The 230686-nt window shown below is 64.2% G+C and carries 201 protein-coding genes, 1 tRNA gene, 4 pseudogenes and 1 riboswitch (2 of these 207 running past the window's edge); of the genes and pseudogenes, 85 read left to right on the top strand and 121 right to left on the bottom strand.

Annotated features, from left to right (window positions below):
• Both EJ069_RS20240 and pdeM read left to right on the top strand, forming a co-directional pair.
• Positions 1-2122, top strand: a pseudogene (locus tag EJ069_RS20240) (ligase-associated DNA damage response DEXH box helicase); it begins 409 nt to the left of the window's first position.
• A 20-nt stretch (positions 2123-2142) separates the two neighbouring features.
• Positions 2143-2859, top strand: coding sequence for a ligase-associated DNA damage response endonuclease PdeM (gene pdeM, locus EJ069_RS20235; RefSeq protein ID WP_126062812.1), 717 nt, complete (start codon positions 2143-2145; stop codon positions 2857-2859).
• 7 nt (positions 2860-2866) lie between these two features.
• Here the strand turns inward: pdeM and EJ069_RS20230 are convergent, their stop codons facing one another.
• The 4 genes from EJ069_RS20230 to EJ069_RS32845 are packed head-to-tail and all read right to left on the bottom strand — an operon-like array spanning position 2867 to position 7621.
• On the bottom strand, positions 2867-3802 hold the full coding sequence (locus EJ069_RS20230) for a DmsC/YnfH family molybdoenzyme membrane anchor subunit (RefSeq protein WP_126062811.1): 936 nt from the start codon (positions 3800-3802) through the stop codon (positions 2867-2869).
• Between the two features lie 2 nt (positions 3803-3804).
• On the bottom strand, positions 3805-4539 hold the full coding sequence (locus tag EJ069_RS20225; protein ID WP_126062810.1) for a 4Fe-4S dicluster domain-containing protein: 735 nt from the start codon (positions 4537-4539) through the stop codon (positions 3805-3807).
• Positions 4536-7466, bottom strand: coding sequence for a molybdopterin oxidoreductase family protein (locus EJ069_RS20220; RefSeq protein WP_126062809.1), 2931 nt, complete (start codon positions 7464-7466; stop codon positions 4536-4538). Before EJ069_RS20220 ends, EJ069_RS20225 begins: the two co-directional genes overlap by 4 nt.
• Positions 7463-7621 carry a hypothetical protein gene (locus EJ069_RS32845; RefSeq protein ID WP_189475902.1) on the bottom strand — a complete coding sequence of 53 codons (159 nt, stop codon included), beginning with the start codon at positions 7619-7621 and terminating at the stop codon, positions 7463-7465. Before EJ069_RS32845 ends, EJ069_RS20220 begins: the two co-directional genes overlap by 4 nt.
• 124 nt (positions 7622-7745) lie before the next feature.
• Between EJ069_RS32845 and EJ069_RS20215 the strand changes: the two genes are divergently transcribed.
• Complete coding sequence (locus EJ069_RS20215; protein WP_126062808.1) at positions 7746-8633, top strand: LysR family transcriptional regulator; 888 nt, start codon at positions 7746-7748, stop codon at positions 8631-8633.
• A gap of 333 nt (positions 8634-8966) precedes the next feature.
• On the opposite strand, the gene EJ069_RS20210 is transcribed toward EJ069_RS20215, so the two are convergent.
• From EJ069_RS20210 to EJ069_RS20195, 4 genes are all read right to left on the bottom strand, one after another.
• On the bottom strand, positions 8967-10223 hold the full coding sequence (locus tag EJ069_RS20210; protein ID WP_126062807.1) for an Hsp70 family protein: 1257 nt from the start codon (positions 10221-10223) through the stop codon (positions 8967-8969).
• Positions 10224-10377: 154 nt separating this feature from the next.
• Positions 10378-11169: a TIGR02186 family protein gene (locus EJ069_RS20205; RefSeq protein ID WP_126062806.1), complete on the bottom strand. Its 792-nt coding sequence runs from the start codon at positions 11167-11169 to the stop codon at positions 10378-10380.
• A complete protein-coding gene (locus EJ069_RS20200; RefSeq protein WP_126062805.1) occupies positions 11169-12092 on the bottom strand; it encodes a sulfite exporter TauE/SafE family protein in 924 nt (307 codons plus the stop codon). The genes EJ069_RS20205 and EJ069_RS20200 overlap by 1 nt, the downstream gene beginning before the upstream one ends.
• Before the next feature lie 193 nt (positions 12093-12285).
• On the bottom strand, positions 12286-16326 hold the full coding sequence (locus EJ069_RS20195) for an SEL1-like repeat protein (RefSeq protein WP_126062804.1): 4041 nt from the start codon (positions 16324-16326) through the stop codon (positions 12286-12288).
• A 465-nt stretch (positions 16327-16791) separates the two neighbouring features.
• Between EJ069_RS20195 and EJ069_RS20190 the strand changes: the two genes are divergently transcribed.
• The 8 genes from EJ069_RS20190 to EJ069_RS20155 all read left to right on the top strand — a co-directional run bounded on the left by EJ069_RS20190 (position 16792) and on the right by EJ069_RS20155 (position 26175).
• Positions 16792-17256 carry a MerR family DNA-binding transcriptional regulator gene (locus EJ069_RS20190; RefSeq protein WP_126062803.1) on the top strand — a complete coding sequence of 155 codons (465 nt, stop codon included), beginning with the start codon at positions 16792-16794 and terminating at the stop codon, positions 17254-17256.
• A 227-nt stretch (positions 17257-17483) separates the two neighbouring features.
• Positions 17484-19280, top strand: a complete 1797-nt coding sequence (locus tag EJ069_RS20185; protein ID WP_126062802.1) for an acyl-CoA dehydrogenase — start codon at positions 17484-17486, stop codon at positions 19278-19280.
• A 52-nt stretch (positions 19281-19332) separates the two neighbouring features.
• Entirely contained in the window at positions 19333-20505 is a 1173-nt protein-coding gene (locus EJ069_RS20180) for an acyl-CoA dehydrogenase family protein (protein ID WP_126062801.1), read from the top strand.
• A gap of 33 nt (positions 20506-20538) precedes the next feature.
• Complete coding sequence (locus EJ069_RS20175) at positions 20539-21747, top strand: acetyl-CoA C-acetyltransferase (protein ID WP_126062800.1); 1209 nt, start codon at positions 20539-20541, stop codon at positions 21745-21747.
• 12 nt (positions 21748-21759) lie between these two features.
• A complete protein-coding gene (locus EJ069_RS20170) occupies positions 21760-23979 on the top strand; it encodes a 3-hydroxyacyl-CoA dehydrogenase NAD-binding domain-containing protein (RefSeq protein ID WP_126062799.1) in 2220 nt (739 codons plus the stop codon).
• Between the two features lie 12 nt (positions 23980-23991).
• Complete coding sequence (locus tag EJ069_RS20165; protein ID WP_126062798.1) at positions 23992-24534, top strand: thioesterase family protein; 543 nt, start codon at positions 23992-23994, stop codon at positions 24532-24534.
• Between the two features lie 95 nt (positions 24535-24629).
• Complete coding sequence (locus EJ069_RS20160; protein ID WP_126062797.1) at positions 24630-25268, top strand: helix-turn-helix transcriptional regulator; 639 nt, start codon at positions 24630-24632, stop codon at positions 25266-25268.
• Positions 25269-25278: 10 nt separating this feature from the next.
• Positions 25279-26175: a thermonuclease family protein gene (locus tag EJ069_RS20155; RefSeq protein WP_245456216.1), complete on the top strand. Its 897-nt coding sequence runs from the start codon at positions 25279-25281 to the stop codon at positions 26173-26175.
• On the opposite strand, the gene EJ069_RS20150 is transcribed toward EJ069_RS20155, so the two are convergent.
• Positions 26138-27787, bottom strand: coding sequence for a lysine--tRNA ligase (locus EJ069_RS20150; RefSeq protein WP_126062796.1), 1650 nt, complete (start codon positions 27785-27787; stop codon positions 26138-26140). The genes EJ069_RS20155 and EJ069_RS20150 overlap by 38 nt on opposite strands.
• Before the next feature lie 209 nt (positions 27788-27996).
• Here EJ069_RS20150 and EJ069_RS20145 point away from each other — a divergent pair, with 209 nt between their 5' ends.
• Complete coding sequence (locus EJ069_RS20145; protein WP_126062795.1) at positions 27997-28410, top strand: tellurite resistance TerB family protein; 414 nt, start codon at positions 27997-27999, stop codon at positions 28408-28410.
• 15 nt (positions 28411-28425) lie between these two features.
• Here EJ069_RS20145 and EJ069_RS20140 read toward each other — a convergent pair whose 3' ends face one another.
• The gene (locus EJ069_RS20140) at positions 28426-29247 is read right to left on the bottom strand and encodes a transporter substrate-binding domain-containing protein (RefSeq protein ID WP_126064820.1); all 822 of its coding nucleotides are present in this window, start codon (positions 29245-29247) and stop codon (positions 28426-28428) included.
• A 278-nt stretch (positions 29248-29525) separates the two neighbouring features.
• Here EJ069_RS20140 and EJ069_RS20135 point away from each other — a divergent pair, with 278 nt between their 5' ends.
• From EJ069_RS20135 to EJ069_RS20125, 4 genes are all read left to right on the top strand, one after another.
• Positions 29526-30257 carry a LuxR family transcriptional regulator gene (locus EJ069_RS20135; RefSeq protein WP_126064819.1) on the top strand — a complete coding sequence of 244 codons (732 nt, stop codon included), beginning with the start codon at positions 29526-29528 and terminating at the stop codon, positions 30255-30257.
• 275 nt (positions 30258-30532) lie between these two features.
• On the top strand, positions 30533-30832 hold the full coding sequence (locus tag EJ069_RS33350) for an acyl-homoserine-lactone synthase (RefSeq protein WP_245456214.1): 300 nt from the start codon (positions 30533-30535) through the stop codon (positions 30830-30832).
• Positions 30820-31170, top strand: coding sequence for a hypothetical protein (locus EJ069_RS33345; protein WP_245456212.1), 351 nt, complete (start codon positions 30820-30822; stop codon positions 31168-31170). The genes EJ069_RS33350 and EJ069_RS33345 overlap by 13 nt, the downstream gene beginning before the upstream one ends.
• Positions 31171-31184: 14 nt before the next feature.
• Complete coding sequence (locus EJ069_RS20125; protein ID WP_126062794.1) at positions 31185-31934, top strand: enoyl-CoA hydratase-related protein; 750 nt, start codon at positions 31185-31187, stop codon at positions 31932-31934.
• Between the two features lie 67 nt (positions 31935-32001).
• Here EJ069_RS20125 and ppk2 read toward each other — a convergent pair whose 3' ends face one another.
• A complete protein-coding gene (ppk2, locus tag EJ069_RS20120; protein WP_126062793.1) occupies positions 32002-32907 on the bottom strand; it encodes a polyphosphate kinase 2 in 906 nt (301 codons plus the stop codon).
• 201 nt (positions 32908-33108) lie between these two features.
• On the opposite strand from ppk2, the gene EJ069_RS20115 reads away from it, so the two are divergent.
• The 3 genes from EJ069_RS20115 to EJ069_RS20105 all read left to right on the top strand — a co-directional run bounded on the left by EJ069_RS20115 (position 33109) and on the right by EJ069_RS20105 (position 36296).
• Positions 33109-34374: an ATP-binding protein gene (locus EJ069_RS20115; protein WP_126062792.1), complete on the top strand. Its 1266-nt coding sequence runs from the start codon at positions 33109-33111 to the stop codon at positions 34372-34374.
• 108 nt (positions 34375-34482) lie between these two features.
• A complete protein-coding gene (gene phoU, locus EJ069_RS20110) occupies positions 34483-35205 on the top strand; it encodes a phosphate signaling complex protein PhoU (RefSeq protein WP_126062791.1) in 723 nt (240 codons plus the stop codon).
• An 86-nt stretch (positions 35206-35291) separates the two neighbouring features.
• Positions 35292-36296: a magnesium and cobalt transport protein CorA gene (locus EJ069_RS20105; RefSeq protein WP_126062790.1), complete on the top strand. Its 1005-nt coding sequence runs from the start codon at positions 35292-35294 to the stop codon at positions 36294-36296.
• Positions 36297-36438: 142 nt separating this feature from the next.
• Here EJ069_RS20105 and EJ069_RS20100 read toward each other — a convergent pair whose 3' ends face one another.
• A complete protein-coding gene (locus tag EJ069_RS20100; protein ID WP_042641251.1) occupies positions 36439-36957 on the bottom strand; it encodes a GcrA family cell cycle regulator in 519 nt (172 codons plus the stop codon).
• 357 nt (positions 36958-37314) lie between these two features.
• Between EJ069_RS20100 and EJ069_RS20095 the strand changes: the two genes are divergently transcribed.
• The 3 genes from EJ069_RS20095 to EJ069_RS20085 all read left to right on the top strand — a co-directional run bounded on the left by EJ069_RS20095 (position 37315) and on the right by EJ069_RS20085 (position 40597).
• Positions 37315-38514 (top strand): aspartate aminotransferase family protein, encoded by a 1200-nt coding sequence (locus tag EJ069_RS20095; protein ID WP_126062789.1) that lies wholly within the window; start codon positions 37315-37317, stop codon positions 38512-38514.
• Between the two features lie 16 nt (positions 38515-38530).
• Complete coding sequence (gene argF / locus EJ069_RS20090) at positions 38531-39442, top strand: ornithine carbamoyltransferase (RefSeq protein WP_126062788.1); 912 nt, start codon at positions 38531-38533, stop codon at positions 39440-39442.
• Between the two features lie 123 nt (positions 39443-39565).
• Complete coding sequence (locus EJ069_RS20085) at positions 39566-40597, top strand: Hsp33 family molecular chaperone (RefSeq protein ID WP_126062787.1); 1032 nt, start codon at positions 39566-39568, stop codon at positions 40595-40597.
• Positions 40598-40838: 241 nt separating this feature from the next.
• Here the strand turns inward: EJ069_RS20085 and apaG are convergent, their stop codons facing one another.
• Complete coding sequence (gene apaG, locus EJ069_RS20080; protein WP_042641259.1) at positions 40839-41231, bottom strand: Co2+/Mg2+ efflux protein ApaG; 393 nt, start codon at positions 41229-41231, stop codon at positions 40839-40841.
• 276 nt (positions 41232-41507) lie between these two features.
• Between apaG and EJ069_RS20075 the strand changes: the two genes are divergently transcribed.
• Positions 41508-42650 (top strand): ceramide glucosyltransferase, encoded by a 1143-nt coding sequence (locus EJ069_RS20075; protein WP_126062786.1) that lies wholly within the window; start codon positions 41508-41510, stop codon positions 42648-42650.
• Between the two features lie 35 nt (positions 42651-42685).
• Here the strand turns inward: EJ069_RS20075 and EJ069_RS20070 are convergent, their stop codons facing one another.
• On the bottom strand, positions 42686-43876 hold the full coding sequence (locus EJ069_RS20070) for an O-succinylhomoserine sulfhydrylase (RefSeq protein WP_126062785.1): 1191 nt from the start codon (positions 43874-43876) through the stop codon (positions 42686-42688).
• A 56-nt stretch (positions 43877-43932) separates the two neighbouring features.
• Positions 43933-44010: riboswitch (SAM riboswitch) on the bottom strand.
• Between the two features lie 116 nt (positions 44011-44126).
• On the opposite strand from EJ069_RS20070, the gene EJ069_RS20065 reads away from it, so the two are divergent.
• Positions 44127-45221, top strand: a complete 1095-nt coding sequence (locus EJ069_RS20065) for a 2'-deoxycytidine 5'-triphosphate deaminase (RefSeq protein ID WP_126062784.1) — start codon at positions 44127-44129, stop codon at positions 45219-45221.
• Between the two features lie 314 nt (positions 45222-45535).
• Here EJ069_RS20065 and EJ069_RS20060 read toward each other — a convergent pair.
• Positions 45536-46565 (bottom strand): annotated as a pseudogene (locus EJ069_RS20060) (IS110 family transposase).
• Between the two features lie 201 nt (positions 46566-46766).
• Between EJ069_RS20060 and EJ069_RS20055 the strand changes: the two are divergent.
• A pseudogene (locus EJ069_RS20055) lies at positions 46767-47051 on the top strand (GIY-YIG nuclease family protein); the annotation flags it as partial.
• Between the two features lie 170 nt (positions 47052-47221).
• On the top strand, positions 47222-48244 hold the full coding sequence (locus tag EJ069_RS20050) for an IS110 family transposase (protein ID WP_126062782.1): 1023 nt from the start codon (positions 47222-47224) through the stop codon (positions 48242-48244).
• A 282-nt stretch (positions 48245-48526) separates the two neighbouring features.
• Here EJ069_RS20050 and araD1 read toward each other — a convergent pair whose 3' ends face one another.
• From araD1 to chvE, 4 genes are all read right to left on the bottom strand, one after another.
• Positions 48527-49522, bottom strand: a complete 996-nt coding sequence (gene araD1, locus EJ069_RS20045) for an AraD1 family protein (protein ID WP_126062781.1) — start codon at positions 49520-49522, stop codon at positions 48527-48529.
• 201 nt (positions 49523-49723) lie between these two features.
• Entirely contained in the window at positions 49724-51016 is a 1293-nt protein-coding gene (mmsB, locus tag EJ069_RS20040; RefSeq protein WP_040985858.1) for a multiple monosaccharide ABC transporter permease, read from the bottom strand.
• Complete coding sequence (gene mmsA, locus EJ069_RS20035) at positions 51013-52548, bottom strand: multiple monosaccharide ABC transporter ATP-binding protein (protein ID WP_126062780.1); 1536 nt, start codon at positions 52546-52548, stop codon at positions 51013-51015. The genes mmsB and mmsA overlap by 4 nt, the downstream gene beginning before the upstream one ends.
• A 187-nt stretch (positions 52549-52735) precedes the next feature.
• Positions 52736-53806, bottom strand: coding sequence for a multiple monosaccharide ABC transporter substrate-binding protein (chvE, locus tag EJ069_RS20030; RefSeq protein WP_042641271.1), 1071 nt, complete (start codon positions 53804-53806; stop codon positions 52736-52738).
• A 294-nt stretch (positions 53807-54100) separates the two neighbouring features.
• Between chvE and EJ069_RS20025 the strand changes: the two genes are divergently transcribed.
• The 3 genes from EJ069_RS20025 to EJ069_RS20015 all read left to right on the top strand — a co-directional run bounded on the left by EJ069_RS20025 (position 54101) and on the right by EJ069_RS20015 (position 57158).
• Positions 54101-55090, top strand: a complete 990-nt coding sequence (locus tag EJ069_RS20025; RefSeq protein WP_126062779.1) for a LysR family transcriptional regulator — start codon at positions 54101-54103, stop codon at positions 55088-55090.
• 105 nt (positions 55091-55195) lie between these two features.
• Positions 55196-55534: a protamine-2 (modular protein) gene (locus EJ069_RS20020; protein ID WP_126062778.1), complete on the top strand. Its 339-nt coding sequence runs from the start codon at positions 55196-55198 to the stop codon at positions 55532-55534.
• Between the two features lie 517 nt (positions 55535-56051).
• Positions 56052-57158 (top strand): acyltransferase, encoded by a 1107-nt coding sequence (locus EJ069_RS20015; protein ID WP_189475900.1) that lies wholly within the window; start codon positions 56052-56054, stop codon positions 57156-57158.
• A gap of 633 nt (positions 57159-57791) precedes the next feature.
• On the opposite strand, the gene EJ069_RS20010 is transcribed toward EJ069_RS20015, so the two are convergent.
• A tRNA-Gly gene (locus EJ069_RS20010) sits at positions 57792-57865 on the bottom strand.
• Between the two features lie 136 nt (positions 57866-58001).
• On the opposite strand from EJ069_RS20010, the gene EJ069_RS20005 reads away from it, so the two are divergent.
• A complete protein-coding gene (locus tag EJ069_RS20005) occupies positions 58002-58271 on the top strand; it encodes a DUF6460 domain-containing protein (RefSeq protein WP_245456210.1) in 270 nt (89 codons plus the stop codon).
• 11 nt (positions 58272-58282) lie between these two features.
• Here the strand turns inward: EJ069_RS20005 and EJ069_RS20000 are convergent, their stop codons facing one another.
• On the bottom strand, positions 58283-59185 hold the full coding sequence (locus tag EJ069_RS20000; protein ID WP_126062775.1) for a histone deacetylase: 903 nt from the start codon (positions 59183-59185) through the stop codon (positions 58283-58285).
• Positions 59186-59372: 187 nt separating this feature from the next.
• Between EJ069_RS20000 and EJ069_RS19995 the strand changes: the two genes are divergently transcribed.
• Positions 59373-60704 (top strand): MATE family efflux transporter, encoded by a 1332-nt coding sequence (locus EJ069_RS19995; RefSeq protein WP_245456208.1) that lies wholly within the window; start codon positions 59373-59375, stop codon positions 60702-60704.
• A 37-nt stretch (positions 60705-60741) separates the two neighbouring features.
• On the opposite strand, the gene EJ069_RS19990 is transcribed toward EJ069_RS19995, so the two are convergent.
• Genes EJ069_RS19990 through EJ069_RS19980 form a run of 3 tightly spaced genes read right to left on the bottom strand, consistent with a single transcriptional unit; the run spans position 60742 to position 63151 of the window.
• Positions 60742-61704 carry a cysteine synthase family protein gene (locus EJ069_RS19990; RefSeq protein WP_126064817.1) on the bottom strand — a complete coding sequence of 321 codons (963 nt, stop codon included), beginning with the start codon at positions 61702-61704 and terminating at the stop codon, positions 60742-60744.
• Positions 61705-61733: 29 nt separating this feature from the next.
• Entirely contained in the window at positions 61734-62807 is a 1074-nt protein-coding gene (locus EJ069_RS19985) for a quinone-dependent dihydroorotate dehydrogenase (protein ID WP_126062774.1), read from the bottom strand.
• A complete protein-coding gene (locus EJ069_RS19980; protein ID WP_189475895.1) occupies positions 62804-63151 on the bottom strand; it encodes a DUF952 domain-containing protein in 348 nt (115 codons plus the stop codon). The genes EJ069_RS19985 and EJ069_RS19980 overlap by 4 nt, the downstream gene beginning before the upstream one ends.
• Positions 63152-63262: 111 nt before the next feature.
• On the opposite strand from EJ069_RS19980, the gene EJ069_RS19975 reads away from it, so the two are divergent.
• Together EJ069_RS19975 and EJ069_RS19970 are read left to right on the top strand one after the other, a co-directional pair.
• Complete coding sequence (locus EJ069_RS19975; protein ID WP_126062773.1) at positions 63263-63694, top strand: hypothetical protein; 432 nt, start codon at positions 63263-63265, stop codon at positions 63692-63694.
• Positions 63695-63880: 186 nt separating this feature from the next.
• Positions 63881-64540, top strand: a complete 660-nt coding sequence (locus EJ069_RS19970; protein ID WP_126064815.1) for a response regulator transcription factor — start codon at positions 63881-63883, stop codon at positions 64538-64540.
• Between the two features lie 92 nt (positions 64541-64632).
• On the opposite strand, the gene EJ069_RS19965 is transcribed toward EJ069_RS19970, so the two are convergent.
• Complete coding sequence (locus EJ069_RS19965; RefSeq protein WP_126062772.1) at positions 64633-65889, bottom strand: MFS transporter; 1257 nt, start codon at positions 65887-65889, stop codon at positions 64633-64635.
• Between the two features lie 105 nt (positions 65890-65994).
• Positions 65995-66646, bottom strand: a pseudogene (locus EJ069_RS19960) (O-methyltransferase).
• A gap of 84 nt (positions 66647-66730) precedes the next feature.
• Here EJ069_RS19960 and EJ069_RS19955 point away from each other — a divergent pair.
• A complete protein-coding gene (locus tag EJ069_RS19955) occupies positions 66731-67366 on the top strand; it encodes a TetR family transcriptional regulator (RefSeq protein ID WP_126062771.1) in 636 nt (211 codons plus the stop codon).
• 15 nt (positions 67367-67381) lie between these two features.
• On the opposite strand, the gene EJ069_RS19950 is transcribed toward EJ069_RS19955, so the two are convergent.
• Positions 67382-70867 (bottom strand): PAS domain-containing hybrid sensor histidine kinase/response regulator, encoded by a 3486-nt coding sequence (locus EJ069_RS19950; protein ID WP_189475892.1) that lies wholly within the window; start codon positions 70865-70867, stop codon positions 67382-67384.
• A gap of 342 nt (positions 70868-71209) precedes the next feature.
• Here EJ069_RS19950 and mscL point away from each other — a divergent pair, with 342 nt between their 5' ends.
• The gene (mscL, locus tag EJ069_RS19945) at positions 71210-71632 is read left to right on the top strand and encodes a large conductance mechanosensitive channel protein MscL (protein WP_126062769.1); all 423 of its coding nucleotides are present in this window, start codon (positions 71210-71212) and stop codon (positions 71630-71632) included.
• A 102-nt stretch (positions 71633-71734) separates the two neighbouring features.
• On the top strand, positions 71735-72901 hold the full coding sequence (locus tag EJ069_RS19940) for a pyridoxal phosphate-dependent aminotransferase (RefSeq protein ID WP_126062768.1): 1167 nt from the start codon (positions 71735-71737) through the stop codon (positions 72899-72901).
• A gap of 215 nt (positions 72902-73116) precedes the next feature.
• On the opposite strand, the gene hemA (EJ069_RS19935) is transcribed toward EJ069_RS19940, so the two are convergent.
• Positions 73117-74394, bottom strand: a complete 1278-nt coding sequence (hemA, locus tag EJ069_RS19935) for a 5-aminolevulinate synthase (RefSeq protein ID WP_126062767.1) — start codon at positions 74392-74394, stop codon at positions 73117-73119.
• A 332-nt stretch (positions 74395-74726) separates the two neighbouring features.
• On the opposite strand from hemA (EJ069_RS19935), the gene galE reads away from it, so the two are divergent.
• Together galE and EJ069_RS19925 are read left to right on the top strand one after the other, a co-directional pair.
• Positions 74727-75722 carry a UDP-glucose 4-epimerase GalE gene (gene galE, locus EJ069_RS19930; protein ID WP_095819620.1) on the top strand — a complete coding sequence of 332 codons (996 nt, stop codon included), beginning with the start codon at positions 74727-74729 and terminating at the stop codon, positions 75720-75722.
• A 95-nt stretch (positions 75723-75817) separates the two neighbouring features.
• A complete protein-coding gene (locus EJ069_RS19925; protein ID WP_126062766.1) occupies positions 75818-77074 on the top strand; it encodes a D-amino acid dehydrogenase in 1257 nt (418 codons plus the stop codon).
• A 218-nt stretch (positions 77075-77292) separates the two neighbouring features.
• Here the strand turns inward: EJ069_RS19925 and EJ069_RS19920 are convergent, their stop codons facing one another.
• The 7 genes from EJ069_RS19920 to EJ069_RS19890 form a co-directional block, all read right to left on the bottom strand.
• Positions 77293-78651: an FGGY-family carbohydrate kinase gene (locus EJ069_RS19920; RefSeq protein ID WP_126062765.1), complete on the bottom strand. Its 1359-nt coding sequence runs from the start codon at positions 78649-78651 to the stop codon at positions 77293-77295.
• On the bottom strand, positions 78648-78962 hold the full coding sequence (gene rhaM / locus EJ069_RS19915; RefSeq protein WP_210211302.1) for an L-rhamnose mutarotase: 315 nt from the start codon (positions 78960-78962) through the stop codon (positions 78648-78650). Before rhaM ends, EJ069_RS19920 begins: the two co-directional genes overlap by 4 nt.
• Positions 78962-79963 (bottom strand): ABC transporter permease, encoded by a 1002-nt coding sequence (locus EJ069_RS19910; RefSeq protein ID WP_126062763.1) that lies wholly within the window; start codon positions 79961-79963, stop codon positions 78962-78964. The genes rhaM and EJ069_RS19910 overlap by 1 nt, the downstream gene beginning before the upstream one ends.
• Positions 79960-80937 (bottom strand): ABC transporter permease, encoded by a 978-nt coding sequence (locus tag EJ069_RS19905; protein ID WP_126062762.1) that lies wholly within the window; start codon positions 80935-80937, stop codon positions 79960-79962. Before EJ069_RS19905 ends, EJ069_RS19910 begins: the two co-directional genes overlap by 4 nt.
• On the bottom strand, positions 80934-82475 hold the full coding sequence (locus EJ069_RS19900) for a sugar ABC transporter ATP-binding protein (protein ID WP_126062761.1): 1542 nt from the start codon (positions 82473-82475) through the stop codon (positions 80934-80936). The genes EJ069_RS19905 and EJ069_RS19900 overlap by 4 nt, the downstream gene beginning before the upstream one ends.
• Before the next feature lie 183 nt (positions 82476-82658).
• The gene (rhaS, locus tag EJ069_RS19895; protein WP_042637283.1) at positions 82659-83654 is read right to left on the bottom strand and encodes a rhamnose ABC transporter substrate-binding protein; all 996 of its coding nucleotides are present in this window, start codon (positions 83652-83654) and stop codon (positions 82659-82661) included.
• Between the two features lie 55 nt (positions 83655-83709).
• Positions 83710-84519, bottom strand: a complete 810-nt coding sequence (locus tag EJ069_RS19890; RefSeq protein ID WP_126062760.1) for a DeoR/GlpR family DNA-binding transcription regulator — start codon at positions 84517-84519, stop codon at positions 83710-83712.
• Between the two features lie 186 nt (positions 84520-84705).
• Here EJ069_RS19890 and EJ069_RS19885 point away from each other — a divergent pair, with 186 nt between their 5' ends.
• The 3 genes from EJ069_RS19885 (at position 84706) to ggt (ending at position 90166) form a co-directional block, all read left to right on the top strand.
• A complete protein-coding gene (locus tag EJ069_RS19885; RefSeq protein ID WP_126062759.1) occupies positions 84706-86808 on the top strand; it encodes a bifunctional rhamnulose-1-phosphate aldolase/short-chain dehydrogenase in 2103 nt (700 codons plus the stop codon).
• A gap of 97 nt (positions 86809-86905) precedes the next feature.
• Positions 86906-88189 carry an L-rhamnose catabolism isomerase gene (rhaI, locus tag EJ069_RS19880; protein ID WP_126064814.1) on the top strand — a complete coding sequence of 428 codons (1284 nt, stop codon included), beginning with the start codon at positions 86906-86908 and terminating at the stop codon, positions 88187-88189.
• Positions 88190-88426: 237 nt separating this feature from the next.
• A complete protein-coding gene (gene ggt / locus EJ069_RS19875; protein WP_126062758.1) occupies positions 88427-90166 on the top strand; it encodes a gamma-glutamyltransferase in 1740 nt (579 codons plus the stop codon).
• Positions 90167-90170: 4 nt separating this feature from the next.
• Here ggt and EJ069_RS19870 read toward each other — a convergent pair whose 3' ends face one another.
• From EJ069_RS19870 to EJ069_RS19860, 3 genes are all read right to left on the bottom strand, one after another.
• Positions 90171-90518 carry a hypothetical protein gene (locus EJ069_RS19870; protein WP_042637278.1) on the bottom strand — a complete coding sequence of 116 codons (348 nt, stop codon included), beginning with the start codon at positions 90516-90518 and terminating at the stop codon, positions 90171-90173.
• A 159-nt stretch (positions 90519-90677) separates the two neighbouring features.
• A complete protein-coding gene (locus EJ069_RS19865) occupies positions 90678-92033 on the bottom strand; it encodes a sigma-54 dependent transcriptional regulator (RefSeq protein WP_126062757.1) in 1356 nt (451 codons plus the stop codon).
• The gene (locus EJ069_RS19860) at positions 92030-93895 is read right to left on the bottom strand and encodes an ATP-binding protein (RefSeq protein ID WP_126062756.1); all 1866 of its coding nucleotides are present in this window, start codon (positions 93893-93895) and stop codon (positions 92030-92032) included. Before EJ069_RS19860 ends, EJ069_RS19865 begins: the two co-directional genes overlap by 4 nt.
• A 238-nt stretch (positions 93896-94133) precedes the next feature.
• Here EJ069_RS19860 and EJ069_RS19855 point away from each other — a divergent pair, with 238 nt between their 5' ends.
• On the top strand, positions 94134-95471 hold the full coding sequence (locus tag EJ069_RS19855) for a dicarboxylate/amino acid:cation symporter (RefSeq protein WP_126062755.1): 1338 nt from the start codon (positions 94134-94136) through the stop codon (positions 95469-95471).
• Positions 95472-95701: 230 nt separating this feature from the next.
• Positions 95702-96283, top strand: coding sequence for a histidine phosphatase family protein (locus tag EJ069_RS19850; protein WP_126062754.1), 582 nt, complete (start codon positions 95702-95704; stop codon positions 96281-96283).
• Positions 96284-96547: 264 nt separating this feature from the next.
• Here the strand turns inward: EJ069_RS19850 and EJ069_RS19845 are convergent, their stop codons facing one another.
• The 3 genes from EJ069_RS19845 to EJ069_RS19835 form a co-directional block, all read right to left on the bottom strand.
• Positions 96548-97291 carry a pseudouridine synthase gene (locus EJ069_RS19845; RefSeq protein ID WP_126062753.1) on the bottom strand — a complete coding sequence of 248 codons (744 nt, stop codon included), beginning with the start codon at positions 97289-97291 and terminating at the stop codon, positions 96548-96550.
• Between the two features lie 97 nt (positions 97292-97388).
• Positions 97389-97889 carry a hypothetical protein gene (locus tag EJ069_RS19840; RefSeq protein WP_245456206.1) on the bottom strand — a complete coding sequence of 167 codons (501 nt, stop codon included), beginning with the start codon at positions 97887-97889 and terminating at the stop codon, positions 97389-97391.
• Positions 97890-97989: 100 nt separating this feature from the next.
• Complete coding sequence (locus EJ069_RS19835; RefSeq protein WP_126062752.1) at positions 97990-98430, bottom strand: hypothetical protein; 441 nt, start codon at positions 98428-98430, stop codon at positions 97990-97992.
• A gap of 524 nt (positions 98431-98954) precedes the next feature.
• On the opposite strand from EJ069_RS19835, the gene EJ069_RS19830 reads away from it, so the two are divergent.
• Entirely contained in the window at positions 98955-99974 is a 1020-nt protein-coding gene (locus EJ069_RS19830; protein WP_126062751.1) for an NAD-dependent epimerase, read from the top strand.
• A gap of 135 nt (positions 99975-100109) precedes the next feature.
• On the opposite strand, the gene EJ069_RS19825 is transcribed toward EJ069_RS19830, so the two are convergent.
• Positions 100110-101423 carry an MFS transporter gene (locus EJ069_RS19825; protein ID WP_126062750.1) on the bottom strand — a complete coding sequence of 438 codons (1314 nt, stop codon included), beginning with the start codon at positions 101421-101423 and terminating at the stop codon, positions 100110-100112.
• A gap of 200 nt (positions 101424-101623) precedes the next feature.
• Between EJ069_RS19825 and cyoA the strand changes: the two genes are divergently transcribed.
• From cyoA to EJ069_RS19790, 7 genes are read left to right on the top strand one after another with little or no spacing between them, the layout of a single operon-like run.
• A complete protein-coding gene (cyoA, locus tag EJ069_RS19820; protein WP_126062749.1) occupies positions 101624-102805 on the top strand; it encodes a ubiquinol oxidase subunit II in 1182 nt (393 codons plus the stop codon).
• Positions 102806-102815: 10 nt separating this feature from the next.
• Positions 102816-104822, top strand: coding sequence for a cytochrome o ubiquinol oxidase subunit I (gene cyoB / locus EJ069_RS19815; protein ID WP_126062748.1), 2007 nt, complete (start codon positions 102816-102818; stop codon positions 104820-104822).
• Between the two features lie 2 nt (positions 104823-104824).
• Positions 104825-105451 (top strand): cytochrome o ubiquinol oxidase subunit III, encoded by a 627-nt coding sequence (gene cyoC, locus EJ069_RS19810; RefSeq protein ID WP_126062747.1) that lies wholly within the window; start codon positions 104825-104827, stop codon positions 105449-105451.
• Positions 105448-105822, top strand: a complete 375-nt coding sequence (gene cyoD / locus EJ069_RS19805) for a cytochrome o ubiquinol oxidase subunit IV (protein ID WP_042638457.1) — start codon at positions 105448-105450, stop codon at positions 105820-105822. The genes cyoC and cyoD overlap by 4 nt, the downstream gene beginning before the upstream one ends.
• Complete coding sequence (locus EJ069_RS19800; protein ID WP_126062746.1) at positions 105819-106631, top strand: SURF1 family protein; 813 nt, start codon at positions 105819-105821, stop codon at positions 106629-106631. The genes cyoD and EJ069_RS19800 overlap by 4 nt, the downstream gene beginning before the upstream one ends.
• Positions 106628-107980, top strand: coding sequence for an ATP-binding protein (locus tag EJ069_RS19795; protein ID WP_126062745.1), 1353 nt, complete (start codon positions 106628-106630; stop codon positions 107978-107980). Before EJ069_RS19800 ends, EJ069_RS19795 begins: the two co-directional genes overlap by 4 nt.
• The gene (locus EJ069_RS19790; protein WP_189475889.1) at positions 107970-108503 is read left to right on the top strand and encodes a response regulator transcription factor; all 534 of its coding nucleotides are present in this window, start codon (positions 107970-107972) and stop codon (positions 108501-108503) included. The genes EJ069_RS19795 and EJ069_RS19790 overlap by 11 nt, the downstream gene beginning before the upstream one ends.
• Here EJ069_RS19790 and doeB read toward each other — a convergent pair whose 3' ends face one another.
• The 10 genes from doeB to EJ069_RS19740 all read right to left on the bottom strand — a co-directional run bounded on the left by doeB (position 108504) and on the right by EJ069_RS19740 (position 118238).
• Entirely contained in the window at positions 108504-109505 is a 1002-nt protein-coding gene (gene doeB / locus EJ069_RS19785) for a N(2)-acetyl-L-2,4-diaminobutanoate deacetylase DoeB (RefSeq protein ID WP_126062743.1), read from the bottom strand.
• A gap of 5 nt (positions 109506-109510) precedes the next feature.
• On the bottom strand, positions 109511-110689 hold the full coding sequence (gene doeA / locus EJ069_RS19780; protein WP_126062742.1) for an ectoine hydrolase DoeA: 1179 nt from the start codon (positions 110687-110689) through the stop codon (positions 109511-109513).
• A 38-nt stretch (positions 110690-110727) separates the two neighbouring features.
• Positions 110728-111720 (bottom strand): cyclodeaminase, encoded by a 993-nt coding sequence (locus tag EJ069_RS19775; RefSeq protein ID WP_126062741.1) that lies wholly within the window; start codon positions 111718-111720, stop codon positions 110728-110730.
• Entirely contained in the window at positions 111717-112718 is a 1002-nt protein-coding gene (gene eutB, locus EJ069_RS19770) for a hydroxyectoine utilization dehydratase EutB (RefSeq protein WP_189476520.1), read from the bottom strand. The genes EJ069_RS19775 and eutB overlap by 4 nt, the downstream gene beginning before the upstream one ends.
• Before the next feature lie 5 nt (positions 112719-112723).
• On the bottom strand, positions 112724-113500 hold the full coding sequence (gene eutA / locus EJ069_RS19765) for an ectoine utilization protein EutA (protein ID WP_126064811.1): 777 nt from the start codon (positions 113498-113500) through the stop codon (positions 112724-112726).
• Between the two features lie 5 nt (positions 113501-113505).
• A complete protein-coding gene (gene ehuD, locus EJ069_RS19760; RefSeq protein ID WP_126062740.1) occupies positions 113506-114165 on the bottom strand; it encodes an ectoine/hydroxyectoine ABC transporter permease subunit EhuD in 660 nt (219 codons plus the stop codon).
• Positions 114165-114824, bottom strand: coding sequence for an ectoine/hydroxyectoine ABC transporter permease subunit EhuC (gene ehuC / locus EJ069_RS19755; protein WP_126062739.1), 660 nt, complete (start codon positions 114822-114824; stop codon positions 114165-114167). Before ehuC ends, ehuD begins: the two co-directional genes overlap by 1 nt.
• Before the next feature lie 160 nt (positions 114825-114984).
• Complete coding sequence (gene ehuB / locus EJ069_RS19750) at positions 114985-115785, bottom strand: ectoine/hydroxyectoine ABC transporter substrate-binding protein EhuB (RefSeq protein ID WP_245456688.1); 801 nt, start codon at positions 115783-115785, stop codon at positions 114985-114987.
• Between the two features lie 145 nt (positions 115786-115930).
• On the bottom strand, positions 115931-116716 hold the full coding sequence (ehuA, locus tag EJ069_RS19745) for an ectoine/hydroxyectoine ABC transporter ATP-binding protein EhuA (protein WP_126062738.1): 786 nt from the start codon (positions 116714-116716) through the stop codon (positions 115931-115933).
• Between the two features lie 136 nt (positions 116717-116852).
• Positions 116853-118238 carry a PLP-dependent aminotransferase family protein gene (locus tag EJ069_RS19740; protein ID WP_126062737.1) on the bottom strand — a complete coding sequence of 462 codons (1386 nt, stop codon included), beginning with the start codon at positions 118236-118238 and terminating at the stop codon, positions 116853-116855.
• 83 nt (positions 118239-118321) lie between these two features.
• Here EJ069_RS19740 and EJ069_RS19735 point away from each other — a divergent pair, with 83 nt between their 5' ends.
• The 5 genes from EJ069_RS19735 to EJ069_RS19715 all read left to right on the top strand — a co-directional run bounded on the left by EJ069_RS19735 (position 118322) and on the right by EJ069_RS19715 (position 126155).
• Positions 118322-118813: an Lrp/AsnC family transcriptional regulator gene (locus EJ069_RS19735; RefSeq protein ID WP_126062736.1), complete on the top strand. Its 492-nt coding sequence runs from the start codon at positions 118322-118324 to the stop codon at positions 118811-118813.
• 413 nt (positions 118814-119226) lie between these two features.
• Positions 119227-120720: an NAD-dependent succinate-semialdehyde dehydrogenase gene (locus tag EJ069_RS19730; protein WP_126062735.1), complete on the top strand. Its 1494-nt coding sequence runs from the start codon at positions 119227-119229 to the stop codon at positions 120718-120720.
• 36 nt (positions 120721-120756) lie between these two features.
• Positions 120757-122136 (top strand): aspartate aminotransferase family protein, encoded by a 1380-nt coding sequence (locus tag EJ069_RS19725; protein WP_126062734.1) that lies wholly within the window; start codon positions 120757-120759, stop codon positions 122134-122136.
• 22 nt (positions 122137-122158) lie between these two features.
• Positions 122159-123259, top strand: a complete 1101-nt coding sequence (locus EJ069_RS19720) for an alcohol dehydrogenase family protein (protein ID WP_126062733.1) — start codon at positions 122159-122161, stop codon at positions 123257-123259.
• Positions 123260-123605: 346 nt separating this feature from the next.
• A complete protein-coding gene (locus tag EJ069_RS19715) occupies positions 123606-126155 on the top strand; it encodes a caspase family protein (RefSeq protein WP_126062732.1) in 2550 nt (849 codons plus the stop codon).
• A gap of 462 nt (positions 126156-126617) precedes the next feature.
• On the opposite strand, the gene EJ069_RS19705 is transcribed toward EJ069_RS19715, so the two are convergent.
• Positions 126618-127178 (bottom strand): hypothetical protein, encoded by a 561-nt coding sequence (locus EJ069_RS19705; RefSeq protein ID WP_245456204.1) that lies wholly within the window; start codon positions 127176-127178, stop codon positions 126618-126620.
• Between the two features lie 188 nt (positions 127179-127366).
• On the opposite strand from EJ069_RS19705, the gene EJ069_RS19700 reads away from it, so the two are divergent.
• A complete protein-coding gene (locus EJ069_RS19700) occupies positions 127367-127903 on the top strand; it encodes an OmpA family protein (RefSeq protein ID WP_189341799.1) in 537 nt (178 codons plus the stop codon).
• A gap of 145 nt (positions 127904-128048) precedes the next feature.
• On the opposite strand, the gene EJ069_RS19695 is transcribed toward EJ069_RS19700, so the two are convergent.
• The 8 genes from EJ069_RS19695 to tagH (EJ069_RS19660) all read right to left on the bottom strand — a co-directional run bounded on the left by EJ069_RS19695 (position 128049) and on the right by tagH (EJ069_RS19660) (position 143053).
• On the bottom strand, positions 128049-129668 hold the full coding sequence (locus tag EJ069_RS19695; protein ID WP_126062730.1) for a caspase family protein: 1620 nt from the start codon (positions 129666-129668) through the stop codon (positions 128049-128051).
• Between the two features lie 606 nt (positions 129669-130274).
• On the bottom strand, positions 130275-132716 hold the full coding sequence (locus EJ069_RS19690) for a M23 family metallopeptidase (protein WP_126062729.1): 2442 nt from the start codon (positions 132714-132716) through the stop codon (positions 130275-130277).
• Positions 132713-133084: a DUF1036 domain-containing protein gene (locus EJ069_RS19685; RefSeq protein WP_189341625.1), complete on the bottom strand. Its 372-nt coding sequence runs from the start codon at positions 133082-133084 to the stop codon at positions 132713-132715. Before EJ069_RS19685 ends, EJ069_RS19690 begins: the two co-directional genes overlap by 4 nt.
• A 134-nt stretch (positions 133085-133218) precedes the next feature.
• Positions 133219-135717: a serine/threonine-protein kinase gene (locus EJ069_RS19680; RefSeq protein WP_126062728.1), complete on the bottom strand. Its 2499-nt coding sequence runs from the start codon at positions 135715-135717 to the stop codon at positions 133219-133221.
• On the bottom strand, positions 135714-136493 hold the full coding sequence (locus tag EJ069_RS19675; protein ID WP_126062727.1) for a PP2C family serine/threonine-protein phosphatase: 780 nt from the start codon (positions 136491-136493) through the stop codon (positions 135714-135716). Before EJ069_RS19675 ends, EJ069_RS19680 begins: the two co-directional genes overlap by 4 nt.
• Before the next feature lie 117 nt (positions 136494-136610).
• Complete coding sequence (gene tssM / locus EJ069_RS19670) at positions 136611-140141, bottom strand: type VI secretion system membrane subunit TssM (RefSeq protein ID WP_189475887.1); 3531 nt, start codon at positions 140139-140141, stop codon at positions 136611-136613.
• The gene (gene tssL, locus EJ069_RS19665; RefSeq protein WP_126062725.1) at positions 140141-141673 is read right to left on the bottom strand and encodes a type VI secretion system protein TssL, long form; all 1533 of its coding nucleotides are present in this window, start codon (positions 141671-141673) and stop codon (positions 140141-140143) included. The genes tssM (EJ069_RS19670) and tssL overlap by 1 nt, the downstream gene beginning before the upstream one ends.
• Before the next feature lie 297 nt (positions 141674-141970).
• Positions 141971-143053, bottom strand: a complete 1083-nt coding sequence (gene tagH, locus EJ069_RS19660; RefSeq protein ID WP_126062724.1) for a type VI secretion system-associated FHA domain protein TagH — start codon at positions 143051-143053, stop codon at positions 141971-141973.
• 308 nt (positions 143054-143361) lie between these two features.
• On the opposite strand from tagH (EJ069_RS19660), the gene tssI reads away from it, so the two are divergent.
• The 3 genes from tssI to EJ069_RS19645 are packed head-to-tail and all read left to right on the top strand — an operon-like array spanning position 143362 to position 147292.
• Entirely contained in the window at positions 143362-145686 is a 2325-nt protein-coding gene (tssI, locus tag EJ069_RS19655) for a type VI secretion system tip protein VgrG (RefSeq protein WP_126062723.1), read from the top strand.
• Between the two features lie 7 nt (positions 145687-145693).
• Positions 145694-146119, top strand: a complete 426-nt coding sequence (locus EJ069_RS19650; RefSeq protein ID WP_126062722.1) for a DUF6484 domain-containing protein — start codon at positions 145694-145696, stop codon at positions 146117-146119.
• 9 nt (positions 146120-146128) lie between these two features.
• A complete protein-coding gene (locus EJ069_RS19645) occupies positions 146129-147292 on the top strand; it encodes a hypothetical protein (protein WP_126062721.1) in 1164 nt (387 codons plus the stop codon).
• A 2-nt stretch (positions 147293-147294) separates the two neighbouring features.
• Here the strand turns inward: EJ069_RS19645 and EJ069_RS19640 are convergent, their stop codons facing one another.
• The 18 genes from EJ069_RS19640 to tssA are packed head-to-tail and all read right to left on the bottom strand — an operon-like array spanning position 147295 to position 167266.
• A complete protein-coding gene (locus EJ069_RS19640; RefSeq protein WP_126062720.1) occupies positions 147295-148338 on the bottom strand; it encodes a hypothetical protein in 1044 nt (347 codons plus the stop codon).
• On the bottom strand, positions 148335-149420 hold the full coding sequence (locus tag EJ069_RS19635) for a DUF2169 domain-containing protein (RefSeq protein ID WP_126062719.1): 1086 nt from the start codon (positions 149418-149420) through the stop codon (positions 148335-148337). Before EJ069_RS19635 ends, EJ069_RS19640 begins: the two co-directional genes overlap by 4 nt.
• A 3-nt stretch (positions 149421-149423) precedes the next feature.
• Positions 149424-149912, bottom strand: a complete 489-nt coding sequence (locus EJ069_RS19630; protein WP_126062718.1) for a hypothetical protein — start codon at positions 149910-149912, stop codon at positions 149424-149426.
• On the bottom strand, positions 149912-150349 hold the full coding sequence (locus tag EJ069_RS19625; RefSeq protein ID WP_126062717.1) for a hypothetical protein: 438 nt from the start codon (positions 150347-150349) through the stop codon (positions 149912-149914). The genes EJ069_RS19630 and EJ069_RS19625 overlap by 1 nt, the downstream gene beginning before the upstream one ends.
• A 5-nt stretch (positions 150350-150354) precedes the next feature.
• A complete protein-coding gene (locus EJ069_RS19620; protein ID WP_126062716.1) occupies positions 150355-151191 on the bottom strand; it encodes a DUF4150 domain-containing protein in 837 nt (278 codons plus the stop codon).
• Positions 151192-151193: 2 nt separating this feature from the next.
• Positions 151194-151733, bottom strand: a complete 540-nt coding sequence (gene tagF / locus EJ069_RS19615; protein ID WP_126062715.1) for a type VI secretion system-associated protein TagF — start codon at positions 151731-151733, stop codon at positions 151194-151196.
• The gene (gene tssM, locus EJ069_RS19610) at positions 151715-155257 is read right to left on the bottom strand and encodes a type VI secretion system membrane subunit TssM (RefSeq protein WP_126062714.1); all 3543 of its coding nucleotides are present in this window, start codon (positions 155255-155257) and stop codon (positions 151715-151717) included. Before tssM (EJ069_RS19610) ends, tagF begins: the two co-directional genes overlap by 19 nt.
• A 1-nt stretch (position 155258) precedes the next feature.
• Entirely contained in the window at positions 155259-156587 is a 1329-nt protein-coding gene (gene icmH / locus EJ069_RS19605; protein WP_126062713.1) for a type IVB secretion system protein IcmH/DotU, read from the bottom strand.
• A 4-nt stretch (positions 156588-156591) separates the two neighbouring features.
• A complete protein-coding gene (gene tssK / locus EJ069_RS19600; RefSeq protein WP_126062712.1) occupies positions 156592-157926 on the bottom strand; it encodes a type VI secretion system baseplate subunit TssK in 1335 nt (444 codons plus the stop codon).
• A 36-nt stretch (positions 157927-157962) separates the two neighbouring features.
• Entirely contained in the window at positions 157963-158415 is a 453-nt protein-coding gene (gene tssJ / locus EJ069_RS19595; RefSeq protein ID WP_040985738.1) for a type VI secretion system lipoprotein TssJ, read from the bottom strand.
• 4 nt (positions 158416-158419) lie between these two features.
• Positions 158420-159874: a type VI secretion system-associated FHA domain protein TagH gene (gene tagH / locus EJ069_RS19590; protein WP_126062711.1), complete on the bottom strand. Its 1455-nt coding sequence runs from the start codon at positions 159872-159874 to the stop codon at positions 158420-158422.
• Positions 159871-160938 (bottom strand): type VI secretion system baseplate subunit TssG, encoded by a 1068-nt coding sequence (tssG, locus tag EJ069_RS19585; RefSeq protein ID WP_126062710.1) that lies wholly within the window; start codon positions 160936-160938, stop codon positions 159871-159873. The genes tagH (EJ069_RS19590) and tssG overlap by 4 nt, the downstream gene beginning before the upstream one ends.
• Positions 160902-162776, bottom strand: a complete 1875-nt coding sequence (tssF, locus tag EJ069_RS19580; protein WP_126062709.1) for a type VI secretion system baseplate subunit TssF — start codon at positions 162774-162776, stop codon at positions 160902-160904. The genes tssG and tssF overlap by 37 nt, the downstream gene beginning before the upstream one ends.
• 1 nt (position 162777) lies before the next feature.
• Complete coding sequence (gene tssE / locus EJ069_RS19575; protein WP_126062708.1) at positions 162778-163530, bottom strand: type VI secretion system baseplate subunit TssE; 753 nt, start codon at positions 163528-163530, stop codon at positions 162778-162780.
• Positions 163517-163993: an Hcp family type VI secretion system effector gene (locus EJ069_RS19570; protein ID WP_126062707.1), complete on the bottom strand. Its 477-nt coding sequence runs from the start codon at positions 163991-163993 to the stop codon at positions 163517-163519. The genes tssE and EJ069_RS19570 overlap by 14 nt, the downstream gene beginning before the upstream one ends.
• A gap of 46 nt (positions 163994-164039) precedes the next feature.
• Positions 164040-165545: a type VI secretion system contractile sheath large subunit gene (gene tssC, locus EJ069_RS19565; RefSeq protein WP_042638543.1), complete on the bottom strand. Its 1506-nt coding sequence runs from the start codon at positions 165543-165545 to the stop codon at positions 164040-164042.
• 3 nt (positions 165546-165548) lie between these two features.
• A complete protein-coding gene (tssB, locus tag EJ069_RS19560; protein ID WP_040985731.1) occupies positions 165549-166085 on the bottom strand; it encodes a type VI secretion system contractile sheath small subunit in 537 nt (178 codons plus the stop codon).
• Positions 166086-166090: 5 nt separating this feature from the next.
• The gene (gene tssA, locus EJ069_RS19555) at positions 166091-167266 is read right to left on the bottom strand and encodes a type VI secretion system protein TssA (RefSeq protein ID WP_126064808.1); all 1176 of its coding nucleotides are present in this window, start codon (positions 167264-167266) and stop codon (positions 166091-166093) included.
• Between the two features lie 331 nt (positions 167267-167597).
• Here tssA and tssH point away from each other — a divergent pair, with 331 nt between their 5' ends.
• On the top strand, positions 167598-170426 hold the full coding sequence (tssH, locus tag EJ069_RS19550; RefSeq protein WP_126062706.1) for a type VI secretion system ATPase TssH: 2829 nt from the start codon (positions 167598-167600) through the stop codon (positions 170424-170426).
• Positions 170427-170746: 320 nt separating this feature from the next.
• A complete protein-coding gene (locus tag EJ069_RS19545; RefSeq protein WP_126062705.1) occupies positions 170747-171151 on the top strand; it encodes a host attachment protein in 405 nt (134 codons plus the stop codon).
• A gap of 90 nt (positions 171152-171241) precedes the next feature.
• On the opposite strand, the gene EJ069_RS19540 is transcribed toward EJ069_RS19545, so the two are convergent.
• From EJ069_RS19540 to EJ069_RS19530, 3 genes are all read right to left on the bottom strand, one after another.
• Positions 171242-171718, bottom strand: a complete 477-nt coding sequence (locus tag EJ069_RS19540) for a plastocyanin/azurin family copper-binding protein (protein WP_245456200.1) — start codon at positions 171716-171718, stop codon at positions 171242-171244.
• A gap of 157 nt (positions 171719-171875) precedes the next feature.
• Positions 171876-172496, bottom strand: coding sequence for a hypothetical protein (locus tag EJ069_RS19535; protein WP_126062704.1), 621 nt, complete (start codon positions 172494-172496; stop codon positions 171876-171878).
• A gap of 427 nt (positions 172497-172923) precedes the next feature.
• Positions 172924-173133, bottom strand: coding sequence for a ChaB family protein (locus EJ069_RS19530; protein ID WP_126062703.1), 210 nt, complete (start codon positions 173131-173133; stop codon positions 172924-172926).
• 406 nt (positions 173134-173539) lie between these two features.
• Here EJ069_RS19530 and ftsH point away from each other — a divergent pair, with 406 nt between their 5' ends.
• Entirely contained in the window at positions 173540-175366 is a 1827-nt protein-coding gene (gene ftsH, locus EJ069_RS19525) for an ATP-dependent zinc metalloprotease FtsH (protein WP_126062702.1), read from the top strand.
• 143 nt (positions 175367-175509) lie between these two features.
• Positions 175510-176160 carry a BON domain-containing protein gene (locus EJ069_RS19520; RefSeq protein WP_126062701.1) on the top strand — a complete coding sequence of 217 codons (651 nt, stop codon included), beginning with the start codon at positions 175510-175512 and terminating at the stop codon, positions 176158-176160.
• 267 nt (positions 176161-176427) lie between these two features.
• Here EJ069_RS19520 and EJ069_RS19515 read toward each other — a convergent pair whose 3' ends face one another.
• Positions 176428-177255 (bottom strand): universal stress protein, encoded by an 828-nt coding sequence (locus EJ069_RS19515; RefSeq protein ID WP_126062700.1) that lies wholly within the window; start codon positions 177253-177255, stop codon positions 176428-176430.
• 106 nt (positions 177256-177361) lie between these two features.
• Positions 177362-177895, bottom strand: a complete 534-nt coding sequence (locus EJ069_RS19510; RefSeq protein WP_126062699.1) for a flavin reductase family protein — start codon at positions 177893-177895, stop codon at positions 177362-177364.
• A gap of 152 nt (positions 177896-178047) precedes the next feature.
• Here EJ069_RS19510 and EJ069_RS32840 point away from each other — a divergent pair, with 152 nt between their 5' ends.
• From EJ069_RS32840 to EJ069_RS19480, 7 genes are all read left to right on the top strand, one after another.
• Positions 178048-178248 (top strand): hypothetical protein, encoded by a 201-nt coding sequence (locus EJ069_RS32840; protein WP_189475883.1) that lies wholly within the window; start codon positions 178048-178050, stop codon positions 178246-178248.
• On the top strand, positions 178205-178657 hold the full coding sequence (locus tag EJ069_RS19505) for a phasin family protein (protein WP_245456198.1): 453 nt from the start codon (positions 178205-178207) through the stop codon (positions 178655-178657). Before EJ069_RS32840 ends, EJ069_RS19505 begins: the two co-directional genes overlap by 44 nt.
• Positions 178658-178724: 67 nt before the next feature.
• Entirely contained in the window at positions 178725-180533 is a 1809-nt protein-coding gene (locus tag EJ069_RS19500) for an alpha/beta fold hydrolase (RefSeq protein WP_126062698.1), read from the top strand.
• 15 nt (positions 180534-180548) lie between these two features.
• The gene (locus tag EJ069_RS19495; protein WP_245456196.1) at positions 180549-180923 is read left to right on the top strand and encodes a cytochrome c; all 375 of its coding nucleotides are present in this window, start codon (positions 180549-180551) and stop codon (positions 180921-180923) included.
• Positions 180924-180960: 37 nt separating this feature from the next.
• Positions 180961-181386, top strand: a complete 426-nt coding sequence (locus EJ069_RS19490; RefSeq protein WP_126062697.1) for a DUF3775 domain-containing protein — start codon at positions 180961-180963, stop codon at positions 181384-181386.
• 73 nt (positions 181387-181459) lie between these two features.
• Positions 181460-182287 carry a universal stress protein gene (locus EJ069_RS19485; RefSeq protein ID WP_126062696.1) on the top strand — a complete coding sequence of 276 codons (828 nt, stop codon included), beginning with the start codon at positions 181460-181462 and terminating at the stop codon, positions 182285-182287.
• Positions 182288-182342: 55 nt separating this feature from the next.
• On the top strand, positions 182343-183179 hold the full coding sequence (locus EJ069_RS19480) for a universal stress protein (protein ID WP_126062695.1): 837 nt from the start codon (positions 182343-182345) through the stop codon (positions 183177-183179).
• 84 nt (positions 183180-183263) lie between these two features.
• Here the strand turns inward: EJ069_RS19480 and EJ069_RS19475 are convergent, their stop codons facing one another.
• A complete protein-coding gene (locus EJ069_RS19475) occupies positions 183264-183467 on the bottom strand; it encodes a hypothetical protein (protein WP_126062694.1) in 204 nt (67 codons plus the stop codon).
• 67 nt (positions 183468-183534) lie between these two features.
• A complete protein-coding gene (groL, locus tag EJ069_RS19470; protein WP_126062693.1) occupies positions 183535-185157 on the bottom strand; it encodes a chaperonin GroEL in 1623 nt (540 codons plus the stop codon).
• 156 nt (positions 185158-185313) lie between these two features.
• On the opposite strand from groL, the gene EJ069_RS19465 reads away from it, so the two are divergent.
• On the top strand, positions 185314-185823 hold the full coding sequence (locus EJ069_RS19465; protein WP_126062692.1) for a hydrolase: 510 nt from the start codon (positions 185314-185316) through the stop codon (positions 185821-185823).
• Positions 185824-185907: 84 nt separating this feature from the next.
• Complete coding sequence (locus tag EJ069_RS19460) at positions 185908-186879, top strand: alpha/beta hydrolase (RefSeq protein WP_126062691.1); 972 nt, start codon at positions 185908-185910, stop codon at positions 186877-186879.
• On the opposite strand, the gene EJ069_RS19455 is transcribed toward EJ069_RS19460, so the two are convergent.
• From EJ069_RS19455 to hemA (EJ069_RS19410), 10 genes are all read right to left on the bottom strand, one after another.
• Positions 186876-188150 carry an MFS transporter gene (locus EJ069_RS19455; RefSeq protein WP_126062690.1) on the bottom strand — a complete coding sequence of 425 codons (1275 nt, stop codon included), beginning with the start codon at positions 188148-188150 and terminating at the stop codon, positions 186876-186878. The genes EJ069_RS19460 and EJ069_RS19455 overlap by 4 nt on opposite strands.
• 70 nt (positions 188151-188220) lie before the next feature.
• Positions 188221-189147: a carbamate kinase gene (arcC, locus tag EJ069_RS19450; RefSeq protein ID WP_126062689.1), complete on the bottom strand. Its 927-nt coding sequence runs from the start codon at positions 189145-189147 to the stop codon at positions 188221-188223.
• A gap of 1 nt (position 189148) precedes the next feature.
• Complete coding sequence (gene argF, locus EJ069_RS19445; RefSeq protein WP_126062688.1) at positions 189149-190150, bottom strand: ornithine carbamoyltransferase; 1002 nt, start codon at positions 190148-190150, stop codon at positions 189149-189151.
• 11 nt (positions 190151-190161) lie between these two features.
• Positions 190162-191376 (bottom strand): arginine deiminase, encoded by a 1215-nt coding sequence (locus tag EJ069_RS19440; RefSeq protein ID WP_126062687.1) that lies wholly within the window; start codon positions 191374-191376, stop codon positions 190162-190164.
• Positions 191377-191387: 11 nt separating this feature from the next.
• Positions 191388-192857 (bottom strand): arginine-ornithine antiporter, encoded by a 1470-nt coding sequence (gene arcD, locus EJ069_RS19435; protein WP_126062686.1) that lies wholly within the window; start codon positions 192855-192857, stop codon positions 191388-191390.
• Between the two features lie 114 nt (positions 192858-192971).
• Positions 192972-194216, bottom strand: a complete 1245-nt coding sequence (locus tag EJ069_RS19430; RefSeq protein WP_126062685.1) for an MgtC/SapB family protein — start codon at positions 194214-194216, stop codon at positions 192972-192974.
• A gap of 91 nt (positions 194217-194307) precedes the next feature.
• Positions 194308-194757, bottom strand: coding sequence for a pyridoxamine 5'-phosphate oxidase family protein (locus tag EJ069_RS19425; protein ID WP_126062684.1), 450 nt, complete (start codon positions 194755-194757; stop codon positions 194308-194310).
• 11 nt (positions 194758-194768) lie between these two features.
• Complete coding sequence (locus EJ069_RS19420) at positions 194769-195470, bottom strand: phosphoribosyltransferase (protein ID WP_126062683.1); 702 nt, start codon at positions 195468-195470, stop codon at positions 194769-194771.
• A gap of 2 nt (positions 195471-195472) precedes the next feature.
• Complete coding sequence (locus EJ069_RS19415) at positions 195473-195901, bottom strand: DUF2267 domain-containing protein (RefSeq protein ID WP_126062682.1); 429 nt, start codon at positions 195899-195901, stop codon at positions 195473-195475.
• 77 nt (positions 195902-195978) lie between these two features.
• Positions 195979-197256 (bottom strand): 5-aminolevulinate synthase, encoded by a 1278-nt coding sequence (gene hemA, locus EJ069_RS19410; RefSeq protein ID WP_126062681.1) that lies wholly within the window; start codon positions 197254-197256, stop codon positions 195979-195981.
• A 235-nt stretch (positions 197257-197491) separates the two neighbouring features.
• Between hemA (EJ069_RS19410) and EJ069_RS32835 the strand changes: the two genes are divergently transcribed.
• Positions 197492-197668 carry a hypothetical protein gene (locus tag EJ069_RS32835; protein ID WP_189475880.1) on the top strand — a complete coding sequence of 59 codons (177 nt, stop codon included), beginning with the start codon at positions 197492-197494 and terminating at the stop codon, positions 197666-197668.
• 69 nt (positions 197669-197737) lie between these two features.
• Here EJ069_RS32835 and EJ069_RS19405 read toward each other — a convergent pair whose 3' ends face one another.
• On the bottom strand, positions 197738-198274 hold the full coding sequence (locus EJ069_RS19405) for an Hsp20/alpha crystallin family protein (protein WP_126064804.1): 537 nt from the start codon (positions 198272-198274) through the stop codon (positions 197738-197740).
• A gap of 390 nt (positions 198275-198664) precedes the next feature.
• Here EJ069_RS19405 and EJ069_RS19400 point away from each other — a divergent pair, with 390 nt between their 5' ends.
• Entirely contained in the window at positions 198665-198880 is a 216-nt protein-coding gene (locus tag EJ069_RS19400) for a hypothetical protein (protein WP_126062680.1), read from the top strand.
• A 79-nt stretch (positions 198881-198959) separates the two neighbouring features.
• Here the strand turns inward: EJ069_RS19400 and fixJ are convergent, their stop codons facing one another.
• Both fixJ and EJ069_RS19390 read right to left on the bottom strand, forming a co-directional pair.
• A complete protein-coding gene (gene fixJ / locus EJ069_RS19395; RefSeq protein ID WP_126062679.1) occupies positions 198960-199571 on the bottom strand; it encodes a response regulator FixJ in 612 nt (203 codons plus the stop codon).
• Positions 199561-201048, bottom strand: coding sequence for a PAS domain-containing sensor histidine kinase (locus EJ069_RS19390; protein WP_126064803.1), 1488 nt, complete (start codon positions 201046-201048; stop codon positions 199561-199563). The genes fixJ and EJ069_RS19390 overlap by 11 nt, the downstream gene beginning before the upstream one ends.
• 253 nt (positions 201049-201301) lie before the next feature.
• On the opposite strand from EJ069_RS19390, the gene EJ069_RS19385 reads away from it, so the two are divergent.
• On the top strand, positions 201302-202111 hold the full coding sequence (locus tag EJ069_RS19385; RefSeq protein ID WP_126062678.1) for a universal stress protein: 810 nt from the start codon (positions 201302-201304) through the stop codon (positions 202109-202111).
• Positions 202112-202121: 10 nt separating this feature from the next.
• Positions 202122-204800 (top strand): magnesium-translocating P-type ATPase, encoded by a 2679-nt coding sequence (gene mgtA / locus EJ069_RS19380; protein ID WP_126062677.1) that lies wholly within the window; start codon positions 202122-202124, stop codon positions 204798-204800.
• A gap of 108 nt (positions 204801-204908) precedes the next feature.
• On the opposite strand, the gene EJ069_RS19375 is transcribed toward mgtA, so the two are convergent.
• The gene (locus EJ069_RS19375) at positions 204909-205376 is read right to left on the bottom strand and encodes a DUF2231 domain-containing protein (protein WP_126062676.1); all 468 of its coding nucleotides are present in this window, start codon (positions 205374-205376) and stop codon (positions 204909-204911) included.
• A gap of 50 nt (positions 205377-205426) precedes the next feature.
• Positions 205427-205693, bottom strand: a complete 267-nt coding sequence (locus EJ069_RS19370; RefSeq protein WP_126062675.1) for a hypothetical protein — start codon at positions 205691-205693, stop codon at positions 205427-205429.
• 127 nt (positions 205694-205820) lie between these two features.
• Here EJ069_RS19370 and EJ069_RS19365 point away from each other — a divergent pair, with 127 nt between their 5' ends.
• From EJ069_RS19365 to EJ069_RS19355, 3 genes are read left to right on the top strand one after another with little or no spacing between them, the layout of a single operon-like run.
• Complete coding sequence (locus tag EJ069_RS19365; protein ID WP_126062674.1) at positions 205821-206147, top strand: PepSY domain-containing protein; 327 nt, start codon at positions 205821-205823, stop codon at positions 206145-206147.
• The gene (locus tag EJ069_RS19360; protein ID WP_126062673.1) at positions 206144-206809 is read left to right on the top strand and encodes a response regulator transcription factor; all 666 of its coding nucleotides are present in this window, start codon (positions 206144-206146) and stop codon (positions 206807-206809) included. Before EJ069_RS19365 ends, EJ069_RS19360 begins: the two co-directional genes overlap by 4 nt.
• Entirely contained in the window at positions 206809-208149 is a 1341-nt protein-coding gene (locus EJ069_RS19355) for a HAMP domain-containing sensor histidine kinase (RefSeq protein WP_126062672.1), read from the top strand. Before EJ069_RS19360 ends, EJ069_RS19355 begins: the two co-directional genes overlap by 1 nt.
• A gap of 4 nt (positions 208150-208153) precedes the next feature.
• Here the strand turns inward: EJ069_RS19355 and EJ069_RS19350 are convergent, their stop codons facing one another.
• The 3 genes from EJ069_RS19350 to EJ069_RS19340 are packed head-to-tail and all read right to left on the bottom strand — an operon-like array spanning position 208154 to position 211192.
• Positions 208154-209665: an RnfABCDGE type electron transport complex subunit D gene (locus EJ069_RS19350; protein WP_126062671.1), complete on the bottom strand. Its 1512-nt coding sequence runs from the start codon at positions 209663-209665 to the stop codon at positions 208154-208156.
• The gene (locus EJ069_RS19345; RefSeq protein ID WP_245456193.1) at positions 209662-210384 is read right to left on the bottom strand and encodes an FAD:protein FMN transferase; all 723 of its coding nucleotides are present in this window, start codon (positions 210382-210384) and stop codon (positions 209662-209664) included. The genes EJ069_RS19350 and EJ069_RS19345 overlap by 4 nt, the downstream gene beginning before the upstream one ends.
• Before the next feature lie 22 nt (positions 210385-210406).
• Entirely contained in the window at positions 210407-211192 is a 786-nt protein-coding gene (locus tag EJ069_RS19340) for an FMN-binding protein (protein WP_126062669.1), read from the bottom strand.
• A gap of 256 nt (positions 211193-211448) precedes the next feature.
• Here EJ069_RS19340 and EJ069_RS19335 point away from each other — a divergent pair, with 256 nt between their 5' ends.
• From EJ069_RS19335 to EJ069_RS19325, 3 genes are all read left to right on the top strand, one after another.
• A complete protein-coding gene (locus EJ069_RS19335; protein ID WP_126064802.1) occupies positions 211449-212144 on the top strand; it encodes a VIT family protein in 696 nt (231 codons plus the stop codon).
• An 88-nt stretch (positions 212145-212232) separates the two neighbouring features.
• Positions 212233-212493: a DUF6455 family protein gene (locus EJ069_RS19330; RefSeq protein ID WP_126062668.1), complete on the top strand. Its 261-nt coding sequence runs from the start codon at positions 212233-212235 to the stop codon at positions 212491-212493.
• Between the two features lie 99 nt (positions 212494-212592).
• Positions 212593-213204 carry a hypothetical protein gene (locus EJ069_RS19325; RefSeq protein WP_245456189.1) on the top strand — a complete coding sequence of 204 codons (612 nt, stop codon included), beginning with the start codon at positions 212593-212595 and terminating at the stop codon, positions 213202-213204.
• 27 nt (positions 213205-213231) lie between these two features.
• Here EJ069_RS19325 and EJ069_RS19320 read toward each other — a convergent pair whose 3' ends face one another.
• The 10 genes from EJ069_RS19320 to EJ069_RS19275 all read right to left on the bottom strand — a co-directional run bounded on the left by EJ069_RS19320 (position 213232) and on the right by EJ069_RS19275 (position 223018).
• The gene (locus EJ069_RS19320; protein WP_126062667.1) at positions 213232-213933 is read right to left on the bottom strand and encodes a CBS domain-containing protein; all 702 of its coding nucleotides are present in this window, start codon (positions 213931-213933) and stop codon (positions 213232-213234) included.
• 64 nt (positions 213934-213997) lie between these two features.
• Positions 213998-214168 carry a cbb3-type cytochrome oxidase assembly protein CcoS gene (gene ccoS, locus EJ069_RS19315; RefSeq protein WP_126062666.1) on the bottom strand — a complete coding sequence of 57 codons (171 nt, stop codon included), beginning with the start codon at positions 214166-214168 and terminating at the stop codon, positions 213998-214000.
• Positions 214165-216450 (bottom strand): cation-translocating P-type ATPase, encoded by a 2286-nt coding sequence (locus tag EJ069_RS19310; RefSeq protein WP_126062665.1) that lies wholly within the window; start codon positions 216448-216450, stop codon positions 214165-214167. Before EJ069_RS19310 ends, ccoS begins: the two co-directional genes overlap by 4 nt.
• Positions 216447-216959 (bottom strand): FixH family protein, encoded by a 513-nt coding sequence (locus EJ069_RS19305; RefSeq protein WP_042647187.1) that lies wholly within the window; start codon positions 216957-216959, stop codon positions 216447-216449. Before EJ069_RS19305 ends, EJ069_RS19310 begins: the two co-directional genes overlap by 4 nt.
• Entirely contained in the window at positions 216956-218515 is a 1560-nt protein-coding gene (ccoG, locus tag EJ069_RS19300) for a cytochrome c oxidase accessory protein CcoG (RefSeq protein ID WP_126062664.1), read from the bottom strand. The genes EJ069_RS19305 and ccoG overlap by 4 nt, the downstream gene beginning before the upstream one ends.
• 171 nt (positions 218516-218686) lie before the next feature.
• Positions 218687-219550 carry a cytochrome-c oxidase, cbb3-type subunit III gene (gene ccoP, locus EJ069_RS19295; RefSeq protein WP_126062663.1) on the bottom strand — a complete coding sequence of 288 codons (864 nt, stop codon included), beginning with the start codon at positions 219548-219550 and terminating at the stop codon, positions 218687-218689.
• Positions 219551-219552: 2 nt separating this feature from the next.
• Positions 219553-219702, bottom strand: a complete 150-nt coding sequence (locus EJ069_RS19290) for a cbb3-type cytochrome c oxidase subunit 3 (protein WP_126062662.1) — start codon at positions 219700-219702, stop codon at positions 219553-219555.
• 12 nt (positions 219703-219714) lie between these two features.
• Positions 219715-220446: a cytochrome-c oxidase, cbb3-type subunit II gene (ccoO, locus tag EJ069_RS19285; RefSeq protein WP_126062661.1), complete on the bottom strand. Its 732-nt coding sequence runs from the start codon at positions 220444-220446 to the stop codon at positions 219715-219717.
• 10 nt (positions 220447-220456) lie between these two features.
• Entirely contained in the window at positions 220457-222067 is a 1611-nt protein-coding gene (gene ccoN / locus EJ069_RS19280; RefSeq protein WP_126062660.1) for a cytochrome-c oxidase, cbb3-type subunit I, read from the bottom strand.
• Between the two features lie 237 nt (positions 222068-222304).
• Entirely contained in the window at positions 222305-223018 is a 714-nt protein-coding gene (locus EJ069_RS19275) for a Crp/Fnr family transcriptional regulator (RefSeq protein WP_126064800.1), read from the bottom strand.
• 107 nt (positions 223019-223125) lie between these two features.
• Between EJ069_RS19275 and hemN the strand changes: the two genes are divergently transcribed.
• On the top strand, positions 223126-224505 hold the full coding sequence (gene hemN / locus EJ069_RS19270; protein WP_126062659.1) for an oxygen-independent coproporphyrinogen III oxidase: 1380 nt from the start codon (positions 223126-223128) through the stop codon (positions 224503-224505).
• A gap of 19 nt (positions 224506-224524) precedes the next feature.
• On the opposite strand, the gene EJ069_RS19265 is transcribed toward hemN, so the two are convergent.
• From EJ069_RS19265 to EJ069_RS19240, 6 genes are all read right to left on the bottom strand, one after another.
• Positions 224525-224956 (bottom strand): ion channel, encoded by a 432-nt coding sequence (locus EJ069_RS19265; RefSeq protein WP_126062658.1) that lies wholly within the window; start codon positions 224954-224956, stop codon positions 224525-224527.
• Between the two features lie 187 nt (positions 224957-225143).
• The gene (locus tag EJ069_RS19260) at positions 225144-225599 is read right to left on the bottom strand and encodes a group III truncated hemoglobin (RefSeq protein WP_126062657.1); all 456 of its coding nucleotides are present in this window, start codon (positions 225597-225599) and stop codon (positions 225144-225146) included.
• 24 nt (positions 225600-225623) lie between these two features.
• The gene (locus EJ069_RS19255; RefSeq protein WP_126062656.1) at positions 225624-226487 is read right to left on the bottom strand and encodes an SUMF1/EgtB/PvdO family nonheme iron enzyme; all 864 of its coding nucleotides are present in this window, start codon (positions 226485-226487) and stop codon (positions 225624-225626) included.
• Positions 226488-226552: 65 nt separating this feature from the next.
• Positions 226553-227656 carry a copper-containing nitrite reductase gene (gene nirK, locus EJ069_RS19250; RefSeq protein WP_126062655.1) on the bottom strand — a complete coding sequence of 368 codons (1104 nt, stop codon included), beginning with the start codon at positions 227654-227656 and terminating at the stop codon, positions 226553-226555.
• Positions 227657-227908: 252 nt separating this feature from the next.
• Positions 227909-228355: a pseudoazurin gene (locus EJ069_RS19245; RefSeq protein WP_126062654.1), complete on the bottom strand. Its 447-nt coding sequence runs from the start codon at positions 228353-228355 to the stop codon at positions 227909-227911.
• A gap of 146 nt (positions 228356-228501) precedes the next feature.
• Positions 228502-229698, bottom strand: a complete 1197-nt coding sequence (locus EJ069_RS19240; RefSeq protein WP_126064799.1) for an NnrS family protein — start codon at positions 229696-229698, stop codon at positions 228502-228504.
• Positions 229699-229903: 205 nt separating this feature from the next.
• On the opposite strand from EJ069_RS19240, the gene EJ069_RS19235 reads away from it, so the two are divergent.
• A complete protein-coding gene (locus EJ069_RS19235) occupies positions 229904-230608 on the top strand; it encodes a Crp/Fnr family transcriptional regulator (protein ID WP_126062653.1) in 705 nt (234 codons plus the stop codon).
• Here EJ069_RS19235 and EJ069_RS19230 read toward each other — a convergent pair.
• Positions 230605-230686 carry the final stretch of a DUF1858 domain-containing protein gene (locus tag EJ069_RS19230; RefSeq protein ID WP_126062652.1) on the bottom strand. It continues 134 nt past the right edge of the window, so the window shows 82 of its 216 coding nt (coding positions 135-216); its start codon lies off the right edge, out of view; its stop codon occupies positions 230605-230607. The genes EJ069_RS19235 and EJ069_RS19230 overlap by 4 nt on opposite strands.

The following is a 230686-nucleotide window of genomic DNA, read 5'->3' as shown; positions in this document are numbered from 1 at the left end:
CCGACATTCTGCTCACCACCCCAGAGCAGCTCGCGCTGCTGATCGCCTCGAACGACGCGAGGCGCTTCTTCGAGGATTTGCGCTATGTCGTGTTCGACGAGCTGCATTCGCTCGTTACCTCGAAGCGCGGGCATCTGCTGGCGCTTGGCCTTGCGCGTTTGCGCAGCTTCGTCCCCGGATTGCAGACCATCGGCCTGTCGGCAACGGTCGCCGAGCCCGACGAATTGCGGCGCTGGCTGGTCAGCCAGGCTTCCCCCGGCGCGATGTCCGAGGTCATCGTCGTCACGGGCGGCGCCAAGCCCGAGATCTCGATCCTCGACTCCGAAGAGCGCGTTCCCTGGGCCGGCCATTCGGCCCGCTACGCCACGCCGGAAATCTATCGCGAGATCAAGCGGCACAAGACCACGCTGCTCTTCGTCAACACGCGCAGCCAGGCCGAGCTGTTGTTCCAGGAGCTATGGCGAGTCAATGAGGACACACTGCCGATCGCGCTTCATCACGGCTCGCTGGACGTCGCCCAGCGCCGCCGCGTCGAGAAGGCGATGGGCGACAATGCGCTGCGCGCCATCGTCGCTACCTCGACGCTCGATCTCGGCATCGACTGGGGCGACGTGGATCTGGTGGTGCATGTCGGCGCACCGAAGGGCGCCAGTCGTCTAGCGCAGCGCATCGGCCGCGCCAATCACCGCATGGACGAGCCGTCGAAGGCGATCCTGATCCCGGCAAACCGCTTCGAGGTTCTGGAGTGTCGGGCGGCGCTCGACGCCAACTATCTTGGCGCCCAGGACACCCCACCGCTGGTCAATGGCGGGCTGGACGTCTTGGCGCAACACGTGCTGGGTTGCGCCTGCGGCGCGCCGTTCCATGCCGATGCTTTGTTCGATGAAGTAAGGACGGCCGCGCCTTACGCTAGCCTTGATCGCCCGACATTCGACCGGGTCATCGACTTCGTCGCCACCGGCGGCTACGCGCTCAGGAATTACGAGCGCTATGCCCGCATCCGGCAGACCAAGGAGGGCTTGTGGCGGGTTTCAAATCCGGCGGTCGCCCAGCAATACAGGCTCAATGTCGGCACCATCATCGAAGTGCCGGCGCTCAATGTGCGCTACGTCCAGGCTGGCAGCAGGGGGCAGCCTCGCGCGGCGGCAGGGTGCTGGGAAAGATCGAGGAAGCATTCCTGGAGACTTTGACCCATGGCGACACCTTCATGTTCGCCGGCAAGATCCTGCGCTTCGAAGGCATTCGCGAGAACGAGTGCTTCGTCTCGAACGCGCCGGGCAGCGACGCGAAGGTGCCCTACTATGGCGGCGGCAAATTCCCGCTTTCGACCTACCTGGCCGAGCAGGTCCGAGCCATGCTCGACGACCCGCAACGCTGGAAGAAGCTGCCCGAGCAGGTTGCGGATTGGCTGCGGTTCCAGGCGGACAAGTCCATCCTGCCGAAACGCGACGACCTGTTGATCGAGACTTTTCCGCGCGGCAATCGCTACTATCTGGTGGCCTATCCGTTCGAGGGGAGGCTTGCTCACCAGACGCTCGGCATGCTGCTGACCCGCCGATTGGACCGGGCCGGAGCCAAGCCGGTCGGCTTCGTGGCCACAGACTATGCGCTTGCCATCTGGTCGCTGGCCGACATGGGCTGGATGTTCAAGAACAGAAAACCGTCACTGGCCGCGCTGTTCGATCAAGACATGCTTGGCGATGATCTCGAGGCCTGGTTTGCCGACAGCTGGCTCTTGAAGCGCACTTTCCGCAACTGCGCGCTGATTTCCGGACTGATCGAAAAGCGCCACCCCGGCAAGGAGAAAAGCGGCCGCCAGGTGACCGTTTCCACCGACCTGATCTATGACGTGCTGCGCAGCCATGAACCCGACCATATTCTGCTGCAGGCCACCCGCACGGATGCCGCGACCGGGTTGCTCGATGTCAGCAGACTTGCCGAGATGCTCTCGCGCATCCGCGGTCGAATCATGCATAAGAATCTCGAGCAGATATCGCCGCTCGCCGTGCCGATCATGCTGGAAATCGGCAAGATGCCGGTGAATGGCGAGGCGGACGAGACGCTGTTGATGGATGCCGCCACCCTCGTCGAAGAGGCCATGGGGCCTGAGATGATCGACTGAAAGAGAGGGACGAAGAGGGGATGAATTTTTCGCTGTCGCGCGCAACGCTGATCGCCGAGGCCGACCTTGTCGGCATCGCTGGCGAGCGCGCTGTGTGCGACCGGCGTGGTGTGCTTTACTTCCCCGATCTGCGCCTGCTCGCGGTCTCCGACCTGCATCTGGAAAAAGGCTCGTCCTTCGCCAGGCGCGGCGCGCTGATCCCGCCTTACGACACCGGCGCCACCTTGCTCAGGCTTCAGTCGGTCATCGCCGACTACCAGCCGCGCATCGTCGTCAGCCTGGGCGATTCCTTCCATGATGGTGGCGGCGCCGAGCGCATGCACCAGACCTTCCGTGAGCGGCTCGAGGCGATGATGGCAGGCCGCGATTGGTTCTGGGTCGCCGGCAACCACGATCCTGAGGCGCCCGCTGATTTGCCCGGCGAGACGGTCAAGGAGCTTGCCATCGGCTCGCTGCTTTTCCGGCATGAGCCCTCGAACACGCGGATCGAGGGCGAGATATCAGGCCATCTCCATCCATGCGCGCGCATCGTCCAGCGCGGCCGCTCGGTCAGGCGACGCTGCTTTGCCGGCGACGGCGGCCGCATGATCATGCCGGCCTTCGGCGCCTATACCGGCTCGCTCAACGTGCTCGACCGCGCCTATGCCGGCCTGTTCCGCCTGGAAACGCTGATGGCGTATATGTTGGGAGCCGAGCGCATCTTTGCGATCTCGGGCTCGATGCTGCGGCCGGGCTGATACAGCTTCATCTGCCATAGTACAGCGTGACCGTGTGCTTCGCCTCGGCGAAGAACAGCCAGCGCTCGACCAGCATGCCGGCCAACTGACAAACAGCTGCAAGCACCGAGGCAATCGCCGCGAACGGCCAAGCCAGGGCGAAGGCGATGACAAGCAGGACGGCGGGCGCAATGAATGCCAGCGCCTGCGTGATCCGTCGTAGCTTCGCGCTATGTTTGCGCGCGATGCGGAAGCCCATCTCCTTCAGCAGATAGTTCTCTTCCGTATGCGGCCATTCGATCGACCGCACCGTGCCGCCGGCGAGCCCGGTCGCGGTGTTGGCATTTGTCGGAATCTCCAGCTGGTCATTGTAGCGCCATGTCGCGAGCTTCCAGACCCAGCCGGCGAGGGTGGCAAGCAGCGCGAGAGCCAGCATAGCACTGGAGCCGATGTTGAAACCTTGGAGCAGGGCGTTCGCCAGAACGCTGCCTGTCATCGCTGCAAAAATCAGATAGGCCGGCAACGTATATCGGCTGTGCCATTGCGCGATAGGCTTAAGCGAGGCGTAGATCATTCCGGTGGTACAGACAGTTATGACGGCGCCCGCCGCCGCCAGCAACCCGGCGGCCGCCACCCAGCCGCCGCTCTTGCCGAGAAACACCCAGCCGATGCCGAACAGCACGGCCGGGATGAAGGTCGCGACCGAGGCCACGCCTTCGCGCGACAGCCACGAGCTGCGCCATTGCGAGAAGGCGCGCCAGGCGCGCTCGGGCCGGCCGAGATGGCCCATGGACGACAACAGGCCAGCGACGATCAGGCCGAGCGCCAACGCCATGCCGACGAAGCCAAGCCAGAAATCGGCGGGAATGAACCCCAACCCCCCAAGCCCACCGAGCAATGCCAGCAGGCCGTAGCCGGCCCCGGTGGCGGTGGTGAAGAAGACGACCGAGAAAGCGGGATGCATGATCAGTTCGAAAGCACGCGGTCGATCCAGCCGAGGAACCCGCCCTCGGCCTTGATCGGCTGCAGCGCCGGCGCGTCGACCTTCGCCGCGCGCTCGCTGCGGGCTCGCGGCGGCAAATAGCGGTTGGTCGGCTTATAACCGAGCTCGGGCATCAGCGCGACGCCGCCACGCTCCTCGACGAGTTGCGAGATCGCCGAGGTGGGATCGCCGAGATCGCCGAAATGCCGGGCGCTGGTCGGGCAGGCGGCGACGCAGGCGGGCACGCGATCTTCCTCGGCGAGATTGTCGTTGTAGATACGGTCGACGCAGAGCGTGCATTTCTTCATCACGCCGACATCCGTGTCGAATTCGCGCGCGCCATAGGGGCAGGCCCAGCTGCACAATTTGCAGCCGATGCATTTATCCTCGTCGACCAGCACGATGCCGTCGGAGGCACGCTTGTAGGAGGCGCCGGTCGGGCAGACGGTGACGCAGGCCGGCTGCTCGCAATGCAGACAGGAGCGCGGGAAGTTCACTGTCCGGCCGCCCCGCTCCGTCGTGTGCTCGTAGGCATGCACCCGGTTGAACCAGACGCCGTCGGCATGGCCGCCATAAGGGTCGATGTCGGTCAGCGGCGCCATATGGCCGCCCGTGTTCCACTCCTTGCAGGCGGTGACGCAGGCCTGGCAGCCGACACAGATATCGAGGTCGATGACCAGCCCGAGCTTCTTATCGGTTTGGGCGGGAAGGCAGGTCATTCGGCGGCTTCCCTCTTCATGCGGAATTCCGCGCCGAAGCGAAGTATGTCGGGCAAAGATTCGAAATGCGCCGGCCGGGCAAAACGCTCGAATTGCGGCTCGGTGAAGCCGGCTTCGTCCGCCGCGCATTTGACGATGCGCACGCGCACGTCAAACCATGCCGCCTGTCCGGTGACCGGATCGGAATTCGAATAGCGCTTGCCGTTGGCGTCGGCCGATGTCTGGTCGCCGATGATGTGGTTGAGCAGGAAGCCGCGATTGCTCTCGGCCGCATCGTCCTTCAGCCCCCAGCTGCCGCGCCGCTTGCCGATCGCGTTCCAGGTCCAGACCGTATCGGGGTTGACGCCGTCGATCAGCTTGATCTGGCCCTTCACCCTTCCGTTGACGCTTTCGATCCATGCCCAGTCATCGTCGGCAAGGCCGAGCTTGCTGGCCGTCTGGCGATGGACGAACAGCCGGTTCTGGCTGGTGATCTGCCGCAGCCAGGCATTCTGCGAACCCCAGGAATGGTACATATGCATCGGCCGCTGCGTCAGCGCATGCAGCGGATATTTTTCGAGATCGACGGTGTCATCCTCGAAGGGCGCGTACCAGAAGGGCAGCGGGTCCATATAGGCTTCGATGCGGCCGCGTTCGGCGTCGGGCGGCTGCACCTTGCCGTGGCCACGCGCTGCCAGCCTGAACCGCTGGATCGGCTCCGAATAGAGCTGGAAGACGATCGGCTCGGCCTTGGCGATGAAACCCATCTCGACCGCGAAATCGAGATAGGCGCGGTTGCCCATCTTGTGATAGCGCTGGTCGTCGGAAAAATCGTGGTGCCAGAAGCCGCCATTGTCGATGTAGCGCTGCAACTGGCCGGGGTTGACGTCGCCCTTGCCGATTGCGTCGCCATCCTTGCCGCGCCAGCCGGCTAAAGGGCCGATGCCGGGGGTGCGCTCGTGGTTGACGATATAGTCGGCATAGTCGCGGTATTTCGCCGAGCCATCCTCCTCGACGAAGCCTGGCAGGCCCAGCCGCGCGCCGAGTTCTATCAGCACCGACTGGAACGGCCGCACGTCGCGATCTGGCTGCACCACGGGGTGGCGAATGGCGTCGGCGGCTCCGTCGGCATGGCTGATCGGCCGGTCGAGCAGGCTGATGCAGTCGTGCCGCTCGAGATAGGTGGTGTCGGGCAGCACCAGGTCGGCGAATGGCACGGTCTCGGAGTAATAGGCGTCGGAATAGATGATGAACGGGATCTTGTACGCGCCGGCCTCGTCCTTGTCGGTCAGCATGGAAATCGTCTCGACCGTGTTCATCGACGAGTTCCACGCCATGTTCGACATGTACATGAACAGCGTGTCGATCGGATAAGGATCGCTGGCCCAGGCGTTGCGGATGACAGAATGCATCAGCCCATGCGCGGCCAAAGGCGCTTCCCAGGAATAGGCCTTGTCGATGCGGACTGGCCGGCCGGCTTCGTCGACGAGAAGATCGTCCGGCCCGCAGACGAAGCCGAGCGGCATGCCGTCCAGCGGCGTCATTGGCTGGGCGTTCTTGCCGGCTGGCTTCGGTCCCGGCGGCGCGCAGCGCGGATAGGGCGGCTTGAAGCGGAAGCCACCCGGAACGTCGACGGTGCCGAGCAGAACCTGCAGCAAATGGATGGCACGGCAGGTGTGAAAGCCGTTGGAATGGGCCGAGATGCCGCGCATGGCATGCATGGACACAGGTCGTCCCTTGATCGTCTCGTGCCGGCGGCCGGCCCAGTCGGTCCAGGTGACCGGCAGCTCGATCGTCTGCTCGAAGGCGACATGCGCCAGCTCCGCCGCGATGCGCCGGATGGTGTCGGCGCTGACGCCGCAACGCTCTGCCACGGTATCCGGCGAGTAGCTCTCGTCCAGATAGCGATCGGCGATGAGCTGGAACACCGGCACACAACGCTGCCCGCCGACCTCGTAGCTGCCGGTCAGCGCCGGCTTTGCCTCGGGTCCGGCTGCGTTGACCGGACGCTTGGCCACCCTGTCCCAAGCCAGCGGGTTGCCGTCGGCGCCGCGCACAAAGAGTCCGTCGTCGGCCGCGCCCGGCTCCTGCACGACGAGCACCGACGCATTGGTGTAACGCAGCAGATAGTCGAGATCGACGCGCCCGGCCTTGAGCAATTCGTGGACCAGCGCCAGCACGAACAGGCCGTCGGTGCCCGGCCGGATGCCGATCCAGTCGTCGGCGATGGCATTGTAGCCGGTGCGGCAGGGATTGATCGAAACCACCTTGGCGCCGCGCGCCTTGAGCTTGCCGAGGCCGATCTTGATCGGGTTGGAATCATGGTCCTCGGCAACGCCGAACAGCATGAAATATCGGGTGTTGTCCCAGTCGGGCTCGCCGAACTCCCAGAACGAGCCGCCGATCGTGTAGAGCCCGCCGGCCGCCATGTTGACCGAGCAGAAGCCGCCATGCGCTGCGAAGTTCGGCGTGCCGAATTTCGACGCCCACCAGCCGGTCAGCGATTGCGACTGGTCGCGTCCGGTGAAGAAGGCGAGTTTTTTCGGATCGGTGCGGCGGATCGCCGACAGCCTCTCGGTGGCGATGTCCAGCGCCTCGTCCCACTCGATCTCGCGGAACTCACCGGAGCCGCGCGGGCCTGTCCTCAGCAGCGGTTTCCTCAGACGCGCCGGGCTGTAATGCTGCATGATGCCGGCGCTGCCCTTGCCGCAGATCACGCCTCGGTTCACCGGATGGTCCTTGTTGCCGTTGATGTAACGCACCTTGCCGTCCTTGATGTGGACGTCGATGCCGCAGCGGCAGGCGCACATATAGCAGGTGGTCTTGGCGATGCGGTCGGAGACGCTGGGCGAAGTCTCGACGCCGTCGCCCTCATTTGGCGCGTGAGTATCGGAAAGAGGCCGTTGCGAGGGTGCGGAATTGGCGCCCCGCGGCGCGGCTTTGCTCATGATCCGCGAAAACTCTTGCCGTTCGCCATCTTGGCCTTCGCCTTCGGTCCCGGGCCGCGCATGTAGTGAAGTTCAGGATGATAGCGCTCGCCGGCAAGCTGCCGCTTCAGCCGGCGGCTCCAATGCGCGAATAGGGATTTGAAGCGCCCTGCCATTTCCCACTCTCGCCCCTTGGCGATCAATTTTTTCCAACCTCGGGCAAAAACTTAGAACAAAGCAATTGATCCGTCTAACAAGCAGCTCTTGTAATTCTGATCGATTCTGCTTCTTAGTTGATCCATGACCCTCGATCAATTGCGCATCTTTGTCGCTGTCGCCGAACACGGCCATATGACCAGGGCCGCCGAGCGGCTCGGCATCTCGCAATCGGCGGCGTCGGCCGCCATCCGCGCGCTCGAAAGCCAGCATGGCGTGCGCCTGTTCAACCGGGTCGGCCGCAACATCGAATTGGCCCAGACCGGCCACCGCTTCCTGCCGGAGGCGAAGGCGGTCCTGGATCGCGCCGCGGCTGCTCGTGGCGTGCTGGAGGATGTCTCGCAGACCGTCGCCGGCAGCCTGTCGATCGCGGCCAGCCAGACCATCGCCAGCTACTGGCTGCCGCGCCGCCTGGCTGCCTTCCACGAAGCCTATCCCGCCGTGAAGCTGAGCGTCACCATCGGCAACACCAGGCAGGTCGAGACCAATGTGCTGGATGGACGCGCCGATTTCGGCCTGGTCGAGGGCCGAACCGAGTCCGACATCCTGCGCCGCGCCACGGTCGCCGAGGACCGCATGATGCTGGTGGTGGCGCGCTCGCATCCCGAGATCCCGATGACGCGTGCCGGAAACCTCGACATCAGGGCGCTGCGCTGGATCATAAGGGAAGGCGGGTCGGGCACGCGCGAGGCGCTGGAGGATTTCGCCCACCGCCAGGGCGTTCCGCCGGCGGAGCTGCAGATATTCCTGGTTCTGCCCAGCAACGAGGCCGTGCGCCAGGCGGTTGAGGCCGGAGCGGGAGCGACGATCATCTCGGAGCTCGTCGTCGCGCGCTCCCTGGCGGAGGGAAGCCTCAGGGCCGTTCCGGTCGAACTGCCCAGGCGCGACTTCGCCATGATCACGCACCGCGACCGCCAGGCCAGCCTCGCCCAGATGGCGCTGAAGGCGCATCTTGGTGGAAAGATCGGCTGAACAGCGCGGGTTATGGACCGCTGACCCAGAACAATGACCATCGTGTCGAGATTGGCCTAAGCCTCCGAAACTTCGTCATCCACGGGCGGAGCGACGCGAAGCGGAGCGCAGACCCGAGGATCCATTCCGTTACCTTAACCGGAGAATGCAGCTGAGCAGAATCTGAACCGCAGCGGCGCTCCGATGTCACGGAATGGATCCTCGGGTCTGCGCGCGTCGCTTCGCTCCTTGCTCCGCCCGTGGATGACGACGTCACGGGCGTTTCGGCCAACCTTCCGGGCATGCCATCGCTTCACGATGGACAACCCCGGCAGCTGCCTTGCGGCAAAACGCTCAAGCGTATTTGCGCTGCGCGTCGAGCGCCAGGCCAAGGCCGACCGAGCCGAACATGTCGCCTTCGATGACAGCGGCCTGCGGCACCAGCGACAGGATTTCCCGCTTGGCCAGCGGGATCGCGGTCGAGCCGCCGGTGAGGAACACCGCAGTGATGGCGGAGGCATCGACGCCGGCGTCGATGATCGTCTGCCGTACAGTCGCGGTCACGCGTTCGATGTCGCCGGCGATGGTCTCCTCGAGGCCCGCGCGCGTGATCTCGGCCGCGAAGCGCGCGCCGGGCAGCGACACCTTCACCTCGGCCGAAGGGTGGTCGGTGAGCGTGATCTTCGCCCTTTCGACCAGGCCCGCCATTGCATGGCCATAGCGATGCTCGACGACATGGATGAAGCGGTCGACGAGATCGGCGCGCTCGGCCTCGTAGCGAATCTGTCGCAGGTCGGTCATCGCCTTGGCGGTGTAGACGAGGTTGATGCGCTGCCAGGTGGCTAGGTCGATGAAATAGGCTGCCGGCAGGTTGCGCTTGTGGTCCTTGGTGCGCGTCAGATAGCCGAGCTCGGGCATGACATGGGCTATGCTGAGCAGGCGGTCGAAATCCGTGCCGCCGATATGGATACCCCGGTTGGCGAGGATGTCGGCCTTGCGATCATTGGAACGGGCACGTTCCGGAGAAACCCGCACGATGGAGAAGTCGGAAGTGCCGCCGCCCATGTCGACGATCAGCGCCAGCTCCTCGCGGGTGACCTTCTGTTCGTAGTCGAGCGCCGCCGCGATCGGCTCGAACTGGAAGGCGATATGCTTGAAGCCTTGCGCGCGCGCCGCCTTCTCCAACTCGCCCTGCGCCTTCGCGTCGGAGGCCGTGTCGTTATCGACGAATTGCACGGGCCGGCCGAGCACCACGTTCTCGACCGGACCGCCGGCGTCTTCTTCGAGCCGCTTCTTCAGATGGCCGACGAACATGCCGATAATGTCGATGAAGCCGATCTGGCGCGTCTTGATGCGGGTCTTCTCATTGGCGAGCGAGCTGCCGAGCACGCTCTTCAGCGAGCGCATCAGCCGGCCTTCGATGCTATCGGTATAGTCGCTGATCGCGCGGCGGCCGAAATAGGTGTAGCCGTCCTCGAAGTTGAAGAACACGGCGCTCGGCAGAGTGGGTTGTTCGCCCTCCAACGCCACCAGTCGCGCCCGGCCGTCGCGGATCACCCCCACGGTGGAATTGGACGTGCCGAAATCGATGCCGCCGAATGCCGATCGCATCGCAGCCTCCTGTCGTTGCCTTGTGGCAGGGACGCCAAGCGCGCCGTCGTCCGGATGGCCGGACCGCTCTGCCGAACAGATTGTGCTTGTTTACCCTTGGGTTGGGAGGCGGCGGTTTATCGCATGATCGCCCGCAGGGAAACCCTTTGCGGCTTTAATCTTTGCGGAAGATGATCCGGCCCAGCCAGCCGGTCAGCATGGCGAGGGATATGGCGAACACGCCGTAGAGAAAAGAATAGTCATGCGCGACCCGGAAGACCGACTGCTCGAAGCCCGATTTTCGGATCTCGAGCTGGGCCGAGCTTTCCTTGACGAACATGCCGCTCTTGAACAGGAAGGCGCGGGCTTTGTGGGTGCCGACCGGCACGTTGGGCGCGAGCCGTACGGTGGCGCGAAACAGGTTCTGCGACAGGAACTGCACACCGCCGACATTTTCGCTGTAGAGGCCCGTCGCCGCCTTGCGCTCGCGAAGTGCCGCGGTGAACTCCTCGATGGTCGCCGGGCTGTCGGTGTCGTCGGCGGGCTTCAAGTACAGGTTCTGCGCCCCGAGCGAGAGCTGCTTGTATTTGGCAGGCTCGGCGATGTCCTGCAGCGGCCGCGTCGTCGCGACGGAGTAGGAGACAGGCACATTCTCGAACGTCTCCGAATCCAGATTGATCCAGACGCCGAGCACGCGGTCCTTGCGCCGCACCACGACCGGGCGCGGCGGTCCTTCGAGCACGACGACCACGTCGTAGCGGCCCTGTCTGGCGATCAGCGGGTCGGGATTTTCCAGCGATCCGAAGATGGTGAGGTCGGCGCCGGAGAAGCCCGCCGTGATGGAGATCGCGTCGGTCGAAAGGCCGATCTGGATGCTTTCGGTGGGCGGCGCCTGCGCCGTCGCCGGGGAAAGGGCAAAGAGCATCGACAACGAGGCGGCGGCTGCAAACGCTCTCAATCCCGCCATCAGTTGAGGCCCGCGGCGGACAGCGAATAGAGATTGGGCGGCGTCACGAAGAGATCGACGGCAAGGCGGATGGCGACCGCCAGCACCAGCATCGCCAAAAGCGCGCGCAGCTGTTCGCCGCGCAGCCTCTGCCCGGCCTTGGCGCCATATTGCGCGCCGGCGACGCCGCCGGCCATCAGCAGGAAGGCCAGGATCACGTCGACCGTCTGGTTGGTCGTGGCATGCACCAGCGTGGTGTAGGCCGAGGTGAAGATGATCTGGAACAGCGAGGTGCCGACAACGACATTGGTCGGCACCTTGAGCAGGTAGATCAGCGCCGGCACCATGATGAAGCCGCCGCCGACGCCCATGATTGAGGATAGGAAGCCGATCCCGGCGCCGAGCCCGAGCACTGGGATGACGCTGACGAACAGCTTCGAGGCGCGGAAGCGCATCTTGAACGGCAGCCGGTGGATCCAGTTGTGCTGGCCGGATTTCTTGAGCACGGGCGCTGCGCCGCTGCGGCTGGCGCGCAGCGCGTTGAGGCTTTCCACCAGCATCAGTCCGCCCACGGTGCCGAGCAACACGACGTAAAGCAGCGAGATGAACAGATCCAACTGGCCGAGCCGGCGTAAGAGCGCGAAGACGAAGATGCCGGCCGTCGAGCCGACGATGCCGCCGGCCAGCAGCACGCCGCCCAGCTTGAAGTCGAGCGTGCCGCGCTTGAAATGCGACAGCGCGCCGGAGAAGGAAGAGGCGATGACCTGGTTGGCGCCGGTGGCGACCGCGATCGCCGGCGGGATGTTGTAGAAGATCAGCAGCGGCGTGATCAGGAAGCCGCCGCCGACCCCGAACATGCCCGACAGGAAACCCACCGCCGCGCCCATCGCCAGCAGCACGAAGACGTTGACGGAAATTTCCGCGATCGGGAGATAGATGCCCACCCGGCTGTCTCGATCAGTTTGTCTGTCGGCGCATAGTGCCGTCCCCGGACACTAAAGCACCGAAAAGCCAATTTTTTCTTGCGCCGGCGCGGCGGCAGGGTCGAACCCCTGCCGCCGCGCCGAAACAAAAACCATCTCAATCAGTTAACAGGCAAATGTGTGGCAAGGCGTCGCGTATGCGACGCGCCTGCCTTTATTTCTTCGCAAGCAGCGCCTTGACGAGCGGCGCGTCGATCTCGCCGGTCGGCGTCATCTTGTTGTCGGTCTGGAAGGCCATGATCGCGGTCTTGGTCTTGCCGCCCATCACGCCGTCGGCGCCGCCGGCATCGTAGCCGTTCTTGTTGAGGATCAGCTGGATGTTCTTCACCGCCTTCTTTATGTCGATGCCGGCGGTGGTCTGCGGCGTGCTGTCCTGCCAGGATTCCGGAATGTCGGCCGAGTTGGCGGCGGCATTGAGTGGCTTGGCCTTCCACAATTCCGTGGCCGCGCGCGCCCGCTCGAGCTGCTCGGGCCTGAGCGCATTGGCGATCTCGTCGCGCTTGGCTGCGGCGTCCTTGTCGCCGGTCTTGGCGACCAGGGCGAACCACTTGTAGGACTCTTCCAGGTTCTGCTTCATGCCGACGCCCTTGGCCGCCAGGATGCCGAGGTTGAACTGGCTGTCCTTCACGCCGAGGTCGGCGGCTTCCTGGAACCAGTGTGTCGCCGATTCATTGTCGGTCACCCCGTCCGCCGCCATGGCGAACAGCACCGCGAGATTGTGCATGGCGCTGGCGTTTCCCTGCTCGGCGGCGAGCTGGTAGTAGGTCTTGGCCTTCTTGATGTCGCGCGCGACGCCGATGCCCTTTTCGTAGAAATTGCCGATGCGGTATTCGGCCGGGGCGAAGCCGAGCTCGGCCGACTGCTCGTACCATTTGGCGGCGGCCTTCATGTCCTCCTTCACGCCACGCGATTCGGCATAGCGCGAGCCGACCTCGAACAGCGCCTTGGCGTCGCCGCCGGCAGCAGCCTCGCGCAGCGCCACCGGACCGATTTCGGAAGGAATGTCGAATTTGGCGGCTGCCGTCTGGCTTGCCGCGGGCGGCACGGCGCCTGTCGTGTCTGCGGAAGTTGCCGCCGGCGCGCCGCTTGCCGCGCTGTTCGCTGCCGGACCGGCCGCCACGGGCTCCTTGGTCGCCGGCTGCGTGTCCGTATCCGTCGCGGTGGCAGCCGCGGCAGTGGGTTCGGATGGTGTCGCCGAAGCCATCGGCGCGGGTGTGGCAGGCGCTGCAAGCGCCACTGGCGCGGATGCCTGCTCGGCCGGCGTGGCAGCGGCACTTTCGGGGCTTGCGGGGAGCGATGCGTCCGGTGCCGGCTCCTGGACCGGCTCCGCCTGTCTGACGGGACGCGCAGGCGCGCTCTCGGCCTGTGCCGCCGCGGCGTCAATCTTCAGTGTGTCGGTCTTTTGCGTGTCGGTTTGCGGCGCGGCGTTGAGCGAAGCCGTCTCGACCGTTTGCGTGGAGAGAGCGGGTTGGTTGTTGGCCGTCTCGACCGGATCGGACAGGAAGGCTTTGCCCAGCTGCAGGCCGGCCAGAGCCATCATGATGGCCGCCGCCGCCATCAGGATCGGCTTGCGCCGCGCCTTGAGCAGGTCGCCGATCCGCAGTGCCTTCACCGGGCCGGTCATGGTCGATTGCCGCTTCAGCGTGTCGGCTTCCGCCGCTGCCGCCTGGGCGGCACGCCGGGCCGCGGCGATGAAATCCGACTTCGCGGCATCACTGTCGGTGCGCCGGGCCGGCTGGCCGCCGCGCTCGTCGCGCACCCGCTTCATGATGGCGTTGAGGTCCGGCGCGCCGGAACCGGGCTCCAGCGGCCGGTTGGCGGCCTTGGGGTCGAGCGGTTCGTCGATGTCGACGCTCGGCACGTCGCCGACCGGCGCCGAGCCGGCAAGCGGCTGCGTGTCCGCGTCCTTCTTGCCCTTGAAAGCGCGCGCCAGGCCGCTGAACATGGATTTCCTGCGGCCGGCCGTCTCGCTCCTGTCGCCGACCGCATCCGGTCCCAGCGCCGCCATGGCGGCTGCTGCAGCAGCCTCGGCGGGCGTGCGCGGTACGCTCGGCTCATCGCGCATGATCGCCGCGGCGCGGCCTTCAAGGCTGGCCATGTCCCCGGTGAGAGGCAGCGGCTGGTCGATATCCATTGAAGGCGCATCCTGCACCGCGATCTTGCCGCCTCGACCCCCGCGCTTGCTGGCCGGCTGCGGATCGATCAGCTCGCTGACCGCCTCGCTGGTCTCGGTCGCTTCCAGCGAGCCCAGTCGGTCGACGATCTTGAGCAGCGTGTCGTGGATTGCTTCGAAAGTCCGCGAGTTGCGCTCGTCGGAGCGGCGGGTGAGCGCTTCGAGCGTCTTCAGGTCCTGGGCCAGGCCGGCAACGGCGGTCGCGTTGGTCTGCGCCGTGCTGGAGGTCGACTCGGCGAGCGATTTGACGGCGCTCTCGGCCGCCTCGCGCGCCACGCTCAGGATGGAATCGCGCGTGCCGGCCAGCGACTTCTCGATCTCGTTGAGGCGCGGGCTGATGTCCTCGAATTCCGGCAGCGGCGTGCCGGGCCTGGAAAGATGCGCCGACAGCCCGGCGACCTGTGCTTCCAGGCTGCGAATCAGGGCCGGATCGATGCCCGCGACCTGCTGCGCCGACGATTCCAGCCGGCTGGAAATGTCCTCGAGCCGGTTCTCCAGCCCGCGGATCGCCATGTCGCTGGCGGGATCGGGCGCGCGCGTCTCGATGCGCTTGGCCAGAGCGGTGAAGCGGGCGTCGATCGCTTCCATGATGCCGGCGCTGTCGTCCTGGCGCATGCGCTGGTCGAGCCTGTTCGCCACCTCGTCCAGCCGACGCTCGAGATCGTGGAACAATGCGTTGCTCTGTTCGATTGCGTCTCCCTGGCGGCGCTCGAGCAGCATCGACAGCGCGTCGAAGCGCTGCTCCAGGCCCTGGAAGATCTGGTCCGCGTCGGGCATGGCCGGCGCGCGGTCCAGCTTGTCGGTGATGGACGCGATCTGCTTGCCCAGCCGCTCCATGGCCTGTTCGGGCAGGTCGACGCGACCGGCCAACTGGTCCACGCGGCTGGTGAGAAGGTTGAGGTGGTCGAGGACCTCGGCGCCGGGCCGCGACTGCGCGACCTCTTCGATCTGCACTGCCAGCGAGGCCATGCGCTTCTCGATCCGGCCGAAGCTTTCGGGGTCGAAGGCATTGGCCTGCGCGGCCACCGTCGAGGCGACGATGGCGCGGGAAATCTCGTCCAGCCGCTCGTCGATCATGGCGAGGGTTTCGCCGCCGCGCGCGGTCTGCTGGCTGGCGAAACGGTCGACCGCGCCGGCAAGCGTGCGCACCTTTTCCTCCAGCGAGCGCAGCGAAAGCGATTCCGGCAGGCTGTTGACGGCGCTGCTGATCTGCTCGAGCCGGTCGGTCAGCACTGAAAGGCTTGGGCCTTCGGCGCGCTTGCGCTGGTCGGCGTCGACACGGTCCTCGAAAGCGCTCCAGCGGCGGTCGAAATCGTCCCAGCGGCGGTCGACCTTCTGCACGCTTTCCTCGCGGGCCAGCGTGTCCAGCGCGCCCTTCACCTGTTCCAGTTCCAACCGCAGAAGATTGACGCTGCGGTCGTCGCTTTTTTCGGCGAGCGACTGGATCGCTCCCGAAAGCCGCTCGAATTCGAGGCCGAGCTCAGCGCTGCTCTTGTCGGGCATCGCGCCACGCTGGCTGTTGGCCTGCAGGGCGCGGTCGATATCCTGGCGGAACGCCTCGAATTCCCGCTGCAGGCCGGCGGTCATCTGGTGGCGCAGTTCCTCGCGCAGACCGCGCAGCTCGACGGCGATCTTGCCGACCATGGCGACGCTGTCTTCCTGGCCGCGCACCCGATCGATGTCGCGCGCGATCGCCTGATAGGCGGGCGCGGGGTTTTGCGGGGCGCGCTCCTGCGGTCGCGGGCTCTGTGGCGCCGGATTTTGGGGCGCACGGTCCAGGGGCCTTTGCGCGGAATAGGGATCCTCATACCAGCGCGGCGCCTGCCCATAAGGCTGCGCGCTTGGGTAACGCGGCTCGGCGGTCGGCCGCCGCGGGTCGGGGCGGTCGGGCATGTCGGCGCGCGTCCGGTCCAGCCGCTGCTCCAGCGTTTCGAGCGAGCGGTTCAGTTCTTCGAGCGAGGCGTGCGGCCGGCGCTGCCTGCCGGCGTTGAGTGTATCGAGATAGGACCGCTTGCTGTTCATCGATGCGCCCGTGTTCAGAGTGGCCGGCCAAAGACCGGTTTCCCAGTAGCCTGCCGGGTACGAAGCGAGCCGAGCGGTTTTGCTGCGGAGGAAGGCGAGCTTCCCGGGTTTTACCCGCGCTTCGAAAACCGTGAAAAATTCGCTACAGGATAACCACGGGTGACCGACATGCGCACATTTCGCCCAACGTGGTAAACAAGGCGTTAACCAAGCTTAAGAAGTCGCGCATAAATCGTGAGCCGTCTGACAAGCCGGCATCTGGGTGCGGCATAAAGGTTCGCTTTGACAACGCCCTTGCGTCACCCTGCGGCTGTCGATATAGGATTGACGTAAACGTAAAAGGTGCGAAGCCGTGCCTCTTGCGATTGATTTGTTGTTGCAACCACGATTGGAAGCACGCCCCCGCTTCCATTCTGGCGACGCTTGGTCCGCGACCGCGACGCCACCAGGGGAAAGCCAGTGACCATGAAACTTGTTTCGCCCGGCGAAGCCGCGGCCAATACCAATGACATACCAGCCGAAGCAGGTGAGGAATTCGTCCGCATCGGTGAGATGGCCAAGAAATACGGCGTGACGCTGCGCACGCTGCGTTTCTATGAAGACAAGGGCCTTCTCAATCCTCATCGCGACGGCTCGACCCGTCTCTACACGCGCCGCGACAAGGCTCGGCTGAAGCTGATCCTGCTCGGCCGCAAGGTCGGGTTCTCGCTGCGCGACGTCAAGCAGATGATGGATCTCTACGATCCGACCGGCACCAACACCAAGCAGCTGCGGCTGGCGCTCGACAAGTCGGAGAAGCAGCTCGCCCGCCTGCAGAAGCAGCGGGCGCTGATCGATGATGCTATCGGCGAGCTGAGCAACTCGATGTCGGTCGTGCGGCAGATGCTCGTCGAGCGCACCGCGCCGGCGCAGGCGAGCGCCGCCGGCTGATCGCCCGCTCTTCCGGAATACCGGGACGTAGAAAGCCGCGTGGCTATGGCCGCGCGGCTTTTTTGTCGTCACAATGCCTGACCGCTCACAAAAATTTCAGGCTGCGACGAAGTTGACGTTTACGCAAACGTCAATATTTGCTATCGCAGCATCGACATTGGCCCGGTCTCCCTGTCCAGGACAGGCGACTTGCCGGCCGGGCCGGGACTGTAAGGGTGGAGGAAGGCATGACGATCTACAGGGCGCCGATCCAGGACACGCTCTTCGTGCTCAACGACGTGCTGGGCTATCAGCGCTATTCCAATCTTCCCGGCTTCTCGGACGCGACGCCCGATGTGGTCGAGGCGATCCTTGCTGAAGGCGCCAAGCTCGCCGAGAACGTCATGCATCCGCTGAACCGGCTTGGCGACATGCAGGGCTGCGTGCGCCATGACGACGGCTCGGTGACGACGCCCAAGGGCTTCAAGGACGCCTACGACCAGTATCGCGAGGGCGGCTGGATGGGGCTTGCCGCACCCGCCGAGTTCGGTGGCCAGGGCCTGCCCTATGCGGTCCACACCGCCGTCTCCGAATACATGATCTCGGCCAACATGGCGCTGATGATGTATCCCGGCCTGACGCAAGGCGCGATCGCGGCCATCGTCACCCATGGCACGGATGAACAGAAGGCCACCTGGCTGCCGAGGCTGATCGAGGGCGGCTGGACCGGCACCATGAACCTCACCGAGCCGCATTGCGGCACCGATCTCGGCCTGCTGCGCACCAAGGCCGTTCCCAACGGCGACGGCACTTACAGGATTTCCGGCCAGAAGATCTTCATCTCCGCCGGCGAGCACGACATGTCGGACAACATCGTCCATCTGGTGCTGGCTCGCGTCGAGGGCGCGCCGGAAGGCGTCAAGGGCATCTCGCTGTTCATCGTGCCGAAGTTCAAGCTCGATGCCGCGGGCAATCCCGGTGAGCGCAACACGCTCTCCTGCGGCTCGCTCGAGGAGAAGATGGGCATCCACGGCAACTCGACCTGCGTCATGAACTATGACGAGGCCGAGGGCACGCTGCTCGGCGAATTGAACGGCGGCTTGAAGGCCATGTTCACGATGATGAACGAGGCCCGCCTCGGCGTCGGCCTGCAGGGGCTTTCGGTCTCCGAGATCGCCTATCAGAACGCCGTCTCCTACGCCAAGGACCGGCTGCAGGGCCGTTCGCTGTCGGGTGCCAAGGCGCCGGACAAGAAGGCCGATCCGATCATCGTCCATCCCGACATCCGCCGTTCGCTGATGACCATGAAGGCCTATAACGAGGCCGGCCGCGCGCTGGCGCTCTGGACCGCCATCAAGTCCGACGTCGCGCATCGTTCCGGCGACGACAAGGACCGCCAGGCGGCCGACGACTACACCGGGCTGATGACGCCGGTGGTCAAGGGCGTGCTCACCGACAAGGGTTTCGACCACGCGGTGATGGCCCAGCAGGTGTTCGGCGGCCACGGCTATATTGAAGAGCACGGCATGAGCCAGTTCGTGCGCGATGCCCGCATCGCCATGATCTATGAAGGCGCCAACGGCATCCAGGCGCTCGACCTCGTCGGCCGCAAGCTGGCGCAGAATGGCGGTCGCGCCGTGCAGGCCTTCTTCAAGGAGGTCGGCGAGTTCTGCGAGGAGAACCGCACTGATGAGAAGATGGCGCCCTTCACCAAGGCGCTGAAGAAGGGCCTCAACGACCTGCAGGCCGCCACCATGTGGCTGGTGCAGAACGCCATGGCCAAGCCCGACAACGCAGGCGCGGCTTCGAGCGACTACATGCATCTCTTCGGCCTTGTGGCGCTTGGCTATATGTGGGCGCAGATGGCAAAATCCGCGCAGGCCAAGCTCACGGAAGGCGCCAATGGCGCTGCGCCGTTCTACGATACCAAGCTGGTCACGGCGCGCTTCTTCATGGAGCGCATCATGCCGGAGACGGCGACGCGGCTTGCCCGCATTTCCAGTGGCGCGGACACGCTGATGGCGCTGCCGGCGGAAGCGTTCTAGGTTCGGCGGGCCGGCGCAGCCGGCCCACAATCGTCGGAACGCGGAGGAAATCGTGACGACAAATCCAGCCGAAATTCTTGGTCTTCCGAAGCCCGCCTGGGCGGCGGATGAGGTCGGCATGCTCTACGACATGGCGTCCCGCTTCATGGCCGAAGAGATTGCGCCGCGCTACGACGAGTTCGAGAAGAACGAGATGTTCGACCGCGAGAGCTGGCTGAAGGCAGGAGCAGCCGGCCTGCTCTGCGCTTCCATGCCGGAGAAATATGGCGGCTCGGGCGGGACTTTCGCGCATGAGAGCGCGATCATCGAGGCGATCGGCCATGTAGGCGTCGACGGTTTCGGCATCGGCCTGCACAATTCGATCGTCGCACCCTACATTCTTCATTACGGCTCCGAGGAGCAGAAGCAGAAATGGCTGCCGAAGCTTGCGACCGGCGAGCTTATTGGCGCCATCGCCATGACCGAGCCTGGCGCCGGCTCCGATCTGCAGGGCGTCAAGACCCGTGCCGAGAAGGACGGCAACCATTACAAGATCAGCGGCTCGAAGACCTTCATCACCAATGGCCAGCTCGCCAACCTGATCATCGTCGTCACCAAGACCGATCCGGACAAGGGCGCCAAGGGCACCTCGCTGATCGTCGTCGAGACCGACGAGGTTGAGGGTTTTCAGCGTGGCCGCAACCTCGACAAGATCGGGTTGAAGTCGAACGACACGTCCGAGCTGTTCTTCAACGACGTGCGCGTGCCGACCTCCAACCTGCTCGGCCACGAGGAGGGCAAGGGCTTCGTCCAGCTGATGCAGCAATTGCCGCAGGAGCGCCTGCAGATCGGCACCGGCGCGATCGCCATGATCGAGCGGGCGCTGGCGCTCACCATCGATTACGTCAAGGAGCGCAAGGCCTTCGGCAAAGCGGTCATCGATTTCCAGAACACCCAGTTCAAGCTGGCCGAGCTGAAAACCGAGGCCACCATCGGCCGTGTCTTCTACAATGACTGCGTCGCCCGCCACATCGACGGCGGCCTCGACCCGGTGACCGCCTCGATGGCCAAATACTGGCTCAGCGACCTGCAGGGCAAAGTCGTCGACGAATGCCTTCAACTGCATGGCGGCTATGGCTACATGAATGAATATCCGATCGCCCGCATGTACCGCGACGCCCGCGTCCAGCGCATCTATGGCGGCACCAACGAGATCATGAAATTGCTGATCGGGCGCTCTCTCTGAGCGTCGCGGCCGGCAAACCTACAGGAGCACGAAATGGCCGAAGCTTACGTCTATGACGCCGTGCGCACGCCGCGCGGCAGGGGCAAGAAGGATGGCGCGCTGCATGAAGTGCCGGCGGTGCGGCTCGCGGCGAAGACGCTCGAAGCGTTGCGCGACCGTAACGGGCTCGACACCGGCAATGTCGATGACATCATCTTCGGTTGCGTCGATCCGGTCGGCGAGGCGGGCTCGGTCATTCCGCGCGCCGCCGCCTTCGAAGCCGGCTACGATACCAAGGCGCCGGGCATGCAGATCTCGCGCTTCTGCGCCTCGGGTCTCGACGCCATCAATTTCGGCGCCGCCAAGATCGCGCAAGGAGCGGACGAGATCGTCATTGCCGGCGGCGTTGAATCCATGTCGCGCGTCGGCATGGGCATGTCCGGCGGTTCCTGGTTCATGGATCCGTCCGTCGGCCTGCCCGGCTGGTTCGTGCCGCAGGGCATCTCCGCCGACCTGATCGCCACCAAATACGGTTTTTCCCGCGATGACGTCGACGCCTATGCCGTCGAGAGCCAGAAGCGCGCCGCCAAGGCCTGGGGTGAGGGGCGGTTCAAGAAGTCGGTGATCCCGATCAAGGACCAGAACGGCCTCTTGATCCTCGACCGCGATGAGCACATGCGGCCCACGACCGACATGCAGTCGCTGGCCTCGCTCAACCCGTCCTTTGTCATGCCGGGCGAAATGGGCGGCTTCGACGCGGTCGCCGTGCAGAAGCATCCGGAGGTCGAGGAAGTGAACCACGTCCACCATGCCGGCAATTCGTCGGGCATCGTCGACGGCGCCGCCGCCGTGCTGCTCGGCTCGAAGAAGGCCGGCAAGTCCATGGGCCTGAAGCCGCGCGCGCGCATCCGCGCCTTCGCCAATATCGGCTCGGAGCCGGTGCTGATGCTGACCGGCCCGGTCGACGTCACGGAGAAGCTTCTGAAGCGCGCCAAGATGAAGCAGTCGGACATCGACCTGTTCGAGCTCAACGAGGCCTTCGCCTCCGTCGTGCTGCGCTACATGCAGGCCTTCGACATTCCGCATGACCAGATCAACGTCAATGGCGGCGCGATCGCCATGGGCCATCCGCTCGGCGCCACCGGCGCCATGATCCTGGGCACGGTGCTGGACGAGCTGGAGCGCCGCGACCTCAACACCGCGCTGGTCACGCTCTGTATCGGCGCCGGCATGGGCACCGCCACCATCATCGAACGCGTCTGAGGGAGAGAAGAGATGAGCTACACCAATTTCACCCTCGACGTGGATGCCGACGGCATTGCCTTGATCACCTGGGACATGCCGGATCGTTCGATGAACGTCTTCACCGAAGAGGTGATGCGCGAGCTGAACGCCATCGTCGATAAGGTGGCCGGCGATGCCGCCATCAAGGGCGCGGTCATCACCTCCGGCAAGGACAGCTTCTCCGGCGGCGCCGACATCACCATGCTGCAGAAGATGCTCGCCATCTTCGCCGCCGACAAGGAGAAGGATCTCGACAAGGCGACCAGGACGCTGTTCGACAATGCCGGCTATATGACGGGCCTGTTCCGCAAGATCGAGACCTGCGGCAAGCCGTTTGTGTCGGCGATCAACGGCACCTGCATGGGCGGCGCCTTCGAGATGTCGCTTGCTTGCCACGGCCGCGTCGCCGCCGATTCCGACAAGGTGAAGATGGCGCTTCCCGAAGTGAAGATCGGCATTTTCCCGGGCGCCGGCGGCACCCAGCGCGTGCCGCGGCTGACCGACCAGCAGCAGGCGCTGCAGATGCTGACCACCGGCCAGAACCTGTCGCCGCAGAAGGCGAAGCAGATGGGCCTGATCCATGAGATCGCGGAGCCCGCGAAGCTTATCGAGGCCGCCAAGGCGATGATCAAGAACGGCCTGAAGCCGGTGGCGCCCTGGGACGAGAAGGGCTTCAAGCTGCCGGGCGGTCCGATCTATTCGGCGGCCGGCGCCAATCTCTGGCCGCCGGCTATCGCCATTTTGCGCCGCGAGACCTACGGCAACTATCCGGCGGCGGCCGCGATCCTGAAATGCGTCTATGAAGGCCTGCTGGTGCCGTTCGACACGGCGCTCAGGATTGAGCAGCGCTATTTCACCGAGATCATGCAGTCGAAGGAAGCGGCGGCGATGATCCGCTCGCTGTTCCTGTCGCTACAGGAACTGAACAAGGGCGCGCGACGCCCGGCCGGCGTGCCGGACACCAAATTCAAGAAGATCGGTATCCTCGGCGCCGGCTTCATGGGCGCCGGCATCGCCTATGTCACGGCAAAAGCCGGCATTCCGGTCGTGCTGCTCGACCGCGACCTGCCTTCGGCCGAGAAGGGAAAGGCGCATTCCGACAGCCTGATGGCCGATCAGGTCAAGAAGGGCCGCGCCAAGCCGGAAGACAAGGACAAGCTCCTGTCGCTGATCACGCCGACGGCGGACTATGCCGACCTTGCTGGCTGCGACCTCGTCGTCGAGGCGGTCTTCGAGGATTCGGGCGTGAAGAAGGATGCCACCGAGAAGGCCGAGGCGGTGCTGAAGTCGTCGGCAATCTTCGCGTCGAACACGTCGACGATCCCGATCACAGCGCTGGCGAAGAATTCGGCGCGGCCGAAGAACTTCATCGGCATCCACTTCTTCTCGCCGGTCGACAAGATGATGCTGGTCGAGATTATTCTCGGCAAGAAGACGGGCGACAAGGCCTTGGCCGTCGCCTTCGACTTCGTGCGCGCCATCAAGAAGACGCCGATCGTCGTCAACGATACGCGCGGCTTCTATGTCAACCGCTGCGTGCTGCGCTACATGTCGGAAGCCTACAAGATGCTGATCGAGGGCGTTCCGGCGCCGATGATCGAGAACGCCGCCAAGGCCGCCGGCATGCCGGTCGGCCCGCTGGCGCTGACCGACGAGACGGCCGTCGACCTTGCCCAGAAGATCATGAAGCAGACCATCAGGGATCTCGGCGAGAAGGCCGTCGATCCGAAGCAGATGGCGCTGATCAACACCATGGTCGACACGCATGGCCGCTTCGGCCGCAAGAACGGCAAGGGCTTCTACGACTATCCGGCGAAACCCGCGAAGAAGAAGCTGTGGCCGGGCCTGAAGGATCTCTACCCGCAGCTCAACCCTGACAAGATCGACTATGAGGAGTTGAAGCAGCGCCTGCTGGTCACCATCGCGCTGGAAGCGGCGCGCGTGATGGAGGAAGGCATCGTCACCGATCCGCGCGAGGCCGATGTCGGCTCGATCCTCGCCTTCGGCTTCGCGCCCTTCACCGGCGGCGCCCTGTCCTACATCGACGACATCGGCGCCAAGCGTTTCGTCAAGATCGCCAAGGGCCTGCAGAAGAAATATGGCGCCGAGTTCAAGGCGCCGAAGCTTCTGCTCGACATGGCCGAGAAGGGCGAGACCTTCTACCAGCGCTTCGACCCCTACCAGAAGGGCGAGGTCAGAGAGGCGGCCTGACGAACCCCGACCATGTATGTCTGGGGGCGAATGGCACGCACCATGGCCACGGCGCCGAGCCGTGGTCCCTATCGGGCCGGCGAGGAAAGCCGGCTCGCCTTTCGCTGCCTGCCGATCGACATCGACTTCAACCTGCATCTCAACAACGCCCGCTACATGATGCTGGCCGATCTCGGCCGCATCGACATCTTCCTGCGCATCGGCCTCATCGCGCTGGCGCGCAAGAATGGCTGGGCGCCGATGATCGGGGGGCTGCAGGTCGCCTATGTGCGGGAGATCAGGCTGTGGCGGCGCTTCGAGGTGGTCTCGTCGATCGAGACCTGGGAAGGCACGTCCGTCATCGGCAGGCATCGTTTCGTCCTCGATGGCGGCGAGACGGCAGCGCTGATCCTGACCACCGGCGGCGTCTATGACCGCGGCGGGCGCCGCTTCCTCGACATCGACGAGGTCGTCGCGGCACTCGGCCGAGCCGCCCGGCCGCGTCCGCCGACCGAAACCGAACGGGCATTCATGATTTCGCACAAGAATTTGCGCGAGCAGGCCAAGGCGGCCTGATCGTCGGCGATCCGACCCTTCGCCAGTGGACAATCAGACGGTCGCGCGCTAGACAGGCTTGAGGCATTTTTTCCTGTTTTCGAAGGAGAGCGGACTTGCTCTCACACGATCGCGTCTGGGCCGCAATCGACGCTCTCGCCGAGCGCTATTCGCTGTCGGCTTCCGGCCTTGCCCGACGCGCGGGCCTCGATTCGACGGCCTTCAACAAGTCGAAGCGCCTGTCTTCCGACGGCAGGCCACGCTGGCCCTCGACCGAATCGCTGGCCAAGATCATCGAGGCCACCGGCGCGTCGCTCGAGGAATTCACCGGACTTGTCGAAGGGCGCGCTGCCTCAGTCGCCCAACACCGCAGCGCCGTTCCACTGCTCGGTTTCGCGCAGGCTGGCGCCGGCGGCTTCTTCGACGATGCCGGCTACCCGGCGGGGCAAGGCTGGGATCTGGTCGAGCTTCCCGCGCGGGCGACCGAGACGTCCTACGCGCTGCAGGTGCAAGGCGATTCCATGCTGCCGCTCTACCGCAATGGCGATGTGCTGATCGTCGAACCCGGGGCGCCGACGCGCAAGGGCGACCGCGTCGTCGTCAAGACCACCGCCGGGGAGGTGATGGCCAAGGTGCTCGACCGGCAAACGGTGAAGTCGATCGTGCTGGTTTCGCTCAACCCCGCCCACCCGGACCGCGACATCCCGACGCGCGACATCGAATGGGTGGCTCGCATCGTCTGGGCGAGCCAGTAGGTCCGGGCCGGTGCGGCTTCTTAAGATCATCCTGACGGTTCTGGCGGTTCCGGTGATGGCCGCGCTCGTCGTGGCAGGCGGCCGCGTGGTCAAGGGGCATGAGAGCGTCATCACGGTCGATCAGATCGATCCCATCGCCGATGCGCTCCCCACCGCCGGGGACGATACCCCTTCCGCTTCCGGCGCGGATACGCTCCCGGAAGAGCCGACGACCTCGGCCATTCCCGCGCCAGCCGTTCCGCAGCCACCGAACCCCGTTGTTCACTCGAGGGCCATCGATCCCGATGTCGTGGCGCCGCCGGAACTGTCGGACCAGGAACTCGAACGGGTCGAACCGCGCGCGCCGCTCAGCGATCTCGCGCTGGCCGGGCCGCCCAAGCCGCCCAAAACGAAGATGCCGGGCGACTGGAACGGCACCAAATTGTTCCAGCCGGTCGCCACCGCCGCCGGGCTGATCGAGGCGAAGGGCTATGCGGTCGCCGTGTCAGGCGTGGACGCCGTCAAGGCGGACGAAACCTGCAGCGACCAGGGCCAGAACTGGGCCTGCGGCGCGCGCGCCAGGACAGCCTTCCGCGCCTTCCTGCGCGGCCGCGCGGTCGCCTGCGCGGTGCCGCCGGAAGGCGGCCGCGACACGATTTCCGCCGAATGCCATATCGGCAACCAGGACATCGGTCAGTGGCTGGTCGAGAACGGCTGGGCGCGCGCCGTGCAAGGCGGCCCCTATGTCGAGGCCGAGAACAAGGCCCGCTCCGAGAAGAAGGGTATTTTCGGCCCGGCGCCGAAGCTTGACGGCCTGCCGGCGGTGCCGGCCATGTCGGGTCCGGCGCCGGTGGCGCCGGATTCGATCCTGCCGGACGATGGCGGCGTCGTTACGCCGCCAGCTGACCAGCCAGCGCCCGCTCAATAAGCGCGCGCGTCTCGGCGACGCCGTAGAGCGCGGCGAAGGAACCGAAGCGCGGTCCGCGTTCCTGCCCGATCAGCACCTGGTAGATCATCTGGAAGAAGGCGACGGACACGCCGGGTCCGCCTTCCGGGCTCTGCTTGGAATGGTCTTGGTAGCGCTCGATCTTGCGCGCAACGTTGAGCGCGGCATTCTGGATCGCTTCGCTGTCGGCGCCTTGCGGCAGCGCGCCGAGCGCTTCGGAAAGCCTCGCCAACGCCTCGCGCTCCACCTCGTCGGCGGCGCGGTAAACCTTGGTCGGCTTCACGAAGTCGTCGAAGTAGCGGATCGCGTAGCCGGTCAGCCGGTCGAGCTCCGGATGCGTCTTCGGCGTCACGCCAGGCGCATGCCGCGAGATGAAACCCCACAGCACCGCCTTGTCATGCGCGTTGGAGGCGCTGACAAGGTTGAGCAGCAGCGCGAACGGCACCGGCAGGTCGATGGCCGGCGGATTGCCGTCATGCATGTGCCAGACCGGATTGCCGAGCCGCTCCTTCCAGTCCTGGCGCGGATAGGCGCCAAGGAAAGCGTAATACTCGTCCACCGCCTTAGGGATGACGTCGAAATAGAGCTTCTTCGCCTGCCGCGGCCGCTGATACATATAGAGGCCGAGGCTCTCCGTCGGCGCGTAGGTCAGCCACTCGTCGATGGTCAGGCCATTGCCCTTCGACTTCGAGATCTTCTGGCCTTCCTCGTCGAGGAACAGCTCGTAGACGAAATGCTCCGGCGCTCGCCCGCCGAGGATGTTGCAGATGCGGTCGTAGATCGCCGCATTGGTCTGGTGGTCCTTGCCGAACATCTCGAAATCGACGCCGAGCGCCGCCCAGCGCATGCCGAAATCCGGCTTCCACTGCAGCTTCACATGGCCGCCGGTGACAGGCAGCGTCGTTTCGGTGCCTTCGTCGTCGAAAGTGATGGTGCCGGCCTTGGCGTCGACATTTATCATCGGCACATAGAGCACGCGGCCGGTCCGGGGCGAGATCGGCAGGAACGGGCTGTAGGTTGCCTGGCGCTCCGGCCCGAGCGTCGGCAGCATCACACCCATGATGTCGTCATAGCGTTCGGCGGCGCGCAGCAGCACCTCGTCAAAGCGGCCGGCCTTGTAGTACTTGGTCGCGCTGGCGAACTCGTAATCGAAGCCGAAAGTGTCGAGGAAGCGGCACAGCATCGCGTTGTTGTGGTCGGCGAAGCTCGCATAGTCGCCGCCGAACGGATTGGGCACCGAGGTCAGCGGCATATGCAGATATGGCTCGAGCGCGGCGCGGTCCGGCACGTTGTCGGGGATCTTGCGCATGCCGTCCATATCGTCGGAGAAGCACAGAAGCTTGGTCTTGACCTTGTCCTGCGTCAGCACGCGGAAGGCATGCCGCACCATGGTTGTGCGCGCCACCTCGCCGAAGGTGCCGATATGCGGCAGGCCGGACGGGCCGTAGCCGGTCTCGAACAGCACGGTTTCGGGGAAATCCTTGCCCTTGTACCGGGCGATGATTTTCTTCGCTTCCTCGAACGGCCAGGCCTTGCTCTCGGCCGCCGCGGCAAGCATCTCGGGATTGAGATCGATGATGTTTGATCCCGTCATATCGAAGTTCCAGTCATGGCCGTCTTGCGGCGGATAAGATTTGTCGACCGGTCTCTAGGCGCGACGGGCCGGAGCGTCAACGATTTGCGGCGGTTTTCCTTGCGGCGCCACACTCGCGTCCCTACGTTCGAGCCTCACTTCCAAATGCATGTCACCCAGAAGTGTGTCGCGGTTTGTGGGAATGACATGCACGCTGCCAGGAGTTTTGAATGCCTTTGTTGACGCCGCACGAAGCCCTGATCCACCTGATGGTCATCACCTCGGCTTCCGATCGGGACATGACCGATGTCGAGCTGGCGCGGATCGGCGACGTCGTCCGTTCCTGGCCGGTTTTCGTCGACTTCAACCAGGACAGGCTGATTCCAGTGGCGCAAGCCTGCCAGAAGGCGCTGCATGAGAAGGGTGGGCTGGAAGGCGTGCTGGCCCGCATTGCCGAAGCGCTGCCGGAGCGGCTGCGCGATACAGCCTACGCCGCCGCTTTCGAGGTCGCCGCCGTCGATCTCGAAATGCGCATGGAGGAGGTCAGGGTGCTGCAGCTCATCCGCCTTCAGCTCGATCTCGACACGCTGACCGTGGCCGCGATTGCGCGAGCGGCCAAGGCGCGCCTACGCACGCTGACTTAGCGTTGGCAGCAACCTTCAGAAGAAGCTGACGGGAAAATAGCGCAGATAGAACTCGGCGAAGGTGCCCTTGATCGAGATTTCCTGCAGCGCATAGTCGAAGGCGGCGGCCAGCGCCGGATCGCCCGCCCTGGTGGCGATCGCCATGCCCGAGCCCAGATATTCCGGCGCCAGATACGGACCGCCAGCAAAGCGGCAGCAGCCGGCCGCGTCGGAGCCGCCCAGCCAGAAGGCGAAACGCATGCCGTCGCCGAAGGCGGCGTCGACCTTGCCGGCCTTGAGATCGGCATAGAGGGCTTCCGGTGTTTCGAACGTCACCACCTGCACGGTGCTGAAGTAATCGCGCAGCATTTTCTCATGCGCCGAGCCGGCGACGACGCCGACCCGCTTGCTGCGCAGCTTGTCGAGGATCGGCTCGGCGAAGGCCTTCGCCTTCGGCATGATGAAGCGTGCCGGGAACTGCATATAGGAGCGCGAGAAGGCGTATTTCTCGCGGCTCGCTGGCGTCGCCGCGATGCCGGCAATGATCGCCTCGCCCTCGCCCTTCTGCAGGGCATCCTCCAACTCGTTCCACGGCAGGGCCTGGATCTGGCATTTCTCGGCGACGCCCAATTCCGCGCAGATTGCCCGCGCCAGGTCGATGTGGAAACCGGACAGGCGACCCGCGCCGTCGAGGAAGTTGAAGGGCGGAAAATCGGTGGTTGTGAGGAATCTGAGTCGCGGCAGAGCGGAGAGATCGGGTTTCGGCAACCGCTCCTTGGCATCCCACAGCACCGGCACCTGCGGCTCCGCGCCTTGAGTCGCGCCGGCAAAGGGCAATACGCCGGCAAGTGCGGGCATCAGGGCCAGAGTTATCCACCGCAAGATCACGATATGGCTCCGCCCTCGTCCCCGTTCGCAGGCTTTTCGTATGAAAATGATGCAGGCACAACGGTTTTTGATTTCAAGCGGTTAAATTAAGCGTATGGTTCAACCCGTTGCAAACGACCCTGCGCGCCGGAAGGGGGAAGCTACCGGCTTTGCGGAGATCATTGCGACCCGTGGTTGATGGCGAAGGGGTGTTCGAGCGTCTACTATCGGCAATGAAAAAGCAGAAGCAACATGGGGTAGATGTTGCGATGGGCCTGTTTGACAGAACTCTGGAATATATTGACCAGTTGCAGAATGCTGGCACCGCGGCGGCGGTTTGCGAGAGGCTGCTGGGCGTCACTTCGAATTTCGGCCTGACCGCCCTGATGGCGGGAACCGTGCCGCAACCTGGCACGCCACGCGGCCGGCAGAAACAGCATGTGATGCTTTGCGATTGGCCCGGCGAATGGCTGGAGCGCTACGTGGCGCGCAACTATGTCGACCACGATCCGGTCGTCAGTCACATGAAGCAGCTTCAGGCGCCGTTCCAATGGCGGGACGCGTCCAAGAACGCCGTAATCGACAAGAGCAGCGACGAGGTCATGGGCGACGCGCGCCAGTTCAAGCTGCGCGATGGTCTTGCGTTTCCGTTGGTGACGCTCGACGGCCAGATCGTCATGGTCTCGCTGGGCGGTGAATCCGTTGAACTGTCGGACCAGGAATTCGGAATGGTCTCGCTGGCGTCGACCTATGCGATCGGCCGCGCCATGCAACTGCACACCAAGGCCGACAGCGTCGTCGATCATATAGAATTGACGGCACGTGAGCGGGAATGCCTGCAATGGGCGGCCGTTGGCAAGTCCGAATGGGAGATATCTCAAATTTTAGGCATCTCGGAACATACTTCCGAGAAACATCTTCTCAACGCCAAGAGCAAACTCGGCGCAGCCAATCGGGTGCAGGCAGTCGCGGAAGCGATTAGGCGTGGCTATATTAGCTAGGTCGGCCGTGCCGAGCTGGAAAATTTCAGCCTACGCGATCACGTGATATTTCCAGAAAAGCGCAGCCGAATCTCCCTCTTGGGAGAGGGCTAATGATTTCTTAACGCCAAATCAAACTGGGCACCGCCAACCGTGTGCGGGCTGTCGCGGAGGCGATTAGGCGTGGCTATATTAGCCGGATCGGCCGTGCTGGCCTAGAATTCTTGCCTACGCGTTCGCGTAATATTTTGGGGAAAGCCCGGCCGTATCATCCTCTTAAGCCCAGGAGACGGCTAATGCTTTTTGCCCTTACCACTCAGGAATTGATGGAACGCCCCGACCTTTGGGAGGCCGTGCATCGCCTGCGCTACAAGATCTTCGTCGAGGAGATGGGATGGACCGATCTCGACCGTCCCGACCAGCTCGAGATAGATCAGTTCGACCATGACGAGGCCGAACACCACCTTGTGATCCGCAACGGCGAACTGGCCGGTTACCAGCGCATGCTGCCGACGACGCGGCCGCATCTTCTGACGGACGTGCTGTCCGATCTCTGCGAGGGGCAGTCCCCTCGGGACCGAATGTGTGGGAACTGACCCGCTACGCGGTGGCTCCGGGTTTTCGTGACGGCAAGCGCGGCGTCTCGACGGTCGGCACCGAACTGATCGCCGGCTTCGTCGAATGGGGTCTGAAGCGCAACGTCAACCAGGTCATCATCGAGTTCGAGCCGATGTGGGTGCTGAGAGCCCTGCAACTGCACTTCCTGGCAAAGCCGCTGGGCTACCAGCGCACCTATGGCAACCAGCAGGTCGTCGCGACCCTGCTCACCTTCACCGAGCACACGCTCGAGGTCGTGCGAGCCCGCCGCAATCACTTCCTGCCGGTGCTGAACCGGGGTTATCCGGGCCTGCTCGGCCTGAAGCAGGCGTCGTGAGCGGGGAGGTGGTCATGAGCTTCCATCCCGAACCGGAACTGCGCGGCCATACGCTGGTCGTCACAGTATCCTCGCATGACGGTCGGCCGGTGCTAGATCGGCATGCCTATGCGAGCCTTGCCAGGACCTTCCACGAGGCGGCCGTCAATGACGAGGTCCGCGTCGTCATGCTGCGCGGCCTTGCCGGATGCTTCTGCCTTGGCGGCGATTTTTCTGAGTTCCTCGACGCCACCAAGCACCGGGAACTGATCGCCGCCGTCACCGACATGTTCCGCATGCTGGCGACCTTCCCCAAGCCGGTGCTTGCCTGTGTCGACGGCGATGCCGTCGGCGTCGGCTGCACCATCCTGTTCCATTGCGACATGGTGATCGCGTCCAGGAGCAGCACCTTCAGGGTGCCGTTCGTCGATTTCGGCCTGGTGCCGGACGCGGCGACCAGCATCCTGGCGCCCCAGAAGCTCGGCTATGCAGGCGCCTTCCGCTTCTTCTGCCTGGGTGACACGCTCGGCGTCGAGGACGCCAAGGCCCTCGGCCTTGTCGGCGAGATCGTGACGCAAGGCAGCGCCGAGGAAGCGACGCTGGCTAGGGCGAAACAGCTCGCCAAGAAGCCGGTGGCGGCATTGCTGCAGACGCGGAGCCTTCTCAAGGGCGATACGGCGGTATTGTGCGATCGTATCGACCACGAGATCACGCTGTTCCAGCAGGCGCTTCAGGATGACACCACGCTGAAGCGGCTGCAGCGGATCGCCCGCCTGGCCGCCTGAGCGGCCGGCATGAAAGTCTCAGCGCCGCGAGTCGAAGCCGCGCGGCGCTGTAACTTACGGAATTGATTTAGTCTTTCAGAAAGGCGGGCCCTTCGCCGATGATCTTCTTGTCGGGCTTGCCGATGACACCGAGGTCGCGGCCGTCATAGGGCAGCGACAGAAGGATACGCTGGATCACCGCAAGCCGGGCGCGGCGCTTGTCGTTGGCGCGCACGATGATCCAGGGCGAGAACTCCTTGTGCGTGCGCTTGATCATCTTGTCGCGCGCCTTGGTATAGTCGTCCCATTTGCTGATGCCGGCGATGTCCATCGGCGAGAACTTCCAGTTCTTCAGCGGCGACCAGCGGCGGTCATGGAACCGTTCCAGCTGCGTTTCGCGGCCGATGTTCAGCCAGAATTTGAAGAAGTGGATGCCTTCGTTGCAGATCATCCGCTCGAAATGCGGCGTCTCGTCGAGGAATTTCTCCTGCTGCTCCGGCGTGCAGAACCCCATGACCGGCTCGACACCGGCGCGATTGTACCAGGAGCGGTCGAAGGTGACGAATTCCCCTGACGTCGGGAAATGGTCGACATAGCGCTGGTAATACCATTGCCCGGCCTCCGTCGACGTCGGCTTGGGCAGCGCGACATTGCGGGCAGTGCGCGGGTTCATGTACTGCCGCAGCACGAAGATCGTGCCGCCCTTGCCGGCCGCGTCTCTGCCCTCGAACAGGGCCATCACCCGCTTGCCGGTCGCCTGCAGCCACGCTTGCGCCTTGACCAGTTCGATCTGCAGCCCTTCGAGCTCCTTTTCGTAGTCCTCGTCCTTCATCTTCTTGTCGTACGGATAGCCGCCGGCGGTGAGCTTGTTGTCCACGATCCAGTCAGGGAGCATCGGATTGTCGACGTCGAACTCGCGCTCCTTGCCGCCGATCTTGATCTTGATCGGCGCCGTGGCTGGCACCGCTTCAGCCGTTTCCTTGGCCTTTTTCATCCGGACGAACCTTTCCAGTTTGCGGACTCATGCTATGGAGCCTGTGCAGCGTGGCGCCCCTCCGGACGCATGCACGCCGTAGCACTTTGATTTTGCGCATGAACCTTCGCGAAAATCGATCCCGATTTTCAAGAAGCCCATGCGCCGGGCCGGTCCAGCGAGCCGCTGACCGGTCGGCGGGATGCGGGGTAGCACGGGCCTATGGCAGAGACCGGCGCGGGGCAGGACAGCAGGGGGCAAGCCTTGGCGGCGCGGCTTCGGCGCAACCGCTGGCTGCTTGCCGCGGGCGTGCTCGCGGTCATCGCCGTCTATTCTTTCGCCGGCGCTTCAATCTACGTGCTGGTGCCGGCTTTGGCCCTGTTGGCCGCCGCGGCGATGCTGCCCGCTGACGCCGAGCGCCGGTCGACCGATACAGGCGCGGCGATCGAGGCCAGCGGACTGCAGCGGCTCTCCGGCGAGTATCTGGCGGCTGCGGTCGCCGATCCGCTGATCATTTTCGACCATTCCGCCGCGATGGTTCACGCCAACGCCGCCGCCTTCGCCGCCTTCGGCGGCCTGGCGCCGGGCATGTCTCTGGCGTTGAAGTTTCGCGCGCCGGAAATGCAGGCGCTGCTGGACGGCGTCCTGTCGGGCGAGGTCGCCGCCGATGCGGTCGATTACACCGAAAAGCTGCCGGTGGAGCGGACATACAGGGTCAGCGCGTCAACGGTCGGCCATGCCACAGGCCTTTATGTGCTGGTGTTCAAGGATCAGAGCGAGACGCGCCGCATCGACCGCATGCGGGCCGACTTCATCGCCAATGCCAGTCATGAATTGCGCACGCCGCTCGCCTCGATCGCCGGCTTCATCGAGACGCTGCGCGGTCCGGCCCGCAACGATCCGGCGGCGCGCGACCAGTTCCTGCAGATCATGCAGAACCAAACGGGACGCATGGCCCGCCTGATCGACGATCTGCTCTCGCTCTCGCGACTGGAGATGAAACCTTATCTGAGGCCGGGCACGGCGGTCGATCTTCGCCAGACGATCGACAGCGTCATCGATTCGCTAGGGCCGCTGGCCAGCGAGAACGGCATCGTCATCGAGCGGAACTTCATCGATGGTCCGGTTTCCGTCCCCGGCGACCGCGACGAACTCTTCCAGGTTTTCGAGAATCTCCTGGAGAATGCCTGCAAATATGGCCAGTCAGGCGGACGCGTGACCGTATCCATGGCACGCGTCGAGGACGGTCAGGACCCAGGCATCGACGTCACCATAAGAGACTACGGTCCGGGCATCGCAGAAGAACATATCCCGCGCATAACCGAACGCTTCTACCGCATCGATGTCGAAAACAGCCGCACCCAGAAAGGCACCGGGCTTGGCCTTTCGATCGTCAAGCATATATTGAGCCGTCATAACGCAAGATTGTCGATCAAGTCGGAAGTCGGCAAGGGTGCGGCGTTCACGGTTCATTTGCCGGCTCGCTGATCGTGTACCGGTTGCCAACCGAGATTTTCTTCTTTCTGTCATGCGGTTCGCGTATCAGCGACAGATTGAGGGAACGCACCAGCCGGCACAAACCGGGAAGGCATATCGATGCAGTCCGTGCATACAGTCAGTGCCTATGACGAAGAGCTGAAATTCCTGTCCAAGCGCATCGCGGCGATGGGCGGCCATGCCGAGCGCATGGTCGAACAGGCTGTCGCGGCCCTCGTCAATGTCGACCATGGCCTTGCCCAGAAGGTCATCCAGGACGACATCGTCCTCGACGAGGGACAGCGCGAGATCGACGACAAGGCCATCATCATCATCGCCAGGCGCCAGCCGATGGCGACGGATTTGCGTGAGATCGTTGGCGCGATCCGCATCTCGGCCGATATCGAGCGGGTCGGCGATCTTGGCAAGAACGTCGCCAAGCGCGTCGCCTCGGTCGACGGGCGCCAGCCGAACAGCCTTTTCCGCGGTCTGGAAGCGCTTGCCAACCTGGCGCTGACGCAGCTCAAGGAAGTGCTTGACGTCTACGCCTCGCGCTCGGTCGAGAGGATCGGCTTCGTGCGCGATCGGGACGACCAGATCGACGCCATGTATACCTCGCTGTTCCGCGAGCTTTTGACCTACATGATGGAAGATCCGCGCAACATCACGCCCTGCACGCATCTTCTGTTCTGCGCCAAGAATATCGAGCGCATCGGCGACCATGCGACCAACATCGCCGAGACCATTTACTATATCGTCACCGGCGACCAGATGCCCGCCGACCGGCCGAAGGGCGACAAGACCGACAAGGTCGTGTTGCCCGGCGCGGTGCCGGCTAAGTGAACGGGCGCCTCTCGAACGGCTTCCTAAATTAGGCTAAGCTCTTCCAGGCACGACGAATTGTCAGTCGCAGTCTCGGGAGGTTTGCGATGGAACAAGTTCGAAACCTGGCCCCGGCCCCAACGTCGGGCATCATAGCGTCAAGCGTCTATTTGGGCGGCAAGCGCGTCGCCGACATCGCGATCGAACAGGCCGGCGAATGGGCGGCCAAACCCGGCCATGTCGTCTGGATCGGCCTGCTCGAGCCCGACCGCAACCTTCTGCTCAGGGTGCAGGCGCAATTCCACCTGCACGATTTGGCGATCGAGGATGCCGAGCATCCGCATCAGCGCCCGAAGATCGAGCAATATGGCGATGCCCTCTTCATCGTCGCCCGCACCGCGCAATTGATCGACGGCCGCGTCACCTTCGGCGAGACGCATCTGTTCGTCGGCACCGGCTACATCGTCAGCGTCCGGCATGGCCCGTCGACCTCCTACGCCGCCGTGCGCCAGCACTGGGAAACCTGCCCGCATTCACTGGCCAAGGGTGAGGATTTCGTCCTCTACGCCATCCTAGATTTCATCGTCGACAATTACATGCCGGTGCTGGAGCAGATCGAGGACGAGGTCGAGGCGATCGAGGACAAGGTGCTTCTGAAGCCGATGACTGGTTCCGATATCGAGCGCCTCTACATGCTGCGCCGCGATCTCCTGCGGCTGCGCAATGCGGCCTTGCCGCTGGTCGAGGTCTGCCGCCGGCTGACCAGCGCCGACCTGCCGCAGATCCATGCCGCCATGCATCCGCTGTTTCGCGATGTGACCGACCACATCCGGACCGTGCAGGAAAAGATCGACTCCCTGCGCGAGGTTCTGGCCTTCGCTTTCGAAGCCAGCCTTCTCGTCGGACAGAGTCAGGAAACCGCGATCTCGAAGAAGCTCGCCTCATGGGCCGCCATCCTGGCGGTGCCCACCGCCTTCGCCGGCATCTACGGCATGAACTTCACCGACATGCCGGAGCTGAAGATGGAATATGGCTATCCCGTCATCCTGCTGGTGATGGCCGCGATCTGTGCGTTCCTGTATTGGCGGTTCAAGAAGAATGGGTGGCTGTGAGCGGAAGCGAATAGCCAATAGGGAGTAGCGAATAGGGAATAACAAAAAACGGCTTGCTCCCTGTCACAGAAGCCAAGCCGTTCTATTCGCTATTCGCTATTCGCTATTCGCTATTCGCTATTCGCTATTCGCTATTCGCTATTCAGCGAGCGCGGCGCCGCTCCGCCGCCGGCTGGAACGCAACCCGGGAATGATACTTGCAATACGGCCCCGTCTCGGCGGCGTCGTTGCCGCAGAAGCTGAAGTCTTCCGAGAGCGGGTCGCCATTCGGCCACTTGCAGGTGCGTTCGGTCAGCTCGACGAGCTGCAGATTGCGCGAGATCGGCACCACCACGTTCTCGACCGGGCGGATGTAGTGGCGCGCGACCGGCTCGGCGTCGAACTGCACCTGCAGCGCGGTGGCGCCGATGGTGGCGGTCACATGGCGCGCCGGGCTCGCGGCGCGGGCCACCGACTTCTGCATCGAGGCGCCTTGCGTCGCCTTCTTCTGGCGCGCCGGGGCAGCCGTCGCGCGGCCGCGGCCCGACAGCTTCAGGCGATGCACCTTGCCGATGACGGCATTGCGGCTCACTCCGCCAAGTTGTGCGGCAATCTGGCTTGCGCTCAGGCCCTCCGACCACAATTTCCTGAGAAGTTCTACCCGCTCGTCAGTCCAGTTCATGAGACCGCGCTCCTGCTAATGCGTGCGGCAGCCAGAATCCTCTCCCGAGCCGGCTCTCGCCGGGCAAACGACACCACATGTACCGGGTGATTTAGGTCCGCCGCACGAAATATAGTTATTTCTCGACTACAATTACCTTATGCGCTGACTCGGTGACAAGAGTCCCAAAGGCAACACTGATTCGGTTTTTACGGTTTTCCCCAACTTGCCTGACCACTGATGGGCCGGCGTGGCATCGGGGCTTGCCACGCGCTTCTGCGTGACGTTTTCGTTGACTTCATGGCCGAAAAACATGATAAGCCGCAAAGGCCGCCGCATTGGCGGCTTTTTTGATTTCCGGTTCCGGAGACGCATATAATGAGCGGTTCGGCGCTTTACGAGACCTTTGCCCGCGCACCCCTGGCTTTCGACCGTGGGGAGGGGACCTGGCTGGTCACCGACAAGGGCGAGCGATATCTCGACTTCGCGGGCGGCATCGCGGTGAATTCGCTGGGCCACAGCCATCCGCATTTGGTCGCGGCGCTCACCGAACAGGCCGCCAAGCTCTGGCACGTCTCCAATCTCTACGAGATCCCGGAACAGCGCCGGCTGGGCGAGCGGCTGGTCGATGCCACCTTTGCCGACAAGGTGTTCTTCACCAATTCGGGCGCCGAGGCGCTGGAATGCGCCATCAAGACGGCCAGGCGCTATCAGTTCGTCAAGGGCCATCCCGAGCGTTTTCGCATCATCACCTTCGAAGGCGCCTTCCACGGCCGCACGCTGGCGACGATCGCCGCCGGCGGCCAGTACAAATATCTCGAGGGCTTCGGGCCCAAGGTCGAAGGCTTCGACCAGGTTGCATTCGACGACATCGATGCCGCGGAAAAGGCGATCACGGCGGAGACCGCGGCCATCCTGATCGAGCCCGTGCAGGGCGAGGGCGGCATACGCCCGGTGCCGACGCAGTCCTTGAAACGGCTGCGGCAGCTCTGCGACCAGCACGGCCTGCTTCTGATCTTCGACGAGGTCCAGTGCGGCATCGGCCGCACCGGCAAGCTGTTCGCGCATGAATGGGCCGGCGTCACGCCCGACCTGATGGCGATCGCCAAGGGCATCGGCGGCGGCTTCCCGTTGGGCGCCTGCCTCGCCACGGACGAGGCGGCGACCGGCATGACCGCCGGCGTGCACGGCACCACCTTCGGCGGCAATCCGCTAGCGATGGCGGTCGGCAACGCCGTGCTCGACGTGGTGCTGGCCGACGGCTTCCTCGAGGACGTGCAGCGCAAGGCGCTGCTCCTGAAGCAGGGCCTTGCGGCGGTCGCGGACGAATTTCCCGAGGTCATCGAAGGCATCAGGGGAACCGGCCTGATGCTCGGCCTGAAATGCGCCATGCCCAACACCAAGGTGAACATGGCGCTGCGCGACCAGCACCTGCTTGCCGTGCCGGCGGGCGACAACGTGATTCGCCTCCTGCCGCCGCTCACCGTCACCGACGAGGAGATCGGCGAGGCGCTGAAGCGCATCCGCGGCGGCGCCAAGGGCCTGACCGACGCGATAGCGGCCGAAGCCGCGAAATAAGTTCTGGAACCTGCCGATGAGCGTCCGCCACTTCACCGATCTATCCGCCGTTTCGGCGGGCGACCTGCGCATCATGCTGGACGACGCGATCGCGCGAAAGACCAGGCTCAAGGCGGGTGAGCGCTCAAAACCGCTCGACGGCAAGGTGCTGGCCATGATCTTCGACAAGCCGTCGACGCGCACGCGCGTGTCCTTCGATGTCGGCATGCGCCAGCTCGGCGGCGAGACGATCATGCTGACCGGCACCGAGATGCAGCTCGGACGCTCGGAGACAATCGCCGACACGGCGAAAGTGCTGTCGCGCTATGTCGACGCCATCATGATCCGCACCACCTCGCACGACCGGCTGATCGAGCTCACCGAGAACGCCACGGTTCCGGTCATCAACGGGCTGACCAACGATACGCATCCCTGCCAGCTCATGGCCGACATCATGACCTTCGAGGAGCATCGCGGCCCGGTGGCCGGCAAGACCTTTGCCTGGACCGGCGACGGCAACAATGTGCTGCACTCGCTGCTCGAAGCCTCGGCCCGGTTCCGTTTCAACTTGAATGTCGCGGTGCCGGAAGGCAGCGAGCCTTTCGAGAAATATGTCGATTGGTCGAAAGCCAATGGCGGCAAGGTCCGGTTTGCCAAATCCGCCGAGGAAGCCGTCGACCAGGCCGATTGCGTCGTCACCGACAGCTGGGTCTCGATGGGCCAGGAGCACCGCGCTCGCGGCCACAACGTCTTCCTGCCCTATCAGGTCAACGCGGCGCTTATGGCCAAGGCCAAGCCCGATGCGTTGTTCATGCACTGCCTGCCGGCGCATCGCGGCGAAGAGGTCACCGACGAGGTGATCGACGGGCCGCATTCGGTGGTCTTCGATGAGGCCGAGAACCGGCTGCACGCCCAGAAGGCGGTGCTGGCCTGGTGCCTGGGCGCTTGAGAAGGGCGGACCTGACCGCTTCCGGCCAGATTGGGGTCAACTTGATCTGGGGACAGGTGATGCCTATTTGCGGGCCATCACGTAAATTGAACGCGCTTCGACGCATGCGGCTCATCGGGTTGCATGGCTGCGCCCCGGAGTTTTGTCATGTTGGAAACCCAGACCTTGGCTGAGCATAAACCCCAACTCGGTGAATTCGGCTTCGCCGGCGACGACCACGTCGTGCCTTACGAGGTCGCGCCGCTCGATGTGCGCGGCCGCACCGTGCAGCTCGGGCCGATGCTCGACGCTATTTTGAGCCGCCACAATTATCCCGAGCCCGTCGCCCGCCTGCTGGCGGAAGCCTGCGTGCTCACCGTGCTGCTCGGCACATCGCTTAAATTCGAAGGCAAGTTCATCCTGCAGACCCGCACCGATGGGCCGGTCGACATGCTGGTGGCCGATTTCACCACGCCGCAGGCCTTGCGTGCCTATGCTCGCTTCGACGCCGACCGGCTGCAGGCGCTGACCGACGCCGGCGAGACCTCGCAGCAGGCTCTGCTCGGCAACGGCGTGTTGGCTTTGACCATCGACCAGGGCGCGCACACGCAGCGCTACCAGGGCATCGTCCAGCTCGACGGCACCTCGCTGGAGGACGCCGCGCGCACCTATTTCCGCCAGTCGGAGCAGATCCCGACCGATATTAAGATGTCGGTCGCCAAGCTGGTCACGCCCGGCCCGGCCGGCGCGCGCGAGCAGTGGCGGGCCGGCGGCATCCTGGCGCAGTTCCTGCCTCAGGCGCCGGAGCGCATGCGCATTCCCGATATTTCGGGCGGCGACGGCGACGACCGCGAGCTGACGGACCACCCGGCCGACAATTCCTGGCAGGAATTGCTGGCGCTGCTCGGCACCATCGAGCCGACCGAGCTGATCGACCCCACGGTCGGCGCCGAGCGGCTGCTCTACCGGCTGTTCCACGAGCACGGCGTGCGCGTCTTCCGCAGCGTGCCCGTCGACGACCAGTGCTCCTGCTCGCGCGAGAAGATCCACGGCATCCTCCAAGGCTTCTCGGCTGAGGAGATCAAGGACTCGACCGAGGAGGGCGGCATCCACGTCGCCTGCGAGTTCTGCTCGACGCAATACGACTTCGACCCGGCAGAGTTCGCGGTGGAGTAAGAAAGCTCCGGTTCCTCGCCCCACGAAGTGGGGAGAGGTGGCCCGGCGAAGCCGGGACGGAGAGGGGTCTTTGGCATAGCTGGTAACCCGCTGTCCAAAGACGCCTGAGCGCATATCTCGTGTTCGCTCCCGCGCCAATCCCTCCGCGGAGATTTGGCCTCGCGTAGGTCGTCCCCCTCTCCGTCCCGGCTTCGCCGGGACACCTCTCCCCAGCTTTGCGGGGGTGAGGAACCCAAGTTCTCTAATTCACCGTCCGCCTTGTCCCCGGCATGTCGAGCGAAAACGCCGGAATGGCGATGTCGAACGTCTCGCCGCGGCCGTTGCGCATCGTGTAGTGGCCGACCATGATGCCCGACGGTGTCGAGAGCGGGCAGCCTGACGTGTATTGATAGCTGTCGCCGGGATTGAGCTCCGGCTGGTCGCCGACGACGCCGGCGCCGCGCACCTCCTCGACACGGCCCTGGCCGTCGGTGATGTGCCAGTAGCGCGACAGAAGCTGCACGAAATCGTCGGAGCGGTTGTCGATTGTCACCTGATAGCCCCAGACATAGCGGTTCTCCGACGGATCGGATCTGTCCTCCAGATAGAAGGGTCTGACCAGCACTTCGATGTTGCGCGTCACTGCGCGATACATGGGCCACTCCGGTTGCCACGGCGGAACATTTCGTCGCGCTTCCCTGTTGGACGCGCAGCGCCGACCATTCTGCCAGCCTTGTAGCGCACGTGGCGAAAAACAATGTCATTTAAGTGACACATGACAATGTTGGTGTGCACAAACCGTGCCGGGCGACTCGGGCGCTCTGTGACTGATGAAACAGCCGCATGCGGCCAAGAGCAATTCCAGGAAAAGTGTGAGCGGTTTTCCGTCCGGAATTGCGTGAAAACAAAGAGATAGGGTGACCAGATCTCGATGGAACTGACTACCGCAGCCGGCCTGGCTTCGTCAGCCCTTCTTCTCTCGAACCTCGCCAGCATCCTGCTAGCCGCGTCGCGGCTGAAACGAAGACATGTCATTGCGCCGCCCGTCGGCGCGCAGCCGGTCTCGATCATCGTTCCTTCGCGCGGCGTCGAGCCGTTCACGCAGGAGACCCTTCAGCGCGCCTTCTCGCTCGACTGGCCGCGCTATGAGCTGATCTTCTGCGTCGCGCATGCCGAGGACCCGGTGGTGAGGCTCATCGATGCGGCGATCGCGCGCCACCCGAAGCTTCCGGCGCGGTTGTTGATCGGCGACGACCATATCAGCGCCAATCCCAAGCTCAACAACTGCGTCAAGGGCTGGCAGGCGGCGCGGCACGATTGGGTCGTCCTCGCCGATTCCAACGTGATGATGCCGAGGGACTATGTCCAGCAACTGATGGCGGCATGGCGCCCGGATACCGGCCTCGTCTGCTCGACGCCGATCGGTTCGCGGCCGGACGGCTTTTGGGCCGAAGTCGAATGCGCCTTCCTCAACACGCTGCAGGCGCGCTGGCAATATGCCGGCGAGGCGCTCGGCCTCGGCTTCGCCCAGGGCAAGAGCATGCTGTGGAACAAGCCGATGCTGGACGCCAATGGCGGCATCCAGGCCTTGGCCGCCGAGATCGCCGAGGACGCGGCCGCCACCAAGCTGGTCAACAGCCTGGGCCTGCGCGTCAACCTCGTCGCCTCGCCCTTCGAGCAGCCGCTCGGCCAGCGCAGCTTCGCCGAGATATGGTCGCGACAGACGCGCTGGGCGCGGCTGCGGCGGGTGACGTTCCCGCTGTTCTTCGCGCCCGAGATTCTGACCGGCGCGGCGGTGCCGCTGCTGCTGGCGCTGATTGCCGCGGCAAGCGCCGGCGTCAGCCTGCCCACCACGGCTTTGTGCGTGCTGGCGATCGCCTACCTGCCGGAATGCCTGCTGGCCTTGGCCAAGGGCTGGTACCTGTCGCCGCGCAGCGTCACGGCGATGATCATGCGTGATGCCATGCTGCCCGCCATCTGGGCGCGCGCCTGGTTCGGCGGCGCCGTCGAATGGCGCGGCAATGCGATGACCATCCGCACCCGCGAGCTGACAGAACTCGAGGAGATCGCCTGAACCGTCTGAGGCGATCTCCCACGGTATTTTCCGGCTTATTTTGCCGCCTTCAGCGCCTGCTCGACGTCCTCCAGCAGATCGTCGGTGTCCTCCAGGCCGACCGAGAGCCTGAGCGTGCCGGGACCGATGCCGAGCTCGGCACGTGCCTCGTCGCTCAGGTTCTTGTGCGTCGTCGTCGCCGGATGGGTGATCAGGCTCTTGGCGTCGCCGAGGTTGTTCGAGATCAGCACGATGTCGAGCGCGTTCTGGAAGGCGAAGGCCGCCTGCTTGCCGCCCTTGACGTCAAGGCAGATCAATGTCGAGCCGCCCGACATCTGCTTCCTGACGATATCGGCCTGCGGATGGTCGGCGCGGCCTGGATAGATGACGCGCGCGATCTCCGGCCGTCCGGCCAGGAAATCGGCGATCCTGCCGGCGCTTTCGGTCTGCTGGCGCACGCGAAGCGGCAGCGTCTCCAGCCCCTTGAGCAGCGTCCAGGCGTTGAAGGGCGAGAGGCTGGGGCCGGTGTGGCGGAAATAGTCGTGCAGGTTCTCGTCGATCCATTTCTTGTCCGACAGGATGACGCCGCCGAGACAGCGGCCCTGGCCGTCTATGTGCTTGGTCGCCGAATAGACGACGATGTGAGCGCCGAGCTGCAGCGGCTTCTGCTGCAGCGGCGTGGCGAAGACATTGTCGACGATCACGCGCGCGCCGATCGAATTGGCGAGCTTGGCGACAGCGGCGATGTCGACCACCTCCAGCGTCGGATTGGTCGGGCTTTCCAGGAAGAACAGCTTGGTGTTCGGCCTGACCGCCTTTTCCCAATTGGCGATGTCGGTGCCGTCGATAAGCGTCGCCTGGATGCCGTAACGCGGCGCCAGCGTCTCCACCACCCACCGACAGGAACCGAACAGCGCGCGCGCCGCAACGATGTGGTCGCCGGCTTTCACGCTGCAGAGCAGGGCAGCGGAAACTGCGGCCATGCCGGAGGCGGTGGCGCGGGCATCCTCGGCGCCTTCCAGCGCGCACATGCGCTTTTCGAACATGTCGACGGTCGGGTTGGCGTAGCGCGAATAGATGAAGCCCGGCTCCTCGCCCTTGAAGCGGGCCTCCGCCGCCTGCGCCGTCTCGTAGACATAGCCTTGGGTGAGATACATCGCCTCTGCGGTCTCGCCGTACTGGGAACGCAGCGTTCCGCCATGCACGAGTGCCGTTTGAGGTTTCCAGTTGCGCTTCTTGGTGCTCATAGCCCTGCTTCCAGACACAAAAAAACCGGCCGCGAAGTCGCAACCGGTCCATATAGCCTTGCGGCTCGACGGTCCTTTAGCGACTTGTTTAACGTGGCTGCAAGCCGACCGGCCAAATCACCACGGGATAACGACCCTTTAAATGAGCGCCGCGCTTGCGTCAATTGCCGGCTTCATTAAGAGGTTTGTACCAGCCGGACGGCAAGAGCCTGCTTAGGTCCTCGCCCGGCCTTGTGAACGGAGCCAGCCTTTGCGGCAGACAGGCATTCTTCCGGATCAGGACATCGCGGCGCTGTTCAAGGCGAACGCGCTTAAGTCGCCGCGCGCGCTGGACACCAACCAGATCCAGCCGGCCAGCCTCGATCTCAGGCTCGGCGACAAGGCCTATCGCGTGCGCGCCTCCTTCCTGCCGGGGCCCGATCATCTGGTCTCCGACAAGCTCGAACGGCTGAAGCTGCACGAGATAGACCTCACCGGCGGCGCGGTGCTGGAAACCGGCTGCGTCTATATCGTGCCTTTGCTGGAAAGCCTGGCATTGCCGACCGAGGTTTCGGCCTCGGCCAATCCGAAGAGTTCGACCGGCCGCCTCGACATCTTCACGCGGGTCATGACCGATCGCGGCCATGAGTTCGACAAGATCGCCGCCGGCTATCACGGGCCGCTCTATCTCGAAGTCAGCCCGCGCACCTTCCCGATCGTCGTGCGCGCCGGCTCGCGCCTGTCGCAGATCCGTTTCCGCATCGGCAATGCCGTGCTTTCGGAGAGCGAGCTGCGCGACCTTCACCGCGCCGAGATGCTGGTCGCCACTGAGCCACCCAACATTTCCGGCGGCGGCATCGCGCTCTCCATCGACCTCGACGGCGACAAGGACGGGCTTGTCGGCTACCGCGGCAAGCACCACACCGGCCTGGTCGACGTCGACAAGCGCGCCGCGCAGGATGTCGTCGATTTCTGGGAGCCGATCTATAAGAGCGGCGCCGGCGAGATCGTGCTCGACCCTGACGAATTCTATATCCTGGTCAGCCGCGAGGCGGTGCACGTGCCGCCGCTCTACGCCGCCGAGATGACGCCCTTCGACCCGCTGGTCGGCGAGTTCCGCGTCCACTATGCCGGCTTCTTCGATCCGGGCTTCGGCCACTCCGCCGCCGGCGGCAGCGGCAGCCGCGCCGTGCTCGAAGTGCGCAGCCACGAAGTGCCTTTCATCCTCGATCACGGCCAGATCGTTGGCCGCCTCGTCTACGAGCACATGCTGAAGCGTCCGCAGGCGCTCTACGGCACCGATCTCGGCTCGAACTATCAGGCGCAGGGCCTGAAGCTTTCCAAGCATTTCAGGGCCGCGCGCTGAGGTCCAAGGGAGAGATGTCCGGCAGGACAGAGGGCGCAAACGGACGCCATCCATCCCTTCGTCATGTATGGACGGCCCTCTTGGGCAAGAGGCAAAATGACGACGACGGCGTAAGTCTGGAGCGGTCATGTATTCGGCCTTTAGTGCGGTCGATTTCGATGACCGCTGACCAACAAGGGTTACGCGGATCGGTTCCAATCATTCTAGCGCGCTTGGTGTCGCGATGACGATGGCGGATTTTCCCGACCCAGGTCCTGACCATTTTGCCGTGCTGCCTTTTTGCTCCTTACGCTGTTAAGGGACCTCGATTGCGGCTAGGCCACAGCCGGTGCCCTGTATTGTTGTCCCGATTGCAGCATTGCCCAGATGATGCGGGCGGTCTTGGCCGCCTGCGCCACGACGGCGACCTTGACCGGCCGCCTGGCCAGCAGGCCGCGTATCCAGGGCGAGCCTCTGTCGGGCTTGGCCCTGACCTGACGCAGCCAGGAACTGGCGCCGAGAATGAGCAACCTGCGCAGGTCCTTGTCGCCGGCACGGCTTATATGGCCTGTCGGCCTGTGCTTGCCGCCGGTGTCATGGGTCTTGCGGGTCAGACCCAGCCAGGCTGCGAAGTCCCTGGCCGAGGCGAACTGGCGACCGTCGCCGATGGCTGCGACGGTCGCATGCGCGATGATCGGGCCGACGCTCGGGATCGTCGTCAGCCGCAAAGCTGCCCGCTGCTGCCTGACCTGAGCCAGGATCTGCTTGTCCAGCTTGCCGATCTCGCCATCGAGCGCCCGCCATTGCCCGGCCAGCGGCACCAGGCAGATCAACAGCGCCGCTGGGATGGCTTCATCGGCCGCCTCGACGCGCCGCAGCAGGGTCTCGATGCCCGCCGCCCCTTTGGCACTTGTCTGTCCCATCTCATAGAGCAGGCCACGCATGGCGTTGGCCAGTTGCGTGCGCTGGCGCACCAGAAGGTCGCGTGTGCGGTGCAGCGCCCGGGCCCATTGCTGCTCGACCGACTTGATCGGCACGAAGCGCATGTCGGGCCGGCTCACCGCCTCGCAACAGCCGTGCGCGTCGCGGGCAGCGGGCATCGTTCTTGTTGCGCGGAACATAGGGCTTCACATAGGCCGGTGGCATCAGCTTGACGTCATGGCCGAGCGCGCTGAGCGTGCGGGCCCAATGATGAGCCGAGCCGCAGGCCTCCATGCCGATCAGCGCCGGCGGCTGCGCGGCGAAGAACTTCTCCACCTGCGCGCGGCGCAGCTGCCGCTGCACCACCACGCGCCCGGCAGCATCCACGCCGTGCACCTGAAACACATTCTTGGCCAAATCGATTCCAAATCTGATAGCTTGCATGACGGACGGTCTCCTCCTCTGGGGTTGATCACAGCCCAGTTTGGCACATTCGATGCCGCAAGGGGCCGTCCACCCATCATTCTAGGGCGGAGCAAGGAGCGAAGCGACGCGCGCAGACCCTAGAATCCATGCCGTGACATTGGCCGTAGAATGCAGCCGTCCAGAATAGCTGCCGACAACTGCACCAGCTAAGATCACCACATGACCGGCTACGTCTACATGACCGCAAGCCAGAAAGGCGGCACGATTTATATCGGTGTCACCAGCGATCTTGCTCGCCGGATGCCAGAGCACAAGACCGGCCAAGGCTCCAGCTTCACCAGCCGTTACGGCGTGCAGCGTCTCGTCTGGTACGAGGAGTATTTCGACATCGCCGACGCCATCCAGCGTGAGACGTCATTGAAGCGTTGGCCACGCCAATGGAAAATCGAACTCATCGAAAAAACCAATCCAGAGTGGTTCGAGCTGTTTCGCGGAATTGGGTGGTGGGCGTTCTGCACCGCGGCAGCGCTCGTGCGTAACGGCATGGATTCTAGGGTCTGCGCGCGTCGCTTCGCTCCTTGCTCCGCCCTAGAATGATGGGTGGACGGCCCCTTGCGGCATCGAATGTGCCAAACTGGGCTGTGATTAACTCCAGCGGAAGGAGACCGTCCGTCATGCAAGCTATCAGATTTGGAATCGATTTGGCCAAGAATGTGTTTCAGGTGCACGGCGTGGATGCTGCCGGGCGCGTGGTGGTGCAGCGGCAGCTGCGCCGCGCGCAGGTGGAGAAGTTCTTCGCCGCGCAGCCGCCGGCGCTGATCGGCATGGAGGCCTGCGGCTCGGCTCATCATTGGGCCCGCACGCTCAGCGCGCTCGGCCATGACGTCAAGCTGATGCCACCGGCCTATGTGAAGCCCTATGTTCAGCGCAACAAGAACGATGCCCGCGACGCGCACGGCTGTTGCGAGGCGGTGAGCCGGCCCGACATGCGCTTCGTGCCGATCAAGTCGGTCGAGCAGCAATGGGCCCGGGCGCTGCACCGCACACGCGACCTTCTGGTGCGCCAGCGCACGCAACTGGCCAACGCCATGCGTGGCCTGCTCTATGAGATGGGACAGACAAGTGCCAAAGGGGCGGCGGGCATCGAGACCCTGCTGCGGCGCGTCGAGGCGGCCGATGAAGCCATCCCAGCGGCGCTGTTGATCTGCCTGGTGCCGCTGGCCGGGCAATGGCGGGCGCTGGATGGCGAGATCGGCAAGCTGGACAAGCAGATCCTGGCTCAGGTCAGGCAGCAGCGGGCAGCTTTGCGGCTGACGACGATCCCGAGCGTCGGCCCGATCATCGCGCATGCGACCGTCGCAGCCATCGGCGACGGTCGCCAGTTCGCCTCGGCCAGGGACTTCGCAGCCTGGCTGGGCCTGACCCGCAAGACCCATGACACCGGCGGCAAGCACAGGCCGACAGGCCATATAAGCCGTGCCGGCGACAAGGACCTGCGCAGGTTGCTCATTCTCGGCGCCAGTTCCTGGCTGCGTCAGGTCAGGGCCAAGCCCGACAGAGGCTCGCCCTGGATACGCGGCCTGCTGGCCAGGCGGCCGGTCAAGGTCGCCGTCGTGGCGCAGGCGGCCAAGACCGCCCGCATCATCTGGGCAATGCTGCAATCGGGACAACAATACAGGGCACCGGCTGTGGCCTAGCCGCAATCGAGGCCCTTAACAGCGTAAGGAGCAAAAAGGCAGCACGGCAAAATGGTCAGGACCTGGGTCGGGAAAATCCGCCATCGTCATCGCGACACCAAGCGCGCTAGAATGATTGGAACCGATCCGCGTAACCCTTGTTGGTCAGCGGTCATCGAAATCGACCGCACTAAAGGCCGAATACATGACCGCTCCAGACTTACGCCGTCGTCGTCATTTTGCCTCTTGCCCAAGAGGGGCCGTCCATACATGACGAAGGCATGCTGCGAAACACGCCCTGTCCTACAGCGCCTTCACCGCCACCTTCACCGGCTTTTCGATCTCCAGCGGATTGCGCAGCGGCAGGCCGAAATCCGGCGCCTCGATCTCGAACGTGTCGCCGGCCTCGGTCTTGATGCCGTCGGCGAAGGAGAGCGTCGCGGTGCCGAACATATGCACATGCACGTCGCCGGGCTGGCGGAAGGCCGAATATTTGAAGTGGTGGTGCTCGAGATTGGCGATGGTGTGCGACATGTTCGCTTCGCCCGACAGGAACGGCTTTTCCCACAAAAGCTTGCCGTCGCGCCAGATGCGCGATGCGCCGCGGATGTCGGCCGGCAGGTCGCCGATCAGGATCTCGGGGCCGAACGAGGCATTGCGCAGCTTGGAATGAGCGAGGAACAGATAGTTCACCCGCTCGGTGACATGATCGGAGAACTCGTTCGACAGCGTGAAGCCGACCCGGAACGGCGCGCCATCATCGCCGATGACATAGATGCCGGCGATCTCGGGCTCCTCGCCGCCGTCCTGCGCGAAGGCTGGCGACATCAGCGGCGCGCCGGGCGCCACCGCCATCGTGCCGTTGCCCTTGTAGAACCATTCCGGCTGCACGCCGACCTGGCCCTTGGCCGGCTTGCCGCCTGCGAGCCCCATGCGGAACATCTTCATGGAATCGGTGAGCTCCTCCTCGCCGCTCTCGTTGAGCTTCTTGTGCATGGAATCGCGAGTCGCCGCGGAGCCGAGATGCGTCAGCCCGGTGCCGGTGAGATGCAGATGCGCGGGATCGGGATGGTTGATCGGCGAGACCAGCCTGCCCCTCTTGTAGGCGGCATCGAGATCGACCGTCTCGCCATAGCCCTTGCGCTCGATCAGCACTTCGAGGCCGATGCCGGTGCGCGCGGCCTCCATCGCCAGCGAATAGACACTGCGCGCGCCATTGATGACCCTGGTCTTGCCGCCGCCGTTGCGGGCGACGACGCGGATCGTCTCGGCGTCGTCGAGGATCTGGGAGATCAGCATGTTCGAATCCTCTCTCATTTAGCGGCCGCCCGCGGGCAAGCCTTACCCGGCGCGGCGTGGAGCGATCCCCGCCGCGGTTGAAACTCTTCGTCCGGATTGCGTTCGCGAGCTCGGTCCTTGTGTGGACTTCTTGGTGCCGACGGGTTTGCCGGCAGCGTCGCGATCTGAAACCCGTATGCCTCCTGAACTTCGTTCCGGCCCTTAAGCCTTGTTCTTGTTGTAGACGTCGAAGATGACGGCGCCGAGCAGCACCAGGCCCTTGACCACCTGCTGCCAGTCGACATTGACGCCCATGATCGACATGCCGTTGTTCATCACGCCCATGATGAAGCCGCCGACCACGGCGCCGATCACCTGGCCGACGCCGCCCATTGCCGAGGCGCCGCCGATGAAGACGGCCGCGATGACGTCGAGCTCGCTGCCGAGGCCCGCGGCCGGCACGGCCTGGCCGAGGCGCGCTGCGATGATCAGGCCGCCGAGCGCCGACAGCACGCCCATGTTGATGAAGACCAGCAGCGTCAGCCTTTCGGTGTTGATGCCCGAGAGCTGCGCAGCCTTGGCGTTGCCGCCCATGGCGTAGATGCGGCGGCCGATGGTCATGCGCTTGGTGACGAAGACGAACAACGAGATGAGCACACCCATCACCAGGAGCACGACCGGCAGGCCCCTGTAGCTGGCGAACTGGAACACCAGGAACAGCGCCAGAGCGCTGCCGACCAGAGTCTTGATGACGAATAGCGGGAACGGCTCCGCCTCATAGCCGTGACGCTCGCGCTTGCGCCTCGTCCTGAAGCCGAAATAGGCGTAGGCGAGCACCGCGATCAGGCCGAGCACGATCGTCGTCATATGCAGCGTCAAGCCGCTGCCGACGATGGTCTTGCCGGCGGCATTGACCGTCGGCGGGATCAGCGTCAGCGGGCCGATCACGTCCGGGATGAAGCCCGAGCTCAGCGCCTTGAAGCTGTCCGGCAGCGGGCCGACCGACGAGCCGCCGCCGAGCAGCGCCTGGCAGATGCCGCGGAAGATCAGCATGCCGGCCAGCGTCACGATGAAGCTCGGTATCTTGTGATAGGCGATCCAGTAGCCTTGCGCCGCGCCGATCAGCGCGCCGACGATCAGGCAGACGATCGAGACCACCAGCGGATTCGAGAATATGCCGAGCGGCCAGATCACCATCATCATCGCGGCAAGCGCGCCGATGAAGCCTGCGACCGATCCCACGCTGAGGTCGATATAGCCGGCGACGATCACCAGGAGCATGCCCAGCGCCATCACGATGATGAACGAGTTCTGCTGCACCAGGTTCGAAAGGTTGACCGGTTTGAACAGCGTGCCCGACGTCGTGTACTGGAAGAACAGCATGATGACGATCAGCGCGATGATCAGGCCGTATTCGCGCAGGTTCGTCGTCAGCGCCGAGACGGCGATGCGCGGACCCTGCTTGACGTCTTCGGCTGTGCCGCTCTGCGGTGCGGGAGCGCTCTCTGTGCTCATGATGCTTTTTTTCCTTCTCCGCGAACGATGGCGCGCATGATTTTTTCCTGGCTGGCTTCGCTTGCCGCCATTTCGCCGACGATACGCCCTTCGTTCATCACATAGATGCGGTCGGTGATGCCGAGCAATTCGGGCATTTCCGACGAGATGACGATGATCGCTTTGCCCTCGGCGGCGAGGCGGGCGATGATCGTATAGATTTCGTACTTGGCGCCGACGTCAATGCCGCGGGTCGGCTCGTCGAGGATCAAGACTTCCGGATCGGCGAACAGCCATTTCGACAGCACCACCTTCTGCTGGTTGCCGCCCGAGAGGTTGCCGGTCAGCTGATAGACGCTGGAGGCGCGGATGTTGGTCTTCTTGCGGTAGTCGTTGGCGACGCTCATCTCGCGCATGTCGTCGATGACGCCGCGGCTGGAAACGCCGCCAAGATTGGCCAGCGTCACATTGTGCTTGATGTGGTCGATGAGGTTGAGGCCGTAGGTCTTGCGGTCCTCGGTGACATAGGCGATGCGGTTCTCCACCGCCTTGCTCACCGACGAGAGGTCGAGCGGTTTGCCGTGCAGCGACACCTCGCCGGTGATGTGCCGGCCGTAGGAGCGGCCGAACAGGCTCATCGCGAATTCCGTGCGGCCGGCGCCCATCAGCCCGGCAATGCCCACCACCTCGCCCTTGCGCACATTGAGGCTGACGTTCTTGATCACCTGCCGCTCGGGATGGATCGGGTGGTAGACCGACCAGTCCCTCACCTCGAAGATGACGTCGCCGATCTGCGGCTCGCGCGGCGGGTAGCGGTCGTCGAGCGAGCGGCCGACCATCGAGGTGATGATGCGGTCTTCCGAGATGTCCTTCCTCGGCAAGGTCTCGATGGTGCGCCCGTCTCGGATCACCGTGACCTTGTCGGCGACGCGGTTCACCTCGTTCAGCTTGTGCGAGATCAGGATCGAGGTCATGCCCTGGCGCTTGAACTCGAGCAGGAGGTCGAGCAGCGCCTGGCTGTCCTTCTCTGAGAGCGATGCGGTCGGCTCGTCCAGGATCAGGAGCTTCACTTCCTTGCTGAGCGCCTTGGCGATCTCGACCAGCTGCTGCTTGCCGACGCCGATATTGGTGATCAGCGTCTTGGGATCTTCCTTGAGCCCGACTTTCTTGAGCAGGGCGGCCGTGCGCGTCTCGTTGGCGTCCCAGTCGATGACGCCATAGCTGGCGTGCTCGTTGCCGAGAAAGATGTTTTCCGCGATCGACAGCATCGGCACCAGGGCGAGCTCCTGGTGGATGATGACGATGCCGATATGCTCGCTGTCGTGAATGCCCTTGAAATTGCATTCCTGGCCGCGAAAGATGATCTGGCCATCATAGGTCCCGGATGGGTAGACGCCCGACAGCACCTTCATCAGCGTCGACTTGCCGGCGCCGTTCTCGCCGACGATGGCGTGGATCTCACCTTCCTCGACGCTGAGATTGACGTTCGACAACGCCTTCACGCCGGGGAACGTCTTGGTGATGTCGCGCATCTCCAAAATCGTCGAGGCCATCGGGTCTGCTCCTTGGCGCACGCTTTCCATCATCGGAGAATGCCATGCGCGAAATCAAAATGCTGCGGCTGCCTTCGCACCGTGACGGCGCGCTGCGCTGCAGAAGCCGGCAAAAACAATACCGGGGTCGCTTCTGAACGAAAAGGGGGCCCTGCGGCCGCGCAGGACCCCTCGTTTTCAAGCCGGATTACTTCAGCTCTTCGGCCTTGATGTAGCCGGAGTCGACGACCAGCTTCTCGTAGTTCGACTTGTCGACCTCGACCGGCGTCAGGAGGATCGAGGGAACGACCTTGACATCGTTGTTGTAGGTCTTGGTGTCGAGGCCCTCGGGCTTGCCGCCCGAGAGCACCTTGTCGACCAGCTCCACGGTCGACTTGGCCAGCTCGCGGGTGTCCTTGAACACCGTCGAATACTGCTCGCCCGAGATGATCAGCTTGACCGAGGCGGTCTCGGCGTCCTGGCCGGTCACGATCGGCCAGGGCTGAGCGTCCGTGCCGTAGCCGACGGCGCGCAACGAGGCGGTGATGCCGCGCGAAAGGCCGTCATAAGGCGACAGAACGCCATCGACGCGGCTGCCGTCCGAGTAGTTGGCCGAAAGCAAATTGTCCATGCGCGCCTGGGCAGTGGCGGCGAGCCAGCGCAGCGTGCCGACCTTGTCCATGCCCATCTGGCCGGACTTGATCTTGATCGAGCCGTCATCGATCAGCGGCTGCAGGACCGACATCGCGCCGTTGTAGAAGAAGAAGGCGTTGTTGTCGTCCGGCGAGCCGCCGAAGAGTTCGACGTTCCAGGGCTTGGTGTTTGGGAAGCGCTCCTTGAGGCCCTTGACCAGGGAATTCGCCTGGATCACGCCGACGCCGAAATTGTCGAAGGTGGTGTAGTAGTCGACATTCGGGGTCTTCTTGATCAGGCGGTCATAGGCGACGGTGACCACGCCGGCATCATTGGCCTTCTGCAGCGCGTCCGCCATGGTGGTGCCGTCGATCGAGGCGATGATCAGCGCCTTCGGGCCCTTGGTGATTTCATTTTCCAGCTGGCTGAGCTGGTTCGGGATGTCGTCCTGCGCGTATTGCAGGTCGACGGTGTAGCCGAGCTTCTCGAGCTGGGACTTGACGGCATCGCCGTCGTTGATCCAGCGCTGCGAGGTCTTGGTAGGCATCAGCACGCCGATGAGGCCCTTGTCGGCCGCGTGTGCCGAATAGGTCATGGCGGCGACGCCAAGGGCCGCGACGGCGGCCAGTGTCTTGATGATCTTCACGATTACTCTCCCTGGTTGATGGACGCGACACCTCGGGGCTTCGCGGGCCGCGCAGTCGAGCAGATGCGCTGGCGCGCCTCTGTCGGCTTTATCGATCTCCGGTATCCTCCCAATCGGCCCCGCGACGCAGTTTCAATCGATACGAATTCGCTCGTTACCGACCCCTGCGCCTCGGAACGCGCGAAGGGTGTGGCCCTTTGACATAACTGTCAAATGCGATCTTCGGTGGTTGCTATACCGAAACTGATATAGCTTAAGAGGATTGAAGGAAACCCGCTGGGAAGGTTCAGGATCATGGCGGCAATGCAAGATTTCGGTGCGATTTCAGGAGGTTACGAGAAGTCGCCGGGAGACGGCGAGACGCTGCTGCGCAGCGGCCTGAGCCTCCGCCACATGCGCATGATCACCGCGCTGGATGATCACGGACGGGTGAGCGCGGCCGCGCAGGTCATGAACATCTCGCAGCCGGCCGCCTCGCGCATGATCGCCGAGATGGAGGCCGTGCTCGACGTCAGATTGTGCGAGCGGCTGCCGCGCGGCGTGACGCTGACCCCTTATGGCAAGGCGCTCGCGCGGCGCGCCCGCTCGATCCTGCTCGAAATGCGCGAGGCCGATCGCGAGATTTCCGAGCTCAAGGCCGGCAAGGGCGGCGCCGTGTTCCTCGGCGCGGTGACGGCGCCGGCAATCGAGTTGGCCGTGCCGGCGATTCGCGAAATCCGCCGCATCTATCCGCGCATCGAGATCACCATGCAGGTCGAGACCTCCAACGTGCTCGCCCGCGAGCTGATCGCGTCGCGCCACGACTTCATCATCGCGCGCATTCCCGACGACCTTAACCCGCGGCTCTTCGAATCGCGCGTCATCGGCGTCGAGAAGGCCTGCCTCATCGTACGCCGCGGCCACCCGCTGGCGAGCGGCAAGATGGTGCGGCTGGAGGAAACGGCGGGTTATGACTGGGTGTTCCAGTCCGGCGGCTCGCCGCTGCGCCAGGCGATGGAAAGCAACTTTCTCAACCGCGACATCGCGCTGCCCGACCGCATCCTCAACACCTCGTCGCTGCTGCTTACTTTGGTGATGGTGGCGCAGTCCGACGCCATCGCGCCGGTCTCGATCCAGGTAGCCAGGTTCATCCAAGGGGCCGACGGGCTGGCCGGCGCCATCGACGTGGTCCAGACCGAGTTCGATATCGAGGTCCGGCCCTACAGCCTGATCACGGTCAAGAACCGCGTGCTCTCGCCGGCCGCGAAAATGCTGCACGACTTCATCTTGCGCGAGGTGGGGTGATGGAACGAGAACGCTACTTCTACGTTCAAACCGATCGGTCGCTCGCTGCAGCCCGTTGCGGGTGAGGAAAGAGCTGCCGAGGCTCAACAGCTTGGGAGGTTTTTGATGGAACGTCGGTTGTTTCTGACTGGAATGCTTGGCGTTGCGGGGGCGGCGGCACTTGCAAGCCTGGCCGGACCCGGCAAGGCGGTTGCCGGCATTCCCGGTGGCAACGGGATCCTGGACGAACTCGACAAGCCGGACAACGCGGTCTTCGAAGGCGACGATCCGGCCGAAGTGGAGCTGGTCTCCCACCGGCGTCACCATCACGGAGATTGGTACTGGCGCCGCCGCAGACGCCGCCGTCGGCGTGGCTGGAGACACGTCTGCCGCCGCTACTGGCGTCATGGCCGCTGGCGCCGCCGCTGCTGGCGCGAGCGCTACTGGATCAACATCTGGCTGTAGTTCAGGCGCCGGTTAAGGATTGAGTGACGTGGTCGGGTCTTGCATGATCAGTGCTAGACCCGATCCCGTGTTCGGAGACCTGCCAGCGTCGCGCAGCAGCGCCCCACGACATTCAAGCAAACAGGTTGGGAGACTGGAGCGGGTAGCGGGAATCGAACCCGCGCGTTCAGCTTGGGAAGCTAGCCCTTTCGTCGGGATTCCAATTGCTTGCCATGAAGCCGAGCAAAATCGTCCCAAACCAAATCCATAGGTTACCGGGAATCTGTAAAACGATCGAAGCGGATCGAGCGGTATCGTTCGGCCGCATACGTCCCCGCGATCGGTTGAAGTTCGTCCGCCGGTTCCTGGGCGCCGAGAATCTGGTGGCGTCACAGACAGCGCCGGGCCGCGCAAGGACTTCAATGGCGTTTGGCGGTCGGCAACCAAAAGACTGAATTGCGCCGCCTTGAGGATGCTGCAATTGTCGAACTGAACCCGTCTCGCCGCGCTGAGTGGCAAAAGTTCGGCGAGGGACTTGGTGGCTAGCCCCGACAGGAAAGAAACAATCGCTGTCAACGCCAACATCCAGGCGTTGCGGGCAATTGCGGCGTATGGCGTCGTCATCCATCACATAATTTTCAGCTACGACCACTACATCGGCGTTGGCCGGGCACCTGTGTCCATCAACATCGGCGCCACCGGCGTTGAAATCTTCTTCGTGATAAGCGGCTACATCATGTCGAAGACAACCGATATTTCGGGGATTTCTCCGTCACGATTTATTCAAAACCGACTGTTTAGAGTAGTCCCGAGTTATTGGCTGCTGACCTTGTTTGCGGTGGCCATCGTCCAAACCGGCTTCACGCTTTTTGGCCTGCATGACATCAACCTAGAACACTTTCTCTGTTCGCTGCTCTTTCTACCCGAATTGGATGCCGCCGGTCATATATTGCGGCCGATCCTCTTTGTCGGCTGGACTCTCGAATTTGAAATGTTATTCTATTTCATATTTTTCCTAACACTCTATCTGAAACCAATTATATACAGAAAGGTGTCGGTCTTATTTGTTCTTTCGGTGCTTATGATCTTTGGGCAGTATTCATCCGACGCATACTTGCGATACTTATTCTCGGAATTGCTCCTGGCGTTCATGCTCGGCATACTTATCCATGTTTCGGAGGCCCGCATATCGCTGACATGTTTCGCGGCATTCGGTTTGATGGCAATATCGGTGCTGGGCCTTGCGACTGTCGACACGCTTCCAGATGTCACGAAAACATCCGCAGGTCATGTAATCGTGATCGTCGCCGCGGCATTGCTGGTTGTGTCTGCGGTAGGGTTGGAGCGGCGCGGACTGACCGTCGGGCGCGGTTTTTTGATGAGACAGGGCGACGCGAGCTATGCGATTTACCTCATCCATCCCTTTATTCTCCAGTTCATCGGGAAGCTGGCTATTGCAACGGGTATCGCCGCCTCAAATATCGGGTTGGCCGCCACGACATTGGTGATGCTGATTGCGAGCGGTTTCGGCGGCACAATCTTCTATAGATGCCTTGATGCGCCGTTCGTCGCCTCCATGAAGCGTCGGCTATGGAATCGCGGCTCGCCAGACGGCATTGCCACCAAGCGTTTCGTCAACCTTTGACGCAGGAGCCGAATTTTCCTATGCCGAGGAGTGCCCGATCGTCGACGGTATGGCTGGCCACGACGATCGCGTGAAAGAGTTGCGCGAACTCAATCGACAGCTACGCACTACCAGTGTGCTTGAGAACATCAAAAAAAGCCAAGCACTTGGCGGAAACCAATCGCTACGACGCCGGGAAATATTTCCGGATCCGGTACCGGAAAGACCACACGGTTATGGTTGAAGGATACGATAGTATCATCGTGGCCACCCAGAGCTTGGAGAGGCGGAATTCCGGTTCGCGTCCGGCCAGGACGATGACAAGGTCGTCTTGGTGGAAGTCGGGAAGATCAATAAGTTGGTCCAGATGTATCCGAACTATTTTGGCGATGTGTCGCTATTCGTCAGCAATCTGAAGGAGATTTGCGACGGACGAAAGCCGGTGGAATACAGCATGGCCAAGCCGCAATCAGTGCCACTTCGGCCCCGTGAGCCAGTGAACGCTGGCGCTATCTATCGCCGCTACATTAGATGGTTCGAGAAGCGAAGCTAGGCGAGGCGAGGCCGAAATCGAGAACGCAAGTTGTAAAGCTACCTGTAAAACCGCTTAGTCTCAGCGAGGTCAAAGGCAAGCTCAGACCTTTCGGCACAAGCTGGAGCGGGTAGCGGGAATCGAACCCGCGCGTTCAGCTTGGGAAGCTGACAGGCTACCATTACATCATACCCGCGCGAGCCCTCGTTACCATGATGGCGCCGCTTCAAGCAATCGACAAAACGGAGCTGGTGGCTCCATTGCTTGATGCCGTTCAGTCGAATGCGTATCTCTGATACCGCGCCGCCGAATCGGGCGGCTCGAACCGGAGAATGGCCTTGTCCGCACTGACGCGCTTTCTTGGCGACACGCCGCTCAGGGTGTTCCTGATGCTGCTCGTGGTCTCCTTCCTCGTCGGTCTCGTCATGCATGCCTTCGGCTGGTCGCCGATGGACGTGTTCTACGGCATCCGCCAGTTCTTCGTGGATCTGTGGAATCTCGGCTTCCACGCTATCGACCGGTTCCTCGGCTATATCCTGCTCGGCGCCGCGATCGTCGTTCCCGTGTTCATCCTGCTCCGGATCGCCAGCTACAGGAAATAGCCAGTGCGGCGTCACGCATATCGGAAGGCAGCCTCGAACAACATGGCATGGCGCGCGGCCAGCGTCGGCACGTCGGTCGAGTAGCCGCCGCCGATGACGCCGCACAGCGGAACGCCCTGCCTGTGGAAATGGCTGATCACCATGTCTTCGCGGGCGCGAAGACCATCGTCGCTCAGCGCCAGCCGGCCCAGCCTGTCCTCGGCATGCACGTCCACTCCGGCATTGTAGAAGACGATATCCCAATGCCTTTGCCTGGATAGTTCCGGCAGGATGGCGGCGAGCCGGTCGAGATAGGCGTCGTCGCCGGTGCCGTCCGGCAAGGCGATGTCCAGGTCGGAAGCGATCTTGCGCACCGGGTAGTTGCGCTCGCCATGCATGGAAAAGGTGAAGGCCCGCGGTTCGTCCTTCAGGATGTCCGCCGTGCCGTCGCCCTGATGCACGTCGAGATCGACAATCAGCACGTTTTCGACCGCGCCCTCGGCCAGCAGCGCCAGCGCGGCGACGGCGACATCGTTGAAGGTGCAGAAGCCGGCGCCTTGCGCCCGCCTCGCGTGATGGCTGCCGCCGGCGGCGTTGCAGGCGATGCCGTGTTTTAGCGCCAGCCTGGCCGCCAGCACGGTGCCCGCCGTGGCGAGCTGAGCCCGCAGCGACACGCGCGGGCCGACGGGAAAGCCGATCTCGCGCTCTATCTTCTCCGGCACCCGGCAGGCGATCACCTGGTCGACATACTCGGCCGCGTGGGCAAGCTTCAATCTTGATGCCGGCGCCGGTTCCGGCATCGAAAGCGCGCCCGGCGCGGCCAGCCCGCGCATGCGCAAGGCCTCCATCAAAAGCGGATATTTGCTCATCGGAAAGCGATGGTTGACGGCGAAGCCAGCGTCATAGTCGGGGTGATGGACGATCTGCGGCGGCATGGATCGGGAGGCCTGAGCCAAGTCTGGAGCAATTCCAGGAAAAGTGTGAAACGGTTTTCCGTCCGGAATTGCGTAAAAACAACAGAAAATTCGGTTGTCAGCCCGGCGGATGATGGTTGCATGAGGCGGGCAAACTGGGGCACATCGGGTCCTCGATCAAGCCGCAATCAAACAGGCAGCAATCCCCTTGGACGCGACTCAAGCCAATGTCAGGTCCTTCGCCGTCACCAATCGCTCGGTGCTGGCGATCGCCGTGCCGATGACGCTTGCCTATCTGACGACGCCGCTGCTCGGCATCGTCGACACGGCGGTGGTCGGCCAATTCGGCGACGCGGCCCTGCTCGGCGGCCTGGCGGCGGGATCTCTGGTCTTCGACGTCGTCTTCACCACCTTCAACTTCCTGCGCTCCGGCACCACCGGCCTTGTCGCCCAGGCCTTCGGGCGCGGCGATGCGCTGGAAGAGCAGGCGGTGCTGTGGCGCGCCGTGCTGATCGCGGTCGCCGCGGGCGTCATCCTTGCGGCACTTGCGCCGCTCTTTGCCGTCGCCGGCCAATGGTTCATGGGCGCCGAGCCGCGCGTCAGCGCTGCGATGTCGGTCTATATCCGCATCAGGCTGTTGGCGGCGCCCTTCTCGCTGATCAACTACGCCATACTGGGCTACGTGCTGGGGCGCGGCGAGGGCGGGCTCGGACTGATGCTGCAGGCGGTGCTCAACGGCATCAACATCGTGCTCTGCTTCCTGCTCGGCCTCGAGCTCGGCTGGGGCGTCGCCGGCGTCGCCTGGGCGACGGTCACCGGCGAGTTCCTGGCCATGCTGCTTGGCCTTGCCATCGTGCTCAACCGCTTCCGCAAGCTGGAGCGGCCGTCGCGCCGCCGCATCTTCGATTTGCCGGCGTACCGGCGCATGCTTTCGCTCAACCGCGACATCATGATCCGCTCCTTCTCGCTGCTTGCCGCTTTTGCGCTGTTCACCAGGCAGGGCGCGCAGTTCGGCACGGTGACACTTGCCGCCAACGCCGTGCTGATGAATTTCTTCCTGATCGCTGGCTATTTCCTCGACGGCTTCGCCACTGCCGCCGAGCAGTTGGCCGGCCGCGCCATCGGCGCGCAGGCGCCTGCTCCCTTCCGGCAGGCGGTGCGGCTGACGCTGATCTGGGGTTTTGGCCTCGCAGCCGCCGCCAGCCTTATCCTGCTGACCGCTGGCGCGAGCCTGGTGGCGCTGGTCACGACCTCGCCCGAGGTCCGGGAAGTCGCCGACTTTTATCTGCCCTGGGCGGCGTTCACGGCGCTGAGCGGCGTGCTGGCCTTCCAGATGGACGGCGTCTTCATCGGCGCCACTTGGTCGCGCGACATGCGCAACATGATGCTGTTGTCATTCCTCGTCTTTAGCGCCGCGCTGATCACGCTGGCGCCGGCTTTCGGAAACAACGGGCTATGGGCGTCGCTGCATGTGTTCCTGCTGGTGCGGGGAGTGAGCTTGCTTGCGGTGCTGAGACTCAGGGTGCGCACGGCGTTTTAACCCCGATTGTTCGGCTCCGGTCGAGCGCCGGCGTTTATCAGCTCCAGAGGTCGGTCGAGAGGTACTTCAGTCCGGAGTCGCAAATCACGACAGCGATCGTCTTGCCTGATTGTTCGCCGTGCAGGAGACGCAGCGCGGCGGCGACATTCGCTCCGGACGAGAAGCCGCCGAAGATACCTTCGCTGCGCGCCAGCAGGCGCGCGGTCTCGCGTGCCGCGTCGCCGGAAACCTGAAGATAGCCATCGACGGGCGCGTTTTTCAGAAACGGCAGATCCGGCATGGCGTAGCCGCCGCCTTGAATGGGGTGTTCGGGTTGGGTGACCGTCTCGCCCGCGGCCGCCGCAGCGCCTTCGGGCTCGACGATGAAGCACTTGATCAGGGGATTGCGTTCCTTGAGCGCCCTCGCCACCCCGGCATAGGTGCCGCCCGAGCCGATGAAGTCGACGAATGCGTCAACGGCGCCATGGCTGGCGTCCCAGATTTCCGGTCCGGTCCCGTGATAATGCGCAAGCCAATTGCCGTCGCGATGGAACTGGTCGGCGCGGTAGGCCCCTCGTTCCGCCGTCACCGCTCTGGCGGCCTGCTCGACGAGCGCCAGATCGCCACCCGAGACCTGCCCCGGCACCGATCCCGGCAGTTGGTCCACGAGGATCACTTCCGCGCCGAGTGCCGCCATCATGCGGGCGCGCTCTTCGGAGTTGCCCTTCGACATCACCGCGACGAAAGGGTAACCCCTGACGGCGCAGATGATCGCGAGCCCCGTTCCCATGTTTCCGGAGGTAAGCTCGACCACTGTTTGTCCCGGTTTGATGGCGCCGGATCTTTCGGCCTCCTCGATAATTCCAAGCGCCGCGCGATCCTTCTTGGAAAAGCCCGGATTAAGATATTCCAGCTTGGCGAGGATTGTGCCGTCGACGCCTGCCTGCGCCGTCAGCCTGTCGAGCCGGACCAGTGGTGTTCCACCGATCGCGTCCGCGACGGAACTCAGAACCTCGGCCATCATCTGTCCTCCTGATGCGGTGGGAACCCTCAGAGCCGTTCCGACCAGCTTGCGCAGCCGGTGTCGCGCAGCTCTGCGATGGATTTGAGCCGCTCCCTCTCCACGAACCGCGCCATGCCGGCCACGACGCGCCCGGGCAGCGCCGGGCCGGCATAGATCATGCCGGTGTAGAGCTGGACGAGGTCGGCGCCAGCGCGGATCTTTTCCAATGCGGCCTCGGCGGAGTCAACGCCACCGACACCGACGATCGCCATCTGCGGTCCAAGCAGTTTGCGCATCCGGGCCAGAACCGCGGTCGAACGCTCGAACAATGGTTTTCCCGAGAGACCGCCGGTTTCATCCGCCACGCCGCCGCTCCGCAATCCGCTCCGCGCCAGCGTCGTGTTGGAGACGATGACGCCGTCGATCTTCTTCTCGGCGACCTCGGCGGCAATGTCTTCCAGTTCCGCTTCGACCAGGTCCGGCGCGATCTTGAGGAAGACCGGCGGCTGCGCAGCGGCCGCGGCGCGCGCTGCCATCACCCGCGACAACAGTTCGCCAAGCTGCTCGCGGGCCTGCATGTTGCGAAGGCCCGGCGTGTTGGGCGAGGAGATGTTGACGGTGAGATAACTCGCATAGGAGGCGAAGCGCGCGACGCCGCGCTCGTAATCGGCGATGCGGTCGGCGCTGTCCTTGTTGGCGCCGATGTTGACGCCGACGATGCCTGGCCGCCCCTTGCGCGCGGCAAGCCGCTTTTCCGCCGCCGCATGACCTTCATTGTTGAAGCCCAGCCGGTTGATCACCGCTTCATCCGCCGTCAGGCGGAAGATGCGCGGCTTCGGATTGCCGGGTTGCGGCAGCGGCGTGATGGTGCCGACCTCGGCGAAGCCGAAGCCAAGCCCCAGCAGCGCGTCCGGCACTTCGGCGTTCTTGTCGTAGCCGGCGGCCATGCCGAGCGGATTTGGGAAGTCGAGGCCGCAGAGATTGATCCTGAGCCGCGCGTCGCGTGGCGCGGCCGCGCCGACCGGCAGCCCGCAGCGCAATACCGCGATGGACATGCCATGCGCGGTTTCCGGATCGAAGGAGAAAAGCAGCTTCTGGCCGATCCGGTCGAGCACGCTCATTCGCCCTCCAGCGCCGGGAAGTCGTGGCCGCCGGCGCCGGGCGGCAAAGGCTTGACCCAAAGGACGGCATCGAGGTCGAGCGGGGCGTAGAGATGCGGGAACAGCGCGCCGCCGCGCGATACCTCGTATTTCAGCGCGTCCCCCAGCTTCTCCCCGTCGATGGCGATCAACAGCAGGCCCGTCTGGCCGGCGAAATGCTTGGCCGCTGTCTCGCGCACCTGCGCGGCGGTGGAGAAATGGATGAAGCCGTCGGCGATGTCGATCGGCGCGCCGGTGAAGCGCCCGTTTTTTTCGGCCTCGCGCCAAAGCGCCTCGGGGGCGATCTTGTAGATAATCTGAGACATTCCCGCGCTATAGTCCGAACCGAAGGAGCGGGGAAGGCTTGAAGCTCGACTCTTCCCCATTTCCGGCGCAAACCTGTGATAGCCGGCCTTCACTCGCTCATGGAGGAAGATATGCGTCTGCAGCACATCCTGATCCCCGCGGCGCTTTGCTCGTTGGTTGCCGCTTCCGCCTATTCCGAGGAGACCGACCACTACCGTCTGGAGAAGTCGGCCAACGGCTATGTCCGCATGGATACGAGGACCGGCGCCATGTCGATCTGCGAGGAGCGCACTGGCCAGCTCGTCTGCAAGATTGCAGCGGACGAGCGCGCCGCCTACCAGGACGAGATCGACCGGCTGGACAATTCGGTCAAGGCCCTCGATGCGAGGGTCGCCAAGCTGGAGAATTCGCTCTCCGCCCGGCTGGAATCGCAACTGCCGAGCGAAGAGGATTTCAACAGGACCATGGGCTACATGGAACGCTTCTTCCGCACCTTCAAGGACATCGTCAAGGACATGGACAAGGAAGACGGTGACGGCGGCAAGCTGAACCAGAAGACCTGAACCGGCGTGCAATTCCAGCAAAAGTGCACAGCGGTTTTCCGTCCGGAATAGCGCAAACAGGAGCCGAACCGTTGGGGAAAATCCCGCGCGCGGCCTTTGCCGCTTGAAAAAGCGCCGCGTCGCCGCATAATCATTCCGGTCCCCGCAAGAAGCACGAAAATGATGATGGGATCGGGGGAGGAATATTTGCCGTCGGGCCACACTTTCGTCATTGCCGACGATCACCCGCTTTTTCGCGGCGCGCTGAAGGAGGCGCTGGCCGGCACCGGCGACGTTGCCGCCATTCATGAGGCCGGGGATTTCGAGAGCGCCAAGGCTCTGGTGCTGGCCAATGAGGATATCGACATGGTGCTGCTCGATCTGTCGATGCCGGGCGCCAGCGGCCTCTCCGGCCTGATTGCGCTGCGCGGCATCCATCCGGCGGTGCCGCTGGTCGTGGTGTCGGCGCATGACGATCCCGTCACCATCCGCCGCGCCCTCGATCTCGGCGCTTCCGGCTTCATCTCCAAATCGGCCAGCATGGAAGAAATCCGTGCCGCGGTGCAGGCCGTGCTCGCCGGCGATATCGCAGCCCCTGCCGGCATCGAGCTCGGCGTCGAGCGCGACCCGGAAATCTCCGACCTGATCAAGCGCCTGCAGGCGCTGACGCCGCAGCAGACGCGGGTGCTCGGCATGTTGGCGGAAGGCCTGCTCAACAAGCAGATCGCCTATGAGCTCGGCGTCTCCGAGGCCACCATCAAGGCCCATGTCTCGGCCATTTTGCAAAAGCTCGGCGTCGACAGCCGCACCCAGGCAGTCATCCAGCTGTCCAAGATCGGCAATGACCCGTTGCAGCCGGTTGGCTGACCGCAAGCACCTCAGGCGAAAGCTTTCATCCCGACTAACCAGCGCGAAGCGATGATGCGGCCGCTTCGCGCCGGGTCGGTCGTTGGCGCCCGTCAGCGATAGTTTTCGACGGCGGAACCCAACTGCGACGAGGCGTCGTCCTCAGTCGGGCTTGAAGGATTTCGAGCTCGCCCGATCGCGGCGCCGAGACCCAGAGAGGCGATGGCCACCAGCGGAACGCCGGCGATCCAGGGCAGGCGCGGCGCCAGCGCATAGAGCGCGGTGCCGATCGACGGCCCGAGCGAGTCCTTGAGGTCGACCGCGACGGAAGAGGCCGCCATGTAGGACGCGCGCCGCGCCGACGGCGCCAGCGCGTTGACGGCGGTTGGCACCAGCGGCCCGACCAGCATCTGCCCCACGGCGCATAGGCTGACCGCCGCGATCAGCGACAACATCGCCGGCGAGGCCGCGAGCAGCGCAAAAGCGGCGATGGTCGAGATGCCGGCGCCGGCTGCGAGCCAAAGAGCCGGTCGCGTCTCGGCAAAGCGGCTGACCAGCATCTGCAAACCGACCGTCAGGGCGGCCGCGTAGGCAAACAGCGCGCCGACACCGGACGGGCTGAGCGTGCCGGCATCCTGCGCATAGAGCGGGATGACGGCCTCGATCCAGTTGCCGGAAATCTCGAACAGAACGACCCAGGCGAGCAGCTTCGCCAGGCGGCCGTCGCGGAAAGCCGGCAGCAGCGCCGACAGGCCGTCCTCTTCCTCCGCTTCGCCTTCGGCACGACCGCTGCCGTGGGTTTCTGCGAAGGCGACGAGCATGACGATGCCGCCAAGGATGAGCATGCCGCCGCCGGCCAGGAACACGCTGCCGAGCGAAACGAGCGCCAGCAGGGCGCCGCAGGCCGGGCCGAGGATCTGCCCGGCGCTCGAGCTCACCCTTGCCATGCCGAACCAGCGCGGATGCGCGGGCGGCTCGGTCACGTCGGCGATCGCGGTGAGGATGGTCGGGTGGAGCACCGACTCGCACATGCCGGTCAGGAGCAGCACGATCGCGGTGGCGACGACGCCATGGACGAAGAACAGCGCCACAAAACCGCAGCCGACGCCGAGCGAGGACAGGATCAGCACCGGCCGCCGGCCGATCCGGTCGGCGATGCCGCCGATCAACGGCGCGGCGACGAGCTCGCCGCCGGCGTAGCAGGTAAACAAGAGGCCGATCGCGCCGATCGGGACGTTCGCCTCGCCGCTCGCCCAGAGCGGAAAGAAGGGCACCAGCGCGCCGTCGGCGAATCCGGCGCAGAAGAACAGGAAGAGGCCGAGCAGCGCCGGGCGCGGCAACCCGCGCCAGGAGGATGGAAGAATGGTCATGATGCCACCTACGCGTCAAAGGCCCGAAGGCCGGGATTGCGCGTTGGTTGACGTAAACGCCTACGGCTGCCTGACGGACAGCAGGGGTTTATTGTTGGAACGTGTTCAGTTGAGCCGCATCGACAGCTCAACGTTGTCGCCGAACGGCGTCGACATGTAACCGCCGGCTGGCGCGCGCACCCGTTCCAGATAGTCGGGCGAGAAATCGGCATTATCGGCGATGACCAGCGCGCCGGGCCCGGCTCTCGACCAGGCTCAATATCTGCGGATAGAGCGCCTTGGCGCCGTCGAGCAGCAGGAGGTCTATCCGATCGGGCAAGTCCTTGCTCAGCGTTTCCAGCGCGTCGCCCTCGCGGATCTCCACCAGATCGATAAGCCCGCCTTCAGTCAGGTTGGATTTGGCCCGCACCACCTTGGACGGCTCGAATTCCGTCGTGATCAGGCGGCCGCCGCCATTGTCCCTGAGCGCGGCGGCAAGATAGAGCGTCGAGATGCCGAACGAGGTGCCGAATTCGAGGATGATGCGTGCGCCGGTGCTGCGCGCCAGCATGTAGAGCAGCGTGCCCGTCTCCGGCGAGACCGCGAGCCACAGGTCCTTGAGGCTGCCATAGAACTGGCGATATTCGGTCTTGCTGTGGATGAGGCGCGTCCGTTCCTCGCGCGAGTACCGGGCGATCGCCGGGCTGGTCGCCGCATCAGCTTCCTTGAACAGGCGGGCGAGCAGCGGGGCCAAAGGGGTTGTGGTCAAGGTGGTCATGACTGTCTCCGGACGGGTTCTTGTGCTGCCTCGAAAAATACGAATAATCCTTCAGGTTTCCAATTCGCATTTCCGAGCGCGTCCGTGATCATTCGCCCAAGTCCTTCAATTTCCACCCGAAAACAGCCCAAACAGGCACGCGCCACGGAGCTTGTCGCGGCCATTCTCCAGGCAGCTGCTCAGGTTTTGGCGAGCGAGGGGGCGCAACGTTTCACCACGACGCGCGTCGCCGAAAAGGCCGGCGTCAGCGTCGGCTCGCTCTACCAGTATTTCCCGAACAAGGCGGCGCTGCTGTTCCGGCTGCAGAGCGATGAATGGCGCCAGACGACCGAGCTGTTGTGCGGCATCCTCGAAAACGTCGAGCTGTCGCCGCTCGAGCGGATAAGGACGCTGGTCTGTGCCTTCATCCGCTCGGAATGCGCGGAGGCGGCGGTGCGCGGCGCGCTGAATGACGCGGCGCCGCTCTACCGGGATGCTCCGGAGGCGCAGGAGGCGAGGGCGACGGCGAACCGGACCGTCGAGGCCTTCATGCGCGAGACCCTTCCTGACGCGCCGGATTCCGGCCGCGCTCTGGCCGGCGAACTGATCATGAAGACGCTGAGCGCCGTGGGAGCGGATTTCTCGGAAAAAGAGCGGACGGACGGCGAGATCGAAGCCTATTCCGACGCGCTCGCCGACATGTTCTGCGCCTACCTCAAAAGTCTCGGCCATCGCGGCTGAGAGCAGCCCATAAAATCACTCCGCGGCCGGCGCCAGCGGCCTGACCCTTGCCATCATCGAGCGCAGCACGGCCGGCTTCACCGGCTTGTTGACGACCGGAATGTCGAGCTGGCTTGCGGCGGCGCGCACCTCGCTGGAGCGGTCGGCGGTGACCAGCACGCAGGGCAGGTCCTGGCCGTAGGCGGCGCGCAACCTGGCGATCGCGTCGAGCCCGGTGCCGCCATCGAGATGATAGTCCGCAAGCACGACGTCCGGCCTCGCCGCGCCGGGCCGCATGAGCTCTCCCGATCCCGAAGCCGTCTCGACATGGCAGCCCCAGCCTTCGAGCAGCAGCCGCATGCCGTCGAGGATGCGCGCGTCATTGTCGATGCAGAGCACATTGAGCCCGGCAAGCGTCGACGCAGAGCGGGCCGGGGCCTTGCTGATCTCGCGCGGCGGCGCCGCGACCTCCGCGACCGGCAGGATGACGGAAAAGCGCGTGCCCTTGCCCGGGTTCGAGAAAATGCGGATTTCGAGCCGCAGCACCCGCGCGATGCGGTCGACGATGGAGAGCCCCAGGCCAAGGCCTTCTGCCTCGCGTACGCCCTCGTCGAGGCGTGTGAACTCGTGGAAGACGGTGTTGAGCTTGTCGCCGGCGATGCCAATGCCGGTGTCGATCACCTGGATTTCGGCCAGTTCGCCGCGCCGCCGCACTCCAACCAGGATGCGGCCCTTGCGCGTGTATTTGATGGCGTTCGAGACCAGGTTCTGGATCAGCCGGCGCAAAAGGTTGCGATCGGTCATGACGCCGAGCGAGGACGGCATGATCTTGAGGTCGAGCTTCTTTTCGGCGGCCAAAGGGCGGAAATCATTGCCGATCTGGCTGAGCAGCCCGCCGAGGTTGAAGGCGGTGTCCTCGGGCTTCATGGCGCCGGCGTCGAGCCGCGAGATGTCGAGCACCGCGCCAAGGATGGTTTCGACCGATTCCAGCGAGGATTCGATGTTGATGGCCGCGTTGCCGGCCGGCCCCTTGCCGGCCTTCTCGATCAGCGACGAGCAATAGAGACGCGCCGCGTTGAGCGGCTGCAGGATGTCGTGCCCGGCGGCGGCGAGGAAGCGCGTCTTGCCGAGATTGGCCTCCTCGGCCAGCATCTGCGCCTGCGCCAGCTCCTCGTTGACCCGGGTGAGCTCGATGGTGCGGGTCTTGACCCGCTGTTCCAGCGATTCATTGGCCCGCTTCAGCGCCAGGTCCTGCTCGACGCGGCCCGAGATGTCGGCATAGGTGGCGACGATGCCGCCGTCGGGCATCGGGTTGGAGCGCAGCTCCAGAATGCGTCCGCTGGTCTTCAGCTCCATCTGCCATGGCCCGGCGAAGCTGGTCAGTCGGTTGAGCATCGTAACACGCTGGTCAGCCGGAATATCGCCGCGTTCGGCAAGATGGCGCAGGATCCGGTCGAGCGACACGCCGACCTGGCCCATCTCGTCCGGCAGGTCGAACAGCTGCCGGTATTGCCGGTTCCAGCAGATCAGCCGGAAATCGCGGTCGAAGACGGTGATGCCTTGCTCCATCTGGTCGAGCGCGATCTGGAGCAGGTCGCGATTGTGCTGCAGCGCCTCGGTGGCGTCGTCGAGCAGCTTGAAGGCATCCTTGGAATCGTGGTCGTTGCGGCGAAAGAGCAGCGACAGGATCAGCCGCGCCGAGGACGAGCCGACAGCGCTTGCCAGCAATTGCTCCGAGAAGCGGATGACATCCATGCTCGCTTGCTCCTTGCCGTGGAGCGAGACGCTTGCGCTCTTCTCGAAGGACTGGAAGGAGCGCTCCGTGCGCTCGACGCCGAGATAGCGCGAGATCGTGTCCTTGAGATCGTTGACGGTGACGGCGGTGCGGAAACGCCTGAGGCTTGGCATCGGGCCGGCCTCGCGCGGCACGAAGATCGCCGCCTGGATGCGCTCCAGCGGCACCGACGCGCGCGACAGCGACCCCAGCACGAAGAACAGGGCGTTGACCGAGAGGCTCCAAAGCACGCCGTGGTTCAGCGGCTCGCCGACGGTGCCGAACAGCGCCTGTGGCCTCAGCGCCTCGAAGCCGAACAGCCCGTGGACGACGATGTCGGAACCGGGGCCGGCGAGCGAAGGCAGAAGAAGCGTGTAACCCCAGACAGCGATGCCCGCGACCATGCCGAGCGCGGCGCCCCGGCCGTTGGCGCGGCGCCAGATCAGGCCGCCGATCAGTGCCGGCGCGAATTGCGCGATCGCGGCAAACGACATCAGCCCGATCGAGGACAGTCGCACGCTGTTGGTGCTCTCGCGGTAATAGAGGAACGCGATGAACAGCATGATGAAGATGGAGGCGCGGCGCACATTGAGGATCAGTGTTGACCAATCCTCGTTCTCCGAGGCGCTGGTCTTGAGCACCCGGCGCACGAACAGCGGGATGATGAGATCGTTGGAGATCATGATCGACAGCGCGACGCTCTCGACGATCACCATGGCGGTCGCCGCCGACAGACCGCCGACGAAGGCGGCCATCGCGAGCACGTCATGACCGCCGAGCAGCGGCAGCGACAGGACGTAAAGGTCGCTGCTGGTCTTGGTGCCGACCAGCGACAGGCCGGCAAAGGCGATCGGCAGCACGAAGAGGTTGATCGCCACGAGATACAGCGGGAACAGCCAGGTCGCCGTGCGCAGTTCCGCCTCGCTTCGGTTCTCGACGATGGTGACATAGAATTGCCGCGGCAGCATCAGGATGGCAAAGCCGCTCAAGCCCGTCAGCACCAGCCAGGTGGCCAGCGAGGTGTTGTAGCTCATCGCCTGGCGTACCTGGCCGTTCGCGGCGAGCCTGGCGAACATATCGCCGGGGCCGCCGAAGATCAGGAACGTGACCATCAGGCCGATGGCTATGAATGCGGCAAGCTTCACCACGGTCTCGACCGCAACCGCCAGAACCAGCCCGTCCTGATGTTCCGTGGCGTCGGCATGGCGGGTGCCGAACAGCACCGCGAACAGCGCCAGAAGCATCGCCACCACCAGCGAGATGTCGCTGACGAACGGATCGAAAGAGGGCGGCGAGCCGGTATAGTGCTCGATCATCAGGCTCACCGAGCCCGAGATAGCCTTGAGCTGCAGCGCGATATAGGGCACCGCGCCGATCGTGGCGATCAAGGTCGCGATCGCCGCGACGGTGAAGCTCTTGCCGTAGCGGGCGCCGAGGAAGTCGGCGATCGAGGTGATCTTCTCGCTCTTCGCCAGCCGAACCAGCCGGTTGAGCAGCGGGAAGCCGAACACGAAGACCAGCACCGGGCCGGTATAGATGCCGAGGAATTCGAGGCCGCGCTCGGAGGAAAGCCCGACGGAGCCGAAGAAGGTCCAGGAGGTGCAGTAGATGGCCAGGCTGAGCGCATAGATGAACGGCCGCGCCCGGCCGAGCCCGGTGGCGACGGCGCGCCGGTCGCCGACGCTGGCAATGGCGAAAAGCAGCGTCACATAGGCGATCGCGATGATGACGACGAACCAGCCTTGCACGGCCCGTGCTTCCTCCCTGGCCGGTCTCCCACCCGGCCTGCCCAACCAATTCCGAAAAAATACCAGCCGATTTGCCGTCCGGAATTGCGTCTGAACAAATACCCAAAGCGGCCGGGCATCTCGATGAAACGCTAGACCGTCCTGACGCAACCACAGCTCGGGGCCCAAGTCCATCGCGGCTTTCGGCGCATATGCGGCTGATGACGATGCGTGACACAAACCGGTGCCTTCATTGTTTTTCCGGTTTTGCAACCGTGGGTTTTTGTTATTGTGAGGCCCGGGTCGGCGCCGAAGGACAACTGGTGAGGCGGCAGAGCGGCCCGCCACGGCAAGGAGGGTCGAATGCTGAAAGAATTCCAGGAGTTCATTTCCAGGGGCAATGTGATGGACCTGGCCGTCGGCGTCATCATCGGCGCTGCCTTCGGCAAGATCGTCGATTCCTTGGTCAACGACATCATCATGCCGATCGTCGGCGCGATCTTCGGCGGGCTGGACTTCAACAATTACTTCTTCGGGCTGTCCTCCAACGTCCATTCGGCAACGCTGGCTGACGCCAAGAAGGAGGGCGCGGTGTTCGCCTATGGCAGCTTCATCACCGTCGTGCTGAACTTCCTGATCCTTGCCTTCATCATTTTCCTGATGGTCAAAGCGGTGAACAATCTGCGCAAGCGGCTGGAGCGCGAGAAGCCGGCTCCCGCCGCGGCTCCGCCGCCGGCCGATGTGCAACTCCTGACCGAAATCCGCGACCTGCTCGCCAAGAAGTAACGCAGAGCGGGCGCTCTGGACCAAAACCCCGGCCCCCGGCGGCCGGGGTTTTCCGTTTGCGATCTGGTAAGAGCGCTGACGACACGAACACGGATTTTGCCCATGAGCCTTATCGACACCTTGCGCGCCGAAGCCCGCGCCGCGCCCGAAAGCGGCATTGTCGCCGTCATCAACCATGGTCGCCTGCGCGAAGGGCTGATCCCGCTCTGGGCCGGCGAGGGCGATCTTCCGACGCCTTCCTTCATCAGCGATGCCGCCGCACGCGGGCTCGCTGATGGCGAGACCTTCTACACCTGGCAGAAGGGCATTCCCGAGCTCCGGCAGGCGCTCGCGCGCTACTACGCCAGGCATTTCGGCAAGACCTTCGCCGAGGAGGCGTTCATCGTCACCGGCTCTGGCATGCATGCCATCCAGCTGGCCATCGACGCCATCGCCGGCAGCGGCGACGAGGTGATCTACCTCTCTCCCGCCTGGCCGAATTTCGCCGCGGCCGCCGGCGTGGCGGGCGCCGTGCCGGTGCCGGTCACGCTCGACCAGTCCGGCAATGGCTGGTCCTGCGACGTCGACAAGATCGCCTCCGCGATCACTGCGCGCACCAAGCTGTTGTTCATCAACACGCCCTCCAACCCGACCGGCTGGACAGCCGATAAAGAGACACTCCAGGCGATTCTCGATCTTGCCCGCCAAAAGGGCCTGTGGATCATCGCCGACGAGATCTATTCGCTGTTCCACTACGGCCATGGCCGCGCGCCGTCCTTCCTCGAGGTCGCCACGCCCGAGGACCGCATCCTGTTCGTCAACAGTTTTTCCAAGAACTGGGCAATGACCGGCTGGCGTGTCGGCTGGATCAAGACCCATCCCGCCTTGCAGCAGGTGTTCGAGAACCTGATCCAGTACTCGACCTCGGGCGTCGCCCAGTTCATGCAGCGCGGCGCGGTCGCCGCCCTCGACGAGGGTGACGGCTTCATCACCGAACAGGTGGAGCGCGCGCATGCCGCGCGCGACCTCGTCTGCGGCATTCTCGGCGAAACAGGCAAGGCGCGTTTCACCGTGCCGCAGGGCGCTTTCTACCTGTTCTTCAGGGTCGACGGTCTCACCGATTCCCGAAAAGCGGCCTTCGACATCGTCGACAACGCCAATGTCGGCCTGGCGCCCGGCACCGCCTTCGGTCCCGGCGGCGACGCCTTCCTCCGACTATGCTTCCACCGCCGCCTCGATCAGCTCGAGGAAGCGGCGCATCGCCTGGCGAAATGGATGAAGACGGTGTGAGGTTCGTCGCGACCGGGCGGGAAGTGGTTGTTTCCGAACCCTTTTCTGCACCGCTTCGTTCTTAGGCAGACGTAACGGAATGGATTCTAGGGTCTGCGCGCGTCGCTTCGCTCCTTGCTTCGCCCTAGAATCCATGCCGTGACCTGGGAGCGTCGCAGCGTTGGAGAACGAGAAACAGCGACAGGCGGAGTGCGGCCCGCGCCCGACACCTGCAATTAGCCGCCTGACTTCGGCACCAGCAGTGGAATGATCCGATCGGTCTTGGCGACGGCGGGGCGGCCTGAGCCGGCATAGGGGATGCCGAGCGCATCCCAGGTCTCGACCAGCGCGTCCTGCAATTCGGCGATCAGCGCGTCGGAGTGGAATGGCGTCGGCGTGATGCGCAGCCGCTCGGTGCCGCGCGGCACCGTCGGATAGTTGATCGGCTGGATGTAGATGCCGTGCACGCCAAGCAGCCGGTCGCTCGCCATCTTGCAGAGCTCGGGGTCGCCGACCAGCACCGGCACGATATGGGTGGCCGAGTCCATCACCGGCAGGCCCGCCGCGGCAAGCACCTGCTTGGTGCGCGCCGCCTGGCGCTGCTGCGCGTCGCGCTCGGCCTGCGAGCGCTTAAGGTGGCGGATCGAGGTGGTGGCGGCCGCCGCGATCGCCGGCGGCAGCGCGGTGGTGAAGATGAAGCCCGGCGCATAGGAGCGCACCGCGTCGATCACCGCGCTGGTGCCGGTGATGTAGCCGCCCAGCGTGCCGAAGGCCTTGGCCAGCGTGCCCTCGATGATGTCGATGCGGTCGGCCAGGCCCTCGCGTTCGGTGATGCCGCCGCCGCGCGGTCCGTACATGCCCACCGCATGCACCTCGTCGATATAGGTCATGGCGTTGTAGCGCTCGGCCAGTTCGACGATCTGCCTGATCGGCGCGATGTCGCCGTCCATCGAATAGACGCTCTCGAACACGATCAGCTTGGCGCGCTCGCGTCCTGCCGCCTGCAGCAGGCTTTCCAGATGCGCGACGTCGTTGTGGCGGAAGATCTTCTTTTCCGCGCCGGAGCGGCGCACGCCTTCGATCATCGAGGCATGGTTGAGCTCATCGGAGAGCACCAGGCAGTTGGGCAAAAGCCGGGCGATGGTCGAGATCGAGGCCTCGTTGGAGACGAAGCCGGAGGTGAAGACGAGCCCTGCCTCCTTGTCATGCAGGTCGGCGAGCTCCCGCTCCAGCTCGACCAGCGGGTTGGAGGTGCCGGAGATGTTGCGGGTGCCGCCGGCGCCCGAGCCCATCTTGCCGGCCGCGGTCTGGAAGGCGGCAATCACATCCTCGTTCTGGCCCATGCCGAGATAGTCGTTGGAGCACCAGACGGTGATTTCCTGGGCCCGGCCGTTGGAACGCCAGATGGCGCGCGGGAACTTGCCCACCATGCGCTCGAGGTCGGCGAAGACGCGGTAGCGCCGCTCCGCGTGGAGCTGGTCGATCGCATCCTCGAAAAACCGCTGGTAATTCATGTCGACTTCCCAATTTTGGGCCGGATCATAGTCACTGCCCCATGCCGCGTCCACCGCGCCCAACCGGTCAAAATGCCACGCCTTTACCCTGTTCCTAACGATGCCGGATCGTGGCCTATTCCCGGCTGTTTGAAGCAGATTTGTTTCAGTACGATGCCTCGGACGGGAGGAACTGTTACCGACTTAACGTTAGAGGGAGGCCAATGCATATCGCCCAAACGTGTACAGCGGTTTTGGGGGAACGACATGGACTTTAACGGGCTTGCGGCGGGGTTTCCAGCACGGGGGCTGTTGAGACAGTTTCCGATAAATCTTGATCAGCGAGGTAGAAGATGACGGTTTTGGTGACGGGCGGTGCCGGTTATATCGGCAGCCATATGGTCTGGGAGTTGCTGGACGCCGGCGAGAGCGTCGTGGTGCTCGACCGGCTTTCCACCGGCTTCGAATGGGCGGTGGCCCCGGAAGCAAAGCTCGTCGTCGGCGACGTCGCCGACCGAGACCTGGTCGGCCGGATCATCCGCGAAAACAAGGTCGACGCCATCATCCACTTCGCGGGTTCCATCGTGGTGCCGGAATCGGTCGCCGATCCGCTCGGCTATTACGAGAACAACACCTGCAAGACCCGCACGCTGATCGAGACAGCAGTGCGTGAGGGGGTGCCGCATTTCATCTTCTCTTCCACCGCCGCCGTCTATGGCGGCGCCGGGCTGGAGCCGGTGCGCGAGGATGCGCGGCTTGCGCCGGAATCGCCCTATGGCCTCTCCAAGCTGATGAGCGAATGGATGCTGCGCGATGCCGCGCTGGCGCACGACATCCGTTACACGGCGCTGCGCTATTTCAACGTCGCCGGCGCCGACCCGAAGGGCCGCACCGGGCAGTCGACGCCCGGCGCCACGCATCTGATCAAGGTTGCCTGCGAGACCGCGCTCGGCAAGCGTCCCTTCATGCAGGTCTTCGGCACCGACTATCCGACGCCGGACGGCACCTGCATGCGCGATTATATCCATGTCAGCGATCTCGCCGCCGCGCACCGGCTGGCGCTGCAGCGGCTGCGCGCCGGCGGCACAAGCCTCGTCGCCAATTGCGGTTACAGCCACGGCTATTCGGTGCTCGAGGTGATCGACAGCGTGCGCCGCGCCTTCGGCCATGACTTCGATGTCCGCATGGGCGATCGCCGGCCCGGCGACGCCGCTGCCGTGGTCGCCAATTCCGAGCTTGCCCGCAAGGAGCTCGGCTGGACGCCGCAGCGCGACGATCTCGACCTGATCGTCAATGATGCGCTGGCCTGGGAGCGCATCCTGACGGGCAAGAATTCCGTGAGAAGCTGACCTTTTGGGCCAAGGGCTCGTCCGCCGCGTTCGGACGCGGTATTGAGACTCATTCAGCGGCGCGCGGCGGCGCGCCGCCGTGATGAGGGGACGGCATGAAGATCCTGGTTCTCGGCGCCGGCGTGGTTGGCACGGCGGCCGCCCATTATCTGGCTAAGGACGGTCACGAGGTGACCGTGATCGAGCGCCACGAGGCGGCGGCCCGAGGCACCAGCCAGTCGAATGCCGGCCTGGTGTCGCCCGGCGATGCCACCGCCTGGGCCTCGCCCGCCGCGCTCAAGACCTTCCTGCGCGCGCTTTGGAACCACGACCTCGGCATCAAGGTGAGGCTCCGCCTCGATCCCTATTTCTATGCCTGGAGCCTGCGCTTCCTGCGCGAATGCACGGTGAAGCGGCTGCGCGCCAACACCGACATCAAGCTGAGATTGGCGCTGCATTCCCGCGAGTGCCTCAATCAACTATCGGAGGAGACCGGCATCCATTACGACGAGCGCAAGAAGGGCATCCTCTACTTCTTCCGCTCGCAAAAGAGCCTCGACACCGGCACCGACAATTATCGCTATCTCGGCGAGCACGGCCTGCCGATCGAGATCGTCGGCCGCGAGCGTCTGGTCGAGTTGGAGCCGGGCCTTGCCGGCGTGAAGGAAAAGATCGCCGGCGGCATCTATTCGCCGATCGACCAGACCGGCGATTCCAAGCAGTTCACCGACAGGCTCGCCGCCCATGCCGCCGAGAAGCTCGGCGTGAAATTCCTGTTCGGCACGACGGTCCAGGGTCTCGACATCGAGGGCGGCCGGGTGCGCGCCGTCATGACCTCGGCCGGATCGGTCACCGGCGACGCCGTCATCATCTCGATGGGGCCGGAAAGCGGTCTGCTCGGCCGCCGCTACGGCATCGACCTGCCGGTTTACCCGGTGAAGGGTTATACAGCGACGATTCCGCTGGAAGACGAAAGCAAGGGCCCGACCATGGGCGGCGCCGACGAGGACCGGCTGATCGGTTATTCGAGGCTCGGCAATCGCTTGCGCATGTCCTCTACAGCCGAGTTCACCGGCTTCGACCGCAGCTTCAAGCCCAGCGATTTCAGGACCATCCTGGAAACCGGCAAGGACCTTTTCCCGGGCGCCTTCGACGAGAAGAAGGCCGTGCTCTGGGCGGGCCTGCGGCCGATGATGCCGAATTCGGTTCCTGTGATCGGCCAGGCGAAATACAGCAACCTCTATCTCGATACCGGCCACGGTCATGTCGGCTGGACTATGGCCTGCGGCTCGGGGCAGTTCCTCGCCGACGTCGTTGCCGGCAGAAAGCCACAGATCGATCCGCGGGGATTGCTGTACGGGACGGCACGCTGAAGTTGCCCCTCAATTGTTGACGTCGGCGCGGCCCCTCATCCGCCTGCCGGCACCTTCTCCCCGTGAACGGGGAGAAGAGAACTGCGGCCACGCCGGCGCATTTCTGCGACGCTGACAATTGGCGAAATAGTGGGCGCCAGCTTTTTCTCCCCGTCACTATACGGGGAGAAATGCCCGGCAGGGCAATGAGGGGCAGCGCCGGACTCTCAGAAAGAAGGTTACATTCGGACGGCCAGCCACCACGCCTCTGCGTAGTCGCCCCAGACCGGCTCCGCTGGTGGTTCCGTTTGTTCGCCCTTGCTTGCTGTCTCAATGCCATCCGACGCCAGCAGCGCGGCGCCGATGCTGGTCCCGGTGGACGTCTCCGATGCAACGACTGCTCGGCCTGTCGCTGCCGCCAGCATGCGGATGAAAAGCGGGTTCTTCGCAAACGGTCCCTCGACGGTCGTCGGTCCGTCGCCGCCGATCAATTCCAGGCAGGTCGCGGTCATCAGCGCCAGATAGAACGAGATGGCGGCGAAGCGCTGGCCGGAGCTCAGGTTGTCGGCGTTATGCCATTGCGCGGCGCGATGCGGAAAGGGTCCGGAACCCTGCTGCGTCGAAGGCAGAAGCTGAACCTGCCGCGCCAGCACGGCGTCAACATCGTCGTCGATCCATTCCTGCGGCTGACCGTCGGTCAGCAGCGAGAATTCGCGACCGCCCATAAAGCGGGCCGACGGCACAGGATCGCCCAGCGCGTTGACATTGACCAGCGTGTCGCGCGCCGGGTCGAGCGCCACCTTCCTGCCGCCGACGGCCATCGACACCACCCATGTGCCCGTCGAGACGACGGAGAAGGGCGGCGCGTCGGACAGCAGATGCGGCAGCAGCGAGGCGTTGGAATCGTGCAGTCCGCAGAAAACCGGGGTCTGTGGCGCGAGCCCTGTCCGTCGCACCAGCTCCGGCAGGATCGGGCCAAGCCGGTCCTTGGCCGGCCGCACCGGCGCCATCAACCGGCGCCAGCCCATCCTGTCGACCAGCGAGGAATAGTCGGAAGTCCAGGGATTCCACAGATCGGTGTGGCAGCCGAGCGACGTCACCTCATTGGCGGCGACACCGGTCAGCCGCAGCGCCCAGTATTGCGGATACATCAGCATTGCGGCGGCTCGTGCGAATTCCGCCGGGAAGCGCTTCTGCTGCCAGAAGAACTGCGCGCCGAGATTGAGGCCGATGGGCAATCGCGGCGTGCCGGTTTCAGCGAAAGGCGGACGAACAGCATCGTAGTCGGCCGCAAGCTGGTCCGGACCGTCGAATTCGTAATCGAGAACCGGCAGCACCAGTTCGCCGGCGGCGCCGACCAGCGCGCCGGTCGCGCCGTGCGTGGTGATCGAGATCGCATCGATGCGCCGTCCGCGGTTGAGATCGGCGAGGCTGTTCAGGATGAACGTCCACAGCGCCTCGACATCGTGATGCGGGTAGGGCGCCTGCCGCACCGGCGCGTTGGCGACACGGCGCAGCGCGATCTCGCTAAGTGTCGCGAGATCGACCAGCGCCACCTTGGCGTTGGTCTTGCCGATATCGATGACGGCGACGATCATGCCATATGGAACATTGTTTCCAGCGGCACCGCCACCGGCTCGTTATCGGCCTTGGTCTCCATTACGTCGGCCATATGCGCCCACCAGCGCCGCATCACCGAGTGCTTCGGCAGCTCGGCCATGCCGTGGTCATCACGCCGCCACAGCACGCCGAAGAGGGTGTTGGTCTCCTCGTCGAGATGGATCGAATAGTCGGAGACGCCAGCCTCTCTCAGCAGTGCAAACAGCTCAGGCCAAATCTCGTCGTGGCGGCGCTTGTACTCGGCCTTCATGCCCGGATTGAGCTTCATCTTGAAAGCGTATTTTTCCATCAGGCGAAGCGCCCTTCACGCAGCCGCCGCCAGACGATCGGCAATGCAATGACGATGATCAGCAACAAGCCGATGAAGATCGACATGACGATGCCCGGCACGTTGAGCAGGCCGAGGCCGAAGGTCACCAGCCCCATGATGAAGGCGGCAAGCACGACGCCTAAAATGCTGCCGGCGCCGCCAAGGATCGACACACCCCCAAGCACCACCATGGTGATCGCTTCGAGCTCATAACCCTGCGCGATCGACGGTCGCGTCGATCCGAGCCGCGAGGTGATCAGCACCGAAGCGATGCCCGACATCAGCCCGGTCAGGCAGAACAGGATGAATTTTATACGGTTGACCCGCACGCCGGAAAACTGGCAGGCGACCGGATTGTTGCCGATGGCGAAGACGCGGCGGCCGAAGCTCGTGCGGTGCAGCACGAACCAGTAGATCAGCGCCGCAACGAGGAACAGTGCCAGCTCGAACGAGAAGACCCACCAGACATAGCCCTGGCCGAAGAACGCAAAACTTTCCGGATAGCCTTTGTAGGCCTGGTCGCCGAGGATGATGAAGGCGATGCCGCGAAACAGGCTCATCGTGCCGATGGTGACGACGATGGACGGCAGGCCGAGCCGCGTGACGAGCAGCCCGTTGAAGGCGCCGCAGGCGAGGCCGACGGCAATGCCGATCGCGACCAGCACCGGCGTGCCGGCGCCGGCCTGCACCGCCATGCCCATCATGGTTGAGGCCAAAGCCACGATCGCGGCAACCGACAGGTCGATCTCGCCGGAGATGATCAGCAGCGCCATCGCAAGCGCGATCAGCCCCTTTTCCGTGAAGTTGAAGGTCAGGTCCGACAGCGACCACGGGTCGAGGAAATAGGGCGAAGCGAAGCTGTTGACCGCGAAAATGCCGACTGCGATGACGACCAGCAGCGCCTCCCAGGAGAAGATCGCCGAGGAAAGCGGCTTGTCGAGCCGGTCGGGGATATGGCGCGGGGCAGGGGTGTCGGTCATGCCGCTTCCGCCTTTCTGAGGATGATGCGGCCTTGCCGGCGCTCGCCGCGCGCGTTGAGCACCACCGCCAGTATGATGGCGCTGCCCGAGATCGCCATCTGCCAGAAGGGCGAGATGTTGATGACCGGTAGCGCGTTGGAGATGATGCCGAGGAACAGCGCGCCCAGCACCGCGCCGCCGACCGAGCCGATGCCGCCGGCGATCGAGATGCCGCCGATGACGCAGGCGGCGATGATGTTGAGCTCATAGCCGTTGGCGACCTCGACCGAGGCGATCACATAGCGCGAGATCCAGAGATAGCCGGCAAGCCCGCCGATCATGCCGGAAATGCAAAAGACGATGAATTTGGTGCGGCCGACATCGATGCCGGCATAGACCGAGGCGGTCGGATTGACACCGATGGCATAGATCGAGCGGCCGATGGCGGTCCGCGTCATCACCAGGAAGAACAGCGCGATGACGATGACGGCGACCCAGGAGAGCACCGGCAGGCCGAGGAAGGCGGCGCGCTGGAAATTGATGAAGTCGGGGCTCATCTGGTCGGCATTGACCCAGGCGCCGCCGGAGACGACGAAGGTGGCGCCGCGATAGATGGTGAGGGTGCCCAGCGTCACCACGATCGAGGGAATGTTCAGCCGCCACACCAGGAAACCGTTGATCGCGCCAAGCACCAGCCCGACGGCGAGCGCGATGACGATCAGCACCGGGATCGGGATCGCCGGATGCGCGGCGTTGAGCATCGCCACCACCATGCCGGTGAAACAGAGGTTGGACGCCATCGACAGGTCGATCGAACGCGTCAGGATCACCACCATCTGTCCCAGCGCCAGGATCATCAGGATCGAGGTGTCGTTGAACACCTGGCGCAGATTGGCGGGATCGGCGAAGCCGGGGAAGCGCGTCGAGATCAGGCCGATCAGCACGACGATGCCGGCAAGCAGCCAAATCTCGCGGTATTTGACGAAGCTCTTCATGCCGCGATCCCCGCTGCGGTTCGAACCAGCGTCTCGGCGTCGAGGCCCTTATTGTCATAGGTCGCGGCGATGCGGCCCTCGCGCATGACCACGACCCGGTCCGACATGCCCAGGATCTCGGGCAGTTCCGACGACACCATGATCACCGAAAGCCCCTGCGCGACCAGTTGGGCCATGAAGCCATGCACGGCGGCCTTGGAGCCGATGTCGATGCCCTTGGTCGGCTCGTCGAGGATGATGACCTTGGGCGCCGTCGCCAGCCATTTGGCGATCACCACCTTCTGCTGGTTGCCGCCGGAAAGCGTGCCGACATCCTGGCTGAGCGACGAGGCGCGCAGGTCCAGCCGCTCGGTGTAGGAACGGGCGAGCGCGAACTCTTCCGCGAGCCTCAGCACGCCGGATTTCGAGGTGCGTTTTAGCGAGGGCAGCGACACGTTCTGGAAGATCGGCAGGCCGATCACCACGCCCTGCTTGCCGCGTTCTTCCGGCACATAGACGATGCCGGCCTCGATCGAATCCGCCGCCGATTTCGGCGCGATCGATGTACCGTCCAACGAGATGGTGCCTCGGCTGGTGCGGGTGATGCCGGCAACCGCCTGCATGACCTCGCTGCGGCCCGCGCCGACCAGACCGTAGAAGCCGAGTATCTCGCCCTTGCGCAGCTCGAAGCCGATATCGTCGAACTCGGTCGGATGCGACAGACCCGAAACCGACAGCACCGGCGCGCCGATCTTCGGCTCGCGCTGCGGGAAGATATGGTCGACGTTGCGGCCGACCATCCTGCGTACGATCTCATTCTGGCCGGTGTCCTTGAGCAGGCCTTCGCCGACCATCTCGCCGTCGCGGAAGACGGTGTAGCGGTCGGCGATGCGGTAGATCTCGTCGAATTTGTGGCTGATGAAGAGCACCGCCTTGCCTTCGCTCTTCAGGAATTCGATCAAGAGGAAAAGCTCCTCGATCTCCTTCATCGAGAGCGCCGCGGTCGGCTCGTCCATGATGACGATGCGCGCGTCGATCGACATTGCGCGCGCCACCGCAACCAGGTGTTTGTTGGCGATACCAAGATCCTTCAGCCGCGCGTCGGCGTCGATATGGCCGGCGCGCATCGTCTCCAGCACCTCGCGGGCATTGCTGCGCATGGTGCGCCAGTCGATGGTGCCGAAGCGGGTGCGCGGCGCGTGGCCGAGGAAGATGTTTTCGGCCACCGAAAGGTCGTCGAACAGCACGGTTTCCTGGTGGATGGCGGTGATGCCGTGGCCGAAAGCGGCATGTGCGCTGGGCAGCGTCGTCACCTGGCCGTCGATGCCGATCTCGCCTGCATCCGGCTGGTAGATGCCGGTCATGATCTTGACCAGCGTCGACTTGCCGGCGCCGTTCTCGCCGATCAGCGCCGTCACCTGCCCGGGGTAGAGCGACAGGCTGACATTGTGCAAGGCGCGGACGCCCGGGAAACTTTTCGAGATGCCCGTGAGCGTCAGGCGGGGGACCGACGCTGGGAGCCGTTCGTCTGCTTTGCCGTGATGGGCCGTCGTGTCCATAGTCGTATCAAGCCCGTCCATATTCCGTGTCGACTTCCCCTCACCCGACCTCCGCTTCGCTCGGTCGACCTCTCCCCGAGGGGAGAGGAGGTTTGCGAGCTTGGCTCCAGGCCACCTTCTCCCCACCGGGGAGAAGGTGGCCGCGAAGCGGCCGGATGAGGGGGCAGCGCCGTCAGTCCGAGATCAATAGATCTTGGAGAACTTCTCGATGTTGGTCTTGTCGAACTGGAAGGGCGGAGCCATCGCGGCCGAGTTGGTGTCGTCGAGCGTCACCTTGCCGACGCGGCCGATCGACAGCGTGGCGCCGGGCTTCGCCTCTTCCTTCTTCACCGCCAGGTCGTGCGCGAGGTAGATCGCCGAGTAGCCGAGATCGATCGGGTTCCAAAGAGCGACAGCCTGTGAAGCGCCGTTGTCGATGAACTTCTTGAACTCCGACGGCAGCGCGAGACCGGTGACATTGACCTTGCCGATCAGGTTCTCGTCGGTGACGACCTGCGCGGCGGCGACGACGCCGACGGTGGTCGGTGCGATGATCGCCTTGAGATTCGGATAGGACTTCAGCAGGCCCTTGGCCTCGTCGGTGCTCTTGGCCGAGTCGTCATCGCCATAGACGGTGGCGACCAGCTTGATCTTCGGGAACTTCTCCGGCAGCACCTTCTTGGCCGCCTCGATCCAGGCATTCTGATTGGTCGCGGTAGAGGAGGCCGAGAGGATGGCGACGTCGCCGCCTTCCGGCAGGTAATCGGCGGCGAGCTTGATGATGGTCTCGCCGATCAGGCCGGTGTCGGACGGGTTGAGGTGGAGCTGGCGGCCTTCCTTGGCGACGCCCGAGTCCCACGAGATGACCGTGATGCCGCGGTCCATCGCCTTCTTCAGCACCGGCACCAGCGCATCGGCGTCATTGGCCGAAACGGCGATGGCATTGACCTTCTGCGCAATCAGCGAGTTGATCACTTCGATCTGGGCCTCGGCGGTGGCCTTGGTCGGGCCGGTATAGATGACGTCGACATCGCCCAGTTCCTTGGCCGCTTCCTCGGCGCCCTTGTTGGCGGCGTCGAAGAAGCCGTTGCCGAGCGACTTCACCACCAGAGCGATCTTGACGTTCTCGGCATAGGCGGCATTCACGAACATGGCGGCGGAAAAGGCCGCCGTGACCAGCAGTTTCTTCAAAAAGCTCATCGAATATCCTCCCTTGAGCGTTGCATTCCATCGCCGCTGCGGGCGTGAGTTTCCCTCAGGCCTGCAGTGAAGATTCTTCCCTGTCGCTTGACTGTCTGCGGGCAACGATCAGCGTCACGCCCGCCGTTTCCAGCATCTTGGCCTCCCGGTCCTCGATGCCGTCGTCGGTGATCACGGTCGCGATGCGCGACAGCCCGCACAGGATCAGGCTGGAGCGCATGCGGAATTTCGAGGAATCGACGAGCACCACCAGCTCGTCGGCCTGATCGATCAGCTTCTGCTCGGCCTGGATCAGCAGCGGATCGCCCTCCATCAGCCCGAGCGGCCCCAGGCCTTGCGCCCCCATGAACATGCGCCGCGCATAGAAGTTGCGCGTCACGTCATTGTCGAAGGGCGATAGGATGATGTTCTGCTCGCGGTAGATCGTGCCGCCCGACAGCATCACCGTGTTTTTGGAATGCTTGAGCAGATGTTCTGCGATCGGGAACGAGTTGGTGAAGATCGGCATGCGGCGGCCGGTCAGGAAATGCACCATCTGGAAGGTGGTGGTGCCGCCATTGATGATGATCGGCTCGCCATCGGCGCAAAGGTTCACCGCTTCCCGCGCGATCGCCCGTTTCTGCGCGGCGTTCAGCGTCTCGTTGACCGAGAAGGGCCGGCCGGCAAGGCCGATGAACTGCGGCGGCGAGATCGCCTCGGCACCGCCGCGCACCCGGCGCAGGCGCTTTTGCACATGCAGCGCCGCGATGTCGCGCCGGATCGTCGCCTCGGAGGAGTCCGTCAACTCGACCATCTCCTGCACCGTCACCACAGGCTTTTCCTGGACGGCGGACAGAATGATCCTGTGGCGCTCTTTTTCGTGCATGGTTCCTCCCTGCCCAGCATCAGGCCTTAGAAAACGCGCAGTGTCAATCATTTCCGATCATATATTTTCATTGTGCAGTGCAATACGATCGATATTGATCGTTTGTGATTGACAAGCGGGGCGCTTGCGTAGACATTCCCGAGCAAGAAATGAGGAGCGCGACATGCGCTCCAAGGGAGGATACCTATGCTCGACAAGCGCTCCGGCTCGCGCCTCGCCAATCTGTGGGACGATGCAAAAGCCGAAGGGATGAGCGGTCCCGAGCTCCTGGTCTATCGCTCGAACACGCTCGGCTCCGACAAGCGCGTCACCAATTACGGCGGCGGCAACACCTCGTCCAAGGTCTGGCAGAAGGATCCGCTGACCGGCGAGGACGTCGAGGTCCTGTGGGTCAAGGGCTCCGGCGGCGACAGCGCCTCGATCAAGCTGGACGGGTTCGCCACCCTCTACATGGACAAGCTGCGCGCCATCAAGGGGCTCTATCGCGGCGTCGAGCACGAGGATGAGATGGTGGGCTATCTGCCTCACTGCACCTTCAACCTCAATCCGCGCGCGGCCTCGATCGACACGCCGCTCCATGCCTATGTGCCGAAGGCTTGCGTCGACCACATGCATCCCGACGCCATCATCGCGGTCGCGGCGGCCAAGGATTCCAAGGCGATCACCAAGGAGATCTTCGGCGACGCCATCGGCTGGCTGCCATGGAAGCGGCCGGGCTTCGAGCTTGGCCTGTGGCTGGAGAAATTCTGCCTCGACAACCCCAATGCCAAGGGCGTCGTGCTTGAAAGCCACGGCCTGTTCACCTGGGGCGACACGCCCAAGGAATGTTACGAGACCACGATCTCGGTGATCAACCAGGCAATCGAGTGGTTCGAGCGCCGCTCGGAAGGCGTGGCTATCTTTGGCGGCGAGGCAGTCCAGTCGCTCGACGCCCCGGCGCGCCGCGCCATCGCGGCCAAGCTGATGCCGCGCATCCGCGGTCTGATTTCCGAAAAGAGCCACAAGCTCGGCCATTTCGACGACCAGCCGGCCGTGCTCGAATTCGTCAACTCGAAGGATTTGCGGCCGCTGGCGGCGCTTGGCACCTCATGCCCGGATCATTTCCTGCGCACCAAGATCCGGCCGCTGGTGATCGAGTTCGATCCGGCGAACCCCGATATCGACGCGGTCATCGCGCGGCTCGCCGACGACATTGCCGAATACCGCGTCGGTTACCAGGCCTATTACGACGCCTGCAAGCATCCAGACTCGCCCGCCATCCGCGATCCCAATGCGGTGGTCTATCTGATGCCCGGCGTCGGCATGTTCACCTTCGCCGGCGACAAGGCGACCGCGCGCGTCTCCGGCGAGTTCTATGTCAACGCCATCAACGTCATGCGCGGCGCCTCGACGGTTTCCTCCTATGTCGGCCTGCCTGCCCAGGAAGCCTTCGACATCGAGTACTGGCAGCTGGAGGAAGCCAAGCTGCAGCGTCTGCCGAAGCCGAAGGCGCTGGCGGGCCAGATCGCGCTGGTCACCGGCGGCGCCGGCGGCATTGGCCGCGCCACCGCCAACCGGCTGCTGCGCGAAGGCGCCTGCGTCGTGCTTGCCGATATAGACGAGGCCGCTTTGGCCAGTGCCAATGACGAGCTCTCGAAAGCCTTTGGAAAGGACTTTGTCCGTCCGGTGCGGATCGACGTCACCTCCGAGGAGCAAGTGCTTTCGGGCTTCGCCGAAACGGCAGTCGAATTCGGCGGCATCGACATCCTGGTTTCCAATGCCGGGCTGGCCTCCTCGGCGCCGATCGAGGAGACGACACTCGCCTTGTGGAACAAGAATATGGACATCCTGTCCACCGGCTATTTCCTCGTTTCACGCGAGGCTTTCCGCCTGTTCCGCGCCCAGAAGATCGGCGGCAACGTCGTCTTCGTCGCCTCCAAGAACGGGCTCGCCGCTTCGCCCAACGCGTCCGCCTATTGCACCGCCAAGGCCGCCGAGATCCATCTTGCCCGTTGCCTGGCGCTGGAGGGCGCGGAAGCGCAGATCAGGGTTAACGTCGTCAATCCCGACGCCGTGCTGCGCGGTTCGAAAATCTGGACCGGCGAATGGAAGGAACAGCGCGCCGCCGCCTACAAGATGTCGACCGACGACCTCGAGGAGCATTACCGCTCGCGTTCGATGCTGAAGCGCTCGGTCTTCCCGGAAGACATTGCCGAGGCGATCTATTTCTTCGCCTCCGACATGTCGGCCAAATCGACCGGCAACATCGTTAATGTCGACGCCGGCAACGCGCAGAGCTTTACGCGCTAGGCCTTCCTTCTCCCCGTTCACGGGGAGAAGGTGCCAGCAGGCGGATGAGGGGCAGCGCCGGCAGAACGCATTGTTGGGAGGAACAGCATTGTCAGAAATGATTATCCGCGCCGACATAGTCGCCAGCCACAACGCCGCGCGCCAACTCGATCTCGAGCGCGACTACGCCTCGCTCGGCGAACGCCTCGACCGCCGCGGTATCGCCATCGACGCCATCCGCGAAAAGGTGGAAAAATTCGGCGTCGCGATCCCGTCCTGGGGCGTCGGGACCGGCGGCACGCGCTTCGCCCGCTTCCCCGGTCCCGGCGAGCCGCGCGATATCTTCGACAAGATCGAGGACTGCGCCGTCATTGCCCAGCTGACGCAGGCAACGCCGACGGTCTCGCTGCACATCCCATGGGACAAGGCCGACCCGAACCGCTTGAAGCAGGCGGCCTCGCGCTTCGGCCTCGGCTTCGACGCCATGAACTCGAACACCTTCTCCGACGCCAGGGATCAGAAGCTTTCCTACAAGTTCGGCTCGCTCTCGCATGCCGATGCCGGCACGCGCCGGCAGGCGGTCGAGCACAATCTCGAATGCATCGAGATCGGCAAGACGCTGGGCTCCAAGGCGCTGACGGTGTGGATCGGCGACGGCTCGAACTTCCCCGGCCAGGTCAATTTCGCAAAGGCCTTCGAGCGCTACCTGGATGCGATGCGGGAGATCTATGCCGGCCTGCCGGACGACTGGCGGCTGTTCACCGAGCACAAGATGTATGAGCCGGCCTTCTATTCGACGGTCGTGCAGGACTGGGGCACCAACTACATCATCGCGCAAGAGCTCGGCGACAAGGCCTTCTGCCTTGTCGACCTCGGCCACCACGCGCCCAATGTCAACATCGAGATGATCGTGTCGCGGCTGATCCAGTTCGGCAAGCTGGGCGGTTTCCACTTCAACGATTCCAAATATGGCGACGACGACCTCGATGCCGGTTCCATCGACCCCTACCGGCTGTTCCTCGTCTTCAACGAACTGGTGGATGCCGAGCTTTCGGGTGCCAAGGATTTCAACCCCGCCCATATGCTCGACCAGAGCCACAACGTCACCGATCCGATCGAGAGCCTTATGCTGTCGGCTGTCGAGGTGCAGCGCGCCTATGCGCAGGCGCTGCTGGTCGACCGCAAGGCGCTCGAAGGTTTCCAGGAGGAGAACGACGCGCTGATGGCGACGCAGACGCTTAAAAGCGCCTACCGCACCGATGTCGAGCCGATCCTCGCCATGGCGCGCCTGCGGACCGGCGGCGCCATCGATCCGGTCGTCGCCTATCGCGAGGCGGGTTACCGGGCGAAGGTCGCGGCGGAACGGCCGGCTGTCGCGAGCGGCGGTGGTGGCATCGTCTGACAGGCAGCGCCACTCCCCCTCATTCGGCCGCTTCGCGGCCACCTTCTCCCCGAGGGGAGAAGAGATCGGCGCCGGCGCACGCTCCTCTCCCCTTGGGGAGAGGTCGGATTGCCCGAATTGCCCTTGCAATTCGACTTGGCAATCCGGGTGAGGGGGTCTCTCGCGCTACTTCAATTGTTATTGGACTAATTCGCCCCGACGGTTTTTCCTAGGCATTTCGACGCCAGGAGCACCGCCATGCCCTTGACCCGCCGGTCGCTGATCGCCGTCAGCCTTTCGCTTGCCTTTGCCTTCATTCCGGCCGTTGCCGCCTTCGCCGCGTCGCCCGCTCCGGCCAAGGGTGAGCACGGCATGGTGGTCACGGAGCAGCATCTGGCGACCGAAGTCGGCGTCGACGTGCTGAAGAAGGGCGGCAACGCCGTCGATGCCGCTGTCGCGGTCGGCTACGCGCTGGCCGTCGTCTTTCCCGAAGCCGGCAATATCGGCGGCGGAGGGTTCATGACCATCCGGCTGAAGGACGGCCGCACCACCTTCATCGATTTCCGCGAGCGCGCGCCGCTCGCCGCCACCAGGACCATGTATCTCGACAAGGACGGCAAGCCGATCAAGGGCGCCAGCCTCGATGGCTACCTTGCCGTCGGTGTGCCGGGCTCGGTAGCCGGCTTCGAGATGGTGCGTGAGAAATATGGCACGCTCTCAAGGCAGGATCTGATGGCGCCGGCGATCGCCTATGCCAGGGATGGTTTTGTCCTCAACCAGGGCGACGCGGCTTGGTTCGCCGACAGCGCCGACCGGCTGGCGAAGGACGCGGCGGCGGCCGCGATCTTCCTGAAAAAAGACGGCAAGCCTTATGGCATCGGTGAGAAGCTCGTTCAGCCGGACCTCGCCGCCTCGCTGGCGGCGATCTCGCAAAAGGGGTCGGACGCCTTCTACAAGGGCGCGATCGCTGACGCCATCGTCAAGGCGAGCGGCGTCAAGGGCGGCATCCTCGCCAAGGGCGATTTCGAGCAATATGCGGTGCGCGAATTGAAGCCGGTGACCTGCTCCTACCGCGGCTACGAGATCATCTCCTCGCCACCGCCAAGCTCGGGCGGCGTCATCATCTGCGAGATACTCAATGTGCTGGAAGGCTACCCGCTCTCCTATCTCGGCTCGGCTTCCGCCGAGACGGTCCATGTCATGGTCGAGGCAATGCGCCATGCCTATGTCGACCGCAACTCAGCGCTCGGCGATCCGGATTTCGTCGACCATCCGGTCTCCAAACTGCTCGACAAAAACTACGGCAGGGACATCCGAGACAAGATCGATCCCTTCCGCGCCGGCGTCTCGAAGGACTTGATGCCGAAGGGTCTTGGCGAGTCGAAGGAGACGACCCACTATTCGATCATTGACAAGGACGGCAACGCGGTCGCGGTCACCTACACACTGAACGGCTCCTTCGGCGCCGGCGTCGTCGCCGAAGGCACCGGCATCCTGCTCAACAACGAGATGGACGACTTCACCCAGAAGCCCGGCGTGCCCAACCTCTACGGGCTGGTCCAGGGCGAGGCCAACGCCATTCAGCCGAAGAAGACGCCTTTATCCTCGATGAGCCCGACGATCGTGACGAAGGACGGCAAGCCGTTCATGGTCATCGGCAGCCCGGGCGGCTCGCGCATCATCACCATCACGCTGGAGGCGATCGTCAACGTCATCGACCACGGCATGGACATCCAGCAGGCGATCGACGCGCCGCGCATCCACCATCAATGGCTGCCGGACAAGGTCTATGTCGAGCCTTTTGGGCTTTCGCCGGACACGGAGAAGCTGCTTGCCGGCATGGGCTATCATCTCGACCTCAGCGACGAGACCTGGGGCCGGGCAGCCGGCATCCTTGTCGGTGGCAAAAGCCTGGCGGAGATCGAGAAGGGCGGCGGCGCCCGCTACAACGGCGCCATGGACAGTCGCGCGGCTGCCGGCGAGGCGCTGGGATACTAACTGATCAGGTCACCAGCGTGATGGTCGAGGCGATCAGCATGACGGCGGCAATGGCCACAAACAGCGCGTAGATGCGCGGCCGGTCGAGCAGCAGCGCATTGCCGGAAATCCAGGCCGCCGTGGCGCCGCCGAGCGCGAACAGGAAGCCGTTGCGGTGGCCGAAGGACATGGAGGCGGCCATCAGGCCGCCGATGATCAGCGCGCCGAACACGATGATGACGGCGACCGCGTATTTCTCGAAATCATTGCCGCCGCCCATCACCGGCCCCATCGCGTTGAGATTGGGCAGGTCGTCCGGATCGAAAGGGTTGGCCGAGCCGTATTCGTCTTGACCGAGGGATTCGCGCATCATTCGTTCTCCGCTGGGCGGCAACAAACCATCAACGCCTGCCAAGCGCAACCCGGCAACGCCATCGCGGCGATGCGTTCACTGGCCGGCTGGTGCCAACGTGCCACGGTTTGCCGGACAAGCTCAACGACCGGAGATTGGGTCGGGTTCCACAAGCTTGATCTATCTGGAAAAATCGCTGCGCACGATACCGTGCCGCTGCAACTTGTCGTAGAAGGTCTTGCGCGGAATGCCGAGCGCCTCGATGGTGCGGCGGACGTCGCCTTCATTGCGACCAAGTGTCTCGCGGATGATGTCGGCCTCGTAGCGATCGAGCCGCTCGGGCAACGGCGTCGCGGCGTCGCTCTCCATTGCCGCCGGGGAAGGCGTTTCGGCAACGTCCTCAAGCCCCAGCACGAAGCGTTCGGCGAAATGGGCGAGCTCGCGCACATTGCCCGGCCAGTCATGCTCCCGCAGGTGGCGTTGGATCGCAGTGGACGTCGCCGGCACGGCGCGCCGGAAGCGTGCGGCGGCGCGCTCGGCGAAGTAACCGAACAGCAGCGGCACGTCGTCCCGCCGTTCGCGCAGCGGCGGAATGGAGAGCGTCACCACATTGAGCCGGTAATAGAGGTCCTCGCGGAAAGCGCCGCGCTGGCTGGCATTGCCGAGATCGACCTTCGCGGCGGCGACGACGCGCAGGTCGACCGGCCTGACTTCGTTGGTGCCGAGCGGCGTCACCTCGCGCATTTCGAGCACGCGGAGCATCTGCACCTGCGTCGAGGCCGGCATGCTTTCGATCTCATCGAGGAACAGCGTGCCGCCGCTCGAATGCTCGATACGGCCGACGCGCTTCTTCTGCGCGCCGGTGAAGGCGCCGGCCTCGTGTCCGAACAGCTCGCTTTCGATGACCGTCTCCGGCAGCGTGCCGCAATTGAGCGCGACGAAATTGCCCTTGGCGCGGCGGCTCCAGCGATGCAGCAGGTTCGCCACCACCTCCTTGCCGGAGCCGGTCTCGCCGGTCACCAGCACGTCGACATCGGTGTCGGCGATCTGCCTCAGCGTACGGCGCAGCCGCTCCATCGCCGGTGTCTGGCCGATCAGCGGCAAGCCTTCCTGCGCCTGCTCGGCCGCTTCGCGCAAGGCTCGGTTCTCCATCACCAGCCGGCGTTTTTCGGCGGCACGGGCAACGCTCTGCGCCAGCCGCTCAGTGGCGAAAGGCTTGGTGATGAAGTCGTAGGCGCCGTCCTTGATCGCCTTGACGGCCATGGCGATGTCGCCGTGCCCCGTGACCAGGATCACGGGAATATCGGGGTCGAGATGCAAGACGCGGCCGAAAAGCTGCAGCCCATCGATCTCCGGCATGCGGATGTCCGAGACAACCACGCCGGCGAAATTCCTGTCGAGCGTCGCCAGCGCTTCGCTCGCCACCGAATAGGCCGACACCGCAAAGCCGGCAAGCTCTAGCGTCTGCCTCGTCGCCTTGAGCAGGTCATTGTCGTCATCGATAAGGATCACCGGTGCGGGATCGTTCGTGGTCATGCTGCGCCGGCTTTCGAAAGGTGGATGGTGAAGCGTGTGCCCTGGTCGCTGCTCGAAACCTCGATGCGCCCGCCATAGTCGGCGACGATGTCTTTGGAGATGACCAGGCCGAGCCCAAGGCCTTTCTCCTTCGAGGTGTTGAAGGGCGTGAACAGGGATTTCAGGATCGCGGGTGGGATACCCGGCCCGTTGTCGGAAACAACCAGCGCCACGTCTTCGCCGGTTTCGGCGGCGGAGACTTCGACCCGTGCGCCATCACGGCCATCGAGCGCCTCCAGCGCGTTCTGGAACAGGTTGATCAGCACCTGTTCCAGCCGCAGCCGATTGCCCATTACTTTCAGTGTCGATGGCGGCAGCGTGATTGCCAGCGCATCCAGCCGGCCGGCGAAGCGGCTCCTGAGCAGCACGACTGCGCCCTCGATCACGCTGCGCAATTCAACGGGCTCGGCGGCGGTGCGGCCCTTGCGGGCAAAGGCTTTCAGCTCCTCTGTGATGGTTCCGATGCGATCGGTCAGCGCGGCGATGGCGCCAAGATTCTCTTCGGCTGAAGCGCTCTGCTCACGTTCGAGGAACACGCGCGCATTGTCGGCATAGGCGCGGATCGTCGCCACCGGCTGGTTGATCTCATGCGCGACGCCGGCGGCGACCTGGCCAAGCGTGGCGAGCCGGTTGGCCTGCACCAGATCCTGCTGCATGACCTGCAACCTCGCCTCGGTGCTGCGATGGTCGGCGATCTCGGCCTGTAGACGGTCGCGCGCAAGGCTGAGATCCTGCGTGCGCTCGACGACGCGCCGCTCCAGCTCGGCCCGCGCCGCCTGTTCGGCGGCAATGCGCATTTGGGCGGACTGCCGGCGCCAAAGCAGATAGGCCGCCAAAGCCAGGAGCGGTACAAGCAAGCCGAGAGCCAGGAGCCGCATTTCGCGCTGCGCGGCGGCGATCGGCGCTTCGGCTGGAACAAGATAGTCGAGCCGCCACGGTGTTGATGGCACAGCGGTCGAGAGCCGCAGATATTCCGCATCGCTGCCTCTCGGCGCGATGGCATGGACCAGCGTGACATCGGAGCTCAGCGCCTCCGGCCTCGTGATCGGCAAAGGCACCAGCGGCGCGTCGCCGAATTGCTGGCTGGCGCGGATTTCGGCGAGCACCGGCCGGCTAAGCGGCTCGGTCGTCAGGAAGCGCCAGGAGGGCACACTCGTGATCAGCACCACGCCATGCGCGTCGCTGACAAAGGCCGGCCGGTTCGCTTCGTGCCAGTCGGCTTCGAGCTGGTCGAACTCCATCTTGACCACGACGACGCCGAGGGGGCCCGAGGCGCCGTCGACGCGCCGCGAGATGTAGAGCCCGGGACGTTTGCTGACATTGCCGAGCGCGAAATATTCGGCGGTGCCGGTCTGCATCGCGCCTGAGAAATAGGCGCGGAAACTGTAGTCGCTGCCGACGAAGCTCACCGGTTCGCGCCAATTGCTGGAGGCGATCGCCAGACCGTCCGTGCCGGTGACGTAGAGCACCGAGGCCTTGGTGCCGGAAACCAGCCCTTCCAGCTTGCGGTTGAGCACGTCGATCGCGGCAGGGCTTCGCTCGGTCAACGCGTCATGCACCTGCTGGTCCTCCGACAGGAGCAGCGGCAGCGCGCGCGGATTTTCCAGCACCGCGCGCAGCAGCGCGACCTTGAGGTTGGCGTCCGTGCGTCCTTGCGTGGCTAATGCCTCGATCTCCGTCGAGCGGCCATAAAGGCCTGCGCCGTAGAGCGCTGCCGCGATGATCGCCAGCGCCACCGTCGTGAACAGCAGCCAGGCGCGCCGCGCCCGCCCGGCAAGCAGTTCGGGCGTCGGGGCGAGGGCAGCGGCGGGGCGTTGCAGCATGGCGTATTTGTGCATGTTTTCGCACAAGGCGCAATTCTGCCTATGCGGATAACCGCACTGATGCCGCTGAAAGGGCACCTCGCGAGCTCGAAAAATTCAGCAAAATCAACGAAGCGAAATTCCGGGCGCCATCTGGCACGCGCATTGCACCTGCATCCGCAGCAGCCGCGAGGCTGTGGAGGTCAACAGCCCCCTGGGAGGTCGAGCGTTCTCGATCGGGGGCCGAACGGAGGATATCATGCAGACAGCAATCGCTGCCGCCGAACCGCGCGGCAAGGTTCCCTTTTACCGGCATCTCTATGTGCAGGTCCTGGTGGCGATCGCCGCCGGCATCCTGCTTGGCCATTTTTATCCCGATCTGGGCGCATCGCTGAAACCGCTCGGCGATGCCTTCATCAAGCTGGTCAAGATGGTCATCGCGCCGGTGATCTTCTTCACCGTGGCGACCGGCATCGCGGGAGTCTCCGACCTGCACAAGGTCGGCCGCGTCGCCGGCAAGGCGATGATCTATTTTCTTGTCTTCTCGACATTGGCGCTGATCGTCGGCCTGGTTGTGTCGAACGTCATCCAGCCCGGCGCCGGCATGCACATCAATCCGGCGACACTCGATGCCTCGAAGGTCTCGACCTTCACCGAGAAGGCGCATGACACGACGATCGTCGGCTTCCTGATGAACATCATCCCCGACACCATCATCGGCGCCTTTGCGCAGGGTGACATTCTGCAGGTGCTGTTCTTCTCGGTGCTGTTCGGCATTGCGCTGGCGCTGGTCGGCGAACGCGGGCGCCCTGTGGTCGATTTCCTGCAGGCGCTGACCGCTCCGATCTTTCGCCTCGTCGCCATCCTGATGAAGGCGGCGCCCATCGGCGCCTTCGGCGCCATGGCCTTCACAGTCGGCAAATACGGCATCGGCACGATCGCCAACCTCGCCTTCCTGATCGGCACCTTCTACCTGACGTCGCTGCTCTTCGTGCTGGTCGTTCTCGGCGCCGTCGCATGGTACAACGGCTTCTCCATCCTGGCGCTGATCCGCTACATCAAGGAAGAGCTGCTGCTTGTGCTCGGCACCTCGTCGTCGGAAGCCGCGCTTCCCGGCCTGATGGCCAAGATGGAGCGTGCCGGCTGCAACCGCTCGGTGGTCGGCCTGGTCATCCCGACCGGCTATTCCTTCAATCTCGACGGCACCAATATCTACATGACGCTTGCCGCGCTGTTCATCGCCCAGGCGACCGACACGCCGCTCACCTTCGGCGACCAGATCCTGCTCCTGCTCGTCGCCATGCTGAGCTCCAAGGGCGCGGCCGGCATCACCGGCGCGGGCTTCATCACCTTGGCCGCCACGCTCTCGGTCGTGCCTTCGGTGCCGGTCGCCGGTATGGCGCTGATCCTTGGCGTCGACCGCTTCATGTCTGAGTGCCGCGCGCTCACCAACTTCGTTGGCAATGCGGTGGCGACCATCGTCGTGGCGCGCTGGGAAGGCGAGCTCGACCAGAAGCAATTCGCCGCCGCCATGGCAGGTCAATTGCCGGAGGAGGCCGATCTCGCGTTGTCGGGCGGTTTGCAGCCGGCGGAGTGACAGGCAAGTTCAGGCATCCCTTCCAAGCCTTGCAGGCCGCGGCTTAGAAGCAATTCCAGGAAAAGTGTGAGCGGTTTTCCGTCCGGAATTGCGTAAAAACAAAGAGCTAGCGCGTTTCACAGTTTCCGTGAAACGGTGAAACGCGCTAGCCGCGGCCTGTTCTTTTTGCCGACCGCCGCATAGGCTGCGCGAGCCGGATTCCCGGCGAAATAGTCAGCCGAGGGCGGTCAATGAGCAGCGCGTATCCCGAGATCTATCTTGTCCGTCATGGCGAGACCGAATGGAGCCTCTCGGGCAGGCATACCGGCCGCACCGACATCCCGCTGACGGCAAAAGGCGAGGAGGCCGCGCGCGGCGTGGCCGACCGGCTCAAGGGCCTGACCTTCCAGGCGGTCTGGTCGAGCCCCTCGCAGCGCGCCTTCGACACCTGCCGGCTCGCCGGCTTCGCCGAGGGCGCGGTCAAGAAGCCGGACCTGCAGGAATGGGATTATGGCGCTTACGAGGGCGTGACGACCAAGGAGATCCTGTCGAAGCGCCCCAGCTGGCAATTGTTTCGCGACGGCTGTCCTGACGGCGAGACTGCGGCCGATGTCGGCGCCCGCGCCGACGCGATCATCGCCGGGCTGCGCGCGATTGCCGGCAATGTGCTCGTCTTCTCCAGCTCGCATTTCCTGCGTGTTCTCGCGGCGCGCTGGGTCGGCCTGCCGCCGGAAGGCGGCGAGTATTTCGTGCTCGACACAGCGAGCCTGAGTGTCCTCGGTTACGAGCACGACCTAACCGAGCCGGTCATCCGGCGGTGGAACCGGAAGTAGCTGCAGCTCGATAGCAGCCGAGGCGTTTCGGGAGATTAGGCGAAGCCCCTCAGCCTCGTCATTCTAGGGCGGAGCAAGGAGCGAAGCGACGCGGCGCAGACCCTAGAATCCATTCCGTTACCTATCCGCGTTACGGCGATTCAGAACGACCCCTGTCTTGCACCGTGTTTAACCCTCGCGCGAGGTCACGGAATGGATCCTCGGGTCTACGCGTCCGCTTCGCTTCCGCTCCGCCCGTGGATGACGAAGCTGAGGCCTTTCGAGCTAGACTCTGATCATCGCCAGCTCCTCGCTCGTCAGATGCCGCGCCTTGCCTTTGGCGAGTTCGCCGAGCTGAAGACCGCCGATCGCCACTCGAACCAGCCTTAGCACCTCGATGTCGAAAGCGCCGAGCAGCCTGCGGATTTGCCGGTTGCGGCCTTCGTCGAGCACGATTTCCAGCCAGGCTGTCCGCCCGCCGCTGCGCAGCAGTGCGATCGAGCTTGCCGTAAGCAACTCCCCGTCGACGACCGAGCCCTGGCGAAAGCGTTCCAGCATCGCGTCGTCAGGCACTGAAGCGATCTGCACATGATAGGTCTTGGCGACATGCGAGGCCGGATCGAGCAGCCCGTTCGTCCAGCGTGTGTCGTTGCTCATCAAAAGCAGCCCTTCGCTTGCCTTGTCGAGCCGGCCGACCGGCGACACGAAGGGCAGGTCGAGCCCTTCCAGGCAGTCATAGACCGTGCCGCGGCCTTCGGGATCGTCGCGGGTGGTGACCAGCCCGCGCGGCTTGTTGAGCATCAGATAGACCTTGCGCTCGGCAACGACGCGCTCGCCGTCAACGGTGATGCGGTCGCGGTCCGGATCGATGCGCAGCGACGCATCGCGCACCGTCTTGCCGCCGACCTGGACGCGCCCCTCGGCGACGAGACGCTCGGCCTGCGTGCGCGAGCAGAAGCCAAGCTTGGAGAGGGCCCGGGCGAGGCTGACCTTTGGGGTTGCGGATCGTCGGTCGGGTTGGCGTGCCACGGTCTTGCCTTCGGACTTGTTCAAAAACGCCGCAACCGATGCCACGCCTAGCGAGATCGGCGCAAGCGGCCCCGTTATCCCGGTCGGGCCGCCAATGTCACTCCTTCGGCGCGCTCAGCCGCCGGTAGGGGACGCCGTCGAATGTTGCCGTCACGAAGCTCTGGACCGACATCTTGCGCTTGCGCCCGTCGCTGCAGGCATAGAGCGGCCAGCCGGCTTCGCTGCACTCGCTGGCCAGGCAGAGGCGGTTCACGCAGTTGCCCGTGGTCAGGCGAAAGCCGCCCTTGCCGGCAAATCCCTGAAGCAGGCTGCCGTCCGCCGAACGCCATGTCCGTTGCTGGAATTCAGGCCGCAGCAGGCGAGGCTCGAGCGGCGCGGCCAAACCGGCCTGGGTTGCGGGGCCCGAATATTGAAACCGGTAGCGCGCCATGCCGGTCGCATACGCGGTGACGAGATCGGGTTGCCCCGAATAGGCTGCCGTGAGGTCAGCTCGGTCAAAAAGATGGGACGCGCGCGGTTCCGCCCCTAACGGTCTCGTCAGGGCAGCGACGGCGACAACGGCCAGGCAGACGCGCAACATCCCCATTCCAGCAGCCATACCCCATCCGGCGTGCCAGGTTGCCCGGCTGCCTGCGCGTACAATCTTTCCAATCGGGTTTTCGCGCAAGCGCCCGGTTTTTCAGGGCAGCGTTGCCTTGTCAGCTATTGGCGGCCGGCGGCAGCTCGAACAGGGTGGCGCCGTTCTCACGCCCACGGTCGACATAGCCGATCACGCGGAACCATTTCGCCACCTCCGGCCTGTCCAGCCAGCTGCGCGAATGTATGGGAAGGTTGCCGGCAAGCGCCTGGACATGGCGGATGTGCCGCTTGCAGAAGCGGACCGTCGCGGCGTTGAAGAAATCCTCCCGCGCCGCGAACAGCGTATCGGCGGCATCCGCATGCTCATGCCAGGCTATGATCGCGACGGCCCTGTCGCCTTCTACGAGCGCATGCGCCCGGCCTTCCTTCAAATTCATCATCAGATTGTCATAGGCGCTTTTGCTGTCCTTGCCGGCCGCGACATATTCGTCCGACATCCGCTTGGACAGGCCGTGGAACACATCTTCCAGGTCTCCGACCGTCGCCGCGCGTGCTCTCATTTCTCCTCCTGACAGCCCACTAGCAGTTTGCCTCAGCAAAGGGAGATCACCAAGAAAATAAAATCCTCAACTGGCCTCCTGAGCGCAAACTCATTCTGCATGAATGGGTCCGATCCGTGACCGCGCTCGCATATAAGCATGGGCTTGAGATTGCATTTCCGCAGTCAGGTACTGTTCTTCCGGGCCAGCCCCGGCCACATCATCTTCAGGCGACCATGATCGAGCTGATTGAACCATATACGAGGCGACCTTCGTTCCGGAGCGATGGGAGGACGAGGCCGCGCAGGCTGAGGTCGGCGGGGTCGGTGCGCTGCTGCCGCATCCGTCCGTGCCACCCTTGCAGCCCTGGCGCCGCGAGGACTGGTAAGTCGTGTCGAGACGGAGGAGAAAGGCGTATCGTTGAATTCGTCGACGGCCTGCCATAAAAGGCGCAAGTTCTCGACCGGCTTGAGGAATTCCGGACGTGCCCGCGGGCTGTCGGCGAAAGATCGGTCCGGTTGACCACAACGTTTTGGGGGCATGGATTGACGTCGAGCAGGCCCATACTGATCACCGGCGCGGCCGGCTTCATCGGCTTTCACCTCTGCCACAGGCTGCTTGCCGAAGGCCGGCAGGTTGTCGGCCTCGATTCCATGAACGAGTATTACGACGTTGCCCTCAAGCAGGCGCGGCTCGAGCGGCTGAAAGCGTTCGCGAACTTTCGCTTCGAGCATGTCGACCTCGCCGACCGCGATGGCGTCTCGGCGGTCTTTGCTTCCGCCGCGCCGGAGATCGTCGTCAATCTCGCCGCGCAGGCCGGCGTCCGCTATTCGCTGATCAATCCGCACGTATATGCGCGCAGCAATCTCGACGGCTTCCTCAATATCCTGGAAGGGTGCCGTCAGGCCTCGGTCGGTCATCTCGTCTATGCATCGTCGAGCTCGATCTATGGCGGCAGCACGCGCATGCCGTTCTCGGTGCATGATTCCGCCGACCATCCCTTGAGCCTCTATGCCGCCAGCAAGAAGGCGAACGAGCTGATGGCCCACACCTACAGCCATCTGTTCGGGCTGCCGACCACGGGCTTGCGCTTCTTCACCGTCTACGGCCCGTGGGGCCGGCCCGATATGGCCTTGTTCATCTTCACCAAGGCCATCCTCGCCGGCCAGCCGATCGACGTCTTCAACCATGGCAACATGCAGCGGGACTTCACTTATATCGACGACATCGTCGAGGGCGTAATCCGCGTCATGGAGCATCCCGCGACGCCCAATACCGATTGGACAAGCGCGGCCCCGGATCCCGCGACCAGCAATGCGCCGTACAGGATCCACAACATCGGCGACAGCTCACCCGTCCAACTGAGCCGGCTGATCGACGTGCTGGAAGACGCGCTTGGCCGCAAGGCAATCCGCAACCTGATGCCGCTCCAGCCGGGCGACGTGCTGGCGACCTACGCCGACATCACCTCGCTCGAGGAGGTGACCGGCTTCAGGCCCACGATCCCGATCGAGGTCGGCGTTCCGCGCTTCGTCGAATGGTATCGGGATTTCTACCGGGTCTGATTGGCCGCCTGCGACAATGGCTAGCGGCCGGGTACCAGAGCGATTCCAGGAAAAGTGTGAGCGGTTTTCCGTCCGGAATTGCGTAAAAACAAAGAGATAGAGTGGTTCGCCGTTTCCGTGAAACGGTGAAACGCTCTAGCGCCCGGTCGTCGAGGCCTGCCTGTCGATCCACAGCGCGAGCAGCGTGCAGGCAGCGCCTGAAAGCAGATAGGCGCCGGCGGCGATGAGGCCGAAAGTGCCGGCCAGCAGCAGCGCTGCAAGCGGCGCGAAGCCGGCGCCGAACATCCAGGCGAGATCCGACGTCACCGCCGAGCCGGTGTAGCGGTGCTGGCGCGAGAAGCTCGACGCGACGACGCCCGAGGATTGTCCGAAGCTCAAGCCGAGCAGGATGAAGCCCAGCACCATGAATACCGTCTCCCCGACGGTGCCGCCATTGAGAAGCTGCGGGGCAAAGCCGCTGAAAGCGGCGATGGCGACGGCGCCGCCGCCGAGCAAAGCGCGACGCCCGACGCGGTCGGCCAGCGGCCCCGATGCGACGATGGCGGCGATGCCGAACAGCGCGCTCACCGCCTCGATGACCAGGAAGCGCTCCGGCCCCTCATTGGTGAACAGGAACACCCAGGACAATGGGAACACCGTCACCATGTGGAACAGCGCGAAGCTCGCCAGCGGCGCGAAGGCGCCGACGACGACGTTGCGGCCTTCCGTGCTGATCATGTCCCTGATGCGGGTCGGCTGCAGGTCGCCGCTCTCGTAGAGCTTCGAGAATTCGGGCGTCACCACGATGCGCAGCCTGGCAAACAGCGCCACGACATTGATGGCGAAAGCGACGAAGAACGGATAGCGCCAGCCCCAGGCGAAGAAATCGTCGGCGGAGAGATTGGCGACGAAGAAGGCGAACAGCGAGCTCGCCACGATAAGCCCGATCGGCGCGCCGAGTTGCGGGATCATCGCATAGATGCCGCGCCGATTCTGCGGCGCGTTCAGCGCCAGCAGCGAGGGCAACCCATCCCAGGTTCCGCCGAGCGCAAGGCCTTGCAGGAAGCGGGTCAGCGCCAGCAGCCAGGCGGCGACCGCGCCCACGTCGTCATAGGACGGCAGGAACGCCATCGCGACGGTCGAGGTGCCGAGCAGGAAAAGCGCAATGGTCAGCTTGGCGCCGCGGCCATAGGCGCGGTCGATCGCCATGAACAGCACCGTGCCGAACGGGCGCGCGATGAAGGCCAGCGCGAAGATGGCGAAGGAATAGAGCGTCCCGGCCAGCGGATCGTGCGTCGGAAAGACAAGCCTGGGGAACACGATCACGGAAGCGATCGCATAGACGAAGAAATCGAAGAACTCCGATGTCCTGCCGATGATCACGCCGACAGCGATATCGCCCGCGCTGACCTGGCCGTGATGCGAGCCGATCAGCCTGCTGTCCGTTTCGGCAGTCGAAGTTTCAGCCATCTTGTTCGTCGCCACCGAGCTCAAGTTCGGAACGCGATTGTCCTCGTCCCATTATGCGTGCACAGTTTCGCCAAAGCCATAGCAATCCGGCATTGGACAAATTGTCCAATGTCGTCCCCGTGCCGGCGGCAGTAGCCGTTGGCCCATCCCGCGTTGTAGCTTGTGAAAAGCCCGTTGCGACGCCATCGAGGGCAGCGTTGATGAAACGATCCGGAGCTTTGCTTCTGTTTCCCCTGGCCGTGCTGCTGACCGGCTGCGACTTCGTCGTGCTGGCGCCCGCGGGCGACGTGGCAGTGCAGCAGCGCGACCTGCTCGTCGTCTCGACCCTTTTGATGCTGCTCATCATCGTGCCCGTCATGGCGCTGACCGTGCTGTTCGCCTGGCGCTACCGGCAGTCCAGCACGACGGCGAGCTACACGCCCGACTGGGACCATTCGACCAAGCTGGAGCTGGTAATCTGGGCGGCCCCTCTGCTCATCATCATATGCCTGGGCGCGCTGACCTGGCTCGGCACGCATCTGCTCGATCCTTACCGGCGCATCGACCGCATCGAGCCCGGACAGCCGGTCACGCAGAACCATAAACCGCTCAGGGTCGAAGTCGTCGCGCTCGACTGGAAGTGGCTCTTCATCTATCCGGACTACGGCATCGCCTCCGTCAATGAGCTGGCGGCGCCGGTCAATCAGCCGATCGACTTCCGCATCACCTCGTCCAGGGTGATGAACTCCTTCTACATTCCAGCCCTTGCCGGGCAGATCTATGCCATGCCCGCCATGGAGACGAAGCTGCACGCCGTCATAAACCGCCCGGGCACCTATACCGGCTTCTCGGCCAATTACAGCGGCGCCGGCTTCTCCGGCATGCGCTTTGCCTTCCACGGCGTGTCCAACCAAGCCTTCACCGACTGGGTGGCGCAGGCCAAGAGCGCGCAGTCCACGCTTACCCGCGAGACCTATCTCGAGCTCGAACGCCCGAGCGAGAACGAGCCGGTCCGGCACTATGCCTCCGTCGACCCCGACCTCTACGGCGCGATCCTCAATCTGTGCGTCGAGCCAGGCAAGATGTGCATGAACGAGATGATGTCGATCGACGCCAAGGGCGGCCTTGGCCTTGCCGGCGTCCGCAACACCCTGCCGCTGCAATATGACAAGCTTGCCCGGCGCGGCGCGGTGTTCGGCAGCGATCCGTCCTATGTCGCCAGCATCTGCACGGCGGAGGAGGCGGCAGCCGCATCTCGCGCGGCTCGTAATGACGATGAAAAGAGCTGGCCGCTCAGGGACCTGTCCCCGCTGCGCGGCGTCGGCTTGCTCGCGCCCGGCGCCGGCAGCCGCCGCGCCGACGCCGGGACGCCGTCGCTCGGCCTGCTGCGCTTCGAATTGTGAGGAATGGCGGATGCCTGAGACGCTGACCAAATTCATCTTCGGCCGCCTCACTTTGGAGTCGCTGCCGCTGCACGAGCCGATCGTCGTCGTCACCTTCATCGTGGTGGCGGTTGGCGGCCTCGCGGTTCTCGGCGCCATCACCTATTTCAAGCTATGGGGCTATCTCTGGCGCGAGTGGTTCACCAGCGTCGACCATAAGAAGATCGGCATCATGTACATGGTGCTCGGCCTCGTCATGCTGCTTCGCGGCTTCTCCGACGCCATCATGATGCGCCTGCAGCAGGCGATCGCCTTCAACGGTTCGGACGGCTATCTCAACGCCCATCACTACGACCAGATCTTCACCGCGCATGGCGTGATCATGATCTTCTTCGTGGCGATGCCTTTCGTCACCGGGCTGATGAACTTCGTCGTGCCGCTGCAGATCGGCGCGCGCGACGTCTCCTTCCCCTTCCTCAACAATTTCAGCTTCTGGATGACGGTGGGCGGCGCCATCCTGGTCATGGCCTCGCTGTTCGTGGGCGAGTTCGCCCGCACCGGCTGGCTGGCCTATCCGCCGCTCTCGGGCATCAATTACAGTCCGGACGTCGGCGTCGATTATTACATCTGGGCGCTGCAGGTCGCCGGCGTCGGCACGACCTTATCCGGCATCAATCTGATCTGCACTATCGTCAAGATGCGCGCCCCCGGCATGACCATGATGCGCATGCCCATCTTCACCTGGACCTCGCTATGCACCAACGTGCTGATCGTGGCGTCCTTCCCGGTGCTGACGGCGGTGCTCACGCTCTTGGCGCTCGACCGCTATGTCGGCACCAACTTCTTCACCAACGACTTCGGCGGCAACCCGATGATGTATGTGAACCTCATCTGGATATGGGGTCACCCGGAGGTCTACATCCTCATCCTGCCGCTGTTCGGCGTCTTCTCCGAGGTCACCTCGACCTTTTCCGGCAAGCGCCTGTTCGGCTACACCTCCATGGTCTACGCCACGGTGGTCATCACTATCCTGTCCTATCTGGTCTGGCTGCACCACTTCTTCACCATGGGCTCCGGCGCCAGCGTCAACTCCTTCTTCGGCATCACCACGATGATCATCTCGATCCCGACCGGGGCAAAGATGTTCAACTGGCTTTTCACCATGTATCGCGGCCGCATCCGCTTCGAACTGCCGATGATGTGGACGGTGGCCTTCATGCTCACCTTCGTCGTCGGCGGCATGACAGGCGTGCTGCTTGCGGTGCCGCCGGCCGACTTCGTGTTGCACAACAGCCTGTTCCTGATCGCGCATTTCCACAACGTCATCATCGGCGGCGTGCTGTTCGGCCTGTTTGCCGGCATCGCCTACTGGTGGCCCAAGGCCTTCGGCTTCAGGCTCGATCCGTTCTGGGGCAAGGTCTCGTTCTGGTGCTGGGTGCTTGGCTTCTGGTTCGCCTTCATGCCGCTCTATATCCTCGGCCTGATGGGCGTGACGCGCCGCATGCGCGTCTTCGACGATCCCTCGCTGCAGATCTGGTTCGTCATCGCTGCCTTCGGCGCGGTGCTGATCGCCGCCGGCATCGCCGCTTTCCTGGTCCAGATCTTCGTCTCGATCCGCAAGCGAGCCGAACTGGTCGACGTCACCGGCGATCCGTGGGACGGCCGCACGCTCGAATGGTCGACCTCCTCGCCGCCGCCCGCCTATAATTTCGCTTTCACGCCGGTCATCCGCGACAACGACGCCTGGTTCGACATGAAGAGAGCCGGCTACCGGCGCCCGCTCTCCGGCTTCAGGCCGATCCACATGCCGAAGAACACCGGCACCGGTGTCGTCCTGGCCGTGTTCAGTGTGGCGCTGGGCTTCGGGCTGATCTGGTACATGTGGTGGCTGGCGGCGCTGAGCTTCGTCTGCCTCATCGCCACCGCCATCGGCCACACCTTCAACTATCACCGCGACTTCGACATCCCGGCGGCCGAGGTCGCGCAAAAGGAAGAGGCGAGGACGGCGCTCCTCGCCGCTCAGGGGGCTAGGGCTTGAGCATGGCATCGACGGCAATCACGGTCGGCGCCGAGCCGGTCTTCCATCTGGAAGAGGAGCATGCGCACGCCGAAGGCGGCAGCACCATGCTCGGCTTCTGGCTCTACCTGATGAGCGACTGCCTGATCTTCGCCATGCTGTTCGCGGCCTTTGGCGTGCTCGGCGGCAATTACGCGGCGGGTCCGGCGCCGAAGGACCTGTTCGATCTCGGCCTGGTGGCGGTCAACACCACCATGCTGCTGCTCTCCTCGATCACTTACGGCTTTGCCATGCTGACCATGGACAAGGGCCGTGTCGGCGCGACGCAAGCCTGGCTCACGGTGACCATGCTGTTCGGCCTGGCGTTCCTCTCCATCGAGCTCTACGAGTTCGCGCATATGATCCATGAGGGCGCCACGCCGCAGCGCAGCGCCTTCCTGTCGTCCTTCTTCACCCTGGTCGGCACGCACGGTCTGCATGTCACCTTCGGTATCGTCTGGATGCTGACGCTTATGGTGCAGGTCGCGCGATACGGCCTGATCGAGGCCAACCGCCGCCGGCTGATGTGCCTCTCGATGTTCTGGCACTTCCTCGACGTCGTCTGGATCGGCGTCTTCACCTTCGTCTATCTGATGGGGACGTTGCGATGAGCGCTCATGATCATACCGGTCACGACCACGCGCATGGCGGCGCCGCGCACGGGTCGCTGAAGGGCTACCTGATCGGCTTCTTCCTGTCGGTGATCCTCACCGCCATTCCGTTCTGGCTGGTAATGGACGGCGTCATCGACAACAAGCAGGCCACGGCCGTCATCATCATGGCCTTCGCCGCGGTGCAGATCGTCGTCCACATGATCTTCTTCCTGCACATGAACCCGGCCTCCGAGGGCGGATGGTCGATGCTGGCGCTCATCTTCACGGTGATCCTCGTCGTCATCGTGCTGAGCGGCTCGCTCTGGGTGATGTACCATCTCAACGCCAACATGATGCCCGGGCTCCACGAGATGCGGGAGATGCCATGAGCCCTGTTTCGGGCGTGGGGAGGGTCAATCTCAAGGCAGAAGTCACGGGCGGCCGGGCGGATACAGGCACTCACGCCGCGCCGTCGAAAGGCTCCGCGTCGCGCTTCTTGCTTGCGCTGCTCGGACTTGTCGGCGTTCTGGTGTTTCTTGGGCTCGGCATCTGGCAGTTGGAAAGACGGGTCTGGAAACTCGACTTGATCGCCCGCGTCGACCAGCGCATCCATGCTCCGGTCGTCGATGCGCCAGGACCCGCGACATGGGCTGATATCAACGCGGCCGGCTATGAATATCGCCATGTACGCCTCACCGGCAGTTTCTTGGGCGGAGCCAACACGCTGGTGCAGGCGGTGACCGAGCTTGGCGGCGGCTATTGGGTGCTGACGCCGATGCGCGACGACCGCGGCTTCACGGTCCTCGTCAACCGCGGCTTCGTTCCGCAGGAACGCAAGGCCGAATTTCAACAAGAGAGCGGCGGCGCGAGGTCGCCTACGGCGATTGACGGGCTGCTGCGCATCAGCGAGCCCGGCGGCGGCTTCCTGCGCAGCAACGATCCGGCGGCCGATCGCTGGTATTCGCGCGACGTCGCGGCAATCGCCAAGGCGCGCGGCCTGACCGACATCGCGCCCTATTTCATCGACGCCGGGGCGTCCGGCGCGGACAGCTGGCCGCGCGGCGGCCTGACCGTCGTCACCTTCCGCAACAGCCACCTTGTCTATGCTCTGACCTGGTTCGCCCTGGCAGCGATGCTGGCGATCGCCATCGCCAGGCCGATTTTTGCCCGGCGTCGGAAGCGGGACGCGGCAAGATGAACATCTCGATCGCGCGGCTTCATCACGGGAAGCCGTGCCCAGGGGCTCCTCTTGTCGGCCACGGAGGCGCCGCCTCGAACGCCGACGTGACGAACAGGAAGAACCTGCTGCTTCTCATCCACTTGCGCTGGCTGGCGGTGGCGGGGCAGGTGCTGACCATTCTGGTGACGCAATACTGGTTCGCCATCCCGCTGCCGCTTACCGAGATGGCTGGCGTGGTGCTGTTCCTCGTCGCGTTGAACATCTTCAGCCTGCTCGCCCTGCGCGGCAATCGCCGTATCTCCAACGGCCAGCTTTTCGTCGCGCTGATTTTCGACATGGCGGCGCTGACCACGCAGCTCTATCTGAGCGGCGGCGCCTCGAACCCGTTCGTGTCGCTCTATCTGCTGCAGATCACGCTCGGCGCCGCGCTGCTGGCGCCATGGTCGACCTGGATCCTAGTGGTGGCCGCCTCGGCCTGCTTCGTCTTCCTCATCTTCGTCTTCCAGCCGATCGCGCTTTCGCATCACGGCGGCAGCGACCTGCTGGCGCTGCATCTGCGCGGCATGTTCATCTGCTTCGTGCTGGCAGCCGGCCTGATCGTGATCTTCATGACACGCATCAACCGCAACCTGCGCGAACGCGACGCCTATCTCGCGGACCTGCGCCAGCGTTCGGCCGAGGAAGACCACATCGTGCGCATGGGTCTGCTGGCCTCCGGCGCCGCGCATGAACTGGGCACCCCGCTGTCGACCATATCCGTCATCCTGTCCGACTGGCGCCAGATGCAGGGCGTCAAGCGCAACCGTGAGCTTGCCGAGGACGTGGCCGAGATGCAGGCGCAGATCGAGCGCTGCAAAAGCATCGTCACGGGCATCCTCATGTCCTCCGGCCAGGCGCGGGGAGAAGGCACGATCCGCACCACGATCCGCCACTTCCTCGACGACCTCGTCCAGGAGTGGCGTGTCAGCCGCCAGCCTTCTAGGCTGGACTTCAGCAACGGGTTCCAGCCGGACGAGCCGATCGTGTCCGACACGGCGCTGCGGCAAGTGATCTTCAATGTGCTCGACAATGCGCTGGAAGCATCGCACGATTGGGTCGGCATCGCTGCCGAGCGGCAGGATGAGAAACTGGTGTTCACCGTCAAGGATCGCGGACCGGGTTTCGACAAGGATATTCTGGCCGGGCTCGGCCAGCCCTATATGTCGAGCAAGGGGCGTCCGGGCGGCGGCCTGGGCCTATTCCTGGTGTGCAATGTCGTGCGCAAGCTCGGCGGCGACGTTTCAGCGCGCAACATGGAGGAGGGCGCCTGCGTTACCCTTTCGCTGCCGCTGGCGGCGCTGACCGGTGGAGACGATCGTGAAACCTGATCGGTCCTTGTTCATTGTCGAGGACGACGCGACTTTCGCGCGCACGCTCAAACGCTCGTTTGAGAAGCGCGACTACGACGTCGTGGTCTGCCATGACCGCGACGCCGTGATGGCCGCACTGGAAAAGACCGTTCCGGCCTATGCCGTCGTCGACCTCAAGCTCGGAGCGGGATCGGGACTCGAATGCGTCAAGCTGCTCGGCGCCCGCAACCCGTCGACGCGGATCGTCGTATTGACGGGGTTTGCCAGCATCGCCACTGCGGTCGAGGCGATCAAGCTCGGCGCCTGTCACTATCTGGCCAAGCCCGCCAACACCGACGACATCGAAGCCGCCTTCGGCCGCGACGAGGGAGATGTGTCGGTGCCGCTCACCAGCCGTCCCACCTCGATCAAGAACCTCGAATGGGAGCGCATCCACGAGACGCTGGTCGAGACCGGCTTCAACATCTCCGAAACCGCGCGCCGCCTCGGCCTGCACCGGCGCACGCTCGCCCGCAAGCTCGAGAAGCGCGTGGTGCAATAACTATCCGACCGCCACGGCCAGCACCGAGACGCAGTCGCCCGCCTTGACCAGGCCCGGGAAGTGACGTGCGGCGAGCAGCCCCGACATCCTGGCCCTGATCTCCTGCGGCGCCTGGCCGGTACGGCCGACCGGATGGATGCGCGCGACCACCTGGCCGTCCTCGACAGGCTCGCCGAGATCGACCATGGTCTCGATCATCCCGTCCTCCTCGGCGAAGGCGAAGCAATCGCCAGACGGCATATCTAGCCACTGAGTTCGAGTCTTCTCGACCGCACCAGACACAATGCCGGCGTGGCGCAACACGTTGAGGACGCCGCGCCGGGCAATCCGCACGGTTTCGGCGCGAGAGGTTCCGCCGCCGCCGAGCTCGGTGGTGACGAAGACCTTGCCCATTTCCTCGGCGGCCGTGTCATACATGCCGACCGCGTCGATCTCGGTCATGCGCATCGAGAACGGCGCCGAGAAGACTTCGACGGCGGCGAAGGCTTTTTTCTCCTGCGCCTTATCCGGCAGTGTGTGCGCGGCGCAGAAGGGCACGAAATCCAGCGTCTTGCCGCCGGAATGGAAGTCGAAGACGAGGTCCGCGCGAGGCAGCAATTCGCGTTGAAAGTAGTCGGCGATCTTCTCCGTCACGGTGCCGTCGGGACGGCCGGGAAAAGAACGGTTCATATTGCCCTTGTCGATCGGCGAGGTGCGCGTGCCGGCCCGGAACGCCGGATAGTTCATGGCCGGCACGATGATGATCGTGCCGGAGACTTGTTTCGGATCGAGCGTGCGGGCGAGCTCGTAAAGTGCCAACGGCCCTTCATACTCGTCGCCGTGATTGCCGCCGGTCAGCAGCGCCGTCGAGCCCTTGCCGTTGCGTACGACGCAGACCGGGATCATCACCGACCCCCAGGCAGAATCGTCGCGGCTGTAGGGCAGGCGCAAAAAGCCGTGCTGGACGCCGTCGCGCTCGAAGTCGACGGTCGGCGCGATCGGCGATGGACGCAGAGCTGACATCGGCCTCAGTCCTTCACGAAGAGCTTGCGCGGCACATTGGCCAGGCATTCGACGCCGGTGTCGGTGATCAGGATCGACTCTGTGATTTCCAGCCCCATCGTCTCCAGCCACAGCCCGGTCATGAAGTGGAAGGTCATGCCGGGCCTGAGCTCGGTGCGGTCGCCGGGGCGCAGGCTCATGGTGCGCTCGCCCCAGTCCGGCGGATAGGAGATACCGATCGGGTAGCCGGTGCGGTTGTCCTTGACGATGCCGTATTTCTTCAGGACGGCGAAGAAGGCATTGGCGATGTCCTCGCAGATGTTGCCGGGTTTCGCGGCGGCAAGGCCGGCTTCCATGCCTTCCAGCGTTGCCTTCTCGGCGTCGAGGAACGCCTGCGTCGGCTTGCCGAGGAAGACGGTGCGCGACAGCGGGCAATGATAGCGGTTGTAGCAGCCGGCGATCTCGAAGAACGTGCCTTCATTCGCCTTCATCGGCTTGTCGTCCCAGGTGAGATGCGGCGCCGAAGCGTCGGCGCCTGACGGCAGCAGCGGCACGATCGCCGGATAGTCGCCGCCAATGCCGGCGACGCCGCGCGTGCCGGCATCGTAGATCTCGGCGACGAGATCGCATTTGCGCATGCCGACTTCTATTTTGTCGACGATGCGCTGGTGCATCGCCTCGACGATGCGGGCGGCGTTGCGCATGTACTCGATCTCGGTCGGGCTCTTCACCGCGCGCTGCCAGTTGACCAGCGCGGTGGCGTCGGCGAAGCGGGCATTTGGCAAGTGCTTCTGCAGCGACGCGAAGGCGGCGGCCGAGAACCAGTAATTGTCCATCTCGACGCCAATGGAGAGCTTGTCCCAGCCGCGCTCGGCCAGCACGCTGGCAAGGTAGTCCATCGGATGCCGCTCGGTCGACTGCACATAGTGGTCGGCGTAGCCGATGATGTTGTCATGCGCGAGATAGGCGGTGCGCTTGGCGCCGTTGGCGTCCTGGCCGCGGCCGTACCAGACCGGCTCGCCTGTAGGCGGCACGATAACCGCCTGATGCACATAGAAGGACCAGCCGTCATACCCCGTCAGCCAGGCCATGTTGGAGGGATCGCTGACGATCAGCAGATCGACCCCCTTGGCCTCCATCGCTCTGCGGGTCTTGGCGAGGCGATCGGCAAATTCGCTCCGCGAGAATTTCAGATTTGGCTGCATTGTTCTTGGTCCTCGTTTGTTGGGCCTTGCGGCCGGTACTAGCTCTCGAAAATCGTTCCCGCCTTCGCCGCCCGCGCGCGATCCCGCGCAAGCGTGGCGATCGCGGTGTCCTGCACGCCGGTGCCGGTGAGGTCGGCGATGGTGATGTCGCTTGCCGAGCGCCGGCCGTGTTTGCTGCCGGCAATGATCTGGCCGAGTTCGGTGACCTCGGCGTCGGCTGCGAAAACCGCAGCCTCGATCGCGTGATGGAGCTCGCCAAGGCGCCGTGTCTGCTTGGCGCTGTCGGCGACATAGAGGTCGGCCATGCGCAGGATCGCCGGCGCGATCTCGTTCTTGTGCTCGGCATCCGAGCCCATCGCGGTGATGTGTTGTCCGGCGGAAACGAACCCGGGCTTGATCAGCGGTTCGGTCGACGGCGTCGTGGTGACGATGATGTCGGCGCCGGCTGCCGCGTTCGCGGCATCCGGCTCGGCGCGAACCATGATGCCCAGCCTGTCGCGCAGGCGGGCGGCGGTTGCTTCGGCCTTGGCGGCGTCGCGCGCCCAGATCCGCGCTTCCTCGATCGGCCGCACGAGGCGCAGCGCTTCCAATTGCAGGCCGGCCTGCAGACCGGCGCCGAAGATCGCCGCGACCTTGGAATCTTCGCGCGACAGATGCCTGGCCGCGACCGCGCCGGCGGCCGCCGTGCGGATATCGGTCAGATAACCATTGTCGAGCAGCAGCGCCTCGACCACGCCGGTCTTGGCCGAAAGCAGCACCATCATGCCGCCGCCGCTCGGAAGGCCGAGCTTCGGATTGTCGAAGAAGCCGGAGCTGATCTTGACGGCGAAGCCGTCTATGCCTGGCACATAGGCGGACTTCACGTCGACTTCGCCGCGATGCTCGGGAATGTCGAGCCTCAAGATTGGCGGCATCGCCACCGGGAGCGTGGCCAGGGCGCGAAAGGCGTTCTCGACGCAGGCGACGGCTTCCAGGTCGAGCATCACGATCTTGCGAAGATCGCTTTCGGTGAGAATTGTCATCCGGCTCATGCGGCGCGCTCCTTCACGGAGAATTCGCCGCAGACGATGCGGCGGTGCAGGCTCATGTCGATGTTGCGCCCGGAGAGGATCAGCACAGTCGGGCCGCTCACTTTGACCTTGCCGGCAAGCAGGGCGCCAATGCCGACGGCGCCGGCACCTTCGACGATCTCGCGCTCCTCTTCATAGGCATGGCGAATGCCGGCGGCGATCTCGTCCTCGGAAAGCAGGACCACGTCGTCGAGCAAGTCGCGGCACATGGCGAAGGTCAGCCGGTTGTCGAGGCCGATGCCGCCGCCGAGCGAGTCCGCCAGCGTCGGCAGTTCCTCGACCTGCACGGGTCGGCCTGCCTCGAGGCTGGCTTTCATCGCGGCGCCCCGCGCCATGGAGATGCCGATGACTTTAGTGCCCGGGCTCACGCCTTTGACGGCCGCCGCCACGCCGGCCGCGAGCCCACCGCCGGAGAGCGGCACCAGCACGCATGCTGCGTCCGGAACCTGTCCCATGATTTCCAGCCCAAGCGTGCCTTGCCCGGCGACGATATCGGTATGGTCGAAGGGCGGCAGCATGACCAGCCCTTCCTCCGCCACCAGCCTGTCGACCTCCTGCTGGGCGTCGTCCTGGCTGTTGCCGACAATGCGCACTTCGGCGCCCAGGCGGCGGATGGCATCGAGCTTGTTCTCGGGCACCAGCCTCGACATGCAGATCACCGCGCGCATGCCTTCGAGCTTGGCCGCATGCGCCAGCGCGCGGCCGTGATTGCCGGTCGAGGCGGCGACGACGCCGCGCGATTTTTCGTCCGGGCTCAGGGCGGCCATCGCATTGGATGCGCCGCGCAGCTTGAAGGCGCCGGTGGTCTGGTGGTGCTCAAGCTTGAGATGAACAGGATGGCCCACGCGCTCCGACAGGTTTTGCGACAGCACAGCCGGCGTCCGCTCGACCTTGCCGGCAATGCGTTCGCGCGCGGCGCGAATATGCTGAAGCGTAACTGGCATCTCGATCACGGGCATGACGATCACTGGGCCAGCGGCTTGGTCCACAAGCGGCCGAACTCCGGTCGCGGCGTCGCGTCGCCGCAGAGCCGCAGGCAGTTCCAGGCGCTGGCCTGGTTGCTGGTGACGACCGGACGCCCGATCGCCTCTTCCATGCCCGGCACCGCGAGCGCGGCGCGCAACGCGGTGCAGGAGACGAACAGCGCATCGGCCTGCGGATGCGTGACTTTGCGCGCCATGTCGATGAGGGAAGCCGGCCTGATTCGGGCCATCTCGCGGTCATCCTCGAAGCCGAGGCAAGTGAAGCTCTGGATGTCGAAGCCATGCGCGGCGAAATAGGCGGCCATCGGCCGGCTGGTCTCGACGGTGTAGGGGGTCAGGATGCTGATGCGCTTCACGCCGAAGGCGCTCAGCCCGCGCATACCGGCCATCGGCGGCGTGACCACCGGCACGCCGGGCTTGGCCGCCTGGATCGCAGCTTCAATCTCGGCGTCGCCGATCACCACGGAAGCGGAGGTGCAGGAGTAGCAGACGGCATCGAGCGTCTCGTCCGGCAGGATCAGCGCCGCGCCCGCTGATAGCGAAGGCTGCATCTTGCGCAAATTCTCCGGCGTCGTCGGATTGGCGTAAGGGATGCGCGCGACGTAGACGCCGATGCGCTCGCTCGCCACCATGCGGCGAAAATCCACCTCGCTGGTGTGGTCGGTGGCCAAGGCGATCAGGCCGACGCGCTTTTCCAGCGGACGTGCGTCAAGCGCGGGGCGCGCCGTTTCGAGCCGGATCTCGGGCAGTGCTTTCATGACTTTCATCTTTCGATCCTGCCGTAGCGATGCTCCAGCCAGCGCAACAGCACGACGGAGCAGAGGCTGATGACGAGGAAGAACGCGCCGACCAGCGTCATCGGCTCGATATAGCGGTAATAGGTGTTGGCGACGCTCTTCGCCTGGTTCATCAGCTCGAGCACTGTGATCGCCGAAAGCAGCGGCGTCTCCTTGAACATGGCGATGAAATAGTTGGCCAGGGCCGGGATCATCGGCGGGATCGCCTGCGGCAGGATGATATGCGTCCAGGTGTGGCGTCCGTTGAGATTGCAGGCCTTGGCCGCCTCCCACTGGCCGCGCGGCACGTTGTCGATCCCGGCGCGATAGACCTCGGCCGTGTAGGTGCCGTAGTGCAGGCCGAGCCCGATCACGCCAGCCACCAGCGGCGGCAACAGGATGCCGATATCGGGCAGCACGTAGAAGATGAAATAGAGCTGCACCAGCAGCGGCGTGCCGCGGATGAATTCGGCGAACCAGCCGACGCTGCGCGCGACGAGCCGGTTCTCGGAGCGCCGCGCCAGCGCGATCGCAAGCCCTACGATCGCCGCCAGGATAGAGCCCAGGATGGTTGCCAGGATGGTGATCTTCACGCCCTGGATCAGGGTCGGCATGATCTCCCAGACGAAGTTCCAATCCCAGTCCATCAGACGCGCACTCCATCCAGGCCGCGCGCCATGCGGCGCTCCAGCGTGCGCACGCCCCAGGAAATGATCAGCGCCAGCGCAAAATAAATGATCAGCACGGACAGGAACGGCATCAGCGTGCTGCCGGTCTGCGAACGCACCACTTGCGCCTGGAAGGTGAGATCGGCGAGCGATATCAGCGACACGACCGACGTCGCCTTGAGCAGCTCGATGGCGTTGTTGCCGAAGGTCGGCAACATGACGAGCAGCGCCTGCGGCAGGATCACGTGCCGCATGCCTTGCCAGCGGCCGAGATTGAGCGCCGTGCAGGCCTCATATTGCTCGCGGCCGACCGACAAGATGGCGCCGCGCACAACTTCCGCCGCATAGGCGCCGACATTCAAGCCCAGCGCCAGCACGCCGGCCTGCAGCGGCGTCAGCGACAGGCCGGCGAAAGGCAGCACGAAATAGGCCCAGAACAGCTGCACGAAGATCGAGGTGCCGCGGAAGAATTCGATATAGGCCGTGGCGATCGCGCGCAGGAGGAAGAAGCGCGACACGCGCCCCATGCCGGCAAGGAAAGCCATGATCAGCGCCAGCACCGATCCCATCAGCGTCAGCTCGATGGTGACAAGCGCTCCCTGCAATATCAGGCCGAGATAGCCGGACCACTGGGTCATAGGGTTCCAACGTTTGCGGTTAGCTTTCTTCTCCCCGTATACGGGGAGAAGATGCCGGCAGGCAGATGAGGGGCAGCGCGAACCTTGAAATGCCGGCGCCGCCCCTCATCCGTCACTTCGTGACACCTTCTCCCCGCAAGCGGGGAGAAGGAAAAAGAGCTTACTTCGCCGCGCAGAGCTTCTCGCGCGTCGTCGACATCGCCGCCTTGGCGGAGAAGCCGTAGGGCTCGATGATCTTGGCGAACTCGCCGGACTTCTTCAGCTTGGCGAGCTCGACGTCATAGGCATCGCGCAGCGCCTCGTCGCCCTTCTTGAAGGCGGCGCCGTCGCAATAGACCGGGGCGCCCTGCACCGGTGCGATCACTTCGAGGTTGGGATCATTGGCCTTCTTCATCAGGTCGTTGATCGACAGAACCGGCAGCGAATAGGCGTCGATGCGGCCATCCTGCACCATTTTCAGGCCGCTCTGGCCGTCCGGCACGACGATGACCCGATCGCGCGGCACGCCGGCATTGAGCGCCAGCTTCTCCTCGGTGCCGCCGCCGGGCGCGCCGACGGTGGCGGAGCTGTCCTTGGCGATGTCCTCATAGCTCTTGAAGCCCTTCGGATTGCCCTTCTTCACCAGCATCGCCTCGGCATCGCACAGCACCGGTTCGGAATAGGCGACCGCCGCGCAACGCTCCGGCTTCATGAACAGGCCGGCGGTGACGACGTCGAAGCGTCCAGCCTGCAGGCCGGGGATCATGGCGCCATATTCGGAGATGGAGGCAACGATGTCGTTGACGCCGAGACGCTTGAAGATCTCGCGCGCCACGTCCGGCGCCGCGCCCGAGACCTTGCCGTCCGCGGCCACCGCCGTATAGGGCGGCTCGTTGGCGATGGCGACGCGGGCAAAGCCTTGCTGCTTGAGCTGCTCCAGCTTTGCATCGTCGGCCGAACGCGCGCCGGAGGCGAGCAGCATCGTGCTCACTGCGAGGCCGGCGACGCCAGCCAGAATGCCAAGTTTCTTCATCGTTCCCAACTCCTTGTTTCTGTTATTGGTTTGCTCGGTTCGGGACGGCCTTTGGCCGCCCGTGGACGGCTTGCGCCGCCCGTTTGCATTGCGGTCAGACGCGATGTCCGGCCGCGATGATCTTCTTCAGGAAGCTCTGCGTTCTTTCCTGTTTGGGATGGCGGAAAATCTCATCGGGCTTGCCTTCCTCGACGATCCTGCCGCGGTCGAAGAACAGCACGCGGTCGGCGAAGTCGTGGGCGAAGCCCATCTCGTGGGTAACCAGAAGCATCGTCATGTCGGTCTCGGCCGCGAGCTTGCGCATGACGTTGAGAACTTCCTCAACGAGCTCAGGATCCAGCGCCGAGGTGACTTCGTCGAACAGCATGATCTTGGGTGACAGCGCCAACGCGCGCGCGATCGCCACTCGCTGCTTCTGGCCGCCGGAAAGCTGCGCCGGCATCGCTTTCGTCTTGTCGGCGAGGCCCACCATGTCGAGCAGTTCCATCGCCCGCTTCTCGGCGGCGGCGCGCGCGACGCCCTTGGTGAGCATCGGCGCCAGCGTCACATTGTCCATGACGCATTTGTGCGGGAAGAGATTGAAGAGCTGGAAGACCATGCCGATCTTCTGGCGCATCCTGGCCAGGTGCCGCTCGTCGGCCGGCAGCAATTGGCCGTTGCGCTCCATGTGGTAGAGCTGCTCGCCATCGACCTGGATGTGGCCGCCGTCGATCTTCTCCAAGGTCATCAGGATGCGCAGGATCGTCGTCTTGCCTGAGCCTGACGGGCCGATCAGCGCCAGCTTCTCGCCGGGCATCACCTGCATCGACAAACCGTCCAGCACCTTGAAGGTGCCGAAGCTCTTCGAAATCGCATCGACCTTGATGATGGGCGCGGGCAATCCATTTCCCCGTTCTGGAGAAGCCTATGCCCTTAACGATGCGAAACGCGTCAAATCATGTCAATTAGGAAAATAATATCATGACAATATTTCCGGCGCGGCACAATTACAGGGCAATCTGGACTCCTTTTGTGCATCAGATGGCGAGCAGGAGATGCTCCGGATCGCCGAGCAGCAGCTTGGCGACAACGCTCAGGCCCGCCCGCAGTTCCCCCTCTGTGGTCGATCCGAGCGAGATGCGCACGGCCGGACGCCACGGCGTGTCGGCGATGCGGAACGAAGTACCCGGCGCGATCGCTACGCCGCGCAGGCGCGCTTGAGAGACAAAGCTCTCCTCGGCGCGGTCGCCCGGCAGCTCCAGCCACAGATGCAGCCCGTCCCGGTGGACGCGATAGTCCACGCCCGTCAGGACTTCCGCGGCGATCTCCTGGCGCCGCCTCAGCGCCTGGCGTTGCCAGTTGACCAGCTCCATCGCCGTCCCGTCATTCACCCAGCGCGTGGCGATCTCCGCCACCATCGGCGTCGCCATCCAGTTCGAGACGAGGTGGCGGTTGGCGACGGCGGCCACATAGCGGTCCGGCACGGCGAGATAGCCGATGCGCAGGCCGGGCACGGTGATCTTGGTGAAGGAGGTGACGTAGAGCGTCCGCTCCGGCGCGAACGCGGCGACCGCCGGCGGCCGGCCTTCGACCAGCGGCCCGAGCACGTCGTTCTCGATGATCGCAATATCGTGCTTGCGCGCGACCGCGGCGATCTGCTCGCGGCGAGTGGCGTCCATCAACGTCGCCGTCGGGTTGATCACCGAGGGCTGTACGAAGACCGCGCGGATGTCCGAGAGGCGGCAGGCCTCGTCAAGCGCCTCTGGGATCAGCCCGTTGCCGTCGATCGGCAGCCCTTCGAGGTTGAAGCCGAGATAGCGCGAGAGCGGCACCAGCGTGTGGTGGCCGATCGCCTCGGTGGCGACCGTCGAGCCGGGCGGCGCCACGCTCATCAGCGCTACCGTCATGCCGGCGGTGGCGCCGTTTGTCAGGCTGATATTCTGCGGCGACGCTTCCAGCCCGCACAGCTTCAGCCATTCGACCGCGACCGCGCGGTGACGCGGGAAAACCATGTTCGGCCGGAACGACAGCGCCGAGCTGGACGGCAGGTTCTCGGCGAGCCAGCCCAGCGCCTGCTTCAGTTTCTCCAGATGCATCGGCTCGCAGACCGGCTTCAGGATGGAAAGGTCGATGACCTCGCCCAGCCGTTCCGGGATGTAGGGCGGCTCCGGTTCCCGGCGCTGCGTCTGCACGAAGCTGCCGCGGCCGACCTCGCCGGAAATCAGCCCGCGGCGGATCAATTCCTCATAAGCGCGGCTGACGGTCTGCACCGAAAGTTTCAGATCGTCCGCCAGCCGGCGGTGCGTCGGCAGCTGCGTGCCGTTGGCCAGCCGCCCGTCATGGATGGCGCGGGCGAACTGGTCGGCCAGCGAGAGATAGGCCGGGCGGCGGATGAGAGCAGGATCTGGCTGCCATAATGTCATGACTTATTAGAGATCGAAATCAGTGCAATTGACAATCGAAATAATGCATCGTCATGGTGTCCTGAACGAAAGGCGGATACCGCATGGCGGCAGCGAAGCTCGACCCGATCGACCTCAGGATTCTCGACGCCATCCAGCGCGACGGGCGCATCACCAAGCTGGCGCTGGCCGAAAAGGTCGGCCTGTCGCCGACGCCGTGCTGGATGCGGCTGCGCAAGCTGGAGAAAGCCGGCATCGTCTCCGGCTATCACGCCGCGGTCGCCATGCGCGTCATCGCGCCGGTGGCGACCGTGCTGATGGAAGTGACGCTGGCCAACCATCGCCAGGCGGATTTCGATCGCTTCGAGCGGGTGGTGCGGGATGTACCGGAGATCGTCGCCTGCTGGTCGGTAGGCGGCGGCGTCGATTACGTGCTGAAGGTCATGGCGCGCGACATCGACGCCTATCAGCGGCTGGTCGACGGCCTGCTCGAACGCGAGATCGGCATCGACCGCTACTTCACCTACATCGTCACCAAGACGGTCAAGGACGAGACCGTGCTGCCGGTGGCCGACCTGCTGCCGGAGCAAGGGTGAGTCGGTCTTCCGATCAGCGTGGAGATTAGCCGACACGTCAGTACTTCGTCATCCACGGGCGGAGCAAGGAGCGAAGCGACGCGGCGCAGACCCGAGGATCCATGCCGTGGCGCCAAGGCATTGCGACGGTGCAGAATTCTGCGCCGCAGCGCCCTTCGATCAATGTAACGGCATGGATCCTTGGGTCTGCGCGACGGAGCTGCGCTCCTGCTTCGCCCAAGGATGACGAGGCTGAGGAGCCTCGGCCAATTTTCACCGTTTGATCGCACCCGCCAGCCGGCAAGCTAGAGAGATCGACCTGCTCTCCCGGCCAATAGAGAAAATCTCTCTACATCGGACCGCCGAAACAGCCTCTTTGTCTCGACAGCGCGACTAGTCTCTCCCTATCGCCTCGGCACCGGGAGACTTGACTGATGTCCGCGCATTTTGCCCGCACCAACCACCATGAAGCGCTCGATCGCCTCGCCGATCGCCGCCTGCTGCGCGCGCTCGCCTATGTCGACGGCCACTGGACGGCAAGCGAGGCTGCGGCAAGTTTCGAGGTCACCGATCCGGCGACCGGCGCTACCGTCGCGTTTGTGGCGGCACTCGATGCCGCCCAGACGACGACGGCGATCAATGCCGCGTCCCGTGCGTTTCCCTCCTGGCGGGCGCTGTTGCCGCAGGAGCGCTCGAAAATTTTGCGAAAATGGTTCGATCTGATCGTCGCCGCCAAGGATGATCTGGCGCTGCTGATGACGCTCGAGCAGGGTAAGCCGCTGAAGGAATCGCTTGGCGAGATCGACTACGCCGCCTCCTTCGTCGAGTGGTATGCCGAGGAAGCGAAGCGCCTCAGCGCCGAAAGCGTCACCAGCCATCTGCCGAACGCCGAGATGTCGGTGCGCCGCGAGCCGCTCGGCGTGGTCGGCGTCGTCACGCCCTGGAATTTCCCGTCGGCCATGCTCACCCGCAAGGCCGCGGCCGCGCTTGCCGCCGGCTGCACTGTGGTGGCGCATCCATCCTCCGAAACGCCGCTCTCGGCTTTGGCGCTGGCCGAGCTCGGCGAGCGCGCCGGGCTGCCGGCCGGCGTCTTCAACGTCATCACCGGCGACGCGCGCGCCATCGTCGGTGCGATGTGCGCCGATGCGCGAGTCCGCGCCATGAGCTTCACCGGATCGACCGAAGTCGGCCGGCTGATCGCCGCGCAGAGTGCCGCGACGATGAAGCGCCTGGTCATGGAGCTTGGCGGCCATGCGCCGCTGATCGTTTTCGACGACGCCGACATCGACAAGGCGGTGACCATCGCGCTCGACGCCAAATTCGCCACCTCCGGCCAGGATTGCCTCGCCGCCAACCGTATCTATGTGCAGCGGCCGATCTACGGCCGCTTCTGCGCCGCCTTCGCGCGCCGCATCGAGCAACTCCGCGTCGGCAACGGTCTGTCCGCCGACGCCGAGATCGGGCCGTTGATGCATGAGCGCGCGGTCAAGAAGGTCGAGGAACAGGTCGCCGACGCAATCGCTCACGGCGCCCGTTGCCTGACCGGGGGCAAGCGCCACGCTGCCGGCCCGCTGTTTTATCAGCCGACGCTGCTTGTCGATGTGCCGGACGAAGCGCTGATCATGCGCGAGGAAACTTTTGGGCCAGTCGCCGCCGTTACACCCTTCGACGACGAGGCCGAAGTCGTCGCCCGAGCCAATGCCACCGAATACGGCCTCGTCGCCTATGTCGTCACCGACAGCGGCGCGCGGCAGGCGCGCATGGGGCGTGCGCTGGACTACGGCATGGTCGCGATCAACCGCGTCAAGATCACCGGTGCGCCGATCCCCTTCGGCGGCGTCAAGCAATCCGGCATCGGCCGCGAGGGCTCGCGCCACGGGCTCGAAGCCTTTACCGACCTCAAATATCTCTGCCTCGATGTAGCCTAAGCTGCGCAGGCCCGCATTCTCGTCAGGAGTCAAAAAATGCTCGAACAGTCCAACGAACTCTCCGCCTGGGATCGCGACCACTTCTTCCATCCCTCGACGCATATGGGCACGCATGCTCGCGGTGAATCACCCGCCCGCATCATGGCTGGCGGCGAAGGCGTCACCGTCTGGGACAACACCGGCAAGAAGAGCATCGATGCCTTCGCCGGCCTCTACTGCGTCAATGTCGGCTATGGCCGCCAGAAGATCGCCGACGCCATCGCCGAGCAGGCCCGGAATCTCGCCTACTATCACGCCTATGTCGGCCACGGCACCGAGGCCTCCATCACGCTTGCCAAGATGATCATCGACCGTGCGCCGAAGGGCATGAGCCGAGTCTATTTCGGCCTCTCCGGGTCCGATGCCAATGAGACCAATATCAAGCTGATCTGGTACTACAACAACGTGCTCGGCCGGCCGGAAAAGAAGAAGATCATCTCGCGCTGGCGCGGCTATCACGGCTCAGGCGTGATGACCGGCTCGCTGACCGGGTTGGAGCTGTTCCACAACGCCTTCGACCTGCCGCGCGCCCCGATTCTGCACACCGAGGCGCCCTATTATTTCCGCCGCGCCGACCGCTCGATGAGCGAGGAGCAGTTCTCGCAGCATTGCGCCGACAAGCTCGAAGAGATGATCCTCGCCGAAGGACCGGACACGGTCGCCGCCTTCATCGGTGAGCCGATCCTCGGCACCGGCGGCATCGTGCCGCCGCCGGCCGGCTACTGGCAGAAGATCCAGGCCGTGCTGAACAAATACGACGTGCTGCTCGTCGCCGACGAGGTGGTGACCGGCTTCGGCCGTCTCGGCACCATGTTCGGCTCCGACCATTACGGTATCAAGCCGGACCTGATCACCATCGCCAAGGGCCTGACCTCGGCCTATGCGCCGCTGTCCGGCGTCATCGTTTCCGACAGGGTCTGGCAGGTGCTGGTCAAGGGCTCCGACAAGCTTGGCTCGCTCGGCCATGGCTGGACCTATTCGGCGCACCCGATCTGCGTTGCCGCGGGGGTCGCCAATCTCGAGCTGATCGATGAGATGGACCTGGTGCGGAATGCCGGCGAGACGGGCGCCTACTTCCGCGCCGAGCTCGCCAAGGCCGTCGGCGGCCACAGGAATGTAGGCGAGGTGCGCGGCGACGGCATGCTGGCCTCGGTCGAGTTCGTCAAGGACCGCGACGATCGCGTCTTCTTCGATCCGGCGCTGAAGGTCGGGCCGCAGATCGCCACGGCGCTTGCCGCCAGCGGCGTCATCGGTCGCGCCATGCCGCAGGGCGACATCCTCGGCTTCGCGCCGCCGCTCTGCCTGACGCGCGAGGAGGCCGACATTGTCGTCGAAAAGACCGCCGACGCTGTGAATGGCGTCCTCGCCAGCATCTGAGAAGCGACGTCCGAGAAGCGATATGAATGCGATGACCAGAACCGTTCCCGCCACCATGGCCGCCGTGCAGCTTACCGGCCATGGCGGCCTGGAGAAGCTCGTCTACCGCACCGATGTGAAGGTGCCGGCACCTGCCGCCGGCGAAGTGCTGGTCAAGGTCAGCGCCTGCGGCATGAACAACACCGATGTCTGGGTGCGCCAGGGCGCCTATGGCACGGAGGAGGACGCGGCCGCGGTATCGACCTGGCGCCGCCAGGGCAACACGCTGACCTTCCCGCGCATCCAGGGCACCGACACGGTGGGTACCATTGTCGCTATCGGCGACGGCGTGCCAGCGAACCGCATCGGCGAGCGCGTCATGGTCGACTTCTCGATCTACAACCGCGACGACGATTCGCTGGCCGACATCGACTATATGGGCCATGGCCGCGACGGCGGTTATGCCGAATACCAGGCGCTGCCGGCGGAGAACGCGCATGTCGTCAACACCGATCTGAGCGATGTCGAGCTTGCCACTTTCTGCTGCGCTTATCTCACCGGCGAGCAGATGCTGGAGCGTGCCGCGCTGCGGGCCGGCGAGCGTGTGCTGGTCACCGGCGCCTCTGGCGGCGTCGGCTCGGGCATCGTGCAACTGGCCAGGGCGCGCGGCGCCATCCCCTACGCCGTCGTCGGCAAGGGCAAGGAGCAGGCCGTGCTCGACATCGGCGCCGAGAAGGTGATCACGCGCGGCGTGGCCGACCTGCCCGCCGCCGTCAACGAAGCGACCGGCGGCCAGCCCATCGACGTGGTGGCCGACCTCGTGGGCGGGACCATCTTCAACGACCTGCTGCGTATCCTGCGGCCCGAGGGCCGCTACACCACGGCGGGTGCCATTGCCGGGCCGGTCGTGCAGCTCGATCTGCGCACCATGTATCTGAAGCAGCTCCAGCTCCACGGCTCGAGCCAGGGCACGCGCGCCGACTTCCGCCGTATCGTCCGCTACATCGAGGAAAAGAAGATCAAGCCGCTGGTCGGCGGCGTCTACAAACTGTCGGACTTCCACCGCGCCCAGACCGACTTCATGGGCAAGGACTTCGTCGGCAAGCTGGTCGTGGTGCCGGATGCGATGTGGAGCGGCGCCTGATCCTGAAGGGACCGCCCGGCGAGCTCCTCAGTCGCCGCATCATCTGTCGCGGCGATTGCCGACGGCAAGCCAATATACGCCGGGAAGTAAACGCCTTGCGGGGCGTGCGTATCCGAGGACACCCGGACGAAACCGGGGCGTCCTCGCCTCGCAGTCGGCGATGCGCTTGCCCAGGTCATTGCGGCGTCCGGGCCTCTGAGCTATTTTAGCAGTTTATTGGATACGTCTGCCTGCCATCGCGGGCGCGTTCCTTGCCGCCTTGGCAGATTGTGAAGTCTTTAACAGACCGCGATGCTGCAAGCTGAATTCTTGTGGCTGACAGGTCATAGCGGTTGGGGATTTTGCCATGCTGCGACGCTACGCGCTGATTGCGGCCTTGATCGTCGTGGGCCTCACGACGGTGCAGGCCCAGGCCGATCGAAGGGTTGCGCTTGTCATCGGCAATTCGCAATACCACGAAATCCCGGCGCTCAAGAATCCCGACAAGGATGCCGAGGATGTGTCGAACACGTTCCGGCTGGCCGGATTCGATGTGTTCGTCGCCAAGGACCTGACCAAGCTCCAGTTCGAGAAGGAGTTCCGCAATTACCTCGCGGCGGCGGACGGCGCGGATCTGGCCATCGTCTATTATTCGGGCCACGGCTTTCAGATCGGCGGCGAGAACTTCCTGATCCCGGTCGATGCGTCGCTCAAGGCTGCGGCCGACATCGAGGTCCAGGCGGTCAAGCTCGACGATGTCCTGCAGCAATTGCGCGCCAAATCGAAGATCCAGGTGATCATCCTCGATGCCTGCCGCAACAACCCGTTCCCTCGCAAGGATTATTGGCTGCGCGACCAGTTGATCGCGGCCGGCGGCACCGGCCTTGCACAGGTGAAGAGCTCGCTGAACACGCTGATCGCCTTCGCCACCGAGCCGGGCGCAGTCGCCTATGACGGCTCCGGCGATCTCAGCCCGTTCTCGTCCGCCTTCTCCCGCCGCGCGCTGGCGCCGAACCAGGAGATACGCTCCGTCATGGCGGCCGTGCGCCGCGATGTGGTCGAGACCACCAAGGGGGCGCAGGTTCCGTGGGAGAATTCCTCGCTGATCGACGAGGTGGTGCTGATGCGCCGCGCCAGCCGGCCGGCTTTGCCGCCGGTGCTGGAAAAGACAGTGCCGTCGGGCGTCGGACCGGTCGCGCTCGACCTGCCTGTGCCGGTCGATGTCGACGGCGGCGCGGTCACCATCAGCATCGAAAGGCCGCCGGCGCTGGGGCGTCTGATGCTGGACGGCAAGCCGATCGCAACGGGCCAGCCGATAGAGGGCAAGGACCTGCCGCGGCTCCAGATGGACGTGCCGAAGGGCGCCGATGCCGAGGACCAGGTCGATATGCTGGCCTATGCCACGCATGACGAATGGGGCGGCGGATCGCAAGGCATCCTCGTGTTCCGGGTCAAGAACGGCGACGGCACCGCCGGCAAGCAGCTCGTGGCCTCGCTGGAGTCCGAGCAGAAGCAGCAGGTGGTGGAGCGCGGCATCCACATCGCCGGCGCCGCCGAGGCGATCGAGAACCACGACGTGAACGTTCCGGTAGGTGTCGGTCCGGTTCCGCTGAAGCTGGATTTGCCGACCAAGGATCCGGCGGTCAGCGTGAAGCTCGCGAGCTATCCGGCAACCGGGACGCTGTCCCTGCCGGATCGGACGCTGTCGCCGCAGTCGAGCCTGACGGCCGATGAAGTCGATAAGCTGCGCTACGAGCCGCAGATAGGCACGGTCCAGCCATTGATAGTCGGCGTCGAAATCAGGGCCGACAACACACCGTCAAAGCCGGCGACGATGAAGCTGTCGCCCAGCGTCGATCCGTGCGACCAGAAGGCAGGCGAGCCTTTGGACCTGCAGGGCGTCGTCCCCGGCCTGTTGCCCAACGAGATCGGCGCCGGCGCGGTGGACGCCTGCCAGGCGGCGGTGAAGGCCTATCCCGATGTCGCGCGTTTCCACTACGAACTCGGCCGCGCGCTGCTCGCCGCCGGCAAGGTCGACGAGGCGAAGAAGGCGATCCAGAAGGCTGCCGACCAGGGACATGTCCGCGCTGTGTTCGAGCTCGGCTATCTCAACGCAACCGGGACGGGTATGTCCGCCAACCGCAAGCAGGCCAACACTTTCTATGCGGCGGCGTCCGACAAGGGCGATCCTTATGGCATGACCTCATGGGGCCGCGCTTTGTTCAACGGCTACGGTGTAGACCGCGATACCGGCAAGGGGCTTGACCTGCTGCTCAAGGCGGCGGCGATGGGCCATACCTACGCGATGAACGATCTTGCGGCGATCTTCACTGAGGGCCGCAACGGCGTGCCGGCAGATCCGGCGCGCGCGGTGGCCTTCCTCAAAGCTGGCGTGGAGCGGCAGGATATGTATTCGATGAACCTGCTCGGCCGCAATTATCTCGCCGGCACGGGGGTCGAGAAGGACCCCAAGGCCGCCCTCTCGCTGTTCCAGAAGTCTATGGATCTCGGCCAGCCCTATGCGCCCGGCAGCCTTGCCCGCATGTACAGGGATGGAGTCGGCGTCCAGCAGGATCTGGCCGAAGCGCAAAGGCTTTTCGAGCTGGCGACCGACCGTGGCGATCAGTCGGCCGCCTATGATCGCGCGGCGCTGGAGATGCAAAGGGGCGACAAGGCCGATCAGGCGGTGGCCGCGCGCTACCTTGCTTTCGCAGCCGCGCTAGATCTTCGCAACGAAATCCCGGACGCAAAGGCGACGCTCGCGAAATTCGGCGCGAAGGCGAAGACAGCGGCCCTGAAACAGATGCGTGGGGAACTCAAATCGAAGATTTCGGCGGACGGCTCGTTGGACGATCAACTGGTCAAGACGGCCAGGGCGGTCTGGGAGCAAGCCAATCCGCGCCGGGACTTGTTCTGATCAACAGGAGGCAGAAGTGGTGGGCTGGGCATCAAAACAGGCAATCGTTGGGACAATTCTATCCGGTGCTCTGGCTGTCACGGGGTGCACGACCATAATGCCCAAGCCCGAGCCGGCGCCGGCGCCGAACCACAGGACGAAGGTTGTTCGCACGACGACCACGCCAAAGGTGGTCAAGCAGAACAAGGTCACGGCCAGGAAACTGATCAAGCCCATCCAGAACGAAACTGCGCCTGTCATTGCGCCGTTGGGCGGAGGCGGCAGCGGCGGTAGCGGGGGTAGTGGCGGCGGCGGAGGCGGAGGTGGAGGCGGTTGGGGATGACCGCTCGATAGCTGTTCTCCATCCTGCGCTTGCAACATCCACAGGGGACCGCTTCAAGGTCGCTTTGACCAAGTAGGCGCAAGGCGGCTACAGATGATCCTGAACTAAGGACTTTCCGGGCGTTCTCCGGCGGAAAACCCCTAATACGCGTCGACCGATTGCCGCTGCGCTTCCATCTCCGCCATCTGGATGCCCATCTCGACAAAGGCGGAAAGCACGGCGAAGCGGTCGGCGGTCGAGACGCGCGCCAGCCCCGCCAGGATACCGGCGTTGACGGCGTGGGCAGCGGGGAATCCGGTCGACAGCATATCGAAGGCCGGGTCGCGCCATGCCGCCGACAAGGCGATCCATGCAGCCGGCGTCGCCGGCGACGGATCGATAGCGCTGCTGAGCGCCGCCCGATGGCGAGGATTGCCGGGCTCGCCCACCCAGTCGCTGACGAGAGCCAGCAATTCGAAATCCCTTTCGGCAAGCAGCTCGGCGAGATGGCTGAGGCACTCATGCCCCCACCAGACCGCGGCGCGCTCGGGCAGGAGATAGGCGCAGAACGTCACGGCTTCCTCCGGCACGCGTCCGGCGAGCAGCGCGCGGCAGAATTCCAGCGGGGGTTGGGCGGCGGCCGGCGACTTCATGTCCCGGGCGATCGCTGGACAGGCAAGAAACAGATCCCTTGCCGTTCTGTATCCGAGTTCATTGGCCATCGCTGCCACACCCCGAGCATCGGCACAAACAGCACTGAAACCCGCGGCCAAGCGCCGGTCAAGCCTCAACCTTATCAGGCGGCGGCCATCGGCAACGTGCGCTTGTTCACAGACAATCGTTTCGAGATTTGATATAGTCCGCGCCAGCGAAAACCCGCTCGAAACAGATCAAAACAGGAGTGACGGTCATGCGGTGGGGCAGTTCAGCCTTGGCATTGGCGGTCGTGCTTTTTTCAACGCACGTTTACGCCGATCCGCTTCAGAAATCGGAAGACATCGTGAAATTCTTCGCCGGCCAGGGCAATCTTGGCGCCTCACGCGGCATCTGCGTCGGCACCGAGGAAGAGTGCAAGAGCAAGGCCGAGAAGAACCAGGCGCCGCCCCAGAAGGCTGGCCTCGACATGATGATCAACTTCGCCCTGGATTCGGCCCAGCTCGACCAGACCGCTCGCACGGAGCTGGACGAGTTCGCCAAGGCGCTGAAGGACAACAGGCTGAGCACGTTCAGCTTCGTCGTCGAGGGTCACACCGACGCGACCGGCACGGACAGCTACAACCAGGGCCTCTCGCAGCGGAGGGCGCAATCGGTGGCCGCCTTCCTCGAAGCCAACGGCGTTGAATCGGCGCGGCTCGAAGCGATCGGCCTCGGCAAGTCGCATCCGCGCGTCGCCAATCCATACGATCCGGTCAACCGCCGTGTGGAAATGCGCATCAGGACGGAATAGACGGGCCTCAGGCAAGCCGACCCGTCAACAGCGAAACAGGTCAGGGGGAGCTCGGTCAAAACGCCGGCTCCCCTTTTTTGCTGTCTATTTCGACGCAATTCCAGGCGGAAAACCGCTTCACACTTTTCCTGGAATTGCTCGACGATCAATTCTTGATCGCGTTGCCGATCACAACGCCGCTGCCGAAGATCAGCGCCTTGGTCAGGAAGTCGTTGTTTTCTCTCGGCGGCGGCGCGTCCTCGCGAACCACTGTGTCGCTGTTGCGGCGGCGCTGAACGACCTGCGTCTGTTTCCGGCGCGGCTTTTGCTGCGCCGTCGGGTCCAGCGTGCGGGTCTTCTGCGCGACCTGATTCCTGGTCGGCGCGGTGCGCGCCTGGTCGGCGGCGTTCCTGGCGCGCACGGCATCCATCATCGGGTCGGTCTGGATCACCAGCAGAGCCAGCTGTTCGCGCGTCAGATAGGTGGTTGAGGGCAGGCCGTTCTTGCCTTGCCAGACGCCGATCGCCTGGCGCGTCCTCGGACCGATATTGCCGTCGACCTGGCCGAGCTCGTTGCCCAGCGCTTCGATACGCAGTTGCAGGTCGATGCGGCCGTTGCGGTCGAGCCCGATGGCGCTTTCCGTCAGCTCGGTGCCTTGCGTCTTCCTCATTTCGTCGGTGATGCCGACAGAGGTGCGGACGGCTGAGCCTGGATTGGCACTGGCATCGTCCGCGCCAAGCGCCGCCACCTGCTTGCCCGCCGCCGGATCCTTTAGCTGGTCGATGTTGAGCTTCGCCACCGTGGCGAAACGGCCGTTCGGGAACTGGTCGAGATAGGCCTCGTAATAGGGGATGGCGTTCTTCTTCGAAGCCTCGTCCCAAAGCCGCTGCTCGACCTCCCAGGACGGCGGCTCGCTGGCCACGGGAGCGGGCGCGGCCGTCGCCTTGGCCGCGTCGGCTGGCGGCGTTGCGGCGGGCGAAGCTGTTTCTGCCACGGGCTTGCCGAGGAACACTTCTCGTCCGAGCGAGGCATTGTGCCATGGCCGCTGCCTGCCTTGCGTGGCTTCCGTCACCTCGCCGCGCACCCGCGTCAAGGCGCTCTGGATCTCGACGCCCGGCTCGGTCAGGTGCTTGGCCAGAGCCAGCGAATAGGGGCTGTCGACGCCGTTGCCGTCGAAGGCGATGGCGCCGGGGTCGGTCGCATAGGCAATCAGCACGCCGCCCGTGCCCATGCCGTCGGCCTTTGCATCGACCGGCGCGAGGCCGGCGCCGAGCGAGCGGCTCTTCGGCAGCGCCGCTGCCAGCGTGCGCGCCAGCGGATTGTCGCGGCAGGCGTCCAGAATGATGATGCCGACGGCGGGATCGGCCGGCAGCGCCGCCATGAATTCGTCGATCTGGACCGTGCGGGTCTTGAGATAGGCCGGCGACGTCAGCTCGGCATCGACCGGAATGAGGTAGTTCCTGCCGTCGACCTGCATGCCGTGCCCGGCATAGTAGATGACGGCAAGGTCGGCATTGTAGGACTCTTCGGTGAATTTGCTGATCAGGCTGTGCATGCCGGCATTGTCCTGGTCGACGCCTTCGATCACCTGGAAGCCGGCGTTGCGCAGCGTGGACGCGATGAGGCGGGCGTCGTTCGCCGGGTTCGGCAAAGCGACGGCATTGACATACTTGCTGTTGCCGATGACCAGCGCGACGCGCTTGCCGTTGGGCGTGGCGGCCTGGGCGCCGAACGCGGTATGGAACAGCAGGATCAACCCGCCCAGAATGATGGCGAACGCTTTCATGGATCAGCCCTCCGCCCCTTGGGGCGCGTTATCGATGTCTGCGCATGCTGAGTGTCGTAAGCGACAACGTCGCTTCTGCCAAAATAGTCTCTTGAGCGTCTGTGATCTCGACCACAGATTTGGTTCACGAGGGGCCCGAAATTTCCTCTGTGAGCATTCGCTAAATTACCATTGGCGGGCCTGAAAACCAATCGGCCCATCCAGCCATGCGAGGTTTGGTGAACCGGCTAGTTCCTCAAACAGAAGTTTTGACCGGTTGGTTAGTGTATGTTGGCAGACCCCGTGCCTTGGCGATTGGCCGAGACGCCTATCGCGGTCGTCATCCACGGGCGGAGCAAGGAGCGTAGCGACGCGCGCAGACCCGAGGATCCATGCCGTGACTTTGAAGCCCCGCAGCGGTCCAGAATTCTGCACCGTTGCACACTCGGTCCAGGTAACGGCATGGATTCCAGGGTCTGCGCGCGTCGCTTCGCTCCTTGCTCCGCCCTGGAATGACGAGGTTCAGAGCCTTCAGCTCATCGCCGGCGTTTGCGCTGACTCTCCCAAACGGACGTTGATGCCTTGCCCAACAAGCCTGCAATCTATCAAAATCCCTGTGTTAAGGACCTAACCGGGCTCCAGCGTCTCCTGGAGGGAGCCTATCAGCGCGGTGATCGCCTGCTTGTATTTCTCGAATTCCGGCGACGTCTGCCGCACTTCGGTCGTGGTCGTCGTCGGCTGGCCCTGGTCGGTCGCCACGCGCGGCACTTTTTGCCCCATCTTCCGCTCGGCCCAGTCCACAACGTAGCTCGCAGTCTTGCCGGTGAGGAACGGGTTGGCCTGGATGACGGCCGACCCGAGCACCGCGCTCAACTGCGTCGAGCCGGGCGCCGCCAGGACCTGGGCCGCGCCTTCCATGCCGAGGAAATGGCAGAGATAGAGGCGGCCGGCGGTGATCTGGTGGCCGCGCGCGCGCAGATAGGCCTCGCCCTCGCGCGCCAGGTTGCGCACCATTTCGCGCGACAGCGTCGCGTCGTAGCGAAGCGCAAGCAGGTCGGCGGTCGACAGCGAGCGGGCAAGGTCGGGCCGATAGGTGTTCATCATCCGGATCCAGGTCTTGGAGATGAACTGGCCGGCGCCGGTCGCCGAGGAAAGCGGGTTCTTCGCGCGGGCGCTGCCGCCGCTTTCGACATGCACGATCCGCTCCGTCAGCGTTTCGACGGCAGTATCGCCGGAACCGCCGGAGCTGACGGCAACGGCGGTAGCCACCGTGGTGACGGTGCCCAGGGGATCGATCGCCTCGCCGTTCTGGTAGAGCTCGAAATGCAGATGCGGGCCGGTCGAAAGCCCAGTCGTGCCGATATAGCCGATGACGTCGCCAGCCTTCACCTTGGTGCCGACGCCGCTCGCGATGGCGAATTTCTGCATATGCGCATAGCGCGTCTCGCGGCCATTGGCGTGCGTGATCTTCACCAGATTGCCATAGCTGCCGCCATCGCCCTGGAACGAGATCTCGCCGTCGAAGGCGGCCATGATCGGCGTGCCGACCGGCGCCGCCCAGTCGACGCCCTTGTGGATGCGGACCGTGCCCAGGATCGGATGCTTGCGCGGGCCGAAGGTCGAGGTCATCACCCCGGCGACCGGCGTGACCATGCCGTTGGTGACGGTCAGCGAGCGCACCTGGTCGTCGCCGGTCACGCAGGCATATTGGCCGTCGCTCTGCTGGAAGACGAAACAGTCGAGACTCCGGTCCGCGCCCTGGACGCCGACATAGAGCACCCGTCCGGAGATCTCGCCCTGGCCGCGCGGCGTCTGCGAATAGATCAGCACCAGGCGCTGGTCCTCGCTGGCGAAGGCGTCGAGGTCCTGCCCGCGCGACAGATACATGATCGCCTCGCCGATGACGCTGGTCGGCACCTTGTTGCGCGCCGCCGTCGAATAGATCGCGTCGAGCAGGCGGTACTGCCGCTTCGGCCCGCCCTGGTCGGAGGCGCCGGAATAGTTGAACAGGTCCTCGCGGACCCATGGGTCGACGCCCGACACGAAGGCGCCGGCCGCATTGCGGGTCAGCGTGCCGACATAGACGTTCTTGGCGTAGATCGAGACCTGCATCAGCGACATGGTCGTCGTCTCTCGGTTTGGCCGGAACCCGCGCATGGCGACGACAAAGCCGGCCTCCAGCCCGTCGCGGTTGAACAGCGCCTTCAGCGCCTCGCCGGCAAGCTTGGCGTCGTCGGCGGAGAAATGCGCGTCGAGCGCCACGCTGTCCAGGCTGCGGTCGTTGAGGATCTTCACGAACGTGTCCTCGGTCGCCTCGAAGCGCTGATATTCGCTGGTGACGGTCGCGACGGTCGTGTTGTTCTCGATCGCGGTTTTCTTGAAGGCGGGGAGTGCTGCCTCGCCCTGGTCGATGGTCTCGCCCCAGCCGGCTTCCGGATCGTCGGCGTCCGCCTTGAGCGCCGAGCCGGCGTCGCTGTCGTCCGGCGCCGCTTGGAGGTCGTTCTCTAGATCGCCTTGCGGATCGCCCTGTTGATCGTCCGGCGCCACGACCGGAGCGGGCGGGGCCGATTGCTGATCGCCGGGCGCCATCGCCGAGGGCCTGGGAGCGGCCTGCCGCTGCGCCTGGAAGAAGGCGAAATCCTCCTGCGTCGACGGGATCGTCGTCATGAACTTCTCGCTGGCGCTCAACATCACGTCGGAGAGAATCTCGATCTGCGGCGAGGCACCCGAACTGTCGAGCTCGGCCGGACGCGCCACGGTCTTGCCCTTCGTCGCGGTCTCGGCGTCGGGCGCCAGCGTGATCCACATCGGATCGCCGGCGAGATCGATGATCGCCGGCACATAGACCGACGCGTCGGGCGGCACGTCTTCCATGCCCTCGACCGGGTGCAGCTCCTCGTCCTCGTCGCCGAACGACCAATAATCCCTGGTCAGATAGAAGCCGGTGGCCAAAGCAACGACGGCGAGCGTGGCCAGGCCGGCAAGAGCCCGGCGCCAGAGCCTGCGCCGCCGCTCGGCCAGGCGCGCCTGTTTCTTCTGTTTGAAGCTCGTGTCGATTGCGTGCGTCACGGGCTGTTTCCGGTCAGGAAATAGGTCCAGCGCACCTGCTCCTGCGTATCGACCTCGACGAAGCGCGCCGCGATATGGCCGCGCTGCCAGCACTCCTCTATGCCGCGGATCGAGAAGCGCCGCCGGTCGATGCACATCTCGGTCGATCCGTTGAGGATCGCATGGCCGAAGACGTCCGTGGCGTAGAGATAGATGTAGCGGTTGGCCAGCTCCTCGCGGATGACGTTGACGCACTGATTGGCGCCGATCGTCCACCAGCCGTCCGTCTGGTCGGCATTGTCGACCTTCTGTCCGACGGCGAGATTGACGACGTCGAGCGTCTGGTTGCAGACGGTGAATTCGGCATGCGCCTTGCCGGGCGAAAGCATCGGGAGCAGCGCAGCCCCGAGCAGCGCGGCAAGCGCCGCCCGGCCCGGCAACAGCAATCGGAGCCGGCTAGGCAGCTTGCGTGGCGGGGGCTGGTGCAAAGAACGCAAGGTGCGAAGATCCATCGGCGTTCATGCTATCCGCCAAGCCGGAAATAGGTGGCCGTGGCGGAGAACTGCGAGCCGTCGGCCTCGATCTCCTCAAGGATCCTGGGCAACAGCTCCGAGGCCGGCGTCGGCCTTGAGAACATGGCGGCCTGGATGTCCTTGGGCCCGGTGATCACCAGCATGATCTGCGGCACCGCCTTGCCGGCCGCCTTGTCTGCGGCGGCAAGGCCGATCGGGATATTGAAGGTCACCTTGTCGGTTTGCGCCACCATGCGGTCGTCAAGGTTGAAGGCGACGCCCTTGTGGTCGATCAGCATGATGTTGGAGACGAGTCCGCCGCCCGTATAGAGCGCGCCGCTGACCGGCGCACCATCCGGGATCGATGTCTTGTCGAGCACAAGCTGCGGCTTCGCGGCCGAGCTTCGGTCGAGCAAGCGCAGGAAAGTCGGCACGCCGCACTGGGAGAGGGTGATGAGGCGCACGCTGATGTCCGGCTCGATGTGGAATCTCGTCTTGAAATCGTTGAGCAATTGCTCGAAGGGCGGGACCGCCGTTCCGTAGCCCTCGATCGTGGGGGCGCCGCCGGGTCCGGATGTCACGTTGGCGTAGAAGCAATTGCCGCCGCTGAAATCGCGCACCCAGGAGCGCTGCTCGTTCCACTTGGCCATGTCGTCTTCCGGTGACGGAAGCGACGGCTTCGGCACACTGATGGCGACATCGGTACCGGCCTGCTTTGTCGCCGGCTGTTGCGGCTGCTGCGCTGGCCGGGTTGGCGCGGTCGGCGTTGCCGGCTGGCTGGCTGTCGGGGTCGACGCCTTGGGCGCGGATGGCGGAGGGGTCGGCTGCGTCGATGCCTGGCTTTGCGAAGCCGAGGACGGGGCTGCGTTCGGCTTGGGCAGCTTGGAAAGCTTGTCCACGAGGTCTTTCACGCTGAGCTTGGCCGCCGGCGGATTTGCCTCTTGCGCCGGCTTGTTCTCAGCCGCCTGGCTTAGTTCCGGCGACTTGACCGCCGGCTCGCTTGCCGGTTGCGCCGGCTTCTGGCCTTCGGTGGCCGTTGGCCCGGGAGCCGGCGCAGGCGACTGTTGCACCGAGGGCTGCACCGGCTTGGTCTCGACCTGAGGCGTTTGGCTTTTGGCCTCGCTCTCCGGCTGCGTGGCTGGCTGCTCGGCGGGCGTCTTGGCCTCCGCATCAGATTGGGCGGATGGCTTCGCCGTGTCGGATTTCGGTGCTTCCGGCTGAGGCGCGGCCGGCGCCTGCGGCTGAGGTTTCGGAGCCTGGTGTTGCTGCGCCTCGGCCACTGGTTTGGCGGTCTCGGCGGCCGGCTTCGGTGTCAGGGGCTTGGATGTCTCCGCCACCGGCGTGGGCGCCAGGACGCCGCTGAAATAGAGGCCCGCTGCCGCCAGGACGGCGATCGCCGCAGCGCCGCCGGCGATGGCAGGCATGCGCGAAGGCTTTTTGGGCGCGACCGGTGCGGGCGCGCTGGCCGGAGGGGCTGGCGGCGTGGGCCGTGGCTCCGACAGGTAGGCGGGGCGCACATGCTCGACGAAACGCGGCTCGCCGGAAGGAGCAGGTGTCTGGCGCTTGGAGTCCGGCGGCGCCGTCCACCCGGCGCGTGGCAGACCGGAGCGTTCGCGCGCGCCGAACGGCACCGGCGGGGGCAATGTCGGCTCGAGATCCTCACCGCGCGTTGCTCGGGCGATCTCGGCCATGCTGGCCGGCCGGTCGCGCGGATCCGGCTGCAGCATGGCTTCGATCAATTCGTGGAAATCGGGATCGATATCCGACAGGTCCGGCACGGTCCGGCGTTTCTCGATGACCTCATATTGCGAGCCGCTCATGTCGAGCGGCTTGCCGCGCAGCGCCGCGGCCAGCACCAGGCCGAGGCTGTAGATATCCGATTGCTCGCTGACCTCGCCGCCATAGAGGCCGAGCTGCTCCGGCGAAACATAGTTGTATTTGCCGGCGAATTTTCCGCCGATCAGCGTTTCGCCGCCGGTCGCCGAGCGCGCGATGCCGAAATCGATGATCTTGGCCCGCTCGACCCGGCCGCCCGGCAGGATGATGTTGTCAGGCGAGAGGTCGCGGTGCACCGCGCCCGCCTGATGCACGGCGCTCAAGCCAGAGGCGAGGCGATGGCAAAGCCGGCGCACGTCGTCGCTTGGCATCGGTCCGCGCCGCATGATGTCGAACAGCGACTGGCCGTCCACGAACTCCATCGCGAGATAGGGGCGGCCGATCCCCGGGTCGATGGTGAACACGTGGTAGCGCACCACCGCGTCATGCGACAGGTGGTTGAGGATCGACGCTTCCTTGCGGAACAGCGACAGGATCGTCTGGTCGCGGGCGAATTCGGGCAGCACGATCTTGATCGCCACATGATCGCCGGTCTGGATGTTGTGGCCGCGATAGACTTCGCCCATGCCGCCCGAGGCGATCCTCTCGTCGAGTTCGTAAATGCCGCTGAGCTGCGTGCCGACGCCCGCATAGGTGACGTTCGCCGAGATCCGGGTCTTGTCGTCGTCGCTCATCTGGCCAGGCCCTCCACTGCGGACCGATCCGGATGGGGCGCGCCGTTGCGCCCGCCGCCGATCTTCACAAGTACGATGGTCACATTGTCGGTACCGCCGCGCGCCAGCACCGTATCCAGGAGGGCCTGGCATGCCGCCCGCGGCGTGCCGGACCTGGCCGCGGCCTCGATCTCGGCGTCGCTGACATGCGCCGTCAGCCCGTCGGTGCCGAGGACGAAAACGTCACCCGGCATCAATTCGCCCTGCTGGAAATCGATCTCGAGCTCGTCGCTGACGCCGACCGCATGCGTTATCACATTGCGGCGCGGCCAGGTGCGCGCTTCCTCCTCGCTGATCATGCCGCGGTCGAGCAGTTCCTGCACCTCGGTGTGATCCTTCGAGACCTGGAAGATCGAGCCGTTGCGCACGAGATAGATGCGGCTGTCGCCGGCCCACAGGCAGGCGAAGCGTCCATCCATGGCAAGAAGGGCCGCGAAAGTGGAGCCGATGGTGATGCCGCGCGATCGCGATATGCCCCGGATCTCGGCATTGGCGCGGCTGAGCCTGTCCTCGAAGCGGGCGCGAAGGTCCGGGGCCGAGCTCGCGATGCCGATCGTCGCCAGATGGTCGACGATACTGGCCGAGGCGACCTCCCCGGCCTCATGGCCGCCCATTCCGTCGGCCACTACCCAGAGCCCGGTCTGCGGTTCGATGAGGTAATTGTCCTCATTGTGGTCGCGCACGCAGCCCTTGTGGCTCACGCCGAAGCTGTCGATGGGAAGGGCGACAGTGCTCAATTTGCCACCAAGCGCTCAGCGAGCGTCCTCTGTGACCAGCCATGGGCCGCGTGCCCACGCCACTCTGCCACAAGCGTGTACATTAGAGTATCGAAATGAAGGCTGGGGCTGGCCATCTCAAAACGCCTTCGGACAGCTGAAGCCTGACAGAGCTGGCAGGACGAGGGGGTTGGCCCCGGAGCCGGCCTGGATCGTGTAGGCGACATCGCGTCCACCGATCACGAAACGCGCCTCGGTGCTGGCGCCGTCGCCGGTGATGGTCGCCTTGTCGAACAGCCGCTTCAACGCCCACGGCCCCTCGAATTTGAGCCCGGACTCGCGTCCCGGCATTTCCGGCATGAGGCTGAGGCTCGCCGATCCGGACGCGGCGCCGCTCGGCCATGTCACGATGCTCGGCGCGTTGCCTGCCTGCGCGCTCTGCACCGTCTGCCCGTCCACGTTGAGCACCGCGCTGTCGGCTTCGCTGTTCAGCGAGGTGGGCGTGAAGGTGATCGACACCAACGGCGTCGATCCGCCCGACGGGAAGAAGGCTGCGCGGATTTCCGCCGCCGCCTGGAATGCCTTCAAGGTCGATTTCGCCAGATCCTTGCTGGAACGCGCATTCTGCTTCCAGCTCCATTCCTGTCCGGTCATGTCGATCAGCGGCGCAAGGTTTTGCGCGAAGAAGCGGTCCATCAGGCCTCCAGGCGCAAACAGCTTGGCGAAATCCGCCATCGAGATGTCCTCGCTGCTGTCGCGGGCGAAGGGATAGCGGCCGTTGACAGCCTCCTCGCAGGGGCGCGTCACCGTCTGGTCGAGGGTCTGGTTGAGATTGGCGACCGAGGTCTCCGCGACATTGCCCTCGAATTCGTCCGCCGCCGCGTTGACCATGCGCGCCAGCGGCTTGGGCAGGCGCGAGACATTGGCCCGCAAGGTCGAGATCTGCAGCTGCAGATTGGCGTTGACGCGCTCGGTCTGCGTGGGGACATCGGCAGCGAGCTTCAGGCTCTGGAAAATGTCGTGGAAGTTCTGCGTCAGCGCATCGAGCGGCCGGCGCCCGGGGTTGCCGCTGACCAATGCCTGGAACGAGCGGAACTGCGCCTCGACGCTCGCGCCGGCGTTCTGCGCAACGGCCGAGCTGGCGCCGGCGCGGCTCTGCGACTTGCCGCCGGCGATCTGCAGGCCGATGCGGGCGAGGCCCTTGGCCATGCTCGGGGGATCCGGCTCAGCCGTCCCGGTGTCGCCCTCGCCGGCACTGTCGCCCTTGGTCAACGCGGTCTCATTGGCGATCGCCGTGAACAGCTGGTCGAGAGGCGAGTCCGGCGCGGCGAGGGCGGAAAGGGCGAGATATTGCGGCTTGTCCTTCAGCATCGCCCTGAGCTTCAGCTGGTCGAGCACGCCGTTCCAGGCGGCGGCGAATTCCTTGCCGTAGCGTTCGATGAGTTCAGGACCGAGCTTGGGCAGGTCCTGGTCGATACCGCCCTGTTCGCCGCCGCCGCCGAGCACCCAGCGGTCGTCGACGAGCATCTGCGCGATGCGCGATAGCTGCGGCAGGAAGAAGCGGTTGAACCCGGCACGCGTGTAAAGGCCGGGAACGCGGAGATCGGCGAGCTCGCTGCCGTCGATGCGCTCGAACAACAGCTGCGCTTCCGGACCGGCTTTCGCGGCGACGGAGAAATCCTGCAGCCTCGCTGCGTAGACCGCCGACTTGATCTGCGCCGAGGCGCGGTCGGCAAGACTCATTCGTCCGAGCGAGCGCTGCGCCGCCTCGACCAGCGGCTGGTTGAGCGCGAAGGTTGGATCGTAGGCGTCGTCGAGCGCAAGCATGGCGCGCAGATGCTTTTCGAGCTGCGCGCGTCCCTCGCGGTTGTTCTCGCCCGGATAGCGATTCTCCTCCCAGTCCTGCTTCATCCACGAGACGATCAGCTCGTCGTCGACCTTGGGCGCCTTGCCGCCCAGCATCAGGTAGATCTTGAGCGGCTCGTAAAGCGCGATCGGATCGGCCATCCTGGCCTGGATCGTCCGCTCGGCCTGCACCAGCAGGCGCGAGCGGAAGCTTCGCTCCAGCGCCTGCCGGTAGGCGGTCTTGGAGGCCGACAGCAGCCGCTCGCGCTGGCTGAGCCCGAACGTCTCCTCGATCGGCCTGCCCTGGTCGCCATTTTCGAAGCCTGCCGGCAGGTTGCGCAGCTGATCGAGCGGGCCGATGACGTTTTCGAGGTCGACGTCGGTCACCGTGGTGCTCTTCAGCAGGCTGTCGGCACTGTCGCGATAGTGCGCCATGGCTTGCCTTGTGGAGGCGATCAGCTCTCTGTTGGCGAGGAAGCTGAGGCCCAGCACTCCGAGGGCCGCCAAGGCTGCCAGCGCGATCGCGGCCAGGCCGCCGAACCTGGCGAGCCGGATGCGGCGCTCGGCCGCCCTATCGAACGAGACCCAGCCGGATTCCGGGAAGATCACCTTGGTCAGCAGGTCGTGCAGGAAGAAGCTCTTGCCGGCGCCGGAAAGATGCGCCTGGGAAGCGCTGCCGAAACTGCGGCCGATCGCGCCCAGCACCTGGTCAAAGGGCGTGCCTTCCTGGGTGCCCGACGAGAAATAGAGCCCACGCAGGCTGACATTGACCTGGCTGCGCGATGTGTCGAACAAGCTGCCGATGAACTGCGTTATCCGGTTCTTCAGCGCGCCGAACTGCGCCGGGAAGCCGAACAGCGCGATCCGCGCCACCGGGTCGGTCTCTTCCTGCAGGCGGTCGGCGACCTCTTCGGCGAGCCGCCTCGCCAGCCCGTCGAATTCCGCCGGCGCTTGGCCGGCCATATTACTGGTGCGGTCAGCGGTCTGGAATGTCGCGCCCCACACCTTGCGCCGGCGCGCCTCGTCGAAATCGCCGAAATAATCCATGAAGCCGGCGACGAGATCGGCCTTGGTGAAGAGCAGATAGACCGGGAACTGGATCTTGAGCGTCTCGTGCAATTCGCGCAGGCGGCTCCTGATCTCGGCGACATGCGCGTCGAGCTGCCGGTCGTCTAAGCCGATGAGGTCCGAGAGGCTGATGGCGAGGATGACGCCGTTGATCGGTTGCCTGGTGCGCTGCTTCTTGAGCAATCCCAAGAACGCCAGCCAGCTTGCTCTGTCGCGCTCGCGGTCGGACTCCTGCGTCGTATAGCGGCCGGCCGTATCGATCAGCACCGCTTCGTCGGTGAACCACCAGTCGCAGGACCGCGTGCCGCCGACACCGGCCACCGGCTGCGCGCTGCCGGAGCCGGCAAGCGGGAACTTCAGCCCGGAATTGACCAGCGCCGTCGTCTTGCCGGCGCCGGGCGGGCCGATGATGATGTACCAGGGAATGTCGTAGAGGAAATTGCGCTTGCCGCTCGTCCGCTTCAGCGTTGCGATGGCTTCGCTCATGCGCGCTTCGAGCACCTGGGAATCGTCGTTGCGCTCGTCGCCGCGCGCGATGGCCGCTTCCAGCGCCTTTTGCGCCTTGCGCCGCCGCCAGAAGCGGATCCCGTAGAACAGCGCGAGCGCCGCAACGGTGACGCCGATGATCGTGGCCCTCAGCCAGACAGGCCCGAGCGGGCGCGTTTCGGCGAAGCGGATCAGCGGTCCGGCGTACCAGACCGCCGCCGAGAAACCGGCAAGCGCGGCCAGGCTGAAGATCCGCAGCATCCAGCGCATCAGCCGCCGTTCTCCACGGCGCTGGTCTGCAAGCTCTCCTGTTTCGGGATCATCACGTCGACGCGGCGGTTCTTGGCGCGGCCGTCCGCAGTGCCATTGTCGGCGATCGGTTCGTCCTCGCCCTTGCCGTCGGCACTGAGCCGCGACGGATCCTTCACCTGCTTGGCCATCATTGCCTGCACGGCCTTGGCGCGAGCGACCGAGAGGTCGAAATTCGATTTGAACTGGCTCGATTTCTTCGGCTTCACATTATCGGTATGGCCGACGATCTGGATCGGCCCGGATTCGGCGTCAAGCGTGGTGGCGATGTCGGTCGCGATCGGCTGGAACTGCGGCTTCGGCTCCGCCTGGCCGGGCGCGAACAGAAGCTGGTTGTTGATCTCGACGACGATGAACGCGCCTTTCTCGCCGACGCTCAGTCCGCCGGCGGCGATCTCCTTGGCAAGGGCGGCGCGGATACGGTCGATCTGCGCGGTATCCGGAACTGCTGGCGGCGGCGGGGCGGCTTGCGCCGGCTCAGTCGGCGCCGCCACGCTGGCGCGCTCGATGGTGACGGGCGTCGATGGATTGAGCGCCAGCAGCTCGCCGGCAGTCGCGTCGCCTTCATCGGTGATTAGCACCCGCAGCCCGAAGAACGCCGCCGTGACCAGCGTCGCCGCGGCGGCCGCGACCGCCCAGAGCGGCAGCCGCGCCCTCGGCTTCGGCAGCGCCGCCGCCATGCCTTGCCAGTGGGGCGAGATGTCTTCGCCGGCGCGCGGCTTGAAGTAGCGCAGCGTGTCGTAGACGTCGCGTCGGACGCGTTCGAGCGTATCCCGTTCCTTGGCCAGCCCGCGATACTGGCCCTCGAAGCCCAGCGACAGGCAGGCATGCATCAGTTCGAGCAGGTCATAATGCGCTTCCGGCGTGGCGAGGATGTTGTTGAGCGCTCCGTAGAAACCGGCGCCGGTCGGTTGGGTGTGAAAGAACCGCGCCACCAGGGCGTGCTGAAGCCAAATGTCCTTGCTTGGCCAGGGCAGATTGCCGACAAGGTCGTCGGCGGTTTCGCAAAGCGCGAATTTGGCGATGCTTGCGTCTTCCTCGGCCACGCCTGCCTTTGCGATAGCAAGGTCAAAGGTCTCGATCGCGTCGGCAATATGCTCCGCCAAGGGTGCGGCTTGCCGGTCGACCGGCATCAGCCGCAATTGACCGAGAAGCATCAGCAGCGGTGCCGCCGCGGCAAGGATCGGATTGGCGGCAGCGTATTTCACGCCGGAGGCGGCGTCGAGCAAGGCATCCTGCTGCACGCCCGGCGCCGCATTCGCGGCTGTTCCCGAAGTTGGCCCTTGGAAGAGCACCGTTCCGGACGACCAGCCGGTGGGCATCTGCCGGCCGCCACCGGGATCGAACACCGTCGCTTCGCGGGAAGGCGATAGGGCTGGCCGCCCGCTTTCCGGCCCGGATCCCTCGGCAGCCGCAAGGGGTTTCTGCTTCGGTCGCGGCGCGCGGATGACGGTCTTGTCCACCGGCCCGGAGGGGTGGTCCTTCGAGCTCATCGGCGGCGCCCCGCGTTCAAGCCGCAAGGGGCATGTTTTCGATCGGGGAAACGCTTTTCAGGCTGAACCTCGGCGGCGGGCCGCTTGGAAAGGCTCATCTCGCTGAAACATGACATTGCTGCACACGCCCCAAGCCTCGCCGCCTTGCCCGCCGGGCTGGCGTCCCTGTGCATTCTAGTCGCCCGGATACTCAATTGAAACGGGCCGCCGATTGAAATCCGGAAGCAAGATGCTCGAAGCGGCAGCTTCTTCTATGAGGCCCGTCACATACGGCAGGCGCGGTCCGTGCCTGCACGTCTATTTCTGCTTGTCGGCCTTGGCGTAGGCCTCGGCGAAATAGGCGAGGAAGACATCCAGCATGCCGTTCTCATGCTTGTCTTCCATCGCCCGCCATGTCGCGACGAGCGCATCCCAGGCCTGGCTCTTCCTGGACGAGAAGGACGCCGGCGGAATTTTCTTGGCGATCGCCTCCGGCGACAGGTCGTCGAGCAGCCGCGACAGCGCCGCCTGCATGGCGGCATAGGTTGCGATCTCATGGGCCTTCAGGTCGCGGAACGCATCCTCGATGCTGCGCCTGGCATCGAGATAGCCCGCCCTGCGCTTGGCGAACATGATCTCCAATATGTCGTCGGCGCCCGGCACGAATTTCAGCGGGTTGTTGTCCTCGGCGCCGATCATCGTGCGGTTCGCGCTCTTGGCGAGCACCTTTGCCGCCGCGCGCGCCTTGAGCAGCAGGGACAGTTGCTCGACCGTGGTTCTCAGCACCGCGCCGATCTCGGCCGCGACCTCATGCGGATCGCGCGCCTGCAGCAAGTCGGGAGCGATGCCCGCCGCCCTGGCGATCTCCCGCAACATCGCATCCGCTTCCGCGGGCCGATTGGGTGGGGCTGCCGGCCCCGGCTGTTGCAACGCCGAGGATGTCGACACCGCCGCCGCCCCGGCCGGGCGCTGATCCGTCGGATTGAAGAACGGCTCGTGGCCGGGATCCAGCGGCCGGCCGGTCGAGGGCGGCAGCTCGCGCTGAGTCGATCCGGTCCTGGTCTGCGGATGTCCGGTCGCGGCCCGTTCGTCTTCGATCGAAACGCCGACGACGTAGCGGCCGATCAGCAGCCGGTCACCCTGGGCCAGCCGGTGCGGCCCGGCCATGCGCTGGCTCGAGCCATTGATGAAGGTGCCGTTGCGCGAGAGGTCGTAGAGCCAGAACGAACCCGCCTGGTAGCGGACCTCGCAATGCCGGCCCGAGATGAATTTGTCCGGATCGGACAATGTCCAGTCGCAATTCTCGCGGCCGATCTCGAAGCTGCGGTCGCGGGCGGCATAGTTGGCGGCGGTGCCGGCCGGCAGCCTGTCGACATTGCTGATCTGCAGAGAGATGAACATCCGGAAGCGTCGCCGAACTTGGTCAACAAATGCTTATCTTGCGCGCAATTCCGGGCTGAAAACCATAGAGCGCCCTTCCGGAATTGCTCTGCTATTCTAGCAGCTTGCAAGCCGAGCGGGAGAGGAGCGTTTCACACCGGCGCATGGGCGCGCTTTAGCCATCGCTATTATTTGGCCTCCCTCAAACATGTGCTAGGCTGACGCGGATACGGTGCGGTGAACTCGAACGCTCCCGAACGTGATGCAGTTAATAGAGCGGGGGCTTCAAACCATCACACTGGCGGCCGCGTCGAGGAGGGGCACGACCCATGCCGAACGAACGTGCCACGGTTGTACAGACGCCGGCTGGCGCCGATCTGACATTCACCCATCTCATCGGCCGCGATGAGATCAGCCGCTGTTTTGCCTATACCGTCGGCTTCGTCTCGAAAAACCGCGACATCGACCCGCTGAAGATGCTGGGCGGCGTCGTTTCGGTCGAAGGCGAATCCGATCCGAAGCGCTGGTTCAGCGGCCTCGTGTCGGATTTCAAGCTGACGCGCATCGAGGACCGGCTGGCTTTCTACGAGGCGACCGTCAGGCCATGGCTCTGGTTCCTCGGCAACACCACGGATTGCCGCATCTTCCAGAACATGACGGCGGTGGAGATCGTCGAGAAGATCTTCTCGAAATACGGCATCGCCAAATTCGAGAAGCGGCTGCAGGGTTCCTATCCCCAGCGCGAATATTGCGTGCAGTATGACGAGAGCGATCTCGATTTCGTACAGCGGCTGCTCGAGCACGAAGGCATCTTCTATTTCTTCGAGCATGACGAGGGCAAGCACACGGTCATCCTCTGCGACGCGATGAGCAAGCTGAAGCCGGCGCCCGGTTACGAGAAGGTGCTTTACAACTTCGAAGGCCAGGCCTCGCGGCGCGATGTCGAATACATCACCGAATGGATTCCGGGCAGCGCGGTGCGGCCGGGCGCCTATGCCCACACCGACTATGATTTCGAGAAGCCCGGCGCCGACCTGATGGCGAAATCCGCCCAGCCTTTCGCCCACAAGGAAGCGTCCGGCGAGAACTATCGCCAGCCAGGCGCGCATCTCGATGTCGGGCGCGGCGACAAGATCGCCGGGATCCGTCGCGAGGAGCTTCAGGCCGTGCATCAGCACAGCACCGCGGTTGGCACCGTGCGCGGCCTGTTTTCCGGCTGCAAGTTCACGCTGGAGAGCTTTCCGCGCGACGACCAGAACCAGGACTATCTGGTGGTCAGCGCCGAATACCGGCTGTTCGACCCGGGCTACCGGACCCAGAACGAGGCCCACAACGAGAATTTCAAGATTGTGCTCGGCGTGTCGCCGACCAAACTGCCTTACCGGCCGCCGCGCATCACGCCGCGGCCGATCATGCGCGGCCCGCAGACGGCAACCGTCGTCGGCCCATCGGGCGAGGAGATCTTCACCGACAAATATGCCCGCGTGAAGGTGCAGTTCCATTGGGACCGGCTCGGCAAGAAGGACCAGAACTCATCCTGCTTCGTGCGCGTCTCGCAGACCTGGGCCGGCAGCAACTGGGGTTTCATCCAGATTCCGCGCATCGGCCAGGAGGTCATCGTCGACTTCATCGAGGGCGACCCGGACCTGCCGATCATCACCGGCCGCGTCTACAACGCCTCGCAGATGCCGCCCTACGGGCTGCCGGGCAACGCCACGCAGTCGGGCTGGAAGTCCAATTCCTCGAAGGGCGGCGGCGGTTACAACGAGCTGATGTTCGAGGACAAGGCCGGCTCCGAGCTGGTCAATTTCCAGGCCCAGAAGGACCACCACCTGCTTATCAAGCACGACCGCAACAAGACGGTTCAGCACGACCAGTCCGACCGCATCGACCACGACGCCAAGCATTCCGTCGGCCACAACCTCGACGAGGACGTGGGCAACAACAAGACGGTCAAGATCGGCGTCGACCAGACCACGAACATCGGCTCGAACGACACCGAAACGGTGGGCGCGAACCGCTCGCTGACGGTGATGGCCAATGAGACGATCCATGTCGTGGCGAACTCCAAGGAAAATATCGACGCCAATCATTCGCAGACGGTGGGTATTGTCCAGACGATCACCGTGGGAGCCGCGCGTATCGATACAGTCGGGGCCGCTGAGACGCGAAGCGTCGGCGCAGTACAGACCAATACGATCGGCGCGTCGCGGAGCGTGACCGTGGGGGCAGAGCAGAGCCATACGATTGGAGCTGCGGACAACTGGACCATCGCAGCAGCGCAGAGCGTGCAGATAGGAGCGGACCAGGGGTTTAAGATTGGCGGTGCACAGAGCTCAGAAATTGGAGCGGGCCGAAGCACAAAGATCGGCGCGGACGACACTACGGAAGTTGGCGGCGGTCGAGCTCTTAACATTGCAAAAAAGAGCCAGGTGGACATCGGCGAAGACAGTGTGGTCAATGTCGGCAAGAAGCTGTTGATCAATGCGACAGACGAGATTTCGCTCGTATGCGGCGATGCATCGATCACCTTGAAAAAAGACGGCACCATTGTTGCCGACGGCAAGGACATCACGATCAAGGGCAGCGGCAAGATCAATATCAAGGCTGGCGGCGATGTGATCGTCAAAGGAAGCACCATCAACAACAATTGAGGGCGTCATCATGGAAGTGCTGGATCGCATCGACGGCGTCGTAATCGGTCTGCTCATAGGCTTCGAAGACGGAGCGCCACTTGTGGTCTTCGCAAACAATCCCCACGAAAGGGCGATCGCCGCACGTAGCCTGACCGAGTTGGACGTTTCCGCGATCGGCTCAGAGCTGGCCCTTCTGTTTGAGGAGGGCGACCCGGCCCGGCCGTTGGTCGTTGGTCGAATTGTCGACCCGAACCGCACGAGCAGCGAGCTGCCAGTCGTGCGTGAAGGTGATCGTATTGTCATTACCGGAGAAGAGCGGATAGAGCTACGCTGCGGGCTGGCGTCGATCATCCTCGAAAAGGACGGCCGCGTAACCATCCGTGGCAGCCAGCTAAGCAGTCAGGCCAGCGGCACAAATCGTATTCGCGGTGGGGCGGTGCATCTCAATTGAGGCGCGCCGATGCACCGCGTCGCCACTATTGCTGCTATCGTGAACCAGCACGCCGAGGATGCGGCTTTCCTCTGGCTTCGCCGCCGCAGCGAGATCGACGGCCCAATTCTGGATGAGACAGGCATCGGTCGCATCGACCAGCGTCTCGATGCCGATCTCGAAGGACTAATGGCTGCCGGTGAAGCTGGCTGGGAGGCGGCTTGGGCACGGTTTGCGGACTATGCTGAACCAGGCGAGCTTTTCGTGCTGGGAGCGCTGGCCCTACGTTGGGGCGATACCGATCTCATAGCGGCGGCGATCGATGCCGCGACAGGGCTTGGCGACGCCGGCTTGTCGAGCCTTTCCGCCGCGATCGCGCGCATGCCCCGCGAGAACCTGCGGCCGCTCGTCGCGAAGTGGTTGGACGCCCCGGATGCATTGCAGCGTTGTCTCGGGCTCTCCGCGCTCTGGCATCATCGTGTGGACCCGGGGTCGCACCTTCTTGACCTGATGACCCATTCCGATGGGAGGGTCCGCAGCCGTGCTGTCAGGCTCGCTGGCGCCATGAAGCGGCGCGATGTTCTTTCAGTCGTGCTGGCTGGCCTTGGGAGAGAAACCCCTGAGGAACGTTTGACAGCAGCCCTGGCGGCTTGCCTGCTAGGCGAGACACGGTCCGCCCAGCCCGTGATTGACGAGATTATGTCGACGGAGGCTGGCTTGGCGCCGAGAGCAATCGAGATACGCCTGTTGACCATGGTGCCGACGGCCGGCAAGGACTGGCTCCAGAAATATCTGGAACAGCCTGCGCTCTGCAGTGCGGCAACAGCATCGGTAGGTCTGTTCAGCGATCGTGCGGTGATGCCCTGGCTGATCGAGAAAATGCGCCAGCCGGAGCTTGTTGGCGCCGCCGGCATAGCACTTCGCGACCTGTTCGAGGTCGATTTCGGCGACACTGATCTTTTCGTCTCCGATCCGGCTGTTCTTGGCCAAGAATTCGCGCATTTGGACGCCACGTCGCTGCCGGTGGCGGATAGGGTCGATGCATGGTGGAACAAAGGGCGGGGTGGGCGCAGTCACAGACCCTTCCGGTCGATGCGCCGGTTACGGCTTGACGCGCTTCGCGCGGCATTGGCAACGCCTGGCACCCCGCTCGCCGAATGGCGTGTCACACGACGCTTCGCGGCTTGGATGTGAATTCAGCGCCGTGTCCTGCGCCTCACCATCGCTGCCGCCCGCAAACCGTTCTCGGAGGCGATTTCGCAGACCGCGGTCGGGCCGGGTGCGTAATCCTTGACGAAACTATCCGCCGCAAGCATGAGCGCGAGTGCTCCGCCGGCCGCACCGACATCCCCGATTGTCATGGCAGGGTAGGCGATGGGTAGGATTTCACGCCGGGTACGATAGAAACGCGAGTGCGCGATCATCATTTCCCAACCGCTATAGCGCTCACCATTGCCGTTGCTGACCACGAAGTGGATGTCGGGTTCCGAAGCCCCGGAACCCGACACCATGTCGCGCAGCGCGCCGAGCATAGCGCGGCCTTGGCTGTAGCGGTCCGACAGCGCGCTATCGGTTTCCTGTGCGATGCCGATGCCATGGATCGCGGCCACGACTGTCGTGTCGCGTGGTGGCTCCCGCACAAGCCGCACGAATGCGGCCGCCTCCCCCGGCACTAGGCCTTGAGAGTTTTCGTCCCCCTTCAGGCGTCCAGCCTGACCGAGTCGACTGAGATCGATGTCGTTGACGAGGCTGTCGACCCCGCCGAGTAGGACTTGCGGGATGCCCGCGTCTTCCATCAGCGCCAGCGCTCTTTCGATCAGACCAATGCTGGCTGCCGCGCCACCGTCGATGGCGCGCGAGGCCGGATGGAACCTGAGACCCGTCGCGTCGATCACCGCAGCCAGGAAGTTGCGCGCCGGGACGTCGGCAAAGGCCGGGTGGTTGCGAAAGCTTTCTGGCGGCGTGATAAGCAACGCGGTCGCCGCGGCCACGTTCGGATCGTCCACGCCGAGCGCTTCCTTGATAGCACGGGCGGCCATGTTCACCAGCCATTCGCCCTGGTTGCGGCGCAGGCGCCAGTGTGTCGGAATGCGAGCGACGATTTGCGACAGGCCGGCCTCCGGAAAGCCCACATCCTCAAAGGCGGACAGGCTGGCGCGGATCGCCGCGATTGTCTGTGGCGCACTTAAGCCGGCCGCGGTGACGGTGCCGAATCCCGCGACGTAGACTGGCTTCTTCATGCTAGCCATACCGGACGGTCGGCGAGGCCACCGATGCCACGCGGGTCGATATACTGTTTGCGCTTACGGGCGGCGAGCAGGAAACCGGGCGTCACATGGCCAAATGCGATCTGCTGCAGCGCCGGCGCGTTGCGCTGGGTGACGAGCGCAAGACGCGCCTTGAGCGTAACACGCCAGAGGTCGGGCTCGATGATCACCGTGTCGGTCTTGAAAGCGCGCTGCTCAACACGGCCGTCATAGATCAACTGGATCGGCGCGACCACGCGTGGCAAGCGAAAGTCCCAGCGGCCGTTTGGGGTCATGCCAATGACCGTGACGGGCTCGCCGCCGCGGATCTGCAACAGATGCTGGTCGGCCGGGGCACTCAGATTGTAGAGCGGGTCGAAATCCTTGGGCGGCAGAGGCCATTGCGTATCGATCCAGACTTGGTCGTAGGTGCCGGCGAGCGGAAGCCGGGGCAGCCAGCCTCGTCCTACAGGTCCGAAACCAGCCGGTTTCGGGCGGTCAGACGGACTTAGACAGGGCTCCCCCGGATAGGTGATGTTCGGCGCCTGCGTGCGCACCGCCGGGTCGGCTGAGAGGGCTTGATGATAGCCGATCCCGACCGGGTTACGCCTGTCGAGCCGGCCATCGGCCAGCGTGCCGCCATAGGCGCGTTCATATACGATCGGCATTGTACGGAACGGGTGCGGGGCGCTGTAGCCAGCCGCATCGCGAATGCGGTCGCCGACAACATTGAGCACCTTTTGCACGGTACCGAGACGGACACCAACCTGCATCTCCGTCACCGGCCGGCCGTTCGGCGCGTGCGCCGAGCCGCTTACAAGTACTTCGGCGCACGGCTTTACCGGAGCGATGTCGGCCTCGTAACGATTGGATGAATTCGCCGGGTCGCCCAATGGGACATCCCACAGCGCGACAGGCATCTGATCTTCCGAGACGCGCAGTTCCGGCGCGCCGTCAAGTGCGTCGAAGCTCGCCGAAAACATAACGACCAGCATCTCCTGGCCATCGGCGTCGAGTTGAACATGCGTCGCTGCGGCAAAAGGTGTTCGATTCTCAATCCAGACAGCGAACGCCATCGATCAACACCAGTTGCCGTGCTCGTCAAGGCCCAGGGGCCAATAGGGCATGCAGGTTATCAGCGTAACGAAGTCATCGTGCTTGCCGTCTACCAGCCAGCCGAGAACCAGGACCTCTGGGGGCACGCGGTCGGCATCGTCGAGCGTAGCGTTCAATGCCGTGCACCTCAGCCAGGTGTCACGCACGAGTGTCACGACTTCGGGTGCCGACGCTGGGCCGGCGAGCCGGCGTTCGAAGGATGCATCGATGGCATCCTCTCTCGAACCGCCTTCGTCCATTTGGGAATCGACCAGACTGGTCCACCATTCGGACGCCGTGTCGTAAGTCGGTCGCAAGGCGGCTAGATACTCTTGAAAGATCTGCCGATGGGCGTCTGTGGCTTCCGCTGAGGGCTTCGGCTTGCCTTGCGAACTCGCGACGGCAACGTCACTAGGCGCGCAGCATAGACGCGAGATTCCCTTGGCGACAATATGAAATGTCTCGAGCGGCATCAGCAGGGGTCTCCGTCCTTGCCGACGCCGATCGGGATGAAGAACATTGTCTCCATCACCTCGTAAAGGTCATCGTTTTCATCCTCGAGGTCGTTGACGAGAAGGTCGATCGGAATCACTTGCTCGCGTGTCGGGGGCGGTACGTCCCGACCCCACAACTCGCCGGGCTCATCTTCAACGTACTTCCTGCCTTGCTCTTCCAATTCGAGATTTAGCTCTTCGGCCAACAGGAAATATTTTCGAAAGATCGCGATCAAGCGCGGATGCGCGCCAAGCTCGGTTGGCCAGCGCGTTGCGAAATCAACCGTTAGGCCGCCCGGATAGGATTTCTCTTCGTTCTTCTTGAGCTGGGCCTTCCACCACTTTTTGACGTCAGGTATCGCAGCGCGAAGTTCCGCGATATAGCTGTCCTGGATTTTCCGCAGACGCTCGTCCATCGAACTCACATCCTGATTCTGGCTATCTTGAGTTTTGCTTGCTGCCGGATCGTCTTCATGTTCGCCCCTTGGCTGTTCGAACATTTGCGGCAATGGGGTTTGACCGCCTCGGGTTTGGCGAAATGGTCCTTGAACCCTTGGTAGGGCTTCGGTAGATGGCAGCCACCATTTTCCCACGCGACCTTCATCGGCGGTTCATGGTCGGGCGTCATCGCTTTCTTGTCGCGATCCTTGTACTTTCCCTTTGAGACCTTTGCATACTGGTTCGGCGGAAGCCAAGGCTTGCCGCATTCCCAGCACGGCTTCCCGTGAACCGCCTTGTCTTGGTCGGCATTGATATCCGGCGCGTGCTTCTTACGGCTGTATTTCGGGCATTTCTTCTTACCCGCCGCATGCGGAGCGACAGCTTTGTAAAAGGCCACCAAAGCAGAGCCGTCCAAGCCATTACATGGGTTGCTACCCTCGTTCTGGCCCATAGGGTCACCATGCCGGCATACCCCCTTGCCTTCCGCTTTGACTGTAAAGGACCACAGCATAAAGGCACCCTTGCCTTTGATGCGGTGAGTGATGACACCAGCCCCAAGTCCAGGTGTAGCCGGCTCGTTGCCCGTGCTCATGGCAACTTCGGACGAGTCTTCAAGCGCTGTTGGATTGCCATCGATCTTCACGGAGGTGCTGCCTTTGATCAGGTCGCTCGCGGACAGCATGTTCACATACGGAACCGGCACCGGGCCCGCCGGCGGCGGCGGCGGCGACAGGCACACGTCGCCAGGAGCGATACCTTTGCCGTTGCTTCCCTTGTGGAAGAAGCCCATGCCCTCGGCGAAGACCGTGATGGCCATCGCTATGCCTCCCTGACTTCCATTGGCGCAGCCCGCATGGCAGGCAGGCCGTTTTGCGCCAGATCATGGATATCGGCGAAGCCGAATTCCTTAACCTCCCAGTCATCACTCCAGAATGCGATTGCCGAATCGGGCTGGCTCGAAGCAGGCGTTTCGACCTCGGCGAGACGGCGGCTCAGCTCTGTCGTCGAAAGGCTTCTGTCAACAGCAACCCGCGTCAACTCGGTGACCTCCCCAAACCAAGGATCGCTCGGGTCGGGCGGTGGGCCCAGCCGCACAATAGCGAAAGGATAACGACGTCCGACGCGGTCTTGGCTCATTCGCCAAGCGCCGGCGCAAGGTTGATCGCAAAAGATGCCGGCGGGTACTGTGAAGCACCACACGCGGGGATCAAGTTCACCTTCATCCGGCCGCGCGCGCAGTTCCATCGACATCCACCGGTCCCAGCGGTCGATGAACGTCCGCGGCAGGTTTGCGGAGACGAAATCTCCCGTCGCTGGTATCTTGCCGAAGAAGCCAGTGTTCAGATCTGTGGCGGACATGTGAACTTCTTGAACATCTCTAACGTGTACGGGTTCTCGACGCTGGCCGCCTTGAGCTCGAAATCGGCCCACATCCCCTTGGTGCCGAGCCGCAGGCTGTAGACGTCGGTGAGCTTGGTCGCGTTGAAGCGGCCGCCGCGCAGCATTCTGAGCCACGCCCAACTGCCGGTTTCGTTGAGCATCACTTCGGGCGAGCCGTCGACCGGCTGGAAGGCAAGCGAGATCACGCCCGTGCCGTCCTTGCCTGGCCATGTCATCGGCTGCGGCCTGGTCGCGTTGTTGTAATAGACGAGGTTCTGGCCATCGAGGTTGAGCGTCACCCGCGCCACGTTGGGCGACAGGTCCTTCGGCTCCAGCGTGAAATTCATCACCGGTCCCGTGCCGCCGGGGAAGAGATCGTCGCGGATGTGACGCGCCTGCTCGAAGGCTGCCAGCGCCGCCGGATCGAGGCCGAAATCGGCGCGCCATTTCCACGGCTCGCTGGCGGTGTCGACATAGTTGATCAGATGGTCGTTGGTGAAGGCGTCGATCAGCCCGGTCGGCCCGAACAGGCGCTGGAAGTCGCGCACATTGACGTCGACCGCGCTCTCCGGGCTGAACGGATAGCGGTTGTTCAGCGCTGCCTGGCAGAAGGGCAGGATGTCGGCGCGCCAGATGGCGTTGAGCTCGTTGGTGACGGCCTTCTGCGACAGGCCGCTGGTGTCGCCGGCGATGCCGCCCAGCCAGTCGTTGATCGGCGAGGGCAGGATCTGCGCCTGCCTCGCGACCGCGCCCGTCAGTTCGGCCAGCCCGCCCTGCTTCTTGATGGCGTCCTGCGGGTCGGGGTTGGCGGTGACCGTCTGCAGCACATTGGACAGCGCCGTCAGCGCCACGACGGCGGCATCGAGCGCCGGCGGCTGGCCGTCGACCTGCGCGATCGTGCCCTTGAGCGGTTTGAAATGCTCGGCGACCAGGCTGCCGGTCATGTCGACCTGGTCGGCCGAGCCGGCGCGCGGCAGCAGTTTCGCTCCCGTCTTCACCACCTTGCCCAGTTTGCCGAGCTTGCTCAAAAGCTTCGAGCCGGTCTTGGCGGCCCCGCCGCTCTTGTCGTCGGCGGCCGCATCATCGGAGCGGGTGAGGTCGGTCTCCTGCACCACCGCGGTCAGCAGGCGCTTCAGCGCGGAGTCGGCGCTGGACAGGTCCTTGAGGTTCTCGCTGGCGATGTTGAGATCGGTCAGCGGCGCCAGCCGCATGTCGCGCAGGAAGGAATCCCACTGCGCGATATAGTCGTCGTAATAAAGCTTGAGGATGTCCTCGGAGAGCGCCGACACCGACGTCTCCGAATTCTCAGAGCAGCCGCCGGCAAACACGGCGCGGTCGAGCGCCGCCTGGCCGGCGACATCCTCGACCCGGTCGAGAATGGCGTCATGGAAGCCGGCATAGGTATAGGGGCCTGGAACGCCGACACGCAGCGTCTTGTCGGAGCGGCGCGCGAACACCTTGGCGCCGTTCGGTCCGGCGAAATTGGCCGGCACCCATTCCTTGATCGCCGCGACTTCCGGGTCGGCCAGCAACTGCTTATAGGCGCGCTCCGGCAGCGAGATCGTGCACACCGTCTTCAGCGCTTCGGCGACCAGTTCCTTGTCCGGCGCGATATAGCTGTCGTCGACCGTCATGCGGCGGATCGCGGCAAGCTGGTGCTCTTCGGCATCCGCCGTCGGGAAGGGCGGCGCGGGCGCGAATTGCGGCAGGCTGTTCACCCACCAGTTCTGCACGAAATCGGTGTCCATCTGCGACAGGCCGGTCATCATCCGGTAGGTCTTCAGTGCGCCGAGCATGAAATCCGGATCGCGGATCTGTCGCCACATCGTGGCTTCGAGCAACGCGACCATATGCGGCTCCAGCACATTGCGCAGGGCATGGTCGTAAGTGTCGGTCTGCGCCCGCACCAGCTCGGCCGAAGCGGTCGGGCCGAGCAGGTTGTGAACGGCATCCGGCGGCGCGGTCCTGGCCGCCGCCACCGCGTCCATCGCCGCCAGCGCGCCGTCCATGGTCGGCTGCTCGACCGCGGCCGGCATGGCGGCGACGTCGGTCAACGGCTGCTGCAAAGCCTCGAACTGGCCCGCCTGCTCGGTGATCGCGTTGCGGTTATCGAGATAGGACCAGGTGAACAGTCCGCCCGCGAGCAGGGCGGCAAGAGCGCAGGCGGCCGCAGCTCCGCGCCAGATCCAGGCGCGGCGGCGCTGCGCCAGCGGATCGAACGTGCCGAGGCCGGCTTCCTTGAAGATAACTTCGGTGAGCAGATTGCGCAGGAAGAAGCTGCGCTTCTCGACACGCGCCGCCGGCATGGCGCGGCGCGGCGGCAGTCCGAAGGATGAGGACAGCGCCGCGGTCAGCCGGTCGATCGGCGCGCCTTCCTGTGTCGCCGAGGTCAGATAGAGGCCGCGCAGCCAGGCGGCTTCCTCGTAACGGCTCTCGCCGAACATCGCCTCGACCAGCACCTGGATCGGCTCCGACAGGCTGGCGAGTTGCGCCGGGAAACGGAAGATCTCGGCGCGCTGGCCAAGCTTGTCCTCGTCCTCCAGCCGCGGCACCAGCCGCCGCTCCAGCTCGGAGGCGAGCCTGGCAAGCTCCGTCTGGATGGTGCCGGCGTTGACGCGGGCGTCGAGCGGAAAAGTCGTTCCCCACACCTGCTCGCGCGCCGTCGTCGACAAGCCGCCGAAGAAGGCTTCAAAGCCTTTGATCAGGTCGGCCTTGGTCAGCATCAGATAGACGGGCAGGCGGATCTCCAGCCGATCGTTAAGCTCCGCCAGCCGGCGGCGGATTTTTCGGCCATGCGCCTTGATCGCCTCGTCGCCCTCCGACAGCACGTCGATCGACAGCGCGACGATGACGCCGTTGAGCGCACGGCGGCCCCGGTGCTTCTTCAACAGGTCGAGGAAGCCCAGCCATTCCGCCGCGTCGACATCCGGCTGACTCTCCTGCTGGACGTAGCGGCCTGCCGTGTCGATCAGCACCGCGTTTTCGGAGAAGAACCAGTCGCAATTGCGCGTGCCGCCGACGCCCTGCAGATCGTCGGTGAGGTCGATCGGGAAATTGAGTCCCGACTGGCGCAAGGCCGTGGTCTTGCCGGTGGCCGGCGGACCGACGATCACATACCAGGGCATCTCGCGCAGGAATTTCCGGCCGCCGAGCTTGCGCCGCTTGAGCTCGGCCATCACCTCGCCAAACTTGGCGCCAACGGCCGCGACGCTCTCTTCGCCGGGCGTGAGCTGCTTTTCCTGAACAGGCGCCGCGATCTCGGCGACGAACATGCGGTTGGCGCGGATCGCGCGGCGCTGCGCGATGATCAGCCAGATCAGCCACAGGATGATCAGCCCGGCGATGATGGCGATGCGCACATTGTCGGACTCGAACGGCGCGTAGGGGCCGACCTGCACGATCGGCCCGAACACCCAGATCAGCAGCGACAGCAGCGCGATGCCGATCAGCGTCCACAGGAAACGCGATGTGATGACAGCCCAGAGGAAGCGCAGGATGAACATCTCAGAGCCTCTTCTCGACCAGGACCTCGACGCGCCGGTTGAGCGCGCGGCCCTCGCGCGTCGAGTTGTCGGCCACCGGATCGGCTTCGGCGCGGCCTTCGGATGAGATGCTCTCCGGCGGCACGCCGGCCTGCACCAGAAGCTTGGCTATGGTCTCGGCGCGCGCTTCCGACAGGCGCTGGTTGCTGGCCAGCGGGTTCGACTTTTGCAGGCGCACATTGTCGGTATGGCCCACGACCGTGATCTTTCCGATCAGCTCCTTGTTGTCGAGGATCACCTTGGCGATGGACTGGATCAGCGGCTCGTAGCCCTCGGTCAGCGTCGGCCGCGACGACTGGAACAGCTCGGGATTGGAGGATTGGATAATGAGCTTCGCCAGCGAGACGCTCTCGGTGCCGCTGAGCGCGCCCTTCAGCTCGTCCGGCGCCGCGCCCTTGAACTCGGGCAGCAGCGCGAAATCGACCGGCTGCGGCGCTTCGGGTTCAGGGGCATCCTGCTTGGGCGCGGCGCGGGTGACGTCCCCGCGCGAGGCCGGCGGCAGCGTGCGCACCAGCGCGGAAAGCTCGACCGCCTGGCTGCTCAAGCCCATCGACAGGCCGACATAGGCGGCAGCGGCGACGAAAATCGCGGCAAGCGCCATCACCCAGATCGGCACGATGAAGCGCTGCGGCTCGTCGGACGCGATCACGCCCTTCCAATTCGGCGACAGCGGCGCGTCCTCGGCATCCGCATTGCGCAGGAAGCGTGCCGCAGCAACGCGCACCGCATTGAGCGAACGGTCGCCGGCGCGGCCGGGCACCCGGTATTTGCCGCGGAAGCCGAGCGCCAGGCAGTAATATTGCAGCTCCAGCATTTCGCGGTCGCGGTTAGGATGCCGCTCCAGCTCGTCGAGCCGGGTGAAGAACTGGGTGCCGGCATCGACGTCGCCGCGCAGCATGACCACAAGCGGCTGGCGCGGCCATGCGCTGGCGCCGCCCCATGGCGTGTTGAGCGCGAGATCGTCGAGCAGCGCCGCCACCGCCCAGGCCGCCTGGTCGGCGCGCTCCAGCGAGGAGCCCGCGGCAACAGTGGCGTCGCGCGCCCGCACCAGCTCGTCGAGCAGGCGTGTGCGCATCACTTCCGGGTTCTCCGGCGCCAGCGCGCTTTCGAGCTCCGGCGCGAATTCAAGCAGCGGCGCGAAGATGTTGATCAGCGTGTTGGGATGGGCGCGCGCCCGCTTGACCGGCCCGCCCGGCACCAGCGGCGCCATCGGCCGGGGCGCCGCACCGGTCAGCCGGATGCGTGTGCGCTCGCGATCCTCCGACAGTCCGAAGGGATCATCCCGGCTCATGGCCTCACCTGTTCACCGAATAGCAGTCGACCTGCGGCTCGCTCGGCAGCACGCCGGAAACGCCGATGACGAAGCCGGGAGCGTCGAGCAGCGAGGCCCAATGCTCGCTCTTCTGGTCGAGCTCCAGGCACAGCCGGTCGCCGTCATAAGGGATCTCGCGCGGCTGCGAATGCAGCGGCTTCAGCGGAATGCCGGGCAGCCGCGATTTCCACAGGCCCTCGAACTGGTCGGCCGAGCCGACCGTCGCCTGGTTGACGAAGATCTTGCGCAGCGCGTCTTCCGACAGTTCGGAGCCGACGCGGATGACGATGCGGCTGGCGACCAGCAGCTTCGGGTTGTCGATGCGCACCTTCCAGACATTGGTCGCGTGCCGCATGACCGGCAGCGCGCGCGATTTCGGCTCGATGTAGCGCAGGCTGAGGATCAGCGAACGCAAGGCGTCGGCCAGCGCCATATAGGCGGGCCCGGGCGCCATGTGGTCGTAGGCCGGCAACTCGCCGAGCCGCCGCGAGCTGGACCCGTAGGTGGCCATCTCGCCGGCGAGGCCGGCAAGCTCGAGATAGAGCTCGGCCGGATGGAAGACGTCCTGCGCCAGCATATGCGCCAGCCGCGGCCGCGCGGCATTGGCGAGGTGCAGCATCAAGAGATCCTCGACGCTGCGGCCGGCTCCGCCCATCACCATCTTGCCATGCGCCTCGGCGATCTGGTCGAGGCCGGTGACGACCTCCTGCAGCAATTGCCGGTACCAGTGCACGGCGCCGGTGATCAGCGTCGGCGGCAGGAAGGACTGGTCGAGCGAGACGCCGCCATCGGCGCGCACGCCTGTGATATCGGCGATCGGCAAGGCGGTGTAGCCGCCGACCGATTTGCCGGGCGCCAGCAGCACCGCTTGCGGCCGGGCGATCTCGATTTCCTCCGGATCGGCGCCGCCTTGCACGGCGTCACGCACCGGGACGATCTTGCCGTGGTAGCGCGCACCGGTCGATTGGGCATGCGCCGGATCGAAGCCGACGCCGCCGGGCGGCTCGAGCGGCAGCGCCACCAGCACCGGCCCGGCGCCGGTGTCGGCCGTGACCGGCAGCGGCTTCGGCGCATCCATCAGCTCCGGGATGGAGAAGGGCGTGCCGTCCGGGAAGATGCCTCGGGCGGACACGATCGACACCTGGCCGGCATCGAGCAGCGACTGGTCGAGCGTCAGCTGCTGGAAGCCGAACGTATGGAGCTGGCCCGCCTGCAAGGCGCCGCGCACCATCCCCTCGAAGAACCGGTCCTGCTGCTGGAAATGCTGGGTCCTCAAGAAGAGTCCCTCGGACCACAGCACCCTGTTTGCGTCGCTCATGCTGCCACTCTCTGCACTTGCCCTGTTGACGCTTCGCTAGGCGGATATGCCGCCTTTGCCGAGGCTGACATTGATGGTGAATTTCGACCCCGGCGATACCGACTTGGTCGTGCGCCAGTTGCGTCCGCCGGGTTCCCGGATCAGCGCGACGAAGCCGAGCGCCGTCGCGTTCGGCTCGACCGTGATCGTCTTGGCCGCCGTCTTGCCGGGCGCCACCGAGATCGCGTCCGAGCCGATGAGGTCGGCGCCTAGCGCCGAGCCCGCGTCGCCCTGCAGCGCGAAGTAATCGGCCGAGTTGAACTTGCCGGTGCTGGCAAGCCGCATGACCAGAACCGTCACCGGCCGATCGCCGCCGCCCGGTCCCGGATTCATGCCGGCGCCGCCGGTCACGTTGACCGAGATCACCGATGGTTTCGGCGGGCCGCTCTGGCAAGCCGCAAGCAGCCCCGTCGCGCCGAGAGCAACGATGAATTCGCGTCTGTCGATCATGTCCCTACTCCTCTTCGTAAGCATCCCTGAAGTCCGCGCCGATCTCGCCCAGGAAGCTCGATTCCGCGCTCTGGGCGATGTCGCGATGGCGTTTCTGGTAGAGCTCCCACAGCTTGGCGTTGCGCCCGCCGGCGAGCAGATTGCCGATCGCGGAATTGGACTTGAGCTCTTCCTCGATCGCGGCCGGATCGAAACGGTCGATCATGCGCCGAAGCGCGGCCTGAACGCCGCGCCAGGCGCGCACGTGATGCTGCGCGAGATCCTTGACAGCATCGCTGATCGCCGCCTCGCCGGAGAGAAAGCCGGGGCTGCGCTCGGCGATGATGGTGACGATGACGTCCTCGACCGTCGGCAGGAATTTGAGCGGGTTGACTTCCGAAGAACCGACCACCGTCTGTGCGACGCGCGCGCTCCCCTTCTCTTCGGCGCGCTTGCGCAGGAGCTGCATCAGGCCGTCGAGCATCAGCCTGTATTCGCGGCCGAATTTCTCCATCTCGGCGAGCGAATCGCGCCCGGGAAAGTCGGCCTCCTCGACGCCCATGCCGCGCAGGAATGCCGCGCGCAGCGCCATGTCGCTCGGCGCGGGCTGCGCTGCACGCGATGGCCGCGGCGCGGGAGCAGCGCGAGGTGGCGGGGCAGGCGGCTCGGGTGCATTCGCCGGTATTTCCCATGGGCGGGCGGCCTTCGGCTTCTCGGCGGCTCGCCCATCGCGACCGGTTGCATCGGCGCTAGTGCCGGAAGCGGGCGTCGCGGCTGGCCCGAAGCTGAAATCGTCGAAGCCGGCGGCTTTGGGCGCGGGCTCGGGCATGTCGTTGCGCGCTGGCATGTCGCCAAAGCCGAACGGGTCCGCTCGGCCGGCGGCGGGCTCGTCGTTCGAGGCGGGCGTCGCCACCGGATCGAGGCTGAACGGGTCGTCGAAGGCCGGCGAGCTGCGCTGGTTCGAAGCGCGATCGTAGGCTCCAGGCACAGGCTGCTCGAACGGATCGGGCAGCCCGGCCGGGCGCGGCCGCTGCGGCTCCTCCTCGGCCTTGGCCGAGAAGAAATCGTCGCCGCCGATGCTGGCAGGCGTCCGCGCCTGTGGCGGCGGCCATGCTGGCGCGGCGTTGGCGATTGGCGCCTGGCCGATCGAGGTGTGGCCGGCGCTGGGCTGCACCTCGACATGGAGCACATAGTCGCCCATGCGCAGCCGCATGCCGCTTTGCAGGCGGGTCGACCTGCCGGTGCCGAGCGGGCTGTCGGAGTCGTTGATGAACAATCCGCTGCTCGATGTGTCGGTGACGAAATAGCCGTCGCGGCCGCCGCTGATCTTGCAATGCGCGCGCGAGACGAACATGTCCGGGTCGTCGATCTGCCAGCCGGCATCGGCGCTGCGGCCGATCACCAGCTCGCCCTCGTCCAGCCGGGTCTGCCTGACCAGTTGCGAGCGCGGGCCTTGTTCCAGGGTCAGAAGCAGGCTCATGCGGCTGCCTCCGCCATGTCCGGCCGCCAGCCGACGATGGTGCGCAGCCTGAGATCGTCGGCGTCGCCCTTCTCGGCTGGGCGTGAGAGCCAGGAAGTGCGGCCGAGCTGGATGGTTCCCATCTTGGGCGCCGGCACGGCGTCGCGCGCCAGTACGATCCTGAGGTCGACATCAAGGGCTTCGCCGATCATGTCGCGCACCGCCTTCTTGAACAGGGCAAGCCTCCGTTCTCCAGGCAGGAACGACTTGAAATCATCGAGGCTGAGCGGGCCGACGCGCAATTCGATGCGGCTCTGCCGGCTGAAGACGCGCGGGCCGATCGTGGCCCCGCGCCCCAGCGCCGCATAGGCTTTGCCGACTTGGCTCTGCAGCGCCTTCGGAATGGTGATCCAGGCGGCGACGAATTCCTTGATCTCGACCGGCACCTTGAAGGCGGTGGCGAGGAACAGCGTCAGCCGCTCGGCGCCGTCGACCTGGTTCGCCAGCGATCCGGCCTGGCGCAGCCGCACCGTGTCGATCTCAGGGTCCTGCGTGCCGGGAAGGCCGATGCCGGCTATGGCTTCCAGCATGGCGCGCACACGCCCGCCGACCGAACGTTCGACCTGCACCGCCGGATGCGCGTCCGCCCAGGCGCGGTAGTAGAGCGCGATCATGCGGTGTTGCAGGATGTTGACGAAGTCGACGAAGGTCGTGTCGCTGGTCTGCTCGGCGTCGGCGCCGGTGAACCAGCGTTGCGACAGCCGGTCGAGCACCCAGCGCGTCAGATGCAGCGGCATCGGCCCTTCCGGTCCGAGCAGGCCGAGATTGGCGAGGGTCACGCGCGCCGGAGCCTTTTCGCCCGCATTCTGGAATTTGACCACGTCCCTGGCCGAGAAGCTCAGACGCACATGCTGGCCGAGCCGTGCCGGCTCGCGCTCCGCGGTTCCCGAATGGCCGAACAGACCCCGCCGCTGCTCCAGCCGGCGCAGCAGCTCGAAGAAGTCGTACCCCTCCGACAGCGGCTCCGCCTCCGTTGAGGCCGGTTGCGCTAGATCAGGTAGCGATTGCCGGGCGTCATCGGCCATGGCACATCCTCCTGCTTCTGCAGCAACCGCGTGCGGGTTCGCACGAAACCATTTATCCCGGCATGGCGGGCGAACAGCCGCGCCAGCAGGGCCGAAAGCAGCAATGTGCTCTGACCCGCCAGCACCGACTGGTCGACATGCAGCGTCACTTCGGTGCCGCGGCCGAAACACATCGGCCCGTCGATCTGGAGCCGCTCGATCACCGGGCGCGAGTCGATGCGGGTGATCGAATGCACGTTGCGGGCAAGGCTCGGATCGCCGCGATCGGCGTAGAGGTCGAGCAAGGCGTGCAGCGGGTCGACGCCGCGGCCCTCCTTGGCGAGGCTGAGGAAGTTGAGCGAAAGCTGCGCCACCAGCCGCCAGGCGAGATTGTCGGCGCGGGATTCGCCTTCGGCGCCGGCCGGCAGAGCTGCCGGGATCGCCGGCTGCGGCGGCCGCAGCGCGCCGAGCAGCCGCACCGCTTCCACCGGATCGGCGGTCTCCAGCGTCAGCGTCGGCGTGTCGTCCAGGATCGCCAGGTCGCGATTGGTGCAGAGCGCCATCACGTCGAGCCGCTTGAGCGGCCGGTTGGCCGGGCTCCCCGCCGGGCGCGAGACCGCGATAAAGACATCGTCGCCGGTATAGGAGGTTCGGGTCAGGCCGTCGCGCCGCTCGTCCTCCGTCGCCCGGCGCGGACGCCGCTCGGTCGAATAGACCCAGCCGCTGCCGCGGTTCTGCCCAAGGCTGAACAGTTCTGGAATGACCGCTTCGCTGCCTTCGGCGTCGGCGTCCTCAACCCGGGTGACGCGGAAGATCTCGAAGTCGCGCGCCCGGGTGCGGTCGGCATGCAGCACCTGGCGCGTCCGGCGCGGATCGATCTCGATGACGTTGCACTCGCGTTCGAAGAGATTGATGATCGGCGTCGCGAACAGCTCGAAATCGGCGGCCGTCACATCGGCGAGCTCCGGCACCGGACGCCGGAACAGGAAGATGATCTCGATCGCCCCGTCACACTTGCGCACCACCGGCTGCAGGCCGGCGACCCGCACATAATGGAAGCGCTCCGGGATCATGAAATATTCGCGCAGCAGCCGGTATCCCTCGAAAGTCGGGCGGGTGCGCGGCATCAGCGCTTCATCGTCGTGGATGCCGATCATTTCGGGCTCGGGCAGGGCGGTGAGGGGATTGGTCTTGCCTTCCGCCCGCGCGCCGACGGCCGAGCAGGCGCCGAAGATCGCGTCGAAGATGAGCGGCGCCTTGGCTCGCCCGGCGAAATAGAGGTCGAGGCGGTCGAGCGACAACTCGCTGAGCTTGCCCTTTCCGGTCCGAGCCAGCGTGATGCGGAACGCCGCCTCGCCGCGCACGCCGCCAACCGGCGCGATGCCGGCGGCGGCAAGGGCGCTGCGGTCCTGGAAGTAGCCGACCGAGGCGATCGCGATCGGCCACAGCGTGACCTCCTGCGCGGTGGTGAAGGTGGAGCGCGTCGAGAGCCCCGGATGCAGGGCGGAGACCAGCCGCGTGCCGCGCGCGACGGCGTGGCCGGCGATCATCGACTGCACTTGCTGTCCAGGCTTCAGCACGGCCATCGCCGTCGCCGGCGCCGGCGTCACCAAATCCGGATAGAGCACGTCTAGCACGGCGCGCGAGAAGCGTGAGCGCTCCGCGTCGACCTTGAGCCGCGTGCGCGCCGCCAGGAAGGCAACGCCGTCGAGCAGCCTTTCGACATAGGGATCGGGGCAGGGGACGGTATCGAGGGAAAGGTTGCGCGCGACCGCCGGATGCATGTCGGCGAATTCCGCGGCCAGCGCCCGGATGTGGGTCAGTTCCTCTTCGTAATACTCCACGAAGACCCGGTCCATCTCAGGTCTCCCGGAATTCGGTTCGCGCCAGGCCGTTGTCGAGATTGATCGTGGTGCGCAGCCGCATGCGTTCCGGCGTCGGCGTCATGATCAGCACGGCGTCGATTTCGATCTTGAGGCCGACGCTCTTGTCGCCGAGCGTGACATTGACGGTTGTCGCGCTTTCCTTGAGACGCGGCTCGAAGGTGGCCAGCACCGCGCGGATTTCGCGCGCGAGGGTATCGCGGTCGAAATCCCGCGAGGAGCGGCCGGAGAAGGACGGCACGCCGTAATTGACGACGCTGCGGCGCACTTCCGGAAAATCGGCGAGCGGCGGCAGTTCGTCCAAGGGCTGTTCGTGCTCGGCGTCGGACAGCATCGGCACGGATTCGAAACGCTCGGTGTTGAATAGCGCCTCTATGTCGCGCCGCACGGCTTCGCGCAGCACGCGCGCCGACACTACCACGCCGCGGCTTTCGATTTCGGCGCGATGCTCGGTTTGGAAGATCAGCCTATGCAGTCGCCGTTTCTGCTCGGCCGTAAGCTCGGGATCGGCATCGATGGCCCGCGGGCTGCCGGCAACAAGAGCCTCGACGCGCTCGGCGCCGAGTTCTTCTTCCAGCAGGCGACGCAGCCCATCGATCTCCGACGTCAGCCCGGGCAAATCGTTGACGAGGCGGTCCCAGAGTGAGGGCTGAACCGCCTCGCGCTTTGCCCGGGAGCTGCCGGCGAGCTGCGCCTTCGCGCCGGGCCGCTTGGCCTCACTTGCCGACATAGACGTCCATTTCGATCTCGTCGTCCTTGTCGTAGACGAACTTGATCTTCTTGTAGGCGAAGCTGACCTCTTCCTCGATCAGGTCTGGCTCGTCCTGCGCCTGCCGCATATCGTATTCCATGATCGAGGCGTCGGTGAGCGTCACAACCAGATAGTCGCTGGTCTCGCCGTCGATGGTGCGGCGTGCCGAGAACACCACCTCGTCCAGCGCCTTGTTCTCGAACAGCGCCTTCTTCAGGTAGGGCGACGACTTGTCGTAGTGCTTGAAGAATTTGATCATTCCCATCGACACGCGGCCGCGTCGCGACAGCGAGTTCGGATCGTAGGGCGCGATCATCTTGTAATCGACGCCGTGGATCTCGATCTCGTCTTCATGGCCGTCGCGCTTGCTCGGGCCCTTGATGTCCGGCACTTTCAGGAAGCCGTCGATTTTCGTCGAGGGCGCATCGGTTCTGTCTGGCATTGTCTTTCTCCACCGCTACGAAACAAGATGACTTTGCTTAACGAGTTCAGCCCTTCACCGACGGCAGTTCCGACACCAGCCGGAGCGAGGCGTTGATGCCTTCCAACTGATAGTGCGGACGCAGATAGAAACGGGCATTGTAGTAACCGGGCCGGCCTTCGACGCTGTCGACCTGCACCTCGGCCGCGGCAAGCGGGCGCTTGGCGCGCGCCTTGTCGTCGGCGAAGGCAGGGTTGGCCAGCACGTACCGGTTGATCCATTCGGTCAACCAGATCTCCATATCGGTGCGTTCCTTGAACGAACCGATCTTGTCGCGCGCGATCGCCTTCAGATAGTGCGCGAAGCGCGAGACCGGGAACAAATAGGGCAGGTTGGCGGAAAGCCGCTCGTTCGCCTGCGCGTCCGGATCGACCAGGCGTCCGGCGCGCGTCTCGTCGTCCTGCAGCGAATGCGCGCCGATGAAGGCCGCAAGATCGGTGTTCTTGCGGTGCAGGATCGGCATCAGGCCGAGCTTGGCCAGCTCCGCTTCGCGCCGGTCGTCGATGGCGACCTCCGTCGGGCATTTCATCGCGATCGAGCCGTCGTCGGTGGGAAAGGCGTGCACCGGCAGATTGAGCACCGTGCCGCCGTTTTCGACGCCGCGGATCTGCGTGCCCCAGCCATAGAGCTTGTGGCTGCGGTTGATGTTGACGCCCATCGGGAAGGCGGCATTCATCCAGACATATTTGTTGTGGTCGCCGCCCACCTCTTCCTCGAAGGTGAAGCCCTTCACCGGAACGGTCTCCGAGCCGTAGGGCAGGCGCGCCAGCACGCGCGGCATGGTGAGCCCGATATAGCGGGCGTCCTCGCTTTCGCGCAGCGACTGCCAGGAGGCGTAGGCCGGGTTGTTCACGATCATCTGCAGGTCCTGCGGGTTCGGCAGTTCCTGCCAGCTGTCCATGCGAAACAGCCGCGGCGAGGCGGCGGCGATGAACGGCGTGTGCGCCGAGGCGCAGACGCCCGAAATGTTGCGCAGCAGACCGACGTCGCGCGGATGGTTCGAGAACTCGTAGGCGCCGATGATGCAGCCGATCGGCTCGCCGCCCAGCATCGAATACTCGTCCGTGTAGACCTTCTTGAAGATGGGGCTCTGGTCCCACATCTGGCCTTCATAGTCTTCCAGCGTGTCGGCCAGCTGCTCCTTGGAGATGTTCATCACCCGGATCTTCAGCTTGGTATCCGTCTCGGTGTTGTTGATCAGGTACCAGAGGCCGCGCCAGGTGCCTTCCATCTCGCGCACTTCCGGCGCATGCAGGATCTCATTGACCTGCGTCGTCAGCATCTTGTCGATACCGGCGATCAGTGACTTGATCGACTTGATTGCATTGGAAGAGATGGTCGTCGTCTCGGAGCGCGATTGCGCCGCCAGTGCCAGGTTGCGCACCAGCTGCTGCAGCTTCTCGCTGTCGTCCTTCTTGACCTTGAAATCCTTTTCAAGGAGTCCGCTGAATTCGCCGAGATCGATGGCTTCCGCCTCGGCGGTGGCGGCTGCGGTCTTTTGCTGTTCGGCCATGACTTACTCCTCGCCCTTGCCGTCATCCATCGCCTGGCTGGCGATCTTGCTCAGCAGCGGCTCGTTGTTCAGAAGCTGCGCGATGCGCTTTTCGGCGTCGACGCGGCCGTCCATGAAGCCCAACAGCTCCTCGAGCTGACGGCGCATCTTCAGGATCTCGGCCAGCTGCGGGACCTGCTCGGCGATCTTGTCCGGCGCGAAGTCGCCCATCTTGGAGAAGGTGAGGTCGATGGCGAGCTCTTCGTCCCGCTCCTGGCCCTCGGCCTGGGGCAGCGTGTTCTTCACCCGCGCCTTCACGCGCGGCCCCATCGCTTCCATGAATTTCGGGAAGCGGTTGGCGTCGGTTTCGACGAAGTTGCGGTCGAGGACCGATTTCGACGCTTCCTTGGTCTGTGAAGCGCCGGCAAGGTCGGCCATCACGGCCATCACGAACGGCAGTTCGATCGTCGTCGGGCTGCCGTAGGTTTCGACGTCGTAGGCGATCTGCACGCGCGGCGCGCGGTTTCTTTCGATGACCTTCGCTTTGCTCTCTGCTGGCATGCTTGTTACCTTTCATCCTTCTGGGCCGGCTTCTTGGGATCCGGGACACCGGCAAGCAGCCGGAATTCCTTCAGCCCCGACGGGGCGAGATCTTCCATCAGTTCCACGAAATCCATGTGCACCATCCGGCGCACCCGCCGGGCGAGATGCGGGATGGGGCTGGACGGCTCGGTGCGGTCGTAGAAGGCGACGACGAGGTCCAGGCATTTGACGACTTCGTCGCGCGAGTTGATCCGGTCCGGCAGGCCGGCGCTCGCTTCGACTGGGCTTGCCACACTTGCCATCGGCTCGGCTCCATGACCGTTTCGGGCGGGCGTCGATGCCGGCTGCGCCGGCTGCGGGGAGGCTTTCGCGGCACCATTGGCCACTTGGGTGCCGGCGCTGGAATTCCGCTCCAGCGTCGTCAGCAAACGCTGAAGGAACTTCTTCAATTCCGGGACGGTGGCGCCATTGCCTTCGATGCGGGCGTTGAGCGCGACATCAACTGCGTCGAGAGCGGCGATCGCGGCACGCGCGTCGGCCAGCAGCGACGTCATCGCGTCCGCCGCTTGATCGACCTGCGCCGCGCATCCGGTGCGCACGCGGTTCAACAGCTGGTTGTGGGCGCTCGTCAGTGCCGCCTTTTCGGCGGTCCCGAGGCCGGATGCAGCCTCTTGGAGCATGACGCGTTCGTCGAGCGCCGCCTGCTCCAGGTCCCGGCCGCTGATCGGCCCGATCGCGCGCGGCGAGAAGAACACCGCCTGCCTGAGGTTCGCCAGCAGGCCTTCCTGGCCATTTTGCAGGTCGAGCAGCGCATTGATGCGGCGCAAGGCGGCCTCGCGCGGCGCGCCCGTCCTCAGCGCAGGGTGCATCGTGTCCCAGTACTGTTCGAAGGTCTTGGCAATGAGCGTCAGGCCCTGGGCAAGGCCGGCCAGCCCTTCCTCGTTGGCCAAAGCCTGCGCAACGATGACCAGCAGGCGCAGATCCCGGCCGCGCGGGCGCAATTCCTCGGCTTTTTCCAGCACGGCGGTCCAGTCGACCGGACTGGATTGCGAGGTGGGCTTGCTGTTGCCGTCGTGAACGACTTTGACCTGAGGTTCGGTCAGGCGCTCCAGCTCATGAAAGGCCGGGTCGTTGCGCAAGTCCTCTCCCGACGGATTCGCACCGTTCAGAGGATTCAGCCAGAGTGCGAGATCAATCACACCAACCCCCAGCCAGCGGCCCTGAGACCCCGTGTGACGTAACGTTATCACTGGCCTCACGCGACGACAATTGAGCACCTGCGCAAAAACTAACGGAAGCTAAACGCAGCCGCTTTCTCGGCGAAACCCATTGCGCGATTGTCGGACCCGGTATGTGAAATGGCTCGCATAGTCCGGGCGCCAATCCATGTTTGTTGCCACGAGTTTGCAAGGCTTGTGTAACCGGGCGGTGCCGCCCGGATAGATTCAAAGGCCCTATCCGCCGCACGGCTTTGTCAAGCAGCCGCTTATATGGCAGGGTATGGGTCGGCAGGTTGCGGGAGCAGGTTCGATGGAACAGCGCCGGTCATCGCAGAGCTTCAAGCGTAAGGAACTGGTCGCCAAGCTCAACGCCACGGGGGTGCGCGCCTTCAAGGCCGCGGCCGACACGGCCAAGCTGCGCGGCAATCCCTATGTCGAGCTCGCCCATTTCATCCAGCAGCTGGTGCTGTCGGAGCGCTCGGATGTGCAGATGATCGTCGCCGACGCCGGCCTGGATGTCAGCCGGCTGACGGCCGACATGACCCGCGCCATCGACAAGCTGCCCTATGGCGCCACTTCGGTGGAGGAATTCTCCGACCACATCTTCCACGCCATCCAGGAAGGCTGGAACCTGGCGACACTGGAGTTCGGGGTGGAGGAGGTGCGCAGCGCCCATATCCTGCTCGCTTGTCTCAAGACGCCGGCGCTGGATGGCCTAGTGTCGAAGATCAGCGCCGAATTCGACAAGATCGAGGCCGATGGGGTCATTTCCCGCTTCGCCGATGTCACGGAAGGCTCGCTCGAAGCCGGCTCACCTCCCGCCGCGGCCGCCGCGGAGACGCCGGTCAAGCGCGGCCCGGGCGGGGATTCCGCGCTGGCCAAATACGCCACCGACCTCACCCAGCGCGCCCGTGACGGCAAGATCGATCCGGTCGTTGGCCGCGATCCCGAAATCAGGCAGATCGTCGATATCCTGATGCGACGCCGGCAAAACAATCCGATCCTGACCGGCGAGGCCGGCGTCGGCAAGACGGCGGTGGTCGAGGGATTTGCGCTGCGCATCGCCCAGGGTGACGTGCCGCCGACATTGCAAAATGTCTCCGTGCGCATGCTCGATGTTGGGTTGATGCAGGCCGGCGCCAGCGTCAAGGGCGAGTTCGAGAAGCGGCTGAAGGCAGTCATCGATGAGGTCCAGGCCTCGGAAGTGCCAATCATCCTGTTCATAGACGAGGCGCATACGCTGATCGGTGCCGGCGGCGCCGCCGGCACCGGCGATGCAGCAAATCTCCTGAAGCCGGCGCTGGCGCGCGGCGAATTGCGCACCATCGCCGCCACGACCTGGGCCGAGTACAAGCAGCACATCGAGAAGGATCCGGCGCTCACCCGCCGCTTCCAGGTGGTCAAGATCGACGAGCCGTCGGAAGCCGTGGCCGTGCTGATGCTGCGCGGCGTCGCCAGCGTGCTGGAGCAGCACCACAAGGTGCAGATCCTGGACGAGGCGATCGAGGCGGCGGTCTCGCTTTCGCACCGCTATATCCCGGCGCGCCAGCTGCCGGACAAGGCGGTCAGCCTGCTCGACACCGCCTGCGCCCGCGTCGCCGTCTCGCAGCATGCGACGCCCGCCGAGGTCGAGGACATACTGCGCCGCCGTCAGGCGCTGGAGGTGGAGCAGGGCATCATCGGCCGCGAGGCGGCGATCGGCATCGACGTGGCCGACCGGCAGGTCCGCGTCGATGCCGGGCTGGCGGAAACCGAGACCGCTTTAGCCGCCGCCCAGGCGCGGTGGGATCGGGAAAAGGCTTTGGTGGCCGAGATCCTCGACCTGCGCGCCAAATTGCGCGGCGAGGGCGTGCCGCTTGATGAGGCGGCGGCGGAGGAGAATGCCGGGACCGAGAGTGGGGACGGCGCGGCAAAGGCGCCCGAACCAAAGGCTGCCGAGAGCAAGACTGGCGACGGCGCGGCTGCCGGGGCCAAGAAGGCCAAGACCTCGAAGGCCAAAGGGGCAAAGGACGCAAAGGCCGAAACAGTTTCCGCCGAGCCGGCGGATGAAGCCGCCGCCGACCTGGCGCGGCTGCGCGAGCTGATGGCCGAGCTTGCGGCCGCGCAGGGCGAGACGCCGCTAATCCTGCCGTCGGTCGACCGCAACGCGGTCGCCGCCGTGGTGCAGGATTGGACCGGCATCCCGACCGGACGCATGCTCTCCAGCCAGACCGAGAAGGCGTTGAAGCTCGCCGCCACCCTGTCCGAACGCGTGGTCGGCCAGGATCATGCCATGGAGATGATCGCCAAACGCGTGCAGACCAGCCGCGCCGGCCTCGGCGCGCCGGAAAAACCGGTCGGCGTGTTCCTGCTCTGCGGCCCTTCCGGAGTCGGCAAGACCGAGACCGCGCTGGCGCTGGCCGAGACGCTCTACGGTGGCGAGCAGAACCTGATCTCGATTAACATGTCCGAGTTCCAGGAAGCCCACACGGTCTCGACGCTCAAGGGCGCGCCGCCCGGCTATGTCGGCTACGGCAAGGGCGGCATCCTGACCGAGGCGGTGCGCAGGAAACCTTATTCGGTGATTCTGCTCGACGAGGTCGAGAAGGCGCATCCCGACGTGCATGAGATATTCTTCCAGGTCTTCGACAAGGGCATGATGGACGACAGCGAGGGCCGTCGCATCGATTTCAAGAACACGCTGATCCTGCTCACATCCAATGTCGGCTCAGACGTCATCATGGATCGGACGAAGAACGGCACGGTGCGGACCGGCATCGACGATCTCGACCAGGGCCTGCGCGCGCCGCTGCTGAAAGTGTTCCCGGCCGCCTTCCTCGGCCGCGTCGTCACCATTCCCTATTATCCGCTGTCGGATGCGATGATCGAGGCGATCGCCCGTCACCAGTTCGGCAAGATCGCGCGCCGGCTCAAGGCTACCAACGACGCCGAGCTGGTGATCGGCGACGGCGTGATGGACCTGGTCAAGGCGCGCTGCACCGAGATCGAGTCCGGAGGGCGCATGATCGACGCCATCCTCACCAATACGCTGCTGCCGGAACTCAGCCGCGGCGTGCTCAACCGCTCGCTCGAGGGCAAGAAGATGGCGAAAGTCATCGTGGGTGCGTCGCCGGAAGGATTTACCTACTCCTTCGAATAGGACCCTGCCGCGGCGGGCCAAGGTTCGACAGCGCCGCCGTCCGGCATGATCTGACGTTCGTCGGCTTTGATCCCTCCGGCGCGATCTACGCCGCGGGGGCTTCGATGGATTCGATCCGCCTCGCGCCGGCCGGAGGTGCTGACTGTCATCGAGGCGCTGCATTCCGCCTTCTGCCCGACTTAGCCGGTCGTTGCATGGCCGTGCCCGGCTTTGATCAAGGTCAAAGCGACGCGAGGGGATCGGGGCTTACCTGTCTGGCAATGGCAGTGAAATGATCGGACGGCCGGAGTGCTCGGCTGATCCGACCCTCGGAGAAACACATGATCCTGAATAACGGCACCCTCGTCGCGGTTACGGATGGCGAGAACCTTCGACTGTTTCACAACAAGGGGCACGAACCTCATCTCGACCTGATCGAAGTCGAGGATTCGGTCCTTGAAGTGGCCCACGCCGGATCCGGCGGGCGGCATCGCAGTTCAACCGCCAATCCGGACGAGTCCCGGCTGGGCGAAGACGACTTTGCCGCGTCGATCGCGAGCTATCTCAATCATAAGGCCCACGAGAAAGCCTGCGAGCATATACTGGTGATCGCCGATCCGCGCACGCTTGGCGAGATGCGGAGGCATTATCAGCCGTCACTGAGCGCCAAACTCGTCGGCGAGATCGCCAAGGACTTCGTCAAGCATTCGGTGATATCGATCAAAAGCGCCATAGAAACCGCCTGACCCGATCGACTCAGTTCGCCCTGATCGGCACAACCACATTTGGCTGGGCGAGCACGCCGCGGTTTGTCGCCGGGCGTGCTCGGTGTCGTCTTACTGAACCTTGATGGTGGCCCACATGCCGTTCATGAAATGATCGGGGATGTTGCAGAAGACCGCGTAGAAGCCCGGCTTGAGGTCGAGCGTCAGCGAGCCCGACTTGCCCGGATCGAGTTCCGAGACCTCGCCCAGATGGCCAGCCGCGTCCTCATCGACACGGTTCTCGTTCGAAATATAGGGCAGCGTCGTCTTTTTTGGATCCGTGACGGGAACGACGATCATTTCATGGACCGTGGCCTTGGAGGTGTTGGTCACATCGAAGGTCACCTTGCCGGCCGGCACGACCTTCTTGTCGACCTGAACCTTCATCATCGCCATGCTCATATTCGCCGGCATGCCCATCCCCATCTTGGCATCGGCGTTCATGTCGCCGTTCTTGTCCCACAATTTCACGTTGACCGTGGAATCCGCGAACGCCGGCGCCGCAACGGCCAGCGTGGCCAATGCCAGTCCAATTCTCAAAAACTGCATCGAAAGTGCTCCTGTCCGCCGTTCGGCGACCACAAAGGCGGGCTGCTTGGAAAGATGATCGGTCGCGAGCGCTGTCTAGCAAGCCCAGCCTGACAACCCGCTGACGGTACCGACGCTCGGTCGGTTGGCGATCAACATCACAGTCGACGGCCGCCTCCTAATTTTGTCGGCCGTCCGGCTGCGCAACCGGCTCGCCAAGAGCCTGGCCAAGGTGGATCGACTGAGGCGGAAGCGCGCCCGAGGTCGAGAAAGGCTCGGCCGGCGAAATCTCGACGCCCTCAGGCGTAGCGCTGTCCGGGAATTGCTGCACCGCCATTTCCTGCGACCATACGGCGAGCACGCTTCGACGGGTCGCTTCGGCGACGATGCAGTAGCCTGAGGGGTCGAGGATCGACAGCACGGCGTGATCGTCGCGGCGCGCCAGGCGGAAGGCCCGGTCGATCACGTCCAGGCAAGTGGCGAGGTGCCGCGCATCGGGCAGGCGCGTGTCGCGAAGCATGTCGGCAAGCCGGAAGGCGACAAGGCCCTGGTCGCCGACCATGGTCCCCTCGCGGCCAAGCTCGAAGAAAACGGCGACGACGGGGAGCATGCTGCGGATCGAGGCATAAATCGCCGCTGCTTCCTGTGGACTGCAGGCAACCAGATGCGGCGCGTCGGGCGGAGCTGGTTCCGCTGACGGACCCAGTCCCAGCGAATGCGCGATCTCATGTTCCAGCCATTGCCGGACCGCCGGCGGAGCGGTTCGGATCTGCTCGGGGCTCAAGGTAATGCCGACCATTTGGCGTCTCCAGCTGATTGCTGACGGCATCAAGACAGGTCGGGGACGCAACGACCTTGATCCTCGTCAAGTTGGACAGGTTGCGGCCAAACCGTCAGGACCACCCGGCAGGGAAGCTCACCAGAGAGAAAAATGCGAACCCAGGAACACGAGGACCTGGCCGGTGATCAAGGGGATCCTCAGCAGCGGACCGTCCTCTCCGCTGTCCTGTACCGGTTGCCCGAGCACGCAGGGATGCGCCTTCAGCACATCTCTCCAGATGGTTGGAAAGTCGGATCCCTTGCTTCTTTCAGCATTGCAGGTGTCGACAAGCCTCGCGACGGCATTTCTCATTGAGCGGCGGTACCTTAAGTAGGTGATTGCGCCACATATGAAGGATTTCGATGCGAAAAATTTGATTTCGGTCAATGCATCGAAAAAGAGTCGCTTATAGCGGCATCCACGCATTCCCTTGCTTGCGGTAGCGATGCTTCACCGCGGCCCATGCGACCCGGTGGGCGATTTCCTCGCGCTTCTCGCCGCGGTCGACATATTCGTCCCAGGCGTTGTTGAACGCGGACCGGTAAATCTCTCTTGCATGCAAGGGGAGATATTCACGGATTGGCGGAGGCAGGTCCTCGATCGATGCATAGGGCACGGTTGCACCTCCAGAATTCGGACCAAATAGATTTGGCCATCCTCACCGACAGATGAAGGCCAGGAGTTTCAAAGTAGACTTGGCGAAGCGATGTTCCTTGATTTCGCTCAAGGATGGGCCGTGGGCGGCCAGTCATCATCGCCGTCCGTTGGGGCGCCCCGGAAATAGCGCGCTTGTAGGCACTGCGGAGCGGGCACTCCTTGATCTCGCTCAAAGTCTGGAGGGCGCTACGCGGATAGGCTGCACTGAAGTTTCGGCCCTGCGAGGGTCCCACGGGTGTGTGGAGGACGCATCGGAGCAGCTTTCCGGTGCCTCGCTTTTGCCGCTCACAAGAGGCGAACCGGTTCGCCTATATCGGCATGCCCGGTGACCGGTCCAGGACAGCAAGATTTCCGCGGAGACGTTTATGGACAAGAAACACGGTTTTAACATCGGTTATTTCATCCTCGCGCTGGTCTTGATGGGCATGTTCCAGCTGTGGCTCGGCTGGCGTGACGTCGCGCAGCTCTCCTACAGTGACGTGATGCGGCTGGTCGGCGAGGGCAAGATCGCCTCCGTCACGCTGACTGAAACAACCATCCAGGGTCAGTTCAAGCAGCCGCAGGACGGCAAAAGCGTTTTCGTCGCCGAGCGCGTCGATCCGGCCGCGGCCGAAGCCTTCGAGAAGGCCGGCGTGAAGGTGTCGGGCGGCACCGACAGCAACTGGCTTACCACCATCCTTTCGTGGATCCTGCCCGCTTTGCTTTTCTTCGGGCTCTGGATGTTCCTTTTCCGCGGCTTCGCCGAACGACAAGGAATGGGCGGCCTGATCAACATCGGCAAGTCCAAGGCCAAGGTCTATGTGGAGAGGCAGACGGGCGTGACCTTCGGCGATGTCGCCGGCGTCGACGAGGCAAAGCTGGAGCTGCAGGAGATCGTCTCCTTCCTGAAGGACAAGGACAAATATGGGCGCCTTGGCGCGCGCATCCCCAAGGGCATTCTCCTGGTCGGCCCGCCGGGGACCGGCAAGACGCTGATGGCGCGCGCGGTGGCCGGCGAGGCGGGCGTGCCTTTCTTCTCGATCTCCGGCTCCGAGTTCGTCGAGATGTTCGTCGGAGTGGGCGCCGCACGCGTCCGTGACCTTTTCGAGCAGGCAAGACAGGCCGCGCCATGCATCATCTTCATCGACGAGCTGGACGCGCTCGGTCGAGCGCGCAGCCCCTTCGCGGGCTATGGCGGCGCGGATGAGAAGGAGCAAACGCTCAACCAGCTCCTGTCGGAGCTGGACGGGTTCGATCCTCGCGTCGGCATTGTGCTTCTGGCCGCCACCAATCGGCCGGAGATCCTCGATCCGGCGCTTACCCGCGCCGGTCGCTTCGATCGCCAGGTGGTGATCGACAGGCCCGACCGGAAGGGACGCGAGGCCATTCTCAAGGTCCATGTCCGCGGCGTCGCGGTGGCGCCGGGCGTGGACATCGGCGAAGTGGCGGCCATTACACCCGGATTCACGGGCGCCGACCTCGCCAATCTCGTCAATGAAGCCGCGATCTTCGCCACCCGGCGCAATGCCGACAAGGTGACCATGGATGATTTCACCAATGCGGTGGAGCGCATCGTAGCCGGTTCCGAACGCAAGAGCAGGCTGCTCAATCCGGCGGAGCGCGAGAGGGTCGCGTATCACGAGATGGGGCATGCGCTTGCGGCGGCCGCGCTTCCCAAGACTGATCCCGTGCACAAGGTGTCGATCATCCCGCGCTCGATCGGCGCGCTCGGCTACACCATGCAGCGTCCGACCGACGATCGCTTCCTGATCACCGAAGGCGAACTGAAGGAGCGTATGGTCGCGCTGCTGGCCGGCAGGGCAGCGGAGGACATCGTCTATGGCGAAGTCTCGACCGGTGCAGCCGACGATCTTGCCAAGGCGACGGACGTCGCGCGCCAGAGCGTTACGCGCTTCGGCATGAGTTCCGCCGTGGGGCAGGCCGTGCTCGAAGAACAAAAGCAGCAATGGCTGGGAGATGGGACGCCGCGCCAGCGCGATTATTCGGAGGCCACCGCGCGGGAGGTCGATGTTGCCGTCCGCCAGATGCTGGACGAGGCCTTCGCCACGGCGCAGGAACTGCTCAGATCCCGGATGGGAGAACTCAAGGCTGGGGCCAGCCTGCTGCTCGAGCGCGAGACGATCACGCCCGACGATTTCCCGCCGCTGCGTCGGGCGGCTTCGGTTGCTGCCCCGGCGAGGAAGGTCGCCTAGGGGAGGGGCGTGACAGGCAGTCGCTGGGTGGCAGGTCCATTGCGCATCCGCCCGGTATTTGATGGCAATCAACGTCACCGCGCGCGCACGGGCCATACTTGCGGCGTTGCATGAAGTAGCTCCTGAAAACAGTGAGGTGGAAAATGAGTGACAGCATCCTGAAGCAGGACATCATCGATGAGCTGGACTTCGAGCCCAGCATCGATGCCGCCGATATCGGCGTGGCGGTGGACGATGGCATCGTGACGCTGACCGGCCATGTCCCGACCTATGCTCAGAAGGTCAAGGTCGAAGACGTCGTGAGGAACGTCAAGGGCGTGAAAGCCATCGCCCAGGAGATGGAAGTGCGTCCCTTCGGCACCCACAAGACCGCAGATGACGAGATCGCCAAGCGCGCCGTCAACACGATCGCCTGGCACACCTCCATTCCAGGCGGCGCCGTTCAGATCAGCGTGCAGAGCGGTTGGATCAAGCTCACCGGCAAGGTCGAATGGCAATATCAGAAGACCGCGGCGGAAGATGCCGTGCGCCACCTCGCCGGCGTCATTGGCGTGACCAACCAGATCGAGATCAAGCCGCGTCCGTCGACCCATGACATCAAGCAGCGTATCGAGAACGCGCTGAAGCGCAATGCGGAGCTCGAGGCGCAGGAGATCAAGGTCAACGTTCTCGGCAACGGCGCCGTCAGGCTCGAAGGCCGGGTGCATGCCTGGTCGGAACGCCGGGCGGCCGAGCGCGCGGCCTGGTCGGCCGCGGGCGTGAAGACGGTCGAGGACCGGATCACCATCGGTTGACAGCCGGGCGGGGTGGGGAACGCCATCTCGTCGCCCGTAAGGTGTCAGTGCGCCCGGCACTGGCACCTTTTTTTGAGCAATTCCAGGAAAAGTGTGAGCGGTTTTCCGTCCGGAATTGCGTAAAAACAAGAAGATAGAGCGGTTCGCCGTTTCCGTGAAACGGTGAACCGCTCTAGTCTGAAGAGGATGGCTATTGTGACCGCGCCGCTATCACCATGCTGTTATCGCGCGGCCGTCATCATGCAGGTGTGTCCTTAGGCAACGGCGTCAGTTCGACATCAGCCGATTGAGCCACACCTCGTCCAGCAAGGAGCGGGTAACGCCGCCGAACACCCACTCCCTCAACCGGCTATGCCCATAGGCGCCCGACACAATCAACTCGGCATTCATCGAGGCGAAGAAATCGACGAGGCGATTGCTTTCATCATCGGCCGTCTTGATGATCTCGGTGCGCGCCTTGATGCCGTGACCGGCCAGGAAGCTCGCCACGTCCTTGACGCTGTCCCTGGTCCAGTCGTCCGGATTGTGATCGACCGCGACGATGGTGACTTCCTCGGCCATGGCCATAAGCGGTACAGCGTCCGCCACCGCCCGCCTGGCCTCACGCGTGTCCTTCCAGGACACCACGATCCTGCGAGCCGGCAAATCCATCGCGCCCTGAGCCGCGACCAGTACCGGCCGGCCCGCGCGCAGCACCAGCGATCCTGGATCGACCGTGCGATAGGAATCGCCCGTCGACGCGCCCTGGGAAGCACTGGTGACGACGATGTCGGCCATGCGGGCTCTCCGGGCCACGGCGTGATTCGGATTTTCGATATCGCCATGCCAGTCCGTCTTGACCGCTCCGGCCACCAGGCCGTCGAACTCGCCGTTCAGGCTGGTCAGGCGGCGTCGGATCTCATCCCGCGACTGTTCCCAGATATCGGCGGCGATCGCCGCGCCCTCAGGCGCCATTGTCACCGGCAACGGCGCATCCGCGGCGCAAAACCCTATCAAACGGGCGTCAAAGCGCTTGGCGAGATTCACGCCGATCCGCGTGATCGGTTCGATCGGACCGTCGATGTTGAGGTTCAGGAGAATTGATTTGTAGCTCATCGCACGCGCTTTCGATTTGATCCTTCTCGACGAACCAAACCCTATGTCCGACGAGCATGCGCGCCTTGATGTGGATCAAAGTCGTTTCTAAGCCGCGCCCCGACGTTCAAGGCATCCGGGATTCGAAATGGATTACCTCGCCATCGACTACGAAGGTGCCATGTCCGATGTGATGGATGGTTTTCGGCCTCGGCTGTTGCGGATCGATCCACGCCTTGACGACTTCCAGCAGGAAGAGATTGTGTCTGTTGACCAGGCGCGTATCGACCACGCGGCACTCTAGGTTGGCGAAACACTCGGCCACCAGCGGCGCCGACACCTGTTCGGCGGGAAGCGGCGTGAACCATGCGGTCGCGAACTTGTCCGTATCCCGGCCGGAACAATTGCCGACCTTCACGACCTTCTCCGCAAGGCCGACGGCAGGAATCGCGATCACGCATTCCCTGGTTTGACGCAAGGCGAAGAAGGAGAGGTCATTGCTTGACACCACGCAGGCGATCGTTGGCGGCGCGACTTCCACCATCGTGTGCCAGGACATCGTCATGATGTTCGAGCGGCCTTGCCTGGACCGCGTCGAAAGGAGGACGACCGGACCGGGCTCAATCAGCCGGTAGACATCGGCAAGCGGCAATTCCTTCATATCCGTCCCTCGCTTTGCGTCTGCGGGTGGGCTTGTGGGCTTGTTGTCCCGGACTTGTCGCGGGCATTGGCGTCACTCGCCTTGATCAGGGTCAAAGCCGGCATGCCGGGCCGGATTGATCATGATCAATGCCAGCTTGCGCGGCACCTGCGATGTTCGGCCAGGACGGCCAAAGGGGCTCGTTGATGGTCACTGAAGATTTCCTGCTATGGGGCGCCGTGCTCTGCCTCGGCTTCATCGCCGGAGCCGCGATCTATTTCGAGCAGGCGTCGTTCCGGCGAAGCAAAGGCTTGTCCGCAAGCCACGGCTTTGGACGCCGCTCACGGCCGCATCAGCCAAAATCAGGAAATTGAAGCGAGAAGCGAAGGGAAAGACACCATGATGTGGAATCCAGAAGAGTTTCGGGCGCCCGAGCTGCTCCCTTTCGCTCAAACCGGCCAGAAATTCATGCGGGCGACCGCCGCGATGCAGGCGCATTCGGTCCGCGCGCTGCTGCGCTACCAGATCGAAGGTTTGTCCTTCCTCAAGCGGCGGTTCGAGGATGACCTGAAGCTTGTAGAGGAGCTGACCGGCGGTGACGAGTTCGTCGACGCGTTCGACGTGTTCGTGAATTTCGTCCAGAACGCCACATCCGATTATGCGAAGGAAGCCGGCAAATTCGCTTCCATCGGCGCCAAGCTGGCTTCGGAGACAGCCGGCCAAGTCCGCAAGGAGGCGGAAGCAACGATGAACGACATGGCCGCGGCAACGCTTCCCGCCTGAAATGTCGCCGTCAGGGAAAAGCTGGAAGCCAGCCGCCGATCGGTCCTCCGCCTGGAGCAGTCATGGCATGGCGGAAGATCCGGGAACATCGCAGGGCTCCAAGGGCGCCGAGGTGGCGGCCGCAACCCCGGCGCCGCTATTGCGGGACGAAGGAAGCGCAAGCGTCTATCGCGACGTCGACAGGCTCTCGCATGCTCTGGTGGCGGCCTTCACCGCGGGCATTTCGCCGATCAGCCTCCTGCAGGCCTGGCAGGACTGGCTGCTGCACTTGTCCACATCGCCGGGCAAGCAGGCGGAGGTCTCCACCAAGGCGGTCGAGAAGCTCGTCAGGTTGAATGATTTTCTTTTTCGCTGCGGGCTTGGAATGGGGACCGCTGCGCCGACCATCACACTCCTGCCGCAAGACAGAAGGTTCCAGCATCAGGCGTGGCAGTCATTCCCCTTCAACGCCATGCAGCAAGCCTTCCTGCTCTCCCAGCAATGGTGGCACAACGCGACCAGCGGACTTCCAGGCGTTACCAGAAGGCATGAGCGCCTCGTCGAGTTCTATAGCCGGCAGATCCTGGATACCGTCTCTCCTTCCAATTTCCCGGCGCTCAACCCGGAGGTCATCGACAAGACCTTGCGGAAAAATGGCGCCAATTTCGTCAACGGCGCCAGCAATCTGGTCGACGACCTGCTGCGTCTGGCCGACGGCAAGCCGCCGGCTGGCGCGGAAGACTTCCGGCCGGGCATCGAGGTCGCCGCCACACCGGGCGAGGTGATCTTCCGCAATGAACTGATCGAGCTGATCCGTTATGCGCCGATGACGGACACCGTGAAGGAGGAGCCGATCCTCATCGTCCCCGCCTGGATCATGAAATACTACATCCTCGATCTTTCACCGGAGAACTCGCTGGTCCGCTATCTTGTCCAGAGCGGCTATACGGTCTTCTGCATCTCCTGGCGCAATCCGGGCAGCGACCAGGCCGGAGTATCGCTGGACGACTATCGCCAGCTCGGCGCGATGGCGGCCATGGACGCGGTCGAGGCAGCGACGGGAAGCAGCCGGATCCACGGGGTGGGCTACTGCCTTGGCGGGACGCTGCTGTCGATAGCGGCGTCGGCAATGGCCCGTGACGGCGACCACCGCTTGGCCAGCCTGTCGCTTTTCGCGGCGCAGGTCGATTTCGAAGAACCGGGCGAGCTCGGCCTGTTCATGGACGAGAGCCAGATCACGCTGCTCGAGGACGTGATGTGGGTGGAAGGCACCCTCGACCAGCGCCGCATGGCTGGCGCTTTCCAGATGCTTCGCTCGCAGGATCTGATCTGGTCACGCATGGTGCGCGAATATCTGCTCGGCGAGCGCGCTCCGATGACCGACCTCATGGCCTGGAATGCCGATTCGACCCGTATGCCGTTTCGCATGCAATCGGAATATTTGCGGCAGCTCTATCTGGACAACGACCTTGTCGAGGGACGCTTTCGCGTCGAGGGAAGGCCTGTTCATCTGGAAGACATTCGAGTCCCGGTGTTCGCGGTCGGCACCGAGACGGACCACGTCGCGCCGTGGCGTTCGGTATTCAAGCTGACCTATCTGCTGGATACCGACATCGACTTCGTCCTGACCACCGGCGGGCACAATGCGGGTATCGTGTCGGAGCCCGGACACCCGAAACGTTCCTATAAAAGGCTCAGTTGCCGCCATGCCGCCATTCGTCCCGGCCCGGACGAGTGGGCAAAAGAGGCGGCCGTGACATATGGCTCCTGGTGGCCGGCCTGGGTCGAATGGCTGGCCGGTCATTCCAGCCGTGAGGTCGCGGCCGCCCGGGGCGATGCCCTGGGCGCCTTGAAGACGGTTTGCGCGGCGCCCGGCACGTATGTCCTCGAGCGGTAGCTGCGTTCCAGCCGTTTGAGCGAGGTCAAGGCGCGACAGCCGCTCAAGACGTATTCAGCAGCCATGAAACGTCGAACAGCGCTCAAGGTTCTGCCGTTTGCTATTGTTTTCGCATCGCCGGCTTGGGCGGGCGACAATCTGCAGGTCGCCTATGGCAAAAGGCTGGTCGAAACAAACTGCGCGCGGTGCCACGCAGTCGGCCGGACTGGCGAAAGCGCCCATCCCGATGCCCCGCCTTTTCGTCTATTGCACCGCCGCTATCCGATCGAGGACCTGCAGGAAGCCTTGGCCGAGGGAATCTCCACCGGCCATCCGGACATGCCCGAGTTTGTGGCCTCTCCGGATCAGATCGAGGCGATCATCGCCTATATCGGGAGCCTCGGCCAATGACGGAGGAGAGCGCTGACGGCGCAAGAGGAGGTATCGGATGAAACGCGGGATCGGTAGTGAAGACATCGAGGCTCCTGAGCTGGCGATCTCCGCCGGCAAGGTCTGTTTCATAATCTCCAAGGCGCATGGATTCGATGTCAAGGTCGCCGTCACCGAGCCGGATGCGGGCTCCAATCCCACGGACGACGGCGAAGTCGCGGTGCTTCAGGACCATGATGATGACCCCGTGCGCGAAGAGCTTGGGTCGCTGATCTCGGATCTCTCCGTCGACGAGCAGATCGACCTCGTGGCGTTGACATGGCTCGGCAGGGATGACGGCAAGGCGGGCGATTGGGACGAGGTTCGTCAGCAGGCGGCCTACGCTCACAACAGGCACACGGCCGACTATCTTTGCGGCAACCCGCTGTTGGGCGATCACCTTGCGGCCGGACTCGATGCTCTCGGCCTGTCCTGTCCCGACTGAACCGAAGTTGATGCACATCAAAGCGGGACGCTTTCGGCCGTGCTGGTCTACCCGTCTCTGATGGAGCCCGGATATGATCTACACGACGATATTGGTCCAGCTCGATATCGACGCACCGGCAACGCCGCGGCTGATTTTCGCGCGGCAGGTCGCAAGGAAGTTCGAGGCCGATCTGATCGCGCTGGCGGCTGCCGAGCCCTCCACATTGGTGTCGCCGAGCGAGTCTTCTCCGGCTGTGGCCGAGGTGTTGCGTCACCGGACGCTCGAGATCGAGGATCGTATCAGCAAGCTCAAGGAGGAGTTCCTCGCCGTTGCCGATGACAACGAGCGCGCATCCTGGCGGGCGGAACTCGACGACCCTACGCGCGCCGTGGCGCTGCACGCGCGGGCGGCCGATCTGGTGATCACCGGAGCGCCGGCCGCGGCTGCCGCCGGCGATTTCCGAAGGACCGTGGACCCGGGAGCATTGGTGCTTTCCGCGGGCAGGCCGGTTCTGTTTGCGGCCGACGATCTCGCCTCCTTCAAGGGTGAGAGGATCATGGTCGCCTGGAAGGATTGCCGCGAAGCGCGGCGGGCCGTGGTCGACGCGATGCCTTTCCTGCGCAACGCCAAGGAAGTGACCGTTTTCAATGCGGCTGAGGAAGGAACGCTCGTCGCGCGGGATGGCGCGGCGGACGTGGTGCGCTTCTTGATGAGGCATGGTGTGAAAGCCCGGTCCCAACTGCTCGAAAGCCAGGGAAGCTCGGTGGGCGGCTCGATTATCGCTGGAGCTGATCGAATCGGGGCCGATCTCATTGTGGCCGGTGGTTATGGCCATAGCCGGTTCCGCGAATGGGCGTTCGGGGGCGCGACGCGATCCCTGCTCGGATCGGGCTCGTTCCACAGGCTGCTGTCGAACTGAATAGTCACCGCATTCCATGTCCGCCAGGCGGGCATAAGATCCAAGGAGACAAGCTATGCAGATGCTGGCATCCCTGTTCCTGCCGACTTATCCGGACCCGCCGGGCCCGAAGATCGCGTCGAATGCGGTGGCTGTGGCCAAGCAGCTTGGCGCCACGCTGGATGCGGCGGTCATCAATGTCGACATTCCGGACGTATCCAACGCGCTGTCCAGCTTCCTGCTCGACCTCCCTGCGAAGATCCGTGAGGTCGAGACGGCCAGCAGGAATCGCGGCAAGGCCCTGCTGGAGAATGTCGCGGCCGAAGCCGCGCGGTGCAAAGTTACCCTGACCACTCAGGAGTTGAAAGCGCAGCCCGCGTTCATAGGGGAAGCTGCCGCCCGGGAGGGCCGCTATTTCGACCTCTGCATGGTGGGATGGGCGAGGGATACCGAGTCCATCCGCATGACCGCGGAGGAGGTCGTGTTCAGCTCCGGCCGGCCGGCCTTGATTCTCCCGGGTGACGAAGATGTCGGTGCGCTCGACAACGTGGTGATCGCCTGGGACGGCAGCCGCGTGGCTGCAAGGGCGGTGGCCGACGCGAAGCCGTTCCTGGAACGGGCATCGGCTATATCGATCGTGAGCGTGACCGATGAGAAGGTGCTGCCAGGCAAGGATATTGCCGAACGCCTTGCGCATGGACTTGCGGCGCGCGGGGTGCGTGCGAAGGCCCAGTCCATTCAAACTGGCGACAGTGAAATTGGCGTCGCCCTGCAGGAGCATGCCCTTAAAGTCGGCGGCAACCTGCTGGTCATGGGTGGCTGGGGCCACTCCCGCCTGAGGGACTTTGTGCTTGGCGGGGCGACGGAGGGCATTTTGTCGAATCTGCGTCTGCCGGTCTTGATGTCGCATTGATGCAAGCCGCCCGGAAGCGCGGTTCCGGGACAACAACGACTTGCATCGAAACAGGGACTTGAAGCGCGTCGCCTGGATCCAGTTTCAACGCACCGCGCTTTGCGCTCGGGCAATGTCGTGATCATCAAATGGATAGAAGTGGACCGCCTTCAACTTGATTGGCACGTCATGACCCTCGATGCGCACCGTTGCCCACCGGTCCCCCAGATCGTCCTGCCAGGTGTCGGTGACGCGACATCTTACGGCCAGATCCATGCCGACTTCGATCTTGTCAGTTCTCCTTGCCATCTCGAACTCCCTTTTCTCCGTGCGATCGTGCGATATCGCTTCCTGCTTTCACCGTCCTTCGCGCTGACTACATCGGCATTTCCGGCTCAAGCGCGCGCTCCTTTGCCGGCTCGGGTATCTCCGTCATGGTCGCCTCCGTCAGGAGTAGCACGCTGGCGACCGAGACAGCGTTTTCCAGGGCGATGCGGACCACCTTGGTCGGGTCGATGATGCCGGCTTCGACGAGGTCGACATATTCCTTGCGGCCGGCGTCGAAACCGAAATTTCCCTTGCCCTCGATCATCCTGGCGATGACTACGCCGCCGTCGACGGCCGAATTCTCGGCGATCTGGCGCACAGGTGTTTCGAGCGCGCGCCTGAGGATCTGGACGCCGGTGCGTTCATCGCCTTCGCACCGTGCTTCTTCCTCGGTGACCGCGCCGATGCAACGCAACAAGGCAAGCCCACCACCAGGCACGATGCCCTCCGCGACGGCCGCCTTGGTGGCGCTGATGGCGTCGTCCAGCGCTTCCTTCTTGGACTTCATCTCGGCTTCCGTCGGCGCGCCCACCTTGATGACGGCCACGCCGCCGGCGAGCTTGGCGAGCCGCTCCTGGAGCTTCTCACGGTCATAGTCGCTGGTCGTATCGCTGATCTCTCGCCGGATCTGCTCGACACGCCCCTTGATCGCCTTCTGGTCGCCGCTGCCGTCGATGATCGTGGTGTTGTCCTTGTCGACAACCACGCGCTTGGCGCGCCCCAGCTGAGCCATCGTCACATTCTCGATCTTGAGGCCGATATCCTCGGAAATGACCTGTCCGCCAGTCAGGACGGCGATGTCCTGCAGCATCGCCTTGCGGCGGTCGCCGAAGCCTGGCGCCTTCACGGCGCAGTTCTTGAAGGTGCCGCGGATCTGGTTGACGATGAGCGTGGCCAGCGCCTCGCCTTCGACGTCCTCCGCAATCACCAGCAGAGGTGAACCCGATTTCGCCACCGCCTCGAGCAGCTTGATGAGGTCGTTGAGCGAAGAGATCTTCTTTTCGACGATGAGTACCAGCGCGTCTTCCAGCACCGCCTCCATCTTCTCGGTATCGGTCACGAAATAGGGGGAGAGGAAGCCGCGGTCGAATTGCATGCCTTCGACCACGTCCAGGACCGTTTCGGTGGTCTTCGATTCCTCGACCGTGATGACGCCTTCGCCGCCGACCTTCTCCATGACCTCGCCGATCAGTTCGCCGATGAGCGGATCGTTATGGGCGGAGATCGTCGCCACCTGTTCCTTCTCGCGCCTGGTCGAGACCGGCCGCGATATCTGCTTGAGCGTTTCGATTGCCCGCTTCGTCGCGCGGTCGAGGCCGCGCTTGATGTCGATCGCGCTTGCGCCGGCGACCACGTTGCGCACGCCGTCGGCGAACATCGCGTGGGCAAGTATGGTCGATGTGCTCGTTCCGTCGCCGACCATGTCGCCGGTCTTCTCGGCCGCCTGCCTCAGCATGCGGGCGCCGAGATTTTCCTCCGGATCCTTCAGGTCGAATTCCTTGGCGATCGTCACACCGTCGTTGCACACGATGGGCGCGCCCCATTTTTTCTCGATCAGAACCGACTTCGAACGAGGACCGAGCGTCACCCGCACGGCGTCGGCGAGTTGGGTCGCGCCGCGCAGGATTTTTTCGCGCGCCGCCGAGCGGAACAATACCTGTTTGTGGGCCATGGTGGTCTCCAGACTATCCGACCGATTCCCATAGCCGCGTTGGCGCCGGCCAGCCTTGACGCGCGTCAATTGTGCATCCCCGGCCGGCGTTGACCGGAATCAATGAGGACCGGCCTGCCAGCTGGTCTGATGAGGCTCTCAGGTCAGGAGACGACGATGCGAACGAACGAGACGCCACACTACGATACCAGCGTGAACACGACTGGTTGTTGCCCGAAGTTCAACCCCGGCGGTTGGGACGATCAGGAGCTGCATTTCCGTGACAAGCCGTTCGTGAGAGCGGTGACGCACAGCGTCATGCATGTCCCCGTGAACATGGGCAGCGTTTTCACGCGCGTTAATCGGCACATCGACGATGCCGGCGCTTCGGCCGATGGCCAGTCCATCGTTCTCAGCCGCGATCTCTCGCCCTGGACCAGCGAACATCTCTTCTCGGTTTCGAAATCTGTCCCCGAGGAAGAGATGACGACGCTGAGCGGGGACTTCGTGACGAAAGTGTTCGAAGGCCCCTTCAGCCAGGCAAGGCAGTGGCACGAAGAGATGCTGCAGATGGCGCGTGATCGGAAATCGGAACCGGGCGACGTCTATTTCTTCTATACGACCTGCCCGAAATGCGCCGAAGCCTACGGAAAGAACTATGTCGTTGGGGTAGCGGCCGTGGGCTAGCCGCAACTCAAAGCGCTGTCATTTTGGATAGATGAACTTGCTTCCGAGCGAGGCAGCTCAATATGCGCCTGATGGAGCCCTTGTATGAGTCGAATTGGCGGTTTCCTGCTGGTCATGCTTATCGCCATGGCGACCGCGGCCGGTGTGGCTTTCGTGCTTTACAGGAACGAGCTTGGTCGCTTGCGCGACGCCGTCAGCCGAGGCAGTCTGGTCGCCAAGCTTGACATCGGCCCGGTTGAATACGCCGACAGCGGCGCGGGCATTCCGCTGCTTTCGATCCACGGCTCCGGCGGCGGCTTTGATCAAGGCCTTGCCCTTGCTTCCGGCCTTGTGGGGGAGGGCTTCCGTATCATCGCGCCGTCGCGCTACGGCTATCTGCGCACGCCTGTTCCGCAAGACCCTTCTCCGGCCGCGCAGGCCGATGCGCTCGCGGCGCTGCTCACCAAACTGGACGTTTCCAAAGCGGTGGTCGTCGGCGTTTCGGCTGGCGCGCAGTCGGCGGTCGAGCTGAGCCTTCGGCACCCGGACAAGGTCGCCGCTCTCATTCTGGTCGTCCCAGCCCTTTATTCGCCCAGCAGTCCGGTCTCGGTCGACGTGGATCCGGGTAACAGGTTTGCGTTCTGGGCTGTCAACGCCGGCGGCGATTTCGCCTGGTGGGCAGCCGAGAACATCGCGCCATCGGTACTCATTCGCTTCCTCGGCGTTCGGCCGGCGCTGGTAGCGGCCGCGCCTCAAGCCGAAAGGGACCGTGTGATGAGCTTCGTCAGAGGCGTTGAACCATTGTCGCTGCGCTTCTCAGGCATCAATCTCGACAGCGCTCCGGAGTTGCATGAACAGCCGTTGACGGAAATCGCTGCACCGACATTGATCGTCTCGGCGCGCGACGACCTGTTCAACACGCTGCCGGCAGCCGAGTTGGCGGCAGCCAGGATTCCCCGCGCCAAGCTGGTGGTCTACGATACCGGCGGACATCTTCTCGTCGGGCGGACGCAGGAGGTTCGCATGACAATCCGCACCTTTCTGGCCGGCGCGGGCCTGGTCCCGTCAAACCATTAGCCCGCGGAACCGGTGATTGTCGGCGTGACGACCGCCGCGGGGGCCTTTGCGTCTTGGCCAAGGGTCGGCGTCAGCCAACGGACGAGGCCAAGGCCGAGGAGCGCCAGCGCCGTGAAGCCCGCGCCCGCCAGGAAGGTCGTCGTCGGTCCGAAAAGATCCCAGAGCGTGCCCGCCAGCAGGCTGGCGGCCAGCAGCGCAAGTCCAGTCGACAGGTTGAACATCCCGAAGGCGGTGCCTCGCAGTTCCGGCGGGGCCGTATCGGCGACGAGCGTTGCCAGGAGGCCTTGCGTAAGCCCCAGATGCAGGCCCCACAGGCCCACGCCGAGCGCTGCGCCCGGAAGATTTCCAGGGAACGCCAGCACGATGTCCGCCGCAATCAGGACCAGGAAACCGAGAATGAGCATCGTCAGGCGATTGACGCGATCCGATAGCGCGCCGGCCGGATAGGCGGAGAGCGAGTAGACAACGTTCATGACCACCAGCACCAGCGGGACGAGCCCGATCGGCAGGCCCATGCCCTGCGCGCGCAGGATGAGAAACGCTTCGCTGAACCTGGCCAGGGTGAACACGGTGGCCACGCCGACAACCAGCCAGAAGGATGAGCCCAGGCGCTTGAGCTCCCGCAGGCTCAAGGGTGCGCGCACTTCGCGCAGCCCCGTGGGCCGAGCCGGCTCGCGGACGGCGGTAACCAGCAGCACGACCGCCAGAAGGCCTGGAACAACCGCGACCCAGAACACGGTTCGAAACTGATTGGCGGTCAGCCACATGAGGCCGATCGCCAGCAGCGGCCCGACAAACGCGCCAACCGTGTCGAGTGCCTGGCGAAGCCCGAAACTCGCGCCGCGCGCGTCGGCGGGGGCGATGTCCGCAACCAGGGCATCGCGCGGGGCGCCGCGAATCCCCTTGCCCACACGGTCGACAAATCGCGCCGCCACCAGCCAGCCGATCGAGGAAGCCAGCGGGAACACCGGCTTGGTGAGAGCGGCGAGGCCGTAGCCGATGACCGCCAGCAGCTTGCGTTTTCCCAGCCAATCGGACAGCGCGCCCGAAAATACCTTGGTGATGGCGGCCGTCGCTTCGGCAATGCCCTCGATGGTGCCGACCGTCACCATCGACGCTCCCATGACGGTGACGAGGTAGACTGGCAGCAAGGCGTGGATCATCTCCGAAGAGACGTCCATCAGCAGAGACACGAAGCCCAGCGCCCAAATCCCCGCAGGGATGGTTACAAGGCGGGTGCGCGTGGTCTCCGCGGTCTCGAGCTGCTTCATTGATCCCTTCGGCACGCCGACATTGGGCACGTTCAACATAGCGAACTCGCGGTGCGCAAGTACACCGCGATCAGCTGTTTTGCGCTTCCTTGGCCGGGGCTTCCAACCAGGTGCCGCGCTCGCCCCTGACGATTGCCAGGGCATCTTCGAGCTTGCCGATCGCGGCAGGCTTGCCCGTTGCTTCGGCGAACTCGATCGCGGCACCGACCTTCGGTCCCATGGATCCGGCCGGAAAATTCCGTCCGGATATCTCTGTCGTGGCAACATGCCGGAGCGCACGGGCCTGCGGCGTGCCGAAGCCGGCATAGACCGCATCGACATCCGTCAGCATCAGCAGCATGTCGGCCTTCAATTGACGCGCCAGAAGCGAGCTTGCCAGGTCCTTGTCGATGACGGCTTCGACACCGCAAAGGCTGCCGTCGTCGCGGGCGATGACCGGGACACCTCCACCACCCGTGCAGATGACGACAACACCATGCTCGACCAGATAGGAGATCACCGACACTTCCAGGATATCGAGAGGCCGCGGCGAGGGCACGACACGGCGCCATTTGTCGCCGTCGGGAGCAACGGTCCAACCGCGCTCGCCGGCGAGCCGCCGCGCCGTCGCCTCGTCATAGACGGGGCCGATCGGTTTTGTCGGATGGGCGAAGGCGGGGTCGCCCGGGTCGACCTTCACCTGGGTCAGCAATGTCGCGAACAGCCTCTGGCTGATAAGGTTGGCAAGTTCCTGCTCGATCACGTAGCCGATCATGCCGGCGCTCTCGGCGCCGAGCACGTCGAGCGGGAAAGCGCCGTCGGTTGAGGTCGCCGACTGGAGCGCCAGCAGGCCGACCTGCGGGCCGTTGCCATGCGTGATGACGAGCGAATGGCCTTGGCCGATAAGCGCCGCCAGGGCGGATGCCGCATGCTTGACATTGCCGCGCTGATTTTCGGCGGTCATGGGCTCGCCGCGCCGCAACAGCGCGTTCCCGCCGAGAGCCGCAACGATCAGCATCTCAATTGCCGATCGTGGCGACGAGCAGCGCCTTGATCGTGTGCATGCGGTTCTCCGCCTGGTCGAACACGATCGACGCGCCCGATTCGAAGACCTGATCCGTAACCTCCATGCAGTCGACGCCGAATTCGCGCGCGACCGAGGCGCCGACCTCGGTCTCGGTATCGTGGAACGCTGGCAGGCAATGCATGAATTTCACGTGCGGATTGCCGCTGGCCGACATCACCTCGCTCGTCACCCGATAGGGCGTCAGCAGGCGGATACGCTCGGCCCAGGCCGACTTGTCCTCACCCATGGAGAGCCAAACATCCGTGTAGATGAAGTCGGCGCCTTCGACGCAGCTCTTCACGTCCGCGTCCAGCCTGAAGCGGCCGCCGCTGCGCTCCGCCAGGGTTCTGACATGGGCGCAGAACTCGCCGTCCGGCCAAAGCTCCTTGGGTGAAGCGATGCGCATGTCGATGCCGACCTTGGCGGCGCCCACCGCCAGGGATAGCGCGACATTGTCCCGACCCTCGCCGACGAAGGCGACCGTCATGTCGGACAGATGCTTGTGCGTGAATTCACGCATGGTCATGAAATCGGCGAGGATTTGCGTCGGGTGCGCTTCATTGGTCAGGCCGTTGTAGACGGGCACGCCGGCATGCGTGGCAAGCAGCTCGGCCTGATGTTGCGCAAAGCCGCGATATTCGATCGCATCATACATGCGGCCGAGCACGCGCGCGGTGTCCTTCATGGACTCCTTGTGCCCGATATGGCTGCCGCTGGGGCCGAAATAGGTGACGTGGGCGCCCTGGTCGTAGGCGGCCACTTCGAATCCGGTCCGGGTGCGGGTCGAGTCCTTTTCGAAGATGAGCGCGATGTTCTTGCGAACGAGGCGCGGTATCTCGTGCCCGGCCTGCTTGGCTGCCTTCAGATCGGCGGCCAGCTTCAGCAGGAAGCGGATCTCGTCCGCCGAAAGATCGTCCAGCGAGAGCACCGAGCGTCCGTGAAGGTTGATCGACATTGGGGGTCCTTTCAGAGCGGGTCTCGGGCGATGGGGCAGGTCATGCAATGGCCGCCGCCGCGGCCGCGGCTGAGCTCGGCACCCTCGACGGTGATCACCTCGACTCCCGCCCGGCGCAGAAGCGTGTTGGTGTAGACGTTGCGGTCGTAGCCGATGACGACGCCCGGCTCGACGGCGACGACGTTGTTGCCGTCGTCCCACTGCTCGCGCTCGGCCTCGTAGCGGTCGCCGCCAGTGGCGATGATCCGCAGCGATTTCAGCCCGAGAGCCTCCGCGACGACTGATATGAAGGGCTCCTTCTCCTCCCTGACCTCGACCGCCGCATCGCCGTCTCCCGGCCGGATCGAGAAGGTGCGCAGCCTTTCGACCACGGGCGGATACATGGTCGCGAGGTCCCGGTCGCAGAAGGTGAAGACGGTGTCGAGATGCATGAAGGAACGGTCGCGCGGCATCAGAGCCGCAATCACGCGCGTGGCCTCTCCGGCGGCGAACAGACTTCGCGCAAGATCGCCGACCGCTTGCGGCGTGGTGCGCTCGCCCATGCCGACCAGAACGACGCCTCCGCCGACAGGCATGACGTCGCCGCCTTCGAGGCTGACGCCCGTTCCGGCCTGGGGCGAGACGAACGGGATGCCGCTGTCGCGGAACCTTGGATGGAAGCGATAGACAGCCTCGACATTGGCCGCCTCCGGCCGCCTGGCCGGCCAATACATCGGGTTGGCCGACACTGAGCGGTAGATCCAGCAGGAGCTGTCACGGGTGAACAGCTGGTTGGGAAGCGGCGGCAGCACGAAGTCCTGCGGCGCGACCGTCCTTCCGGTCAGGCCCTTGGGCTCGAACGGCAGTTCGGCGCGCGCAATGCCGCCGACGAGACAGGTTGCCAGCAGGCCGGCCGACATTTCGTTCAGCCAGCCACGCATCTCGTCGACCATGTCGAGGCCGACCACGCCGGCATGCACCCGGCGGTCGAGAAGCCAGTCGCGGGCCTTGCCGATGGCCATTGTCTCGGCAAGCAGCTCACCGAACGAATGCACCACCACGCCACGCTCGCGCAACGCGTCGACGAAGACGTCGTGTTCCTGGCGCGCCCGCTTTACCCACAACACGTCGTCGAACAGCAGCGCCTTGCAATTATCCGGCGTTAGCCTGCGCAGGCTGAGATCCGGCCTGTGGACCATGACCTCGCGCAGGCGGCCGACCTCCGAATGCACTCCCAGATTTGTCATTGCATGACCTCTCAAAGCGCGCTGACAGCGCCGGTCCACATCTCGTAGACGGCAAGGATTGCGACTGCGACGAGCGCGACGGCGATGATGGCTTCCACCGGCTGGAAGACACGCTGGTTGCCCTCACGGCGAGCCCATACGTAGAAGATGATGCCCGGGGCATAGAGGATCGCGCACATGAACAGGTACGCGGGCCCCGCCGCATAAACGAGCCACAGCCCGTAGATCGTTGCCAGCACGCCGGCGACGAGCGGTCCGGTGCGCCCTTCGCCGCCTTGGTAGCTTTCTCCGGTCAATGCCAGTTTCGCGGCGAAGGCTCCGGAGAAAATATAAGGCACCAGGATCGCGGTCGAAGCGATGTAGAAGAGCGCCTGGTAGGTGCTCTGGGCAAAGAGCGTGATCACCAGGAAGGCCTGGACGAGCAGGTTGGTGATCAGCAGCGACGTCGAGGGAACGCCGCGCTCGCTTTCCCGGCCGAAGAACTTCGGCAGGGTCCCGTCCTTTCCGGCGACATGCGGAACCTCCGCCGCAAGCAGCGTCCAGCTCAGGAAGGCGCCGATGACCGAGATGACGAGCGCGAGATTGATGAGCACGGCGCCCCAGGGTCCGACGACCGCCTCAAGCACGCCCGCCATCGACGGGTTCTTCAGGGCGGCAAGTTCGGGCTGGCTCAGGATGCCGAGCGAAAGCAGCGAGACCAGCGCATAGAGCGCGAGGCAGGTGAAGAAGCCGAGCACAGTTGCCGTCGCAATGTCCTTGCGGCGCTCCGCCCGGGCGGAGAAGACGCTGGCGCCTTCGATGCCGATGAACACCCACAGCGTCACCAGCATCGTGCTCTTGACCTGGGCGGCGATGGTGCCGAGCGAGGCGTTGCCGAGCCCGGTGAAGTCGAGTGTCCAGACATTGAGCTTGAACGCGACGGCCACGATCCCGACGAACAGGACGACAGGTGCGATCTTGGCCACGGTCACGATGGTGTTGACGACCGCCGCCTGACGGATGCCCGCCAGGATCAGAATGTGGATGAGCCACAGCAGGATCGATGCCCCGAGCACCGCCTGCCACGTGTTTCCGTCACCGAAGGCGGGGAAGAAATAGGACAGTGCGCTGAAAACGATCACCGCGTAGGAGACGTTGCCGACCCATGCGCTGATCCAATAGCCCCAGGCGCTGTTGAAGCCTACGAACGGACCGAAGCCGGCCTTGGCATAGGCATAGGGGCCGGCGTCGAGGTCGGGACGGCGCACCGCCAGCGACTGGTAGACAAACACCAGCGCAAGCATGCCGACCGCCGTGATGGCCCAACCGATCAGGATCGCGAGCGGACCGGCGCCGGTCGCCATGTTCTGCGGCAGGCTGAAGACGCCCGAGCCGACCATGGAGCCGATGACGAGCGCGGTCAGCGACCCCAGCCGGAGCTTCGCCGAAGCCGGGGTCGCGACTCTTTCCCGGATAGGGACGTTGATGTCTGTTGTGGCCATGAGGCCCTCCCACCTTTGCAATGATGGGGGCCATTCAACAGGAAAGCGGGCCGGCAGCTTTGATACGGGTCAAATCAGAATGATCCCAGTGCGAGCGTCACGGCCGCGACAACCCTACCGAAGCAGCATGGCCCCGTAGCCCGCGGCAGCGGCGGTCAAGGTCACGCCGGCCAGGGGCAACCAGAATCTCACCGGACCCGCGAATACGGCCAGAAACAGGCGTCCGATTGCGTTCGCCATCAGCGCCGTCAGCACCGCATGTCCAACGGTTTCGATCGGCATCGACTGCTTGACCAGCCGTATGGCGCTGAGCACCGAAGCGTCGACGTCAAACGCGCCCGCGATCGCGGAACTCGCCAGCAGACCTTGTTCCTTGAATTGGAACGCCAACGCGGCGCTCGCTGTCGAGGCGCCCGCGAACAGCAGCGCAAAGATCAGCAACGGTACCAGTTCGAACGGATTGCGCGTTGCGCCGGAGCTCTCTGGCTTGCTGCCGCGAATCGCCAGCGCAATCGTTCCGCAGACGCCGAGTGTCAGCGCGGCTGCGAGCGCGGGTATGGCGATGAAGGCGGTCACCGGCGGCGCCAGTATCAAAACCACGAGGCAGACACGCAAGATCGAGATCATAGCGGCCAGCGAAGCCGCGCCGGCGAAGGACAAGGAATTGTCCGACCGATTGGCCGTGCGGGCCAGTGACAGGGTGACGGCGGTCGATGAGACCACAGCGCCGGCGAGCGCGCTCACAATCAGACCGCGGGCGTTTCCGAGGACGCGCGCCGCGACATAACCAGCGAAGGAAATCGAGGCCATCAGCACCGTCAGGAGCCAGATCTCCCGCGGGTTGAAGCCGCCCCATGGGTCAAATGGACGGTCCGGCAGCAGGGGCAGGATTATGGCGGTCATCACCGCCAGGACCAGTGCCGAGCGAAGCTCGATCCAGGTCAGACGTTTCAGAAGCCCATGCAGGATTTCGCGGCTGGCGAGGAGCGCCGCGAGCGCTGCGCCTCCCGCGGCGGCAACGCGAAAATCGCCCGCCACGCAGAGCGCGCCAAGCGTAAAGACGGCCAGGCCCGCGATAACGGTTGTGACGCTGAAATCCTCGTCATGCGCGGCTTCGCGTGCCTTGTACCAGGCGAAAATGCCAGCGAAGGCAAGGAAGCCTGCAACCAACACCGAAATTGCGTTGAGCGCTTCGGCCAATGCCGCAAGCAGGCCGCCGAGAAGCCCGGCGATGCCGAAGGTGCGAATGCCGGCTGTCCGGCTGCGGTCGGGCGCATCGCGCTCTCTCCAGCCGCGTTCCAGCCCGACGAGCAGGCCTATTGCCAAGGCGACCCCGAGCCGGGCAATGAGCGTGTCCATGGCGGCTACCTCAGATTGGCGGCATACGATGCCAACCGCTTCGGCCAGCGGTCGGCTTGGCGCGGCTTCCGCATGGCCTCGCCATGTAAGGCTAGCTCTCCAACGCTTCGCGGCCCGAAACTTCGGCGATGGAGACGCGGAAGAACACGTGGGGCAGATGCTCCAAATCCGAGGCAGCGGCCGGCTTGAGCGCGCCCGGCTCCCACCAGTCGAAGTGCTTGCTCAGCACGAACCATGCATGGTCACGCTGCGCCTCGTGTCCGATCCGATCGGGGAGTTCCTCATAACGGCCGGTGACGATGACGCTTTTCCAACCGTGACCCGTGCCGGGGGCGTCGACCTGCACGGACACGAGAGGATTGGCGCGCATCCAGTCGATCTTCTTGCCCGGCAACGAGAAGGCATAGAGGTGGTTGTCCGCATGCGCGTAATGGAACGGAACCACGTAGGGCCGCCCGTCCTTCGCGCAGGCCAGCCGGCCGGCGCGATTGGCCGTCAGCAGTTTGGTGCATTCCAGAGTGGACAATGCGCGGATCTGCATCGGCGGGACCCCTAGCTGCCGGTCTCGCGCCGCGATCTTTTCGCGGTGTGCTGGCCGGAGCGCCTTCTTTCGTCGGCATTCCCGCGGGCGAGGGCCATGATATCCAGAACCTCGTTGTCGGAGAGCTGCGGGAAGTTGCCGTAATAATAGCTCAGCGCCCGAAAACGTGCAGGCTGATTGAGGCAGATCAAATCCGCTTCCTGCGCGAGCTCGTCCGCGGTGTCCACCGGCGCCACGGGAAGCGCGACGATGATCTTTCGCGGCGAACGTCGCTTCAACGCGCGAATGGCGACCTTCATCGTCGTTCCGGTCGCCGCCCCATCGTCAACGATGATCACCGTTTTGCCCGTCACCGACAGGGGCAGGTCTTTCCCACGATAAACCGCCCGTCGCCGTTCCAGTTCGGGGCGCTCCTGCGCGATCAGGACACGAAGCGCGCCGTCATCGAGGGCGTATGCCTCCACGATTTCCCGGTTGAGAACGACGTCGGGAGGCTCGCCGTCCACGATGGCGGCCACGGCCAGTTCCGGATTGCCCGGCGCTCCGACCTTTCGAACGATCACCAGGTCCAGCGGCGCCTTGAGGGCCTTGGCTATCTCGGCGGCCACAGGGACGCCGCCTCGCGGCAAGGCGAGCACAATCGGGTCCTTCAGCTGAAGCTGGTCCAGCGATGCTCCGAGCTTCTGCCCCGCCTCCTGGCGATCGCGAAACATCGTCATTCCTCCGGCCACAGGTGGCGCAGTGACTTCTTCATCGAGTTTCGGACCTGGACGATCTCACCATGGGAAATATGTCGGTTGAGAAGCCGGAACACCGCTCCGATCGCCTTGTCGGCATCGATCTCCGGCTCGTAGCCAAAGCTGTTGCGGACGCAAATGACGAAGTCGCTCTTCTTGCGTTCCCACGTCGGTTCGGCCGGGTTCCACCCTTCGAAATAGATGCCTCTGATCAGCGTCGGCAACTGGGCCGACAGGTCGGCCATTTCCTCCGGCGAAAGCCAGTCGCGCAAGGTATGCAGGACCGCCTTCAGCAGGCGAAACGCGCTCTGCTCGTTCCAGTCCAGGTCCCTGGCAAGCTCGTTCACCCATTGCTGCGCCTGCTGGGCGGCATGTGTGATCGAAGTGTGTGAAACTGCGTGTGTCATCCTCGTTATCCTTCGACTTTTAGTTCTCCCTTGCTGGGAACGGCGCATCGCTCCGGACAAGTTCAACGTCCCGGATTTCAGCCGCCTGCCTTGTTCACCAGCAGCGGGATGATCCGGTCGGTCTTGGCGACGGCGGGGCGGCCTGAGCCGGCATAGGGGATGCCGAGCGCATCCCAGGTCTCGACCAGCGCGTCCTGCAGTTCGGCGATCAGCGCGTCGGAATGGAACGGTGTCGGCGTGATGCGCAGCCGCTCGGTGCCGCGCGGCACCGTCGGATAGTTGATCGGCTGGATGTAGATGCCGTGCACGCCAAGCAGCCGGTCGCTCGCCATCTTGCAGAGCTCGGGGTCGCCGACCAGCACCGGCACGATATGGGTGGCCGATACCATCACCGGCAGGCCCGCCGCGGCAAGCACCTGCTTGGTGCGCGCCGCCTGGCGCTGCTGCGCGTCGCGCTCGGCCTGCGAGCGCTTCAGGTGGCGGATCGAGGTGGTGGCTGCCGCCGCGATCGCCGGCGGCAGCGCGGTGGTGAAGATGAAGCCCGGCGCATAGGAGCGCACCGCGTCGATCACCGCGCTGGTGCCGGTGATGTAGCCGCCGAGCGTCCCGAAGGCCTTGGCCAGCGTTCCCTCGATGATGTCGATGCGGTCGGCCAGGCCCTCGCGCTCGGTGATGCCGCCGCCGCGCGGTCCGTACATGCCCACCGCATGCACCTCGTCGATATAGGTCATGGCGTTGTAGCGCTCGGCCAGCTCGACGATCTCTCTGATCGGCGCGATGTCGCCGTCCATCGAATAGACGCTCTCGAACACGATCAGCTTGGCGCGTTCGCGCCCGGCTGCCTGCAGCAGGCTTTCCAGATGCGCGACGTCGTTGTGGCGGAAGATCTTCTTTTCCGCGCCGGAGCGGCGCACGCCCTCGATCATCGAGGCATGGTTGAGCTCATCGGAGAGCACCAGGCAGTTGGGCAAAAGCCGGGCGATGGTCGAGATCGAGGCCTCGTTGGAGACGAAGCCGGAGGTGAAGACGAGCCCTGCCTCCTTGTCATGCAGGTCGGCAAGCTCCTGCTCCAGCTCGACCAGCGGGTTGGAGGTGCCGGAGATGTTGCGGGTGCCGCCGGCGCCCGAGCCCATCTTGCCGGCCGCGGTCTGGAAGGCGGCAATCACATCCTCGTTCTGGCCCATGCCGAGATAGTCGTTGGAGCACCAGACGGTGATTTCCTGGGCCCGGCCGTTGGAACGCCAGATGGCGCGCGGGAACTTGCCCACCATGCGCTCGAGGTCGGCGAAGACGCGGTAGCGCCGCTCCGCATGGAGCTGGTCGATCGCATCCTCGAAAAACCGCTGGTAATTCATGTCGAGCTCCTGTGCAGCCGAAATCCGTTTTGGGTAGCGCGTTGACCTACCTGGCCGACACCATACGAGGCATGCGAGGACCTCACTTTGAGCTATGTCAATTCCGGGATGCCTCCGGCGGTCGAGACAATGCGACTGGAGGTGGCTTCACCTCGCGGGCCTTTGTTTCACAAAAAAAGTGGATGACCGCGATATTTGGAGTAGGAATGATGAACAGCCTGCATTGAGGGTAGTCGTGGACCGGTTCATTGCACGGGCTAATATTGCCCATTTCGAAGACTTGCTTGCCGCAGAAACCGACCCGCAGAAGCGGCGGGTGATCGAGAATCTGCTTGCGCGCGAGAGGCAGAAGCTCGAAATCGCGGAGCATCAAGCCGAGGCCGCAGGGAAACCTTCGGATCCAAAGAAATGAGGCCTGGTTGCGGGGAAGGCTCCTCAGTGCACCGGCCCGATGCACTGAGGAAATGACCAATTCGTGGCTTCAGGCAGCCTTGACGGTGATCTTCTTCTCGGCCTTCTGCGCTTCGGCCGTCTTGGGCAGCTTCACAGTCAGAATGCCCTTGGTGAAACTGGCGTCGATCTTGTCGGCGTTTACACCTTCGGGCAGCCGGAACGAGCGCTGGAAGGAGCCGTAGCGGCGCTCCGAGAGATAGTAGTCCTTCTCCTTTTCCTCTTTTTCTTCCTTCTTCTCGCCCTTGATCGTCAGCACGTTGTTGGCGAGCTTGATGTCGACGTTCTTTTCGTCGATGCCCGGCAGTTCCGCCGTGATCTCGTACTCGTTCGTCTTTTCCACCAGGTCCATCGCCGGCGCCACGGGCCATTCACCGCGCAACTTCGCGGGGAATTCCCTGCCGAAGAGCGAACGGGTGGCGGGCAGATGGAAATCGAAGGGATGAAAGTCATCGAAGAGCCGGTCGATTTCGCGTCGCAGGCTCTCGAAAGGTCCCGCCCAGTTATCCGATCGGGCGGGAACGTTCTTCTCTGTTCTCACGGGCAGTTTGGTAGCGGCCTCAGCCATGGCTTTTCTCCTTAAAGGTCGATTGGGCAACAAGTGCCGCCGCCTCCGCTCTTTCACCGCAGGTATTCCAGCACGCGCCAGAGAGAGGTCGGCGGACCTGCTCGACAGGCATCCTCGCTGAACTGACCCATCCGCTTCGCGACGTCCCGCGTTTGACACGGTCGACCGCGACCGCATTGCAATTCATGCGACCTGTCGAGGCCGGCATCAAAGCACCGGCATGAGCAGCCATCGTTGATCCGCGTCAAACAAGCCGCAAGAAGGAGCGATCCGGATGAAAGAGCCGAACCATGCCCGTTCAACGGCCCCGATTCGCGCCGAGGGGCCTTCTGGCCGAAAAAATGTGACTCAAATCAAAGCGCGGAGCGAATCTTCGATCACACTGGCCGAATGTGGAATCCGATCGCAAGCGCGCCACCCGGCCGCAACCTCGAACTGGCCGTCATCGACGACGATGGCGTGCACGCGCTTGTGTTCCCTTGCGAGAAGGCGCCGGTGGGCTGGAAGAATGTCGCGACAGGGGCTCGGGTCGACATACGTCCGACCCACTGGCGTGTCTGGAATCCGGAGGAGCACCAGCTTGGCTTCCCGCAGAATCCGCACTGATGCGCGCCCTCTGGCGTGTAGCTTTTCAGGGCGGCATGCAGCGGAAACAAGGACTTGAACCGCTTCGCTTCAATCCGCTTCAGCTCTTCGGATCGGCGATCAAGGCCATGCGCACCAGATGCGAGAGGCTGCTGGCGCCCATCTTGCTCATGACATTGGCGCGATGGATTTCAACGGTCCGCGGACTGATCCCGAGATCATAGGCAATCGTCTTGTTCGGCAGTCCCGAAACAAGGCCGTCGAGCACCTGGCGCTCCCGCTCCGACAGCGTCGCAAGGTTCTTTCGAATCCCGGCTGATTGCGGGTGCGCCGCGATGGGCTGGCTGCGGTGGTCCAGGGCGGAACGAATGGCATCGATGAGCACCTGATCGTCGAATGGCTTCTCGATGAAATCGGCAGCACCCTCCTTCATCGCCTGCACGGCGAGGGCGACGTCGGCATGACCTGTCATCACGATCACCGGCGCATTCAGGCCGCGCGCCTTCAGCTGCCGCAGGAACTCGATGCCGTCAATGCCGGGCATACGCACATCGGTGACGATGCAGCCGTCGATCTCCTTCGGTTCCGGTGCCAGGAATGCGGTCGCCGACTCATGCAGACGCACGGCAAAGTCGGCTGTCGCGAGAAGGAAACCCAGCGACTTGCGGACATCGACGTCATCATCGACGACATGAACGACATCATTGGCCACGGGCAACCTCGTCCTTCTCTACGGCGCGCAAGGTAAACCGGAACGCGGTTCCTCCGCCGGGCATCGACTCGGCCCAAATATGACCACCATGCGACTCGACGATAGTGCGACAAATGGACAGACCTACCCCCATTCCCTGCTTCTTCGTGGTGACGAAAGGCTGGAAAAGCTGGGCAGAAACCTCGGGCGCCAGCCCCGGGCCGGTGTCGATCACGCCGATCTCCGCCATCGCGTCATGTCGCGCCTTGGTGACGACGTGCAATTCGCGGCGGGGCGCGCCTTGCATGGCCTCCACGGCGTTTCTCATCAGGTTCAGCAATACCTGCTCGATCTGGATTCGGTCGGTCAAGACCAGTTCGGCCGACGGATCGAGATCGTAACTGACGCTCACATCCGCTTCCCTGGCGCCGAACAGGGCCAGCGATGAAGCATCCTCGATGAGCGCCGACAGGCGTTCCACCTGACGCTCGCTTTCGCCCCTGGCGACAAAGTCCCTGAGACGGCGGATGACGTCGCCGGCACGCAACGCCTGTTCGGCGGCCTTCTCGACGGCTTCCCGCAACATTGCGGCATTCTCGTCCTTGCTCTTTTCGAGGAGACGGCGGCTGCCCTTGAGATAGTTCGTGATCGCCGTCAGGGGCTGGTTTATCTCATGTGCCAATGTGGAGGCCATTTCGCCAAGGGCGGTGAAACGGGCCATGTGCAGCAATTCCTGCTGCTGTTCCTGCATCCTGGCTTCCGTTATGTGGCGCTCCGTAAGGTCGCGGCAGAAGCCAGTGAAGAAGCGGCCCGTTCCCGGATGCATTTCGCCGACCGCTAGCTCCATCGGAAAGGTCGACCCGTCCTTGCGCATCCCGGTTACCGTTCGGCCGAGACCGATAATGCGGCGTTCTCCCGTCGTCAGGTAGCGCTGCATGTATGCGTCGTGCTGCTCCCGGTACGGCGGGGGCATCAGCATCTTGACGTTTCGTCCGATGACTTCGCCGGCCTTGTAGCCGAACAATATTTCGGCCGCCGTGCTGAAGGATTGGATGTTGGCGCCTTCGTCGATGACGATCATCGCATCGGGGACTGTCGCCAGGATCGAACGCAGGTGATCCTCGCGCAGCTGCAGCGCGGCGTTGGCGAATGACAGATCGCTGACGTCGGTGCCCTGAATGAAGATTGCGGTGATCGGGCCATCCTTTGCCCTGACGGGCTGGTAGACGAAATCGAGGATGCGCTCCTCCGCAAGGCCGGTTTCATCGTTGCGCAGGATGATCTTGGCGTTGCGGCCGACATAAGGCTCGCCGGTTTCGCAGACGCGATCGAGCAATTCGAAGAATCCCTGGCCCTCCAGCTCGGGCAAGGCCTCGCGAGCCGACTTGCCGATAACCTGCCGCTGGCCGATCAAGTGCTGAAACGCGGCATTGGTCAGCTGAAAGACGTGGTCCGGCTCGCTGAGCAAGGCTATGAAGCCTGGAGCCTGGTCGAACATCAGGGCGAGAAGCTCGTGTTCCGGCAAGATATCGAGGGCCAGCGGCGATGGCTTGGCTGCTTCTGGCCGGCCTTGTTCCGTCTTGCTCACGAGCGGTCTCCGGATCGAGAAACAGCAGCGGCCGCCGATTTAGCACGCATCATTCCGCCCGCCAAACAGCCGCGCCGCCGCGACGATTTGATCTGTATCAAGGCGCCCCAAGCTCGCACAATGCAAGTGACAGAGCATTCCGCGTTCCGAGCGAGGTGCCTGCATGTCCTATAAAACGATAATCGTCAATCTGGCCGTTGATACAGACCCCGCGCCGATCGTGAAGCTGGCGGCGGAGCTGGCGCAGCGCTTCGATGCCCACCTCGTCGGCCTTGCCGCCGCGGACGTCCCGCCTTTGGTGTCCACGGGCGAGGGCCTGGTCTACGAAGGCGAGGTCATGCAGGTCCAGCGCACCGAGATCGAGAAGCGCCTTGCCGAATTGCGCGATATCTTCGAGAAGCTCGTCCCTGGCTCGGTCAGCAGCGAATGGACGCAATACATTTGCGGCCCGACCCGCGCCCTCGGCCTTGCGGCCCGCTCGGCCGATCTCATCGTGACCGCCGAGGGCGGGGAGGATGTCTTCCGTGCCGTCGATGTCGGTAGCCTCGTGCTTGGCGCCGGTCGCCCCGTGCTGGTCACGGCGGGCAATGCCGAGCATCTCCTGGGCAAGACCGTCCTTGTCGCCTGGAAGGACAGCCGGGAAGCGCGAAGGGCCTTGTCCGATTCCTTGCCGTTTCTGGCGAAAGCCAATGAAGTCGTCGTCGCCACGATGGAAACCGAGTCCGGAGAAGATGTGCGAAACAGCCTCGCCGACGTCGCGGTGTTTCTGGAGCAGCATGGCGTCATGGCGCGAACCGAAGTGATCGCCGGCGAAGCGGATGGCGACAGGCTGGTAGCGTTCGCGCGCTCAATCCACGCCGATCTGATCGTCTCCGGCGCCTATGGTCACAGCCGGCTGCGGGAATGGGCCTTCGGCGGCGTCACACGCACGCTCATCGGCGAGAGCAATATCAATCGCCTGTTGTCGAACTGATCGGTCGGCCATGGTGACCGGTGGAGCCGATCCGACGGAACGGGCGGCGGTCCGGCCCACCGAACCGCAGTCGACCGGCCGCGCGCCCGACATCGCCAAGCAGGCCTACTGGTCGCTTGAAGCAGATCGGCTGGTCGGACAACTGGAGACCTCCACTTCCGGATTGCTGAGCGCGGATGCGGCGGCCCGGCTTGCCAAATTCGGACGAAACGCCTTGGTGCCTCGGTCGAACCGACCGGCTTTGGCTGTGCTCGCGCGCCAGTTTCGCAGCCCGCTGGTCCTGATCCTGGTCTTCGCCGCCGCCGTGTCGGTGTTCGTCGGCGAAGGTCATGAAGCAGCGATCATCGGCGCGATTGTGCTTGCCAGCTGTATTCTCAGCTTCACCCAGGAATATGGCGCCTCTCGTGCCATGGAGGCGCTGCAGCAGCGCATCTCCCGCAAGGCCACCGTGCTTCGGGACAGCTTCGAACGGACTGTCGATGTTGAGAACATCGTTCCTGGCGACGTCATCTGCTTGTCGGCGGGAAATCTCATCCCCGTCGATGGTGTCGTCCTGGAGTCGCGGGATTTCAACGTCAGCGAATCCGTCCTGACCGGCGAAACCTTTCCCGTCGTGAAATCCGCCGGCCGCTCCGCGCCCGAAGCCGGCATCGCGCAACGGACCAATGCCGTGTTCACCGGCACCTCGGTTCGCAGCGGAACGGCGAAGGTGCTTGCCGTCGCCACGGGAGCGCGGACCGAGTTCGCGTCGATCGCCGAAGCCCTGGAGCGGCGGATCCCGGAAACCGAGTTCGCCCGAGGCATCAGAATGTTCGGTTTCCTGATGACCGAGATCATGCTTGCGATCGTCATCGTGGTGTTCTTCGCCAATGTGATGCTCAACCGGCCGCTGATCGAATCCCTTTTGTTTTCGCTTGCCCTCGCCGTCGGCCTGACGCCTGAACTGCTTCCCGCAATCATCAGCGTCACCCTGGCCAAAGGCGCGCGGACCATGGCCGCCAGCGGCGTCATCGTGCGTCGCCTCGACGCGATCGAGAACCTCGGCAGCATGGACCTGCTCTGCACCGACAAGACAGGAACGCTGACGGAGGGCGTCATTCACCTCGATGGATCGTTCGATGTCGAGGGCACCGCTTCGAAGGACGTCCTGCTTTGGGCGCTGCTGAACGCGACCTTGCAGACAGGGCTGAAGAATCCTCTGGACGAGGCAATTGCGAGTGCGCCGCATGACCACGAGGATCTGTCCGGTTTCACCAAGATCGACGAGATCCCTTACGATTTTGTCCGCAAGCGGTTGTCCGTCGCCACGCAGGACAGCTCGCGCGAACAGATCCTCATCACCAAGGGAGCCGTCCAGAACGTCGTCGAGGCGTGTGGCTTCGTTCAAGGTCCGCACGGCTTGACACCCCTTGGCGCGGCAGAGCGCCAGGCGATCGACGAGAAATTCAGGCGCTGGAGCGCGCAAGGATATCGCGTTCTCGGCCTGGCGATCCGGAGATTTCAGGACAAGGCTGGCTTCAGCCGTGACGACGAAACCGGAATGGCCTTCGCGGGCTTCCTGCTCTTTCTCGATCCTCCGAAAGAGGGGGTGCGGAAAACGCTGTCGGCGCTTACTGACCGCGGCATTGGCGTAAAGGTGATTTCCGGCGACAACCGCTATGTCGCCGCGCACCTGGCTGAGGCTGTGGGCCTCCGGTCCGCCAGGATCATGACCGGCGAAGACCTGTCGAAACTGACGAAGAATGGGCTTCTCGCCAGTGTGCGCCATACCGATCTCTTCGTGGAAATCGATCCGAACCAGAAGGAGCGGATTGTCGAGGCGCTGCGCCGGAGCGGCCACGTCGTCGGCTATCTTGGCGACGGCATCAACGACGCGCCGGCGCTTCACGAAGCAGATATCGGCATCTCGGTCGATACCGCCGTGGATGTCGCGCGCGAGGCTGCGGACATCATCTTGCTGAAGCGCGACCTGGGTGTGCTGGTGCGGGGTGTCGATGACGGCCGAAAGACCTTCGCCAACACGATGAAATACATCTCCATCACGACCAGCGCCAATTTCGGCAACATGATCAGCATGGCGGCGGCCTCGCTCTACCTGCCGTTCCTGCCGCTGCTGGCAAAGCAGATCCTGCTGAACAATTTCCTCTCCGACATCCCGGCTCTGGCGATCGCGGGTGACAATGTCGATGCCGAACAGGTGCGCAGGCCGCGTCACTGGGACATCCGTTTCGTCAGGCGTTTCATGGTGAGCTTCGGGCTGGTGAGCTCCCTGTTCGACTTTGCGACCTTCGCGTTCCTTCTTCTGGTCGTTCAGGCCACGGCGGCCACGTTTCAGACCGCATGGTTCGTGGAATCCGTACTCACCGAACTTGCCATCGTGCTCGTCGTGCGGACCCACAAAAGGCTGTGGCGCAGCCGTCCCAGCCATTTGCTCGCGGGCCTGACCCTCGGCGTCGGCATTATCTCCATCGCCATCCCCTTTGCCCCGTTCGCCGGCTGGTTCGGATTTGTGCCCCTGGCAGGACCGGTGCTGGCCGGGCTGCTCGCGATCACCGCGCTATACGTGCTTGTGTCGGAGGTCACCAAAAGCTGGCTCTTCGCCCATGGCAGCCGCGGCAAGCGCAGACGAAAAGCGGTTGGTCCACATCTGGATCGAGCTGCAGCCAGACCGGGCCGCGCCGCGGGTTAAGCTGGGGGAGGCAGCTCGATGACCGCCGCTGGGCGCCACTCGCACCGGTCTAGAAGTGGAAGAGCGCGCTTCCTGTATGGCGGCGGATCGACGTCGAGCATCGAAAAGTCACCCCCCGACCGCGGCCTTGGTGACGTTCACGCCAAGGTCGTAGACCAGTTGCCCGCCATAATAACCCGTTACGGTGACCAGCGCCGCGCCGGCTATCTCAATCGCGGGAATGGCCGGGGCCAGCGTGCCCAGCTCACGATTTCGCACCCACAGGACAAGCCGGAGCAGGCCCCAGCCCAGAAAGGTCAGGGCGCTGATCCCACCCAGGCCTTCGTGGATTTCCGCTATCTCGCTGCTGAAGCCGGCGGCCTCCGCGTGGTCGAGGGCCATGCCGCCGAAGTACCACGTGCAGACGGCAAACAGCCCTGCGCCGACGGCGGCAAAGGTGGAAATCGTCCCTATGCCCGAGCGCGTCGTCACGGCGCTGCGGTGGGTGAGCGCGGCAAGGTCGATGATCACGAGCGCGTACATGAGCACGATGGGGAAATGAACGAGCATGGGGTGGATATGCTGAATTTCGGGCATTGCGGAGATTCTCCAGGAGGATTGATGGTCGTTGGCCGCTCGATCGGCCCTCAGTCGTCGCTGTCGCCGATTTCCTCGTTTTCCCGATCACTGCGCGCGCCGGTTACAGTCTTGCCGTCGCCGCATTCGTCGTCTCCGACACCTTTGACCGACTTGGGACCGGTGACACCCATCACGGGGATGGACTCGAGGTCGATTGTTGCGGAAGAAGCTGCGGGTGCGGCCGCGCATGATCCATGGTCGGATTCCGCGGCGGCGGGTATGACAAAGGCGGCCAGGCCGCCAAGGGCGACAAGCAAGACAGGAAAGTTGCGCATGGTTTCGTATCCTTCTCCGCGCACCCGTCATCGGGCGCGTCGGCCCTTGATAGAGATGTGGCCCTTGCCGGTGGCTGACGATGATTGACAGCGGTTTGACAGCTTCCGCATGCGACAGCTCCCTTCCATGAAAACCGTATCGATTAGCCTGGCAGCTCTGGGCGTGGCCGCGCTTGTGATGGCCCTGCCGTCGGCCGTCAGGGCGCAGGATGACGACGATGATCACGATCGGGCCCGCGATCTCCATGAGCGCGGCGAAATCGAGGGTCTTGCCGACATCATGGCCATCGTGCGCGCCAAGGCTCCCGGCGAGATCGTTTCGGTCGATCTCATTCGCGCCGAAGGCAAATGGATTTATCGGTTCCAGGTGGTCGCCGCCGACGGCAGGCGCCGGATCGTTGACGTCGATGCCGGGGCGGGTGGTGTCAAGGGTGATGAAGGCGGCCACAGATGAAGATCCTCGTGGCTGAAGACGAACCGCGCATCGCGGCCGACATCGCGGCGGTCCTGAAGGCTTCGGGCATGGCTGTCGACATCGTGGACAATGGCGAAGCGGCCTGGTTTGCGGGCGATGTCGAGAACTACGACGCGGCGATTCTCGACCTCGGACTGCCGAAGCTCGACGGCCTCACGGTGCTGAAGCGCTGGCGCGCCAATGGCCGTCGCTTTCCCGTCCTCATCCTGACGGCGAGGGGGCTGTGGACCGAGCGCGTCGAAGGCATCAACGCGGGCGCCGACGACTATCTCCCGAAACCTTTTAGAATGGAGGAGCTGCTGGCGCGGCTGCGAGCCATCCTGCGCCGATCGAGCGGGCAGGCGGCACCGGTGCTGAAATCGGGCCCTTTGCTGCTCGACACGCGCCAGATGCGCATATCGCTTCGCGGCGTTCCGGTGGCGCTTTCGCCGCTCGAATACCGGCTTCTCGCGTTCCTGATGCATCATGCCGGCCGTGTGGTCGCGTCAACCGAGCTTGCCGAGCATCTGTACAGTTCCGACAACGAACGCGATCCCAACACGATCGAGGTCATCGTCGCGCGTCTGCGGCGCAAGCTTGGCAGCAAGATCATCGAGACGCGTCGCGGTTTCGGTTACTTTGTCCCCGACGGGCCGGATTGATGCGCAATTCGATCCGTTTCAGGCTCTGGTCGGCTGCGGCGATATCGATCGTCATCGCCCTTGCCATCGCCGGTTTCGGTCTTCGCTATCTGTTCGAACTGAACGTCGAGAGGCGTGTTGTCAGTGAGCTGACGGACGATCTCAACGAACTGATCGCCGCGACGAGCTTCACGGCCGATGGCCGTCTGTTAGTGGCGTCCACGCTGGCCGACCAACGCTTCTCCAATCCGCTGTCCGGCCACTACTGGCAAGTGGAAGACCTGGCCACCCACAACCTCGTTCGATCACGCTCACTGTGGGATGCGACGCTGGCCCTGCCCAAACAGGCAGGCTATGGCGAACTGCGGAAGGAAGAACTCAAGGGGCCCGGCGGCGAGCTCACCGTCGCCGTCATTCGCACGATCACCGATGCGGACGGGCGGGCCTTTCGCGCCGTGGTGGCGGAAGATCATCGCAATGTGGAAGTTTCCGTCGGCGAGTATGTCCGTGACCTTGCGCCGGCCCTCATTGTGCTGGCCTCCGCCCTGATGGGAGCTTTCTTCATCCAGATCACCGTCGGCCTGGCGCCGCTGGAAAGCCTGAGGATCGCCGTCAAGAACGTGATCGCGCAGCGGACGGCACGGTTGGACGTGGCCGCGCCGAGCGAAGTGCAGCCGCTCGCCGACGAGATCAACCGTCTGCTCGACGCCCAGGAGAAAGCCCTCTCTCGGGCGCGCTCGCGCGCCACCGACCTTGCGCACGGCCTCAAGACGCCGCTGCAGGTCCTGTCCGCCGACATCCGGACCCTGCGCAAGAAAGGCGAAAGCGAGCTTGCCGACGAAATCGAGAAGAGCGCGAGCGCGATTCGCCGTCATGTCGAGCGGGAGTTGGCACGCGCTCGTCTGGCGCCCGGCGTTTCCGGCGATGCCGCTTGCCTTGTCCGTGAAGTGGCGAGCGGCGTGGTCGCGGTCGTCAAGCGCACGCCGAGGGGCAGGCAGCTCTCATTCGTCATCGATGCCGCCGAGGATTTCATCGCGCCGGTCGACGAGGGCGATCTATCCGAGATTCTCGGCAATCTGGTGGAGAACGCGACGCGTTTCGCAAGCTCCCAGGTTCGTGTGAGCGCATCGGCAAGCGCTGGCGAGGTGATCATCAAGGTCGTCGATGATGGACCGGGCATTCCCGAGGCCGCCCTGCACGCCGCTCTGGTGCGTGGCGTTCAGCTCGACAGCAAGGGCGGCGGCAACGGCCTCGGCCTGGCGATCGTTTCGGATATCGTCGAAGCCTATGGCGGCCGTCTCGAAATGGCCAATGCCAACTCCGGTCTGGCGGTAACCATCCACCTGCCACGGCATGGTTGAGCGTTCACGCGAATCCGGGGAAATAGTCGACTTTGATTCTGGAACGGCGAACCCCCATGGCCAGCAGCTTCCCGCGCAGCGCCTTGACCATGATCTGCGGCCCAGAGATGTAGAAGGTGCGCTCGAGGTAGTCGGGCAAAGTGAGGCGTACCAGGCGAGCGTCGATATAGCCCGGGTACTGCCCGCGCTCAGCACCCTTGGCTACCGCATGGAACGTCGTTATTCCCAGTTCGCGTTTCGCCCGGCCAAGCACGTCTCGATAGGCGATGTCGTCTTGTCCCTCTGTGCCGTAGAGAACGACGATGGGCCGCATCTCCTTGCGATCGACCAGATATTGCAGCATCGAACGGAACGGCGTGATGCCGATGCCGCCGGCCAGGAAAGCGATCTTGGTGTCCGGATCGGATGGAAGCGTGAAATCGCCGGCCAGTTGCGATGCGTGGATCGTGGCGCCGGGTTTCATGCCGCCCAGCGCCTGCTTGAAGGCGCTCGACTGCGGATAAAACTTGACGCCAAGCCGCACCGATTGCTCGGTAGGCGATGAGGCGACCGTGAAGTAGCGGCGGTTGCCGCGATTGTCGGAGCGCTCGAGGCCAAGTGTCCATTCAAGGTACTGGCCCGCCTGGAAGGCGAGCTTTCGCTGCGACTTGAAGATGAAGTCGTAGCTGTCGACGGCAGTTTGCTCGATGCGTTCCAAAGTCAGCACGAACCGGCCCTTCGGGCTCACGGCGTAGGCGAAGAGGTTACCCGCCAGGAGAGCGAGCTCGGGTGTGAAATAGAACGAGCCGATATGGATGTTGGGCGCGAACAGAAGGCCGACGATGGCGGCAAAGGCGATGCGCGGCCAGCGTGTCGTCGGAGCCGTCAGCGGCTCGGTCAGCATCACGAAGGCGAAGAACAGCAGCGGCGACGAACTGAAGGTCTCCGCGAGAGCGGTGCCATATTGGGATGGGTCGGTGGTCGCCAGTATCGTCGCCAGCGCAACTGCGAGGAACGTGGCCACGAGATCGAGCCGGCGCAGCTTGCGCACCACAAGAGCGCCGCCCGCAAGCACCAGGGGGAAGAGCCAGATGTTGCCGCCCACCCACCATGTGGCGGGATGATCGAGCAGGAGCGCTGTCAGCGCGACGCCAAGGGCGGCCGGATTGAACAGGTGCTTCCCGCCGACGGCCAGGATGTATTTCGACGAGATCGCCCAGACCGACGCGAACGCCACGGCGCCGATGGCCTTGGCTTCGGTGGGAGCAATCGGATCGAGAATGAGCGCCAGGATCAACGCGGTAATGTAGACAGACTCGCCGTTGGCCGGAACCTCGAAGATGCGCGCAAAAACCTTGTTGGTGATCCAGCACGTGGCCAGCACCAGTGCGGTCGTGAAGGCCAGCGCTGTTGGATCATGCGGTACAAGCTTCAGGAAGCTGAAGAGGAAGGCGGCGATCAGCAGGGCCGCCAGGTAGTAGAGCACCAGCCGGTACATTGTAAGGTGGTCGAGAAGACGGTCGAGGGTCTTGATCATGACTGGCAGAAGGCTCCGAAGCCGCTTGTCGGCGTGGCACGGCGGTTGCTGTCGATGAGATATCCCTCGAGCCCCGGCGTCTGCTCGATAAAGAGGATGCCGTCCCGGCCCATTGCAAAGGCGGCGGTGGCGAAGCGGTCCGCCTCGAGCACATCGGAGCCGATGACGGTCAGGCTGACGATGTCGCTGAGAGGGTCATGAACCGCGTGGGGATTATAGATATGTTGCCCGCGCGCATATGTTCCGGAAGTGGCCACGCCATGTCCATGCGGATAGACCACCTTGACGATCTCGTCCGTGTGGAAGGGATTGCGGATGCCGACGCTCCAGTCTCGGCCGGAAGCATTCCTGCCGCAGGATTGGATGTCGCCGCCCGCCTCGATGAAGAAGTCGCCGACGTCGGCCCTACGCACAATCTCGGCCGCGTTGCGGACAGCCCAGCCCTTGACGATGCCGGAAGGGTCGAGCGCGCCGTCGGGCCTGTGGATATCGAAATAGCCGGCGGTTTCCCTTCTGGTCTGCTCGGCGATCCGCATCACGTCCATCATCTGGCCGCTCCAGTCGCGGACCGGAATGTCGCCCCGGTTTATGGCTGAGATCTCGCTGTCCTGCCGGTAGGTGCTGAAACGCCGGTCGACATCGTCGAAATAGTCGAAGACCCTCGCGACGAGGTTGCCGGCCGCGCCGCCAAGGTCGACGGTGATGGGCATGCCCATCATGATCCGCGTCTCGCGCATGGAATTACGATGACGCCTTCTTCAGGGCGCCGCCCAGCGATTGGATAAAGGCCTTGCTGGTCAGCGTGGCGCCCGAGACGATGTCGACATCGGCGCTTTGCGCGCTGATCGCCTCGTCGCGCAGCATGGGCAACGCCTGTCGGTTGATGCTGACTGAAGTGCGGCGGTCATTGGGATATTTCAGGACCTTGAGCGCCGTCAGGCGGCCGCCCTGGACGAGCGCCTGGATCTGGATGATGCCGTAATAGGCGTCGGCCGCGGGGCCGGTGTAGACCCCGTCGGCGTAGCCATGAACCGCGAGCTTCATGCCGGTATGAATGACGCGCGCGGCCTGCGGATATGTGGGTCGCGGCTGCGGGATCGGTATATACACCGCAGGGGTAGCCGCGAATGTCGGTGCATCCGGCGTGGGCGCACTCGCGGCTGCCGGCGCAGGATCTTGTTTCGGTGGCGGAGGCGCCAGCTTCGCGACCTGCGGCGGACTGACGATGACCGGCGCCGGCTTTGGAACGGTTGCGATCGACGCCGTGGTGTCCGCTTTGACGTCGACCGGCCTCTGTGGGACCGGCTCCCGCGGCGCATCCTGGGAAATCTTGCGCTGAGACTTCGCCCGCGCCATGACCGGATCTGCCGACGCGGGTGGAACGAACGACTGCGAAGTGCCCTGCGTCGCGGCATCGGCGGCGCCATCCATATCGACCAGGTCGTTGGCCGGCGGTGTGCCTGCCTGATCCCAGACATAGGCGCCCGACGAGGCGATCACGAAGAGCGATAGGGCGATCTGTTTCATAAGCATTGCATCCCGGCTTCAGGGCGCGCAACGGCCGGACCGTCGCATGCCTTCTCACCGCACTATCTCACGAGTTAGCTGACAGCTGGCTGTCAGCGCGGCTTGGCCCGCGGAAAGTGTCGCGCCGGCAAATCCATGCAGCCGTTTGACTTGGATCAGGGCATTTGCTCCGATCACGAAGCATGAAGCTGCATTCCTGCGCTTTTCCAGGTGGAGGCAATACAATGGCAATATTCAACTGTTCATCGCCGCGATCATGAGCCGCCTTCACGCTGAAAATCACCTTGTGTCGCGCATTGGCTGGCTGCGCGCCGCCGTGCTCGGCGCCAATGACGGCATTGTTTCGACGGCCAGCCTGATCATCGGGGTTGCGGCCGCCAACGCCACCACGGCCAGTGTCCTCGTGGCGGGTGTCGCCGGCCTTGTGGCCGGCGCCATGTCGATGGCCGCGGGCGAATATGTATCCGTCAGTTCCCAGGCCGACACCGAGAAGGCTGATCTCGCCCGTGAGCGGGAGGAACTGGCCACCCAGCCGGAATTCGAGAGACAGGAGCTTGCGCAGATCTATATCGATCGGGGCGTGGAGCCTCGCCTGGCGTTGCAGGTGGCCGACCAGTTGATGGCCAAGGACGCGCTCAGCGCCCATGCTCGTGACGAGCTTGGCATTTCCGAGGCAACCGCCGCACGACCCATCCTGGCCGCGCTGGCTTCCGCGGCGGCGTTTTCAATCGGTGCGGTCATGCCTCTGGCGATGGTGCTGATTTCGCCGCCCTCGAGACTTGTTGCCGTTGTCTCGATTGCATCGTTGCTGTTCCTGGCGGTGCTGGGCGCAATCGGCGCGAGGGCCGGCGGCGCCAATATGTGGAAGGCGACAGCTCGCGTCACCTTTTGGGGAGCGCTGGCAATGGCCCTGACGGCCGGCATTGGCGCGATGTTCGGTACGACGGGCTAATTTAGGCCGGCGGGTTCACCGGGTTGATCGAGATCAATGCCGCGCGCCGCCAGGATGGCAATGATTGTCGCCTGAGGAGTGTGTCGGCATGAGCTTTCTCGATTATCTGATGGGCGTTGACGCCAGAATCGCCTTGATGGGACGCATGATGCAGAAAATGGGCGTCGACCGGCAGTTGCGGGTCGTGGCCGATCACGTCGCCGTCACCAATCGCGCCGTGGACCGGTGCCGCTCCTGCGGTCACCAGGATGAATGCGCGGCCTGGCTCGACGAAACCGAGCATGCGGATCATCCGCCGGCCTATTGCCGCAATGGCGACTTGATTGCGCGTTTGCAGTCTATCCGTTGATCGAGCGCCGACGCCGCGGCCTTGATGGGTGCCGCGGTGAGCCTCCCGGGCTACCCGGCCGAGAACAGGCGGCTCCTGTGATGACGACCACGGGAGGCGTTGACGACAGTCGACGCCGGTGGGACTTCTGCAGTCGACAGGTTCATGCACGAGGCGGGCAGTTTGGACAATCTGCATCTTCTGGAAGCATTTCTGCTTTTTGCCGCGCCGGGGCCGACCAACGCTCTTCTGGCGGCAGGCGCCGTCAAGCGGCAGAACGCCACCACGCTGCTTGCCGCGCAGGCATGCGGATACGGGATCGCGGCAGCCTTCTGGCTTTCGCTGCGTTCCCTGGTGCCGCCTGCCACTATTCAGATGGTTCAGCTGGTTGCCGCCGCGTGGCTGGTGATCCTTGGTTTTCGCCTGTTGACGGCCAAGCGCGCCGAGGCAACGAAAAACGGCGGCGGCACCTCCATCCTGGCAACCACCGCCCTCAATCCGAAGGCGTTCATCTATTGCGTGGCCATCGTGCCGATGGACATCGAGGCGGCGGCGCTGGGCATCGCCTGGATGGCGCTGCTCGTGATCACGGCAGTGACCGGATCGATGTGGCTGCTGCTGGGCGGGCGGTTGAGCGGCGGCAAGAGGATGGCCGACGCCATCGCCGGCGCGGCGCTCATTGTCTTTGCGCTGCTGTTGGTTCGCCCCCTGATGCCGTTGTCCGCGATTTGAGTGCGTGCGCCGGAAGCGCGACGGTCTTCAGGAGACAAGCACCACCGAGAATGGCCCGGCGCAAAAGAGCTTGTCCGTGACCTTCTTGACCCCGGCAACGTTCTCGGCCGCAACCACGGCAGCTTTTCGCTGACGTTCGTCGAAGATGGCGCCGCTCAGCTCAACGTCTCCCTGATCGACGGTGACGCCGATAAGGTCGCCGCCGACGCTCCAAGACTGCCCCCGCAGCTCGGCAAGAATGTTCTTGCGGATCACCTCGTCGTCGACAGTCGCGGAACCTGATTTGGGCAGAGTGCGGAGCAGGATGCGCATCAGATCGGAGCGGCTGACGATGCCGACGATCTTATCCGCGTCAAGGATAGGCACATTCTTGATGTCGTGGGTTGCCATGAGTTCGACGACGTCGGCAAGCGAAGCGTCTGGCGCTGCCGAAACGACGGCGGCGGTCATGACTTCGGCCACCCGGCGGCCGCTCGAACGGACATACTCGTCGGCGAGCTTGCCTGGACCGACAAGAAACTCCAGCCAGCGAGGCCGCGCCCGTCTGGTGCCAAGTTCGCCCCGGCGCAGGAAATCGCCTTCGCTGATGATGCCAGCCAGCGATCCGTCGTCTCCCACGACCGGCAGGCAGCGGATGTTCCTGGTCAGCATCAGATCGGCCGCTTCGGCGACCGAGGCAGAGGTGGCGATTGTGACCACCGGCGTCGTCATGATGTCCCGAGCCTGCATCGAAGTCTCTCGCTTTCGTCAGCCTTACTCTCGGAGGTCGGGAGCAACGCTGCCTTGATCCATATCAGTTTGATCGCGGGCCTTCCTTGTCTCGCTGATCGGGTTCGATCAGTATCCGCTCGGCGGCTCCATCGAGATCCTCGTATTGGCCGCTGCGCAAAGCCCACAGGAAGCCGGACAAACCGAGCGCGCCGAGGAACAGGGCCACGGGAATGAGATAGACGAGCGTTGTCATGGGTGCGCCGCTTCGATGACGTCGCTGCGGCGCCTGGCGGGAGCGGCTTCAGGAGCCGCTTTCGCCGTCGCCTGAAGCCGCATCGCATTTGCGATCACAATCAACGAGGAAGCGCTCATCGCAATCGCCGCGATCAGCGGCGTCACATGTCCGAGAATGGCGATCGGCACGGCGAACGCGTTGTAGACGATCGCGATCGCGATGTTCTGGCGGATGAGCCGGCCGGCCTTGCGCGAAACATCCAGGGCGAGCGGCACCGCCAGCAGGCTCTCGCGCAGGAAGACGAAATCCGCGGCCTGGCGGCCGATGTCGGCTGCGGTCGCCGGAGCCATCGAGACATGCGCGGCGCCGAGCGCCGGCGTATCGTTGAGGCCGTCGCCCACCATCAGCACCTTGTGACCGGCGCGGGCCAACGCCTCGATCCTCTCGACCTTGCCCGAGGGCAGCAGAGCCGGCACAAAATTCTCGATGCCCAAGGTTCCCGCCGCCTCGCCGCAGGCGCGTGCGGTGTCGCCGGAAAGCATCTCGACCGAGATGCCGGCGTCCTTCAACTGTTCTACCGCCGCCTTTGCGTCGGCCCGCGTGGCATCCTCGAAGGCGAAGCATGCGACGATCCTGCCATTCTTCGCGAGAACCGTGCCGCCAAGGCCGCCATATCGCCCTTCACCGCCGGTGCGGGCCTTCCATCCGGCCCAGCCGCGCCGGCCAAGGCGCCAGATGTCGACGCCGGCGGACGCATCGATGCCGAAGCCCGGCTCCTCCTGCACGCGGTCGAATTGGGTTCGATCGCGAACGCTGCCATAGGCCGCCAGCGCCTTCGAGAAGGGGTGCCGCGAATGCGCCGCCAGGTCGGCCGCGATCGCCAGCATGGCCGGATCGATCGACGCCGCGTTGACGAGCCTGGGCAACCCCAGAGTGAGCGTTCCGGTCTTGTCGAACACAGCCGCGTCAATCGCCGCGAGACGCTCCATCGCCGAACCGTCCTTGACCATGACGCCGGCCTCGAACAGGCGCCGGGCCGCCACCACCTGGACGATCGGAACCGCGAGGCCGAGCGCGCACGGGCAGGTGATGATGAGCACGGCGATGGCGATGGTCATGGCGCGGTGCCAATCGCCGGACGCAACCATCCAGCCGAGGAAGGTTAGGAAGGCCGCCAGATGGACCACGGGCGCGTAGAGTGCCGATACCCGGTCGGCGATCCGCCTGTAGCGCGAGCGGCCACCCTCGGCGGCTTCCATCAGCCGGACCATTTCCGCCAGGAAGGAATCCTTCGCCGCCGCGCTTGCCTGCATCGTCAGCGGACCCGTCAAATTCAGCGTGCCGGCCTGGACATGCGTGCCGGCGCTCACGGCTTTCGGCGCGCTCTCGCCGGAGACGATCGAGCAATCGAGGTCGGAATTCCCGCTGACGATATCGCCGTCGACCGGGATCCGCTCGCCGGCCGCAATGAGCAGGCGCATTCCCGGCGCGAGCTCGGCGACGGGCACGTACTCGCGTATTCCGTCGTCGCGCAGGACCACGGCCCCTCGCGCGGCAAGCCGCGACAGGCCATTGACCGCGGTTCGCGCCCGCTCGCGCATCACGTGATCCAGCGTGCGCCCGATCAGCAGGAAGAAGAGCAGCGACACCGAGGCGTCGAAATAGGCGTGCTCGCCGTGATTGATGGTCTCGTAGAGGCTCATCGCGTAGGCGAGCGAAACGCCCACCGCGATCGGCACGTCCATGTTCATGCGGCCATGGCGCAGCGCGTTCGCAGCCGAGCGGAAGTAGATCCCGCCGGCGAAGGCGAGCGCCGGGATGGCGATCAGCGCGGACAGCCAGTGGAACAGATCGCGTGTCGGGCCTTCCGCGCCGGACCAGACCGATACCGAGAGCAGCATGATATTGCCGGCCGCGAAGCCCGCCACGGCGACAGCGCGGATCAGCTCCGAGAGCGTCCTGTCCTTCTCGTGAATTTCCGGGTCGAACAGGTGCGCCTGATAGCCGAGCCGGCCGAGCACGGCGAAGAACGGCGGGACGATGTCGCCGCGCCAGCGGACCGACACACGCTTCGTCGACAGGTTGACGCGAGCGGACGCGACATTCTCGACCGAGCCGAGCGCCGCCTCGATCGCCTGGATGCAAGCTCCGCAGTGAACCGTCGGCACCGACAGGTCGGTCTGGTGGATGTCGCCGCCCAGGGAGCGGCTGGCCAACTTGATCTCCTCGCTCGACGGCGATGCGGATGTCGCGCCAGCGACCTCCAACGCCATTTCAGCCCCAGGCGCGCAGCAGCTCATTGCAGGGCTCCATTCGAGATCATGACACGGCGGACGTCGCGGAACGGTGAAGCCAGCCCGGCATCCGCATCGATCTCCACGATCCAGACGCCGTTCCTGGGCGTGTGCCGGACAGCAAATGCCTCCGCGCTCCCGGCGCTCCCGGCCACTGCGGCAAGTGTCAGGGCTTCGTCCTCGGCCTCGTAGGCCGGGTGGCGGAACAGCACCTTGACGCCTCGCAGCGGCACCGGTTTGCCCTGGCTGTCGACAAGGCTGTAACGGACCTCGCCGGAAGCGACGGTCAGCTTGCCTGTCCAGCCCAGCGCCGCCTGCGCCCTGCCTTTCCTGGCTTCTTCGTTGAACTGCTGGCTTGCGACATAGGTGTTCTCGACGACGAGGCCGGTCCAGCTCTTCTGGGCGAGTGTGGCCATGGTGACATTGACCCCGATCACCACCGCGAAGAACGCCAGGATGGAGACCAACATATGCTTGCCGGTGAACTCGCGCGGCTTCGGCATTTCGGCGCTCATCTGCTGTTCTCCGGGGCATTGAAAGTTGCAGTGTATTCGGCGGTTTCGGAACTTGCCGTGTCGTCGATGCGGAATTCGAAACTCTGCGCCGGCTTCCTGATCTGATCGGCCGGTTGCCGGACGAAGACCTTCAGCGTCTTCAGCCGGTCGGGCTCGACCGGGATGGAGAAGGAGCGGCTTGCGGGCTGGTCGATGCCGACGATGCTCATCTCACCGCCGTCGAGGCCGTCCAGCGTGATCTCGACCGTCCTCGGCTCGGGTATCATGTTGAGCAGCTTGACCGTATAGCCGTTGCGGATCGAGCCGTCCGAGAGCGTCACGAACTGCGGATTGCGGTCATGCAGGACATTCAGCTCCAGCCGATCGCGCGTCAGCAGCGAATAGACGAGCACCAGGCCGATCGCTGACCACACGCCGAGATAGATATAGGTGCGCAACCGGAAGATCTTGCCCAGATGGAAATGTGCCAGGCCGTCGGCGAAGCTGCCGCTCGGCGTCCTCACCAGAGCCGGATTGACCGGGCCGGTGCCTCCGGATGTGGCCAACGCCATGTTGGCGTTGTAGTCAGCCAGCGTTGCATAGGAGATCAGCCCGCGTTCCCGGCCGAGCTTGTCCATGACGCTGTCGCAGGCGTCGATGCAAAGGGCGCAGGTGATGCATTCCAACTGCTGGCCGTCACGGATGTCGATTCCCATCGGGCAGACGGCGACACAGGCGTTGCAGTCGACGCAGTCGCCGACCGATTGCCCGGCGGCCGAGGCCTTCTTGGCGTGGCGCGAGCGCGGCTCGCCGCGCCAGTCGTTATACGTCACCGTCAGCGAGTTTTCGTCGAGCATGGCGGCCTGGATGCGCGGCCACGGGCACATGTAGGTGCAGACCTGTTCGCGCATCAGCCCGCCGAGCACATAGGTGGTGCCGGTGAGCACCGCGATCGTGGCATAGGCGATGGGCGCCGCCGTGCCGGTGACGACTTCGCCGAGCAGCTTCGGCGCATCGGCGAAGTAGAAGATCCAGGCGCCGCCCGTGGCCACTGCGATGACAAGCCAGATGGCGTGCTTGGAGACGCGCAGGAAGAGCTTGCGTGCGCTCCAGGGAGCGGCATCCAGCTTCATGCGGGCATTGCGATCGCCTTCAATTGCGCGTTCGACGACAAGGAACAGGTCGACCCAGACTGTCTGCGGGCAGGTATAGCCGCACCAGGCTCGCCCGACCGTCGATGTGATCAGGAAAAGACCGACGCCCGCCATCATCAGAAGGCCGGCGACGTAGTAGAATTCCTGCGGCCAGATCTCGATGAAGAAAAAGTAGAAGCGGCGGTTCGCCAGGTCGATGAGAACGGCCTGGTCGGGAGCGAAAGCCCCCCGATCCCAGCGCAGCCAGGGGGTCAGGTAATAGATGCCGAGCGTGATCGCCATCACCAGCCATTTGAACTGGCGGAAACGGCCGGAGGCGCGCTTCGGAAAGATCTTCTTGCGCGCGGCGTAGAGCGGCTGTCGCGTCTTCGCGGAGTTGACCGCTTCGGCCTCGAGCCGTTCTACCTGCGACTGATCCAGCACGACGATCTCCAATCACGGCGAAATGATGCCGCCTTCTTTCCGGCAATCTCGCAATCGCGCGGGCGCGTCGCGTTGATGCAGGTCAAATTGAGCCATCAAAAAGCAAGTCGAGGCCCGGCATGACCGGGCCTCGTCGCTTGAACGGCCGAGGGCCGAGAATAGGCCCCGCTCCTATTCTCCGCCGCCAAGCGAATGGACATAGACAGCCAGTTCCTTGACCGTCGTCTCGCCGAGACGGCCGACCCAGGCAGGCATCACCCCGTTCTTCGGGGCTCGCACCTGGGCAGCAATCGCGGCCTCGCCGGAGCCGTGGAGCCAGATGGCATCCGTCAGATTAGGTGCTCCGAGGTCGCGGTTGCCCTTAGCGTTCTCGCCATGGCAGGCGGCGCAATTGTCCGCGAAAACCTTGGCGCCGGGCTCGATCAGGCTCTTGTCCTGCACCGGTCCGGAAAGGCTCGCCACATAGGCGCTGACCTGGGCGATCTGTTCCGGCTTGAGCACGTCCGCAAAAGGGGTCATCTCCGACTGACGGGTGTCGGGGTCCGTCGCGAAGCGGATGCCGTGCGTGATCGTCTGCTGGATCTCCTCCGCCTTGCCGCCCCAGAGCCAATCGTCGTCATTGAGGTTCGGAAACCCTGTCGATCCTTGCGCGCCCGAGCCGTGGCACTGCACGCAATTGACCTTGAATGCCGCGCCGCCGGCGGCGACGGCGAACTCGCGCAACGTGTCGTCAGCGGCGATTTCCGAAACGGTCTTGGACTGTATCGCCGTGACGTATTTGGCCTTGGCGGCGTCAGCCGCGGCCATCTCGTTCTTGACGTCATTGCGGCTGGAGAAGCCCAGGACACCCCTGGTGGCGGAACTCAGCATCGGCCAAGCGGGATAGGCAATCGTATAAGCGAGCGCCCAGGCCACGGTGATGTAGAAGGTGATTACCCACCAGCGCGGCAGAGGATTGTTGAGCTCCTTGATACCGTCCCATTCATGGCCGGTCGTCGTGATGCCCGAGATTTCGTCGATATGCTCGTTGCTCATGATCAATCGTCCTGGAGAGGAATTTTAGCGGCGTCGTCGGCACGCTTTCTGCCACCCGGACGCAGCGCGAAGACAATGCAGCCGACAAAGAACAAAGCCATGGCAAGCAGGCCCCAACTGTCGGCGAACTCCCGCATCAAGTTGTATTCCATCGGTTGCCCTCCTCAGCGGTAGCCGGCTGCTTCGTCGTAGTTCTTGAAATCGACCAGGGTGCCGAGCATCTGGAGATAGGCTACGAGAGCATCCATCTCGGTGACCTGCTGCGGGTTGCCGTCGAAGTCGCCGATCTTGGCCTTGGGGTAGCGTTTCTCCAGGCCGGTCGTGTCGGCATTGGGATCGGCCTGCGCCGTCAGGTCGGCGTTTGCGTTGGCGACCATGTCGTCGGAGTAGGGGACCCCGACGCGCCTGTTCGCAACCAGATGCGTCGAGAAATCCTTCACCTCGATCGGCGTGTCTTTCAAGAAAGCATATTTCGGCATGACCGATTCCGGCACCACGGAGCGCGGGTCGGCAAGATGCTGAACTTGCCAGCTGTTGGAGTAGCGATCGCCGACGCGAGCAAGATCCGGTCCGGTTCGCTTGGATCCCCACTGGAAGGGGTGATCGTACATCGACTCGGCCGCCAGGCTGTAATGGCCGTAGCGTTCCACCTCGTCGCGGAAGGGCCGGATCATCTGGCTGTGGCAGAGATAGCATCCCTCGCGCACATAGATGTTGCGTCCGGCAAGCTCCAGCGGCGTGTACGGCCGCATGCCCTCGACCTTCTCGATCGTGTTGTCGAGATAGAAGAGCGGCGCTATCTCGACGATGCCGCCAACGGTCACGACCAGCAGGGATCCGACGAGAAGAAGCGTCGCGTTCTTCTCGATCAGCGCGTGTTTGTCTATCAGGCCCATGTCTGGCTCCTTATTCGGCAGGCTGGAGGGCGGGGGCGGAACCCGGCAAAGGCTGCTCTTTGCGCTGGTAGCCGCGGATGGTCATGGTGATGTTCCAGGCCATGATCAGCATGCCGGCCAGGTACATGGCGCCGCCCGCGGCGCGCATGATGTAGTAGGGATGCATCGCGGCGACCGTCTCGGCGAAGGAATAGACGAGGAAACCCTGCTCGTCGTATTCGCGCCACATGAGCCCCTGCATGATGCCCGAGACCCACATCACCGCCGCGTAGACAACGATGCCGAGCGTCGCCAGCCAGAAGTGCCAGGTGACGAGGCGCATCGAATAGAGCCGCTCGCGGTTCCAGAGCTTGGGCACCATGTAGTAGATCGCGCCGAAGCTGATCAGGCCGACCCAGCCGAGCGCGCCCGAATGGACGTGGCCGATTGTCCAATCCGTATAGTGCGACAGCGAGTTGACCGTCTTGATCGACATCATCGGCCCTTCGAAGGTCGACATGCCGTAGAAGGCGATGGCCGCCACCATCATGCGTACGATCGGGTCGGTGCGGATCTTGTCCCATGCGCCGGAGAGGGTCATGAGGCCGTTGATCATGCCGCCCCAGGAGGGCATCCACAGCATGATCGAGAACACCATGCCGAGCGTCTGCGCCCAGTCGGGCAGGGCGGTGTAATGGAGGTGATGCGGCCCGGCCCAGATATAGAGGAAGATCAGCGCCCAGAAGTGGATGATCGACAGCCGGTAGGAATAGACCGGACGGTTCACCTGCTTGGGCACGAAGTAGTACATCATGCCGAGGAAGCCCGCCGTCAGGAAGAACCCGACTGCATTATGGCCGTACCACCACTGCGTCAGCGCGTCCTGAACACCCGAGAACGCCGAGTAGCTCTTCGAGCCGAGGAACGAGACCGGCATCGACAGGTTGTTGACGACATGCAGCATCGCAATGGTGACGATGAAGGACAGGTAGAACCAGTTGGCGACGTAGATATGAGGTTCTTTGCGCTTCAGAATGGTGCCGAGGAAAAGGATCAGATACGCGACCCAGACGATCGTCAGCCAGAGGTCGACATACCATTCCGGCTCGGCATATTCGCGGCCTTCGGTGATGCCCAGCAGATAGCCGGTCGCGGCCATGACGATGAACAGCTGGTAGCCCCAGAAGACGAACCAGGCGAGATTGCCGCCGAACAGCCTCGCGCGGGACGTGCGCTGCACGACATACATGGATGTGCACAGAAGGGCGTTGCCGCCAAAGGCGAAGATCACACCGGAGGTATGAAGCGGCCGCAGCCGCCCGAAATTGAACCAGGGCCCGATGTTAAGCTGAGGGTATGCAAGCTCCAGCGCGATGATCAAGCCGACCAGCATGCCGACGACGCCCCAGAACACCGTCGCAATGGCGCCGTAGCGGATCGGACCATCCATGTAGGCGGATGGGTCGATCGGCGCCGCGGGCTTGAAATCCGTAGTGCGCAGCAGGACCGCAGTGAATCCAGCCACGGCCAAGAACAAAACCCACATGTGCTGGCGAAAAGGTTCATCCACCCCGAAGCCGGCGGCTACGAGGGCGCCAAAGGCGAACAGGCTTAGAAGGACGATCTCCGTGCCAAATTTCATCGCAAGTCCCCGATCTCGTCTCGAAAGTTCCGGCGGAAATACCCGCCCGAGCCACCTTTTCGAGATTTCCCGGCCCCCCGGCCTTGATCCAGGTCAAACGCGCACTGCTTTTATTTGGAGGGCGTCGGAAACTGATCCCGCTTCAGGCAGGGACGCCAGCGAAACGACCTGCAAGGCCGAACCTTGGGACCTTGGTGATATCAAGCAAGCGAAGGCTCGCAGGAGGATCGTCGCCGCTCAGTCGCCGCAGCGTTCCTCGATCTGAGCCATGCTTGCGAGGCTGATCTGCCGCTTGTTGACGATCCGGATCGTGCCGTCGGACCGCAACCTGGACAGTTCCCGGCTGACCGTCTCGATGGTCAGCCCGAGAAAATCGGCGATATCGGTGCGTGTCAGCGGCAGGTCGAAGCTTATCGGGCTCGCCGGATGGTGCGCGGGATCGGTGTTTCTGGCGACCATGAGGAGGAAGCTTGCGACCTTCTCGGACGCGGTCTTGCGCCCCAGCGCCGCCATCCAGTCGCGTGCTTCGTCGAGCTCGTTCAGCGTATGCTTCAGCAGCAGACGTCCAAGCTCCGGCATCTCGTTTGCCATCCGGTCGATGATTGCCTTTGGAAACGAGCAGAGCGCCACATTCGTCAAGGCTTCGGCCCTGATCGGCTTCTTTGCCTCGAACGGCCTGCCCAGGAAATCGGGCGCGAAATGGAACCCGACAATCTGCTGACGACCATCCGAGAGATTTCTCGTGAGCTTGACCACGCCGGACAGAAGGTTGGAGTAGGTTCCGTCGTCGGGTAGTTCCGTGCCTGCCGGAACCTCATGCCTGGACGAGGCTTTGGCCAACTCGGCGAGTTGGCGGGCGTTGAAGGCGCCGCATAACCCATCCTGCCGCGCTTCGCAGGATTTGCAAATTGCGGGGACGTCGGCTTGTTGAACATCCTGTCTGGCGGTCATTGCGACGCCCGTGGTCAAGTAGGAGCGGCAATCTGCCCGGGTTTTGACCTGAGTCGCCTTGATCGAGATCAAGGTTTTGCCGGCGTCGTTCGGGCAGTTTGACCGTCATGACCCCGCCCGCCGCCTCCATCGATCCGCCGCGTCCAGCTCCGACCGTGAGCCCTGGCGACAACGTGCCGCGTTACACGAGCTATCCGACGGCGCCGCATTTTCATCCGGGCGTTGACGCGGTCACGGTTCGCGGGTGGATGGATGCGCTCGAAGGCGATGACGAGATATCGCTTTATCTGCACATCCCCTATTGCGACCGCTTATGCTGGTTCTGTGCCTGCCATACCAAGCAGACACGCCACTATGCGCCCGTGGCCACTTTCCTTCGCTCGCTCCACAAGGAGATCGAAACGGTTGGCGGCCTCGTCAGCGGCCGCGGCAGGGTCCGCGCCGTTCATTTCGGCGGCGGCTCCCCGACATTGCTGAAGCCCGACGACATCCTCATGCTCGGAAAGGCGTTGCGGGATCAATTCGACTTCCTCGACGATGCCAGCCTCAGCGTCGAGATCGACCCGAACGACATGGACGAGGGTCGGCTGGACGCGTTTGCCGCGATCGGGATGACAAGGGCGAGCCTGGGTGTCCAGGATTTCGATCCCAAGGTGCAGAAGGCGATCAATCGCGAGCAGAGTTTCGCGCTGACCAAGAGCATTGTCGATGCGGTGCGGGCGAGGGGCATCACATCCGTCAACCTGGACCTGCTCTACGGCCTGCCGCATCAGACCGGCAAGAGCGTCGCGGCGACCGTTGCCCAGGCGCTGACCTTGGCGCCGGACAGGCTTGCGCTCTTCGGCTACGCGCATGTGCCGTGGTTCAAGAAGCATCAGACGATGATCGATGAAGCCTGGCTGCCCGACTCCGTCGCGCGCCTGGCGCAGTCGCAGCTTGCCGCGCAGCTGATTGTCGATGCCGGCTACGAGGCATTGGGATTGGACCATTTCGCGAAGCCCGGGGACACGCTGGCGGTTGCCGCCCGCGCCGGCAAGATCCGCCGCAATTTCCAGGGCTACACCGAGGACCAGTGCGAAACCCTGATCGGTCTGGGCCCCTCGTCGATCAGCCGGTATCGCCAGGGCCATGCACAAAACATCGTCGCGACGGGCGAATATCAGAAAGCCGTGGATTCGGGAGAGCTGGCGATAGCGCGCGGCATAGAATTCAGCGTCGAAGATGAGGCGCGTGGCTGGGTCATCGAGCGCCTGATGTGCAACTTCGCCTTCTCGGCGGTGGAGCTTGTCGACCGCTTTGGAAATGTCGGTCAAAGGCTGCTTTGCGAAGCGAGCCGACTGGCCATCGGCGGGGCGGGCCAGCTTCTCCGGCTGGAAGGCGAGAACTTCGTCGTGCCGGCGGGAAGCCGTCCGCTTGTCCGCACGGTGGCGGCGAAATTCGACAAATACCTCAGCAATGGAACCGGCAGGCATTCGGTGGCGGTTTGAATAGGCTTCAGGCGGCGGCTCAGAAATGCTCGCCCACCCTGAACGGCCCGACACGGGTCCCGGCCGCGATCAGATAGGCTGTCGACCAGCCGATCAGCAGAAAGCCGTTGATGCCTTCCAGGGCCGCCAGCACGCGCCAGCCATGAGCCGGGACGACATCGCCATATCCGACCGTCGAAAAGGTGATGGTCGAAAAGTAGAGCGCCGTCTCGAAATCGCTGAAGATTCCGAGCAGCCGGTAGATCCCGGCCCACAGCCAGACTTCCGCCGTCATGATAGCGAAAAGCCCCATCACGACCGTGATCATGGCGATGACCCGGCTGCGCCGCCCGTGCATCCGGAACAGCGCAACGAGTCGGGACATCACATAAGTGATCGCGATAAGCCCGAAAGTGTGGATCAGGACCGTCAGGCTGATGACGATCGTGCCGACGAAAAGATTGAGGATCATCGCGGAAATCAGGGGCTCGAACAGCTACAGTCCATCACAGTCCATGCGCGGAATCAAACCGGATGTCAGCTCGGTGGATTGCTCCCTGCTTGCCGGTCACTTGGAGCAAGGAACGGCGAAACCGCTCATCCTCCTGTTTTAGAAAATGTGAACGAACGGCTATGGCGAGGGGTGCGAACCTGACCGCTCATACTTTTCCCGAAACGTCTCTGGCGGCAGGGCCGAGGTGGAAGAACATGGCGAGCTTGAGGCTCGTCGCTATCCTTTCCGCCCGCTCGACGAACACCGCCGCGATCTCGGGCGCGAACAGGCGGGATGCCGTCTCGCCGAAGAGAGCCAGCCAAATCCCGAAGTCTGCTTCGGTCACGTCCTTGAGCTTCAGATGGGCCGGCACAGGTCGGCCATGATAGTCGCCGCTCTTCAAGATGACGGAACACCAGAAGTCCGTCATCTTCTCCAGATGGGGCTCCCAGTCACCGGCGATTTCCCGGGCGAAGATAGGCCCGAGCCGCTCATCCTTTCTCACCCTGGAATAGAACTCGCGCACCAGCACCCCGATCGAGGGCCGGTCCACGCCGGGGCGGGCCAGGGGCTGTTCGGCGGCGGGGCGAACTCTGTCAAGCAGGGCCGGCTTCGAAGTCATCTAAGTTCCTTTGTTGTGGGGCAGTCAGGTGAGGCCCAATCGGCGAAGCGCGGCCTGCAGGAAGCCGCCGCGTTCATGGACCAGGCGAAACCCGAGATTGTCCGGCGGAGTTCCGACCGCGCAGCCGCCGCTTTTGCCGTCGCGGATGAAGTTCGACATGTAGGTTCGGTGGAAACCCTCCACAACGTGCACGCCGCAATTGGTGAGCGAACTGGCAACGCCATCGCTGGCCATCGTCACATGGGCGTAGCAGGTCGATGTCCATTCCCAGACGTTGCCGGCAATATCCGCAACGCCCTTTGAGTTGATTCCGAATGCCCCGAGAGGACGCGGTTCAGGATCCGCTTTACGGCCGAGCGCCGCCTCGTTGCGGTATTGGGTGAGCCATCGCCTCGCCGGATCCGCCGGGTCGCCGTCGCCCCCCTCGATATCGGGCCGAAACCGCTCGCTAGCTGCATAGGCCCACTCTACGTTGGTGGGCAGCCGCCAGGTTTCACCCGTTTTTGCCGACAGCCAATTCGCGTAAGCCTGGGCATCGAGGAAGCTGACGCCCGTCACCGGAACGTTGCCGACGAGACGCGAGTCGGCAGGTTTGCAGGCGCCGTCCGAAACGCAACGGTCATAGTCCGACGCCGTCACCTGGAACTTCATGATTTCCAGCGGCGTGTCGATGGTTTCCTTCGCCACGGGTGCGGGTACGGGATGATTGTCCCGGAGGAACTCACCAGGCCGCGGATTTTCGAGTGATCCGGGCGCCAGGGCGACCAGCTTCGCCACGGCAGCTGGAACCCGCGAGGGCGTCGCCCCGTCGATCGCATTGCTGACGCCGAGACCGATGAGGGCGGCGGCCGCGATCGTTCCCAATGTGAAGACAGGATCGAAGGACATGCTCAAGCTCCGCTAGCGGCTGCGACCCGCCGATATCGACGGCGGGTCGCAGGTCGATCAGCCTTCTATGAGGCAATCGCCTTGGGAGCCTCGACCTGCATCATCAGATCGTCGTCCCATTTTCCGTCCACAGTGAAGTGCGCGGTGGCGCCGAGTTCGACCGCCTCGATCAGATTGTGATTGACATAGGCGTAGACGCCCGGCTGCCGGAACGCGTAGAGCGCGGCGCCCGCCGATCCGCCCCGGATGAACCAAGTCTCGAGATCCTTGGCGGGGGGATTGCCGAACTTTCCGTGTTCCCAGACGAAGTCGCCATGGCCGCCGATCAGGTGCGGACGGGTGTCGCGATTGGCCTGCGAGTGGACGATGAGCACCGTCTCTCCGACCTTGGCCTTCATGGCGTTTTCGCCGGTCAGCGATCCAGCCTTGCCGTTGAACACGACATGCGTCGGGACAAGGCCGCGCATCACCTTCACCGTGTCGTCGTAGTTGTCGCCGGCCGAGTCGTACTTCTTGAACTTTCCCTGCTCGTCGCGCGGGATGTAGAAGTCGTTCTCGCCAATATAGTAAATTCGGTCGTAGCGTACGGGCTTGCCCTTTTCGTCCCTCAGGCCATCGCGCGGCAGGACCATCACCGCCCCGCTCATCCCCGACACCACGTGCCAGGGGATCATCGCCCCGCCAGGCGCGCAATGATAGACGAATGTGCCGGACCGGGTCGCCTTGAAGCGCAGCGTCACCTGCTCGCCGGGGTTGATCAGCGTCAGCGCACCGCCGCCGAGCCCGCCGGTCGCCGCATGGAAGTCGATATTGTGGGCGAGCGTGTTGGTGTCGGGGTTGATCAAGGTCAGCTCGAGGTAGTCGCCCTCATGCACGACCATGAGCGGGCCCGGAATGGAACCGTTGTAGGTCATGGCGTTGAGCTGAGTGCCGTCGGCGTCGATGACCATCGGCTTCTCTTCGATCTTCATGGTGAACTCGACGATCTTGGGGCCGCCCTTGGCCACCTGGTCGTGAGCGTGCACGAAAGGCGGCGCGACAAGCGTGACCTTTTCGCGCGGCAGCTCGGCCACATCCGTCACGGCCGCCATCGCCGGCGTCGAGCCGACAGCGGCAACAGCGGCGGCGGTAAGAACAGAACCCAGCAAAGCTTCGCGTCTCGTAAGCATCATAACCTCTCCTCATTTCAATCATTTCGATATCGTCAGAATAACGACTTCGAAAATCTCGTCTTTGCGATTGCGCAAACCTGTGACAGGTGCAGTTGCTCTTTGTTGAGGAGTTTGCCTCTACAGGAGGCCAGATAGGCTCACCGCGCACACGCGGCCGACAAAAAGATGGCCGGGCAGGACCTCTCCCAAGGTCCGCCCGGCCCGTGCTTCCGGCCCGGCACTGCCGGAGGCAGCCCCCATGCTGTCGGATCAGTTCGAAGCGGCTTTGGTCGCCTCGGCGAACAGCTCGGCAAAGACGGGCTTTGCCTTGCCGATCTGCTTGACGGCTTCCGCCGCCTCGAGGTTGACCGGCTTGCCGACGACGATCAGCGCCACCATGCCCATGCCGTAGTGGGGAGCGCATTTCACGCCATAGACACCTTCCTTGGTGAGGGTGACCGTGATCTCCTCGCTCGCCTTGCCCTTGAAGGGCTCGGCGCCGTCCGGAAGCATTCCATTGATGACCTCGGCATTGTGGGTCTTGTCGGTCGGCACAAACTTGATCGTGTCGCCGGGCGCCGCCCGGACGAAGTTGGGCTGGAAGACCATCGCGCCCTTTTCACCCTTGTTCAGCATCTGGACGACATGTTCTTCGGCATTCGCGGCGCCGGCCATCGAGAGCAACGCGACCGCCGCGGCAATGAGGGGCAGTTTCATCGGAGAGTTCCTTTCTTGTTTCACCACGGCATCTACCGTCGCGCGCTTTTAGATCGTCGGAGGACGTGGCGATTTGCGCTAGCTCAAATGCCGCGACGAAAGTGATGGCGCGGAACCGGCATGATGGTCAGTGTCGGCCCATGCGTTCATTCAGCGTTGTTACGCGCTTGCCGGCGTGGCCGCGTGAGCATTCCGCCAAAGAACACGGCGTAGCCGACGAAAGCGGTAACCCATAGCGCCGCCGAGACATGCAGGAGAATCGCAGCGCCGGGAGCCATGGCCGCAGCAACGCGCAGGATGGTTGCGATGACGATCGCAACGAAGATCGCACGCGTTCCGGCGCCTGCCGCCAGTTCGCGGCCTGTGTGGCCGAGGGAGGCGCGGGTCATCACGGCAAGCGTCATGCAGGCCACCGCCCCAACGGCAAATGCGTGAATGCCTGCCGCCGCTGGAACGGCACCCGGTGCGAGGACGGTCAGTCCGGCAAGCAGCAGGCCTAGCGGCACAAAGACGAAGGCAATATGCAGGATCAGCACCAACGGATCGCCCAGTGTCCGATCGCCCGCCCAGCGGGCAAGCCGAACACTATTGAAGACCGCTCCCGCGATCAGAAGCGCGCCGGTTGCAAGACTGGCGGGAAAGAAGGTCCAGGCCGCGAGGCCGACGGCGGACAGCGCGATCGTTCCGATGTCGAACTTGCCAAATGATGCCGGGATGCGGCCGGGGTTCTCGCGCACCAGCCAATTGCGGGTGAAGCTGGGGACTATTCGCCCGCCTATGATCATGATGAGGACGACGACCGCTCCAAGACCCAGGCGCCGGCTCATGTCGGAGATGCCTTGGTAATGCGCTTCAACATGAAATATGACGTTTGCCGCAAATAGGGTCGCGACTGGCAGCAGCACCTTGAGATTCCGCCAGTTCCGTCCGGCGATGATCTCCGTTGCGGCGGCCGCAACCACCGCCAGAAGAAAAGAGCAGTCTATGACGGCGCTCAACAGCCACCCGGTTTCCGCGGAAAGGAACACGGCCGCCCGACCGGCAACCCAGAGCAGCACCAGCGAAAGGAGGCGAAAGTCCTGAACGGGAAGTCGGCCGGTCCAGTTCGGAATTGCGGTCAGCAGGAAGCCGGTCACGACCGCCGGCAGGTAGCCGAAAAGCAATTCATGGATATGCCAGTCCACGGGCAGGAACGTGCTGAAGGTTTCCAGCCTGCCGTAATAAAGGGGCAGCCATAGCAGCATCGCAATGGCGGCCTGTAGCGAGCCCAGAAGGAAGAATGGCCGGAACCCGTAGGAGAGAATTGCCGGATAGGCGCTTGGCCGCGTCCGTGGAATTGCCATGACATGCCCCTTTGAAAACCAGGCAAGACGCCTGCTGGCCGCTTTTATCCGGGCTCCGAGGCCCGGAATTTGCCTCAGCGCAAACAAGGGAGTGATCGCCTTGCCACGCCGACGGGGAGGCTTCACTTGTCGACGGGCGGTCGTCCGTGACACAGTCAGGCAGAGCCTGAACGCATTGCGCCGTTGAAGTTGGGGAGGAAGGCGGTTGGCAAGCCTTGATCGATCGCTGATTGCCGGACTGCCTGTCTTCGAGGGGATCGCCTCCGCGGACCTGGATCGCATAACCGGACAGGCAAGGTCCATTCGCATCGCCAAGGATCAGCCGGTTTTCGAGCAGGAGCAGGAGGCCCATTCGTTCTTCCTGCTGCTCGATGGCCATGTGCGCGTGGTGAAATCGACTCCGGATGGTCATGAGGTGACCGTGCGCTACATAAGCCCGGGCGAATTGATGGGGATCGCCAGCGCGCTGGGCCGGACGACCTATCCGGCGAATGCCCTTGCGGCGGTCGATTGCGTGGCGCTCGCCTGGCCGAGCCAGCTCTGGGCTACATTCGCGGCGAGCTACCCGAGCTTCAGCGCCAATGCCTACAAGGCGGTGGGAATAAGGCTGCAGGACGCTCATGCTCGCGTCATCGAGATGTCCACCGAGCAGGTGGAGCAGCGCGTTGCGCATGCCTTGCTGAAGCTGATCAAGCAGTCAGGGAAAAAGACCGAGGAAGGCATCATGATCGACTTCCCCATTTCACGCCAGGACGTTGCCGAGATGACGGGCACCACGCTTCACACGGTCAGCCGCCTGCTTTCCGCCTGGGAAGACCAGGGGCTGGTCAAGAGCGGACGACAAAGGGTGGTCGTGGTCGAACCCCACCGCCTCCTCGTCATCGCTGAAGGCCGCTCGGCAAAGGGCTAGCCCGCTCCACCGGCGTCGATGGCCGCCTCCAGGTCCCAGCGAAGCTGATCCTCGTCCAGGTCATGCTCGCGTGCGGCG

Source organism: Mesorhizobium sp. M2A.F.Ca.ET.043.05.1.1 (assembly GCF_003952445.1).
GTDB lineage: Bacteria > Pseudomonadota > Alphaproteobacteria > Rhizobiales > Rhizobiaceae > Mesorhizobium.
The sequence above is the reverse complement of the archived record's forward strand: the minus strand, read 5'-3'. Positions and strand labels throughout refer to the sequence as shown.

What these genes read in the sequence shown, in the direction of transcription:
- pdeM (WP_126062812.1), top strand. Translation starts at nt 2,143, where the DNA reads ATGAATTTTTCGCTGTCGCGCGCAACGCTGATCGCCGAGGCCGACCTT.
- EJ069_RS20230 (WP_126062811.1), bottom strand. Translation starts at nt 3,802, where the DNA reads ATGCATCCCGCTTTCTCGGTCGTCTTCTTCACCACCGCCACCGGGGCC.
- EJ069_RS20225 (WP_126062810.1), bottom strand. Translation starts at nt 4,539, where the DNA reads ATGACCTGCCTTCCCGCCCAAACCGATAAGAAGCTCGGGCTGGTCATC.
- EJ069_RS20220 (WP_126062809.1), bottom strand. Translation starts at nt 7,466, where the DNA reads ATGAGCAAAGCCGCGCCGCGGGGCGCCAATTCCGCACCCTCGCAACGG.
- EJ069_RS32845 (WP_189475902.1), bottom strand. Translation starts at nt 7,621, where the DNA reads ATGGCAGGGCGCTTCAAATCCCTATTCGCGCATTGGAGCCGCCGGCTG.
- EJ069_RS20215 (WP_126062808.1), top strand. Translation starts at nt 7,746, where the DNA reads ATGACCCTCGATCAATTGCGCATCTTTGTCGCTGTCGCCGAACACGGC.
- EJ069_RS20210 (WP_126062807.1), bottom strand. Translation starts at nt 10,223, where the DNA reads ATGCGATCGGCATTCGGCGGCATCGATTTCGGCACGTCCAATTCCACC.
- EJ069_RS20205 (WP_126062806.1), bottom strand. Translation starts at nt 11,169, where the DNA reads ATGGCGGGATTGAGAGCGTTTGCAGCCGCCGCCTCGTTGTCGATGCTC.
- EJ069_RS20195 (WP_126062804.1), bottom strand. Translation starts at nt 16,326, where the DNA reads ATGAACAGCAAGCGGTCCTATCTCGATACACTCAACGCCGGCAGGCAG.
- EJ069_RS20190 (WP_126062803.1), top strand. Translation starts at nt 16,792, where the DNA reads ATGAAACTTGTTTCGCCCGGCGAAGCCGCGGCCAATACCAATGACATA.
- EJ069_RS20185 (WP_126062802.1), top strand. Translation starts at nt 17,484, where the DNA reads ATGACGATCTACAGGGCGCCGATCCAGGACACGCTCTTCGTGCTCAAC.
- EJ069_RS20175 (WP_126062800.1), top strand. Translation starts at nt 20,539, where the DNA reads ATGGCCGAAGCTTACGTCTATGACGCCGTGCGCACGCCGCGCGGCAGG.
- EJ069_RS20170 (WP_126062799.1), top strand. Translation starts at nt 21,760, where the DNA reads ATGAGCTACACCAATTTCACCCTCGACGTGGATGCCGACGGCATTGCC.
- EJ069_RS20165 (WP_126062798.1), top strand. Translation starts at nt 23,992, where the DNA reads ATGTATGTCTGGGGGCGAATGGCACGCACCATGGCCACGGCGCCGAGC.
- EJ069_RS20150 (WP_126062796.1), bottom strand. Translation starts at nt 27,787, where the DNA reads ATGACGGGATCAAACATCATCGATCTCAATCCCGAGATGCTTGCCGCG.
- EJ069_RS20145 (WP_126062795.1), top strand. Translation starts at nt 27,997, where the DNA reads ATGCCTTTGTTGACGCCGCACGAAGCCCTGATCCACCTGATGGTCATC.
- EJ069_RS20140 (WP_126064820.1), bottom strand. Translation starts at nt 29,247, where the DNA reads ATGCCCGCACTTGCCGGCGTATTGCCCTTTGCCGGCGCGACTCAAGGC.
- EJ069_RS20135 (WP_126064819.1), top strand. Translation starts at nt 29,526, where the DNA reads ATGGGCCTGTTTGACAGAACTCTGGAATATATTGACCAGTTGCAGAAT.
- EJ069_RS33350 (WP_245456214.1), top strand. Translation starts at nt 30,533, where the DNA reads ATGCTTTTTGCCCTTACCACTCAGGAATTGATGGAACGCCCCGACCTT.
- EJ069_RS20125 (WP_126062794.1), top strand. Translation starts at nt 31,185, where the DNA reads ATGAGCTTCCATCCCGAACCGGAACTGCGCGGCCATACGCTGGTCGTC.
- ppk2 (WP_126062793.1), bottom strand. Translation starts at nt 32,907, where the DNA reads ATGAAAAAGGCCAAGGAAACGGCTGAAGCGGTGCCAGCCACGGCGCCG.
- EJ069_RS20115 (WP_126062792.1), top strand. Translation starts at nt 33,109, where the DNA reads ATGGCAGAGACCGGCGCGGGGCAGGACAGCAGGGGGCAAGCCTTGGCG.
- phoU (WP_126062791.1), top strand. Translation starts at nt 34,483, where the DNA reads ATGCAGTCCGTGCATACAGTCAGTGCCTATGACGAAGAGCTGAAATTC.
- EJ069_RS20105 (WP_126062790.1), top strand. Translation starts at nt 35,292, where the DNA reads ATGGAACAAGTTCGAAACCTGGCCCCGGCCCCAACGTCGGGCATCATA.
- EJ069_RS20100 (WP_042641251.1), bottom strand. Translation starts at nt 36,957, where the DNA reads ATGAACTGGACTGACGAGCGGGTAGAACTTCTCAGGAAATTGTGGTCG.
- EJ069_RS20095 (WP_126062789.1), top strand. Translation starts at nt 37,315, where the DNA reads ATGAGCGGTTCGGCGCTTTACGAGACCTTTGCCCGCGCACCCCTGGCT.
- argF (WP_126062788.1), top strand. Translation starts at nt 38,531, where the DNA reads ATGAGCGTCCGCCACTTCACCGATCTATCCGCCGTTTCGGCGGGCGAC.
- EJ069_RS20085 (WP_126062787.1), top strand. Translation starts at nt 39,566, where the DNA reads ATGGCTGCGCCCCGGAGTTTTGTCATGTTGGAAACCCAGACCTTGGCT.
- apaG (WP_042641259.1), bottom strand. Translation starts at nt 41,231, where the DNA reads ATGTATCGCGCAGTGACGCGCAACATCGAAGTGCTGGTCAGACCCTTC.
- EJ069_RS20075 (WP_126062786.1), top strand. Translation starts at nt 41,508, where the DNA reads ATGGAACTGACTACCGCAGCCGGCCTGGCTTCGTCAGCCCTTCTTCTC.
- EJ069_RS20070 (WP_126062785.1), bottom strand. Translation starts at nt 43,876, where the DNA reads ATGAGCACCAAGAAGCGCAACTGGAAACCTCAAACGGCACTCGTGCAT.
- EJ069_RS20050 (WP_126062782.1), top strand. Translation starts at nt 47,222, where the DNA reads ATGCAAGCTATCAGATTTGGAATCGATTTGGCCAAGAATGTGTTTCAG.
- araD1 (WP_126062781.1), bottom strand. Translation starts at nt 49,522, where the DNA reads ATGCTGATCTCCCAGATCCTCGACGACGCCGAGACGATCCGCGTCGTC.
- mmsB (WP_040985858.1), bottom strand. Translation starts at nt 51,016, where the DNA reads ATGAGCACAGAGAGCGCTCCCGCACCGCAGAGCGGCACAGCCGAAGAC.
- mmsA (WP_126062780.1), bottom strand. Translation starts at nt 52,548, where the DNA reads ATGGCCTCGACGATTTTGGAGATGCGCGACATCACCAAGACGTTCCCC.
- EJ069_RS20025 (WP_126062779.1), top strand. Translation starts at nt 54,101, where the DNA reads ATGGCGGCAATGCAAGATTTCGGTGCGATTTCAGGAGGTTACGAGAAG.
- EJ069_RS20020 (WP_126062778.1), top strand. Translation starts at nt 55,196, where the DNA reads ATGGAACGTCGGTTGTTTCTGACTGGAATGCTTGGCGTTGCGGGGGCG.
- EJ069_RS20005 (WP_245456210.1), top strand. Translation starts at nt 58,002, where the DNA reads ATGGCCTTGTCCGCACTGACGCGCTTTCTTGGCGACACGCCGCTCAGG.
- EJ069_RS20000 (WP_126062775.1), bottom strand. Translation starts at nt 59,185, where the DNA reads ATGCCGCCGCAGATCGTCCATCACCCCGACTATGACGCTGGCTTCGCC.
- EJ069_RS19990 (WP_126064817.1), bottom strand. Translation starts at nt 61,704, where the DNA reads ATGGCCGAGGTTCTGAGTTCCGTCGCGGACGCGATCGGTGGAACACCA.
- EJ069_RS19985 (WP_126062774.1), bottom strand. Translation starts at nt 62,807, where the DNA reads ATGAGCGTGCTCGACCGGATCGGCCAGAAGCTGCTTTTCTCCTTCGAT.
- EJ069_RS19980 (WP_189475895.1), bottom strand. Translation starts at nt 63,151, where the DNA reads ATGTCTCAGATTATCTACAAGATCGCCCCCGAGGCGCTTTGGCGCGAG.
- EJ069_RS19975 (WP_126062773.1), top strand. Translation starts at nt 63,263, where the DNA reads ATGCGTCTGCAGCACATCCTGATCCCCGCGGCGCTTTGCTCGTTGGTT.
- EJ069_RS19965 (WP_126062772.1), bottom strand. Translation starts at nt 65,889, where the DNA reads ATGACCATTCTTCCATCCTCCTGGCGCGGGTTGCCGCGCCCGGCGCTG.
- mscL (WP_126062769.1), top strand. Translation starts at nt 71,210, where the DNA reads ATGCTGAAAGAATTCCAGGAGTTCATTTCCAGGGGCAATGTGATGGAC.
- EJ069_RS19940 (WP_126062768.1), top strand. Translation starts at nt 71,735, where the DNA reads ATGAGCCTTATCGACACCTTGCGCGCCGAAGCCCGCGCCGCGCCCGAA.
- hemA (WP_126062767.1), bottom strand. Translation starts at nt 74,394, where the DNA reads ATGAATTACCAGCGGTTTTTCGAGGATGCGATCGACCAGCTCCACGCG.
- galE (WP_095819620.1), top strand. Translation starts at nt 74,727, where the DNA reads ATGACGGTTTTGGTGACGGGCGGTGCCGGTTATATCGGCAGCCATATG.
- EJ069_RS19925 (WP_126062766.1), top strand. Translation starts at nt 75,818, where the DNA reads ATGAAGATCCTGGTTCTCGGCGCCGGCGTGGTTGGCACGGCGGCCGCC.
- EJ069_RS19920 (WP_126062765.1), bottom strand. Translation starts at nt 78,651, where the DNA reads ATGATCGTCGCCGTCATCGATATCGGCAAGACCAACGCCAAGGTGGCG.
- rhaM (WP_210211302.1), bottom strand. Translation starts at nt 78,962, where the DNA reads ATGGAAAAATACGCTTTCAAGATGAAGCTCAATCCGGGCATGAAGGCC.
- EJ069_RS19910 (WP_126062763.1), bottom strand. Translation starts at nt 79,963, where the DNA reads ATGACCGACACCCCTGCCCCGCGCCATATCCCCGACCGGCTCGACAAG.
- EJ069_RS19905 (WP_126062762.1), bottom strand. Translation starts at nt 80,937, where the DNA reads ATGAAGAGCTTCGTCAAATACCGCGAGATTTGGCTGCTTGCCGGCATC.
- EJ069_RS19900 (WP_126062761.1), bottom strand. Translation starts at nt 82,475, where the DNA reads ATGGACACGACGGCCCATCACGGCAAAGCAGACGAACGGCTCCCAGCG.
- rhaS (WP_042637283.1), bottom strand. Translation starts at nt 83,654, where the DNA reads ATGAGCTTTTTGAAGAAACTGCTGGTCACGGCGGCCTTTTCCGCCGCC.
- EJ069_RS19890 (WP_126062760.1), bottom strand. Translation starts at nt 84,519, where the DNA reads ATGCACGAAAAAGAGCGCCACAGGATCATTCTGTCCGCCGTCCAGGAA.
- EJ069_RS19885 (WP_126062759.1), top strand. Translation starts at nt 84,706, where the DNA reads ATGCTCGACAAGCGCTCCGGCTCGCGCCTCGCCAATCTGTGGGACGAT.
- rhaI (WP_126064814.1), top strand. Translation starts at nt 86,906, where the DNA reads ATGATTATCCGCGCCGACATAGTCGCCAGCCACAACGCCGCGCGCCAA.
- ggt (WP_126062758.1), top strand. Translation starts at nt 88,427, where the DNA reads ATGCCCTTGACCCGCCGGTCGCTGATCGCCGTCAGCCTTTCGCTTGCC.
- EJ069_RS19870 (WP_042637278.1), bottom strand. Translation starts at nt 90,518, where the DNA reads ATGATGCGCGAATCCCTCGGTCAAGACGAATACGGCTCGGCCAACCCT.
- EJ069_RS19865 (WP_126062757.1), bottom strand. Translation starts at nt 92,033, where the DNA reads ATGACCACGAACGATCCCGCACCGGTGATCCTTATCGATGACGACAAT.
- EJ069_RS19860 (WP_126062756.1), bottom strand. Translation starts at nt 93,895, where the DNA reads ATGCTGCAACGCCCCGCCGCTGCCCTCGCCCCGACGCCCGAACTGCTT.
- EJ069_RS19855 (WP_126062755.1), top strand. Translation starts at nt 94,134, where the DNA reads ATGCAGACAGCAATCGCTGCCGCCGAACCGCGCGGCAAGGTTCCCTTT.
- EJ069_RS19850 (WP_126062754.1), top strand. Translation starts at nt 95,702, where the DNA reads ATGAGCAGCGCGTATCCCGAGATCTATCTTGTCCGTCATGGCGAGACC.
- EJ069_RS19840 (WP_245456206.1), bottom strand. Translation starts at nt 97,889, where the DNA reads ATGGCTGCTGGAATGGGGATGTTGCGCGTCTGCCTGGCCGTTGTCGCC.
- EJ069_RS19835 (WP_126062752.1), bottom strand. Translation starts at nt 98,430, where the DNA reads ATGAGAGCACGCGCGGCGACGGTCGGAGACCTGGAAGATGTGTTCCAC.
- EJ069_RS19825 (WP_126062750.1), bottom strand. Translation starts at nt 101,423, where the DNA reads ATGGCTGAAACTTCGACTGCCGAAACGGACAGCAGGCTGATCGGCTCG.
- cyoA (WP_126062749.1), top strand. Translation starts at nt 101,624, where the DNA reads ATGAAACGATCCGGAGCTTTGCTTCTGTTTCCCCTGGCCGTGCTGCTG.
- cyoB (WP_126062748.1), top strand. Translation starts at nt 102,816, where the DNA reads ATGCCTGAGACGCTGACCAAATTCATCTTCGGCCGCCTCACTTTGGAG.
- cyoC (WP_126062747.1), top strand. Translation starts at nt 104,825, where the DNA reads ATGGCATCGACGGCAATCACGGTCGGCGCCGAGCCGGTCTTCCATCTG.
- cyoD (WP_042638457.1), top strand. Translation starts at nt 105,448, where the DNA reads ATGAGCGCTCATGATCATACCGGTCACGACCACGCGCATGGCGGCGCC.
- EJ069_RS19800 (WP_126062746.1), top strand. Translation starts at nt 105,819, where the DNA reads ATGAGCCCTGTTTCGGGCGTGGGGAGGGTCAATCTCAAGGCAGAAGTC.
- EJ069_RS19795 (WP_126062745.1), top strand. Translation starts at nt 106,628, where the DNA reads ATGAACATCTCGATCGCGCGGCTTCATCACGGGAAGCCGTGCCCAGGG.
- doeB (WP_126062743.1), bottom strand. Translation starts at nt 109,505, where the DNA reads ATGTCAGCTCTGCGTCCATCGCCGATCGCGCCGACCGTCGACTTCGAG.
- doeA (WP_126062742.1), bottom strand. Translation starts at nt 110,689, where the DNA reads ATGCAGCCAAATCTGAAATTCTCGCGGAGCGAATTTGCCGATCGCCTC.
- EJ069_RS19775 (WP_126062741.1), bottom strand. Translation starts at nt 111,720, where the DNA reads ATGAGCCGGATGACAATTCTCACCGAAAGCGATCTTCGCAAGATCGTG.
- eutB (WP_189476520.1), bottom strand. Translation starts at nt 112,718, where the DNA reads ATGCCCGTGATCGAGATGCCAGTTACGCTTCAGCATATTCGCGCCGCG.
- eutA (WP_126064811.1), bottom strand. Translation starts at nt 113,500, where the DNA reads ATGAAAGCACTGCCCGAGATCCGGCTCGAAACGGCGCGCCCCGCGCTT.
- ehuD (WP_126062740.1), bottom strand. Translation starts at nt 114,165, where the DNA reads ATGGACTGGGATTGGAACTTCGTCTGGGAGATCATGCCGACCCTGATC.
- ehuC (WP_126062739.1), bottom strand. Translation starts at nt 114,824, where the DNA reads ATGACCCAGTGGTCCGGCTATCTCGGCCTGATATTGCAGGGAGCGCTT.
- ehuB (WP_245456688.1), bottom strand. Translation starts at nt 115,785, where the DNA reads ATGCTGCTCGCCTCCGGCGCGCGTTCGGCCGACGATGCAAAGCTGGAG.
- EJ069_RS19740 (WP_126062737.1), bottom strand. Translation starts at nt 118,238, where the DNA reads ATGACATTATGGCAGCCAGATCCTGCTCTCATCCGCCGCCCGGCCTAT.
- EJ069_RS19735 (WP_126062736.1), top strand. Translation starts at nt 118,322, where the DNA reads ATGGCGGCAGCGAAGCTCGACCCGATCGACCTCAGGATTCTCGACGCC.
- EJ069_RS19730 (WP_126062735.1), top strand. Translation starts at nt 119,227, where the DNA reads ATGTCCGCGCATTTTGCCCGCACCAACCACCATGAAGCGCTCGATCGC.
- EJ069_RS19725 (WP_126062734.1), top strand. Translation starts at nt 120,757, where the DNA reads ATGCTCGAACAGTCCAACGAACTCTCCGCCTGGGATCGCGACCACTTC.
- EJ069_RS19720 (WP_126062733.1), top strand. Translation starts at nt 122,159, where the DNA reads ATGAATGCGATGACCAGAACCGTTCCCGCCACCATGGCCGCCGTGCAG.
- EJ069_RS19715 (WP_126062732.1), top strand. Translation starts at nt 123,606, where the DNA reads ATGCTGCGACGCTACGCGCTGATTGCGGCCTTGATCGTCGTGGGCCTC.
- EJ069_RS19705 (WP_245456204.1), bottom strand. Translation starts at nt 127,178, where the DNA reads ATGGCCAATGAACTCGGATACAGAACGGCAAGGGATCTGTTTCTTGCC.
- EJ069_RS19700 (WP_189341799.1), top strand. Translation starts at nt 127,367, where the DNA reads ATGCGGTGGGGCAGTTCAGCCTTGGCATTGGCGGTCGTGCTTTTTTCA.
- EJ069_RS19695 (WP_126062730.1), bottom strand. Translation starts at nt 129,668, where the DNA reads ATGAAAGCGTTCGCCATCATTCTGGGCGGGTTGATCCTGCTGTTCCAT.
- EJ069_RS19685 (WP_189341625.1), bottom strand. Translation starts at nt 133,084, where the DNA reads ATGCTTTCGCCCGGCAAGGCGCATGCCGAATTCACCGTCTGCAACCAG.
- EJ069_RS19680 (WP_126062728.1), bottom strand. Translation starts at nt 135,717, where the DNA reads ATGAGCGACGACGACAAGACCCGGATCTCGGCGAACGTCACCTATGCG.
- tssM (WP_189475887.1), bottom strand. Translation starts at nt 140,141, where the DNA reads ATGCGCTGGATGCTGCGGATCTTCAGCCTGGCCGCGCTTGCCGGTTTC.
- tssL (WP_126062725.1), bottom strand. Translation starts at nt 141,673, where the DNA reads ATGAGCTCGAAGGACCACCCCTCCGGGCCGGTGGACAAGACCGTCATC.
- tagH (WP_126062724.1), bottom strand. Translation starts at nt 143,053, where the DNA reads ATGTTCATCTCTCTGCAGATCAGCAATGTCGACAGGCTGCCGGCCGGC.
- tssI (WP_126062723.1), top strand. Translation starts at nt 143,362, where the DNA reads ATGCCGAACGAACGTGCCACGGTTGTACAGACGCCGGCTGGCGCCGAT.
- EJ069_RS19645 (WP_126062721.1), top strand. Translation starts at nt 146,129, where the DNA reads ATGCACCGCGTCGCCACTATTGCTGCTATCGTGAACCAGCACGCCGAG.
- EJ069_RS19640 (WP_126062720.1), bottom strand. Translation starts at nt 148,338, where the DNA reads ATGAAGAAGCCAGTCTACGTCGCGGGATTCGGCACCGTCACCGCGGCC.
- EJ069_RS19635 (WP_126062719.1), bottom strand. Translation starts at nt 149,420, where the DNA reads ATGGCGTTCGCTGTCTGGATTGAGAATCGAACACCTTTTGCCGCAGCG.
- EJ069_RS19630 (WP_126062718.1), bottom strand. Translation starts at nt 149,912, where the DNA reads ATGCCGCTCGAGACATTTCATATTGTCGCCAAGGGAATCTCGCGTCTA.
- EJ069_RS19625 (WP_126062717.1), bottom strand. Translation starts at nt 150,349, where the DNA reads ATGGACGAGCGTCTGCGGAAAATCCAGGACAGCTATATCGCGGAACTT.
- EJ069_RS19620 (WP_126062716.1), bottom strand. Translation starts at nt 151,191, where the DNA reads ATGGCCATCACGGTCTTCGCCGAGGGCATGGGCTTCTTCCACAAGGGA.
- tagF (WP_126062715.1), bottom strand. Translation starts at nt 151,733, where the DNA reads ATGTCCGCCACAGATCTGAACACTGGCTTCTTCGGCAAGATACCAGCG.
- tssM (WP_126062714.1), bottom strand. Translation starts at nt 155,257, where the DNA reads ATGTTCATCCTGCGCTTCCTCTGGGCTGTCATCACATCGCGTTTCCTG.
- icmH (WP_126062713.1), bottom strand. Translation starts at nt 156,587, where the DNA reads ATGAGCCGGGATGATCCCTTCGGACTGTCGGAGGATCGCGAGCGCACA.
- tssK (WP_126062712.1), bottom strand. Translation starts at nt 157,926, where the DNA reads ATGAGCGACGCAAACAGGGTGCTGTGGTCCGAGGGACTCTTCTTGAGG.
- tssJ (WP_040985738.1), bottom strand. Translation starts at nt 158,415, where the DNA reads ATGATCGACAGACGCGAATTCATCGTTGCTCTCGGCGCGACGGGGCTG.
- tagH (WP_126062711.1), bottom strand. Translation starts at nt 159,874, where the DNA reads ATGAGCCTGCTTCTGACCCTGGAACAAGGCCCGCGCTCGCAACTGGTC.
- tssG (WP_126062710.1), bottom strand. Translation starts at nt 160,938, where the DNA reads ATGGCCGATGACGCCCGGCAATCGCTACCTGATCTAGCGCAACCGGCC.
- tssF (WP_126062709.1), bottom strand. Translation starts at nt 162,776, where the DNA reads ATGGACCGGGTCTTCGTGGAGTATTACGAAGAGGAACTGACCCACATC.
- tssE (WP_126062708.1), bottom strand. Translation starts at nt 163,530, where the DNA reads ATGTCGGCAAGTGAGGCCAAGCGGCCCGGCGCGAAGGCGCAGCTCGCC.
- EJ069_RS19570 (WP_126062707.1), bottom strand. Translation starts at nt 163,993, where the DNA reads ATGCCAGACAGAACCGATGCGCCCTCGACGAAAATCGACGGCTTCCTG.
- tssC (WP_042638543.1), bottom strand. Translation starts at nt 165,545, where the DNA reads ATGGCCGAACAGCAAAAGACCGCAGCCGCCACCGCCGAGGCGGAAGCC.
- tssB (WP_040985731.1), bottom strand. Translation starts at nt 166,085, where the DNA reads ATGCCAGCAGAGAGCAAAGCGAAGGTCATCGAAAGAAACCGCGCGCCG.
- tssH (WP_126062706.1), top strand. Translation starts at nt 167,598, where the DNA reads ATGGAACAGCGCCGGTCATCGCAGAGCTTCAAGCGTAAGGAACTGGTC.
- EJ069_RS19545 (WP_126062705.1), top strand. Translation starts at nt 170,747, where the DNA reads ATGATCCTGAATAACGGCACCCTCGTCGCGGTTACGGATGGCGAGAAC.
- EJ069_RS19540 (WP_245456200.1), bottom strand. Translation starts at nt 171,718, where the DNA reads ATGCAGTTTTTGAGAATTGGACTGGCATTGGCCACGCTGGCCGTTGCG.
- EJ069_RS19535 (WP_126062704.1), bottom strand. Translation starts at nt 172,496, where the DNA reads ATGGTCGGCATTACCTTGAGCCCCGAGCAGATCCGAACCGCTCCGCCG.
- ftsH (WP_126062702.1), top strand. Translation starts at nt 173,540, where the DNA reads ATGGACAAGAAACACGGTTTTAACATCGGTTATTTCATCCTCGCGCTG.
- EJ069_RS19520 (WP_126062701.1), top strand. Translation starts at nt 175,510, where the DNA reads ATGAGTGACAGCATCCTGAAGCAGGACATCATCGATGAGCTGGACTTC.
- EJ069_RS19515 (WP_126062700.1), bottom strand. Translation starts at nt 177,255, where the DNA reads ATGAGCTACAAATCAATTCTCCTGAACCTCAACATCGACGGTCCGATC.
- EJ069_RS19510 (WP_126062699.1), bottom strand. Translation starts at nt 177,895, where the DNA reads ATGAAGGAATTGCCGCTTGCCGATGTCTACCGGCTGATTGAGCCCGGT.
- EJ069_RS32840 (WP_189475883.1), top strand. Translation starts at nt 178,048, where the DNA reads ATGTTCGGCCAGGACGGCCAAAGGGGCTCGTTGATGGTCACTGAAGAT.
- EJ069_RS19500 (WP_126062698.1), top strand. Translation starts at nt 178,725, where the DNA reads ATGGCGGAAGATCCGGGAACATCGCAGGGCTCCAAGGGCGCCGAGGTG.
- EJ069_RS19490 (WP_126062697.1), top strand. Translation starts at nt 180,961, where the DNA reads ATGAAACGCGGGATCGGTAGTGAAGACATCGAGGCTCCTGAGCTGGCG.
- EJ069_RS19485 (WP_126062696.1), top strand. Translation starts at nt 181,460, where the DNA reads ATGATCTACACGACGATATTGGTCCAGCTCGATATCGACGCACCGGCA.
- EJ069_RS19480 (WP_126062695.1), top strand. Translation starts at nt 182,343, where the DNA reads ATGCAGATGCTGGCATCCCTGTTCCTGCCGACTTATCCGGACCCGCCG.
- EJ069_RS19475 (WP_126062694.1), bottom strand. Translation starts at nt 183,467, where the DNA reads ATGGCAAGGAGAACTGACAAGATCGAAGTCGGCATGGATCTGGCCGTA.
- groL (WP_126062693.1), bottom strand. Translation starts at nt 185,157, where the DNA reads ATGGCCCACAAACAGGTATTGTTCCGCTCGGCGGCGCGCGAAAAAATC.
- EJ069_RS19465 (WP_126062692.1), top strand. Translation starts at nt 185,314, where the DNA reads ATGCGAACGAACGAGACGCCACACTACGATACCAGCGTGAACACGACT.
- EJ069_RS19460 (WP_126062691.1), top strand. Translation starts at nt 185,908, where the DNA reads ATGAGTCGAATTGGCGGTTTCCTGCTGGTCATGCTTATCGCCATGGCG.
- EJ069_RS19455 (WP_126062690.1), bottom strand. Translation starts at nt 188,150, where the DNA reads ATGAAGCAGCTCGAGACCGCGGAGACCACGCGCACCCGCCTTGTAACC.
- arcC (WP_126062689.1), bottom strand. Translation starts at nt 189,147, where the DNA reads ATGCTGATCGTTGCGGCTCTCGGCGGGAACGCGCTGTTGCGGCGCGGC.
- argF (WP_126062688.1), bottom strand. Translation starts at nt 190,150, where the DNA reads ATGTCGATCAACCTTCACGGACGCTCGGTGCTCTCGCTGGACGATCTT.
- EJ069_RS19440 (WP_126062687.1), bottom strand. Translation starts at nt 191,376, where the DNA reads ATGACAAATCTGGGAGTGCATTCGGAGGTCGGCCGCCTGCGCGAGGTC.
- arcD (WP_126062686.1), bottom strand. Translation starts at nt 192,857, where the DNA reads ATGGCCACAACAGACATCAACGTCCCTATCCGGGAAAGAGTCGCGACC.
- EJ069_RS19430 (WP_126062685.1), bottom strand. Translation starts at nt 194,216, where the DNA reads ATGGACACGCTCATTGCCCGGCTCGGGGTCGCCTTGGCAATAGGCCTG.
- EJ069_RS19425 (WP_126062684.1), bottom strand. Translation starts at nt 194,757, where the DNA reads ATGCAGATCCGCGCATTGTCCACTCTGGAATGCACCAAACTGCTGACG.
- EJ069_RS19420 (WP_126062683.1), bottom strand. Translation starts at nt 195,470, where the DNA reads ATGTTTCGCGATCGCCAGGAGGCGGGGCAGAAGCTCGGAGCATCGCTG.
- EJ069_RS19415 (WP_126062682.1), bottom strand. Translation starts at nt 195,901, where the DNA reads ATGACACACGCAGTTTCACACACTTCGATCACACATGCCGCCCAGCAG.
- hemA (WP_126062681.1), bottom strand. Translation starts at nt 197,256, where the DNA reads ATGAATTACCAGCGGTTTTTCGAGGATGCGATCGACCAGCTCCATGCG.
- EJ069_RS19405 (WP_126064804.1), bottom strand. Translation starts at nt 198,274, where the DNA reads ATGGCTGAGGCCGCTACCAAACTGCCCGTGAGAACAGAGAAGAACGTT.
- EJ069_RS19400 (WP_126062680.1), top strand. Translation starts at nt 198,665, where the DNA reads ATGTGGAATCCGATCGCAAGCGCGCCACCCGGCCGCAACCTCGAACTG.
- EJ069_RS19390 (WP_126064803.1), bottom strand. Translation starts at nt 201,048, where the DNA reads ATGTTCGACCAGGCTCCAGGCTTCATAGCCTTGCTCAGCGAGCCGGAC.
- EJ069_RS19385 (WP_126062678.1), top strand. Translation starts at nt 201,302, where the DNA reads ATGTCCTATAAAACGATAATCGTCAATCTGGCCGTTGATACAGACCCC.
- mgtA (WP_126062677.1), top strand. Translation starts at nt 202,122, where the DNA reads ATGGTGACCGGTGGAGCCGATCCGACGGAACGGGCGGCGGTCCGGCCC.
- EJ069_RS19375 (WP_126062676.1), bottom strand. Translation starts at nt 205,376, where the DNA reads ATGCCCGAAATTCAGCATATCCACCCCATGCTCGTTCATTTCCCCATC.
- EJ069_RS19370 (WP_126062675.1), bottom strand. Translation starts at nt 205,693, where the DNA reads ATGCGCAACTTTCCTGTCTTGCTTGTCGCCCTTGGCGGCCTGGCCGCC.
- EJ069_RS19365 (WP_126062674.1), top strand. Translation starts at nt 205,821, where the DNA reads ATGAAAACCGTATCGATTAGCCTGGCAGCTCTGGGCGTGGCCGCGCTT.
- EJ069_RS19360 (WP_126062673.1), top strand. Translation starts at nt 206,144, where the DNA reads ATGAAGATCCTCGTGGCTGAAGACGAACCGCGCATCGCGGCCGACATC.
- EJ069_RS19355 (WP_126062672.1), top strand. Translation starts at nt 206,809, where the DNA reads ATGCGCAATTCGATCCGTTTCAGGCTCTGGTCGGCTGCGGCGATATCG.
- EJ069_RS19350 (WP_126062671.1), bottom strand. Translation starts at nt 209,665, where the DNA reads ATGATCAAGACCCTCGACCGTCTTCTCGACCACCTTACAATGTACCGG.
- EJ069_RS19345 (WP_245456193.1), bottom strand. Translation starts at nt 210,384, where the DNA reads ATGATGGGCATGCCCATCACCGTCGACCTTGGCGGCGCGGCCGGCAAC.
- EJ069_RS19340 (WP_126062669.1), bottom strand. Translation starts at nt 211,192, where the DNA reads ATGAAACAGATCGCCCTATCGCTCTTCGTGATCGCCTCGTCGGGCGCC.
- EJ069_RS19335 (WP_126064802.1), top strand. Translation starts at nt 211,449, where the DNA reads ATGAGCCGCCTTCACGCTGAAAATCACCTTGTGTCGCGCATTGGCTGG.
- EJ069_RS19330 (WP_126062668.1), top strand. Translation starts at nt 212,233, where the DNA reads ATGAGCTTTCTCGATTATCTGATGGGCGTTGACGCCAGAATCGCCTTG.
- EJ069_RS19320 (WP_126062667.1), bottom strand. Translation starts at nt 213,933, where the DNA reads ATGCAGGCTCGGGACATCATGACGACGCCGGTGGTCACAATCGCCACC.
- ccoS (WP_126062666.1), bottom strand. Translation starts at nt 214,168, where the DNA reads ATGACAACGCTCGTCTATCTCATTCCCGTGGCCCTGTTCCTCGGCGCG.
- EJ069_RS19310 (WP_126062665.1), bottom strand. Translation starts at nt 216,450, where the DNA reads ATGAGCTGCTGCGCGCCTGGGGCTGAAATGGCGTTGGAGGTCGCTGGC.
- EJ069_RS19305 (WP_042647187.1), bottom strand. Translation starts at nt 216,959, where the DNA reads ATGAGCGCCGAAATGCCGAAGCCGCGCGAGTTCACCGGCAAGCATATG.
- ccoP (WP_126062663.1), bottom strand. Translation starts at nt 219,550, where the DNA reads ATGAGCAACGAGCATATCGACGAAATCTCGGGCATCACGACGACCGGC.
- EJ069_RS19290 (WP_126062662.1), bottom strand. Translation starts at nt 219,702, where the DNA reads ATGGAATACAACTTGATGCGGGAGTTCGCCGACAGTTGGGGCCTGCTT.
- ccoO (WP_126062661.1), bottom strand. Translation starts at nt 220,446, where the DNA reads ATGGGCCTGATAGACAAACACGCGCTGATCGAGAAGAACGCGACGCTT.
- ccoN (WP_126062660.1), bottom strand. Translation starts at nt 222,067, where the DNA reads ATGAAATTTGGCACGGAGATCGTCCTTCTAAGCCTGTTCGCCTTTGGC.
- EJ069_RS19275 (WP_126064800.1), bottom strand. Translation starts at nt 223,018, where the DNA reads ATGACCGCCAGACAGGATGTTCAACAAGCCGACGTCCCCGCAATTTGC.
- hemN (WP_126062659.1), top strand. Translation starts at nt 223,126, where the DNA reads ATGACCCCGCCCGCCGCCTCCATCGATCCGCCGCGTCCAGCTCCGACC.
- EJ069_RS19265 (WP_126062658.1), bottom strand. Translation starts at nt 224,956, where the DNA reads ATGATCCTCAATCTTTTCGTCGGCACGATCGTCATCAGCCTGACGGTC.
- EJ069_RS19260 (WP_126062657.1), bottom strand. Translation starts at nt 225,599, where the DNA reads ATGACTTCGAAGCCGGCCCTGCTTGACAGAGTTCGCCCCGCCGCCGAA.
- EJ069_RS19255 (WP_126062656.1), bottom strand. Translation starts at nt 226,487, where the DNA reads ATGTCCTTCGATCCTGTCTTCACATTGGGAACGATCGCGGCCGCCGCC.
- nirK (WP_126062655.1), bottom strand. Translation starts at nt 227,656, where the DNA reads ATGCTTACGAGACGCGAAGCTTTGCTGGGTTCTGTTCTTACCGCCGCC.
- EJ069_RS19245 (WP_126062654.1), bottom strand. Translation starts at nt 228,355, where the DNA reads ATGAAACTGCCCCTCATTGCCGCGGCGGTCGCGTTGCTCTCGATGGCC.
- EJ069_RS19240 (WP_126064799.1), bottom strand. Translation starts at nt 229,698, where the DNA reads ATGGCAATTCCACGGACGCGGCCAAGCGCCTATCCGGCAATTCTCTCC.